The sequence below is a fragment of the Alishewanella sp. BS5-314 genome, from assembly GCF_025377695.1.
In the GTDB taxonomy this organism is placed as follows: domain Bacteria; phylum Pseudomonadota; class Gammaproteobacteria; order Enterobacterales; family Alteromonadaceae; genus Alishewanella; species Alishewanella aestuarii.
Genome location: NZ_JACEHJ010000002.1, coordinates 1,805,901 through 2,036,586, shown reverse-complemented (window position 1 = coordinate 2,036,586; position 230,686 = coordinate 1,805,901). Strand labels below are relative to the sequence as shown.

General features: G+C 52.6%; 221 protein-coding genes and 4 tRNA genes (2 of these 225 only partly in view). 151 read left to right on the top strand and 74 right to left on the bottom strand.

Annotated elements, in window-relative coordinates; genetic code table 11:
* A protein-coding gene (gene gpmM / locus H1D31_RS13990; RefSeq protein ID WP_261259416.1) for a 2,3-bisphosphoglycerate-independent phosphoglycerate mutase crosses the window boundary here: on the bottom strand, positions 1–921 show its 5' portion. Its footprint begins 624 nt before the window's first position; 921 of the gene's 1,545 nt are visible here — the first part of the coding sequence; its start codon is at positions 919–921; its stop codon lies off the left edge, out of view.
* A 202-nt stretch (positions 922–1,123) separates the two neighbouring features.
* Here gpmM and H1D31_RS13985 point away from each other — a divergent pair, with 202 nt between their 5' ends.
* Genes H1D31_RS13985 through gpsA form a run of 4 tightly spaced genes read left to right on the top strand, consistent with a single transcriptional unit; the run spans position 1,124 to position 3,324 of the window.
* Positions 1,124–1,549: a rhodanese-like domain-containing protein gene (locus H1D31_RS13985; protein WP_409976784.1), complete on the top strand. Its 426-nt coding sequence runs from the start codon at positions 1,124–1,126 to the stop codon at positions 1,547–1,549.
* A gap of 2 nt (positions 1,550–1,551) precedes the next feature.
* The gene (gene grxC, locus H1D31_RS13980; protein ID WP_261259412.1) at positions 1,552–1,809 is read left to right on the top strand and encodes a glutaredoxin 3; all 258 of its coding nucleotides are present in this window, start codon (positions 1,552–1,554) and stop codon (positions 1,807–1,809) included.
* Between the two features lie 16 nt (positions 1,810–1,825).
* Positions 1,826–2,314 (top strand): protein-export chaperone SecB, encoded by a 489-nt coding sequence (secB, locus tag H1D31_RS13975; RefSeq protein WP_008606977.1) that lies wholly within the window; start codon positions 1,826–1,828, stop codon positions 2,312–2,314.
* On the top strand, positions 2,314–3,324 hold the full coding sequence (gene gpsA, locus H1D31_RS13970) for an NAD(P)H-dependent glycerol-3-phosphate dehydrogenase (RefSeq protein WP_008606978.1): 1,011 nt from the start codon (positions 2,314–2,316) through the stop codon (positions 3,322–3,324). Before secB ends, gpsA begins: the two co-directional genes overlap by 1 nt.
* On the opposite strand, the gene H1D31_RS13965 is transcribed toward gpsA, so the two are convergent.
* The gene (locus H1D31_RS13965; protein ID WP_261259406.1) at positions 3,317–5,194 is read right to left on the bottom strand and encodes a putative bifunctional diguanylate cyclase/phosphodiesterase; all 1,878 of its coding nucleotides are present in this window, start codon (positions 5,192–5,194) and stop codon (positions 3,317–3,319) included. The genes gpsA and H1D31_RS13965 overlap by 8 nt on opposite strands.
* 101 nt (positions 5,195–5,295) lie before the next feature.
* Here H1D31_RS13965 and H1D31_RS13960 point away from each other — a divergent pair, with 101 nt between their 5' ends.
* Positions 5,296–5,760 (top strand): tRNA (cytidine(34)-2'-O)-methyltransferase, encoded by a 465-nt coding sequence (locus H1D31_RS13960; protein ID WP_008606980.1) that lies wholly within the window; start codon positions 5,296–5,298, stop codon positions 5,758–5,760.
* On the opposite strand, the gene H1D31_RS13955 is transcribed toward H1D31_RS13960, so the two are convergent.
* The 3 genes from H1D31_RS13955 to H1D31_RS13945 are packed head-to-tail and all read right to left on the bottom strand — an operon-like array spanning position 5,757 to position 8,875.
* Positions 5,757–6,794: an alpha/beta fold hydrolase gene (locus tag H1D31_RS13955; protein ID WP_008950083.1), complete on the bottom strand. Its 1,038-nt coding sequence runs from the start codon at positions 6,792–6,794 to the stop codon at positions 5,757–5,759. The genes H1D31_RS13960 and H1D31_RS13955 overlap by 4 nt on opposite strands.
* Before the next feature lie 24 nt (positions 6,795–6,818).
* Positions 6,819–8,180, bottom strand: coding sequence for an ATP-binding protein (locus H1D31_RS13950; RefSeq protein WP_261259402.1), 1,362 nt, complete (start codon positions 8,178–8,180; stop codon positions 6,819–6,821).
* Entirely contained in the window at positions 8,177–8,875 is a 699-nt protein-coding gene (locus H1D31_RS13945; protein WP_008950082.1) for a response regulator, read from the bottom strand. Before H1D31_RS13945 ends, H1D31_RS13950 begins: the two co-directional genes overlap by 4 nt.
* A gap of 141 nt (positions 8,876–9,016) precedes the next feature.
* Between H1D31_RS13945 and H1D31_RS13940 the strand changes: the two genes are divergently transcribed.
* Positions 9,017–9,505, top strand: a complete 489-nt coding sequence (locus tag H1D31_RS13940; protein WP_238534552.1) for a Spy/CpxP family protein refolding chaperone — start codon at positions 9,017–9,019, stop codon at positions 9,503–9,505.
* Positions 9,506–9,525: 20 nt separating this feature from the next.
* Here H1D31_RS13940 and glnG read toward each other — a convergent pair whose 3' ends face one another.
* From glnG to glnA, 4 genes are all read right to left on the bottom strand, one after another.
* Positions 9,526–10,938 carry a nitrogen regulation protein NR(I) gene (glnG, locus tag H1D31_RS13935; RefSeq protein ID WP_008606986.1) on the bottom strand — a complete coding sequence of 471 codons (1,413 nt, stop codon included), beginning with the start codon at positions 10,936–10,938 and terminating at the stop codon, positions 9,526–9,528.
* Positions 10,935–11,996 (bottom strand): nitrogen regulation protein NR(II), encoded by a 1,062-nt coding sequence (gene glnL, locus H1D31_RS13930; protein ID WP_261259400.1) that lies wholly within the window; start codon positions 11,994–11,996, stop codon positions 10,935–10,937. Before glnL ends, glnG begins: the two co-directional genes overlap by 4 nt.
* Positions 11,997–12,072: 76 nt before the next feature.
* A complete protein-coding gene (locus H1D31_RS13925) occupies positions 12,073–12,594 on the bottom strand; it encodes a DUF4124 domain-containing protein (RefSeq protein WP_261259399.1) in 522 nt (173 codons plus the stop codon).
* Positions 12,595–12,737: 143 nt separating this feature from the next.
* The gene (gene glnA / locus H1D31_RS13920; RefSeq protein ID WP_261259398.1) at positions 12,738–14,147 is read right to left on the bottom strand and encodes a glutamate--ammonia ligase; all 1,410 of its coding nucleotides are present in this window, start codon (positions 14,145–14,147) and stop codon (positions 12,738–12,740) included.
* Between the two features lie 362 nt (positions 14,148–14,509).
* Here glnA and typA point away from each other — a divergent pair, with 362 nt between their 5' ends.
* Positions 14,510–16,345 (top strand): translational GTPase TypA, encoded by a 1,836-nt coding sequence (gene typA, locus H1D31_RS13915; RefSeq protein ID WP_065955674.1) that lies wholly within the window; start codon positions 14,510–14,512, stop codon positions 16,343–16,345.
* A gap of 71 nt (positions 16,346–16,416) precedes the next feature.
* Here typA and H1D31_RS13910 read toward each other — a convergent pair whose 3' ends face one another.
* Positions 16,417–17,655, bottom strand: a complete 1,239-nt coding sequence (locus tag H1D31_RS13910) for a DUF819 domain-containing protein (RefSeq protein WP_261259396.1) — start codon at positions 17,653–17,655, stop codon at positions 16,417–16,419.
* Positions 17,656–17,959: 304 nt separating this feature from the next.
* On the opposite strand from H1D31_RS13910, the gene H1D31_RS13905 reads away from it, so the two are divergent.
* Positions 17,960–18,250, top strand: coding sequence for a high-potential iron-sulfur protein (locus tag H1D31_RS13905; RefSeq protein ID WP_008606996.1), 291 nt, complete (start codon positions 17,960–17,962; stop codon positions 18,248–18,250).
* Positions 18,251–18,343: 93 nt separating this feature from the next.
* On the opposite strand, the gene folM is transcribed toward H1D31_RS13905, so the two are convergent.
* Positions 18,344–19,081 carry a dihydromonapterin reductase gene (folM, locus tag H1D31_RS13900; protein ID WP_261259394.1) on the bottom strand — a complete coding sequence of 246 codons (738 nt, stop codon included), beginning with the start codon at positions 19,079–19,081 and terminating at the stop codon, positions 18,344–18,346.
* A 171-nt stretch (positions 19,082–19,252) separates the two neighbouring features.
* On the opposite strand from folM, the gene H1D31_RS13895 reads away from it, so the two are divergent.
* The 8 genes from H1D31_RS13895 to phoR all read left to right on the top strand — a co-directional run bounded on the left by H1D31_RS13895 (position 19,253) and on the right by phoR (position 29,129).
* A complete protein-coding gene (locus tag H1D31_RS13895) occupies positions 19,253–20,893 on the top strand; it encodes a methyl-accepting chemotaxis protein (protein WP_261259393.1) in 1,641 nt (546 codons plus the stop codon).
* A 90-nt stretch (positions 20,894–20,983) separates the two neighbouring features.
* Complete coding sequence (locus H1D31_RS13890) at positions 20,984–22,012, top strand: substrate-binding domain-containing protein (RefSeq protein ID WP_008607000.1); 1,029 nt, start codon at positions 20,984–20,986, stop codon at positions 22,010–22,012.
* A 127-nt stretch (positions 22,013–22,139) separates the two neighbouring features.
* Positions 22,140–23,534, top strand: a complete 1,395-nt coding sequence (gene pstC / locus H1D31_RS13885; protein WP_065956568.1) for a phosphate ABC transporter permease subunit PstC — start codon at positions 22,140–22,142, stop codon at positions 23,532–23,534.
* Positions 23,535–23,540: 6 nt separating this feature from the next.
* Positions 23,541–24,908: a phosphate ABC transporter permease PstA gene (gene pstA / locus H1D31_RS13880; protein ID WP_008951176.1), complete on the top strand. Its 1,368-nt coding sequence runs from the start codon at positions 23,541–23,543 to the stop codon at positions 24,906–24,908.
* A gap of 41 nt (positions 24,909–24,949) precedes the next feature.
* Entirely contained in the window at positions 24,950–25,738 is a 789-nt protein-coding gene (gene pstB, locus H1D31_RS13875) for a phosphate ABC transporter ATP-binding protein PstB (RefSeq protein WP_008607008.1), read from the top strand.
* A 148-nt stretch (positions 25,739–25,886) separates the two neighbouring features.
* Positions 25,887–26,924, top strand: coding sequence for a porin (locus tag H1D31_RS13870; RefSeq protein ID WP_261259392.1), 1,038 nt, complete (start codon positions 25,887–25,889; stop codon positions 26,922–26,924).
* Positions 26,925–27,098: 174 nt separating this feature from the next.
* On the top strand, positions 27,099–27,785 hold the full coding sequence (phoB, locus tag H1D31_RS13865) for a phosphate regulon transcriptional regulator PhoB (RefSeq protein ID WP_065954621.1): 687 nt from the start codon (positions 27,099–27,101) through the stop codon (positions 27,783–27,785).
* Positions 27,786–27,791: 6 nt separating this feature from the next.
* Entirely contained in the window at positions 27,792–29,129 is a 1,338-nt protein-coding gene (phoR, locus tag H1D31_RS13860; protein WP_008607011.1) for a phosphate regulon sensor histidine kinase PhoR, read from the top strand.
* On the opposite strand, the gene H1D31_RS13855 is transcribed toward phoR, so the two are convergent.
* The 4 genes from H1D31_RS13855 to H1D31_RS13840 all read right to left on the bottom strand — a co-directional run bounded on the left by H1D31_RS13855 (position 29,116) and on the right by H1D31_RS13840 (position 33,998).
* Positions 29,116–29,730, bottom strand: a complete 615-nt coding sequence (locus H1D31_RS13855; protein WP_261259388.1) for a DNA-3-methyladenine glycosylase I — start codon at positions 29,728–29,730, stop codon at positions 29,116–29,118. The genes phoR and H1D31_RS13855 overlap by 14 nt on opposite strands.
* Complete coding sequence (locus H1D31_RS13850; RefSeq protein ID WP_141686127.1) at positions 29,730–31,283, bottom strand: exopolyphosphatase; 1,554 nt, start codon at positions 31,281–31,283, stop codon at positions 29,730–29,732. The genes H1D31_RS13855 and H1D31_RS13850 overlap by 1 nt, the downstream gene beginning before the upstream one ends.
* Positions 31,280–33,412, bottom strand: coding sequence for a polyphosphate kinase 1 (ppk1, locus tag H1D31_RS13845; RefSeq protein ID WP_008607018.1), 2,133 nt, complete (start codon positions 33,410–33,412; stop codon positions 31,280–31,282). Before ppk1 ends, H1D31_RS13850 begins: the two co-directional genes overlap by 4 nt.
* An 88-nt stretch (positions 33,413–33,500) precedes the next feature.
* Complete coding sequence (locus H1D31_RS13840; RefSeq protein ID WP_008607019.1) at positions 33,501–33,998, bottom strand: glycine cleavage system protein R; 498 nt, start codon at positions 33,996–33,998, stop codon at positions 33,501–33,503.
* Positions 33,999–34,159: 161 nt separating this feature from the next.
* On the opposite strand from H1D31_RS13840, the gene H1D31_RS13835 reads away from it, so the two are divergent.
* The 13 genes from H1D31_RS13835 to H1D31_RS13775 all read left to right on the top strand — a co-directional run bounded on the left by H1D31_RS13835 (position 34,160) and on the right by H1D31_RS13775 (position 48,989).
* Complete coding sequence (locus tag H1D31_RS13835) at positions 34,160–35,134, top strand: PstS family phosphate ABC transporter substrate-binding protein (protein ID WP_008951184.1); 975 nt, start codon at positions 34,160–34,162, stop codon at positions 35,132–35,134.
* Positions 35,131–36,966 carry an ABC transporter permease subunit gene (locus H1D31_RS13830; RefSeq protein WP_261259385.1) on the top strand — a complete coding sequence of 612 codons (1,836 nt, stop codon included), beginning with the start codon at positions 35,131–35,133 and terminating at the stop codon, positions 36,964–36,966. The genes H1D31_RS13835 and H1D31_RS13830 overlap by 4 nt, the downstream gene beginning before the upstream one ends.
* Positions 36,963–38,315 (top strand): phosphate ABC transporter permease PstA, encoded by a 1,353-nt coding sequence (gene pstA, locus H1D31_RS13825; RefSeq protein WP_008607024.1) that lies wholly within the window; start codon positions 36,963–36,965, stop codon positions 38,313–38,315. The genes H1D31_RS13830 and pstA (H1D31_RS13825) overlap by 4 nt, the downstream gene beginning before the upstream one ends.
* 42 nt (positions 38,316–38,357) lie before the next feature.
* On the top strand, positions 38,358–39,107 hold the full coding sequence (pstB, locus tag H1D31_RS13820) for a phosphate ABC transporter ATP-binding protein PstB (protein WP_261259384.1): 750 nt from the start codon (positions 38,358–38,360) through the stop codon (positions 39,105–39,107).
* 40 nt (positions 39,108–39,147) lie between these two features.
* A complete protein-coding gene (gene phoU / locus H1D31_RS13815; protein WP_261259383.1) occupies positions 39,148–39,861 on the top strand; it encodes a phosphate signaling complex protein PhoU in 714 nt (237 codons plus the stop codon).
* Between the two features lie 220 nt (positions 39,862–40,081).
* The gene (locus tag H1D31_RS13810; RefSeq protein WP_261259382.1) at positions 40,082–41,830 is read left to right on the top strand and encodes a Na/Pi cotransporter family protein; all 1,749 of its coding nucleotides are present in this window, start codon (positions 40,082–40,084) and stop codon (positions 41,828–41,830) included.
* A 171-nt stretch (positions 41,831–42,001) separates the two neighbouring features.
* Positions 42,002–42,919, top strand: a complete 918-nt coding sequence (locus H1D31_RS13805) for a hydrogen peroxide-inducible genes activator (RefSeq protein ID WP_008607034.1) — start codon at positions 42,002–42,004, stop codon at positions 42,917–42,919.
* Between the two features lie 128 nt (positions 42,920–43,047).
* Entirely contained in the window at positions 43,048–44,073 is a 1,026-nt protein-coding gene (gene queA / locus H1D31_RS13800) for a tRNA preQ1(34) S-adenosylmethionine ribosyltransferase-isomerase QueA (RefSeq protein ID WP_008951188.1), read from the top strand.
* A gap of 105 nt (positions 44,074–44,178) precedes the next feature.
* Positions 44,179–45,309 carry a tRNA guanosine(34) transglycosylase Tgt gene (tgt, locus tag H1D31_RS13795; RefSeq protein WP_261259381.1) on the top strand — a complete coding sequence of 377 codons (1,131 nt, stop codon included), beginning with the start codon at positions 44,179–44,181 and terminating at the stop codon, positions 45,307–45,309.
* 26 nt (positions 45,310–45,335) lie between these two features.
* Entirely contained in the window at positions 45,336–45,671 is a 336-nt protein-coding gene (yajC, locus tag H1D31_RS13790) for a preprotein translocase subunit YajC (protein ID WP_008607039.1), read from the top strand.
* A 72-nt stretch (positions 45,672–45,743) separates the two neighbouring features.
* Positions 45,744–47,600, top strand: a complete 1,857-nt coding sequence (gene secD / locus H1D31_RS13785) for a protein translocase subunit SecD (protein ID WP_261259380.1) — start codon at positions 45,744–45,746, stop codon at positions 47,598–47,600.
* A gap of 9 nt (positions 47,601–47,609) precedes the next feature.
* Positions 47,610–48,557, top strand: coding sequence for a protein translocase subunit SecF (secF, locus tag H1D31_RS13780; protein WP_008951191.1), 948 nt, complete (start codon positions 47,610–47,612; stop codon positions 48,555–48,557).
* A gap of 60 nt (positions 48,558–48,617) precedes the next feature.
* Positions 48,618–48,989 (top strand): rhodanese-like domain-containing protein, encoded by a 372-nt coding sequence (locus H1D31_RS13775; RefSeq protein ID WP_008951192.1) that lies wholly within the window; start codon positions 48,618–48,620, stop codon positions 48,987–48,989.
* Positions 48,990–49,020: 31 nt separating this feature from the next.
* Here H1D31_RS13775 and H1D31_RS13770 read toward each other — a convergent pair whose 3' ends face one another.
* Positions 49,021–50,268 (bottom strand): mechanosensitive ion channel family protein, encoded by a 1,248-nt coding sequence (locus H1D31_RS13770; RefSeq protein WP_261259379.1) that lies wholly within the window; start codon positions 50,266–50,268, stop codon positions 49,021–49,023.
* A gap of 390 nt (positions 50,269–50,658) precedes the next feature.
* Positions 50,659–51,462 (bottom strand): inositol-1-monophosphatase, encoded by an 804-nt coding sequence (suhB, locus tag H1D31_RS13765; protein ID WP_008951194.1) that lies wholly within the window; start codon positions 51,460–51,462, stop codon positions 50,659–50,661.
* A 217-nt stretch (positions 51,463–51,679) separates the two neighbouring features.
* Here suhB and H1D31_RS13760 point away from each other — a divergent pair, with 217 nt between their 5' ends.
* The 6 genes from H1D31_RS13760 (at position 51,680) to H1D31_RS13735 (ending at position 55,566) form a co-directional block, all read left to right on the top strand.
* Entirely contained in the window at positions 51,680–52,411 is a 732-nt protein-coding gene (locus H1D31_RS13760; RefSeq protein ID WP_008607044.1) for a complement resistance protein TraT, read from the top strand.
* Positions 52,412–52,468: 57 nt separating this feature from the next.
* Positions 52,469–53,221 (top strand): complement resistance protein TraT, encoded by a 753-nt coding sequence (gene traT / locus H1D31_RS13755; RefSeq protein WP_261259378.1) that lies wholly within the window; start codon positions 52,469–52,471, stop codon positions 53,219–53,221.
* Positions 53,222–53,779 (top strand): GrpB family protein, encoded by a 558-nt coding sequence (locus tag H1D31_RS13750; RefSeq protein ID WP_065954615.1) that lies wholly within the window; start codon positions 53,222–53,224, stop codon positions 53,777–53,779. It abuts the gene before it with no gap.
* 54 nt (positions 53,780–53,833) lie between these two features.
* A complete protein-coding gene (locus tag H1D31_RS13745; RefSeq protein WP_065954614.1) occupies positions 53,834–54,310 on the top strand; it encodes a SixA phosphatase family protein in 477 nt (158 codons plus the stop codon).
* Between the two features lie 82 nt (positions 54,311–54,392).
* On the top strand, positions 54,393–55,226 hold the full coding sequence (locus H1D31_RS13740; RefSeq protein ID WP_065954613.1) for an alpha/beta fold hydrolase: 834 nt from the start codon (positions 54,393–54,395) through the stop codon (positions 55,224–55,226).
* Positions 55,213–55,566 carry a PAS domain-containing protein gene (locus H1D31_RS13735; RefSeq protein ID WP_008951201.1) on the top strand — a complete coding sequence of 118 codons (354 nt, stop codon included), beginning with the start codon at positions 55,213–55,215 and terminating at the stop codon, positions 55,564–55,566. The genes H1D31_RS13740 and H1D31_RS13735 overlap by 14 nt, the downstream gene beginning before the upstream one ends.
* A gap of 67 nt (positions 55,567–55,633) precedes the next feature.
* Here the strand turns inward: H1D31_RS13735 and purH are convergent, their stop codons facing one another.
* From purH to cutA, 9 genes are all read right to left on the bottom strand, one after another.
* Positions 55,634–57,217 carry a bifunctional phosphoribosylaminoimidazolecarboxamide formyltransferase/IMP cyclohydrolase gene (gene purH, locus H1D31_RS13730; protein ID WP_261259374.1) on the bottom strand — a complete coding sequence of 528 codons (1,584 nt, stop codon included), beginning with the start codon at positions 57,215–57,217 and terminating at the stop codon, positions 55,634–55,636.
* A gap of 168 nt (positions 57,218–57,385) precedes the next feature.
* Positions 57,386–57,676, bottom strand: coding sequence for a DNA-binding transcriptional regulator Fis (gene fis, locus H1D31_RS13725; RefSeq protein ID WP_008607059.1), 291 nt, complete (start codon positions 57,674–57,676; stop codon positions 57,386–57,388).
* 17 nt (positions 57,677–57,693) lie between these two features.
* On the bottom strand, positions 57,694–58,665 hold the full coding sequence (gene dusB / locus H1D31_RS13720; protein ID WP_008984489.1) for a tRNA dihydrouridine synthase DusB: 972 nt from the start codon (positions 58,663–58,665) through the stop codon (positions 57,694–57,696).
* A 253-nt stretch (positions 58,666–58,918) separates the two neighbouring features.
* Positions 58,919–59,800 (bottom strand): 50S ribosomal protein L11 methyltransferase, encoded by an 882-nt coding sequence (prmA, locus tag H1D31_RS13715; protein ID WP_261259372.1) that lies wholly within the window; start codon positions 59,798–59,800, stop codon positions 58,919–58,921.
* Positions 59,801–59,929: 129 nt separating this feature from the next.
* On the bottom strand, positions 59,930–61,273 hold the full coding sequence (gene accC / locus H1D31_RS13710) for an acetyl-CoA carboxylase biotin carboxylase subunit (RefSeq protein WP_261259371.1): 1,344 nt from the start codon (positions 61,271–61,273) through the stop codon (positions 59,930–59,932).
* Between the two features lie 15 nt (positions 61,274–61,288).
* Positions 61,289–61,750 carry an acetyl-CoA carboxylase biotin carboxyl carrier protein gene (gene accB / locus H1D31_RS13705; RefSeq protein ID WP_008607066.1) on the bottom strand — a complete coding sequence of 154 codons (462 nt, stop codon included), beginning with the start codon at positions 61,748–61,750 and terminating at the stop codon, positions 61,289–61,291.
* Between the two features lie 18 nt (positions 61,751–61,768).
* A complete protein-coding gene (gene aroQ / locus H1D31_RS13700) occupies positions 61,769–62,227 on the bottom strand; it encodes a type II 3-dehydroquinate dehydratase (protein WP_008984487.1) in 459 nt (152 codons plus the stop codon).
* Between the two features lie 265 nt (positions 62,228–62,492).
* A complete protein-coding gene (locus tag H1D31_RS13695) occupies positions 62,493–64,310 on the bottom strand; it encodes a protein-disulfide reductase DsbD (protein WP_261259370.1) in 1,818 nt (605 codons plus the stop codon).
* Positions 64,303–64,623, bottom strand: a complete 321-nt coding sequence (cutA, locus tag H1D31_RS13690) for a divalent-cation tolerance protein CutA (protein ID WP_261259369.1) — start codon at positions 64,621–64,623, stop codon at positions 64,303–64,305. Before cutA ends, H1D31_RS13695 begins: the two co-directional genes overlap by 8 nt.
* Positions 64,624–64,792: 169 nt before the next feature.
* Between cutA and H1D31_RS13685 the strand changes: the two genes are divergently transcribed.
* The 3 genes from H1D31_RS13685 to H1D31_RS13675 all read left to right on the top strand — a co-directional run bounded on the left by H1D31_RS13685 (position 64,793) and on the right by H1D31_RS13675 (position 67,434).
* A complete protein-coding gene (locus H1D31_RS13685; RefSeq protein WP_008607071.1) occupies positions 64,793–65,083 on the top strand; it encodes a co-chaperone GroES in 291 nt (96 codons plus the stop codon).
* Between the two features lie 50 nt (positions 65,084–65,133).
* Complete coding sequence (groL, locus tag H1D31_RS13680; protein WP_261259368.1) at positions 65,134–66,768, top strand: chaperonin GroEL; 1,635 nt, start codon at positions 65,134–65,136, stop codon at positions 66,766–66,768.
* A 132-nt stretch (positions 66,769–66,900) separates the two neighbouring features.
* Entirely contained in the window at positions 66,901–67,434 is a 534-nt protein-coding gene (locus H1D31_RS13675; protein ID WP_261259366.1) for a DUF3016 domain-containing protein, read from the top strand.
* Positions 67,435–67,490: 56 nt separating this feature from the next.
* Here H1D31_RS13675 and H1D31_RS13670 read toward each other — a convergent pair whose 3' ends face one another.
* A complete protein-coding gene (locus tag H1D31_RS13670) occupies positions 67,491–67,799 on the bottom strand; it encodes a prephenate dehydrogenase (protein WP_261259364.1) in 309 nt (102 codons plus the stop codon).
* A gap of 173 nt (positions 67,800–67,972) precedes the next feature.
* Here H1D31_RS13670 and H1D31_RS13665 point away from each other — a divergent pair, with 173 nt between their 5' ends.
* A complete protein-coding gene (locus H1D31_RS13665; RefSeq protein ID WP_261259363.1) occupies positions 67,973–68,377 on the top strand; it encodes a MerC domain-containing protein in 405 nt (134 codons plus the stop codon).
* A 32-nt stretch (positions 68,378–68,409) separates the two neighbouring features.
* Here the strand turns inward: H1D31_RS13665 and H1D31_RS13660 are convergent, their stop codons facing one another.
* From H1D31_RS13660 to rsgA, 3 genes are read right to left on the bottom strand one after another with little or no spacing between them, the layout of a single operon-like run.
* Positions 68,410–69,099 carry a glycerophosphodiester phosphodiesterase gene (locus tag H1D31_RS13660; RefSeq protein ID WP_261259361.1) on the bottom strand — a complete coding sequence of 230 codons (690 nt, stop codon included), beginning with the start codon at positions 69,097–69,099 and terminating at the stop codon, positions 68,410–68,412.
* Between the two features lies 1 nt (position 69,100).
* Positions 69,101–69,976 carry an archaetidylserine decarboxylase gene (asd, locus tag H1D31_RS13655; protein ID WP_065954604.1) on the bottom strand — a complete coding sequence of 292 codons (876 nt, stop codon included), beginning with the start codon at positions 69,974–69,976 and terminating at the stop codon, positions 69,101–69,103.
* A gap of 34 nt (positions 69,977–70,010) precedes the next feature.
* Entirely contained in the window at positions 70,011–71,045 is a 1,035-nt protein-coding gene (gene rsgA, locus H1D31_RS13650; protein WP_261259360.1) for a small ribosomal subunit biogenesis GTPase RsgA, read from the bottom strand.
* A 109-nt stretch (positions 71,046–71,154) separates the two neighbouring features.
* Here rsgA and orn point away from each other — a divergent pair, with 109 nt between their 5' ends.
* From orn to H1D31_RS13635, 3 genes are all read left to right on the top strand, one after another.
* Positions 71,155–71,703: an oligoribonuclease gene (orn, locus tag H1D31_RS13645; RefSeq protein WP_261259359.1), complete on the top strand. Its 549-nt coding sequence runs from the start codon at positions 71,155–71,157 to the stop codon at positions 71,701–71,703.
* A gap of 84 nt (positions 71,704–71,787) precedes the next feature.
* Positions 71,788–71,863, top strand: a tRNA-Gly gene (locus H1D31_RS13640).
* 172 nt (positions 71,864–72,035) lie between these two features.
* Positions 72,036–72,239, top strand: coding sequence for a DUF1289 domain-containing protein (locus tag H1D31_RS13635; RefSeq protein WP_261259358.1), 204 nt, complete (start codon positions 72,036–72,038; stop codon positions 72,237–72,239).
* Here H1D31_RS13635 and queG read toward each other — a convergent pair.
* Positions 72,205–73,338, bottom strand: a complete 1,134-nt coding sequence (queG, locus tag H1D31_RS13630; protein ID WP_261259357.1) for a tRNA epoxyqueuosine(34) reductase QueG — start codon at positions 73,336–73,338, stop codon at positions 72,205–72,207. The genes H1D31_RS13635 and queG overlap by 35 nt on opposite strands.
* A 228-nt stretch (positions 73,339–73,566) precedes the next feature.
* Here queG and tsaE point away from each other — a divergent pair, with 228 nt between their 5' ends.
* The 21 genes from tsaE to alr all read left to right on the top strand — a co-directional run bounded on the left by tsaE (position 73,567) and on the right by alr (position 95,162).
* Positions 73,567–74,040, top strand: a complete 474-nt coding sequence (tsaE, locus tag H1D31_RS13625) for a tRNA (adenosine(37)-N6)-threonylcarbamoyltransferase complex ATPase subunit type 1 TsaE (RefSeq protein WP_261259356.1) — start codon at positions 73,567–73,569, stop codon at positions 74,038–74,040.
* Positions 74,027–75,412, top strand: a complete 1,386-nt coding sequence (locus H1D31_RS13620) for an N-acetylmuramoyl-L-alanine amidase (RefSeq protein ID WP_261259355.1) — start codon at positions 74,027–74,029, stop codon at positions 75,410–75,412. The genes tsaE and H1D31_RS13620 overlap by 14 nt, the downstream gene beginning before the upstream one ends.
* Before the next feature lies 1 nt (position 75,413).
* Positions 75,414–77,150, top strand: a complete 1,737-nt coding sequence (gene mutL, locus H1D31_RS13615; RefSeq protein ID WP_261259354.1) for a DNA mismatch repair endonuclease MutL — start codon at positions 75,414–75,416, stop codon at positions 77,148–77,150.
* Positions 77,140–78,069: a tRNA (adenosine(37)-N6)-dimethylallyltransferase MiaA gene (gene miaA / locus H1D31_RS13610; protein ID WP_261259353.1), complete on the top strand. Its 930-nt coding sequence runs from the start codon at positions 77,140–77,142 to the stop codon at positions 78,067–78,069. Before mutL ends, miaA begins: the two co-directional genes overlap by 11 nt.
* 90 nt (positions 78,070–78,159) lie before the next feature.
* Positions 78,160–78,417, top strand: coding sequence for an RNA chaperone Hfq (gene hfq, locus H1D31_RS13605; protein ID WP_008607089.1), 258 nt, complete (start codon positions 78,160–78,162; stop codon positions 78,415–78,417).
* A gap of 18 nt (positions 78,418–78,435) precedes the next feature.
* Complete coding sequence (hflX, locus tag H1D31_RS13600; RefSeq protein WP_261259351.1) at positions 78,436–79,728, top strand: ribosome rescue GTPase HflX; 1,293 nt, start codon at positions 78,436–78,438, stop codon at positions 79,726–79,728.
* Between the two features lie 41 nt (positions 79,729–79,769).
* Entirely contained in the window at positions 79,770–80,909 is a 1,140-nt protein-coding gene (hflK, locus tag H1D31_RS13595) for an FtsH protease activity modulator HflK (RefSeq protein WP_008607093.1), read from the top strand.
* Between the two features lie 6 nt (positions 80,910–80,915).
* Positions 80,916–81,797: a protease modulator HflC gene (gene hflC, locus H1D31_RS13590; RefSeq protein WP_008951222.1), complete on the top strand. Its 882-nt coding sequence runs from the start codon at positions 80,916–80,918 to the stop codon at positions 81,795–81,797.
* A gap of 75 nt (positions 81,798–81,872) precedes the next feature.
* Positions 81,873–83,036, top strand: a complete 1,164-nt coding sequence (locus H1D31_RS13585) for an aminotransferase class V-fold PLP-dependent enzyme (RefSeq protein WP_261259349.1) — start codon at positions 81,873–81,875, stop codon at positions 83,034–83,036.
* A gap of 115 nt (positions 83,037–83,151) precedes the next feature.
* Entirely contained in the window at positions 83,152–84,450 is a 1,299-nt protein-coding gene (locus tag H1D31_RS13580) for an adenylosuccinate synthase (protein ID WP_008607099.1), read from the top strand.
* Between the two features lie 148 nt (positions 84,451–84,598).
* A complete protein-coding gene (locus tag H1D31_RS13575; RefSeq protein WP_409976783.1) occupies positions 84,599–85,225 on the top strand; it encodes a tetratricopeptide repeat protein in 627 nt (208 codons plus the stop codon).
* A 67-nt stretch (positions 85,226–85,292) separates the two neighbouring features.
* Positions 85,293–87,665, top strand: coding sequence for a ribonuclease R (rnr, locus tag H1D31_RS13570; RefSeq protein WP_261259348.1), 2,373 nt, complete (start codon positions 85,293–85,295; stop codon positions 87,663–87,665).
* A gap of 32 nt (positions 87,666–87,697) precedes the next feature.
* Positions 87,698–88,438, top strand: coding sequence for a 23S rRNA (guanosine(2251)-2'-O)-methyltransferase RlmB (gene rlmB / locus H1D31_RS13565; RefSeq protein ID WP_261259347.1), 741 nt, complete (start codon positions 87,698–87,700; stop codon positions 88,436–88,438).
* A gap of 389 nt (positions 88,439–88,827) precedes the next feature.
* The gene (locus tag H1D31_RS13560; RefSeq protein WP_261259346.1) at positions 88,828–90,519 is read left to right on the top strand and encodes a S41 family peptidase; all 1,692 of its coding nucleotides are present in this window, start codon (positions 88,828–88,830) and stop codon (positions 90,517–90,519) included.
* A complete protein-coding gene (locus H1D31_RS13555) occupies positions 90,516–90,890 on the top strand; it encodes a hypothetical protein (protein WP_261259345.1) in 375 nt (124 codons plus the stop codon). Before H1D31_RS13560 ends, H1D31_RS13555 begins: the two co-directional genes overlap by 4 nt.
* A 196-nt stretch (positions 90,891–91,086) precedes the next feature.
* Positions 91,087–91,464, top strand: coding sequence for a 30S ribosomal protein S6 (gene rpsF / locus H1D31_RS13550; RefSeq protein WP_008984458.1), 378 nt, complete (start codon positions 91,087–91,089; stop codon positions 91,462–91,464).
* Between the two features lie 7 nt (positions 91,465–91,471).
* Positions 91,472–91,777 (top strand): primosomal replication protein N, encoded by a 306-nt coding sequence (gene priB, locus H1D31_RS13545; protein ID WP_261259344.1) that lies wholly within the window; start codon positions 91,472–91,474, stop codon positions 91,775–91,777.
* Positions 91,778–91,788: 11 nt separating this feature from the next.
* A complete protein-coding gene (gene rpsR / locus H1D31_RS13540) occupies positions 91,789–92,016 on the top strand; it encodes a 30S ribosomal protein S18 (RefSeq protein WP_008218940.1) in 228 nt (75 codons plus the stop codon).
* 18 nt (positions 92,017–92,034) lie between these two features.
* Entirely contained in the window at positions 92,035–92,487 is a 453-nt protein-coding gene (gene rplI / locus H1D31_RS13535) for a 50S ribosomal protein L9 (RefSeq protein WP_261259342.1), read from the top strand.
* A 207-nt stretch (positions 92,488–92,694) separates the two neighbouring features.
* Positions 92,695–94,086 (top strand): replicative DNA helicase, encoded by a 1,392-nt coding sequence (dnaB, locus tag H1D31_RS13530; protein WP_008607116.1) that lies wholly within the window; start codon positions 92,695–92,697, stop codon positions 94,084–94,086.
* The gene (gene alr / locus H1D31_RS13525) at positions 94,086–95,162 is read left to right on the top strand and encodes an alanine racemase (RefSeq protein ID WP_261259341.1); all 1,077 of its coding nucleotides are present in this window, start codon (positions 94,086–94,088) and stop codon (positions 95,160–95,162) included. The genes dnaB and alr overlap by 1 nt, the downstream gene beginning before the upstream one ends.
* A 24-nt stretch (positions 95,163–95,186) precedes the next feature.
* Here the strand turns inward: alr and H1D31_RS13520 are convergent, their stop codons facing one another.
* Together H1D31_RS13520 and H1D31_RS13515 are read right to left on the bottom strand one after the other, a co-directional pair.
* Complete coding sequence (locus H1D31_RS13520) at positions 95,187–95,651, bottom strand: chemotaxis protein CheX (protein WP_008951232.1); 465 nt, start codon at positions 95,649–95,651, stop codon at positions 95,187–95,189.
* Positions 95,652–95,749: 98 nt separating this feature from the next.
* Complete coding sequence (locus tag H1D31_RS13515; protein ID WP_008607119.1) at positions 95,750–96,187, bottom strand: transcriptional repressor; 438 nt, start codon at positions 96,185–96,187, stop codon at positions 95,750–95,752.
* Between the two features lie 130 nt (positions 96,188–96,317).
* Between H1D31_RS13515 and H1D31_RS13510 the strand changes: the two genes are divergently transcribed.
* The 8 genes from H1D31_RS13510 (at position 96,318) to H1D31_RS13475 (ending at position 104,634) form a co-directional block, all read left to right on the top strand.
* The gene (locus H1D31_RS13510) at positions 96,318–96,554 is read left to right on the top strand and encodes a DUF2798 domain-containing protein (protein ID WP_008607120.1); all 237 of its coding nucleotides are present in this window, start codon (positions 96,318–96,320) and stop codon (positions 96,552–96,554) included.
* A gap of 24 nt (positions 96,555–96,578) precedes the next feature.
* On the top strand, positions 96,579–97,574 hold the full coding sequence (gene dusA, locus H1D31_RS13505) for a tRNA dihydrouridine(20/20a) synthase DusA (RefSeq protein WP_261259339.1): 996 nt from the start codon (positions 96,579–96,581) through the stop codon (positions 97,572–97,574).
* 206 nt (positions 97,575–97,780) lie between these two features.
* Entirely contained in the window at positions 97,781–98,053 is a 273-nt protein-coding gene (locus H1D31_RS13500; protein WP_261259338.1) for a hypothetical protein, read from the top strand.
* Positions 98,054–98,248 (top strand): hypothetical protein, encoded by a 195-nt coding sequence (locus H1D31_RS13495; RefSeq protein WP_065954586.1) that lies wholly within the window; start codon positions 98,054–98,056, stop codon positions 98,246–98,248.
* 116 nt (positions 98,249–98,364) lie between these two features.
* Positions 98,365–99,342, top strand: coding sequence for a DUF2333 family protein (locus tag H1D31_RS13490; RefSeq protein WP_065954585.1), 978 nt, complete (start codon positions 98,365–98,367; stop codon positions 99,340–99,342).
* A gap of 3 nt (positions 99,343–99,345) precedes the next feature.
* Positions 99,346–100,092, top strand: a complete 747-nt coding sequence (locus H1D31_RS13485; protein ID WP_065954584.1) for a TIGR04219 family outer membrane beta-barrel protein — start codon at positions 99,346–99,348, stop codon at positions 100,090–100,092.
* A 75-nt stretch (positions 100,093–100,167) separates the two neighbouring features.
* Positions 100,168–102,294 carry a response regulator gene (locus H1D31_RS13480; RefSeq protein ID WP_261259337.1) on the top strand — a complete coding sequence of 709 codons (2,127 nt, stop codon included), beginning with the start codon at positions 100,168–100,170 and terminating at the stop codon, positions 102,292–102,294.
* 102 nt (positions 102,295–102,396) lie between these two features.
* Positions 102,397–104,634: an EAL domain-containing protein gene (locus H1D31_RS13475; protein WP_261259336.1), complete on the top strand. Its 2,238-nt coding sequence runs from the start codon at positions 102,397–102,399 to the stop codon at positions 104,632–104,634.
* A 63-nt stretch (positions 104,635–104,697) separates the two neighbouring features.
* Here H1D31_RS13475 and ppa read toward each other — a convergent pair whose 3' ends face one another.
* Together ppa and H1D31_RS13465 are read right to left on the bottom strand one after the other, a co-directional pair.
* Complete coding sequence (ppa, locus tag H1D31_RS13470; protein ID WP_008607132.1) at positions 104,698–105,225, bottom strand: inorganic diphosphatase; 528 nt, start codon at positions 105,223–105,225, stop codon at positions 104,698–104,700.
* Positions 105,226–105,291: 66 nt separating this feature from the next.
* Positions 105,292–106,287 (bottom strand): class 1 fructose-bisphosphatase, encoded by a 996-nt coding sequence (locus H1D31_RS13465; protein WP_261259335.1) that lies wholly within the window; start codon positions 106,285–106,287, stop codon positions 105,292–105,294.
* Positions 106,288–106,473: 186 nt separating this feature from the next.
* Between H1D31_RS13465 and mpl the strand changes: the two genes are divergently transcribed.
* The 6 genes from mpl to H1D31_RS13435 all read left to right on the top strand — a co-directional run bounded on the left by mpl (position 106,474) and on the right by H1D31_RS13435 (position 112,604).
* The gene (mpl, locus tag H1D31_RS13460) at positions 106,474–107,817 is read left to right on the top strand and encodes a UDP-N-acetylmuramate:L-alanyl-gamma-D-glutamyl-meso-diaminopimelate ligase (protein WP_261259334.1); all 1,344 of its coding nucleotides are present in this window, start codon (positions 106,474–106,476) and stop codon (positions 107,815–107,817) included.
* A gap of 25 nt (positions 107,818–107,842) precedes the next feature.
* Complete coding sequence (locus H1D31_RS13455; RefSeq protein ID WP_008951242.1) at positions 107,843–108,478, top strand: flavin prenyltransferase UbiX; 636 nt, start codon at positions 107,843–107,845, stop codon at positions 108,476–108,478.
* Entirely contained in the window at positions 108,447–109,406 is a 960-nt protein-coding gene (locus tag H1D31_RS13450; protein WP_261259333.1) for an ABC transporter ATP-binding protein, read from the top strand. Before H1D31_RS13455 ends, H1D31_RS13450 begins: the two co-directional genes overlap by 32 nt.
* A complete protein-coding gene (locus tag H1D31_RS13445) occupies positions 109,403–110,173 on the top strand; it encodes an ABC transporter permease (RefSeq protein WP_261259332.1) in 771 nt (256 codons plus the stop codon). Before H1D31_RS13450 ends, H1D31_RS13445 begins: the two co-directional genes overlap by 4 nt.
* Positions 110,174–110,286: 113 nt before the next feature.
* The gene (panP, locus tag H1D31_RS13440; RefSeq protein WP_261259331.1) at positions 110,287–111,936 is read left to right on the top strand and encodes a pyridoxal-dependent aspartate 1-decarboxylase PanP; all 1,650 of its coding nucleotides are present in this window, start codon (positions 110,287–110,289) and stop codon (positions 111,934–111,936) included.
* A gap of 35 nt (positions 111,937–111,971) precedes the next feature.
* Positions 111,972–112,604, top strand: a complete 633-nt coding sequence (locus H1D31_RS13435) for a DUF2959 domain-containing protein (RefSeq protein WP_261259330.1) — start codon at positions 111,972–111,974, stop codon at positions 112,602–112,604.
* Here H1D31_RS13435 and frdD read toward each other — a convergent pair.
* From frdD to dksA, 12 genes are all read right to left on the bottom strand, one after another.
* Complete coding sequence (frdD, locus tag H1D31_RS13430) at positions 112,594–112,962, bottom strand: fumarate reductase subunit FrdD (RefSeq protein ID WP_261259329.1); 369 nt, start codon at positions 112,960–112,962, stop codon at positions 112,594–112,596. The two genes, H1D31_RS13435 and frdD, sit on opposite strands and share 11 nt — an antisense overlap.
* The gene (locus tag H1D31_RS13425) at positions 112,959–113,348 is read right to left on the bottom strand and encodes a fumarate reductase (protein WP_057787370.1); all 390 of its coding nucleotides are present in this window, start codon (positions 113,346–113,348) and stop codon (positions 112,959–112,961) included. Before H1D31_RS13425 ends, frdD begins: the two co-directional genes overlap by 4 nt.
* Before the next feature lie 8 nt (positions 113,349–113,356).
* Positions 113,357–114,070, bottom strand: coding sequence for a succinate dehydrogenase/fumarate reductase iron-sulfur subunit (locus H1D31_RS13420; protein ID WP_261259328.1), 714 nt, complete (start codon positions 114,068–114,070; stop codon positions 113,357–113,359).
* A 2-nt stretch (positions 114,071–114,072) separates the two neighbouring features.
* Positions 114,073–115,842: a fumarate reductase (quinol) flavoprotein subunit gene (gene frdA, locus H1D31_RS13415; protein ID WP_261259326.1), complete on the bottom strand. Its 1,770-nt coding sequence runs from the start codon at positions 115,840–115,842 to the stop codon at positions 114,073–114,075.
* A gap of 13 nt (positions 115,843–115,855) precedes the next feature.
* A complete protein-coding gene (locus H1D31_RS13410) occupies positions 115,856–116,755 on the bottom strand; it encodes a prenyltransferase (protein ID WP_261259324.1) in 900 nt (299 codons plus the stop codon).
* Positions 116,756–116,836: 81 nt separating this feature from the next.
* Positions 116,837–117,694, bottom strand: a complete 858-nt coding sequence (locus H1D31_RS13405; protein WP_261259322.1) for a DUF72 domain-containing protein — start codon at positions 117,692–117,694, stop codon at positions 116,837–116,839.
* Complete coding sequence (gene panC / locus H1D31_RS13400; RefSeq protein WP_057787360.1) at positions 117,695–118,537, bottom strand: pantoate--beta-alanine ligase; 843 nt, start codon at positions 118,535–118,537, stop codon at positions 117,695–117,697.
* Positions 118,537–119,331, bottom strand: coding sequence for a 3-methyl-2-oxobutanoate hydroxymethyltransferase (gene panB / locus H1D31_RS13395; protein WP_261259321.1), 795 nt, complete (start codon positions 119,329–119,331; stop codon positions 118,537–118,539). The genes panC and panB overlap by 1 nt, the downstream gene beginning before the upstream one ends.
* Positions 119,332–119,383: 52 nt before the next feature.
* Positions 119,384–119,887 (bottom strand): 2-amino-4-hydroxy-6-hydroxymethyldihydropteridine diphosphokinase, encoded by a 504-nt coding sequence (gene folK, locus H1D31_RS13390; RefSeq protein WP_261259320.1) that lies wholly within the window; start codon positions 119,885–119,887, stop codon positions 119,384–119,386.
* On the bottom strand, positions 119,874–121,337 hold the full coding sequence (gene pcnB, locus H1D31_RS13385) for a polynucleotide adenylyltransferase PcnB (protein ID WP_261259319.1): 1,464 nt from the start codon (positions 121,335–121,337) through the stop codon (positions 119,874–119,876). Before pcnB ends, folK begins: the two co-directional genes overlap by 14 nt.
* A gap of 112 nt (positions 121,338–121,449) precedes the next feature.
* Positions 121,450–122,358: a tRNA glutamyl-Q(34) synthetase GluQRS gene (gene gluQRS / locus H1D31_RS13380; RefSeq protein WP_261259318.1), complete on the bottom strand. Its 909-nt coding sequence runs from the start codon at positions 122,356–122,358 to the stop codon at positions 121,450–121,452.
* An 11-nt stretch (positions 122,359–122,369) separates the two neighbouring features.
* Complete coding sequence (gene dksA / locus H1D31_RS13375; protein ID WP_008607161.1) at positions 122,370–122,819, bottom strand: RNA polymerase-binding protein DksA; 450 nt, start codon at positions 122,817–122,819, stop codon at positions 122,370–122,372.
* Positions 122,820–123,027: 208 nt separating this feature from the next.
* On the opposite strand from dksA, the gene pepB reads away from it, so the two are divergent.
* The 3 genes from pepB to mrcB are packed head-to-tail and all read left to right on the top strand — an operon-like array spanning position 123,028 to position 129,077.
* Entirely contained in the window at positions 123,028–124,332 is a 1,305-nt protein-coding gene (pepB, locus tag H1D31_RS13370) for an aminopeptidase PepB (RefSeq protein ID WP_261259317.1), read from the top strand.
* Between the two features lie 54 nt (positions 124,333–124,386).
* Positions 124,387–126,837 carry an ATP-dependent helicase HrpB gene (gene hrpB / locus H1D31_RS13365; protein WP_261259316.1) on the top strand — a complete coding sequence of 817 codons (2,451 nt, stop codon included), beginning with the start codon at positions 124,387–124,389 and terminating at the stop codon, positions 126,835–126,837.
* Positions 126,834–129,077 carry a penicillin-binding protein 1B gene (gene mrcB, locus H1D31_RS13360; RefSeq protein WP_008607166.1) on the top strand — a complete coding sequence of 748 codons (2,244 nt, stop codon included), beginning with the start codon at positions 126,834–126,836 and terminating at the stop codon, positions 129,075–129,077. The genes hrpB and mrcB overlap by 4 nt, the downstream gene beginning before the upstream one ends.
* Before the next feature lie 70 nt (positions 129,078–129,147).
* On the opposite strand, the gene hemL is transcribed toward mrcB, so the two are convergent.
* The 4 genes from hemL to H1D31_RS13340 form a co-directional block, all read right to left on the bottom strand.
* On the bottom strand, positions 129,148–130,428 hold the full coding sequence (gene hemL / locus H1D31_RS13355; protein ID WP_261259314.1) for a glutamate-1-semialdehyde 2,1-aminomutase: 1,281 nt from the start codon (positions 130,426–130,428) through the stop codon (positions 129,148–129,150).
* 18 nt (positions 130,429–130,446) lie between these two features.
* The gene (locus H1D31_RS13350) at positions 130,447–131,451 is read right to left on the bottom strand and encodes an aspartate carbamoyltransferase (protein WP_261259312.1); all 1,005 of its coding nucleotides are present in this window, start codon (positions 131,449–131,451) and stop codon (positions 130,447–130,449) included.
* A 67-nt stretch (positions 131,452–131,518) separates the two neighbouring features.
* The gene (locus H1D31_RS13345; RefSeq protein ID WP_065954568.1) at positions 131,519–131,950 is read right to left on the bottom strand and encodes a CopD family protein; all 432 of its coding nucleotides are present in this window, start codon (positions 131,948–131,950) and stop codon (positions 131,519–131,521) included.
* The gene (locus H1D31_RS13340) at positions 131,947–133,650 is read right to left on the bottom strand and encodes a chloride channel protein (protein ID WP_261259310.1); all 1,704 of its coding nucleotides are present in this window, start codon (positions 133,648–133,650) and stop codon (positions 131,947–131,949) included. The genes H1D31_RS13345 and H1D31_RS13340 overlap by 4 nt, the downstream gene beginning before the upstream one ends.
* Before the next feature lie 197 nt (positions 133,651–133,847).
* Here H1D31_RS13340 and erpA point away from each other — a divergent pair, with 197 nt between their 5' ends.
* The gene (erpA, locus tag H1D31_RS13335; RefSeq protein ID WP_008607171.1) at positions 133,848–134,189 is read left to right on the top strand and encodes an iron-sulfur cluster insertion protein ErpA; all 342 of its coding nucleotides are present in this window, start codon (positions 133,848–133,850) and stop codon (positions 134,187–134,189) included.
* Between the two features lie 37 nt (positions 134,190–134,226).
* Here the strand turns inward: erpA and H1D31_RS13330 are convergent, their stop codons facing one another.
* Positions 134,227–134,400 carry a hypothetical protein gene (locus H1D31_RS13330; RefSeq protein WP_261259309.1) on the bottom strand — a complete coding sequence of 58 codons (174 nt, stop codon included), beginning with the start codon at positions 134,398–134,400 and terminating at the stop codon, positions 134,227–134,229.
* A 203-nt stretch (positions 134,401–134,603) separates the two neighbouring features.
* Here H1D31_RS13330 and H1D31_RS13325 point away from each other — a divergent pair, with 203 nt between their 5' ends.
* Positions 134,604–134,846: a helix-turn-helix domain-containing protein gene (locus H1D31_RS13325; RefSeq protein ID WP_008607175.1), complete on the top strand. Its 243-nt coding sequence runs from the start codon at positions 134,604–134,606 to the stop codon at positions 134,844–134,846.
* Between the two features lie 49 nt (positions 134,847–134,895).
* On the opposite strand, the gene H1D31_RS13320 is transcribed toward H1D31_RS13325, so the two are convergent.
* The 5 genes from H1D31_RS13320 to H1D31_RS13300 form a co-directional block, all read right to left on the bottom strand.
* Positions 134,896–136,266, bottom strand: coding sequence for an AmpG family muropeptide MFS transporter (locus H1D31_RS13320; RefSeq protein WP_261259308.1), 1,371 nt, complete (start codon positions 136,264–136,266; stop codon positions 134,896–134,898).
* A gap of 81 nt (positions 136,267–136,347) precedes the next feature.
* On the bottom strand, positions 136,348–136,671 hold the full coding sequence (locus H1D31_RS13315) for a hypothetical protein (RefSeq protein WP_008607181.1): 324 nt from the start codon (positions 136,669–136,671) through the stop codon (positions 136,348–136,350).
* Between the two features lie 116 nt (positions 136,672–136,787).
* On the bottom strand, positions 136,788–137,366 hold the full coding sequence (locus tag H1D31_RS13310) for a peptidylprolyl isomerase (protein WP_008951267.1): 579 nt from the start codon (positions 137,364–137,366) through the stop codon (positions 136,788–136,790).
* Between the two features lie 12 nt (positions 137,367–137,378).
* Positions 137,379–137,930, bottom strand: a complete 552-nt coding sequence (locus H1D31_RS13305) for a YajG family lipoprotein (protein WP_008607184.1) — start codon at positions 137,928–137,930, stop codon at positions 137,379–137,381.
* 2 nt (positions 137,931–137,932) lie between these two features.
* Positions 137,933–139,090, bottom strand: a complete 1,158-nt coding sequence (locus H1D31_RS13300; RefSeq protein WP_261259307.1) for a methyltransferase — start codon at positions 139,088–139,090, stop codon at positions 137,933–137,935.
* A 32-nt stretch (positions 139,091–139,122) separates the two neighbouring features.
* Between H1D31_RS13300 and H1D31_RS13295 the strand changes: the two genes are divergently transcribed.
* The 14 genes from H1D31_RS13295 (at position 139,123) to H1D31_RS13230 (ending at position 153,764) form a co-directional block, all read left to right on the top strand.
* On the top strand, positions 139,123–139,743 hold the full coding sequence (locus tag H1D31_RS13295; RefSeq protein WP_261259306.1) for an alpha-ketoglutarate-dependent dioxygenase AlkB family protein: 621 nt from the start codon (positions 139,123–139,125) through the stop codon (positions 139,741–139,743).
* 122 nt (positions 139,744–139,865) lie between these two features.
* On the top strand, positions 139,866–140,195 hold the full coding sequence (locus H1D31_RS13290; protein ID WP_008607189.1) for a BolA family protein: 330 nt from the start codon (positions 139,866–139,868) through the stop codon (positions 140,193–140,195).
* Positions 140,196–140,281: 86 nt separating this feature from the next.
* Positions 140,282–141,475, top strand: coding sequence for an enoyl-ACP reductase FabV (fabV, locus tag H1D31_RS13285; protein ID WP_261259305.1), 1,194 nt, complete (start codon positions 140,282–140,284; stop codon positions 141,473–141,475).
* A 253-nt stretch (positions 141,476–141,728) separates the two neighbouring features.
* Entirely contained in the window at positions 141,729–143,066 is a 1,338-nt protein-coding gene (locus H1D31_RS13280) for a Na(+)-translocating NADH-quinone reductase subunit A (RefSeq protein ID WP_261259304.1), read from the top strand.
* 2 nt (positions 143,067–143,068) lie between these two features.
* Positions 143,069–144,274 (top strand): NADH:ubiquinone reductase (Na(+)-transporting) subunit B, encoded by a 1,206-nt coding sequence (locus H1D31_RS13275; RefSeq protein WP_261259303.1) that lies wholly within the window; start codon positions 143,069–143,071, stop codon positions 144,272–144,274.
* Positions 144,267–145,061, top strand: a complete 795-nt coding sequence (locus H1D31_RS13270) for a Na(+)-translocating NADH-quinone reductase subunit C (protein WP_008607197.1) — start codon at positions 144,267–144,269, stop codon at positions 145,059–145,061. Before H1D31_RS13275 ends, H1D31_RS13270 begins: the two co-directional genes overlap by 8 nt.
* On the top strand, positions 145,054–145,686 hold the full coding sequence (locus tag H1D31_RS13265) for an NADH:ubiquinone reductase (Na(+)-transporting) subunit D (protein WP_008607199.1): 633 nt from the start codon (positions 145,054–145,056) through the stop codon (positions 145,684–145,686). Before H1D31_RS13270 ends, H1D31_RS13265 begins: the two co-directional genes overlap by 8 nt.
* A 10-nt stretch (positions 145,687–145,696) precedes the next feature.
* A complete protein-coding gene (gene nqrE / locus H1D31_RS13260; RefSeq protein WP_261259301.1) occupies positions 145,697–146,305 on the top strand; it encodes an NADH:ubiquinone reductase (Na(+)-transporting) subunit E in 609 nt (202 codons plus the stop codon).
* Between the two features lie 19 nt (positions 146,306–146,324).
* Entirely contained in the window at positions 146,325–147,551 is a 1,227-nt protein-coding gene (gene nqrF, locus H1D31_RS13255; protein ID WP_008951273.1) for an NADH:ubiquinone reductase (Na(+)-transporting) subunit F, read from the top strand.
* A 66-nt stretch (positions 147,552–147,617) separates the two neighbouring features.
* Positions 147,618–148,625 carry an FAD:protein FMN transferase gene (locus tag H1D31_RS13250; RefSeq protein ID WP_261259300.1) on the top strand — a complete coding sequence of 336 codons (1,008 nt, stop codon included), beginning with the start codon at positions 147,618–147,620 and terminating at the stop codon, positions 148,623–148,625.
* Positions 148,626–148,639: 14 nt separating this feature from the next.
* The gene (nqrM, locus tag H1D31_RS13245; protein WP_008607204.1) at positions 148,640–148,852 is read left to right on the top strand and encodes a (Na+)-NQR maturation NqrM; all 213 of its coding nucleotides are present in this window, start codon (positions 148,640–148,642) and stop codon (positions 148,850–148,852) included.
* A gap of 51 nt (positions 148,853–148,903) precedes the next feature.
* Positions 148,904–150,193: an NCS2 family permease gene (locus H1D31_RS13240; protein WP_261259299.1), complete on the top strand. Its 1,290-nt coding sequence runs from the start codon at positions 148,904–148,906 to the stop codon at positions 150,191–150,193.
* Positions 150,194–150,261: 68 nt separating this feature from the next.
* The gene (locus tag H1D31_RS13235) at positions 150,262–152,928 is read left to right on the top strand and encodes an ATP-binding protein (protein ID WP_261259298.1); all 2,667 of its coding nucleotides are present in this window, start codon (positions 150,262–150,264) and stop codon (positions 152,926–152,928) included.
* Positions 152,925–153,764, top strand: a complete 840-nt coding sequence (locus tag H1D31_RS13230; RefSeq protein WP_261259297.1) for an HDOD domain-containing protein — start codon at positions 152,925–152,927, stop codon at positions 153,762–153,764. Before H1D31_RS13235 ends, H1D31_RS13230 begins: the two co-directional genes overlap by 4 nt.
* A gap of 48 nt (positions 153,765–153,812) precedes the next feature.
* Here the strand turns inward: H1D31_RS13230 and H1D31_RS13225 are convergent, their stop codons facing one another.
* Together H1D31_RS13225 and H1D31_RS13220 are read right to left on the bottom strand one after the other, a co-directional pair.
* A complete protein-coding gene (locus H1D31_RS13225) occupies positions 153,813–154,712 on the bottom strand; it encodes a recombination-associated protein RdgC (RefSeq protein WP_065954563.1) in 900 nt (299 codons plus the stop codon).
* A 47-nt stretch (positions 154,713–154,759) separates the two neighbouring features.
* Positions 154,760–156,508: an ATP-binding protein gene (locus H1D31_RS13220; RefSeq protein ID WP_261259296.1), complete on the bottom strand. Its 1,749-nt coding sequence runs from the start codon at positions 156,506–156,508 to the stop codon at positions 154,760–154,762.
* A 139-nt stretch (positions 156,509–156,647) separates the two neighbouring features.
* Here H1D31_RS13220 and H1D31_RS13215 point away from each other — a divergent pair, with 139 nt between their 5' ends.
* The 5 genes from H1D31_RS13215 (at position 156,648) to ung (ending at position 163,264) form a co-directional block, all read left to right on the top strand.
* Positions 156,648–157,583, top strand: coding sequence for a sensor domain-containing diguanylate cyclase (locus H1D31_RS13215; protein WP_261259295.1), 936 nt, complete (start codon positions 156,648–156,650; stop codon positions 157,581–157,583).
* A gap of 316 nt (positions 157,584–157,899) precedes the next feature.
* Positions 157,900–160,356 carry a bifunctional aspartate kinase/homoserine dehydrogenase I gene (thrA, locus tag H1D31_RS13210; protein WP_261259294.1) on the top strand — a complete coding sequence of 819 codons (2,457 nt, stop codon included), beginning with the start codon at positions 157,900–157,902 and terminating at the stop codon, positions 160,354–160,356.
* A gap of 3 nt (positions 160,357–160,359) precedes the next feature.
* A complete protein-coding gene (gene thrB, locus H1D31_RS13205) occupies positions 160,360–161,313 on the top strand; it encodes a homoserine kinase (protein WP_261259292.1) in 954 nt (317 codons plus the stop codon).
* Between the two features lie 5 nt (positions 161,314–161,318).
* Positions 161,319–162,602 carry a threonine synthase gene (thrC, locus tag H1D31_RS13200; RefSeq protein WP_261259291.1) on the top strand — a complete coding sequence of 428 codons (1,284 nt, stop codon included), beginning with the start codon at positions 161,319–161,321 and terminating at the stop codon, positions 162,600–162,602.
* A complete protein-coding gene (gene ung / locus H1D31_RS13195; protein ID WP_008607218.1) occupies positions 162,602–163,264 on the top strand; it encodes a uracil-DNA glycosylase in 663 nt (220 codons plus the stop codon). Before thrC ends, ung begins: the two co-directional genes overlap by 1 nt.
* An 80-nt stretch (positions 163,265–163,344) precedes the next feature.
* Here the strand turns inward: ung and H1D31_RS13190 are convergent, their stop codons facing one another.
* The 3 genes from H1D31_RS13190 to tal form a co-directional block, all read right to left on the bottom strand.
* Positions 163,345–163,518, bottom strand: coding sequence for a DUF3545 family protein (locus H1D31_RS13190; RefSeq protein ID WP_008607219.1), 174 nt, complete (start codon positions 163,516–163,518; stop codon positions 163,345–163,347).
* 153 nt (positions 163,519–163,671) lie between these two features.
* Positions 163,672–165,294 (bottom strand): glucose-6-phosphate isomerase, encoded by a 1,623-nt coding sequence (gene pgi, locus H1D31_RS13185; protein ID WP_261259290.1) that lies wholly within the window; start codon positions 165,292–165,294, stop codon positions 163,672–163,674.
* Positions 165,295–165,306: 12 nt separating this feature from the next.
* A complete protein-coding gene (gene tal / locus H1D31_RS13180; protein WP_261259289.1) occupies positions 165,307–166,257 on the bottom strand; it encodes a transaldolase in 951 nt (316 codons plus the stop codon).
* Positions 166,258–166,668: 411 nt separating this feature from the next.
* Here tal and yaaA point away from each other — a divergent pair, with 411 nt between their 5' ends.
* The 3 genes from yaaA (at position 166,669) to arfB (ending at position 169,330) form a co-directional block, all read left to right on the top strand.
* On the top strand, positions 166,669–167,445 hold the full coding sequence (gene yaaA, locus H1D31_RS13175; RefSeq protein WP_261259287.1) for a peroxide stress protein YaaA: 777 nt from the start codon (positions 166,669–166,671) through the stop codon (positions 167,443–167,445).
* Between the two features lie 163 nt (positions 167,446–167,608).
* A complete protein-coding gene (locus tag H1D31_RS13170) occupies positions 167,609–168,907 on the top strand; it encodes an inosine/guanosine kinase (RefSeq protein ID WP_008951287.1) in 1,299 nt (432 codons plus the stop codon).
* 6 nt (positions 168,908–168,913) lie between these two features.
* Entirely contained in the window at positions 168,914–169,330 is a 417-nt protein-coding gene (arfB, locus tag H1D31_RS13165) for an alternative ribosome rescue aminoacyl-tRNA hydrolase ArfB (protein WP_008607226.1), read from the top strand.
* On the opposite strand, the gene H1D31_RS13160 is transcribed toward arfB, so the two are convergent.
* From H1D31_RS13160 to ygfZ, 5 genes are all read right to left on the bottom strand, one after another.
* Positions 169,327–169,548, bottom strand: coding sequence for a hypothetical protein (locus H1D31_RS13160; RefSeq protein WP_261259285.1), 222 nt, complete (start codon positions 169,546–169,548; stop codon positions 169,327–169,329). The genes arfB and H1D31_RS13160 overlap by 4 nt on opposite strands.
* A gap of 78 nt (positions 169,549–169,626) precedes the next feature.
* Positions 169,627–171,012, bottom strand: coding sequence for an ATP-dependent RNA helicase DbpA (gene dbpA / locus H1D31_RS13155; RefSeq protein WP_261259284.1), 1,386 nt, complete (start codon positions 171,010–171,012; stop codon positions 169,627–169,629).
* Positions 171,013–171,159: 147 nt separating this feature from the next.
* Entirely contained in the window at positions 171,160–172,110 is a 951-nt protein-coding gene (locus H1D31_RS13150) for a M23 family metallopeptidase (protein ID WP_039925058.1), read from the bottom strand.
* A 152-nt stretch (positions 172,111–172,262) separates the two neighbouring features.
* Positions 172,263–172,748, bottom strand: coding sequence for a peptidylprolyl isomerase (locus tag H1D31_RS13145; RefSeq protein WP_261259283.1), 486 nt, complete (start codon positions 172,746–172,748; stop codon positions 172,263–172,265).
* A gap of 9 nt (positions 172,749–172,757) precedes the next feature.
* Positions 172,758–173,729: a tRNA-modifying protein YgfZ gene (ygfZ, locus tag H1D31_RS13140; RefSeq protein WP_261259282.1), complete on the bottom strand. Its 972-nt coding sequence runs from the start codon at positions 173,727–173,729 to the stop codon at positions 172,758–172,760.
* Positions 173,730–173,847: 118 nt separating this feature from the next.
* Here ygfZ and H1D31_RS13135 point away from each other — a divergent pair, with 118 nt between their 5' ends.
* Both H1D31_RS13135 and H1D31_RS13130 read left to right on the top strand, forming a co-directional pair.
* Entirely contained in the window at positions 173,848–174,099 is a 252-nt protein-coding gene (locus H1D31_RS13135; RefSeq protein WP_008607232.1) for a succinate dehydrogenase assembly factor 2, read from the top strand.
* Positions 174,086–174,514, top strand: coding sequence for a protein YgfX (locus H1D31_RS13130; protein WP_238534554.1), 429 nt, complete (start codon positions 174,086–174,088; stop codon positions 174,512–174,514). The genes H1D31_RS13135 and H1D31_RS13130 overlap by 14 nt, the downstream gene beginning before the upstream one ends.
* Here H1D31_RS13130 and nadB read toward each other — a convergent pair.
* Positions 174,504–176,111 carry an L-aspartate oxidase gene (gene nadB / locus H1D31_RS13125; protein WP_008607234.1) on the bottom strand — a complete coding sequence of 536 codons (1,608 nt, stop codon included), beginning with the start codon at positions 176,109–176,111 and terminating at the stop codon, positions 174,504–174,506. The genes H1D31_RS13130 and nadB overlap by 11 nt on opposite strands.
* A 205-nt stretch (positions 176,112–176,316) precedes the next feature.
* On the opposite strand from nadB, the gene rpoE reads away from it, so the two are divergent.
* The 11 genes from rpoE to acpS all read left to right on the top strand — a co-directional run bounded on the left by rpoE (position 176,317) and on the right by acpS (position 185,224).
* Entirely contained in the window at positions 176,317–176,892 is a 576-nt protein-coding gene (rpoE, locus tag H1D31_RS13120; RefSeq protein ID WP_008607236.1) for an RNA polymerase sigma factor RpoE, read from the top strand.
* Between the two features lie 34 nt (positions 176,893–176,926).
* Positions 176,927–177,535 carry a sigma-E factor negative regulatory protein gene (locus H1D31_RS13115; protein ID WP_261259280.1) on the top strand — a complete coding sequence of 203 codons (609 nt, stop codon included), beginning with the start codon at positions 176,927–176,929 and terminating at the stop codon, positions 177,533–177,535.
* A 1-nt stretch (position 177,536) separates the two neighbouring features.
* Positions 177,537–178,478 carry a MucB/RseB C-terminal domain-containing protein gene (locus H1D31_RS13110; RefSeq protein ID WP_261259279.1) on the top strand — a complete coding sequence of 314 codons (942 nt, stop codon included), beginning with the start codon at positions 177,537–177,539 and terminating at the stop codon, positions 178,476–178,478.
* On the top strand, positions 178,478–178,939 hold the full coding sequence (locus H1D31_RS13105) for a SoxR reducing system RseC family protein (RefSeq protein ID WP_261259278.1): 462 nt from the start codon (positions 178,478–178,480) through the stop codon (positions 178,937–178,939). The genes H1D31_RS13110 and H1D31_RS13105 overlap by 1 nt, the downstream gene beginning before the upstream one ends.
* A gap of 151 nt (positions 178,940–179,090) precedes the next feature.
* Positions 179,091–180,890: a translation elongation factor 4 gene (gene lepA / locus H1D31_RS13100; RefSeq protein WP_261259277.1), complete on the top strand. Its 1,800-nt coding sequence runs from the start codon at positions 179,091–179,093 to the stop codon at positions 180,888–180,890.
* A 12-nt stretch (positions 180,891–180,902) separates the two neighbouring features.
* Positions 180,903–181,826, top strand: a complete 924-nt coding sequence (lepB, locus tag H1D31_RS13095) for a signal peptidase I (protein ID WP_261259276.1) — start codon at positions 180,903–180,905, stop codon at positions 181,824–181,826.
* Positions 181,827–181,834: 8 nt separating this feature from the next.
* Positions 181,835–182,509 (top strand): ribonuclease III, encoded by a 675-nt coding sequence (gene rnc / locus H1D31_RS13090; RefSeq protein ID WP_039925061.1) that lies wholly within the window; start codon positions 181,835–181,837, stop codon positions 182,507–182,509.
* Positions 182,499–183,401, top strand: a complete 903-nt coding sequence (gene era, locus H1D31_RS13085; RefSeq protein WP_261259275.1) for a GTPase Era — start codon at positions 182,499–182,501, stop codon at positions 183,399–183,401. Before rnc ends, era begins: the two co-directional genes overlap by 11 nt.
* Positions 183,361–184,104, top strand: coding sequence for a DNA repair protein RecO (recO, locus tag H1D31_RS13080; RefSeq protein WP_261259274.1), 744 nt, complete (start codon positions 183,361–183,363; stop codon positions 184,102–184,104). Before era ends, recO begins: the two co-directional genes overlap by 41 nt.
* A gap of 14 nt (positions 184,105–184,118) precedes the next feature.
* Positions 184,119–184,847 (top strand): pyridoxine 5'-phosphate synthase, encoded by a 729-nt coding sequence (pdxJ, locus tag H1D31_RS13075; RefSeq protein ID WP_261259273.1) that lies wholly within the window; start codon positions 184,119–184,121, stop codon positions 184,845–184,847.
* On the top strand, positions 184,847–185,224 hold the full coding sequence (gene acpS, locus H1D31_RS13070; RefSeq protein ID WP_008607248.1) for a holo-ACP synthase: 378 nt from the start codon (positions 184,847–184,849) through the stop codon (positions 185,222–185,224). Before pdxJ ends, acpS begins: the two co-directional genes overlap by 1 nt.
* On the opposite strand, the gene H1D31_RS13065 is transcribed toward acpS, so the two are convergent.
* The gene (locus H1D31_RS13065; protein WP_261259272.1) at positions 185,191–187,935 is read right to left on the bottom strand and encodes a response regulator; all 2,745 of its coding nucleotides are present in this window, start codon (positions 187,933–187,935) and stop codon (positions 185,191–185,193) included. The two genes, acpS and H1D31_RS13065, sit on opposite strands and share 34 nt — an antisense overlap.
* Positions 187,936–188,017: 82 nt before the next feature.
* On the opposite strand from H1D31_RS13065, the gene rlmD reads away from it, so the two are divergent.
* The 6 genes from rlmD to H1D31_RS13035 all read left to right on the top strand — a co-directional run bounded on the left by rlmD (position 188,018) and on the right by H1D31_RS13035 (position 196,283).
* Positions 188,018–189,346 carry a 23S rRNA (uracil(1939)-C(5))-methyltransferase RlmD gene (gene rlmD, locus H1D31_RS13060; protein WP_261259271.1) on the top strand — a complete coding sequence of 443 codons (1,329 nt, stop codon included), beginning with the start codon at positions 188,018–188,020 and terminating at the stop codon, positions 189,344–189,346.
* 36 nt (positions 189,347–189,382) lie between these two features.
* Entirely contained in the window at positions 189,383–191,578 is a 2,196-nt protein-coding gene (gene relA, locus H1D31_RS13055) for a GTP diphosphokinase (protein WP_065954544.1), read from the top strand.
* Positions 191,579–191,586: 8 nt separating this feature from the next.
* On the top strand, positions 191,587–192,375 hold the full coding sequence (gene mazG, locus H1D31_RS13050; RefSeq protein ID WP_261259270.1) for a nucleoside triphosphate pyrophosphohydrolase: 789 nt from the start codon (positions 191,587–191,589) through the stop codon (positions 192,373–192,375).
* 199 nt (positions 192,376–192,574) lie between these two features.
* Positions 192,575–194,212, top strand: a complete 1,638-nt coding sequence (locus H1D31_RS13045) for a CTP synthase (protein WP_008984369.1) — start codon at positions 192,575–192,577, stop codon at positions 194,210–194,212.
* Positions 194,213–194,272: 60 nt separating this feature from the next.
* Positions 194,273–195,565, top strand: coding sequence for a phosphopyruvate hydratase (gene eno, locus H1D31_RS13040; protein ID WP_261259268.1), 1,293 nt, complete (start codon positions 194,273–194,275; stop codon positions 195,563–195,565).
* Positions 195,566–195,749: 184 nt separating this feature from the next.
* Positions 195,750–196,283, top strand: a complete 534-nt coding sequence (locus H1D31_RS13035) for a hypothetical protein (RefSeq protein ID WP_261259267.1) — start codon at positions 195,750–195,752, stop codon at positions 196,281–196,283.
* Between the two features lie 13 nt (positions 196,284–196,296).
* Here the strand turns inward: H1D31_RS13035 and H1D31_RS13030 are convergent, their stop codons facing one another.
* Complete coding sequence (locus H1D31_RS13030) at positions 196,297–196,818, bottom strand: DUF1569 domain-containing protein (protein ID WP_261259266.1); 522 nt, start codon at positions 196,816–196,818, stop codon at positions 196,297–196,299.
* Between the two features lie 75 nt (positions 196,819–196,893).
* Here H1D31_RS13030 and H1D31_RS13025 point away from each other — a divergent pair, with 75 nt between their 5' ends.
* The 11 genes from H1D31_RS13025 (at position 196,894) to rpoS (ending at position 205,285) form a co-directional block, all read left to right on the top strand.
* Positions 196,894–197,775 (top strand): MaoC family dehydratase, encoded by an 882-nt coding sequence (locus H1D31_RS13025; protein WP_065954539.1) that lies wholly within the window; start codon positions 196,894–196,896, stop codon positions 197,773–197,775.
* A 45-nt stretch (positions 197,776–197,820) separates the two neighbouring features.
* Positions 197,821–198,468 carry a hypothetical protein gene (locus tag H1D31_RS13020; RefSeq protein ID WP_261259265.1) on the top strand — a complete coding sequence of 216 codons (648 nt, stop codon included), beginning with the start codon at positions 197,821–197,823 and terminating at the stop codon, positions 198,466–198,468.
* Positions 198,469–198,533: 65 nt separating this feature from the next.
* A complete protein-coding gene (ftsB, locus tag H1D31_RS13015) occupies positions 198,534–198,812 on the top strand; it encodes a cell division protein FtsB (RefSeq protein WP_008607266.1) in 279 nt (92 codons plus the stop codon).
* Positions 198,812–199,504, top strand: coding sequence for a 2-C-methyl-D-erythritol 4-phosphate cytidylyltransferase (gene ispD / locus H1D31_RS13010; protein WP_261259264.1), 693 nt, complete (start codon positions 198,812–198,814; stop codon positions 199,502–199,504). The genes ftsB and ispD overlap by 1 nt, the downstream gene beginning before the upstream one ends.
* A complete protein-coding gene (gene ispF, locus H1D31_RS13005) occupies positions 199,504–199,983 on the top strand; it encodes a 2-C-methyl-D-erythritol 2,4-cyclodiphosphate synthase (RefSeq protein WP_008607268.1) in 480 nt (159 codons plus the stop codon). The genes ispD and ispF overlap by 1 nt, the downstream gene beginning before the upstream one ends.
* A complete protein-coding gene (gene truD, locus H1D31_RS13000; protein ID WP_261259263.1) occupies positions 199,971–201,029 on the top strand; it encodes a tRNA pseudouridine(13) synthase TruD in 1,059 nt (352 codons plus the stop codon). The genes ispF and truD overlap by 13 nt, the downstream gene beginning before the upstream one ends.
* Positions 201,030–201,782 carry a 5'/3'-nucleotidase SurE gene (surE, locus tag H1D31_RS12995; protein WP_261259261.1) on the top strand — a complete coding sequence of 251 codons (753 nt, stop codon included), beginning with the start codon at positions 201,030–201,032 and terminating at the stop codon, positions 201,780–201,782.
* A gap of 2 nt (positions 201,783–201,784) precedes the next feature.
* Positions 201,785–202,423, top strand: coding sequence for a protein-L-isoaspartate(D-aspartate) O-methyltransferase (locus tag H1D31_RS12990; protein ID WP_261259260.1), 639 nt, complete (start codon positions 201,785–201,787; stop codon positions 202,421–202,423).
* 20 nt (positions 202,424–202,443) lie between these two features.
* A complete protein-coding gene (locus H1D31_RS12985) occupies positions 202,444–203,358 on the top strand; it encodes a DUF368 domain-containing protein (protein ID WP_261259259.1) in 915 nt (304 codons plus the stop codon).
* Positions 203,359–203,388: 30 nt separating this feature from the next.
* Positions 203,389–204,210 (top strand): peptidoglycan DD-metalloendopeptidase family protein, encoded by an 822-nt coding sequence (locus H1D31_RS12980; protein ID WP_008951312.1) that lies wholly within the window; start codon positions 203,389–203,391, stop codon positions 204,208–204,210.
* Positions 204,211–204,295: 85 nt separating this feature from the next.
* Complete coding sequence (rpoS, locus tag H1D31_RS12975) at positions 204,296–205,285, top strand: RNA polymerase sigma factor RpoS (RefSeq protein ID WP_261259258.1); 990 nt, start codon at positions 204,296–204,298, stop codon at positions 205,283–205,285.
* Between the two features lie 75 nt (positions 205,286–205,360).
* Here rpoS and H1D31_RS12970 read toward each other — a convergent pair whose 3' ends face one another.
* From H1D31_RS12970 to mutS, 3 genes are all read right to left on the bottom strand, one after another.
* Complete coding sequence (locus H1D31_RS12970; RefSeq protein ID WP_261259257.1) at positions 205,361–206,596, bottom strand: dipeptidase; 1,236 nt, start codon at positions 206,594–206,596, stop codon at positions 205,361–205,363.
* Between the two features lie 76 nt (positions 206,597–206,672).
* Positions 206,673–207,860 (bottom strand): benzoate/H(+) symporter BenE family transporter, encoded by a 1,188-nt coding sequence (locus tag H1D31_RS12965; protein ID WP_261259256.1) that lies wholly within the window; start codon positions 207,858–207,860, stop codon positions 206,673–206,675.
* The gene (gene mutS / locus H1D31_RS12960; RefSeq protein ID WP_261259255.1) at positions 207,860–210,421 is read right to left on the bottom strand and encodes a DNA mismatch repair protein MutS; all 2,562 of its coding nucleotides are present in this window, start codon (positions 210,419–210,421) and stop codon (positions 207,860–207,862) included. The genes H1D31_RS12965 and mutS overlap by 1 nt, the downstream gene beginning before the upstream one ends.
* 31 nt (positions 210,422–210,452) lie before the next feature.
* Here mutS and H1D31_RS12955 point away from each other — a divergent pair, with 31 nt between their 5' ends.
* The 5 genes from H1D31_RS12955 to metH all read left to right on the top strand — a co-directional run bounded on the left by H1D31_RS12955 (position 210,453) and on the right by metH (position 217,095).
* Complete coding sequence (locus H1D31_RS12955) at positions 210,453–210,953, top strand: CinA family protein (RefSeq protein WP_008984351.1); 501 nt, start codon at positions 210,453–210,455, stop codon at positions 210,951–210,953.
* A gap of 57 nt (positions 210,954–211,010) precedes the next feature.
* Positions 211,011–212,057 carry a recombinase RecA gene (recA, locus tag H1D31_RS12950; protein WP_261259254.1) on the top strand — a complete coding sequence of 349 codons (1,047 nt, stop codon included), beginning with the start codon at positions 211,011–211,013 and terminating at the stop codon, positions 212,055–212,057.
* Between the two features lie 426 nt (positions 212,058–212,483).
* A complete protein-coding gene (gene metA, locus H1D31_RS12945; RefSeq protein ID WP_008607286.1) occupies positions 212,484–213,407 on the top strand; it encodes a homoserine O-succinyltransferase in 924 nt (307 codons plus the stop codon).
* Positions 213,407–214,474 (top strand): homocysteine S-methyltransferase family protein, encoded by a 1,068-nt coding sequence (locus H1D31_RS12940; protein WP_261259252.1) that lies wholly within the window; start codon positions 213,407–213,409, stop codon positions 214,472–214,474. Before metA ends, H1D31_RS12940 begins: the two co-directional genes overlap by 1 nt.
* The gene (gene metH, locus H1D31_RS12935; protein ID WP_261259251.1) at positions 214,474–217,095 is read left to right on the top strand and encodes a methionine synthase; all 2,622 of its coding nucleotides are present in this window, start codon (positions 214,474–214,476) and stop codon (positions 217,093–217,095) included. The genes H1D31_RS12940 and metH overlap by 1 nt, the downstream gene beginning before the upstream one ends.
* Here the strand turns inward: metH and H1D31_RS12930 are convergent.
* Positions 217,092–220,661, bottom strand: coding sequence for a hybrid sensor histidine kinase/response regulator (locus H1D31_RS12930; protein WP_261259250.1), 3,570 nt, complete (start codon positions 220,659–220,661; stop codon positions 217,092–217,094). The two genes, metH and H1D31_RS12930, sit on opposite strands and share 4 nt — an antisense overlap.
* A 191-nt stretch (positions 220,662–220,852) precedes the next feature.
* On the opposite strand from H1D31_RS12930, the gene H1D31_RS12925 reads away from it, so the two are divergent.
* From H1D31_RS12925 to oadA, 12 genes are all read left to right on the top strand, one after another.
* Complete coding sequence (locus H1D31_RS12925; RefSeq protein WP_039925065.1) at positions 220,853–221,596, top strand: hypothetical protein; 744 nt, start codon at positions 220,853–220,855, stop codon at positions 221,594–221,596.
* A gap of 2 nt (positions 221,597–221,598) precedes the next feature.
* The gene (locus H1D31_RS12920) at positions 221,599–222,045 is read left to right on the top strand and encodes a regulatory protein RecX (RefSeq protein WP_008607292.1); all 447 of its coding nucleotides are present in this window, start codon (positions 221,599–221,601) and stop codon (positions 222,043–222,045) included.
* 20 nt (positions 222,046–222,065) lie between these two features.
* Entirely contained in the window at positions 222,066–224,687 is a 2,622-nt protein-coding gene (alaS, locus tag H1D31_RS12915; protein ID WP_261259249.1) for an alanine--tRNA ligase, read from the top strand.
* A gap of 125 nt (positions 224,688–224,812) precedes the next feature.
* The gene (gene csrA / locus H1D31_RS12910) at positions 224,813–225,013 is read left to right on the top strand and encodes a carbon storage regulator CsrA (RefSeq protein WP_008607295.1); all 201 of its coding nucleotides are present in this window, start codon (positions 224,813–224,815) and stop codon (positions 225,011–225,013) included.
* Between the two features lie 160 nt (positions 225,014–225,173).
* Positions 225,174–225,263: transfer RNA gene (locus tag H1D31_RS12905), tRNA-Ser, on the top strand.
* 11 nt (positions 225,264–225,274) lie between these two features.
* Positions 225,275–225,351, top strand: a tRNA-Arg gene (locus H1D31_RS12900).
* 42 nt (positions 225,352–225,393) lie between these two features.
* A tRNA-Arg gene (locus H1D31_RS12895) sits at positions 225,394–225,470 on the top strand.
* 732 nt (positions 225,471–226,202) lie between these two features.
* Positions 226,203–227,501, top strand: coding sequence for a PqiA/YebS family transporter subunit (locus H1D31_RS12890; RefSeq protein WP_261259248.1), 1,299 nt, complete (start codon positions 226,203–226,205; stop codon positions 227,499–227,501).
* Positions 227,498–229,168 (top strand): intermembrane transport protein PqiB, encoded by a 1,671-nt coding sequence (gene pqiB, locus H1D31_RS12885; protein ID WP_008607298.1) that lies wholly within the window; start codon positions 227,498–227,500, stop codon positions 229,166–229,168. Before H1D31_RS12890 ends, pqiB begins: the two co-directional genes overlap by 4 nt.
* Entirely contained in the window at positions 229,165–229,716 is a 552-nt protein-coding gene (locus H1D31_RS12880) for a membrane integrity-associated transporter subunit PqiC (protein WP_008607299.1), read from the top strand. The genes pqiB and H1D31_RS12880 overlap by 4 nt, the downstream gene beginning before the upstream one ends.
* A 234-nt stretch (positions 229,717–229,950) precedes the next feature.
* On the top strand, positions 229,951–230,193 hold the full coding sequence (locus H1D31_RS12875) for an oxaloacetate decarboxylase subunit gamma (protein ID WP_008607300.1): 243 nt from the start codon (positions 229,951–229,953) through the stop codon (positions 230,191–230,193).
* Between the two features lie 20 nt (positions 230,194–230,213).
* On the top strand, positions 230,214–230,686 hold the 5' portion of the coding sequence (gene oadA, locus H1D31_RS12870) for a sodium-extruding oxaloacetate decarboxylase subunit alpha (RefSeq protein ID WP_261259247.1). It continues 1,315 nt past the right edge of the window; only the first 473 of its 1,788 coding nucleotides appear in the window; the start codon lies at positions 230,214–230,216; its stop codon lies off the right edge, out of view.

Below are 230,686 nucleotides of genomic sequence, written 5' to 3'. Positions count from 1 at the left end.
ACAGGGCGCCGCAATATCAGCAGCATATTCGGTCAGCATCACAAACTGGCTTAACTTCGGTTGCGCCTGGCGGACAAAGCCATTGAAATCAGCATCGACAAAGGCGCGGGTAAACTGACGGGCCCGGTCTGCGCGGAAATTCATAAAGATCAGCGCATCGCCGTCCTGTAAGTGAATTGGTTCGCCGGCAGCATTCAAAATGGCAGAGGCTTTGACAAACTCATCGTTCTCATCACGCTGATAGGCGGCTTGCAAGGCGTCACTGGCCGAGTTAAAGCGATACGCGGCCTGACCTTGCGTCAGCAGATTATAAGCTTGTTCTACCCGGTCCCAGCGTTTGTCACGGTCCATCGCGTAGTAACGGCCGATAATGGACGCGATCTGACCTTTACCACTTTGCGCGAAGTGTTGTTCAAACAGCGCCAGCGAGGCGGCGGCACTGCGTGGCGGGGTGTCGCGGCCATCCAAAAAGGCATGCAGATACACCTGGGTCGCGCCACGTTGCTCTGCCAGTTGCACCATTGCCAGTAAGTGTTCTTCATGGCTATGTACACCACCCGGTGACAGCAAGCCCATCAGATGCACGGCTTTGCCCTGACTAACTGCGGCATCTACCGCCTGCACCAGCACTGGATTCTGATAAAAATCACCATCAGCGATGGCTTTGGTAATGCGGGTAAAGTCCTGATATACCACCCGGCCCGAGCCAAGATTGACATGGCCAACTTCGGAGTTACCCATTTGCCCGTCAGGCAAACCGACATCCAGGCCAGAGCCGGAAATCAGGGTGTGTGGATACTGTTGCCATAAGGCATCCATTACCGGGGTATTGGCTTGGGCGATCGCATTATGCTGTTGTTCCTCACGGTAGCCCCATCCATCCAGAATTAATAAAACCAGGGGTTTTTTCGGTGCGGACATAGCATCTCCCTTAACAGATTACAAAGGTGGCGGAATAATGCGCTTATCTTACCGTTTTTTTGCTTTTGCACCAGTGATGATTCGCCGTTAGCCGCCGGTACTAACCGGCTGAGCGGTTTTTTAGCTGTCGATTTTCGATAAAATCGGTATACTCAGCGCTGTTTTTAATCTCAACCAGAAGAAATTTTGCCCTATGGACCAAATGATCGAATTTATTGGAAATCATCTGCTGCTCAGCATGATCTGGCTGGTGTTAGTGGTACTGATTATCGGTGGCTGGTTAAAGTCGAAATTGTCACCGGTGAAAGCGGTCAGCCCGACCGAACTGACGTTAAAAGTGAACCGTGAAAATGCCGTACTACTGGATATTCGCAGTGAGGACGATTTCCGCAAGGGGCATATTACCGACGCCCGGAACCTTAAGCAGGAGCAAATTGCTAATCTGCAGTTGTCTGGCCTTGAAAAGCAAAAAGATACGCCCATTATAGTAGTGTGTCAGATGGGTGTCAGTGCGCAAAAAGCCGCGGCAACCCTGTCTAAGCAAGGTTTTACTCAGGTTTCAGTGCTGCAGGGCGGTATGAATGCCTGGACCGGTGCCAGTTTGCCGGTTGTCAAAGCAAAGAGGTAAGCATGGCAGACGTTGTTATTTACACTAAAGCATATTGCCCCTACTGTGTCAGAGCGGTAGGCTTATTGCGTGAGAAGCAGGTGGCTTATCAGGAGATCAGCATCGATCTGCACCCTGAGCGCCGGGATGAGATGATTAGCCGGGCGAATGGCCGCACTACAGTGCCGCAGATCTTTATTGGTGAACAGCACATTGGTGGCTGTGACGATATGGTTGCTCTGGATAACCAGGGTAAACTCGATTCATTATTACAAGCATAACTAAACAGGATTTATCATGGCAGAACAACAAGCCAATGGCATCGCAGCAGAACAGGCTGCACAGGGTTTACAGTTTGCAATTCAACGCATCTTCGTAAAAGACATTTCTTTTGAAGCGCCAAATGCCCCTGCGATTTTCCGCAAAGAGTGGAAGCCGGAAGTTAAACTGGATTTAGATACCCGCAGCGAAAAGCTGGAAGACAATGTTTATCAGGTTATCCTGTCACTGACCGTGACTACCACTGTTGGTGAAGAAACTGCCTTCCTGTGTGAAGTACAACAAGCAGGTATTTTCTCTATCGGTGCTTTAGAAGAGCCGCAAATGGCGCATATGCTGGCGGCATTCTGTCCGAACATTCTGTTCCCGTACGCACGGGAAGCGGTGTCTAACCTGGTTAACCGTGGTACCTTCCCACAGCTGAATCTGGCACCGGTTAACTTTGACGCCTTATTTGCACAGTATCTGCAACAGCGTCAGGCCGAAACTCAGCAACTGAACGCTTAATGAGCAGCGCTTCTGCGATCACGGTATTAGGGGCAGGGTCTTACGGCACTGCCCTTGCCATTTGTCTGGCCCGCAATGGTAACCCTATTACGCTGTGGGGCCGCAATGCTGCCGAAATGGCGCAGATGCAGCAGCAACGGCTGAATCAGAAATACCTGCCGGATATTCCACTGCCGCCAACCCTGGAAGTGACAGCGGATTTGGCGCATGCCGTGCAACAAAGCCGCGATATTCTGGTAGTGGTGCCCAGCCACGCCTTTGCTGAAACCCTGCGACAGATTAAGCCGTTACTGGCTGCGGATGCCCGGGTTGCCTGGGCAACCAAAGGTCTGGAGCCGGAAACCGGTCGCTTATTGCAGGATGTCGCCCGTGAGATCCTCGGTGAGCAGGTCTCGCTGGCGGTACTGTCCGGGCCCACCTTTGCCAAAGAAATGGCTGCTGGTTTACCCACTGCTATCTCGTTATCTTCTGCCGATCCGGCTTTTATCAAACAGCTGTCTGATCTGCTACATTGTGCCCGTACTTTCCGCGTCTATACCAATAGCGACTTTATTGGTGTGCAACTGGGGGGCGCGGTGAAGAACGTGATCGCCATTGGTGCTGGCATGGCCGATGGTATTGGTTTTGGTGCTAATGCCCGCACAGCCCTGATCACCCGGGGGCTGGCTGAAATGTGTCGTCTTGGCTGTGCCATGGGCGCGCAAAAGGATACCTTTATGGGCATGGCCGGGCTGGGAGATCTGGTATTAACCTGTACTGATAACCAGTCACGTAACCGCCGCTTTGGCTTGCTGTTGGGGCAGGGCAAAGGGGTCGAAGAGGCGATGCAGGCGATCGGTCAGGTGGTGGAAGGTTTCCGTAACGCCAAAGAGGTGTTTAATCTGGCGCAGCGGGTTGGCGTTGAAATGCCGATCACTGAGCAGATCTATCAGGTGTTATATCAAGGGAAAAACGTCAAGCTGGCAGCCCAGGATCTGCTGGGCCGCGAGCGTAAAGACGAGATCAGTTAGCCAGCTGCCGCTGATTATTCAGCAGTTGATTTTCTTTTAGTAATAGTTGTCCGATATCCTCAGCCGGCACCGCCCGGCTGAAGCGATGTCCTTGCTGACAGTCGCAGCCCATCACATGCAGCAGGTACGCCTGCATTTCAGTTTCGATATTGGTGGCAATCACATCCAACTGCAAATAGCCCGCTAATCGGATCAGGGTGGCGCAGATATTACGTTGTTGTTCCTGCTGCTCAATATAACGCACCAGCGAGGGTGCCAGTTTGACGCCGTGTAACGGAAATTGTCTTAGCTGATTCAGCGATGCTATACCATCACCGAAATTGTCGAGCAGGACCCGGAACCCCATGCGCTCCAGGCTGTGTAAGCGCTCACGCAGCCAAATAGTCGGGTGATTAAAAATCGCTTCCGGTAGCTCCAGCTCAAACAAACTGGCGCTCAGCTCAAACTCGCTGAGCGTATCCTGCATAAAACGGATAAAATCGGTTTGGGCAAACTGCTGGGCTGAAATATTCAGTGCCAGCCGGCCACGCATCAGCGCGGTTTGTTGCCAATAACTAACTTGTTTACAGGCTTTGCGAAATACCAGCCGATCCAGATTGATAATCAGGCCGGTTTCTTCTACCAGTGGCAGAAAGGTTGGTGGTGGCAGCATGCCGCGACGCGGGCTGGGCCAGCGCAATAAGGCCTCGAAACCGGCGATACGGTTACTGCTGATACTAAACTTGGGCTGATAAAACAGCTCAAACTCTCCCTGGGCTGCACTGCGGTAGAGTTCGCTTTCCAGTGCCAGATAATCCGGTGCCTGCTGCTGGCTGCCACTGTCGGCAAAACAAAGAGCATGGTCCTGCTGCTGGCTGGCCAGTCGTAGTGCCCGCTCCGCACTGTTGATTAAGTTGGTCGCATCTTCACCATCATTTGGACTGCAGCTGATACCTATTGCTAACCTCAGATTAGCGTAAGCAGCATCAGGATCAGCTTGTCGGAAGCCAGCAATGATTTTATGTGCCAGCTGATTAAGCAGGATGGTACTGTTGGTTTGGCACAGATGCGGTGGCACCAGAATCGCAAAGCAGTCACTTTGATAGCGTGCCAGCACTAATTTATCGGATACCAGCAATTGTAAACGTTTTGCCGCTTCGATGAGCTGAGACTCATCAGGGGTGACATCCATAGTGGCGGTCGGGCTGGTCCTGAGCTGGACTAATAGCAGGGCGACACTGGGGTAATGTTCGTCACAGCTTAGGATTGCCTGCCGTAATTGTTCAGTAAACAACAGTTGGTTCGGAAGTAAGGTACTGTCATCACGTAACACTTGCTGTTGTTGCCGCGCACTCTGGCTACGTAGATGGGTGATATTCTGGCCGTACAACATATAGCGCGGTTCTTTACTGCTCTGCTGGCGCAAGGTATGGATACTTAGCTTGAAGGCCTCACAATGACGTTCGTTTTTAAGCCAGGCTTCGCCGTGCCAAAAGCCTTGCTGTCGCAGTTGCTGTTTCAGCGTAAGGTCCAGTGCATGTTGGCCATCGGCATCGGCAAATAGCGGCAAACTGATACTGACACTGCTGTTATCCTGCTCTTTTAACAGGCTTTTTAACGAACTGCTGGCATTTCGTACTGCCAGATTGCGATCCAGAATAGCGATGGCACCCGGGGTCTCGGCCAGTAATTGCTGAAAATCCTGGCGCTGGGCATCCAGTGCGCGGCTGCGGCGTGTTAAACTAAGCCAGGTTAGGGCCAGCGCCAGGCTGAGTACACCAAGTGCCGCCAGCGTTAATAAGAAACCGCCTTCAATAACACTTTGTTCGGCGGCAGCGGGGAAAGACCAGCTCAGCAACAATAACCAAAGGCCCGGGGTGAGCAACAGCATGGGCACACATTCCTTGTTCAATTAATAACCACTGTTAAATATAGTTGCTTTGTTACCTACAGGACAAGAGCTAACACGAAATAAAAACCGGAGCTTAATGAATGTTACATCTGGCGCTATTTCAGCCACAAATCGCCCCCAATACCGGCAATATTATCCGTCTGGCCGCCAACAATGGCTGCCGCTTGCATATTATCGAGCCAATGGGTTTTGATTTTGAAGAAAAAAAGTTGCGGCGGGCCGGGCTGGATTACCATGATTTGGCCAATGTCAGCCGTTATCCGGATTATCCGCAGTTTTTAAGCGCCATGCAGGGGCGGCGGATTTTTGCGATCACTACCAAGGGGACGCGCTTTTATCATCAGGTTAGCTTTCAGCCGGACGATGTCTTGCTGTTTGGCTCGGAAACCAGTGGCTTACCGGACAGTGTACGCGATAGTCTGCCGGCAGAGCAGAAATTGCGGATCCCGATGCAGGCGGGCGCCCGCAGTCTGAATCTGTCGAACAGTGTGGCTATTGTCAGCTATGAGGCGTGGCGGCAGCTGGGATATCCGGGCGGACTTTAAAGGGCCCTTTCGCTGCCATGACTTAGTTGCTGTAAAAACTGATTAATGGCCGCCAGCACCTGTTGGCGGATCGCATCCTGCTCCATTAACAGCTCATGCCTGCCGCCATTCAGGCTATACAGCGCCTTGGGTAAAGCGGCGGGCAGTGCATCGAACCACTGCCGTTGTGCACCATTGGCCACCACCTTATCGGCACTGCCCTGTAGCAATAACAGCGGGGTCTGGCAATGTACTACATCCCGCCTGAGCTGGCGCATGGCCAGGATCGCCTGCACCAGCCACTGGCAACTGACACCGCCCAGTTGCAACTCTGGCTCACGCTGATAGCAATCGCGCAGCGCCTGATAGCGCGCCGGGCTGGAGGTTAAATCATTACCGGCAAAAGGCTTGGCCTGATAGGCTTGCTGGCCTGGGAAATAGCCAGCCTGAGCTGCTGGCTCAGCTCTGAGCTTGCGGCAATAAGCCAGCGCCAGGCCTTCAGCGACCCGGGTTGGCACAGGTCCGCTATGGATCCCCAACATCGGAGAGCAGAAGACCGCCGCATCAAAAAAACGCCACCAGCGCTGCCAGGGCTCAGCAGTGAGTAAACCCGCTGCGATGGCACAGCCCATAGAGTGGCCGAGCAGCAGATGCCGCTGATGGCCGCCAGGTTCAACGATTTGCTGTAAAAACTGTGCCAGATCCTGCTGATAATGCGCAAAGCTCTCGACATAACCGGGTTGCGGATCGGCCAGTAAGCGGCCAGAGCGGCCCTGACCGCGGTGATCGATGATATAAACACTGTAACCGGCGTTAACCAGTTCCAGCATCAATTCACTGTATTTAATCGCCGTTTCAATGCGGCCACTGCTGATCACCCAGGCCGTGCTGGCGGCGGGGTTACGATGATAGCTATAGGCCAGTGGCACATCGCCGCTACCGCTTAAAACGCCATGCTGCAGCTGCTGCCAGAATGGCAGCAAGCGGCTTTGCCAGTGCTCACTGAGGTCGGTTTCAGTGGCCAGTTGCTGAATATCGGGAAAAGCTTGAGTCATCGGCAGACAGGGTAACGGCTTGGTTCAGGTAAGGGGCAGTGTAACATTAATCTGCAAACCGCCACTACTGACATTGCTGGCGCTGACCTGCCCCTGATGCTGGCGGATGATCTGGGCCACAATAGCCAGCCCCAGACCAGTACCGCCGGTTTGGCTATCGCGGCTGTGGCTAACGCGGTAAAACGGCTGAAAAATTTGCTCCAGTTGGTCACTGGCCAAGCCCGGGCCCTGATCGCTGATACTCAGCTGTGCCTGAGTGTCATGCACCTTTATGGTGCAATTAATCTGGCTGCCGGACGGACTGTATTTCATCGCATTACGGACAATATTCTCCAGTGCCCGGCCCAGCAAACGGCTGTCGCCTTCCAGCCATAGCTGTTCGGGAGCCTGCAGCACCAGCTGTTGTTGTTTGGCATCGGCTTCCAGCTGATTAATACTCAGTACTTCCTCGGCCAGAGCGACCAAATCCAGCGGGTGACGCTCCAGTTGATACTGGCCGGCGTCCAGCTTACTGAAGGTCAGTAATTCATCCAGCATGGCTTCCAGCCGTTCCAACTCGCTTTTTAAGCGCGGCAACTGCTGCAGATCCTGCTGGCGCTCACTCAGCGCTATTGCCAGTTGGGCTCTGGCCAGCGGCGAACGCAACTCATGCGAGATATCCCGCATCAGCCGCTGCTGATTATGTAGCAGGGCACTGATTTGTTCAGCCATGGTATTAAAGCTACGGCCCAGCTGTCCCAATTCATCCGGGCGTCTGGCCAGCCGCTGCACCCGGCTATCGAGTTTGCCGCTGGCAAATTGCAGGTTTTGTTGCACCAGCTCGCGCAGTGGCCGCGAGATTGAAATGGCTAACGCAAAGCTGGCGGCCGCGGAGATCAGCACCAGCAGCAGGATCAGCAGCGGCTGTGACAGGCTGCTCAGGCGCCACCAGGGCTGCGCCGGCCGTTGTCGCAGCTGATATAGCGCCAGTTGCTGTTCGCCAAGCTGCAGCATAAAGGGGCCGGCCAGATGAGTATTATTATGGCGTAGCAAGCGTGGCCGGTTCAGCTGATTTAGCTCAGCCAGCCAGTTCTGGTTAAAGTTACGCGGCAGCAGTGCAGGCGTCAGCACTTGATTATCCGCCGTTTGCACCACCACCCAGCGTGCTTCGCCGTGCGCGGCCAGGCGCTGTAGCAGCTCAGCAGCGGATTGACTTTGCCGCAAGGGCTGTAGCTGTTGCTGCAGTTGCTGGATCACGCCGGGTGGTAGCCGCCGGATCTCGGTATCTTCCATCAGCTGGCGTGACAGCACTAAAGTTAAAGCCACGGTCAACAGCAATACCAGCCAGAACCAGAGGAAGATCCGGCCGGCCAGCGAGTTTAACGGGTTTAAGTGTTGCCAGTTCATGCGTTACCCTGCGTCAGAAATAAATAGCCACTGCCACGCAGGGTCTGGATTTTTTCGCTGTCGCTATGTTGCGCCAGCTTTTTGCGGATATTACTGATATGCATATCCAGACTGCGATCATACTGCTGCAGCCGCCGCCCCAACACCAGGCGGCTTAATTCATCCTTACTGACAATTTCGCCGGCGCGGCGCATCAGCTGCTCCAAAATCTGAAATTCCGTCGCGGTGAGTGTGACCGGCTGCTGATTACAGCTGACCTGACGGTTCTGACTATTGAGTTTAACGGCATTCAGCTCCAACACGCTGGCTTGCTGCGGCGCGTCTTGCTGTAATAATTCGATCCGGCGCAGGATAGCTTTGATCCGGGCTACCAGTTCGCGTGGATTAAAGGGCTTAGCCAGGTAGTCATCGGCTCCCAATTCTAAACCGAGGATGCGATCAATATCGTCACCGCGCGCCGTTAGCATCAGTACCGGGCAGTAGGGGCCCTGACGTAGCGCTTTCAGAACGGACAGGCCATCCAGTTTGGGTAACATCACATCCAGCAGGATCAGATCGCAGCCGGCGCTGGCGGCCTGTTGCAGGCCCTGCTCGCCGTCATGCACTGCCAGAAACTCGAAGCCATCTAATGCCAGATACTCCGCCACTAAGCGGGTCAGCTCAACATCGTCGTCAATCATCAGAATTTTCGGCATCTTATACCTCAAAGGTGATCACAATTGCAGTTTACGTGCTTGACTGGGCAATGTCAGGGCCTTTACAGAACCTTTACGCTGGCTTTGCGTTGCTTTGCAATAGCGGCGCTAAACTGAAAGCGTCAACCAAGCGGAGTGCAGATGATGAAAACGAATACCTTAATTTTGACCTTAAGTACTGTATTACTGTTAAGCAGCCCACTGGCGCTGGCGCATCCTGGCAAAGGCTGGCAGGGTGAGGGACAGCGGCATGAGCGAACTATGCTGCCATTAAAGCAATTGGATCTGAGTGCTGAACAGCGGGCACAAATCCAGAGTCTGATGCAGCAACATCGCGAAGCCCGGCAACAACAGCGTAATCCAGAAGCCATGCAACAGCTGCTGGACGCGCCACAGTTTGACGAGCTGGCGGCGCAACAACTGCTGGCACAGCGTGCAGAGCAGCGTGAGCAGCACCAGTTAGCGCGGTTAAAGTTACAGCATCAAATCCATCAGATTTTAACGCCGGAACAACGGCAGCAATTGGCAGAGCTGCGTAGCCAACGCCAAAGCGGCGAGGGCAAACCATGGCGTCAGCATTCGGGCGAGCGTAAAGAACGCAAAGCCCGGCAGCCGGCGAACGCGGGCTAAACGTCAACCCGCTCAGGCAGCTATTCTACCCCCAGCTCTTTCAGCTTGCGGGTTAACGTATTGCGGCCCCAACCCAGTTTGCGGGCCGCTTCCTGTTTATGGCCGTGTGTATAACGCAGCGCCTGTTCCAGTACAATTTTCTCAAAGGCTGGTGCGGCTTCGTCCAGAATATTATCCTGACCCGCTGCCAGGCGCTCGCTAACCCAGGCTGCTAATAAACTTTGCCAATCGGTATGGCCCTCCGCGCTACTCAGCTTTGGCTGAGTTTTCGGTTGCTGCAGTAATTCCGGCGGTAAGTCCGCCACCACGATATGCTTGCCACTGGCCATCACGGTTAACCAGCGACAGGTATTTTCCAGTTGCCGCACATTGCCCGGCCAGTCAAGCCGGGTCAGCACCTGCTCAGCTTCCTTACTTAGCGTTTTGGCTTCCACATTCAGCTCGGTCGCCGCTTGCTGTAAAAAGTGCCGCGCGAGTTTACCGATATCTTCGCGGCGATCTTTCAGGGACGGCAGATGAATACGGATCACATTTAAGCGGTGGAATAAGTCTTCCCGAAACTTGCCCTGCGCGGCCAGTTGCTCTAAATCCTGGTGTGTCGCGGCAATGATCCGCACATCGACGTTTACCGGTTGATGGCCACCGACCCGGTAAAACTGGCCATCGGCCAGCACCCGCAGCAGCCGGGTTTGTACGTCCAGCGGCATATCGCCGATTTCATCCAGAAACAGGGTGCCCCCATCGGCCTGCTCAAAGCGGCCTTTACGGGCATTCTGGGCACCGGTAAAGGCGCCCTTTTCATGACCAAAGAGCTCAGACTCGATCAGATCCTTCGGGATTGCGGCCATATTCAGCGCGATAAAAGGCTGTTCATGCCGTGGACTGTGCTTATGCAGTGCCCGCGCCACCAGTTCTTTACCGGTGCCGGACTGGCCATTAATCAGCACACTGATACTGGAACGGGCCAGGCGGCCGATGGCTCGAAACACTTCCTGCATCGCCGGCGCTTCGCCAATAATTTCGGTACTGAGCAGCGGTGCTGCCGGCTGCTGTTTGGCGCGCCGGTTTTTGCTGTGCTCCAGCGCGCGGCTGATCAGGCTGACGGCATCGTTAACGTCAAAGGGTTTCGGCAGATACTCGAAGGCGCCCCGTTTAAAAGCGTTGACCGCACTGTCCAGATCCGAATGCGCCGTCATAATGATCACCGGCAGTTCCGGGCTCAGTTGCTGTAAACGGCTTAACAGTTCCATCCCATCGGTACCCGGCATCCGGATATCGGATACCACGACCGCCGGCTGTTCATATTCCAGCCGCTGTAACATCAGATCGGCTGAGGCAAAACTTTCGCAGTCAATGGCACTGCGGCTCAGCGCCTTTTCCAGTACCCAGCGAATAGAATTATCATCGTCAATGATCCAGACATCCTGTTTCATGGTGCTTCCTCATAGTCTGAAATTGGCAGATAAAGCATAAAGGCGGTGTGACCGGGCCAGCTTTCGCAGTCGATCCAGCCACATTGTTGATGGATCAGGGTTTGCGCGATGGACAGACCAAGGCCGGTGCCGCCGGCTTTGCCGCTGACCATCGGATAGAATAGGGTATCGCGGATCTCCGCCGGGATCCCCGGCCCGTTATCAATCACTTTAATACAGGCGACCAGTTTGTATCTTTTGCCGTGCAGGGTGTGCTGCGACAGAATACGGCTTTGCAACGTAATATCGCCGCCGTCCTGCAATGCTTGCTGGGCATTACGCACGATATTCAGCAGCGCCTGCTGTAACAGCTCAGGGTCAAAGTAAAAATCCGGAATACTGGGATCATAGTCGCGGTGAAAGCGGATCGGCGCTGGATTATCAATTTGCGCCAGTTGCAGTACCTGCTCGGCCATCTGATGTAAATTGCTCAGGATACGCTGCGGTGGCCGGTACGGGCCCAGTAAGCGGTCCACCAGATTGCGCAAGCGGTCGGCCTGGGCAATGATTAGCTGGGTGTACTCTTTTTGTTCGTCATTCAGCGACTCTTCCAGCAATTGTGCCGCGCCACGCAGACCGCCGAGCGGGTTTTTAATTTCATGTGCCAGATTGCGTACCAGCTCGCGGGCAGCCAGATGCTGATGTTGTTGCAGATTTTCCATACTAATCTTGCGCTGCTGCTCGACTTGTCGCAGTTCCAGCAACAACTGCGGCTGTTCCTGCTCCAGCAGGGTTACCGCAATATCCAGCAGTAACAGGCGGCCGTCGATAGTCACCGCCTGTACATCGCCAACACTAAAGGATTGGCGGTGCAATAAAGCATTGTGTAAGTGGCTGGCTTTTAAATCCAGATGCTGGAATAAGGCCGGAAAATAATGTTGCGCCAGACGTTTTTCGCCCAGCCCTAATACCGCACAGCTGGCGGTATTGAAATAACAAATCTGTAACTGGCTATCCAACACCAGTACTGCAGTGGTGAGCTGCTCGGTCAAGCCCTGGCTGCTTGCGTGTGCTGTCATACCCCTCCTTTGCACCAAATTGGTGCTTATGAGCGGCAGTTTAGCCCGACTGAAGTCGGATTACACTGGCTTTGCACTAATTTGGTGAAATTATGCTGGCCCGATGCAAATAAAAGGTTGTGACAGGACTTACTGCAATTAGCTTGCCGTTTTGGTCGAGGAGTTCTAATTGAATAGTATGGGCGCCGCGGTCAACATCGCGTAGTACAAAGACGGCGCTGTTTTGTGGCTCGCCATAAGCCAGACCGTCGAATACCAGCCGCACTCTGAAGCCGCGTTGAAAACGCGGTGTGATCCGGCCTTCAATATAAACTGAGCCAGTGTTGTCGCGCACCGTACCTTGCTCTTCCGGCTGGATAATACTGACTTTAAAAGGTTCGGGTTCGGCGGGCTTTTTATCTGGCATCCGGGTATCCACCGGATCCATCAGATTGGGGCGCACAGTCAGGGTAATTTCTTCGGCACCGGGGGTTGGACTATCGGAGAAGATCACTACGCCATTGGCATCGCGGGTCACATAGATACGTTTTTCCTGAGCCGCTACGAAGCCGTGCAGCGCAAGTAAAGTTATCAGCAGTAGCAGTGTCCGCAGTTTCATGGTTACCATGCCTAAAATGTCATCCTGACGATCAGATTAACTTTAGCTGGAAAGCGTTAACTTTTCTACAAAAAAAAGCTCACCGGAGTGAGCTTTTTGTTTTAATACTAAGGAATTAGTAACGCTGGCTTGCCGCCATTTACTTAAACGCTGTAGTACAGTTCGAATTCCAGTGGATGTACTGCCATCGATACTTTGCGGGCTTCGGCGCGCTTGATAGCGATGTAAGCATCAATCATATCGTCTGACATTACGCCGCCCTTGGTGAAGATGGCGCGGTTCTTATCCAGCTCGTTCAGGGCCTCATCCAGCGAGGTAGCAACCTGTGGAATGTTAGCTGCTTCTTCTGCTGGCAGATCGTACAGATCTTTATCCATCGCATCGCCTGGGTGGATCTTATTCTGAATACCGTCAATACCGGCCATTAACTGGGCAGCAAAGGCCAGGTATGGGTTAGCGGCCGGATCCGGGAAACGACACTCAATACGACGGGCTTTGGCGCTTGGTACCAGCGGGATCCGGATTGACGCAGAACGGTTACGGGCAGAGTAAGCCAGCATAACCGGGGCCTCAAAGTGCGGAACCAGACGCTTGTACGAGTTGGTTGACGGGTTGGTAAAGGCGTTCAGCGCTTTAGCGTATTTGATAATACCGCCGATGTAGTACAGCGCCAGCTCAGATAAACCGGCATATTTATCACCAGCAAACAGGTTGACGCCGTCTTTAGCCAGTGACTGGTGACAGTGCATACCTGAACCGTTATCGCCTACCAGTGGTTTTGGCATAAAGGTAACAGTTTTGCCATACAGGTGTGCCACGTTATGGATCACATACTTTAACTGCTGAATTTCATCGGCTTTTTTGGTTAAGGTATTGAAACGGGTCGCGATTTCGTTCTGACCGGCAGTGGCGACTTCATGGTGGTGGGCTTCGACTACCTGACCCATTTCTTCCAGTACCATACACATGGCGCTACGGATGTCATGGCCTGAGTCTACCGGTGGTAACGGGAAGTAACCGCCTTTAACGCCCGGACGGTGGCCCTTGTTACCCTCTTCGTAAGCCGTACCTGAGTTCCAGGCGGCTTCAGTAGAGTTAATCTTAAAGAATGAGCCCGACATATTGGTTTCGAAACGAATATCGTCGAACATAAAGAATTCTGGTTCCGGGCCAAACAGCACGGTATCGGCAATACCGGTTGACTTCAGATAGTCTTCGGCACGTTTGGCGATAGAACGTGGATCGCGGTCATAACCTTGCATGGTGCTTGGTTCAATGACGTCGCAGGTGATATTCAGCGTGGTTTCTTCAAAAAACGGGTCCAGCACGGCAGTGGTTGGGTCCGGTAACAGGATCATGTCTGAGTCATTGATACCTTTCCAGCCCATGATAGAAGAACCATCAAACATCTTGCCGTCTTCAAAGGTGCTCTCTGAGATCTGGCTGACCGGTACCGTTACATGCTGCTCTTTACCTTTAGTATCGGTAAAACGCAGGTCAACAAATTTAACCTCGTTCTCTTTGATTAATTTCAGTACGTTTTCTACAGACATGTATTCCTCCAAGTGACCCATTTTGAGCAAATATCCGGTTGGTTGCCCTGTTAAATGCCAGATATATGCCAATATCTTAAGATGTTGTATTTAATCGGTTTAATTTGCAAGGCTGCTGCGCCAAGCCTTAGTGTTGCACCAACTTGGTGCGCAAGCGCTTCATAATGGTGCTAAAGCTAACCCGTTTCAGTGTAGTCAATTATCGGCGGCGAAAAGGGGCTGCCGAAAAAAAATACCGAAATGCTTGCAGGAGTTTTTTGTTTCGGCGCGAAAACAGAGTAGAATATGCGCCCTTTAGTTTTTATTTGCGTTCGCCTGGTGGTCATTCTGGTCATCTAGTGCCACACAGAGGATAGTTATTCATGAGCGTCACAGCGTCATCCATCGACAAGCTTCGTAATATTGCCATTATCGCCCACGTTGACCACGGTAAAACTACTATGGTTGATAAGCTGTTGCAGCAATCCGGTACCCTGGATTCGCGCGCCAAGCTGCAGGAGCGGATCATGGACTCCAATGCTCAGGAATCTGAGCGGGGTATTACCATCCTGGCAAAAAATACGTCTGTACGCTGGAATGGCTATCAGATCAATATCCTGGATACCCCTGGCCACGCCGACTTCGGTGGCGAGGTAGAGCGGGTACTCTCTATGGCAGACTCGGTATTACTGCTGGTTGATGCCGTTGAAGGCCCGATGCCACAAACCCGCTTTGTGACGCAAAAAGCCTTTGCCCACGGTTTAAAGCCAATCGTCGTTATCAACAAAGTTGATAAGCCGGGTGCACGGGTCAACTGGGTTATCGATCAGGTATTCGATCTGTTCGACAACCTGGGCGCCTCAGATGAGCAACTGGATTTCCCAATCGTGTATGCCTCAGGCTTAAACGGCTGGGCATCGTTAGAAGCCGATGTGAAGAAAGACGATATTACTGATCTGTTCGAAGCCATCGTGAAATACGTTGAGCCACCGAAAGTTGAGCTGGAAGGCGAAACTCAGGTGCAGGTATCGCAACTGGATTACTCCAGCTACTTAGGCATTATCGGTATCGGCCGGATTAAGCGCGGTACTTTAAAGCCAAACCAACAAGTGACCATTATTGGCGCGGACGGTAGCAAGCGTAACGGTAAGGTTGGTCAGGTATTCGGTTATTTAGGCTTAGAGCGGCATGAAACGCTGGAAGCCACCGCTGGGGATATCGTGGCTTTTACCGGTTTAGGTGAGCTGAAAATCTCTGATACCATCTGTGCCCCAAGTAAGGTTGAAGCTTTACCGGCGTTACAGGTTGATGAACCGACCGTAACCATGACCTTCCAGGTCAATACCTCGCCGTTTGCTGGTAAAGAAGGTAAGTTTGTCACCTCGCGCCAGATCCTGGAGCGCCTGAACAACGAGCTGAAGCATAACGTGGCACTGCGGGTAGAAGAAACTGAAGATGGCGATAAATTCCGTGTTTCAGGTCGCGGTGAACTGCACCTGGGCGTATTAATTGAAAATATGCGTCGCGAAGGCTTTGAATTAGCGGTATCACGGCCGGAAGTGATCATGAAAATGGTCGATGGCGTGAAGCAGGAACCGTTTGAAGTGGTCACCATCGACGTGGAAGAGCAGCATCAGGGCTCAATCATGGAGAAGATGGGTGAGCGTAAGGCCGAAATGACCGATATGCAACCGGATGGCAAAGGCCGGATCCGGATGGATTTCGTGATGCCAAGCCGTGGTTTAATCGGTTTCCGTACCGAGTTTATGACGCTGACTTCTGGCACCGGTTTGATGTACCACACCTTTGATCACTACGGTGACTTTAAAGGCGGTAACATCGGTCAGCGTAACAATGGCGTACTGATCTCTAACGCTACCGGTAAAGCGCTGGCTTATGCACTGTTTACGCTGCAGGAGCGTGGTCGCTTGTTTACCAGCCATGCTGACGAAGTGTACGAAGGTCAGATTATCGGTATTCATAGCCGCAGCAACGACCTGACCGTTAACTGTTTAAAAGGTAAGCAGCTGACTAACATCCGGGCTGCCGGCACCGACGAAGCCTTAACCCTGACGCCACCGATCAAGCTGACGCTGGAAAGCGCACTGGAATTTATCGATGACGACGAACTGGTTGAAGTGACGCCAAAATCGATCCGCATTCGCAAAAAGCACCTGACCGAGAACGAGCGTAAACGCGCCAGCCGTCAGTCAGAGTAAGCGCTTTGCTGTGACATAACAAAGCCCCGCTTAACGCGGGGCTTTGTTTTATCGGCGCTAACAACAAGGCTTTAAGGTGCCACCATCCGTAGTAACAGGCCACACAGATAGGCGCCATAGGTGCCCAGGCCATAACCGAGGATCGCCAGCAGTACACCCACCGGCGCCAACGATGGATGAAAGGCGGCAGCGACCACCGGTGCCGACGCGGCGCCACCGACATTCGCCTGGCTACCTACCGCCATATAAAACAGCGGCGCCTTAATCAATTTCGCCACCAGTAACATCAGGCCAGCATGAAAGGCCATCCAGACGATACCGACCAAGAACATCAGTGGGTAGTCCAGAATGGCGGTCACATCCATATGCATACCGATAGTCGCTACCAGGATATACAAAAAAGCACTGCCGACCTTGGAGGCGCCTACTGCCTCGAGTTGTCTGACCCGGGTTGCGGACAGGATCAGGCCAACGGTGGTGGCTACCACCACCAGCCAGAAGAAGGTACTGGCCAGGCTATAGTCTGCCAGCACCGGTGCTTCGCGGCCAATCCAGGGCGCAACGATATCGGCAATTAAATGTGAAAAACCGGTCACGCCAAAGGCGACGGCAAAGATCAGCATCAGATCATGCATGGTCGGAATGCGCGCATGCTGAGCCTGATAATTCTCGATCTTCTGTTGTAGATGACGAATAGCACTGGTGTCGGCACCGGTTTTCTGGTCGAAATAGCTGGCGCGACTGGCCATCAGCAACAGCACCGCCATCCAGACATTAGCCACTATGACATCCACGGTAATCATCACCGAGAAAATGCTGCCATCAACTTCAAACACTTCTTTCATCGCGGCCTGATTGGCGCCACCACCAATCCAGCTACCGGCGATAGTACTCATGCCACGCCAGATATCACCGCCCAGTGCTTCCGGGTACAGGCTACCCAGCATCAAAAGTGCCAGTGGACCGCCAATAATAATCCCCAGGGTGCCGGTAAGAAACATAATCAGCGCTTTCGGGCCAAGGCCAATAATGGCTTTAAAGTCGACACTCAGCGTCAGCAATACCAGACTGGCCGGTAATAAATAGCGCGATGCCATCTTGTACAGGGCCGAGCCTTCCCCATCAATGATGCCAAAGCTGTTTAACAGTGACGGAATAAAGTAGCAAAGTAGCAGGGCAGGGACATAACGGTAAAAAGCCTTACAGTAGCGGTTAGCACTGTGACTGGTATAAAACACCAGCCCCAGGATCAGCGCCAGCAGGCCAAGAACGACGGCATCGTTGGTGATCAAAACAGTGGTTTCTTGCATATATTATTCTTTTTAGCTCAGAAATGGGCGCCAGAGCGAGTTCAGGCGCTGGGGTGTTGCTAGTGTGCCGTAAAAAGGTCACAGCTGGCAATCTTTCTGCCGCGTAGCTGTCCCGCCTGGTCGCAGCCTGGGCCATTGTCTGCTACCCTACACCGGGTATCGCTATAGCTGTTATGGTTAAAAAGCCGAACTTAAGTTGATACTTATCAAATCCGCAAAGACGGATCCTCAGTATGATAATCAGGGCAGACCAGCGTTAGCCGGCAACGGCCAGCGGCCCTTACTACAATGCAGGAGTGTTCGAATGAATAATATTAACCGTCGTAACTTTTTCAAAATCTCAGCCGGTACCGTCATTGGTATGACGCTGGGCGGTGTCACGCTCAGAGCCTTTGCCGCTGAGCAATTAAAGCTGGATGACCCTTTAGCGGCAGCGATGCGCTATACCCACAAGTCGGAAGTGGAAGGTCAGAAATGCAGTAACTGTAACCTGATCCAGGGTGAGGACGGCCAGGAATGGCGGCCTTGCGCCATTTTCCCAGGCAAATTAGTCGCCTCAGAAGGCTGGTGTGCTGCCTGGGTGAAAAAGGTTTAAGCTAACGCCTTGAGGATAAACGCCGGCCTGCTGCCGGCGTTTTTGTGTGCGCCGCGTCTAAACTTCAGTGTTGCGTTGGGGTTTACGCGAAACTCAGGGTAAATTTAAATGCCGACCGCCATCCAGCGCCAGTACCCGTCCGGTCAGATAGCGGCTGTCCAGAATATAGCGTACTGCTGTTACCACTTCCTGTGCCCCAGGTTCACACTGTAACAACGACTTTTGCAAAGCCTGCTGTTTATATTCCTCGGCATCACCGGCATTAAACATCAGTAGCGCCGGCGCTATGGTATTAACTTTAATCTTTGGTGCAAATTGCCGTGCAAAAGACAGGGTCAGGTTCTCTAGCGCGGCTTTGGACGCTGCATAGGCAATATGTTTGCTACTGCCAACACAGGCCACAAAATCACTCAGCTGAATAATATCGGCCTGCTCACTGAGCTGCAGTTGTGGCTGCAGCGCACGATTAAGCAAGTAGGGCGTACGGGCATGAATTTGCTGCAAATAATCAAAGCTTTCTGCTTCTGCTTGCAGTTGCGCCAACAAGGAGTCTGCAGTTGCCGGCGGATCCTTGCGCCAGTCCGAGGCATTATGGATCAGCGCCCGCAGTGGACCAAGCTGCTGCAGCTGGCTGATAAAATCCGCCAGGCTATTTAGATCGGTCAGATCGCATTGGTAGGTTAGCACGCCGGCGGCTTTAAGTTGTGCCAGCCCCGGTCGCTCACTACGGTAGCTGGCCACCACTTGATAACCGGCCTGTTGTAGGTCTAACGCCAGTGCCAGGCCAACACGCTGCGCGGCTCCGGTGATGACGATAATGGGTTTATGCATAGGAAATCCTTGGTTAATTGCCTGAAGTTTTGACGGTCAGGCAGGCGTAGCAGCAAGTATATACTTTACGCTTACTGCCGTGGATCCCTGCGTAAGGATTGCTGCTGTCATAAAAAAGACACACTTAGCTGTTAAGTTGCCGCCAGTTTCACTCCGATGCAGGTCCTCACTATGTTTAATTTCTCTACCATCGCCAGCCGGGTGCTGGTGTTGGGACTGGTACCCCTGGGTTTGTTGCTGCTGGTTTTGGTGGCATCTTTTCAGGCCGCTAACAGCAAGGACCAGCTGTTTAACCGCCTGTATCATGAACACCTGGCGATCCTGTCTGGTGTTATGCAAAGTCAAAAAATTCTGCAACAGCAGGCGTTTAGCGAGGTGCAGCAATATAAATCCGGCTGGTCTTCGGCCGAGGCGACCCGTAGCAGCGTGCAGGCGCTACTGGCTGAAGCTGCGACGCAATGGCAAGGTTTTAGTGAGCAGCGTACGATAAAATCGCCGGCGGATGAAGAGGCTTTTGCCGCGCTGGACGCGGCCTTTGCCAAAGCCGTTAAACACTATCAGGATTGGATAGGCTTTGTCGGTGACGATGCGCTGCTAATCAAAATTTTGAATGATTCCAGCATTAATAACGAATTTAAACAGCAGATTGCCCCTTTTGCTACTCTGGCTGAGCAGTTTATTCAGCAGCAAATCGATGCTGCGGCTGAGGTGCGGGATGCCTCTGAGCAGCTAACCGGGCAGATGCTGTTGGTGTATCTGGTTGGCGGCGCCTTGCTAACCGCCTTTGTGTTATTGCTGATTTGGCAAACCCGCCGCGCGGTGAATAAGCCGCTGACCCGGCTGCGTGATCTGTTGTTACAACTGGAACAGCAAGCCGATTTAACCTTACGTGCCGACGAACGTGGCCGTGATGAGATTGCCGAAGCGGCCCGGGCACTGAATTTAATGCTGCAGCGTTTTGCTGGCCTGCTGCAACAGCTAGGCGGCAGTGCGCGGGAGCTGAGTAGTCAGGCGACGCAGGTGTCCGGCATTAGCGACCAGGTGAATAATGGTGCTGCGGACCAAGCCCGGTTAGCGGATCAATTATCTGACGCGGTCAGTGAGATGATGCAGGCACTGGATCGGGTGGCCAGCCATACCGGCTCGGCCAATCAGGTCAGTCAGAATGCCAGCGCTCTGTGTCAGCAGGGCCAGCAGGTAAGCCAGAAGAGTATGCACAGCGCCGAACAGTTGGCGCAGCAAATGGCTGCCGCCGCCAGGCTGATGCAACAATTACAGCAAGACTCCGGCAAGATCTCCGGTGTGCTGGAAGTTATCGGCAAGATCTCGGAGCAAACCAACTTACTGGCGTTAAATGCGGCCATTGAGGCGGCACGCGCCGGTGAGGCCGGTCGCGGCTTCTCAGTGGTTGCCGATGAAGTACGTACCCTTTCCGCCAATACCAAGCAGGCCACTGAGTCGATCCGGCAGATGATTAGCACCCTGCAACAACAAGCGGATAGTGCTTGCTCCAGCATTGCCCAGGCCGATGTACAAGCGAAAGACAGTGTCGAGCAGGCCAGGGCAACCGAGCAGCAATTCCGGCAGTTGGCAGCTGAGGTTGCTACACTCAGTGATATTAATCAGCAAATTAGTCTGGCAGGTAATGAGCAGCAGCAAACGGCCGGCCGCTTTGTGTCAGGTATTGCGGCCATGCATCAGGCCAGCCAGCAATTGCATCAGGGCGCCAGTCAGTCGTCGCAGGCTGCTGAAGAACTCACCGCGCTGGCGGCAGAGTTAGAGCGTGGCTGGCAACAATTTCGCACTAACTAAGAAAAAATTTTCTATTGTCATATTGCTGAAATAAAAAGCAAGCAGACTAAGCCGGTACAAATTAAAACGTCCACTTTGAGGAATGATTAAATGAAAATCAAAAACTTAACTAAACTGGTTCTGGCCACTGCCGTATCACTGAGCTTTGCCGCTCAGGCGCAAGCTACCCGCGATACTATTCAAATCGCCGGTTCATCAACTGTACTGCCGTTTTCTTCTATCGCTGCTGAAGAGTTTGGTAACAGCTTTGCTCAGTTCAAAACACCGGTTGTTGGTTCAGGTGGTTCTGGCGGTGGTTTACGTCAATTCTGTCAGGGCGTTGGCACTAACACTATTGATATCGCTAACTCATCACGCGCTATCCGTCCTGCCGAGCTGGACAGCTGTAAAGCCAATGGTGTGACAGAAGTTATCGAAGTGAAGATCGGCTACGATGGTATCGTCTTTGCGTCACGCATTGATGCCGGTACTTTTGCTCTGCAGCCGGTGCACGTATTCCTGGCTCAGGCCGCTCAGGTACCACAAAATGGCCAGATGGTTGCTAACCCATACACTCGCTGGTCACAAATCGACAAGTCACTGCCAGATCAGGCAATTCTGTTAGCTATCCCTGGTTCAAACCACGGTACCCGTGAAGTATATGAAGAGAAAGTGATTCTGGACGGTTGTAAGACGCTGCCAGAAGTAAAAGCCATGCCATCTGCTGACCAGAATAACTTCTGTTTAGCGATGCGTACTGACGGCCGTGTAGTTGAAATCGCTGGTGACTACACTGAAACTCTGGCCCGTTTACAGGCCCAGAAAGATGCAGTCGGTGTATTCGGTTTAAGCTTCTATGAAAGCAACCGTGACCGTATTAAAGTGGCTACCGTAAGCGGTATCGTACCAACTATCGATAACATTATCGCGGGTACTTACCCGGTATCTCGCCCGCTGTTTTTCTATGTAAAAGGCCAGCATATCGGCGTGATCCCAGGTCTGCAGGAATATGCTGAGTTCCACGTGTCTGAAGCGACTTCAGGTTTTGGTAGTCCACTGGAAGCTGCAGGTCTGATCCCACTGGCTGATGCTGAGCGTGCTGAAGTTCTGCAAACTATCCGCAGCAAAAAATCTCTGTAATATCCGATATTACGCTAAGGCGCCTTAGGGCGCCTTTTTTCGTTTGCGTCACTTTGTCATAAAAGTGCAATCTTGATACTTTAAGCTAGTATCAGTGGATTATCTGACGATCAGTAGCGGAGCACTGATGAATAACTTGTCACTTATAATTATTTTGCTGGTATTGCTGGCGGTAGCCTATCAGCTAGGCATGCAGCGCAGCCGTAAACTGGCTGGTGGCCAGAATAGTGCCAGCCTGCACTCACGGCCCCATCATTACGGCATGATGGTTGGGCTTTGGGCGGTACTGCCGCCGTTGTTTGTGATGCTGTTGTGGAATTGGTTTTCGCCGGCAGTGATCCAGCAACTGGTGTTGGCATCCTTACCCGCTGAGGTTCTGAACAGCGGTGAGCAGGCACAGGTAATACTGCGTCGTATCAGCAATCTGGCCACCAACTTTGCGGTATTAAGCGAAGCGGCGGATTGGGAGATTAGTGCGGCTAATTATCTGACCGCGCTGCAGCAAAAAAGTACGCTGTTACTAACGGCGCTGATGTTTATTATCGGTGCTTTGGGTTTGCTGGTCAGTTATCAGAAAATCCGGCCGTCATTACGCGCCCGGCATCAGGTCGAGAAAGCCTTAATGGCGACCTTACTGATCTGTTCAACCATCGCAATTTTAACCACTATCGGTATCGTGCTGTCGATGGTTGGCGAAACGCTGAAGTTTTTTAGCTTTATTAAGCCCAGCGATTTCTTTTTTGGTACCACCTGGAATCCGCGTTTCTCCACCGCTGGTGTTGCCGACGGCTCCCTGACCGGGAGTCAGGGCAGCTTTGGTTTATTACCATTGTTATCAGGCACTATGCTGGTCGCCGGTATTGCGTTATTAGTGGCGATTCCACTGGGTTTAATGGTGGCTATCTATATGGCCGAGTATGCGCCGAAAAAGGTGCGTGACACCGTAAAACCTATTATCGAGGTATTGGCCGGTATCCCGACCATTGTCTATGGCTTCTTTGCTTTAGTGGTGGTAGGGCCCTATTTAGCCGATTTGGGGCAGATGCTGGGACTTACCATCCGCGCTACCTCTGCCCTGACTGCCGGTGTGGTAATGGGAATTATGATTATCCCTTTTATCTCCTCATTATCTGATGACATTATTACTCAGGTACCCAAAGCGCTGCGCGACGGCTCCTTAGGTTTGGGTGCGACTAAGTCCGAAACTATCCGCAAGGTAGTACTACCTGCAGCATTGCCTGGGATCGTTGGCGCCGTATTACTGGCAGCCAGCCGCGCCATTGGTGAAACTATGATAGTAGTGCTGGCGGCAGGTAACAGCCCGTCGTTAACTGCGAACCCCTTTGAAGCCGTATCGACGGTAACCGTAACCATTGTGAACCAGTTAACAGGTGATAATGATTTTGCCAGCCCGCAATCATTAGTGGCCTTTGCGCTCGGTTTAACCTTGTTTGTGATTACCCTGTTACTGAATATCGTCGCTTTGGTGATCGTCCGTAAATACCGTGAACAATACGAGTAATAGCTTATGAAAACTGTGCAGACTTCTGCGTCTTCAACTTATAGCGCCAGCCCGGTACAGCAGCAGGTAGTGCGCTCATTAAAGAAAAGGCACCGTCAGGAAAAGCTATTTCGTTTTGCCGGTATGACGGCGGTAGGCATCAGCTTACTGTTAGTCGCCTTACTCTTTATCAATATCTTCTCTAAAGGCTTACCGGCGTTCTGGCAGCATGGTATTGAGCTGGAGATCCACTTTGACCCGGCAGTGGTCAAGATCAGTGAACAACCGGTGCTGCAGGCCGGCGAATCGCCACAGGCTTTTGAGCAACGGCATCTGGCCTGGCGCTCTGAAGTCGGGATGGTCAATTTTAACCGCTTAATTCAGGATGCCCTGCTAAAGGTGATTCCGGACGGCGCGCAGCATCGGCGGGATTTGGCGCGTATTGTGACCTCAGGCGAGCGTTTTGCGCTGCGGGATAGAGTTATTGCTAACCCCGCTATTATCGGGCAAACCCAAAAGCTGTTTTTATTAACCGATGCCAATATTGATGTCTGGTTAAAAGGCAATATCGATCGCAGCTTACCGGATGAGAAGCAGCAGTTAAGTCCAAAGATGCGGGAGTGGGTTGAAAGTCTGAAAGCGGAAGGCGTGATTCAGAATCGCTTTAGCTGGGCCCTGTTTATGAACCCTGATTCACGCAGCTCACTGGCCTCGGCCGGCCTGGCCGGTGCCTTTATGGGCTCGCTGTATATGATGCTGATAGTGATCCTGCTGGCGGTGCCAATGGGCGTGGCAGCTGCGATTTATCTGGAAGAATTTGCACCGAAAAATAAGTTTACCGATTTGGTGGAAGTGAATATTAACAACCTGGCTGCAGTACCTTCTATTGTATTTGGTTTACTGGGTGCCTCGATCTTTATCGGCTGGTTTAATCTGCCGATGTCAGCCCCCTTTGTTGGTGGCCTGGTATTGAGTTTGATGACCTTACCCACGGTGATTATTGCGACCCGCTCGACGTTAAAAGCTATTCCGCCGTCAATTCGTCAGGCAGCTTTAGGCCTGGGGGCGTCAAAAACTCAGGCGGTATTTCACCATGTGTTACCGCTGGCCATTCCAGGCATCCTCACCGGTGCCATTATCGGTGTCGCCCAGGCGCTGGGTGAAAGTGCACCTTTACTGCTAATTGGCATGAAATCCTTCGTCGCTTCAGTGCCGTCCAGCGCGATGGAACAGTCTACGGCGCTACCGGTACAGATTTATTTATGGCAGGGTAATGAGCTGCGGAATTTCTTTGAAGCCAGAACCTCAGCCGCCATTATTGTGTTACTGGGATTAATGCTGACCTTAAATGGTCTGGCAATCTGGTTACGTCGTCGTTTTGAAGTGCGTTGGTAACAGTTGGCCCGCCTAACCGTTTTTGAATACAGGAATTAAGTATGACTACTGCAAAAGTTAATGAAGCCGGCCAAAAAATTAAAATGACGGCCCGTGATGTCAAAGTATTTTACGGCAGCAACCAGGCCATCCACGGCGTGGATATGGATATTGTGGAGAATGAAGTGATTGCCTTTATCGGCCCGTCAGGCTGTGGTAAATCGACCTTTTTACGCTGTTTAAACCGGATGAACGATACCATCGACAGCTGCCGGGTAACCGGAGAAATTGCACTGGATGGCCAGGATATTTATGCGCCGTCACTGGATGTGGTGCAGCTGCGGGCTCAGGTCGGTATGGTGTTCCAAAAGCCTAACCCTTTCCCGAAATCGATTTATGAAAATATTGCTTATGGCCCGAAGTTACATGGTTTGGCCAGCAAAAAATCGGATCTGGATGATGTGGTTGAATCCAGTCTGCGCCGCGCCGGTTTATGGGATGAAGTTAAAGATCGTTTAAATCAACCGGGTACCGGTCTGTCAGGCGGTCAGCAGCAGCGTCTATGTATCGCGCGTACTATCGCGGTCAGCCCGGAAGTGATTTTAATGGATGAGCCGTGTTCAGCGCTGGATCCTATTGCGACCTCAATTATCGAGGAGCTGATCACCGAGTTAAAGCAGAACTTTACTATCGTGATTGTGACGCACAATATGCAACAGGCGGCGCGGGTATCAGACCGTACTGCGTTCTTCCACCTGGGTAATCTGATTGAAATTGGTGGTACCAACGACGTCTTCACCAACCCGACACAGAAAAGAACCGAAGACTATATTACCGGTCGTTACGGTTAAGTTTTTGTTTTATCTCGCTATCTCCAAAGGCCGGTTATCCGGCCTTTGTCATAAAAGCTTCATGCAAGAGCCACATTACTGACATCTTTGTTACTGATAATAAGTCCCGTGTTCAGCATACCAATAAAAAGCTAATCAGGAGAGTTCCATGAAAACCATCAAATTAAGTTTAGTTGCCGCCGCACTGTGTTCAGTAATGGCGACCCCAGCTCTGGCTAACACGGTACAGATCTATGGCCGCGCTCACCTGTCAGTTGATTCACTGGATAACGGTGTAGACAGCGGTACTAACGTATCAAGCAACTCCAGCCGTTTAGGTTTCCGTGCCAAGCATGAGCTGGATGGCGGTTTAGAAGCCTTTATGCAAATTGAACAGAATATCCGTTTTGACGAAGGTTCAGGGAACTGGGCTTCACGCGATTCTTTCGTCGGCTTAAAAGGCGGTTTTGGTACTGTACGTATCGGTCAGTTTGACACCCCACTGAAAAACGTGCGTGGTAAAGTTGATATGTTCGGTGACCGCGTAGGTGATATCCGTAACCTGACCCGTACTTCTACTTCAGGCTCTACCAACGCTAACATCGGTAACGTCTTTGACGAGCGTTACAGAAACGGCGTGGCCTATACTTCACCAAAATTTGGTGACTTCGTATTTGATTTCCACTACACGCCACATAACAACTCTGGGGCTACGGTAGACAATATCCAGGAATCTTACAGCATGTCAGTAGCCTATGAAGTGAAAGGCTTCTACGCTGCTGTCGCTTACGAGACCTTTGAAGGTGCTAACGGTTTAGATCCAAACGCAGTTCGCGTTGGTCTGTACTATGACCTGACCTCAGATCTGCGCGTTTCAGGTTTATACCAAACTGCCAGCGATGTACCAGGCGGTGATCGCAATGTTTACGGTCTGGGTACCAGCTACAAGATGGGTGATTACACTCTGCGTGGCCAGTACTATGTTGCCGGTAAGAATGACGTAACCGAATCAGGTGCCAATATGTTTGTGTTTGGTGTGGATCGTAACTTCGGTCGTGCTTTAACCCTGTATGCAGCTTACGCGGTGACGTCAAATGACGACAATGCAAACTTCCGCGTTACTGCCGGCGGCCGTGATACCCAGCTGAATACTGTTACTGGTCAGGACGCTAAAGCGCTGTCACTGGGCGTAGTATACAATTTCTAATCTGCTGTTCCCTGGTGTTATCTTACCCCGCCGTTGGCGGGGTTTTTTTGTTTATAGGCAGCAGATAACTATTGATTATTCAGCTGTTTCTGGCGGCTTTATTCGCGGTTTTCATAAAACTGTCATATTATGCTTTGATAATAGGGCAAAGTTTTATTAACAGGCTAGCGAACTATGTCAAGACGAATACTGGTTGTTGAAGATGAAGCCCCAATCCGCGATATGCTGTGTTTTGTGCTTGAGCAAAACGGCTATCAGCCCTATACCGCCGACAGCTTTGATGCGGCAATCAATCAATTGGTTGAACCCTATCCTGATTTAATCTTACTAGACTGGATGTTGCCTGGCGGCAGTGGTATCCAGATCGCCAAGAAAATTAAGCAACACGACGTGACCCGTAATATACCGATTATAATGATCACTGCCCGTGGCGAAGAAGAAGATAAGGTGCGCGGTCTGGAAGTGGGCGCTGATGATTATGTGACCAAACCTTTCTCACCGAAAGAGCTGATGGCGCGGATTAAAGCTGTGATCCGCCGCGTGGCGCCGACCAGTCTGGACGATGTGATAGAAGTGCAAGGACTGCGCCTGGATCCGATTTCACATCGGGTTAGTGCTGCCGATCAGGCACTGGATATGGGGCCAACAGAATTCCGCTTGCTACATTTCTTTATGACCCATCCGGAACGGGTTTACAGCCGCGAGCAATTATTGGATCATGTCTGGGGTACCAATGTCTACGTTGAGGATCGGACCGTTGATGTGCATATCCGCCGCTTACGTAAAGCCATTTCGCCCAGCGGCCATGACCGGCTGGTGCAAACGGTACGCGGCTCTGGTTACCGCTTCTCTGCGAAGTAATCTCTGATGCGCCTGTTGCTGTCAAAGCGACAGATCCTGGCCAAGGTGTCGCTGTATTATGGTGCAGCCGCCTTTGCCGGCCTGTTGTTTGGTCATCTGTTATTGGCGTTGTTGCTAATGACCCTCGGCCACCTGCTGTGGCAATACAAACATATCTTTCTGCTTGATAAGTGGCTGTGGCGCGATCGTAAACTGACGCCACCGGCTGGTGATGGCAGCTGGCAGCAAATCTTCGACGGCATTTATTTCCAGCAGCGGCGGGAGCGGCGTAAACGCAAAGAATTACGTACTCTGGTACGGCGCTTTCGTGATGGCGCGGAAGCACTGCCGGAGGCCGTGGTGGTGCTGAATGAAGACTGGAATATTATCTGGTGTAATAAGTTAGCTCAGCTGCTGGTTGGTCTGCGTTGGCCGAGCGACGAAGGGCAGCGGATTGATAACCTGATCCGCTCACCGGAGTTTCATCAGTATCTGAAACAGCGTAACTTTCAGCAGCCGCTGGAAGTGATGTCACCGACCACGTCCAGCATTATGCTGGAATGTAAAATGATGCCGTATGGCAAGGCGCAGTTTCTGTTGATTGTCCGCGATATTACCCAGCTGAAGCAGCTGGAACAGATCCGCAAAGACTTTGTTGCCAATGTCTCGCACGAATTGCGTACGCCGCTGACGGTGCTGCAAGGTTATCTGGAAATGATGGATGGCAGTGCCCAGCCGGCTGCGCCGATCTGGCAAAAGGCCCATGGCGTGATGCTGGAACAAACCCGGCGCATGGATAGTCTGGTGCAGCAACTATTGACGCTGTCACGGATTGAAGCCGCGGCCCGGGTGCAATTTGATCAGGAAGTGGATGTACCGGCGATGCTGGCTCTGATCCAGCAGGAAGCTGAGACGCTAAACCGCGACAAACAACATAGCCTGCAGTTTGAGATTGATCCTGAGCTTAAAGTGACCGGTGCGCCAGAGGAGCTACGCAGTGCGTTCTCAAATCTGGTCACCAATGCCATTAAATATACGCCGCCGGGCGGCGTGATCCAGGTTAGCTGGCAGCGTGATGGCCAGCGCGCACTCTTCACTGTCACCGATAATGGCGAAGGCATAGCGCCGCAGCATTTAAAACGCTTAACGGAACGCTTTTATCGCGTTGATCAGGCGCGGGCGCGCAATACCGGCGGTACCGGCCTTGGCTTATCGATTGTCAAACATGTGTTATCGCGCCATAACAGCCAGCTGCTGATTTTCTCTGAACCCGGCCAAGGCAGTACCTTTTCCTTTGCCTTGCCACCCGAACTGGTGCTGGGTGCTCAGACGCCGAAAAAGCGCGCTAAGTTTAAGGTGAAGTAAGGCCGAGGGCTGAGCGCAGGTCCAGACTAGCGACCTGTTGTATCAGCTGCGGGTAGCGGAAACAATCAATACTGTGGTCGTTGACCATACCACAGGCCTGCATATGGGCGTAAATAATGGTCGAGCCAACAAACTTAAAGCCGCGGCGTTTTAAATCTGCGCTAAACGCATCGGACTCGGCCGTGCGGGCCGGGTAATCGGCCAGGGTCTGGCGTTGATTCAGCAGCGGCTGGTAATTGACAAATTGCCACTGATAACGGGCAAAGCTGCCAAACTCCTGTTGCACTTCCAGAAAACGGGCGGCGTTATTGATAGCGGCGGCAATTTTTAGGCGGTTACGGATTAAGCCCGGGTTTTGCAATAAACGCGCGGCGTCCTGTTCAGTAAAGGCCGCAACTTGCACCGGATCAAAACCCGCAAAGGCCTGACGGTAATGTTGCCGCTTCTTTAGTACCGTATACCAACTCAGACCGGCCTGGGCTGCTTCCAGCGTCAGATATTCGAACAATTTATTATCATCAAGTACGGGCACGCCCCATTCCGTATCATGGTAGGCGACATAGTCTGCTTTACTCTGGTCCAGCCAGGGGCAGCGGCACATCAGACCGCGTCCTGATTGAGCTGAGCATCGTTCAGATCCTGCAACGCCGGGATGTCCAGTTTAAAGGCAATTTTCTTCAGGCTTTTCTGCTCCTGCTGCAGATCGGCTGCCAGCACGGTTTGTTGTTGCAACCAACTCAACGGCAGCTGCAGTTGCAGTGACTGTACCCGGGCGCTGGCCTGTAATTCGGGTAAAAACTCATCCCGGCGTTTCTGATTCAGCAGCACCGCCAAACGCAGCAGCACCAGCAGGTTTATCACCAGCGGCAATTCGTACAGGCTGAAGTAGGGGATTTCATCAGCCCGGATTTTCCGGCGGTGAAAGCGCACCAGACAGGCCAACAATTGTTGCTGTTCCTGGTTAAAGCCGGGCAGGTTAGCATTTTGCAGAATATAGGCCGAGTGTTTCTGCACACCAGAGGAGTTAATCTGTAAGCCAATTTCGTACACTGTGGCGGCAAAGCCGAGTAGTAGCGCAGCTTCGTCGGTCAGTTGCCAGCTGTCTTTTACCTGTGCCAGCAGCTGCAAGGCGGTCTGTTTTACCCGCTCGGCCTGCGCCTGATCGATTGCATAGCGCTGCACCAGGCTCTGGATACTTTGCTCGCGGATATCCAGATGCTGCAACCTATCGGTCATTTCATACAGCACGCCTTCGCGCAGAGCGGCATCGACATAAACCAGTTGCTCAATTTGCAACATTTGGAAGGCGGCGATCAGGATACTTAAGCCGGAGCAGATTAACAGCTTACGATCTTCGGTTAGGCCGGTAAGCTGTAGTTCATCACAGCTGTCAAATTTTAGCAGATAGTCTTTTAGCTGTAACAGCTGTGTCAGCTCCAGCGGTCCCTGACTCCAGCCCAGCCCGACCACAATATCGCGAATGGTTTTAATGGTGCCAGAGGTACCCACTGCTTGCTGCCAACCGCTGGCGCGGAAGCTGCTGACAATAGGTTCTAATTCCTGCTCGGCCTGGACGATAGCGCGCTGAAAACGGCGGCTGCTGATTTTACCGGCACCGAAATGGGTTTTGGCATAGCTGACACAGCCCATATTGCGACTGGCCAGCCGTAATGGCTGACTACCTTCACCAATCGCAAATTCAGTACTGCCGCCACCGATATCCATCACCAGCCGCTTGCCATCGAAATGTTCAAAATGGGCTACACCCTGATAGATAAAGCGGGCTTCTTCCTGCCCGGAAATCACTTCGATAGGAAACGGAAATAAGGTTTTGGCGCGGCGTAAAAAAGTTGCTGCATTCTTCGCCCGGCGCAGAGTATAGGTTGCGATGACCCGCACCGATTGCGGCGCGAAGGGTTGCAGCGTATCGGCAAATTGCCGTAATACCGTCAGGCCGCGTTCAATGGCCTCTTCACTTAGGACCAGATCGTCGTTTAAACCTTCGGCCAGTTGTACCTTTTGTTTTTCACGATGTAGCAGTTGAATATCGCCCTGCACTATGCGGGCGATCACCATATGAAAGCTGTTCGAGCCCAGGTCCACTGCCGCCATATAGGCACTGGCGGCGTTGTCCTGTTGTGGGGTGGTTATCAAAATTCCGGATCTGCCTGTTGCTGCGTCAGTTGGCTCTGGCTGGCAAAGAATTCGTAAATACTTTGCTGCGAACGGATGTTCCGTTTATTGCCACGCTTGACGTATGGATTGCTTTGCTTAGCATCAATAATACGGGCTTTCACGTTATCCCGCCACTGAATATCCAGCGTGGTCAGTACGGTTTGTTTGATTTTCGCATCCAGGATCGGTACTCCCACTTCCACCCGCTGGTCGATATTCCGGGTCATCCAGTCGGCAGATGAGATATAAAGATCAGTATCACCGCCATTGTGAAATACATAAACCCGGGCGTGTTCCAGAAAGCGGTCGAGGATACTCAGTACCTTAATATTCTGACTCTTACCCGGAATACCAGGTACCAGTGAGCACATGCCGCGGATAATCATCCGGATTTTTACCCCAGCCTGACTGGCTTTATACAGTAACTGTACGATGTCTTCGTCTACCAGGTTATTGACCTTCAGAAAGATTTCAGCTTTGCGGCCGCTGACGGCAAAGTCGATTTCGCGCTGGATCAGCTGTTGTAGCTTGGGCCGGCTCCAGGTGGGCGAGACAATCAGATGGTTAAACACAAAGGGCCGGTACGAGTACTGGATAAACTCAAATACCTGCTCAATTTCGGCGGTGATGTCAGGATGACAGGTAAAGAGGCTCATATCGGTATAGATACGGGCGGTTTTCTCGTTAAAATTACCGCTGCCAATATGGCCATAGCGCACCGGTTTGCCTTTTTCCAGCCGGGTAATTAAGCAAATCTTGGAGTGAATTTTCAGCGTGGTCTGGCCGAAGATCACTTCAATACCGGCATCGGTCATCTTACGTGCCCAGTTGATATTGTTTTCTTCGTCAAAGCGCGCTTTCAGCTCGACCACCACGGTGACCTTTTTACCGTTGCGCACCGCGTCCAGTAAGGCATGGATCACCCGCGATTGTTTGGCGACCCGGTACATAGTAATGCGGATATGGGTCACCTTAGGGTCGAACGAAGCCTGGCGTACCCACTCAGTAAAATAGCCAAAGCTGTGGTACGGGTAATACAACAGGATATCGCTGTTACGAATGGCATCGAAGGTGGTTGGGTGCTGTTCAAAGTCCGGGCTGGGTAAAGGCGGTAGCGGCGGAAACTCCATACTCTGGTGTCCCAGATTCGGAAAGCCGATAAAGTCTTTAAAGTTGCGGTAGCGGCTACCGGCGATCAGCGCATCCATTGAGCCGGTGCCCAGCTGTTTGGTCAGCACTTTCAGCATCTGTTCTGGCATGGCGGCATCGTACACCAGGCGGGTCGGTTCTGACTTCAGCCGTTGTCGGATCCCTTTGGACATCTTGTCGATTAAGCTTTGGTCCAGCGTATCACTAATATTGTATTCCGCATCCCGTGTCAGCTTCAGCGAGAAGGCGCAAATACTGTCAAACTCAAAGAAACCCTGGAATAAATCGGCGACACAATGGTTGATTATATCGTCCAGCAGCAAAATCTGGCGCCGGTAGTGACCGTTTTTCTTGCGCGTATTCAAATGCAGTGGCAGTTCAATAAAGCGTGATACTTCATCGGTTGGTACCTGCACTATCGCATATTCCGGTTTGTGGCTACCGGTCATTTCCACCATCAGATAGGTGGTGTTATCTTCCAGAATTTTACCCAGGGAGGCGTCGGTGCTGGAGAGAATGATAGGTGAGATATGCTTCTTGACTTCATTATTAAAAAAGGCGCGCACCCAGGCCGATTGCAGCTCCGTTAACTTACTGTCGTCAATCAGCTCAATATTGTGCTTGCGCAGCTCCAGCTGGATATCGAGATAGATTTTATTAAACTGCTTACCCAGTTGCAGCACCTGGTTTTGGATTTCTAACAACAGCTGCTCAGCATCTTCGTGCTCGTAGGTTTGGTATTTTTTCAGCAGGATACGGCGTTTAACATCTGCTACCCGCACCCGGAAAAACTCATCAAGGTTATTGGAGTAAATACCCAGAAAACGCAAACGTTCAATCGGTGGATTGCGGGTGTCGGCAGCTTCCTGTAACACCCGGCCGTTAAACGCCAGCCAACTGAGTTCGCGCGGAAACAGCGGATACTCAAGTGCCGCTGTTTGTGGTGAGGACGATTCCATATAGTGTGCTCCTGCTTACTGCCTGGAATTCACTCTATGTCAGTTTTATGACAGAGCGATGACAGGGCATTCCTGTAGCGCGGTTTTTTTACTCCAGATCGACAACGATATCAGTAGCAATGGCTTCCAGCGCGGCCGTCACTTCATCCCGCTCGATACCAGCCGGTAGCTGAATGGTGGCGAGCGCATGAAATAATGGCGAGCCCCAATTGGGCGCACTTTGTTTGCTGCTTTCAAAGGCAACAATATTGGCACCTTTATGGCTAAGAATGGTCGATAGCTCTCTGACAATGCCGGGGCGATCATTGCCGGTAATCACAAAACGTAACTGCTGACCTTTATCCAGAGTACTGTCTTCGCCTTGCTGCACCCGGATATCCAGATCTTTGATGCCTGCCAACGCCGAGGTTAGGGTATCAAGATCCTGCTCGGCGACTTCAATCTGCACTATACCGGCAAAAAAGCCCGCCAGATGGCTCAGGTTACTGGCCATCCAGTTGCCTTTATGTTCATTAATTACGCGCGATAACTGTTCAACTAAGCCGGCTTTATCTTTACCGATAATGGTGAGTACCAACTGCTTCATACTGCTTCCTCTGAATGACAACGCCTTTGTTCCTGATTGTTGTATAGAGTGTAGCGGCAACTTTTTGTTTTTAAAGTCGGATGTGAATTTTTATTTACTGCTCTAGGTGGTTTTTGCGCTCTGGGGTAAGATAAGGCGACTTTTGGAGCAGATATTCTAAGATGGCTGTTTTTCAGATTATATCGCGTGGGCTAATCCGCTGTGGCTTGCTGCTGGCGTCAGTTGCTTGCCTGGCTGGCGACGACCTGAGCGAGCCTGCCGCTCCTGCTGCTGCGCCGCTTAGCGGCACCCTGTCCAGTGCCGGTTCAGATACGCTGCATAATATGATGATGATCTGGCGCCGTCACTTCGTTGCTCGTCATCCGCAACTGAATTTGCAAATTCAGAGCAGTGGCTCTGCGACCGCCGCTGTCGCGCTCAGTGAAGGCACTGCCAGTCTGGGGCCGATGAGCCGTCTGATGATCCCTGCTGAACTGGCCCGCTTTGAACGCCGCTTTGGCTATTTGCCAACCGCAGTGCCGGTGGCGCTGGATATGCTGGCCATCTATGTGCATCAGGACAATCCGCTAAACAGCATTAGTATGGCGCAGCTGGAAGGGATCTATGCCAAAAATGGCTGGTGTGCCGCAACGCCGCCCATTCTGAACTGGCAACAGCTCGGTTTAAGTGGTGTCTGGCAGCAACGGCCAGTGGTGGCTTATGGCCGTAACCAGGCGTCGGGAACCTACACTTTTTTCCGCCAGCAAGTGCTGTGTGACGGCGATTTCCGCTCTCAGGTTCAGCAATTGCCAGGGGCTGCGGCTGTAGTGCGGGCAGTGAGTCAGAGCATAAATGCCATTGGCTACTCGGGAGTGGGGCAACAGATCGCCGGGGTAAAATGGCTGGCTGTGCGCCCAACAACTGAAGATGCCGCGGTGTTACCGCTGGCCGAACATGCTGCCTCCGGTGCTTACCCGCTGGCGCGTATGCTGTATATTTACCTGAACAAGGCGCCCGACAAAGCCCTGCCAGCGGCAGAGCGCGAATTCTTACGCTTTGTATTATCCACAGAGGGCCAGGCCCTGCTGGCAACGGAAGGCATGGTGCCGGTGCCATCCTCAGTGCTGGCGTCGATCCGGCAGGAGCTGGAACTATGACGCGCCAGAACTCGCCAATACCAGCGCAGGACAATCGATTAACCACCAATAAGCAGCGGGCTAACCGCCGGCGTTGGTTGGACCGACTCTGGTATTTGCTGATCACCAGCGCTGGCAGTAGTGTTATCGTTGCCTTACTGGCGATCTTCTTTTATCTGGGTTCAGAAGTGCTGCCACTGTTTAAACCGGTCAGCGTCAGTACGCCGCAGGCGCTAGCCGAACCGCTGCCGGTGGCAACGACGCCCAAGGTGGTGCTGCCGGATCACGCCCTGTTGCCGGAGTTTGAACCGGTTTTTGTGTTATCTGAGCCGCAGCAGCGCTATCTGCTGTTAGCCGCCCGTCATGGCGAAGCCTGCCTGCTGGATCGGACGCGAGCGGAGCAAGGCTGCCTGCAGCGCTTAAGTCTGACCGATCGCACTGTCGATCTGACCGCTTTAGTCTGGTTGGCCGGCCAGCGCAGTTTGATCAGTGGCGACAGCAGTGGCCAGCTAAAACAGTGGTTTTTATTACCAGATCAGCAGGGGCAGTTACGTTTAAGCTGGGTTAAACCATTTAGCCGCCGCGCTGCCGCTATCCAGACCATCGCTGCCGAGCAGGGGCGCAGTGGTTTTGCGGTACTGGATAGCGCCGGTAATCTGAGTTTGTTCTATGCCAATCTGACTAAGCCGTTATGGCAGGGCCCGGCTGCAGTAGACACCCAGCCAGGTGAGCTGCATTTTTTACCCGGCAATCAGCGCCTGCTGTTCAGTAACGCCAGCGGGCAACAACAGTGGCTTATCGATAACCGGCACCCGGAGATCTCCTGGCGCACCTTGTGGCAGCAAGTATGGTATGAGGGCTGGCAGCAACCGGAATATGTGTGGCAAACCGGCAGTGCCAGTGCCGCGGTACAAGGTAAATACTCACTGGTACCTTTGACACTGGGGACCCTTAAGGCCGCCTTTTATGCGATGTTGGTGGCGGTGCCACTGGCGGTGCTGGCTGCGCTTTACACCTGCTGCTTTTTACCTGAACCACTGCGCAGCCGGCTAAGTCAGCTGATTGAGTTGCTGGCGTTGTTTCCAACGGTAATTATTGGCTTTTTGGCGGCGATCTGGCTGGCTCCGGCGCTGGAGCAACATTTACTGGCGTTACTTTGCTTTTTTGGCTTGCTGCCGCTGCTGGTATTTGGTTTAAGCTGGCTCTGGCCCAGGTTGCCGCTGTCATTACAAAAATTACCGGGCAGCGGCTGGGAATTACTGTTGCTACTGGCGTTACTGGCAGCGGTTGGCTTGCTGGCGCTATATTTGGGGCATACGCTGCAGCTGAGTCTGTTTGATGGCAGTTTCCGTTTTTGGCTAAACAGCCAGGGCATTGATTATCAGCAACGTAATGCGCTTCTGGTTGGCTTGGCGATGGGATTGGCGGTGATGCCGCTGGTTTACAGCGTTTGCTTTGATGTGATGAGCCAGATCCCGCGTTCATTGACGCTGGGCGCTTCAGCTCTCGGTGCCACGCCGTGGCAAATTATTCAGCGGGTGATCCTGCCGCTGTCGGTGCCCGGTATTCTGGCGGCAGTGATGTTGGGCTTAAGTCGGGCCATTGGCGAGACCATGATTATTCTGATGGCAACCGGTAATACGCCGATTACTAATTTTAATCTGTTTGAAGGGCTGCGCAGTCTGACCGCGGCGCTGACCATCGAGCTACCGGAAGCCGCAGTGGATAGCAGCCATTACCGGGTGCTGTTTCTGGTTGCTATCCTGCTGTTTGTGTTTACCTTTACCGCTAACACTCTGGCCGATTTGCTTCGGCAGCGACTGCGGCGAAACTTTCAGAGGCTAGACGGATGACCAAACCGCGGCTACACACCAACGCCTGGTTCTGGCTGTCAGCACTCACCAGTGCCCTGATTCTGCTGCTGGTACTGTTATTGTCCTGGCTGATGCTACAGCGTGGGTTGGGACTATTCTGGCCACAGGATTTGGTGCAATTCCGTTATCAGCAAGCTGGCGAAAACCGGCTGATTGCCGGTGAGGTGATTAGCCGGCAGCAGGTGTCGGTTGCGCAATTGGCCGCTGCTGGTTTGGATGCCAGCGCGCCGGCAGAGCGAATTCTGGTAAGACAAGGCTATTTACCGTCAGGGCAGGGCGGCTATCGTTGGTTCTGGCAGGCGCAGATTTCCGAATGGCAGCAACCGCCGCAACTGACCCTGGTGCGGGAGCAGCAGTTGGGGGATCTGTATGCGTTGCAGCTGGCAGCGACGGCCGACGGTTACCAGTTGCTGCTGGCCGATGGGCATCAGCTTAATGTCGCGGCCAACCAGCTGCTGTTACTGCTGCCGACTAATCAGCTTAGTTGGCCGGCCAAGCTAAAGCTTTATCTTAAGCAGTGGTGGCAATTCTTAAGCACTGAACCACGGGAAGCAAACAGCGCCGGTGGTATCCTGCCGGCGATAGTGGGCACTGTGCTGTCGGTACTGTTGATGGCACTGCTGGTAGCACCTATCGGCATTATGGCCGGCATCTATTTGCATGAGTATGCCCGCGATAGCCGGCTGGTACGTTTGGTCCGGCTCAGCGTACATAATCTGGCCGGCGTACCCTCAGTGGTGTTTGGTGTCTTTGGCCTGGGATTTTTTGTCTATGTACTCGGTGGCAGTATTGATAAGTTGTTTTATGCCGGGCAGTTGCCACAACCAACCTTTGGCTCCCCCGGCTTACTTTGGGTGTCTTTGACTTTGGCGCTGCTAACCTTACCGGTAGTCATCGTCGCCACTGAAGAAGGTTTATCCCGGATCCCGCAAAGTTTGCGGCTGGGTGGCTATGCGCTGGGTGCAACCAAAGCTGAGGTGTTATACAAACTGATCTTGCCTCAGGCTCGGCCGGCGATGCTAACCGGCTTGATCCTGGCAGTATCGCGGGCGGCCGGCGAGGTTGCGCCGCTGATCTTTGTCGGGGTCGTGAAGTATGCACCGGTATTACCGGTTTCTGCCAGCTGGCCCTATTTGCATCTGGAGCAACAGATTATGACCTTGGGCTTCCAGATTTACGATGTGGGTTTGCAGAGTTCGAACGCGGATGCGGCTGAGCCCAGAGTGTTTGCAATTGCGCTGGTGTTACTGCTGCTGATCGGCGCGCTTAATCTGCTGGCAATGCGCTTACGCCGTCACTATCGGCAGTTACAGCAGCGCTCGTCATAAAACTGTAATGATTGCTTGTTAAACTCTGAACAGGAGTGGGTTGTGAAAATTTCGGTGCAGGATTTATCAGTCAGGCTGGCTGGAAAAGTGGTATTGGACCAGGTCAACCTGCAGATCCCGACTCATAAGGTGACAGCACTGATTGGTCCGTCCGGTTGTGGCAAGTCAAGTTTATTGCGCAGTTTTAATCGCATGAACGAGTTGCTGGATGACACGGAAACCCTGGGTGAAGTCTGGCTGGATCAGTTAAATATCTACCAGGACGGCATAGACCTGGCTGAGTTACGGCGCCGGGTCGGCATAGTGTTTCAAAAGCCGAATCCGTTTCCGCAGTCCGTGTATGAAAATGTCGCCTTTGGTTTACGCTTGCAAGGGGTGAATAGCCCGCGGCAACTGGACGAGTTGGTCGAGGCGGCATTGGTGAAAGCGGCCTTATGGCAGGAAGTAAAAGATCGGCTCTATGAAAATGCGCTGACTTTATCGGGTGGCCAGCAGCAACGGTTGGTGATCGCCCGGGCTATCGCCATCGAGCCGGAGGTGTTACTGCTGGATGAACCGGCATCGGCACTGGATCCGATTTCAACACTGAAAATTGAAGAACTGATCTACGAACTGAAACAACACTACACTATAGTGATAGTGACTCATAATATGCAGCAGGCAGCGCGGGTGTCCGATTTTACTGCCTTTATGAATATGGGGCGGGTGGTGGAGTTTGATGCCACCAATAAGATTTTTACCGATCCGCAGCAAGCGCAAACGGAAGATTATATCACCGGCCGCTTTGGTTAAAGCGTTACCGGGTCAAGCAGACCACAAGGGGATGATACACATGGATAAACTGAACTTATCAAAGCACATTTCCAGCCAGTTTAACGAAGAACTGGAGCAGATCCGTAACCATGTGATGTCAATGGGTGGTCTGATTGAGCGGCAGTTATTTGATGCGCTGAACGCCATCGCCAATGGCGACAGCGACCTGGCTCAGGAAGTGATGGCCAACGATTTGAAAGTGGATGACTGGGAAATTCAGATTGACAAAGAATGTACCCGGATGATTGCGAAACGCCAGCCGGCGGCCAGTGATCTGCGTTTAATTATGTCGATTTTAAAAAGCATCTCTGATCTGGAGCGGATCGGCGATGAAACCAAACGTATTGCTAAGGTTGCCTTAGAATCCTTTAACAGCGATCAGCAGGATTTGCTGGTAAATCTGGAAAATATGGGGCGCCATGTTGGGCAGATGTTACACGATGTGCTGGATGCCTTCGCCCGGATGGACGTGGAAGCGGCGTTAGCGGTGCACAAGGAAGATAAGAAAATTGACCGCGAATATGAGGCTATCACCCGGCAGCTGATGACCTATATGATTGAAGATCCGCGCTCAATTCCAAAAGTGATGAACGTATTGTGGTCAGCACGCTCGCTGGAGCGGATCGGTGATCGCTGCAAGAACTTAGCTGAATACATTATCTTCTTTGTTAAAGGTAAGGTAGTGCGTCATGTCAGCCACGAGAAGCTGGAAGAGCAGTTACGTAGCGAATAAAGCGGCTGTCGAGTTCAAAATATAAAGCCTTAAGCTGCTAAAGCTTAAGGCTTTTTTGTTATACCTCTAATATTTCAGTTATATTTCATTCTTATTACAGCTGGCTTTGAGTATAATGCGCGGCGAAACACAACCTTGCAAAACGTGGTTCCCGCTAACTGAAAAGCTCCTGTCTGAGCAAGAGACTTTCAGTTGTCTGGCACTGCTCAGGGCATAATTTATGAATTATTCGTTTTTTGATTTCCTGCAACTTATTGGTTCGTTAGGGATTTTTATCTTCGGCATGAAGATTTTCAGCGAAGGCTTGCAGAAAATCGCCGGTAATCGTTTAAAAGGAATTTTAAGTGGTATGACCCGCACCCGCCTGACCGGCGTGGTAACAGGTTTTGCCACCACCGCTATTACACAGTCCTCAACGACTACCACCGTGATGGCGGTGACCTTTGTTAACGCGGGTTTACTGACCTTTGTGCAGTCTACCGGTGTAATAATGGGGGCCAATATCGGTACTACCATTACCGCCTGGATGGTGGCGCTGTTTGGCTTTAAATTTAAAATCACCACCATCGCGGTAGCGGTAATCGGCGTCTTTTTCGCCTTTTTATTCTCGAAAAATAACCGTTTACGTAATATCGCTGAGGCGATGGTCGGGTTTGGTATTCTGTTTATCGGCCTGGATTTTATCAAGGGCGCGGTACCGGATATTAACAGCAATCCGGAAATCTTCGCCTTTCTAGACGCCTTTACTAACTATGGTTACTGGTCGCTGATCCTGTTTGTGTTTGTCGGGACTATCCTGACGCTGCTGACACAGTCGTCATCAGCAGCCACCGCCATAACACTGGTGATGGTATTTGAAGGCTGGATTTCCTTCCCGATCGCCGCTGCAATGATTTTGGGTGAAAATATCGGGACTACGGTTACCGCTAATATCGCGGCCCTGGTCGGTAACGTTCATGCCAAAAGAGCCGCCCGCTTCCACTTTTTCTTTAATGTGGTCGGTGTGTTATGGATGATGGCACTGATTTATCCGGTGTTACATGCGATTGATTTTACTGTGCAGTACTTTACCGAAAATCCGGTATCGCTAATAGCTGGAGGGGCCGAGAGTCGGGCGAATGCTACCTTAGGTCTGTCATTATTCCATACCTCCTTTAATGTGCTGAATGTCATTATCCTGTTTGCCTTTATTCCATATCTGGTGCGCTTTGTGGAGTATATCCAGCCGGATCGGGGTGGCAAGGATGAAGAGTTTCACCTGCAATATATCAGTGCCGGTGTGATGACTTCGCCAGGCCTGGCGATTACTCAGGCACAAAAAGAGATCCAGCAGTTTGCTGCGGTGATTGACAAGATGCACGACTCGGTGACCGAGCTGTTGTTTGATCCCACTGCCGATAAGCCGAAACTGATTGAAAAAGTGCGCAAATATGAAGATGCCACTGACGTACTGGAAATTGAGATTTCGGATTATTTAGTGCGGGTCAGTGAGCATACTAACCTGGAACACTGGATGACCGAGCGCATTCGCTTTATGCAGACGGCGATCAATGATATGGAACGGGTAGCCGATATCTATTATCAGGTAGCGAAACTCTGCGAGCGGATGGTTGAAACCGAATCGGTATGGCCTGAAGCAGCGACGGCTGAAATGCAGCAGATGATGCAGGCATTAAAAGCGGCGATCACCACGATGCAGGATAATGTGGCCAGAGATCCGGCCGCAGTTAGCATGAAAGACGCTCTGCTACGTGAAGATGCTATTGATAAGTACCGCGACCAGTTCCGCGATAATCATTACCTGCGGCTGGAGCAGGGCGATTATGCACCGCGGGCCGGCGTGATCTTTATCGATATGCTAAACCGGCTGGAGCGGATCGGTGACCATATTCTGAATGTCAACGAGTCGGCTTCTGGCCGTCGTTTAAAGGCCTTACGGATCGAGGGCGCTGCGCCGCTAAAAAGCTAAGCTTGGTTGTCAGCAATGCATCCTCACAGGAGCGCCTTAGGGCGCTTCTGTTATTTCAGCTGCCCGACGTTACACCAGCGTTGTACCTGATTCCTCTTGCCTCTGTTGGCTAATTGCCGTATTTTAATCGCAATAATCTCTGAATTAGCAACTTACTAATCGGAATATCGCATGAAACGCCTGCCTAGTATTAAACAGCTGCAGTATTTGCTGGCACTGCATGAGCATCAGCATTTTGGCCGCGCTGCCGACGCCTGCTATATCGGACAGTCCACCTTAAGTGCTGCTATTGCTAATCTGGAAGAAACCATGGATGCGCAATTGCTGGAGCGGGACCATAAAACCTTTATTTTTACCCCGCTGGGTGAGGATGTGGTGCGTCAGGCGCGGCATATTATCGAGCAGTGCGAAGAGCTGGCAGATTTTGCCCGCTCTCAGGGGAAGCCGATGACCGGACCGTTCCGGCTGGGGTGTATCCCGACTATCGCGCCCTTTGTGCTGGGCGAAGTGATGACGCTGTGTCGCGAGCGCTATCCCCAGCTGCAGCTGTTACTGCGCGAGGATACCTCGGATAATTCCTTGCATGCGTTAAGTGAAGGCCGGCTGGATATGGTGCTATTAGCGCTGCCGTATGAAACCGGTGCCCTGCATACTGAAGTACTGGCACAGGATCAGTTTAATCTGGTACTACACCGTGACTGGCAGGACCGTGGCTTTAATCAGGATATTAACCAGTGGCCGGATGAAAGTATTTTCCTGCTGGAGCGTGAACACTGTTTAACCGGGCATGCGGTAAAGGCCTGTGAGCTGGAAGATAGCCGCAAGGTGAATCCGTTCTTTGCCACCAGCCTGCATACGCTGACCCAGATGGTGAATAACAAACTTGGCGTCACCTTTATGCCACAGATGGCGATTAACAGTGGTGTACTGGAAGGCACCGAACTGATTAGTCAGCCGGCCGCAACCGGCAATGCCTACCGTGATATTGGCGTAGCCTGGCGACCGACCTCCAGTAAGGCGCGCAGTTACCAGCTAATGACAGCCCTGATCGCCGAAGTGCTGCAAAGCAAATGCCGCGAAGGCAAGTAAACAAGCAGCAAACGTCAACATGCCCTAAGCTTAAACCTCGGCCGGCATAACGCAAAAACGCGCTGCCGCACGGTAATTCTGCTACCATAGCGCCCGCCGGATTGGCCGGTAAAGCCAGAGAGTGCACTATGTTAGTAAAAGATTTTAGTTTCGAGCTGCCAGAGCAGCTGATCGCCAGTGAACCCCAAGCCGAACGTTCTGCCAGCCGCCTGCTCTGTATGAATAAGCACAGCGGGGCGCTGTCACATCACATTTTTAAAGATATTCTGGCGCTGCTAAACCCGGGCGATCTGCTGGTGTTTAATAATACCCGCGTGATCCCGGCGCGACTGTTTGGCCAGAAAGCCTCGGGTGGCAAGGTGGAAGTTTTAGTTGAGCGGATGTTGTCTGGTCCACGTTTTCTGGCGCATATCCGCGCCAGCAAGGCGCCCAAAGTTGGCACTGAGCTGATACTGGAAAATGACGCCCGGGTAACGATGGTGGCGCGGCATGACAGTTTGTTTGAACTGGAATACCAGTCAGTAGAGCCGGTTTTGACTATGCTGGAGCGGCTGGGTCATATGCCGTTACCGCCTTATATTGCGCGACCGGATACCGAAGCGGATAAGGCACGCTATCAAACGGTATATAACCAAAAGCCCGGTGCTGTGGCGGCGCCGACTGCCGGGTTACATTTTGACGAGCCGCTGCTGGCAGCGTTACAGCAAAAAGGTATCGAATTTGCGTACGTGACCTTGCACGTCGGGGCTGGCACCTTTCAACCGGTGCGGGTTGATAGCGTGACCGAGCATAAGATGCACAGCGAATATTTTGAGGTTGAGCAGCAGGTGGTGGATGCCATTGCTGCCTGTAAGGCTCGTGGTAACCGGGTGGTGGCAGTCGGCACCACTTCAGTACGCTCGCTGGAGTCAGCAGCGATGCAACATGGCGGCATCCTCGCCCCTTATAGCGGCGATACCGCGATCTTTATCTACCCCGGCTATCAGTTTAAGGTGGTGGATGCGTTAATCACCAATTTCCACCTGCCGGAATCAACGCTGATTATGCTGGTCTCTGCATTTAGCCAGCGCGAACATATTATGGCGGCTTATCAGACGGCGATCGCCGAGCGGTATCGCTTTTACTCCTATGGCGATGCCATGTTTATCAGTTAGCACGCGTCTTCTGGTATACTGCAACACCGGGCGGTGGCGTTGTGCTGCCGGCCCTAACAGAGTAGCTAAGGCCGGACTGTTTTTCCGGCCAGAAGAGGTTAGAACGTGAAATTTGAACTGCTGGCAACTGATGGCAAAGCCCGTCGCGGCCAATTGATTTTTGAGCGGGGTGTGGTGGATACGCCGGCCTTTATGCCGGTAGGGACCTACGGCACGGTAAAAGGTATGACGCCGGAAGAGCTGGATGCGACCGGCGCCCAAATCTGTCTGGGCAACACCTTCCATCTGATGCTGCGTCCGGGTACCGAGATTATCCGTAAGCACGGCGATCTGCATGACTTTATGCACTGGCATAAGCCTATCCTGACCGATTCGGGCGGTTTTCAGGTATTTAGCCTGGGCGAGCTGAGAAAAATTACCGAAGAGGGTGTGAAGTTCCGCTCACCGCTTAACGGCGAAAAAATTATGCTGACGCCGGAGCGCTCAATGGAAGTGCAGCGCGCGCTTGGCTCCGATATCGTGATGATTTTTGACGAATGTACGCCCTATCCGGCGACTGAGCCGCAGGCGCGTAAGTCGATGGAGTTATCATTACGCTGGGCCAAACGCTCGAAAGAGGCGCATTGCGATAACCCGTCAGCCTTGTTTGGTATTATTCAGGGCGGCATGTATCCACACCTGCGCGATATTTCGCTGCAAGGCCTGGAAGAGATTGGCTTCGATGGCTACGCCATTGGTGGCCTGTCAGTGGGTGAGCCGAAAGCCGATATGATCAATATCCTGAATCACACCACCGACAAGATGCCGGCACATAAGCCACGCTATCTGATGGGCGTGGGTAAGCCGGAGGATATTGTTGAGGCGGTACGCCGCGGCGTGGACATGTTTGATTGTGTGATGCCAACCCGTAATGCCCGTAACGGCCATCTGTTTGTGTCTGACGGAGTGGTCAAGATCCGTAACGCCAAGCACAAGGACGATACGGCGCCACTGGATAAAGAATGTGATTGCTACACTTGTAAAAATTATTCCCGTGCATATTTACACCATCTGGACCGTTGCAACGAGATCCTGGGCGCACGGCTGAATACCATTCATAACCTGCACCATTATCAGAAGCTGATGCAGGGATTGCGGGCAGCTATTGCCGCTGGTAAGTTGGACGACTTTGTGGCAGATTTCTATGCCAAACGCGGCCTGCCGGTACCGGCGCTGGCCGACGATACAAACCAATAACGCATTACAATACTAAGGGGATACAAATGAGTTTATTTATTAGCCAGGCTTATGCTGACACTGCAGCCGCACCTCAGGGTGGTGGTTGGGATCTGATCATTATGCTGCTGGCCTTTGGTCTGATCTTTTACTTCCTGATCTACCGGCCACAAGCCAAGCGGGTAAAGGAACATCGTAACCTGATGTCTGCTTTGGGCAAAGGTGATGAAGTGCTGACGCAGGGTGGTTTAGTCGGCCGTATTACCAAGATTGCCGAAGACAAGGATTTTATTGCCATTGCGCTGAATGACAGCACTGAAGTGACAGTGCAAAAGTCAGCGGTAGCGGCGGTATTACCCAAAGGCACCTTAAAGTCACTGTAAGACAGCACTGCAGCCACTGCCCGGCACTGGCTGCAGCGCTGAGTTGCGCTTCGGATAGATAAGGAATTTTTAGTGTTAAACCAAAACCCGCTCTGGCGGTACCTCCTGGTCGTAGGGGTGCTGCTGTTGGCACTGGTGTATGCCATGCCAAACTTATACCCGGAAGATCCGGCGCTGAATATTAATGCGACCCGTGGTGGTGCCGTATCAGAAACCACCCGGCAGCAGTTAGAGCAATCTTTTGTAAGTGCAGGCATTACGCCCAAAGCTGTGACCCTGGAAGCCGGGCAGGTATTGGCCCGTTTTGCCAGCGCGGAAGATCAGTTGCGCGCCCGTCAGGTTGCCACTGAGCTACTGGGCAATGTTAATTATGTGACGGCGTTAAACCTGGTGCCGACTACGCCGGATTGGCTGGCGGCTATCGGTGCCAGCCCAATGAAGCTGGGCCTGGACTTACGCGGTGGTGTGCATTTTCTGATGGCGGTCGATATGAAGGCCGCGCTGGACAAGAATATCAACGATCTGACGCAGGCGTTTCGTGCCGATTTACGTGAGGCCCGGGTGCGTTATCGCTCGGTCACCGCTGACACTGAACGGGGGCAAGTACAAATTTTGCTGCGCTCGGCCGAAGATGTTGCCGCTGCCCGTGCAGCGCTGGCGCGTTTGGACCGTGAGTATGTGTTTACCGATGGTGCGGCTGAGTTTAGCCTGAATGTGAGCCTGAGTGAAAACCGCATCCGTGAAATCCGCGAATACGCGCTGAATCAGAATATTACTATTATCCGCAACCGGGTAAATGAAATCGGTGTCGCTGAGCCGCTGGTACAGCGTCAGGGTGCGGATCGCATTATCGTGCAGCTACCCGGCGTACAAGACCCGGCGCAAGCGAAAGAAATTCTCGGGGCAACCGCTACGCTGGAGTTTCGCTTAGTGGATGACCAGGGCGATTTAGCGGCAGCGCTAAATGGCCGCCTGCCACCAGGCTCAAGCCTGTATTACGATCGCAATGGTCAGCCATATTTGCTGGAAAACCGCATTATGCTTACCGGCGAGCATATCACTAACGCCAGTTCCAGTTACGACGAATATGGTCAGCCGCAGGTTAATATTTCACTGGATGCTCAGGGCGGTAACCAGCTGTCACAAGCGACCCGTGATTCGATTGGCCGGCGCATGGCCACAGTCTTTATCGAATATAAGCCGGGTGAAGAGCTGCAGGCAGACGGTACCCCGGTGCTGATCAAGCAGGAAGAAGTGATTAACGCGGCGACTATTCAGGCCCGCCTGGGTCGTAGTTTCCGTATTACCGGTATTGGTAACCCGGCCGAAGCACAGAATCTGGCGCTGTTACTACGCGCCGGTGCGCTGATTGCACCAACTCAGATTATTGAAGAACGCACCATAGGTCCAAGCCTGGGGCAGGAAAATATCGATCTGGGTATGACCGCCATTATGTGGGGTATGGTGGTCGTGTTAGTGTTTATGGTGATCTACTACAAGGTGTTTGGTCTGATTGCCAACGTCGCACTGGTCGCGAACCTGGTGTTAATCGTCGGTGTTATGTCGATGATCCCCGGGGCCACGCTAACCTTACCGGGTATGGCAGGTATCGTATTAACAGTGGGGATGGCGGTTGATGCCAACGTGCTAATCTTTGAGCGGATCCGGGAAGAGCTGGCAGAAGGCCGCTCGGTGCAGCAGGCGATCCATCAGGGTTACGACCGGGCCTTCGCGACTATCGCTGACTCTAACATTACCACCTTGCTGGTCGCGCTGATCCTGTTCGGTATCGGTACCGGCCCGGTGAAAGGTTTTGCTATTACGCTGGCCATCGGTATTTTAACCTCAATCTTCACCGCTGTAGTGGGTACCCGCTTACTGGTGAATCTGTTCTGGGGCGGCCGTCGTGTACAGTCGTTGCCGATGTAAGGAGGCACAGTGAGAATTTTTCGTTTCCAACAAGCGATCAACTTTATGCGTTTTAAATGGCCGGCATTAATGCTGTCGGCCTTGCTGGTGCTGGGTTCGCTCGGTCTACTGGCAGTAAAAGGCATTAACTGGGGGCTGGACTTTACCGGTGGTACCGTGATTGAAGCGGGCTTTAGCCAAAGCGCTGATCTGAGCCAGATCCGCACTGTGCTGGCGGAAAGTGGCTATCCGGATGCGGTGGTGCAGTATTTTGGTTCCAGCCAGGACGTGGCGATCCGCATCGCCCCCCGGGACGGCGTAGAACAAAGCCGGATCTCAAACGAGATTATGGCCGCGCTGGCGAAAACCAGTGACAGTCAGATTGAGATGCGCCGGATTGAGTTTGTTGGCCCTTCGGTCGGTGCTGAACTGCGCGAGCAGGGCGGCCTGGCGATGCTGGTCGCCTTACTCGGCATTCTGTTGTACGTCGGCATGCGCTTTGAGTGGCGCTTATCGCTGGGCGCGGTACTGGCGCTGGGCCATGATGTGATCATTACCCTGGGTCTGTTCTCGTTATTGCAACTGGAATTTGACCTGACGGTACTGGCGGCAATTCTGGCGCTTATCGGTTACTCGATTAACGATACCATAGTGGTATTTGACCGCATTCGTGAGAGTTTCCGTAAACTACGCGACTCCACACCGGAAGAAACCGTGAATGATGCTGTCACCTCAACCCTAAACCGGACGGTGGTCACCTCCTTAACGACCATTATTGTATTAATAGTACTGTTCACTATGGGCGGTGCGTTAATTCATAATTTCGCGACTGCTCTGTTATTCGGTATTGCGATTGGTACCTACTCCTCAGTGTTCGTGGCCAGTGGTATTGCGGTGCAGCTGGGTCTGAACCGCGAAGATATGCTGCCACCGCCGCCACCGGAAAAAGAAGGCGAAGGCACTGAGCCGCTGCTGTAATTCCAGCTGAAATATGCTAAAAATGCCAGTCAACGACTGGCATTTTTTTTGGAGTAACAGATGAGTAAGCAGCATGCACCGGGCTTTCTGGCCTTAGTTGAGGCGGCCAAAGCCCAGATCAAAGAGATCAGCATTGACGAGCTGTTACAACATCGCGAGCCTTATGTGTTACTGGATATTCGCGAAGATCACGAATGGCAGCAAGGCCACTTGCCAGAGGCGATGCATCTGGGTAAGGGCATTATTGAACGCGATATCGAGCAGACGGTAGCGGATAAAAAACAGAAGATCGTGCTGTACTGCGGCGGAGGCTATCGTTCAGCCTTATCAGCACAAACCTTGCAGCAGATGGGTTATCAGCAGGTATTAAGCCTGGCTGGCGGCTACCGCGAGTGGTGTGAACGCCAGCTGCCGCTGGTCAAGCCGCAGTAGGCTCCGGCGGCACTCTGACCTGACACGCGCCCTAGGGCGCGCTCAGTGCATTTTGCCAGCTGCGCATATCCATACCACTGGGATGCTGATAAACCTGTAAGCCAAACTCCGGCAGGATCGCCAGCAGGTGGTCAAAAATATCCGACTGAATACCCTCGTAATTGACCCAGGCCGTAGTATTGGTAAAGCAGTAGATCTCCAGCGGCAAGCCATCGGCAGAGGGTGCCAGTTGCCGCACCATCTGAATCATACCCTGATGTATACCGGCATGGCTTTGCAGGTAGCGCAGCACATAAGCGCGGAACGTGCCCAGATTGGTAATGCGGCGGGTATTCACCGGCTCCTGACCTTGCTCTGCCAGTTGCTGGTTCCAGTCACGGATCTCGGCTTCTTTCTCATCCAGATATTGCTTCAGTAAACGAAAGCGTTTCAGACGGTTAATCTCATCAGCTGTTAAAAAACGCACGCTTTGCTGATCCAGTTGTAAGCTGCGTTTAATCCGCCGGCCGCCGGATTGCTGCATACCGCGCCAGTTTTTAAAGGGATCTGTCATAAAGCGGCGGGTTGGGATGGTGGTAATGGTTCTGTCCCAGTTCTGGATTTTAACGGTATGCAATGCGATATCGATAACGTCACCATCGGCGTTCAACTGCGGCATTTCTACCCAGTCACCGACCCGGATCACATCGTTGGAGGAGATCTGCACGCTGGCAACCAGCGAAAGCAGAGTGTCCTGAAAGATCAGCATCAGTACTGCCGCCATGGCACCCAGCCCGGAGAGCAGTATTAACGGTGAGCGATCAAACAGCGCGGCAATCATCAGGATCACCGCCACCGCATAGATCACAATTTTCAGCAGTTGGATATAACCCTTAATCGGTTTGCTTTTGGCATCTTCGCGCCTGGAGTACAGGCTATTGACCAGCGTCAGCAGCTTACTCAGTGCCATGGCGATGGTTAGCACGACAAAAGCATTGGTAACATTGACCACCACCTGCACCAGCAGCGTCGGTAACAGCGGGATCTTATGAATTAAGGTGGAGATCACCAGCGCCGGTACCACATTGGCCAGGCGGCTGATAAAGCTAAAATCCAGACCACGTTGTTCGCACTGGGACTTTTGCAAGCCTAACAGTTTGAACACGGAGCGCAATAAAATATGCTTAACGATAAAATTAGCCAGCCATGACAGGCTAAGTAAAATAACCAGCCCCAGCCACATGGCAAGCTGGCCATGCGCCGCCGACCAGCTATCTAGCAGCGCCATTTGCTCTTGCATCTATTCCTCCTGATGTGACGAAACTGCCAGCGTCAATACGACAATAAAGCCTAAGTGTGCCTAGGGCGTGTTGACGTTTGCTGCTTGTTTTTGCAGCTGTTTGGCTGGTGTTTATACAAGGCAGAGCTTGTGATGTGTAGTTATTCTACATGAATAAGCGATAACGCAGTAGAAACGCCAGCCAAACGCTGCCCGAAGGGTTCGCGCTGGCGGCACTTTGCTCTTTGTCACTCGTCACTTATTTAGAATAACTAAACTGCGCTCCTCGTTTCGCGATCAAAGCGCCGCCAGTGCGAACAAAATCTAAGCAGTAAACGTCAACACGCCCTAAAATAGCAGCTAAAAAAAATCCGGCCTGAGCCGGATTTTCCAAATCAATGCAGGATGTTATTACTTTGCCAGGGTTTCTGACAGATGCGGGCGCATGCCTTTAACCATTGCCTGCAGCACTTTCGGGCTGGCAGCGACGATATTGCCGCTCTTCATATGGTTATTACCACCGGCAAAGTCACACACCATGCCACCGGCTTCACGCACGATCAGTTCACCAGCAGCGATATCCCATGGCTTTAAGCCGATTTCCCAGAAGCCATCAAAACGGCCGGCAGCAACATAGGCCAAATCCAGTGCGGCCGAGCCGGTACGGCGCATATCGGCGCAATCGGCAAAGAAGCTGTTAAAGATTTTGCTGTAGCTGTCTAAATGGTGTTTGGCTTTAAACGGAAAACCGGTGGCCAGGATAGTACCTTCCAGATCCGGTAAATTATTAACCCGGATGCGGGTGCCATTTAACTGGGCGCCGCGGCCACGTGAGGCGGTAAACAGCTCACCACGCAGCGGATCGAAGATCACTGCCTGGTCTAATTTACCCTGATGTTTTAAGGCGATAGAGACCGCGAAATGCGGGATGCCTTTGATAAAGTTGGTGGTGCCATCCAGCGGATCAATAATCCATTGGAATTCGCTGTCATTATTACCGTAATCGCCATGCTCTTCGCCAACAATACCGTGGGTTGGGAAGGATTTCTTTAATACAGCAACGATGGCCTGTTCAGCTTCACGATCAACGTTGGTGACGAAGTCGTTAGTGCCTTTCTGTAGTTTCTGAACCATGTCCAGCTGGCCACAGGCCCGGGCGATAACATTACCTGCGCTGCGCGCAGCACGGATTGCGATGTTTAACATCGGATGCATAGCGATTACCTTATTTGTAAAGAGCTGTATAAAGAACAATCAAAAGAGCGGCGCGTATTGTAGCGGCTACAGCAAAAAAGTAAAGCTAAAAGCAAGGTCTGCATCGCACTAACAGATATTTTTACGGGTGCTAATTTATTCAGAGCCAATTCAGTTTCGCTGGTCAGAATAAGCTAAAGTAGCAATAGTCAACACGCCCGAATGGATGAACCCAACCATGATCAAAAAAATTACCCTACTGTTGGCCGTCAGTGCCATGCTCAGTTTAACCGCCTGTGGTGCTTTACATACCTCAGTTGCGAAACGTAATCTTGATGTGCAAACCAAGATGAGTTCCTCAATTTTCCTCGAGCCGGTAGAGCCGGAGCAACGCACCGTCTTTGTTGATATCCGCAATACCTCGGATAAACCGGAATTTGATTTACGTTCACAGGTGGTTGCCAGCCTGCGCAGCCGGGGTTATCAGGTGATTGACAGTCCGTCACGGGCGCACTACTGGCTACAAGCCAATGTGCTACAGGTCGGGCGTAGTAATGCCCGTGAAACCCAGGGAGCGCTGGCTGCAGGCCCCGGCGCTGTTGGTGGCGCGGTAACAGGGGCGGTGATCCATCGCTCGACCGGTGGCTCTGTAGGGGGTACAGCTGGTGCCGCGGTAGCCGGTGCGGCGGTGGGTACCATAGTGGATGCCATGGTGCAGGACGTGTACTACAGCGTGATCACTGATATCCAGATTATGGAGCGCTTTGATGGCAAGGTGCAGGAGCGCTCTGAGCATACGTTATTGCAAGGTGATAGTGGCAGTACCCGCAGTACTTTTTCCCAACAAACCAATATGCGTAAATACCAGACCCGGGTGGTCAGCTCAGCCAATCAGGCTAACCTGAAGTGGGAAGAGGCCGCACCGTTATTAACCGACGGTCTGGCGCGCGCCCTGGCTGGATTGTTCTAAATGCGTTTGCTGGTACTGCTTCTACCAGCAATGTGGCTGCTTACTGGTTGTACGGCCATGCATACCTCGATCAGCAAGGGGAAGCTGGACGTACAGATGCGGATGAGTCAGACCATCTATCTGGACCCGGTGGAGCCAGAACAGCGCACGGTGTTTCTCGATATCCGGCAAACCGCCGCCGAGTACCAGCAGCCTTTGATGCGCGATGTGGCAGCCTTATTGACCGAGCGCGGCTATCAGCTGGTAAATTCTCCGGCAGCGGCGCAGTACTGGTTGCAGGTAAATATCCGTACTGTGCTCAATCAGCCGCCACAACAGGTGTTGCGAGAGCAGTATGCGATGACTGAGCAAGAAATTGCAGCCTTTATGCATCCGGGGATGGCGCCGCCAGAGCCAAAAGCGCCGCGGCAGCGCGGTGTGACTCCGGCGGTGATTTATGCTGATACCCAGTTGGGTTCTGATGTCAGTGGCCGAGATGTAGTGCGGGTACTGGCGGCAGTCGCTGTGATTGCCGGTGCTGAATACGTCGGTAATCAAATGGTCAAAGATAAGTACTATACCCTGTTGGCGGATATTCAGGTGGCAGAGCGTCTGGATCCATCGGCACCGGCGTTAGTGTTGGAGCAAAGCGAACATCGGTTAGTACAGGGCGATAGCGGCGAGCTAGAGCAGATGTGGGAAAATATGACAGATCGGCGTAAATACCAGGTCAAATTGCTCGGTTTTGCCAATAAGGCTAATCTGACCTGGCAGGAAGCGGAACCGTCTTTACATCAGGGCTTACTCCGTTCGTTATCCGGGATCTTTTAAATGAGCCAGTATTGGCGGCAGGCCAGCACTGAGCCGGTGAGGTTGTCCGACTGGCAGCCCGACTGGCCAACGCAGGCTGCTGCCGAGGCAGCGTGGTTAAAACAACGCTGGCCACAGTTTTTTTCCGGCCGCATCGAGCACTTTGGCAGTACTGCCATCCCGGGGATGCCGGCCAAACCCATTATCGATCTGTTAGTGGAAGTCGCGAGTCTGGCGCAGATCCGCGACCAGGCCGCGCCACTGATGGCGGCAGAGGGCTATCAGCTCTTTTGGCGGCCGAAGATCAAAGGCGAGCAGCAGATTGATTACCTCTGGTTTATTAAACGTAACGCTGATGGTCAGCGCAGCCATCATCTGCATATGCTAACGCCAGACTCGGAGCATTGGCAGAAGCTGGCATTTTGCCGCTATCTGCAGCAGCATCCGGATGAAGCGGCACGCTATGCCGAGCTTAAGCGCACTGCCGCGCAGCGTTTTGCCAACGACCGTCTGGCTTATAATAGAGCGAAAGAGGATTTTATCCGGCAATTGAGCGCCCGCATTGCTACCTCGCCATAAAAATGTCATTAATAGCGCGTTAAATAGGGCTTAGTTACGCACCCCGGACCTGCTATGAAAACCCTGTATTTTTTACGCCATGCCACCGCCGAAGTGATCCGCCCCGGCCAGCTGGATATTGATCGCTGTTTAATTGAAAAAGGCCGGCTGCAGGCACGCAAGGTGGCTAACTTTATGTTGAAGTACGACCTGACACCGCAGTTGGTGCTAAGCAGCCCTTACCCCAGAGCCAGCCAAACGGCGGCCATTGTCAGTAAGGTGGCCCGGTTACCGCAGGCAGAGGAACTGGATTGGCTGGCACTGGAAACGCCGACCAATCAGGCGCTAACCGCACTGCGGCAGGCCAGTGTTGCCTGGCCGCAGCAAGTGTTGTTAGTTGGCCATGAACCGGACTTCTCGGCGTTAATCAGTGCTTTGCTTGGCGCTGAGCAACCACTGCTAAAGGTACGCAAGGCCTCGTTAAGCTGCATTAGCCTGCAGCAGGACAGCGCCTGCTTGCAGTGGTCGATCCCGGTACGGTTAATGACCTAACTCTGCGAACTTTGTTTGCCTTCACTGTTGTTGTCGACTTTTGTGTTACACTCAACGGCATGACGTCGTTGAGAAAAAGACTATGCACGAGCGGGTTGAGCAGGAGTTACCGATCAGTCGGCGTTTGAATGCCAGAGTATTAGGCTCTGATGAGCAAACTTTAGTGCTGGTGCATGGTTTTGGTTGTGATCAGCAAATCTGGCAGAAGCTAATCCCGCTATTACAGTTGTTGCCAGTTAAGCTGGTGTTGCTTGATTTGCCAGGTTGTGGCAACAGCCGGGTCAGTGAAGAAGCGATCCCGGAATATCCTACGTTACAGGCCTTTGCTGATGATCTGCTGGCTTTGCTGGCTGAGCTGGAGTTGTCAGCAGTGACACTGTTGGCGCACTCGATTGGCTGTGCTATCGGGATGCTGGCGGCTATTCAGGCGCCACAGCGTTTTAGTCGTATTCTGGCGATTACACCCTCGGCGCGCTATCAAAATGCAGCGCCGGATTATATCGGTGGTTTTGAGGCGGCGGATATTGAACAGCTGCTACAGCTAATGGAGCAAAATCAGTTTGGCTGGGCTGGGCTGTTAGCGCCGCAGGTGTTGGCACAAACTGAACCCAGCGCCGTGACTGAGCAGCTTACCCAGAGTTTCCTGCACAACAATCCGGCATTTAGCCGGCATTTTGCCCGCCTGGTATTTTATGCTGATATTCGGGCCAGTTTGCCATTAGTGCCGGTACCGGTCAGTATTTTCTATACTCAGGCCGATATGATTGTGCCGCAGCAGGCGATTGACTATTTAGTCGCGCATTTGCCGCAGGCTCGTGCTGTGCCTCTGGCGGCCCGCGGTCATTATCCGCAGCTGACACACCCGGATTTAGTCGCGCAGCAACTGATGCGGGAGCTCGGTTATGGCCTTGTTTGAATTAGATCAGCTGCCGTGCGGTATTCTGACCTTATCGGCCAGACAAAAAATTCTTGCGATCAATTTACCGCTCCGCAGTTGGCTGGGGTATTCCGAGCAGTTTTTATTACAGCAGGATATCTACCAGTTATTGCCACCGGCCAGCCGGGTGCTGTTTCTGGCGCATGTGCTGCCGGCCATTCAGCAATACGGTAAGCTGAGTGCCTGCTACCTGCATTTTCGCAAGCAAAACGGCCATCAGTTAGAGATGTTGGTCAGCGGCCGGGCTTTGACGGAAGTCGGTGGTGAGTCGGGCTATCAGCTGGCGTTATTACCGGTGCCGCGCAAAGCAAGCAGCTGAATTGCAGTGACAGAGACAGCAATAAAAATGGCCGCAATTGCGGCCATTTTTGTATCTAAACCCAGGCTTAGTGGCGGAAATGCCGCACGCCGGTAAACACCATCGCCATACCGTGCTCGTCGGCGGCGGCAATCACTTCCGCATCGCGCATTGAGCCACCTGGCTGAATCACTGCAGTAATACCGGCAGCAGCAGCGGCATCAATACCATCGCGGAACGGGAAGAAGGCATCTGAGGCCATCACTGACCCTTTTACTTCCAGTTTTTCGTCTGCCGCTTTAATGCCAGCAATTTTTGCGCTGTAAACGCGGCTCATCTGGCCGGCGCCGACACCAATGGTCATGCTGTCTTTCACATAAACAATGGCGTTGGATTTGACAAACTTCGCGACCTTCCAGCAGAACAGCAGATCTTTTAGCTCTTGCGCTGTCGGTTGCCGTTTGGTCACCACTTTCAAATCCGACTCGCTGATGCGATGCTGATCGCGATCTTGCAGTAAGATACCGCCGTTAACCTGTTTAATATCCAGCGCCGGTGCCGCAGCGGCAAAGTCGCCACACACCAATAAGCGGACATTCGGCTTGCTCGCCACTACGGCAACGGCTTCAGCGCTGGCGCTAGGGGCAATAATCACTTCGACAAACTGACGGCTAACAATCTCTTGGGCGGTAGTTGCATCCAGCTCACGGTTAAAGGCAATAATACCACCGAAAGCCGAGGTCGGATCCGTGCTGTAAGCGCGGTTATAGGCATCCAGAATGTGCTCGCCAATCGCCACACCACAAGGGTTAGCGTGTTTGACAATGACACAGGCCGGCTCGGCAAACTCTTTGACACACTCCAGCGCTGCATCGGTATCCGCAATATTATTGTAAGACAGCGCCTTACCCTGCAGCTGCGTCGCGGTAGAGACTGAGGCCTCAGTGGCGTTGGTATCAACATAGAACGCGGCTTGCTGATGGCTGTTTTCGCCGTAACGTAAGTCCTGCTTTTTCACAAACTGGCTGTTAAAGGTGCGTGGGAAACGGCTGGCGGCTTCTTCGCTGCCATAAGCCGGTAACATGGCACCAAAGTAATTGGCAATCATGCCATCGTACTGTGCCGTATGCTCAAAGGCGCTGATCGCCAGGCTAAAACGGGTTTCTAAGGTGGTAGCGCCATTATTAGCGTTAAGCTCAGCCAGTACTTTCGGATAATCACTGGCATTAACGATAATGGTGACGTCCTGATGGTTTTTCGCTGCGGCACGTACCATAGTCGGGCCACCGATATCGATATTTTCTACCGCATCGGCTAAGGTGCAACCCGGTTTAGCGACCGTATTGGCAAAGGGATACAGGTTCACCACTACCAGATCAATAGCGCCAATATGGTTGGCTGCCATTACCGCTTCGTCGGTGCCGCGGCGCGCCAGAATACCGCCGTGAATTTTCGGGTGCAGGGTCTTTACCCGGCCATCCATAATTTCCGGATGACCGGTGTAGTCTGATACTTCAATCACGGCGATACCTTGCTCGGCCAACAGTTTGGCAGTACCACCAGTAGACAGGATCTCAACCTGCATTGCGGCCAGGGCTTTGGCAAATTCTACAATACCGGTTTTATCAGATACGCTTAATAAAGCGCGGCGCACAGGGCGAAGTGTATTCATCAGCGGGTTCTCTTTGTCACGGTTGTCGTCACGGTTGTCACAGAAACGAATGCTTGCTATTGCTTGCTTCAGGCTGGCTGCAGCTGCCAGCCTGCTATTTTGTCACTCAAGTTTAGCCAATAAAAAAGCACCCGAAGGTGCTTGTAGCGGGGCCGACCCCGCGTGGCATTATGACATGCCGTATTGTTTTAACTTTTTGCGCAGCGTGCCGCGGTTGATACCCATCAGGTTAGCGGCACGGGTTTGGTTGCCGCGGGTATACTTCATTACTTCTTCCAGTAATGGCCGCTCTAATTCAGATAATACCAGCTCGTACAGATCGTTAACGTCCTGGCCGTTTAACTGTTGCAGGTAATTGGCAACAGCTTTTTGGACGGCACTGGATAAGGCCTGTGGCTTTTCCTGAGACTGAACGTGGGCGTTAGTGATAAATGGCGAAGTAACGTTCGAATTAAACATTGCTTTTCTCTTTTACGTTAGGTTGCTGCTAGTTTATGAAAATAGCTATTTAAGGCATCCAGCTGCACATTGGCATGCTCAATACCGTTGAATTCACTACGAAATAACCCATCCGGATCATGCTCTGCCAGGTACCAGCCCACATGTTTGCGGGCGATACGGGCACCGGCATAGTCACCATATAACTGGTGCAAGCCCTGCACATGTTCCAGCATGATTTGCTGCACTTCGCTAACCGAAGGCGCAGCCAGTTTCTCCCCTGTTGCCAGATAGTGCACCACTTCCCGGAAAATCCATGGCCGACCCTGGGCCGCGCGACCAATCATAATGGCGTCGGCGCCGGTGTAGTCGAGCACGAATTGCGCTTTTTCCGGTGAGGTTATATCACCATTGGCGATGACCGGTATCTTCACCTGCTGCTTAATCGCAGCAATAGTATCGTACTCGGCTTCTCCTTTATACATACAGGCTTTGGTGCGGCCATGCACCGCCAGCGCCTGAATGCCGTTATCCTCGGCAATGCGGGCGATTTGCACGCCATTGCGATGTTCCGGGTCCCAGCCAGTGCGGATCTTCAGTGTTACCGGTACCTTAACGGCCTGTACCACTGCCCGCACGATTTGCTCTACCAGCTCCGGGTATTGCAACAGGGCTGAGCCTGCCAGCTTTTTATTCACCTTTTTCGCCGGGCAACCCATATTAATGTCGATAATATCGGCGCCGATGTCGACGTTATACTGCGCGGCGGCAGCCATTTGTTCCGGATCGCTGCCGGCAATTTGCACTGAGCGAATGCCAGACTCCTGGCGATGGCCCATCCGATTTTGTGACTTTTCGCTTTGCCAGACCTGCGGATTGCTCGACAGCATCTCTGACACAGCTAAAGCCGCACCAAACCGGCGGCAGAGTTCACGAAAAGTGTGATCGGTTACCCCAGCCATCGGAGCGCAGATCACCTGATTCGCTAACTGATATGGACCTATGCGCACCACTGATTCCAAGGCTCTGTCCTCAAGGGGCGCTAAGTTTACGGATTTTTACCACTAAAGCAAAGGCTGTTTTTTAAACAATTTTTGCTTTTTTTTGCCCTTTCAGGGATTGACATTCCCTAAAAGGCTGAAAATAAGTGTTTTCCGAAAAGCAGGCCCGCGAATTTACTGCATGTCATTAAAAGATAATTTAACTGTTGCTGTTTTTTGCAACAGTCGCCAGCAAAACATAATCGGCTGAATTGCGCCTGAATCAGGCGATTTTGCGCGCGCTTAAGCGCACCCATTCTTCCTGTACCGCGATAGGGTCAAACGCAAATTCGTTGGCATAGGCCGCCATGACGCTTTGTGCCTGACTCTCCAGAATACCGGATAACGCCAGTAAACCGCCCGGTTTAACATAGGCGCTAATAATGGCAGAGAGTTCCGCCAACGGGCCGGCCAGAATATTGGCCACCACCACATCGGCCTGTAAGCTGGGTTGATCTTTGGGTAAATACAGCTCAATTTGCCCGGCTACGCCATTGCGTTCGGCGTTGGCTTTAGAGGCCATAATCGCCTGCGGGTCAATATCGATACCGACCACCCGGCTGGCGCCCAGTTTCAGCGCGGCAATGCCGAGAATGCCGGAGCCGCAGCCAAAATCGACCACGGTTTGTGCCGGTTCGATATGCTGATCCAGCCATTGCATACAAAGTGCGGTAGTAGGGTGGGTACCGGTACCGAAGGCCAGGCCCGGGTCCAGCAGCACATTAACGGCAGTGGGGTCCGGAATTTCGCGCCAGCTGGGGCAAACCCATAAGCGCTTACCAAATTTAATCGGGTGGAAGTTATCCATCCACTCGCGTTCCCAGTCTTTATCTTCCAGCTGTTCCAGCTTATAGCTGAGGCCTTCTTTAAACAGCGCCGTGCTTTCTAGCTGCTTCAGCACTTTTTGCATCGGGTGTTCGGCATCGAATAAGCCCATTACCACGGTATTTTCCCAGTACAGGATTTCCCCCGGCAGCGGCTCATAAATTGGTGTATCTTTGGCATCAAGAAAGGTTACCGCCTGGGCACCCCAGCTCATCAGCATATCGCTGACCTGCTCGGCTTTTTTCTCAGTGGTGGTGACCCGCAGTTGGATCCAGGGCATGATAAAACCTCAGCTCGCCAATAAAGGGGCGATATTGTATACCCAAACGCCGCATTTTGCTCGTCACGAAACCAGGAAAATAAAAAAAGGAGCCATGCAGGCTCCTTTTTCACGGGCGAATACCGCGGCTTACTTAATACCCAGTTTCTTTTCCAGATAGTGGATATTGGTGCCACCTTGGCAGAAACCGGCATCGCGCATAATATCTTTGTGCAGCGGGATATTGGTTTTAATGCCTTCGACCAGTAACTCGTCCAGGGCGTTACGCATCCGGGCGATGGCGATATCACGGCTCTCACCGTAGGTAATCAGCTTGCCAACCATCGAATCGTAGTTTGGCGGTACGCTGTAATCGGCATAGATATGCGAATCCCAACGGATGCCATTACCACCTGGTGGATGGAAGCGGGTGATTTTACCTGGTGACGGAATAAAGCTCACCGGATCTTCGGCGTTAATCCGGCATTCCACCGCATGGCCACGGATCACGATATCTTCCTGCTTAATGGTCAGTGGCATGCCAGAGGCAATGCGTAGCTGCTCTTTAATCAGGTCAACGCCGGTGATCATCTCAGTAACCGGGTGCTCTACCTGAATGCGGGTATTCATCTCGATAAAGAAGAATTCGCCGTTTTCAAACAGGAACTCGAAAGTACCGGCGCCGCGGTAGTTCATCACCTTACAGGCATCGACACAACGACCACCGATAAAGGCACGCAGCTCTGGTGTAATGCCAGGTGCCGGTGCTTCTTCAACCACTTTTTGATGGCGGCGCTGCATTGAACAGTCACGTTCACCTAAGTGAATCGCATTGCCCTGACCATCTGCCAGCACCTGAATTTCGATATGACGTGGGTTTTCCAGGAATTTCTCCATATACACCATGTCATTACCAAAAGCGGCCTTGGCTTCGGCCTTGGTCATTTCAATTGAGCTAACCAGTTCTTCTTCACTACGCACCACGCGCATACCGCGGCCACCACCGCCACCGGCAGCTTTAACGATAATCGGGTAACCGATGCGTTTCGCGATCGCTTTATTAGTGTCCGCATCATCGCCCACTGCGCCGTCTGAGCCCGGTACACAGGGTACGCCGGCTTTTTTCATCGCTTCAATGGCGGAAACCTTATCACCCATCAGTCGGATCGAATCCGGGTGCGGGCCGATAAAAACCAGGCCGCTTTCTTCAACCTGTTGTGCGAAGTCGGCGCGCTCGGCTAAAAAACCGTAACCCGGGTGGATCGCCTGGGCATTGGTCACTTCGGCCGCCGCGATCAGCGCGGGGATATTCAAATAGCTTTGTGGTGACGGTGCCGGGCCGATACAGATAGTTTCATCGGCCAGCAGCACGTGCTTTAAATTACGGTCAACCGTGGAGTGCACGGCTACCGTCTTGATCCCGAGCTCTTTGCAGGCGCGCAGAATGCGCAGCGCAATTTCGCCTCGGTTTGCGATCAGGACTTTTTCCAGCATCAGTGCGTCCTTATCTTATTCGATAATAAATAGCGGTTGATCGAATTCTACCGGCTCGCCGTTTTCAACCAGAATTTCTTTTACCACACCGGCCTTGTCCGACTGGATTTGGTTCATCATCTTCATCGCTTCAACGATACAGAGCGTATCACCGACTTTGACGCTCTGGCCGACTTCAACAAAGTTTTTCGAGGTTGGCGAAGCGGCGCGATAGAAAGAGCCGACCATCGGTGATTTAACCACGTGACCAGACACCGCAGGTTGGGCAGCGGCTGGAGCTGCGGCCACAGGTGCAGCGGCAGGAGCGGCAACAGGTGCCGGAGCCGGGGCAGCATAATGCATCGGCGCTGGGGCATAGTGCTGCGCCGGGCCATTACGGCTAATACGTACCGACTCTTCACCTTCGGTAATTTCCAGCTCAGAAATGCCTGATTCTTCCAGCAGTTCGATCAATTTTTTAATTTTTCTAATGTCCATCTTTTTCGCCTGATTGAGTTAATTTTGGTTGTGTGGTCGTAACAGTGATACCGCCGCATCCAGAGCGTAGTGGTAGCCTCTGGCGCCCAGGCCACAAATGACCCCTTTGGCGATATCAGATAAATAAGAGTGTTGGCGGAAAGCTTCCCGGGCATGCACATTGGATAAATGTACTTCGATAAAGGGAATCGCCACTGATAACAGCGCATCACGCAGCGCAATGCTGGTATGGGTAAAGGCACCGGGATTGATAATAATAAAATCCTGCTGCTGATAACTTTGCTGAATGGCGTCAATCAATTGATGCTCGGCATTGGATTGTAGTGCCGTCAGCGTCACGTTAAGCTCTGCTGCTTGTTGTTGCAAGTCGGCGACAATTTGCGCCAGCGTTGCGGCACCATAGGTCGCAGGCTCCCGAATACCCAGCATATTCAGATTAGGGCCATTCAATAACAGAATGCGTAAATTCGCGGTCATTAATTAAGTTATCCTGTCTTTTCCCGGAAGATGTCAACAAGTGTTGCCGTAGCTGTTAGATGCACACTTTACGGCCAATTCGGGCACCTTGTCGATGCCTGTCTGACAGATCCGCGCCTTATTATAGTGAAATCGCCGCAAATGGCAGCAAAATACTGGTCTTATCAGCCAGTAGCCATCTGGATGGTTAGGATCTCGGCGACCTAAAGGGGGAGACAAGAGGAAAGGACACGGCTGCAGCCTGGCTTGCTGCAGCCGCTCATTATTATTGCATCATCGCCTGTAAATGATTAGCAAAGGCGCTGGCATTCATAAAGCCGGTGACGCGGCTTTGTTTAAGCTCGCTGCCATCGGGGGCGAAAAACAGTAGTGTAGGTAAACCCAACACCTGATAGCTATCCAGCAGCGCCTGATCTCTGCGGGTCATCCGGGTGACATCAATTTTAATCAGCCGCATCTGTGAGGTGAGGGCGGTAACCTCCGGCCTTGGAAAGGTCAGTTGCTCAAACTCTTTACAGGCCACGCACCACTCGGCATACAGGTCGACCAGCGCAAACTGGCCAGCCGCTTTCGCCCTCTCCAGCTGCAGCGCCAACTCATCGGCGTCTTTTACCACGATAAAGCCGAGCGCATTAATATTCTCGCCCTCCGCGCTTACCGTCGCTTGCGGCAGTGCCGGGCTGGCCGGGCGGTAATACTGTAAATTCAGCCAAAAGATACCCAGTAACAATAGCTGCGACAGCACTGCGACACCGGCCTTAGCGTTGACACTGCTCAGACTAAACAGCAGGCGGTATAAATAAAATACCAGCGCCAGCGTTAAGACGCTGCCAAGGGCTAATACGATCCAGAAAGGTAAAAAGCGCTCTAACAGGATCAGTGGCACCGCCAGTAACAGGAAGCCAAAGATATTTTTTACCGCGTTCATCCAGTTGCCGGCTTTTGGCAGCAGACGACCGCCGGAGGTACCGAGTAATAACAAAGGTAAACCCATCCCCAGGCTCAGCACGTAAAGCGTCAGGGCGCCAAGGGCCAGATCGCCGCTTTGCGCCACATACAACAGTGCCGCAGATAGCGGGGCCGTAGTGCAGGGCGAGGCAATCAGGCCGGATAACGCGCCCATCACAAAGGCGCCTTTTAGCGAGCCACCCTGTTGTTTGTTACTGACGCCAGCCACCTTTTCCTGCCAGCGGGTTGGCAATTGCAGATTAAAGACGCCAAACATCGCCAAGGCCAGCAGCACGAAAATCACCGCAGCGACGATTAATACGGCCGGGTGCTGCAATGCCGCCTGGAATTTTACGCCCAAACTGGCAACCACCAGCCCGAGCAAGGAGTAGGTTAGCGCCATACCCTGCACATAGGACATCGACAAGCCAAAGGCACGTTGGGTCGACAGCCGCTGGCCCTGGCCGACAATAATACTACTTAGAATCGGATACATCGGAAACACGCATGGCGTAAAGGACAGCCCTAAGCCGAGCAGGAAAAATACGCCCAGACTTACCAGCACTGAGCCTTCACTTAAGCGCTCCAATAAGCCAAACTGGCTGGATACCGGTGCTGTTGTCGCTAAGCTGGCGCTGGTTTCAGACTGGCCAGGCTGGGTCAGTGGAATTTCAATGGTCGTTGGCGGATAACACAGACCGGCTTCGGCGCAGCCCATAAACTGCACCCGAAAGAGTGCATCTTCGTCGATATCAGACAGCGGGATCTTCAACTGCAGCTGATGATAATAGACTTCGGTTTTACCAAAGAATTCATCCTCAATACTGATACTGGCCGGATAGCTTGGATGCGAAAAGCTGACCGCCACGCCGCCAAACTTAAACTTATCGCGATACATATAATAGCCATCGGCGATAGTCCAGCTTAGCAACAGCTCGTTATCTTGCTGGCGGTAGTCCAGCACAAAAGCTTGCTCTACCGGTAAAAATTGTGGCTGGCCCTGCAACAGGCTTTGCAGCACAGCATTATTATTCGTCGGGCTGGTTTGCGGGCTTTGCTGCTGCGCAGTCGCCGTGCTGGTTAGCAACAGGAACAGCAGGGGCAGCAGCAGTAGATAACAACAGCGTTTAATCACAGGTAACCTCATTAATCCAGGCGGCATAAGCCTGATTCAGCTGACAAAGCTCAACGGCGATAATTTCCGGCACAGCATACGGATGAATGGCGCTTATGGCTTGCTCAATTGCGGTAAAGTTCCGCTTTGGTGCTTTAAGTTGCAACTGAATTTCCACCGCTTGCTCCAGTTTGCCCTGCCAGATATAGCTGGATTGTACCGCGGGTAGCCGATTAACACAGGCCACCAGCCGCTGCTGTAATAGCTGGGAGGTAATGATGGTTGCCGTTGTCTCATCTGGGCAGTTACACAGGACCAGCAGATAATCACTCATATCAGACCTTGGTTTTTTGTTAGGTTAGCACCATTGTACGGTAAACCGTGGCCGCGTTTTGCGGAATTTTTTTCTGCCGGCCCTTGGAATTTTTTTCGGTTCGCCCCATATAGCGAGCACACAAAATTTAACTGTCACGTTAAAACCCAAACGCTTTAGGAGATAGAGCATGAATATTCGTCCATTACATGATCGTGTCATCATCAAACGTACCGACGCTGAGAGCAAGTCTGCCGGTGGCATCGTTCTGACTGGTGCTTCCGCAGAAAAATCAACGCGCGGTGTCGTAGTAGCAGTGGGCAATGGTCGTATTTTAGATAACGGCGATGTGAAACCACTGGACGTTAAGGTTGGCGACAAGGTTCTGTTCGGTGCCTATGTAGAGCGCACTGAGAAAATTGATGGTCAGGAATATGTGATCACCAAAGAAGATAACATCTTAGGTGTGATCCTGGATTAATTCCCTTTCCCTTTTCTGATTAACAATTAACGACTTTTAAGGATACAAAAATGGCTGCAAAAGACGTACGTTTTGGCGATGAAGCCCGTAACAAGATGCTGAAAGGCGTAAACATTCTGGCAAACGCAGTGCGCGTTACTTTAGGTCCAAAAGGCCGTAATGTGATTCTGGACAAATCTTTCGGTTCACCTCTGATCACCAAAGACGGTGTGTCGGTTGCCAAAGAAATCGAGCTGGAAGACAAGTTCGAGAATATGGGCGCCCAGATGGTTAAAGAAGTGGCGTCTAAGGCCAATGACGAAGCCGGTGACGGTACCACTACCGCTACGGTACTGGCACAAAACATTATTAACGAAGGCGTAAAAGCCGTGGCTGCCGGTATGAATCCAATGGATTTAAAACGCGGTATCGATAAGGCCGTGATCGCCGCAGTAGCCGAATTAAAAGCCCTGTCACAGCCATGTGCTGATAGCAAAGCTATTGCTCAGGTAGGTACTATCTCTGCTAACTCTGATGATGAAATTGGTCAAATCATTGCCAATGCCATGGACAAAGTAGGTAAAGAGGGGGTGATCACCGTTGAAGAAGGCCAGGGCCTGAACAACGAGCTGGATGTGGTTGAAGGTATGCAATTCGACCGTGGTTACCTGTCTCCGTACTTTATCAACAACCAGGAAGCAGGCCAGGTTGAACTGGATAACCCATTTATCCTGACTGTGGATAAGAAAATTTCTAATATCCGCGAATTACTGCCGGTACTGGAAGGCGTAGCCAAATCAGGTAAGCCACTGCTGATTATTGCTGAAGACGTCGAAGGCGAAGCCTTAGCGACCTTAGTTGTTAACAATATGCGCGGCATCGTCAAGATCTCTGCCGTGAAAGCACCAGGCTTTGGTGACCGTCGTAAAGCGATGCTGCAGGATATCGCTACCCTGACTGGCGGTACCGTGATTTCTGAAGAAATCGGTATGGAACTGGAAAAAGCCACGCTGGAAGACTTAGGTACAGCTAAGCGCATCGTGATCACCAAAGACAATACCACTATTATCGATGGTGCCGGTGAGCAGGCGGCGATTGACGCCCGCGTCAAGCAAATCCGTCAGCAAATCGAAGAGGCGACCTCTGACTACGATAAAGAAAAACTGCAAGAGCGTCTGGCCAAGCTGGCTGGCGGTGTCGCAGTAATCAAAGTCGGTGCTGCCACTGAAATCGAAATGAAAGAGAAGAAACACCGCGTAGAAGACGCCTTACACGCTACCCGTGCTGCGGTAGAAGAGGGTGTAGTTCCTGGCGGTGGTGTCGCACTAGTGCGCGTAGCGGCCAAACTGACTGGCTTAACCGGTGCCAACGAAGATCAAACGCACGGTATTAAGATCGCACTGCGCGCAATGGAAGCACCACTGCGTCAGATCGTATCTAACGCCGGTGAAGAGCCATCAGTAGTCGTCAATAAGGTTAAAGAAGGTACCGGTAACTACGGTTATAACGCTGCGACCGACGTGTACGGCGATATGCTGGAAATGGGTATCCTGGATCCAACCAAAGTGACCCGTTCTGCACTGCAGTTCGCTGCCTCTGTTGGCTCGCTGATGATCACTACCGAAGCGATGGTAACTGAGCTGCCAAAAGAAGAGAAGCCAATGCCAGATATGAGCGGCATGGGTGGTATGGGCGGCATGATGTAACCCGCTGATTTTAAATAAATAAGCCCTGACGGAAACGTCGGGGCTTTTTTTTAGCTATTCAGCTTGCATAAACTTTGCGCAATCTATACTTTTAGCGCAATCTTAGGAAAGGTTTCTACCGGGAGAAAGACAATGCGTAATCATTTAATCGCCTTAAGCCTTATTACGGTGTTGGGCATCGGCCAGGCCGCTGCTGCCGAGGTGCAGGTCAGCTTCAAGGAACCGGAAAAATTTACGGATATCCGGCCGACCAATGACACCCGTAGCCGTTATCAACAGCGGGTACAGACCGCATTTGAAAAAATGTTTAACGACATGGCGGCGCAGATGCCAGAGGGTTATCAGTGGCAAGTGACCATTACCGATATCGATCTGGCGGGTGATGTCGACTACTTTGCCGGCACTGGCGGTCAGGCACTGCGGATTATTAAAGATGTGCACTCTCCGGCAGTACGTTTTAGCCATGTGCTGCGGGACCAACAGGGTGAGGAAGTACTGAGTGGTGACGAGCGCTTGCGTGATATGGGCTTTTTACAGCGCATCAGCCGGCCGAGCGCCAGACCCGAGTTTGAATACGAAAGAGTGATGCTAAACGACTGGTTTACTAAGAATGTGCAGCCAGCCGTCACCCAGCATGCTGCCGTTACGCCGAAAACTGCACAATAATACCGCAGTTTTCCCGCAGTAATCCATCCAGCCGGCAAACTTGCCGGCTGTGTCGCTTACGCCTTTACGGCTGCACGGAACTCAGTCAGGGTTTTATGTAACAGCTGTAGCTGTTGCACGACCCGCTGTAGTGTGCTGGTATTAAATTGCTGGTTATGGCGGATCGCCGCTACCTGTTCCGCGGTTTCAGCCAGGTACGGCATAAAGCGGTTGCTCTCGACTCTGAAACCGGCATCTTTACTAAAGACCGTCTGATATTTGGCCTGGCCTTGTTGTTGTAACTGCTCCAGCAAGGCATCCGCATCTAACGCCTTACGATAAAGCTCTTTCAGGTTTTCATCCAACTGTTGTAGCAAGTTTTCCATTGATCATGTCACTTCGTGTTTCAAGAGCCTTATTATGCCATAGTCTGGCTATTGCTGGCGCAGCCGGCGTACTTTTTTGGCGGGTGCTGTGCAATCTGCGGTTTGCAATTACAGTGCTTTGTTATATTATATCGTCTCGAGACAACGCTCGGAGCGACGATAGGGGTTCGGTTGTGCTGGCAAAGGCAAGGCTATTATTTGATAAGTTCGGTATTATGGTCACATCACTCTGTGCCATTCACTGTATTTTATTGCCGGTGATCCTGCCTGTATTACCGCTGCTGGGGTTAACCGCCGCCCATAACCATGCCTTTGAAGGTTTTGTGCTGTTATTTACCATGGTGCTGGGCTTTATTACGCTGTTTATCGGCTTTCATCGTTATCATCGTAAACTCTATCCGTTTTACTCGCTGTTCTTAGGTGGTTTTATTTACTGGCAACGTGATGCCTGGGGGCATGAGTACGAGCATTTAATTCTGGTGATTGGCGCCTCGCTCGTCGTGTTTGCCCATATTATGAATATGCGGCTTTGCAATCAGTGCAATAGTTGTGAAACTGAAGATAAAAAACCTGCTTAATGCAGGTTTTTTATCGTCAGATATTTGCAGTTTTATGTCAGAAGCTTGCGGCTGCGCGCTGGATAATTAGTAAAAACCCCATCAACACCCAGTGCCTTTAGCCGTGCTAAATCATCTGCCTCATCAACGGTATAAACATAAAGCTGTAGTTGCCGGGCTTTGGCATCGGCAACCAGCGCCGCGTCGATAAAACCGGCATCACAGTGCACTGAGTATGCCTGCAATTGCGCAGCAAAGGCGCAATTGTCGGTGGGCAGTGAAGCCGTCAGGGCACCGGTTTTTAGCTCAGGCCGCGCTGCTTTAATGGCAGCTAGCAGTTTATGATTAAAGGACGAAATCAGCAGGCTGTTAAGATCATAGTTCAGCTCACGCTCAGCGCGCTGCAGCAGCTTTAGCAAAGGTTCGAGCGTATCCGCGCCCTTTAATTCGATATTTAGCCAACAGCGGCCCTGTACCAGCTGTAGCACCTGCCACAATAGCGGGATCGGTTCGCCAGCCCCGGCGTCGATAGTGGCCAGTTGTACCAGGCTATGCTGGTAAATACTGCCGCGGCCATTGGTGGTGCGCTGTAAATGCGGATCGTGGATCACAATCAGTTCGCCCTCTACCGCAAACACATCCAGCTCAATGGCATCTGCGCCCTGGGCTAAGGCCTGACGAAATGCCAGCAGCGTATTTTCCGGATACTCGCCACTGGCGCCACGATGCGCAATAATCTGCATCTTAGTCCGCCGACTTGGTTGGCTTAATATTGGCAAAGGCAGTGCCCATGCGGGTGACTGTGCCCGGCTGCTGGTCAGCTAAAAAGTCGATGCTGCCATGCGGGAACGCCAGGATCACGGTAGAGCCCAGTTTAAAACGGCCCATCTCGGCACCTTTTTCCAGCCTGATGCTGTTTAAGCCCTCAGCCGGATACTGCCAGCGAAATACTTCTTTACCCGTCGGTGGTGTGACGGTGCCCGCCCAAACCGTTTCGATACTGGCCACGATAGTGGCGCCAACCAATACCAATGCCATAGGGCCCAATTCGGTATCAAAAATGGTCACCACCCGCTCATTACGGGCAAACAGATCCGGGACATTTTCAGCGGTCAGCGGGTTTACTGAGAATAGCTCGCCCGGTACATAGATCATCTCGCGCAGGGTGCCGCTGACCGGCATATGGATACGGTGGTAATCTTTGGGCGCCAGGTAAATCGTAGCGAATTTGCCACCGGCAAAAGGCTCTGCGGTTTCGGCTTTGCCACCAAGCAGACTTTGCAGGCTATAATCGTGGTTTTTCGCCTGCACCAGCTGGCCAGCAACGATATCGCCGAGCTGGCTGATGACACCGTCTACCGGGTGCGCGACGATGGCAGGATCGGCGACCAGCGGCCGGAGACCGTCTTTCAGTGGCCGGGTAAAGAACTCATTAAAGCTGGCATAGTCACTGGCTTTTTCGTGCCGGGCTTCCTGCATATTGATCTTATAGGCTTTGATAAACAGGCTAATCAGGGCATGACTGATAAAACCCAGTTTCGCTGCGGCCAGATAACCCACCAAACGTGATAACAGGTGCTTGGGTAACAGGTATTGCAGAGTGATTTTAAATTTATCCATAAGATGTCAGCTACTCGTATTAAAAGACTAAAAGTTAAAAATAATGCGGTTTATCCTGCGCCATACTGTGCAGGATTTTCTGGTAACTCTCGTAGCGCAGCGGGCTGATCTCGCCCTCTGCCACCGCATGTTGTATGGCACAGCCCGGATCGGTCAGATGCTTACAGTCGCGGAACTTACACCGGCCCAGCCAGGGCCGGAACTCGATAAAGCCGTTGGTCACTTCCTCCGGTGACAAATGCCAGAGTGCAAACTCGCGAATACCCGGTGAGTCAATCAGCTTGCCGCCTTCCGGCAGGTGATATAGCCGGGATACCGTCGTGGTATGCTGGCCCAGACCTGATACTTCCGATACTTCCTGTGTCGCGGCCGCCAGGCCCGGCATCAGCGTATTCATTAGTGATGACTTGCCGACGCCCGACTGGCCAACAAAGATGCTGGTACCGCTATGCAGATACTGTAGCAGCTCGGCCATACCCTGACCGGTTTTGGCGCTAACCAGCAGACAGGCGTACCCCATCTGCCGGTACAGTTGCAGTTGCTGATCGAGCGCCTGTTGTTCAGTTTCGGGCAATAGGTCGACTTTATTAATCACCAGTAGTGGTTTAATGCCGGTGATCTCTGAGGCCACCAGATAACGGTCGATAATATTTAACGACAGTGCCGGCAGGATTGCCGAGACAATAATCATTAAATCGATATTGGCGGCAACCGGTTTTAAACCATCATAAAAATCCGGGCGTAGCAGTACCGAGTGCCGTTCTGCCACTGCTTCAATTACGCCATCAATGCTGCCGGTCGGTTGTTTGCTGCGGCGCCAGCTGACCTCGTCGCCGGTGACCACCGAACTGATGGTGCGGCGCATATTACAGCGTACCACAGCACCGCTGGCATCTTCGACATCGGCATGCTGGCCGAAGCGGCTAAGCACTAACCCCGGTTCCGGCGGGTGCAATAGAGCGTCGTCCCAGTCACTGGCACTGGCTTTATTGCTGCGTTTTAGCCGCCGCTGCTCATTGTCGGCAATACGTTGATGCTGGCGTTGATTCAGGTGTTTTTTCTTGGTCACGGTTTACCGTTTTGCTGGCTTTAACTATCACAGTTGGTTTCTGGGGTGTATCATACCTGTAAAGCGCCCGCGGACAAAGCCATCTGGCTTCGATATAGCTGAGGAAACTATGGCAGTAAATGATACTAATCTGATTTGGCTGGATCTGGAAATGACCGGCCTGGAACCGAAAACCGACGTCATTCTGGAAATGGCGACCATCGTTACCGACAGTGAGTTAAATATTCTGGCCGAGGGCCCGGTATTTGCGATTAAGACGGCGGACGAGATTCTGGATAATATGGACCCCTGGTGTGTAGAGCAGCATGGCAAGAGCGGTTTGACTGCCCGTTGTCGTGCCAGTACGGTGACGCTGGCAGAGGCCGAGCAGCAAACCATCGCTTTTTTAAGCCAGTATGTGAGCAAGGGCAAATCTCCGATGTGCGGGAACAGCATTGGTCAGGACCGGCGTTTTCTGGCGGAGTATGCGCCAGAGCTGGAGGCCTTTTTCCACTATCGTAATTTAGACGTTAGTACGGTAAAAGAACTGGCGCGGCGCTGGCATCCGGAGGTACTGCAGAAGGTACAAAAGAGCAGCAGTCATCTGGCGCTGGACGATATCCGCGAGTCGATTGCTGAATTAGTCACCTATCGCCAATATTTTTTTCGTTTACCCTGAAAAAAACCTTGCATCGGGCGACTGATTTTGTAAAATGCGCGCCATCAGACGCAAGATTAACCTCGTTAATCACTGCGACCCGATGCGAGTTTAGCTCAGCTGGTAGAGCGCGACCTTGCCAAGGTCGAGGTCACGAGTTCGAACCTCGTAACTCGCTCCAAATTCAACACAAAGCAGCCTAATGGCTGCTTTGTCGTTTCTGACGTCTGAGCCGAGTTGCGCTGCTAGCGCCGATGTTGGCCTGATAAAGATTTTCTGTTAAATTTTCTGCGCGTTAGCAGCGCAAGATCTATACTGCAAGAGTGCCGATAAGCTGTGGTCGGAGGCTGAGTATGGTCAAATCCCCCTGTATCCGAAATTGTTGTTTAGATCAGCAGGACTGTTGCCTTGGCTGTGGCCGGCTACTCAGCGAAATTACCGAGTGGCATCAGGCATCCAGTCGTCGACAACAACAGATCTGCGAGCTGGCCGCTGCCCGGCTGGTGCAGCGGGATGAGCAACTTAGCCAGCATCTCTGGGCAAGCCCTTCTGAATAATCCGCACCAGTCTTTCGGTACTGCGTGGTAACAGATTCTGTGCCAGATAGCTTTTTTGTTTTTGTTGCTGCAAGGCCCACTCAATATGTTCGGCAACCAGCGGCGTCGCTGTTGGCAGTGCCTGTTTAAGCGTGGCGACAATTTCTGGCTGATAGGGTGCATTACCCAGCGCCACTGCCAGATTGCGCTGCCAGCGTTCAAAACCAATACGCCGGATGGCACTGCCTTCGGTCAGGCGCAGGAAGGTCGTTTCATCCCACTGAAATAATGCCAGCAGCGATTGGTCCTGCCACTGTGGCCGGCGTTGAAAATCCGGCTCTTCAGTTAGCGGCGCCTGCCGGTTAACCGGGCATACCAGCTGGCAATCATCACAGCCATAGATACGATTACCCAGTAAGGGTCTGAATTCCGTTGGAATGGCGCCTTTCAGCTCAATTGTCAGATAGGAGATGCAGCGGCGGGCATCAACGACATAGGGCGCAACGATGGCGCCGGTAGGGCAGCTGGTAATACAGGCGACGCAGCTGCCGCAATCGCCCGGGTGTGGTTCGTCGGCCGGAAGTTCCAGATTAACCAGTAACTCGCCGAGAAAAAACCAGGAACCGGCTTCTTCAGCCAGCAACAAGCTGTGTTTACCGATCCAGCCCAGACCGGCTTGCTGCGCTAAGGGCCGTTCTAAAATCGGCGCCGAATCGACAAAGGGCCGGCCGTCCAAGTCCGAGATTAGTGTGGCAATTTTCTGACCCAGTTGCTTTAAGCGGTTACGCATTAATTTATGATAATCGCGACCCAGCGCATAGCGGCTGATATAGGCCTGACTGGGATCGGCCAGGTTAGTCGCAAAGGCGGCGGCTTTGGGCAAATAGTCCAGCCGTACACTAATCACACTTAAGGTCCCCGGATGCAGCTCGGCGGGTCTGGCGCGCAACATGCCATGCTCTGCCATATACTGCATTTCACCATGGTAACCGGCGTCCAGCCACTGCTGCAAACGCGCCTCCTGCTCGGCGCCCAGCTGCGGCCGGCTAATGCCACAGGACTGAAAGCCCAGTTCTTTGGCCCAGGTTTTAATTTGCTGACTAATCTGTTCTGCTTGCATGCTACCCGCTCAGCAGCGTCAAAAGATGCGGCTGAAAGTGACTGAGGTTGAGATACGCTAACTGTAACATAAGACGGGACTTTTTACCCAAAGTCAGCGTAATTGAGGAACTTGCGCCACAAAGCAACGTCGAAGCGGGAGAATTAAGCGGTTTTTCTGGCTCAGGGCGCGCCACCTTTGTTACCATAGCAAACGAATTGTCTGGGTACTGTGGTCAGGAGTATTAGCGTGTCGTCTTATGTGGTGCAACTTCCGTCGGAACAGGCTACGCTGGCGTTTGCGGCTAAATTAGCGGCACAGCTACAGGGCGGTATGGTGGTGTTTTTACAAGGCTCGCTCGGAGCCGGAAAAACCACCTTCTGCCGTGGCCTGATCCAGGCGTTGGGGCACCAGGGCACAGTCAAAAGCCCAACCTATACCCTGGTCGAGCCCTACCAGCTGGGACAATTGCAGCTTTATCATTTTGATTTATATCGGCTGCATGATGCGGAAGAACTGGAATTTATGGGCATCCGCGATTACTTTAATCAACAGAGCCTGTGTTTAATTGAGTGGCCGGAGCGCGGTGAGGGGTTTTTGCCGCTACCGGATTTGCGGATTCAGCTGACTCAACAGGGAGAGTTGCGCACCTTGCAGTTAACGGCGGCGAGTCAGCCTGGCAGTAAAATAATAACGATATTGACGGATAATGAGCAAAACTAACGCGCTGTCACTGCTATGCCTGTGGTTACTGTGTCTGCTGGCTTTACCGGCGGCACAGGCCAGTAGCCAGGTGCAGAATGTTCGGATCTCGCCGACGGTAGACAATACCCGGGTGGTGTTTGATCTGGCTTCGGCCCCGGACTTTAAATATTTTACGCTGGATAATCCCGACCGGCTGGTCATCGATTTGAGTAATGTCCGCGGCAATACTAACCTGCCGGCCAGTCAGGGCCAGGCCGATCTTATCCGTGGCATTCGCAGTAGCGGTGGTCAGGGCAAGATGCGGATAGTGCTGGATCTGACGCAGGGCGTAAAACCGAATGTGTTTGCGTTGGCGCCAGCCGCGCCGCATGGCCATCGTCTGGTGGTCGATTTACCGGGTCGCACTGGCAGTGCTACAGTCGCGGCTAACCCTACTACCACAACGCCACCGGCCAGCACTACGGCTACGTCCTCTGCGGGAAACCGAACACCACAGCCTGTGCCGCCAGCCAGTATCAGAGCGGCGCGCGATATTGTGATTGCGGTCGATGCCGGTCATGGTGGCACCGATCCCGGCTCTATTGGCCCAGCCGGCACCTTTGAGAAAAATCTGACCTTACCCATTGCCCGCCAACTGGTGGAGCGGATTAACCGCGAACCCGGCATGAAAGCTGCCCTGGTCCGTACCGGCGATTACTTTGTGCCGGTGAATAGCCGTACCGACATTGCCCGGCGCCTGCAGGCTGATTTATTGATTTCTGTGCATGCCGACGCCTTTACTTCACCGCATCCGCGCGGCGCTTCAGTCTGGGTGCTGTCATTGCGTCGTGCCACCTCAGAAGTTGGCCGGATGTTGGAGCAAACAGAGCGCCACAGCGAATTACTCGGTGGCGTGGCAGAGGTGATCAAAGACTCTGCAAATGAGCGTTATCTGGCACAGACGGTACTGGACTTATCTATGAACCATTCGATGGTCAGTGCGCATCAGGTGGCGAACCAGATCCTGTCCGAGATGGGCAAGGTCACGACCTTGCATAAAAGGGAGCCGCAGTCCGCCAGTTTGGGGGTACTGCGGGCACCGGATATTCCATCGATCCTGGTGGAAGTTGGCTTTATTTCAAACCCGCAGGAAGAACGCTTGCTGCGTAATCCCAACCATCAGCAAAAACTGGTGCAATCCATTTTTAATGGCGTAAGGCGGCACTTTGAGCTTTCGCCACCGGCTGATTCGCTGTTTGCGCAGCGTCGTGCCCGTGAACACCGGGTCCAGGCCGGTGAGTCCTTATCGTTGTTGGCTCAGCGCTACAACGTATCGATTGATGAGTTAAGACGGCATAACGAATTACGTTCGGACAGCCTGCGTATTGGTCAGGTGCTGCGGATCCCTTAAGATGCCTATTCAATTATTGCCGCCGCAGCTGGCAAATCAGATTGCCGCCGGTGAGGTGGTAGAACGGCCGGCCTCGGTTGTTAAAGAGTTGGTTGAAAATAGCCTGGACGCCGGTGCAACCCAGCTGGAAATCGAAATCGATAAAGGCGGTAGCAAACGCATCTTGATCCGCGATAACGGCAGCGGCATCGCCGAGCAGGAACTGGTGTTGGCGTTAAGCCGGCATGCCACCAGTAAAATCAGTAGCCTAAGTGATCTGGAGCAGATTTTCACTTTGGGTTTTCGCGGTGAGGCACTGGCCAGTATCAGCTCGGTTTCCCGTTTGACCCTGACGTCAAAACCCGCTGCGCAGGCCACCGCCTGGCAGGCGCGGGCCGAAGGGCGGGAGATGGCTGTGCAGGTGTCGCCGGCGGCGCATCCCGATGGTACCAGTATTGAAGTGCTGGATCTGTTTTTTAATACGCCGGCCCGACGCCGTTTTTTACGTAGCGACAAAACTGAATTTAGTCATATCGATGAGCTGATCAAACGCCTGGCACTGAGCCGGTTTGATGTTAGCTGGTCACTTAGTCATAACGGCCAGCAAGTCAGGCGCTTGCCTGCTGCCAGCACGGCCATAGCCAGGCAGAAACGACTGGCCGCACTCTGTAGCCGCCAGTTTGCCGAGCAGGCGCTGTGGATTGAAAACCAATACGATCAGATCCGGTTAAGCGGCTGGATCCTGCCGGCCGCAGCCTGTCAGGGGCAGCCGGCCTGTCAGTACAGTTATGTGAATGGCCGGATGATGCGGGATAAGTTACTGAACCATGCGATCCGGCAGGCCTATGGCGAGCAACTCAGCGCTGAACAGCAACCGGCCTTTGTGCTCTATCTGGAGCTGGATCCGGGCGAAGTCGATGTCAATGTGCATCCGGCGAAACACGAGGTGCGCTTTCATCAGACGCGGTTGGTGCATGACTTTGTCGTCAGTGCGCTGTCTGATGCCCTGCAGCTGGCTGCTGTGACTTTGCCTGCTACTGCAGAACGGCAAGCTACGCCGGCTGCCGCCTTAACTGAGGCAAATATCAGTCGCTCTGATGCTGCCATCCCTGCTGTCAGGCAGCATAGTGTGCCGGGCAGCTCAGGCAATAACGCTTATCCGGGGGCGCGTCGCAGCCCGGCCTGGCCGGTAGCAGAACCAGCCGCCATTCAGACGCAACTGCAATACCTGGCAATGCCGTTGCCAGAAGCATCAACCAAGGTCGAACAACCCGCTTATCTGCTACTACAAAACCGCTACTTGCTGCGCGTACACCAGCAACAGTTGTGTGTGCAGGATCTGGCTGAGCTGGCTGCCAGCTACTGGCCGCAGCAAACAGAAAGTGCACCCTTATTGTTACCACTTCGGCTTACGCTGGCGCCGGCTGAGTTACAGCTGCTATTAGCCCAGGCGGACAATTTCACTCAGTTGGGGTTTGATTTGCTGGTGCGGGATCAGCAGCTGATTATCCGCGCTGTACCGAAGTGGTTACGGCATACACCGCTCAGTGACTGGTTTGCACAACTGCTGCAACAAGGGGTGGCAGAGCACGGCTTAGCCAGACAGATGTTAGAAATACTACTAACTGCCAATGTGCTGCAGGCAGAATTTTTGTTAAACTTATTTTCACAAATTTTGACGACACCACCGGTTAATGCGTGCCAGGTGTCGGCGCAGCAATTATTAGCGCTGAGCGCGGGACGGGCAGATGAACACTGAGTTACCGCTGATCTGTATTATGGGACCCACCGCCTCAGGTAAAACTGCCCTGGCGATCGCCCTGAAACAGCAGTTGCAGCGAGCAGAGCTGATTAGCGTTGACAGTGCGCTGGTTTACCGTGGTATGGACATCGGCACGGCGAAACCGGATGCAACAGAATTGGCGGCGGCACCACATTTTTTATTGGATATCCGCGATCCGGCACAAAGCTATTCTGCGGCAGATTTCCGGCAGGATGCACTGGAGCTGATCGCTGCTATCCGGCAAAGGGGGAATACCCCTATTCTGGTCGGCGGCACCATGCTGTACTTTAAGGCCCTGCTACAAGGTATTTCCAGTTTACCGGCGGCGGATCCTGCGGTTCGGGCGGAACTGGAAGCAGAAGCTGCGGTCAAAGGTTGGCAGGCCATGCATCAGCAATTGGCGCAGCTTGATCCGGTGGCGGCGGCACGGATCCACCCGAATGACCCACAACGGATCAACAGGGCGCTGGAAGTATACCGTCTGACCGGACAATCCCTGACGGCGTTAACGGCGCAGCAGGCAGAGCCACTGCCGTATCAGGTGCGGCAGTTTGCCATAGCTCCGACTGATCGGGCTGAGTTGCACCGGCGTATTGAACAACGCTTTTTGCAGATGTTAGCTCAGGGGTTTGAGCAGGAAGTACGGCAGTTATATCAGCGCGGTGATCTGCATCCGGATTTGCCCTCGATCCGCTGTGTCGGCTACCGTCAGATGTGGGACTATCTGGCTGGCGGTGTGGATTACGACACCATGGTCAGTCAGGGTATCGCCGCCACGCGGCAGCTGGCGAAACGGCAGCTGACCTGGCTGCGTAGCTGGCCGAATTTACACTGGTTAAAAACCGAAGCGCCACTGGCGGAAAACTTGCAAGCTGTCATTTCTTCGCTAAGCTAAAAATGGTGGCAAAAATTTCACGTTTAACAACTTGAAATAAAAAAAATAATACCTATATCAGGCATACTAAATAAAAAAGGAAAGCGTGACATGGCAAAAGGCCAATCATTACAAGACCCATTTTTGAACACCTTAAGACGGGAGCGCATTCCTGTTTCAATTTACTTGGTGAATGGGATTAAATTGCAGGGTCAGGTTGAATCTTTCGACCAATTCGTCATTCTGCTGAAAAATACCGTCAGTCAGATGGTATACAAGCACGCCATTTCTACTGTTGTACCTGCCCGGGCGGTTAATACCATGACCAGCCAGAGCGGTGCTGCCGATGAAAGCGAGGATCTCGAATAATTAGCGGGGTAACAGCGCTTGTTTGAACTGGCTGAGCCGGCTGAGCAAGCCGTACTGGTACACGTTAATTTCCCGCAGGAACAGTCTACCGAAGATCTGCAGGAGCTACGCATGTTAGTGGCTTCTGCGGGTGTTGCTGTGCTGGGCGAATTAAGCTGTAGTCGTCAGGCGCCGGACGCGAAATTATTTATCGGTACCGGCAAGGCCGCTGAACTGGCGGCACTGGTCGCCGATACTGCCGCTTCGGTCGTGATCTTCAATAACGAGCTGAGCCCCAGCCAAACCCGCAACTTAGAGCGGCTGTGTCAGGTGCGGGTCATAGATCGCACCAGCTTGATCCTGGATATTTTTGCCCAGCGCGCCCGCACCTATGAAGGGAAATTGCAGGTCGAGCTGGCACAGCTGCAACATCTGGCTTCGCGACTGATCCGTGGCTTTGACAACGAGCGGCAGAAAGGCGGTATTGGTTTACGCGGCCCGGGTGAAACCCGGCTGGAAACCGACCGGCGCTTGCTGCGGGAAAGGGTTAAGGCGTTAAAGGCCCGGCTGGAAAAGCTTGGCCGCCAGCGTGAGCAAGGCCGCCGCGCCAGACAACGCTCCGAACAACCGGTCATTTCTATCGTCGGTTATACCAATGCCGGCAAATCCAGTTTATTTAACCGTCTGACCCGGGCTGAAGTCTATGCTGCAGATCAGCTGTTTGCGACCCTTGATCCCACGCTGCGTCAAATCAACTTGCCGCAGTTTGGCGAAGCCATACTCGCGGATACTGTCGGCTTTATCCGGCATTTACCGCATGATCTGGTGGCGGCCTTTAAATCAACCCTACAGGAAACCCGCGATGCTGATCTCCAGCTGCATGTGATCGATGCCGCGGATCCGAGGCGGGACGAGAATATGCGGCAGGTACAGCTGGTGTTAACCGAAATTGACGCTGCTGAGGTACCGCAGTTGCTCGTGTTCAACAAAATTGACCAGTTAGCACAACAACCCCGTATAGAGTACAACGAACAGGGGCTGCCGGCGGCTGTTTGGTTGTCGGCGTTAACTGGTGCCGGTCTGGATTTATTGCAACAGGCGTTAATTGAACGCTTATCGCAGCAGTATTTGCAGCTGCAGTTGTGTTTACCGCCGCATTATAGCCAACTGCGGGCACAGCTGTTCGCACTGCAGGCAGTACAACACGAACAGTATTTAGAAGACGGCAGTTATCAGCTACAGCTGAAACTGGCGGCAGCACAATGGGCCAGATTGCTAAAGCAGTACGGGCAGCCGCTGGAAAACTATATCGTCAGGCCGCCAGTTTTTTGATACATTAACCTTTGACAGTAACTTTATAAGTGGAGTTAAGCATGGCTTGGAATGAGCCGGGCAATAACGGCAAGAATAACGATCCCTGGAAGCAAGGGGGTCGGGATCAAGGCCCGCCCGATTTAGATGAAGTATTCCGCAATTTCGGTAAGAAATTTGGTGGTATCTTTGGTGGCAAAGGCGACAACTCTGGTGGCGGCGCGTCAGCACTCTTTACCGTAGTGCTGGTGGTGGCGTTATTAATCTGGGGTTTAAGCGGCTTTTATACCATTAAAGATGCGGAACGCGGCGTGATCCTGCGCTTCGGGCAATACCATACTGAAGTTGGTGCAGGTATCCACTGGAAGCCAACCTTTATCGACACTGTTACACCGGTCAATACCCAGGAAGTTCGCTCACTGCGGACCGATGGCTTTATGTTGACGCAGGATCAGAACCTGGTCCGGGTGACTTTCGAAATTCAGTACCGGATTTTCAATGCCCGCCAATACTTGTTCTCAGTGGTCGATGCTGACCGTAGCTTGCGTGAAGCTACTGACGCCGCATTGCGCTTTGTTATCGGTCATTCGATTATGGATGATGTGTTAACCCGCGGTCGTGAAGTGGTACGGCAAAATACCCGTCAGGAACTGGAAAGCATTATTCAGCCTTATAATATGGGCCTGGTGCTGGTTGACGTTAACTTCCGTGACGCCCGTCCGCCGGAAGAAGTCCGTGACGCCTTTGACGATGCAATCAAAGCCCAGGAAGATCAGGAGCGCTTTGTCCAGGAAGCGACCGCCTATGCCCGTGAAGTGGAACCGCGTGCCCGTGGTCAGGTTAACCGCGTGATGCAGGAAGCTGAAGCCTACAAGCAACAAATCGTACTGAAAGCACAGGGTGAAGTTGCCCGCTTCGAACAATTATTACCGCAATATCTGGCCGCACCTCAGGTTACCCGTGACCGGATGTATCTGGAGACGATGGAATATGTCTACAGCAATACTTCAAAAATTCTGGTTGATGTGAAAAATAGCAACAACCTGATGTACTTACCTTTAGAGCAACTGATGAAAGGTAGCGCAGCTGGCCAGAGCACCCAGGGGGTAACCCCGGTCAGACCGAATCTGGACAGTGGCAATACGCCAATGCAACCGGCACCGGTGCGTAGCTCAACACCCCGTACCGGCAGTGGGAGGTAATAACAGATGAAAAACTTTATTATTGCAATTTTGGTGGTTGTGGCATTAGTCGTGGTATCTGCCATCTTTGTGGTGCCGGAGGGCCAGCGCGCTATTGTTACCCAGTTTGGTAAAATTCAGCGTGATGCAGAAAACCGGGTGTTAGTGTATGAACCAGGTTTACATTTTAAGTTACCGCTGATCCAGGAAGTCCGTAAGCTGGACGCCCGGGTACAAACTCTGGATGACCAGGCTGACCGCTTTGTGACCGCAGAGAAAAAGGACCTGTTAGTTGACAGCTATGTCAAATGGCGGATCAAAGACTTTGGTGCCTTCTTTCTATCAACCGGCGGCATTAAGTCGCAAGCTGAAGTGCTGTTAAAGCAGTATATCAACAACGGTCTGCGGACTGAGTTCGGTGCCCGTACTATTCAGGAAATTGTTTCCGGTGAGCGTACCCAGTTGATGCAAAGTGCACTGTCGCAAGCGGCGCTGGCGGCCAATGAGCTGGGGATTGAAGTGATTGACGTGCGGGTGAAACAAATCAACCTGCCAACCGAAATCAGCGACTCTATCTTTGCCCGGATGCGCGCCGAGCGTAAGGCGGTAGCCGATGAGCATCGTGCCCGTGGTCGAGAGCAAGCGGAAATTATCCGTGCCGATGTTGATGCCCGTGTTACCGTTATGCTGGCGGACGCTGAGCGGAACTCTCGTACCGTGCGCGGTGAAGGCGATGCTACCGCGGCCCGGGTTTATGCGGAAATGTTTAACAAGAATGCGGAGTTTTACAGCTTTGTCCGCAGTCTGGAAGCTTACCGTAACAGCTTTAATTCGAAGAACGATGTGCTGATTGTGCAGCCGGATAATGACTTCTTCAAATTTATGCGTTCGGAAAAAGGTCGCAATTAACTCAGTTTAGCTTGCATTGAAAAAGGCCCGTCAGGGCCTTTTTCTTCCGTATAAAATCGCTGGCGGGGAGGCGCTATGTACCAGCAGTTTTATCAGAAATTCTTAACCGCTAATGCCGGTAAGCAGCACTTTGCCTGTCACTCGCATCATTATTGGCCGGACGTTACCCGCGAGGCTCAGCTGGCATACTGGGATGACAGTGCCCGGCTGGTCGATGATAAGTGGCAATATATTTTCGGCCAGAAAGTGCCGCAAACTCAGCAGCTGATTGCGGATATCCTGAATCTGCCCTTGCCGGAGCAGTTGGTATTCGCCCCCAATACCCATGAACTGGTGATGCGGTTGCTAAGCTGTTTTGACTGGCAGCAACCATTAAAAGTCTTGACGACGGACAGCGAGTTTTACAGTTTTCAACGGCAGATCAAACGTCTGGCAGAATTAGCCAACGTTGAAGTGGTACAGATCCCGACTGAACCTTTTGCCACCTTTACCGAACGTTTTACCGCAGCTGCCGCCCAGGCTGAGTACCAACTGATTTTCTGTAGCCAGGTATTTTTTAACTCTGGTTATGCCATCGCCGATCTGCCAGCCTTCGTCAAAGGTTTGGCTGCGGTCAGTCAGGCGATGCTGGTGATCGACGGTTATCATGGTTTTATGGCCCTGCCTACCGATTTGTCCGAGATTGCGGAGCGGATTTTCTATCTGGCAGGCAGTTATAAGTATGCGCAAGGCGGCGAAGGCTGCTGCTTTATGGCGGTGCCGGCCGGCAGTGAGCAGCGTCCGCTTTACACCGGCTGGTTTGCCGAGTTTGGCACTTTGGCCGCACAAAAATCGGCCCTGGTGTTATACAGTGAGGATGGTTACCGTTTTGCCGGTGCAACTTTGGATTTTAGTGCGCTATACCGCTTGGAAGCGGCCTTGTTGTTGTTTAAGCAGCAGGGTATTACGGTCGGGCGCATCCATCAGTATGTGCAGCAGTTGCAGCAGCACTTCCTGACCTTGCTGGACGAACTGGCGCATCCGCAGCTTAATCAACAGCAGTTATTGCTGCATGATGCCAGCTGTCATGGCCACTTTTTTACCTTTAGGCTGGGCAGTGCCAGTCAGGTTGCCGAGCTGGCTGCCTATCTGAAACAGCATGGTATTGAGACCGATTATCGCGGCGATCGGCTACGCTTTGGTTTTGCCCTCTATCAGAACGCTGACCAGTTTGATTTTTCGTGTCTTAAATCCTTATAAATCAATGAACTGACCAGGCCGTGAAAATTCACGGCCTTTTTTTCGTCTGGACGGCTGAAACTTGGCCGGGCTTTTGTTAAAATCCACGCCTAATTTTTTCCGTGATGTGGGAACCATGGCTAAGAACGTCGTTGTGCTCGGCACCCAATGGGGTGACGAAGGTAAAGGTAAGATTGTTGACTTATTAACCGATAAAGCCAGCTATGTGGTGCGCTATCAGGGCGGCCATAATGCCGGGCATACGTTGGTAATCAATGGTGAGAAAACGGTATTGCACCTGATCCCGTCAGGCATTTTACGTGACAATGTAAAATGTGTGATTGGTAACGGCGTAGTACTGTCACCAGAAGCCTTCCTGAAAGAAATGACCATGCTGGAACAGCGTGGCGTACCGGTGAAAGAGCGGTTACTGGTGAGCGAAGCCTGTCCGTTAATTCTGCCTTTCCATGTTGCACTGGATGTTGCCCGTGAAAAAGCCCGTGGCGATAAGCCAATCGGCACCACGGGTCGCGGTATCGGCCCGGCTTATGAAGATAAGGTTGCGCGTCGTGGTTTACGCGTTGGCGATCTGTTTAATCCGGAGCTGTTTGCTGAAAAGCTGAAAACCGTAATGGACTTACACAACTTTACGCTGACTCAGTACTACAAAGTTGATGCCATTGATTATCAGAGCACGCTGGATAATGCGCTGGCGATGGCCGATTTACTGAAATCTCTGGTGGTTGACGTCACTGAGCTGTTGGATCAGGCTCGCAAAAACGGCCAGCGTATTATGTTTGAAGGTGCTCAGGGCACCTTGCTGGATATCGACCACGGTACTTACCCCTATGTGACCTCTTCAAACACTACTGCAGGTGGCGTGGCAACTGGCTGTGGTTTTGGCCCGCGTTATCTGGATTATGTACTGGGTATCGTTAAAGCCTACACCACCCGTGTTGGTTCAGGTCCGTTCCCAACCGAGCTGGATTGTGCTGTCGGTGAACACCTGGGCGTGAAGGGCCATGAATTTGGCGCCACCACTGGCCGTAAACGCCGCTGTGGTTGGTTTGACGCTGTGGCGGTACGCCGTGCGGTGCAGCTGAACAGTATCTCTGGTTTCTGTTTAACTAAGCTGGATGTACTGGATGGTCTGGAAACAGTAAAAATCTGTACCGGTTACCGTCAACCTGATGGCTCAGTATTGCAAACTCCGCCGCTGGCAGCAGAAGGCTTTGAACTGGTGCAGCCGGTATATGAAGAAATGCCAGGCTGGAGTGAAACCACTTTCGGCATCCAGCAGCTGGAGCAGCTGCCACAGGCTGCGCGCAACTATATTAAGCGGTTGGAAGAAGTGACCGGCGTACCTATTGATATCGTTTCTACCGGACCAGATCGGGTACAAACCATAGTGCTGACCCATCCGTTTGCGGACTAAGCTTGTTGCAACATCAAAAAACGCTGCCACTGAGCAGCGTTTTTTATTTATAGTGGCTATTGGAACGGATTGACCAGGCAATTTTTGCTTTATGGCGTAAATTTTGCTTAGCTTTTGTATCTGCCTTTAACGATGGTTGTTTGACGCTATGCTAAAATCGGTTCTCTTTATCTCTGTCAGCGTTGTTGCCATGGCTGCAGTGCTACCTCTGCACAGCCAGGAATTGCAGCCAGTCGAGCTGTACACTCAGGACGAGCTGATTAAACTGATCCGTGAGAACAGCCATTTACAGCGGGTCAAAGCCGACGATTGCCAATTAGTGCAGGATATTGAGGCCCGTGCTGAAATTATGAAGCTGCCGTCCTATCAGTTTTTGTTTGGCGATATGCTGGCCTATGGTGTCTGCGTACCGCGCGATGTCGAGCGTGGCTGGGACTTTATGTTGCAGTCGGCATCACAGGGTTTTCCCGAAGGGCTTGAACAAATTGGCCGTTATTACCATATCGGTCGCTTTGTGCAACCAGATACCAACAAGGCCATTATTTATTTACGCGAAGCGGCCGCTATGGGCAATTTGCCAGCAAGGCTACGTCTGGCCGAAATTCTGGTCGCCGGGCAGGGCAGTCCGGCTGATTTTGAACAAACTTATCGTTGGTTGCATCATAGCATTACCGCTGATGAGGCAACTCATGCTAAAATTAATCGCCTAAAAAAACAGCTGGCAGAAAAGATGCCAGCACGGGTAGTGGCGAATGCCGAACGCCCTGTAAGATGAAATTCATCTCATTTTCTCTGCGGGGTGTTACACTGAATAGTACCAAAAGGAAACAAAAGTTTAATTAATGACGGTAAATGATCCGCATCTTGCGCGTGAGCAAGAAAAATACGACAACCCTATCCCCAGCCGCGAGTTTATTCTCGAGCACATCGAAAAACGGCAACAGCCGGCCTACTTTGAAGAACTAGTCAGCGAACTTGGTCTGAATGACGATGAAGCCATTTTTGCGCTGAAAAAGCGCTTACGTGCTATGGAGCGCGATGGCCAGCTGCTGTTTACCAAAAGTAAGCGCTATGGGTTAGTGGACCATATGGATTTAGTCAAAGGCACGGTGATCGGTCATCGTGAAGGCTTTGGCTTTTTAAAAACAGAACAGGGTGGACCAGACTGGTATCTGCCCTTTCATGAAATGCAGCGTTTGCTGCCAGGCGATAAGGTACTGGCGACCGCCGCCAGCGTGAAAAGCAAAGATAAGATCGAAGCGCGGGTGGTGCGGGTATTAGAGCCGCGCAGCGAAGCCATTGTTGGCCGTTATTATAAAGACCATGCGCTGTGCGTTGTGGTACCTGATGATGCGCGGATCTGCCAGGATATTATTGTGCCTGAAGGCGAGCAGGGTGCTGCCCGCCATGGTCAGGTGGTTTTAGTTGAAATTACCCAACGGCCATCGAAGCGGGTTAACGCCATGGGGCGGGTGGTCGAAGTACTGGGCGAGCATATGGCGCCCGGGATGGAAATCGAAGTTGCGATCCGTAATCATCAGATCCCGCACGTCTTTTCTGATGCTGTGATTCAGCAGGTCGCGAAGTTTGGCGAAGAGGTACCGGCTACGGCTAAGCAGGGGCGGGTTGATTTAACACAGCTGCCGCTGGTGACCATCGACGGTGAAGATGCCCGTGATTTTGACGATGCGGTCTATGCCGAAGCCAAAGAGAACGGTGGCTGGAAGCTGTGGGTCGCGATAGCCGACGTCAGTGCTTATGTGCAGTTTGGCACGCCTTTGGATCACAGTGCGCTGGAGCGCGGGAACTCGGTGTACTTCCCGGACCATGTGGTTCCTATGTTACCCGAAGCCTTGTCGAATGGCCTGTGCTCGTTAAATCCGCATGTTGACCGCTTATGCTTTGTCGCTGAAATGCATATCAGTGCGCACGGTAAGCTCGAAAGTTATCAGTTTTACGAAGCGGTGATGCATTCAGCGGCGCGCTTTACCTATAACAAGGTGCATGCCATTTTACAGGGCGATCCTAAGCTACGGCAGGAATATGCCGCCCAGCTAACCAACCTGGAAACCCTGTATAGCCTGTATAAAAAGCTGGCAAAAGTACGGGCACAGCGCGGTGCCATTGAATTTGAAACCGTGGAAACCCGTTTTATCTTTAACAGCCACCGCAAGATTGAGCAGATTGTGCCGGTGCACCGCAACGAAGCGCATAAGATCATTGAAGAATGTATGATTATGGCCAACGTGGCGGCGGCACGCTTTATTGAGAAGCATGAAGCTCATGCCTTATTCCGTGTACACGAGCGGCCGGATGGCGATCGCTTTGCTAACTTTAAACGCTTTTTAGCTGAGCTGGGTATTGAAGCCAATCTGTCAGATGAGCCGACACCGTTGGAGCTGACTGAGGTGCTGGCGCGTTTGTCCGATCGACCCGACCGCGAACTGATTGAAACCACGATGTTGCGCTCGATGAAACAAGCGGTATATCAGGGTGATAATCAGGGGCACTTTGGTTTGGCGTTGGAAGCCTATGCCCACTTTACCTCGCCGATCCGCCGTTATCCGGATCTGGTGCTGCACCGGGCCATTAAAGCCATTCTGGCTAAGCAAGGTCAGCAGGTTACCGGTCCGAAAGCCTATATTGAAAAAGATATGGCGCCACTCGGTGAGCAGTGCTCGATGACCGAGCGGCGGGCTGATGATGCGACCCGTGAAGTCGCCGACTGGCTAAAATGTGAATATATGCAGGATCACCTCGGTTCAGAGTTTCCGGGGGTGGTGTCAACCGTCACCAATTTCGGGCTCTTTGTCAGACTGAGTGACTTGTATATTGAAGGTCTGGTACATGTCACCTCGCTGCAAAATGACTATTACCGCTTTGATACCGAACGGCAAATTCTGACCGGTGAGCACTCAGGTGTCAGTTACCGGATGGGCGATGCGGTGACCGTGAAAGTGGTAGCGGTGAATCTGGAAGCGCGGAAAATTGATCTGGTACTGGTGGGCGAAGCCCGCACCCAGGTTTCTGGCCGGCAGATTAAAGCCAGTAAAAATGCTGCTTTTGAAGAAAAGCTGGCGCGGCAAACTGGCAAAACTGCGCCGGCCAAGGCGGGCAAAGCAACCAAAGCAACCAAAGCAGGCAAAACAACCAAAGCCCCGGCAGGCAAAAAGCCTGCTGCGCCGAAAGCAAAAAAATCCAAGAGTCGCCGCTAGTACAGCGCTCTGTAATTTACGACAGGTAAGCTATGAGTAATGATCTGGTATTTGGCCTGCATGCGGTCGAAGCCTTATTAAAACGCGCGCCACAGGATGTGCTGGAAATTTTCGCGTTAAAAGACCGCGACGACAAACGGATGCAGCCACTGTTGCAGCAAGCGCGGCAACACGGCATTTCAGTGCAATTTTGTAATCGTAAAACCCTGGATGAGATGGTCGGCGGCCAGCATCAGGGTATTGTGGCTAAAGCACGGTTAAGCAGTAGTGGTAACGAGGCCGATCTGGCGGCGATTATTGAAGCCCATAGTAAACCCTTACTATTGGTGCTGGATGGTGTCACCGATCCGCATAATCTGGGCGCGATCTTACGTAGCGCGGATGCGGCGGGTGTACATGCAGTAGTAGCACCGAAAGATCGTTCGGTAAAATTAACATCAGTAGTACGCAAAGTGGCCTGCGGTGCCGCCGAGTCGGTGCCCTTTATCACGGTAACGAATCTGGCGCGCACGTTGCGGCAATTACAGGAAGCCGGTGTTTGGGTAGTGGGTACTGCCGGTGAAACGGAGACTCTGGTCTACCAGGCCGATCTAAAAGGGCCTTTAGCGCTGGTATTAGGCGCCGAAGGTGAGGGTTTGCGGCGTCTGACCCGGGAAACCTGTGACGCACTGGTAAAGATACCGATGTTTGGCACTGTATCCAGTCTGAATGTCTCTGTTGCGGCAGGGATCTGTTTGTTTGAAGCGGTCCGGCAACGGCAGTCGCTCATCTGACACCCTAGGGCGTGTTGACGTTTGCTGCTTAGATTTTGTTCACACTGGCGGCACTTTGATCGCGAAACGAGGAGCGCAGTTTAGTTATTCTAAATTAGTGACGAGTGCCAAAGAGCAAAGTGTCGCCAGTGCGAACCCTTCGGGCAGCGTTTGGCTGGCGTTTCTACTGCGTTATCGCTTGTTCATGTAGAATAACTACACATCGCAAGCTCTGCCTTGTATAAACACCAGCCAAACAGCTGCAAAAACAAGCAGCAAACGTCAACACGCCCTATTTACCCGTACTATACTCAGGGGCACCAGAGTGTGCTTAACTTGCAGCTTGGCGTGGCTTGTGTTAATTTCACGTAAATTAATGGCTGCTCTATAGTTGTAGATGGAGGTTTAGCATGGGTAAACAACAGTTTTCGGGTCGTTCGGCGCTGTCATTACTGGCATTGTCATTGGTTACATTGTCGTTGACGGCTTGCGGTGGTTCGGGCGGGTCAGGCTCTGGCGGCGTTGGAGGTGGCAGTGGCGGCAGTGGCGGTGGTAGCACTTTACCTGCAGCACCGGTATGGGTTGCAGGACAGTTTCCGGCGGAGAGCACCTTAAAAGATTTCTGCCAGACGCCACGTACCGGCACCGATCCGTTCAGTAACCGACCATTCCCGGATCGTGCCGGTACTGCGATGCATGAAAAGATGTGGCTGCGGTCCTGGACTAATAATACCTACCTCTGGTATCGCGAGGTCGCAGATCGTGACCCAGCACCGTTCTCGGTAGCGCAGTATTTTAACCTGCTAAAAACAGAGCAACTGACCGACTCCGGCACGCCAAAAGATAACTTTCATTTCACGGAAAATACTGCTGAATATCAACAGCAAACTCAGGCCGGTGTGTCGGCTGGTTATGGTATTCGCTGGTCCTTTGGCCGTAACTCACCACCTCGCTCTCTGACCATTGCCTATACTGAGCCCAATTCACCCGGCGCCAATGCGGGTCTGGCGCGTGGCGATCAGCTACTGAGCATTAACGGTGTCGACTTTATTAACGATAATACCCAGGCTGGTATTGATCTGCTGAATCGCGCGCTCTTTCCATCGGCAACCGGCCAGAGTTATAACTTTGTCTTTCAGTCTGCTACTGGCGTTCGTAAAGAAGTCAGCATGACCTCGGCGAACGTGTCCAGCAGTCCGGTGCAGAATGTCCGGGTATTGGATACCGCAGCCGGTAAAGTCGGTTATATGCAGTTTAACAGCCATATTGCGCTGGCCCAGCAGCAGCTGATTAATGCGGTCAATCAGTTTGCTTCGGCGAACGTGAATGAACTGGTGATTGATTTGCGTTATAACGGCGGCGGCTTGCTGGCCCTTGCCTCGCAGCTTGGCTATATGGTCAGCGGTCCGAATATTATTCAGGGCCGTTTCTTTGAGCGCACGATCTTTAACGATAAGCACCCAACCATCAATCCGGTTACCGGTGGCACTCTGTCACCTATACCGTTTTATAGCCGGGTGATTGACTATGAAGCCGGTGTTCTGACTAATACCACTCTACCATCATTGAATTTAAGCCGGGTTTTTATCCTCAGTACCGGCAATACCTGCTCCGCCAGTGAAGCCTTTGTTAATGCACTCAGAGGTATTGATGTCGAGGTGATCCTGATTGGTGGCCGTACCTGTGGTAAACCCTATGGCTTTTATCCAACCGATAACTGTGGCACCACCTACTTTACTATTCAGTTTACCGGTATTAATGCCAAGGGCTTTGGCGAGTATGCCGATGGCTTTGTACCGCGCACCAATCCGGTGTTTCAGGCCGATGTAAAAGGTTGCCCATTAGCTGATGATTTCAGCCAACCCCTTGGCGACCCGGCGGAGCGGTTGTTAGGTGCTGCCCTGTACTATGCCCAGAACAACAGTTGTCCGACGGTGAGTGCAGGTGCATCGGGGGCGGGTGCCGCGGCCTGGCTGCAACCAGAAGCCAGGATCGACAGTGACGAGCCCGGACAAATGCGCTTATTAGACCCGCGCTATCAGGACATCCTGCTCAACAATAAGCTGGTGACTGAGTTGCTACCGGCTGAGGGGGCGCAGTGAGAGCCATTGCCCTGCTGTTAAGCTGCTGTGCTGTTATGCTGGCAGCCTGTCAGCATAGCCGGGCGGCTGAGCCTGCGGTGCTGAGCAACGTGGAACCCGGCGTCCGGCAACAGCTGAATGATTTTATCGTCAGTATTGTTGGAGGCACCAGTGTTACGCTGGCTGATGATGTGTTGATGCACAGCACTGAACTTTTTATCGAACAGCGGATGCCAGTAGATAGTCAGGGCAGGCCGCTGGATGGGCGGCATAGTTTGCCATCCTACCGTTTTGTACTGGTTAGAGTCGGGGACAGTTGTATTTTACAGCATCCTGGCTCAGGCAAGAGTGTCCGCCTTAACGGTGCCCGTTGCCAGCTGGCGCCCCGTTAAAGTCATTAACGCCGCGAACTTGAAGTTCAGGCCAGCTTGCTGGCCTGAACTTTTTTTGTGCAATCTGCCGCTTTCACTTGTTATTTCACGGCTGACTCCTTAAAATACGCGACCTTCGGCCATACACTCAACGTTCCTTGCCTTTATAAGAACCCGGCCGAGTTCTTCCGAGGCTTACTAACCGTAAGGAGCTACAATGCGTCATTACGAAATCGTTTTTATGGTTCACCCTGATCAGAGTGAACAAGTGCCTGGTATGATCGAGCGTTACACTGGCGCGATCAAAGAAGCGGGCGGTTCTATCCACCGTTTAGAAGATTGGGGTCGTCGTCAACTGGCTTACCCAATTCAAAAACTGCACAAAGCACACTATGTGCTGATGAACGTGGAAGCACCACAAAGCGTGATCGATGAGCTGGAAACTAACTTCCGCTACAACGATGCGGTATTACGTAACCTGATTATGCGCACTAACGGTGCCATCGTTGAGCCATCACCAATGGCTAAGGTACGTGAAGAGCGTCGTGAGCGTGCTCCTCGTGAAACTGAAGAGCAAGTAGCAAACGACGAGTAAGTTGGAGATGGACAATTGCTTTGTGCTAAGTGGCGCCCTCTGCCGGCACCCTGAGCGCAGTGAGAGTCCGGCGGGTATCCCGCACACTGTGTTAACCCTGGAACATCGCAGTATGCAACAGGAGGCTGGCTTAAACCGTCAGGCTTATGTGCGGATGCAGGTGGTATTAAGTGGCACAGTGTTACAACAACACGCTCAGCATCTGACGTTGGGCAGTATGGTTAGGGTGAGCGGTTTTTTAAACCGGCACCAAAGCCGCAGTGGTCAGGCAAAACTGGTCCTGCATGCGCAACAGATTGAACAATTAAGTTAGGAGACAGACAAATGTCACGTTTTTTCCGTCGCCGTAAGTTCTGCCGTTTTTCTGCAGAAGGCACTGTAGAGATTGATTACAAAGACACCGCCGTTCTGAAGAACTATGTTACAGAAAGTGGCAAGATCGTACCAAGCCGTATTACTGGCACCAGCGCTAAATACCAGCGTCAGTTAGCCCGCGCCATCAAACGCGCCCGTTACCTGGCCCTGTTACCATACAGCGACTCACACAGCTAATACAGAGGGGTATAGGCAATGCAAATTATTCTGTTAGACAAAGTCGCAAACCTGGGTGGTTTAGGTGACAATGTAACTGTTAAGTCTGGTTATGCCCGTAACTTCTTATTCCCTCAGGGTAAAGCAGTTCCGGCTACTAAGGCTAACATCGAGAAATTCGAAGCCCGTCGCGCTGAATTAGAAGCCAAACTGGCTGCTGGTTTAGCTGCTGCTAACGACCGTGCTGCCAAGGTAGCTGAACTGGCCCAGGTGACTATCGCTTCTAAAGCGGGTGACGAGGGTAAACTGTTCGGTTCTGTTGGTACCCGTGATATCGCTGATGCGATCACTGAAGCCGGCGTAGCTGTAGCTAAAGCGGAAGTGAAGTTACCAAATGGTACTTTACGTGAAACTGGCGAGTTCGACATCGACCTGCAGTTACACGCTGAAGTGATTGCCACTATCAAGGTAATCATTATCGCTGAAGCCTAATTGGCTAAGACGCACTGCCGCCTGGCAGTGCGTTTTCTCTGTTCTGTTATATCCTCTGCTTTTCCCGCTGCTTTTGCTGTTAACTTCATCACCATTCAACTGCCAGTCAGCCTGTCACAGGTAAAATTTTCAAAGCTTTAATTGGCATTGGCGCAGTCGCAGGTTAGCATGACGCCATCAGCAAGTTTTTTCCTGTGGTAGTACAACGTGGCACAACAAAGTGTAAAAGATAAGCAGGTTGCAGCAGTAAAGATGCCGCCGCATTCGATTGAAGCGGAGCAATCAGTGCTGGGCGGCCTGATGCTGGATAATGAAGCCTGGGATCGGGTTTCCGAAAAAGTGGTAGAGCATGATTTTTATCTGCGCTCACACCGGCTGATTTTTAATGCGATGGCGCGCCTGGCGGAGGGCAATCAGCCAATTGACCTGATCACCGTTTCGGAAGCGCTGGAAGCCAACCAACAGTTAGACGATATTGGTGGTTTTGCCTATTTGGGCGAAATTGCCAAAAACACGCCCAGTGCCGCCAATATTCTGGCCTATGCCGATATCGTCCGCGAACGCGCGGTAGTGCGGGATATGATTGGTGTTGCCCATGATATCGCTGACGCCGGTTACGATACTCAGGGCCGCACCGCGGCTGAGCTGTTGGACTTTGCCGAAACCAAAGTCTTTAAAATTGCCGAGCAACGCGCCAAAGCCAATGAAGGGCCTGAGCCCATCAACAGCATCCTCGCCAAAACCATTGATAAAATTGATGCGCTGTATCGCTCACCGCAAAATGGTATAACCGGGGTATCGACCGGCTATGTCGATCTGGACAAGATGACCAATGGTTTGCAGCCGTCGGATCTGATTATTGTCGCGGCGCGACCATCAATGGGTAAAACCACCTTTGCCATGAACCTGTGTGAACATGCGGCTATTACCAGCGATAAGCCAGTGCTGATTTTCAGCTTAGAGATGCCGTCAGACCAGATTATGATGCGGATGCTGGCCTCTTTGGGCCGGATTAACCAGACCAAGGTGCGTACCGGCCAGCTGGAAGATGAAGATTGGGCGCGGTTGTCATCGGCGATTGAGCTGCTGAACAGCAAAGGCAAAATGTATATCGATGATGCCTCAGGCTTAACCCCGACCGAAGTGCGTTCCCGAGCGCGGCGGATTGCCCGCGAGCATGGTGGCTTAAGCATGATCATGGTCGACTATCTGCAGCTGATGACGGTACCGGGGATGAGCGAAAACCGTACGCTGGAGATTGCCGAAATTTCCCGCTCGTTAAAAGCCCTGGCAAAGGAATTAAAGGTGCCGGTGGTAGCGCTATCGCAGCTTAACCGTTCACTGGAGCAGCGCGCCGATAAGCGGCCGGTTAACTCTGATTTACGGGAATCGGGTTCGATCGAACAGGATGCGGATTTGATTATGTTTATCTACCGGGATGAGGTCTATCACGAAGACAGCGCCGATAAAGGCACCGCCGAAATTATTATTGGTAAGCAGCGGAATGGCCCGATAGGCCGGGTGCGTTTAACTTTCCACGGCCATTTTTCGCGTTTTGATAATTATGCCGGCAGTGCCCGTTTTGAGGATGAGTATTAATGAGTCGGCGGCCGGTCGCGCAAATCAATTTACAGGCACTGCAGCATAATCTAAGTCGGGTTCGGCAGTTAGCGCCAAATAGCCATGTTCTGGCGGTGTTAAAAGCCAATGCTTATGGTCATGGCCTGGTTAAAGTGGCGCAGACGCTGAGTGATGCTGATGCCTTTGCCGTGGCGCGGATTGATGAAGCTCTGGCGCTGCGCACTGGTGGTATTGTGAAACCGATAGTGCTGCTGGAGGGCTTTTACGAAGCGGCCGAGTTACCGCTGTTACTGGCTAACAATTTGCAAACCGTGGTACATAACGAGTTGCAGTTACAGGCGTTGGAACAAACTGTGCTGGATGGCCAGCTAAAGGTCTGGCTGAAGATTGATAGCGGCATGCACCGGTTGGGGATCGAGCCAGCGCAGTTTGACGATTTTTACCGCCGGCTGTGGCAATGCAGTGCGGTATTACCGGGGATCCGGCTGATGAGTCATTTTTGCTGTGCCGATGAACCTGACTCAGACCGCACCTTACAGCAACTGGCAGTCTTTGCTGACTTAACGGCTGGTAAGGCAGAGCAGCGCAGTTTAGCTAACTCCGCTGCAATCCTGGCGTTTCCACAGAGCCATGCCGAATGGGTCAGACCCGGGTTGATGCTGCATGGTATTTCACCTTTCGCCGGGAAAATTGGCAGCGAGCATCAACTGCAACCGGTGATGCGACTGAGTAGCCGCCTGATAGCTCTGCGTCAGGTGCGTGCCGGTGAGCGGGTTGGCTATGGCGGGTATTGGCAGGCCAGTTGTGATACCACGCTAGGCGTTATAGCAGTAGGTTATGGTGATGGTTATCCGCGCCACGCGATAAATGGCACACCGGTTTGGTTAAACGGGCGGGAAGTACCGCTGGCCGGCCGGGTGTCGATGGATATGATTACTGTGGATTTGGGGCCGAATGCTTTGGATCAACTTGGCGACGAAGCCGTATTGTGGGGGCCTGAACTGGCCATTGAACGGGTGGCAGCCTGTGCGGCTACCATACCTTATGAGCTACTGTGTAATATTACGCCACGGGTTGATTATCAGTACTGCTGAGCGCTAACATGCCGCGTTCAGCGGTTACTTATCAAAACTGACTTCAATATGGACTTTGCCAAAGTCTGAGTTAAACGGCATCAGAATGGTTGGGCCGTCACACTTGTGGGTAATAGTATGATTTTTACCCGATACCACGATCGGGGTAGCCATCGAAAATTCGTAGCCTTTTTCACCCAGAATGCGCTTGGCACCGCCGGTGACCATATTGGTAATTTCACCCACCATATCGGTTACATCGGCATTGATGCCTGCCGGTTTTTCACCCAGCATCCGGAACATAATTTCAATCGCCAGACTCTCATCGAAGCTCACAGAAAACGACCCTTTCATGGTCGGGCCGACCATACCAATCAGACCTGAGACATCGCCCTGCGCGACTTCATCTTTTTTAACCCGTGGCTGGCCCGGCACAATTTTGGTATTGGCCATGGTCGAAAGCACATTGACGAGTGAGGAAAGAAAAGGGTTTATATATTCAACATTCATTTAAAATGCCTACGAGTTGAGGATTCGAGATAATGGCAACAAAATTAAGCCTAGAAGTTTTTTCTTTATTATACAAGAGTGCAGCTAATGTTTTGCGGTTAATTTCCATGGCACTGCCGACAAATCCCCCGCGCCTCTATCGTTTTCCGGTGAATATGAAAACCCAGTGCCGAGGCCAGTTTGCTAAATTCTGCGTCTAAAGTGGCCGAATGCAGTTCGGTCACATTGCCACATTTCTCACATATCAACAGCTGCGCCGGGTGATGCTTGTCGAAATGCTGGCACAGCATGAAAGCATTACTTGACTCAATCTTATGAATAAAGCCCTGCTCAGTCAGAAACTCCAGCGCCCGGTAGATCGTTGCCGGTTTGGCAGCGGGTTCAGTTTGTTTCAATTGTTCCAGTAATTCATAGGCACCCTGGCCGCCATGATTTTCTGCCATCAAGCGGAAAACTTTCTCCCGAATACTGGTAAAGCGGGCGCCATTTTGCTCGCAGATGGCTCTGGCTTTTGATACTAAACTCTCAGTAGACATGCTTGCCCTCCCATACTTAGCCGCAGTGTACCATATTGTTAGTCTGAAACCAGTGACTGTAAGAAGCCGCACATTCAAGCCGAAAATCGGGTATAATTTCGCGTTTTTTAAACCCGGGTCAAAGTGTGATATGCCAAAACTGCCTGCTAAAGCCGCGTCACTGGTCATGCCATTGTTACTCTCAGTGCTGATGACGCTGATCGTATCCTTGGTCAGCACCCTGAAAAGTCTTGGGCTGGAGGCTTTTACACTGCAAGGGTGGCTATCAGCCTGGGGCCTATCCTGGCTGATTGCTTTTCCGACCTTGCTACTGGTGTTGCCACTGGTGAAAAAATTAACGGCTTATCTGGTTCATGCCGGGTCCTGATTTCTGTCTGAATGGTTTGCTAACTTGAATAACGCTATCTTGCCACAAAAATTTTCCGTTGCTCCGATGCTGGATTGGACCGATCGGCATTGTCGCTATTTTCATCGTCTGATGAGCAAGCATGCGGTGCTATATACCGAGATGGTCACAACCGGCGCCATTATCCATGGTAAAGGCGATTATCTTGGTTTTAATCTGCAAGAGCAGCCGGTAGTACTGCAGCTGGGCGGTTCCGAACCGGCTGAGCTGGCGCATTGTGCCAAGCTGGCTGAGCAGCGTGGTTATGCGGCAATAAACTTAAATGTCGGCTGCCCATCAGATCGGGTGCAGAACGGTATGTTTGGTGCTTGCCTGATGGCCAGGCCGCAACTGGTTGCCGATAGTGTTAAGGCGATGCAGGATGTAGTCAGCATTCCGGTCAGTGTAAAAACCCGCATCGGTATTGACGATTCTGACGAGTATCAGTTTTTACAGGATTTTGTCGCCACTGTCGCGGCAGCAGGATGTCGGCAATTTGTGATCCATGCCCGCAAGGCCTGGTTAAAAGGTTTAAGTCCGAAAGAAAACCGCGAGATCCCGCCGCTGAACTACCCAAGGGTTTATCAGTTAAAGCAGGATTTCCCGACGCTGGACATTAGTATCAATGGTGGAATCAAAACCCTGGCTGAGGCTGAGCAGCAGCTGCAATATTTGGATGGCGTGATGATTGGCCGAGAGGCCTATACCAACCCTTATCTACTGAGCCAGGTCGATGCCGTGCTATATCAGGATGTCTGGTCGGTACCGGGTCAGCATCAACTGGTACGGTTGATGGTGCCCTACATTGAGCAGCAAATGCAGCAAGGGGCGCGTTTTTGGCATATTGCCCGTCATATGTTAGGGCTGTTTCAGGGGCAGCCGGGTGCCCGGCAGTGGCGTCGCTTACTGAGTGAGCAAGGACATCTAGCTGATGCCAAACCAGAGTTGCTGTTACAGGCGCTATCACTGGTGCCTGAATCGCCAGACGCTACGGCTAATTAACTGACTGTCTATATAAAAACCAAAAAATAGCAAAATTGACTATTTTTTGGTTTTCTAGCTTTTCTGTACTTACAGCTTCCTTTGTTGCTCTCTAAATTAATCAATACGAAACAAATGGTTATGTAGTTTTTCGGCTTTGGCATGCCCCTTGAATTCAGTATCGCAGCAGTACCGAACCACTGAACTGAATTTGCAGGAGCAACAAGATGCTTACGTTAACTACTCTTTTCTTTACCAGCGTTGTTAGTTTAAACAGTACGCCACCAGCAGTAGATCCAGCTGAATCGCTGCGCGCTGCCATGACCACACAGCAACAACTATGGCAACAGCAGCTACGGCAGGATGTGCGGCAACAAACGCAGCTGGCTATCGCCAGCAGCATGGCCCAGGTGCAACTGGTGTTACAGCAACCTGACGATATGCCACAGTTGGCACAACGGACTGCTGAGAAAGCGGTCGTAACAATGGTGGCAGAGTAAATGTTGGCCTTTGCTGAGCAGACTTTACTGCTGATCTATTTGCTGCCGGTATTGGGCTTGTTACTTGGCGCTATGCCAGCCGTGCTGGTCTGGCAGGCTTACAAAAAAGGCTGGGCCTGGCGGGGCAGGAGCTTAATGCGACCAAGATTATCATCGGCTTATCGCTGCCGCGACAGTGGTTTTGGTGTAAGATAGTGTTGTCCGCAGCGGCACCAGGCACAGATGATGCGTAATAGCTGCCTGCGGATAGCGCAGATCGACAGGATGCCGTGACGCTCTGTCACGACTATGCCAAAACGTTAGGACAAGATATGAATAAAACCTCTACTCTGTCAGCCGCTGCGGCCGGGACCTTACTGGTGCTGTGGCTGTTTAGTTGGTGGGTAAGTCGCGAGCCTGCCTTATTGATAGAAGAAGTGCAGCAAGGCTTACATCTGGATGATGGCAGCCGGGTTGTCGGCTACAACACTACGACTGCCTTGATCCGTGTTACGGAAACTCTGCTACAAAAACGCGGCGGCTATATGTCAAATGATATTCTGCCGCCCTTTAGCTTACTGGATAATATGCCAGCCTGGGAATTTGGCGTGCTGGAGATGTCACGCGATCTGGCACTGGCGTTTCGCAAAGACTTTAGCCGCTCTCAGTCGCAATCAGCGGAAAATGCCTTTTTACGGATTGCTCAACCACAGCTGAATATCGACCATCGCAGTTGGGTATTACCGAGCGCCGAATCCGAATATCGCAAGGCGATTGCCCAACTCTATTTATACCGCAGCGCCTTGGTCGATCCAAAACAAACGGACAGCCAGTTCTATGCCCGGGCAGACAATCTGCGTGACTGGCTGAAGAATGTCGAAAAGCGCCTGGGTAGCTATTCACAGCGTCTCAGTGCCAGTGTGGGGCAGGAGCGTTTTAATACCGATCTCGCTGGCGACATCGCTGCCCGTCAGTCGACGGAAACACCAGACCGCCGCTTTGTAAAAACCAGCTGGTGGAAACTGGATGATGAATTTTATGAAGCGCGCGGCGCAACCTGGGCATTGCTGCACTTCCTCAAAGCGGTGGAAATTGATTTTGCGGAAGTGCTGCAGCGTCGCAATGCGATGGTGAGCTTACAGCAAATCATTCGTGAGCTGGAAGCCGCTCAGCAGCCTATTCACAGCCCGATGGTATTAAACGGCAGTGGCTTCGGTATTTTGGCTAATCATAGCCTGGTGATGGCAAATTATATCTCCCGCGCCAATGCGGCGCTGATTGATTTATCTGAATTATTAAAGCAAGGATAGGGAATGAAAGTGGTAAGAATCTTGGCGCTGGCCGCAACAGTTAGTATGGCGCCGGTACAGGCGGATACGTTTTTCGGTGTACACGCGGGCTATGATAGCTGGCAAGCCGGTACCAAGGGTGGTTTTGCGAATAGTCAGCAATTACAGGATTTTAGTTTTCGGGATAAGAACCAACAAGGCTATTATCTGGCGTTTGAACATCTGGTACCAGTGTTACCCAATCTTAGAGTGCAGTGGCAGAATTTACAAAGCCAGGGGCATACTGAACTGAACAACAGCTTCAGTTTTGGCGGAGTAACCTTTGCGGCCGGTACCGCGCTGAGTACTGAGCTGGATTTTCGGTATACCGATTATGTGCTGTACTACGAGTTACTGGATAATAGCTTGCTGCAGCTTGATCTGGGTCTGGTTGCCAAAAAACTCTCCGGTGAACTGACAATAATGGCCGCGAACCGCCAGGCCAGCCAAAGTGTCCGTCAATGGCTACCTTTGTTGTATCTGGATAGTCGGCTTGGTTTGCCGGGCAGTGGTCTGGAGCTGTTTGCCAATGGCCAGGCAAGCCAGTTTAGTGGTAATCATTGGTATGATCTGCAAGCCGGCGTCGCCTATCAGTTGGTAGACAGTCTGACACTGGATGTCAGATTAAAACTTGGCTATCGCTGGTTGGATCTGCAGTTGGATGATATCGACGATCTTTACGCCGGTATCACCTTTAGTGGCATCTTCGCAGGTATCGCGGTACATTTCTAACCTGCTTTTCGAAACAGGGGCAAGACTTGAGCCCCGGCTACTTTAGACATATAGTGGTGCTCTGATTTTATTGTCTTGAGCACCACCTTGATCGCCCTGTATCGCTATTTATTCTTGTTCTACTGCGCGGCCTGTGCCGTGTTAGTGATGTCAACCTTGCTTTGGCAGCAACATCAAAACCGGCAACTGCTTCAGGCACAGCTGCAACTATACGGTGATGTGATCCAACTCGCGTTATCCCCGAAGCTTGGTCAGGCTGCGCCAGAGCAGTTGCAGCAACAGCTGGCGGAATTACAGTTCGGTGCCAGTATACCGGTGGCCGCGTTGGCATTGTATCCGTTGCAGGGGGAACTGCTGTTGTCGGTTGGACAGACAGAGTTGGTACCGCTGGAGTTACCGGGTCAGGACTTTAGCAGTTTAACGCTGATTACGCTGAGCGGTCGCGATGTTGCGGTGTTGCCATTACAAAAGCCGGCTTTACCCTTCGAACCTTTTTCCAGCCAACCTACATATCTGTTACTGATTATCCCTGAAGCTCCGACCGCGATTTGGCTACTATGGTGGCCGGCGGTATTGGCGTGGGTATTATTGACGGTGTTGCTGCTGTTAGCCTGGCGTTTGCGGGAGGCGCCTCAGCGTCAACAGCTACAACGTTTACAGACGTTTAAACAGCGAGCCGAGTCATTACAGTTACAAGGTGTCGAGCCACTATTGCAATGTCAGGACAGCGCCGGGCTGGACCAGGCATTACTGCAAGTACTGCAGCAGCAGCAACAGCTGGAACAACAGAACAAGCAGCTCGATACGCAACAGCAGCAGCTGATGGCTCAGCTTGAGGTGTTTCAGCTGCAAAGTGAGCAGCAACAGATACAGCAACAGCGCAGGCAACAGTGTCTGATCCGTTGGTTGCACCAGTGGCAGCTGTTAGGTCAGCGCAAGCCACAGCTGACCGAAGCGATGTTCGACACTCTACAACAGCTGCATTATTGTTATGCCAAGCATCAATTTGCTGCAGCTGGCTTGCAGCCGCAGCCATTACTGTTACCGGAGTGGCTGACCGAACAGCTCGGCGCGCTCAATATGCTGTTGCCTGATGATTGCGCTATGGATTGGTTGGAATCCGGAGACTGTTATCAACTGTTGCCGGAAATCGATGCTGAATTTTTAAAGCATGTATTACAAGCTATGTTGTTATTGGCACTGCGTTCAGAGTCTGCAAGGCGTTTTAGTTTTAAACTGCAGTTGCTCGCTAGTCCAGATCCGCAGCTAAGTTTACAACTGGCCTGTGATGGTAATGGTTTACCACGACATCTGACCGCGCAGCTGCACGAAGCGGATAGTTCGGCCTTGCAATGGCGCGATGCTGATATCGCCGTCCTTAAACTGGCCGCCAAGTTACTGAATGCCAGTTTGCATGTTGAGTCGCTGGAGGGGTTAGGTGTGCGCATCAGCCTGCAATGGGCGTTAATCGCAGCTACCCGGCATAGTTTGCCACTGCTGGAGCATTTGCTGGTATTCGATGCAGATCCCGAGCGTTTGACCGAGCGCCTGCAGAGCTTGCATAACCTGGCGTTGCAAGTGAGCAGTTGTAGTAATCTCAGCGAACTTCGCAAAAGGCTACAGGAGCAAGCATACTCTGCGATACTGATTTTTCTGCCTGGTCAGGCCCCCTGCCAGGAGTGGTTAACGGTATTAACGGAGATCCGCTGTCCACGTTTTATTTTTGTTCCGCCGCTTAGCCTGTCGCTGTGGCAGCAAAACCTCAGCTGCCTTTCCAGCGCCGATTTTTGTCTGGGTTGGCTCGCACAGCGGCTACACGAGCTGGCAACGCGCCCTTTGAAACATCTACTGGTTGTCGATGATAACGAGACTAATCAGGCTTTTATCAAGGTTTTGTTACAGCATAAGGGCGTGCAACTGACTTCAGCACTGACGGGAGCTGAAGCCCTGACACTGTGTCAACAGCAACAGTTCGATTTGGTGTTGTTGGATATCAGACTACCGGATTTGGCAGGTACGGAAGTCGCCCGTCAGCTAAGGCGTCTGACGTCCTATCAACAGGTGCCGTTACTGGCTTTTACTGCACACGCTTTGCCAGCAGAGATAGCAAGTTTCCGCGCTGCCGGTATGGATGATATTGTGCTTAAACCCTTGGATCCCTGTAAATTTGAGACTTTGCTGCAGCATTATCGGCTGTGCTGATGTGGTTGCAGTTTAGGGCATGTAAAATTAAATCGCTGCAGGATTTCTTTTTCTGCAAAGATGCGGGTATATTTACAGCAAGCTTTAGCAAAGGACCAGCTCATGACATCAAAAGAAACAGAGGACGGATTTCTGTTTTTAGCCGATGACGACAGTGCCAGTGTGCCAAAAGAACCTGCTGCAGGGGTCTGGCCGCTGCTTATCGTAGACGATGACCAGGAAATTCATACTGTCACTAAGTTAGCACTTAGTGACCTGGTCGTATTGGGAAAACAGCTGGAGTTTCATCATGCCTATTCAGGCCAGCAGGCGCTGGATTTTCTGAAGCAACACCCTGATACCGCTTTAGTTCTGCTCGATGTGGTAATGGAAACCGATGATGCCGGCTTGCAGGTGGTACGACGGATCCGTGATGAGCTGCAAATGGACGAATTACGCATCGTGTTGCGGACAGGACAACCCGGTTATGCTCCGGAAGAAAGCGTTATTAAAGAATATGATATTAACGACTACAAAACGAAGACCGAGCTGACCCGCAGTAAACTTGTCACCACCATTATCTCTTCTTTGCGTTCTTACCAACAAATTAAGACCATTAATCAGAACCGCCGTGGCTTGCAGAAGATCATTAAGGCCGGAGCCAATTTATTAGAGCAGCACTCTTTACACGAATTTTCCGAAGGGGTGGTTACTCAAATCTCTTCGCTAATTGGTCTGCACGCGGAAGGGGTGCTTTGTGCCCAGATTGAGGACGATGGTACCGCCAGCGATAAAATTTATGTGCTAGGCGCCGCCGGTCATTATGCCCCCTTTATTAAATGTCAGCTTGACCGGCTGGACAATAAACGTATTGTTGAACAGATTAATCTCTGCCTGAAAAATCGGCAGCACCTGTTTTCAGATCAGGACACGGTATTATATTTGGGTAATGAAAAACATAATGCCGCAGTTTATATTGAAACCAACCGCCCGATTGAAGATGCAGATAAGCAGCTGATTGAAGTCTTCCTTAGTAATATCTCTGTCGGTTATGAAAACGTTGCTCTGTTCCAGCAATTAAAACATGCCGCTTATATCGATCCGCTGACCAAGACACCAAACCGCAACGAATTTATTCAGATTTTACAGGATACCCGCCGCTTTGAACCTGAGCATATGGTGGCGGTACTGGTTGATATTGACCACTTTTCCGATGTTAACGATGGTCTGGGGCAGGATGTCGGCAATGAACTGCTGATTGCGATTACGCTGCGCTTGATCGAGCATTTTGGTATCAGTTCACAGTTAGGCCGTATTGGTGCCGACGTTTTTGCGTTGGTGGGGCCGGAAGATGAGTTAACGCCAGAGCGTTTGACTGCTGTTTTCGCGCAACCGTTCCAGGCATCGGAACATAGCCTGCAAATGAATGCGACCTTTGGCATCTGCCGGCTGCGCGAAGCTGCAGAGCAGGGCATGGTGATTATGAAGCAGGTGTATATTGCGCTGAATAAAGCCAAAAAAACCCTGGGCGTACACCATCAGTATTATGAACCGGCAATGGAAGAAGAGGTGACAGAGCGGCTGACGATGCTCAGAATGCTGCGCGCCGATTTTGCACTGGACAAACTGGAACTCTGGTATCAACCACAGCTGTGTCTGAAGAGCCAGGCCGTGGTTGGGATGGAGGCTTTATTACGTTGGCCACATCAACCCGGGCGCTATATCTCGCCAGCGATCTTTATTCCGCTGGCAGAGTATTCAGGCCTGATTGTCGATATCGGACAATGGGTTTTAGAGCAGGCCTGTAAGCAACTACAGCAATTAGCGGCAGCCAACTGTGGCAGTCTGCGAATTGCGGTAAATGTGTCGATGCCACAATTCCGTTCGCCGCATTTTGTGCCGTCCGTTATCGACACGGTAAAACGCTATCAGGTCAATCCGGAGTTACTGGAGCTGGAGATCACTGAGTCAGTGGTGATGGACGAGCCGAAAATCGTGATTGATGCACTGCAGCAGCTAAAAAGCTTTGGTATTAAGGTGGCGATCGACGACTTTGGTATTGGTTTTTCATCGCTGAGCTATTTGCAGCAACTGCCACTGGATCGGATCAAGGTAGACCGCGCCTTTGTCAGCACGGTAGCGAATGAGGGCGGCGGACTGATTGCTGAGACCATTATCAGTTTAGGTAAACGTATCGGTCTGTCGACCATTGCCGAGGGGGTTGAAACCAAGGAGCAGCTGCAGGCCGTTATGGCGATGGGCTGCGAAGAGGTGCAGGGGTATTTGTTTGCCAAACCGATGCCTGCTGCCGATTTAATGCAGTATTTACTGGCGTATCAGGATGGCCGGTTAAAGCCTTAATGTTAACGCCAATAAAAAACCGGAGCGCGCTCCGGTTTTTTATTGGCAACAGCGGCTGTTGGCTTATTTTTTGGCGCGCTCGAACGAGGTCATAATTTCAGCTTTCGCGGCGGCGGCATCAGCCCAACCGGTAACTTTAACCCACTTACCTGGCTCCAGCTCTTTGTAACGCTCAAAGAAATGCTGGATTTGCTTTTTCAGCAGCTCAGGCACATCGTTGATATCCTGGATATGGTCATACAGTTTGGTCAGCTTGCTGACCGGTACGGCAATAACCTTGGCATCCTGACCAGACTCATCTTCCATATTCAGTACGCCAACCGGGCGACATTTAATCACGGCGCCTGGTACCAGTGGGTAAGGCGTTGGTACCAGTACGTCAACCGGGTCACCATCCAGCGACAGGGTCTGATTCACAAAGCCGTAGTTGCAGGGATAGAACATAGGGGTGGCCATAAAGCGGTCTACCCAGACGGTACCGGTGTCTTTATCCACTTCGTATTTGATTGGATCGGCATTGGCCGGAATTTCAATAATTACGTTAATTTCATCCGGCAGATTTTTGCCAGCTGCTACATCGCTTAAGCTCATTGCTGTGTCCTCTGAGTAATTTACTGCCGCCATTATAATGACGGCCGTAAAAATGGCTATTGATAATTAGTCTGATGTGGTTGGCGCACTACCGGTTTGATGGTAGCCAACACAGGTTTCCACTTCATGTTTGGAACCTAAAATCACTGCTACCCGCTGATGGATATCAGTCGGAGTGATTTCCATAATGCGTTGATAACCGGTGGAGCTGGCGCCGCCAGCCTGTTCGACCAGAAAGCTCATCGGGTTAGCTTCATACATCAGGCGTAATTTATCCGGCTTGGCCGGATCTTTACGATCACTGGGGTAGGCAAAGATGCCGCCACGACAGAGTACCCGGTGCACATCGCCGACCATGGCGGCAATCCAGCGCATATTGTAATTTTTACCGCGCACCCCCTCTTTACCTTTCAGTAAATCGGCGATGTAACTTTGCATCGGTGCCTGCCAGTAGCGCTGATTTGACATATTGATGGCAAACTCGGCGGTGTATTTCGGGATAGTGGCCTGCTCTTCGGTTAACAGGAAGCCGCCATAGGTTTTATCCAGGGTGTAAAGGCGGGTGCCTTTGCCGGTGGTCAGCGCCAGCATCGTTGATGGGCCATACAGCACATAGCCGGCGGCCAGCTGTGCCGTTCCCGGCTGTAAAAACTGGCTGGCATCACTGGCGTCCTTGTGTGGATCGGCCGGTAAAATCGAGAAAATAGTGCCTATCAGGCTATTGATATCGGTATTGGAGGACCCATCTAAAGGGTCAAAGGTCACCAGATAGCGGCCACGCGGATTACCCGGTACGATATCATCCTCTTCTTCTGAGCTGATAGCTTTCACCACGCCGGTTTCCAGGATCACTTCTTTTAGTAATTCGTTCGCGATCACATCCAGTTTTTTCTGGGTTTCGCCCTGCACATTTTCTGACAGAGTTGAACCCAGTACACCGGCCAGTTCGCCCTGACCGACGCGGAAGGCGATTTCGCGGCAGGCCGCCAGGATAGTTTTTAACAACGAGATCAGATCCGGATCCACGCCATCTTGTTGCAGTACGGGTGAGATGCGACGCATTATAGTAGGTCCTTGTTATATTTTCGGGTAAGACAGAGTCAGACCGGTTAAGCTTTCGTCCGGTACAAGTGGCGAAATCTCATTCAGTCTGGGTTATTTTAAAGAATTTATTCTTAAATTGCAGTTTTGATCGCAGCTTATTCTGCATTTGCTACAATAAGCCCCTGCTTAACAGAGAAGTACATTATGCATATTCATATTCTGGGGATTTGCGGCACCTTTATGGGCGGTATCGCAGCCCTGGCCAAAGCCCTTGGCCATCAGGTCACAGGTTCCGATCAACAGGTTTACCCGCCGATGAGCACTCAGTTGGAACAGCTGGGTATCAGTCTGACTCCGGGTTATGACCCCGCACAGCTGGAACCGGCCCCGGATCTGGTGATTATCGGTAATGCCTTATCGCGTGGTAATCCGGCCGTTGAGTATGTGCTGGAACATAACCTGCCTTACACCTCAGGCCCACAGTGGTTATCCGAACAGTTACTGCAGCAGCGCTGGGTACTGGCGGTTGCCGGCACCCACGGTAAAACCAGCACCGCCAGTATGTTGGCCTGGATCTTAGACTATGCCGGTCTTAAGCCGGGTTTTCTGATTGGCGGTGTGCCGCAAAATTTCGGCGTTTCTGCCCGCTTAGGTGAGGCGCCGTTCTTTGTGATTGAAGCCGACGAATACGATACGGCGTTTTTTGATAAGCGCTCCAAATTTGTGCATTACCGGCCGCGTACCCTGGTGATTAACAACCTTGAGTATGATCATGCGGATATCTTCCCGGATCTGGCAGCGATCCAGCGACAGTTTCATCACTTGTTGCGCACCGTGCCAGCTTCAGGGCTGGTGTTATCTCCGGAAGCGACGCCTGCTGTCGCCGAGACGCTGGCGCTGGGCTGCTGGAGCCAACGTGAAGCCTATGGCAGTGACTGGCAGGCCGAGTTATTAACACCGGATGGCAGTCAGTTTGCGCTGTATTGGCAACAGCAACAGGTGGCGCTGGTAAATTGGTCGCTCAGTGGCCAGCACAATGTTGATAATGCGGTGATGGCGATTGCTGCCGCGCGTCATGCCGGGGTACCGGTTGGTGTTGCAGCCGAGGCCTTAGCCAGCTTCGTGGCACCAAAACGGCGGATGGAGCTGAAAGGCTCTCCACAAGGTATTGCGATCTACGACGATTTTGCCCATCACCCCACCGCTATTGCTACTACGCTGCAAGGCTTGCGGACGAAAGTGGGCCAGGCGCGGATTATCGCCGTATTAGAGCCGCGATCTAATACCATGCGCCTCGGTGTGCATCAGGCCGCCCTGCCGCAGGCGCTGTTAACGGCAGATCAGGTGTTTTTATATGAGCCACGCAATGCCGGCTGGTCGATGGCCGAGCTGGCCGCGCGGTTGGCGATGCCGGCCAGTGTCTGTTATGACATTGCTGAGCTGAAAGCCAGTATTCTGGCGCTGGTGCAGCCAGGCGATCAGATAGTAATAATGAGCAATGGCGCCTTCGGCGGCATTCATCAACAACTACTGGAGGCGCTGAGTTAAGCGTGGCCAGTCGATAGGAAAGCCAATGATAACCAGCAAAGAGATTACTCTGGCCTTTAGCGGTGCCTCGGGTGCGCCCTACGGTTTACGTTTATTACAGGTATTGTTAGCGCAGGGCATTAAAGTGCATCTGCTGATGTCCAGTGCGGCGCGGGTGGTGTTTGCCACTGAGCAGCAATTGCAGTTAAGTGCTGCGCCGGAGAAATGCGCACAGCAGCTGGAACAGTACCTGCAAGCTGCACCCGGCCTGTTAAAGGTTTATGGTAAGGACGATTGGTTTTCGCCGGTTGCTTCCGGCTCGGCAGCGCCGAAACAGATGGTGGTTTGTCCCTGTTCTACCGGCAGTCTGTCGGCTATCGCGCAGGGCGCCAGTGATAACCTGCTGGAGCGTGCCGCTGATGTGGTAATTAAAGAAGGTGGCAAGCTAATACTGGTGCTGCGGGAAAGCCCACTTAGTGCCATTCATCTGGAAAATATGCTGAAGCTGGCCCGCCTTGGCGTCTGTATTATGCCGGCCGCGCCCGGTTTTTATCATCAGCCGCAGCAAATCAGCGATTTGGTCGACTTTATGGTGGCCCGGGTCTTGGATCAACTGGGCTTAGCACAACAGTTAGTGGGGCGCTGGGGCTATGACTCGCGACAACAGCAAGCAGGAGAATAGCGTGACGCTGGCACTGGACATTAAAGACTTACATAAAATCTATCGTAGCGGCACAGTCGCACTCAGTGGTATCGATTTACAGGTACAGCAGGGCGATTTTTTTGCTTTGCTGGGGCCAAATGGTGCCGGTAAAAGTACCACCATCGGTATTATCAGTGCGCTGGTCAATAAAAGCCGCGGTCAGGTCAAGGTATTTGGCTTTGACCTGGATACCGAGCTGGAAGCGGCAAAAAGTCAGCTCGGCCTGGTGCCGCAGGAATTTAACTTTAATCAGTTTGAAACCCTGCTGCAAATCGTAGTCAATCAGGCCGGCTATTATGGTGTGCCGCGTGCGGTGGCCTTACAGCGTGCTGAGAAATATTTAGGCCAGCTGGGGTTATGGGAAAAACGTCATGCCCGGGCCCGTGAGTTGTCAGGTGGCATGAAGCGGCGGCTAATGATTGCCCGGGCACTGATGCATGAGCCAAGGTTGTTGATCCTCGATGAGCCGACGGCCGGTGTCGATATTGAGCTAAGGCGCTCAATGTGGGAGTTTTTACGCACGATAAATCAGCAGGGCGTGACGATTATCCTGACCACCCATTATCTGGAAGAAGCCGAGATGCTGTGTCGTAATATCGCCATTATTGATAAAGGGCGGATTATCGAAAACACCAATATGAAAGCCTTGTTATCCAAGCTGGGTAAAGAAACCTTTATTCTGGATCTGGACCAACTGCCGGACAGCCTGCAGTTGGCTGACTTTGTCTGGCGTAAGTTAGATCAACACAGTCTGGAAGTGGACGTAGAGAAAAGTGCTGGCTTAAACCCGATCTTCGAACAACTTAGTGCGCAGCAGGTAAAGGTGTTATCAATGCGGAATAAAGCCAACCGGCTGGAAGAGCTGTTTGTCACCTTAGTAGAACATGGCAGAGGACAAGCAAAATGACAGCTCGTTATCTGATTGCGTTACAAAGTATTCTGACCAAAGAGATTACGCGCTTTATGCGCATTTGGGTGCAAACCCTGGTGCCGCCGGCCATTACCATGAGCCTGTATTTTGTTATTTTCGGTAGCCTGATTGGCTCACGGATCGGCCAGATGAATGGCTTTAGTTATATGGAGTTTATTGTTCCCGGTCTGATTATGATGTCGGTCATTACCAACTCCTACGCCAATGTGGCTTCGTCGTTTTTTAGCGCCAAGTTCCAGCGTAATGTCGAAGAGCTGCTGGTAGCGCCGGTACCCAACTATATTATTGTGCTCGGTTATGTCGGTGGAGGCATGGCGCGCGGTATTCTGGTGGGGCTGATCGTGACGGTGCTGTCGCTGTTTTTTGTCACCATTAGTATTCATAATCTGGCGATTATTATGCTGACGGTGCTGCTCACCTCAATGTTGTTTGCGCTGGGAGGCCTGATTAATGCCGTCTATGCCAAGACCTTTGACGATATCAGCATTATTCCAACCTTTGTGTTAACGCCCTTAACTTACCTCGGCGGTGTCTTCTATTCGCTGACACTGTTGCCCGGATTCTGGCAGCAACTGGCGCAACTAAACCCGATTGTTTATATGGTGAATGCGTTCCGCTTCGGCTTTCTGGGCTATACCGATGTCAACTTATGGCTGGCGCTGGTGGTGGTGCTGAGCTTTATTCTGGTGTTATTCAGTTATGCGATGTATCTGATCAACAAAGGCATTGGTTTACGCAGTTAGCGGCGCAATAAAACAGACGCCAGAAATTAGCAGACATTTTTCGGTGGTTGCAGTACAGTTGAACGCTTTGCTGCGTATAAACGCTGATAAGGTTACAGCAGGTAACGACAGGCATGAACGACATCATTAAACGCCAGGCCACGGCTTCCGAGGAAGCGCTGTGGCGTATTTTTACGATCCCGGAAGCGCCGGATTCGACCCTTAGTATTATCGAACAAAACCTGTCGCAGAATCTGGCCGGCTTTTTAAATGAAAGTATCGTAGCGGTGGAAAAACCGTTATGGCAGATCGAGCGGGATTTTCAGGCGTTCCAGATCCCGGAGCAGCCGTCCTTTGTTTCTGATTATACCGATACCATTATGCAAAAACTGGTGGCGCACTCAGTGCATACTGCAGCGCCCAGTTTTATTGGTCATATGACGTCGGCCTTACCCTATTTTGTGCTGCCGCTGTCGAAAATGATGGTGGGTTTAAATCAGAACCTGGTAAAAATCGAGACTTCAAAAGCCTTTACCCCGCTGGAGCGGCAGGTATTGGGCATGATGCATCATCTGGTGTACGGCGAAAAAGACGGTTTCTATAAGAAGTGGATGCACAGCGCTAATCACTCACTGGGCGCCTTTTGCTCCGGTGGTACCATAGCCAATATCACTGCGCTGTGGATTGCCCGCAACCGCTTGTTAAAACCGGACGGTGACTTTAAAGGTATCGCCAAAGAAGGTCTGTTCCGCGCGATGCAGCATTATGGTTATCAGGGACTGGCGATAGTGGTGTCAGAACGTGGTCACTATTCGCTGGGTAAGGCCGCAGATGTGTTGGGTATTGGCCGCGATATGGTGGTGTCGGTTAAAACCGACGCCAATAACAAGGTGGACACCGCCGAAATGCGCCGGGTACTGGCCGACCTTGCTGAGCGTAATATTAAGGTACTGGCCATTGTTGGCGTGGCCGGCGCCACGGAAACCGGCAATATCGACCCGTTACATGAGCTCGCCGATCTGGCCGAGCAACAGCAATGCCATTTCCATGTTGACGCCGCCTGGGGTGGCGCGACCTTATTGTCAGCTAAGTACCGGCATTTACTGGCTGGTATTGAGCGTGCCGACTCAGTAACCATTGATGCCCATAAACAGATGTATGTGCCGATGGGCGCCGGTATGGTGGTATTTAAACATCCGTCGACGGCGAACGTGATTGAACATCATGCCGAATATATTTTGCGTAAAGGCTCGAAAGATCTGGGCAGCCAGACGCTGGAGGGCTCAAGACCCGGTATGGCGATGCTGGTGCATGCCTGCTTACAGGTGATTGGCCGTCAGGGTTATCAGATTCTGATCGACCGCAGTCTGGAAAAGGCCCGCTACTTTGCCACCCTGATTAGCCATAATATCGACTTTGAACTGATCACTGAGCCGGAGCTCTGTATCCTGACCTACCGCTATGTGCCGGCACAGGTGCAAAAAGCGATGGCCAGTGCCAGCCCGGAGCAGCTGCTGCGCTTTAACGAACTGCTTAACGGCCTGACCAAGTTTATTCAGAAGCGGCAACGCGAAGAAGGTAAATCTTTCGTCTCCCGCACCCGGCTAACACCCGCCCGCTATCAGCGGCAGGAAACTATAGTATTTCGGGTAGTATTGGCCAATCCGCTGACCACAGAGCAGATTTTGCGTGATGTGTTAGTGGAGCAGGATCAGCTGGCTCAGCAGGATAAAGAGTTTTATCCTAAGCTATTACAACTGGCGGCGCAGCAACTGCACGGCTAGTTCGCGCTTTGAGAATAGGGAACAGGGAGTTTAGGATGGCAAAATTCTGGTTAGTCCTGCTGTTGCTGCTTAGCGGCTGTCAGCAGGCATATTACTCGACGATGGAAAAGGTCGGTGTTCATAAAAGAGATATTTTGGTCGATCGCGTAGAAAATGCCCAGAAATCACAACGTGAGGCGCAGCAGCAATTCAGTTCGGCGCTGGAGCAGTTTTCAGCGCTGGTCAAATATGATGGTGGCGATTTACAGCGGCAGTATAAACTGACTCAGGCGGAATACGATGCCTGTGAAAAGTCAGCTCTGGATGTGAAAAACCGTATTGATGCCATTGAGCAGGTCGCCGAAGCGCTATTTAAAGAGTGGCAGCAGGAGCTGAAAGAATATAGTAATCAGAGCCTGAAGCGTGATAGCGAACGCAAACTTAGCCAAACCCGCCGCCAGTACACCAGCTTGTTAGTGACCATGCGTCAGGCCGAAGCAACGATGCAACCGGTGTTATCGTCATTAAAAGATAATGCGCTGTATTTAAAGCATAATCTGAATGCCCAGGCGATTGGCGCCCTGAAAGGCGAATTTGGCAGTATCGAACGTGATATCAGCCGTTTACTGACCGAGATGAATAAAGCCATTGCCGAGTCAGAGCGTTTTTTAACCACCCTTAAGCAATAATCCCGCTATAAACGATAGCAACAGCACTAAGCAGGCTGGCCAGGCCGTAACAGAATATTTTGGCCAGCCGGCCTTGCGCCAGCTTTAAATCATGCAAACCATGATGTACACGGTGCATGGCATGAAATAGCGGTAAACAAATGGCTGCGCCAGCGAAAGCCAGACCCGGTAAGCCCCAAAAACTCTGTAACAGTTGCTGAACCCGGCTATAACTGAAAGCCGCTTCTGGCAATAATCCGAGTGGGTAGAGCAGGCTCAGGGTTAATACCAGACCCGGAATCACCATTGCAAAGCAGACGCCGCCGGCACTAAATAAGGCCCACCAGATCGGTTCATCTGAGCGTTTTGGCTGATTCATCCGATAGCTCCAAATAACCAGAGTAACAATAGTGCGACCGCAATGGTACCGAGCCACTGGCCGGCAATCATCAGTGGTGCCGGCAGTAGCGGCATCACCCGTGGGAACAGTTCAAAAAAGGTTTTAGCATGATATAAGCTGGCCAGCAGCACCAGTGCATTCAGCGCGATAACCCAGGGCTGCGCCATAAACGCCAGCCAGCTTTGATACTGACTTTCTCCCTGACTCAGGCTGTAAAGCCCCGCCAGCAGGCAGCCACAGAAGAACAGTAACGGCAACACAGTGGCTTCGCGCAGCATATAGCGCAGAAAAAAGCTATGTTTTAGCCACCAGCTGCGAGAGAGCGGTTGCAGATAGGGGCGGCGGGCGCCGGCAGAGTCTGGCATAGAGCCTCCTAAGGTTTAAAGATGCTGATCAGCATATCGGTAGCCGAGGCAACTTTGCCCTGATTGACGGCCGCTGCCGGATCCAGCTGCTTCGGACAGACATCGGCACAAAAGCCGACAAAGGTGCAGGCCCAGACGCCGTTTTTGCCATTTAGCTGCGGCATGCGCTGTGCTTTGCCCTGATCGCGGCTGTCGAGGTTATAGCGCTGCGCCGTGACAATCGCCGCTGGCCCCAGAAACTCCGGGTTTAGGCCGAATTGCGGACAGGCGGCATAGCACAGGCCACAGTTAATACAGCTGGAGAATTTCTGGTATTTTTTCAGCTGCGCCGGCGTTTGCCGGTGCGGTTCAGTGTTTTTACTATCATTAATCAGATAAGGTTTGACCGCTTGCAGATGGTCTAAAAACACCGCCATATCGCTGATCAGATCTTTCTCAATCGGGAAATGGTCCAGTGCGCTAATCGTCAGTTCAGCCGGATAATCGCGTAAAAAGGTTTTACAGCCTAATTTGGGGATCTTATTCACCATCACGCCGCAAGAGCCGCAGATCGCCATCCGGCAGGACCAGCGAAAGGCCAGCGTCGGATCCAGTTGCTGCTGAATATACAGCAGTGCATCCAGCACCGAGGTGCTGTGGTCAAAGGGTACCTGATAGCGCTTTGCGCTGGGGGCCTGATCTTGCTCGGGATTATAGCGCTGAATAATTATGGTTTTTTCCATCATCAGGCTCCTTGCTTAGCGGCAGCACCGTAGACGCGGGCCGCCGGTGGCAGGCAGGTGATCCTAACCGGTTGGTAACGCAGCGCAACACGGCCATCCGCTGCCCGGTAAGCCAGGGTATGCTGTAAAAAATCCTGATCATTACGCTGGGTCAGGCCCGGATCCAGCCGTTGATGCGCGCCGCGCGATTCTTTACGCGCCAGCGCGCTTTCACAGAGTGTCAGTGCCACCTCCAGGCCGAAACTCAGCTCCAGATACTGGATCAGCTCAGCGTTAAACACCTTGCTGTGGTCGCTTACCTTCAGCCCGGCCAGCTGTTGCTGTAACGATACCAGGGTGGTGCGGCATTGCTGCATACCTTGTTCATCGCGATAGATACCACAACCTTGCTCCATCGCCAGTGTCATGGCTTTACGCAGGCTGGCGATGCTCTGTTGCTGTTTGCCACCGAACAGACTGGCCAGTCGCCGTTGTTGCGTTTGCGCCTGCTCTGTCGCTGCTGTTGATTGGCTACGCGGCATCGGCGGTAGGCTTTGCGCGGCATGTTCGCCGGCGGCTTTACCAAATACCAGTAATTCGGTCAGTGAGTTCGACCCCAGCCGGTTGGCGCCATGCAGGCCGACCGAAGCGCACTCACCGACTGCATATAAGCCGCTAATGCTGGTTTCACCTTGCAACTCAGTCAGAATGCCGCCCATGGTATAGTGCACTGCCGGGCGAATGGGGATCGGTTGTTGTACCGGATCGATATTGACGTAAGAACGTGACAGTTCACAGATAAAGGGCAGCCGCTCGGCCAGTTTCTGTACCCCGAGATGACGTAAATCCAGATAGACGACGGCATGCCCCTGATAGTCAGCGGTAAGTCCGGCTTGTTGCTGCTGCCAGAACGCCTGCGACAGTTTATCGCGTGGCCCCAGCTCCATATATTTGTTTTGCGGTTGGCCCAAGGGCGTCTCCGGGCCCAGACCATAATCCTGCAGGTAACGATAGCCGTCTTTATTCAGCAGAATCCCGCCTTCACCGCGGGCAGCTTCGGTGATCAGGATGCCGGAGCCGGGTAAGCCGGTGGGGTGGTATTGCACAAACTCCATATCCCGTAGCGCTACACCATGCCGGTACGCCAGCGCCATACCATCACCGGTGACGATGCCACCATTGGTATTGTAGTGAAACAGTCGGCCAGCGCCGCCGGTAGCCAGTATCACTTTCGGCGCCAGGATCTGGAATAGTTCGCCGCTATTCAGTTGCAGCGCCAGCACCCCCAGCACCTGCTGTTCACTGACTAGTAAATCCAGCACGAAGAACTCATCCAGCCGGCGGATGGCCGGATATTTCATTGAGGTTTGAAACAACGTATGCAAAATATGAAAACCAGTTTTATCGGCCGCAAACCAGGTGCGTTCGGTTTTCATGCCGCCAAAGCGCCGCACCTGAACGCTGCCATCGGCTTTACGGCTCCACGGACAGCCCCAGTGTTCCAGTTGCACCAGCTCCTGATAAGCGGCTTTAACAAAATGTTCCACCACCAGCTGGTCAGCCAGCCAGTCGCTGCCGGCAACGGTATCCTGAAAATGTGCGTCCAGACTATCTTCGGCCAGCGTGACGGCCGCCGCGCCACCTTCGGCTGCAACCGTATGCGAGCGCATCGGATAGACTTTGGATAGCAGACTAATGCGGGCATCCGGCCTGGTTTCAGCAGCAGCAATAGCGGCGCGTAAGCCAGCACCACCGCCGCCGACCACAATAATATCCGTTGTTATAATCTGCATCCTGCCTCCGTGATTAATTGCCGCTGGCGGCCCAGTACAAACCGGCACTGAGTAGTAAGGGATAAAGATGGCACAGCAGCACATTCAGGCCAAGGTAAGGTGCCAGCTCGCGTGGTTTATCTGCCAGCCGGAAAATGCCAGGTAGAATTTTCAGCAACAGCGGCAAACTGAGTAAGCCAAGTAAGCTCTGCCAGGGCAGCGCACCCAGGGCAACACCAAGCAGCAGTAACAGATAGCTGGCAGCAGCCAGCAGACTATAAACACTGGCACTGTGGCGGCGGCCAATGACAATCGGCAAATGCCGGCGTCCGACCTGCCTGTCGGCTTCGACATCCGGAAACTGATTTAACAGCAACAGGTTGGAGACCAGCAAACTGATAATGGCGGCCAACAGCCAGGCTGCCATGCTGACTTGCTGTGCAAATACCCAAAACGCGCCCAGCGTCATCAACAAACCAAAGCCAATGCCTGGCGCCAGCAGGCAGGCCAGTGGTGAGCGGTTCAGATATTGGGTATAGGCGTAAATAATCAGCACACCCGGAATGCCAATTAGCAGTAACGGCCAGCCATATTGCAGCGTGAGATAGAGGCCGCCGGCAATCAGCAGCAGCAAACTGAACACGGCGATGCTCAGCGCTGTACCGCTGGCAGCCGGATTAGCTACCAGAGTACCGCTACCACCGCTAAAGGGCGTGCGTTCGGTCAGAAAATCCAGACCGGACTTAAAATCAAAATATTCATTAAAGGCATTAACGCTGATATGGGCACAGAGCGCCAGCAAGGTCACCAATAACAGGGTTGGCCAGCCAGGTGAGGCGCCGGCTTGCCAACTGGCGGTGGCGGCCAGCAGGATGCAAACTAAGGTCAGGGTTAGAAAATTTGCCCGGCTGACGCCTAGCAGGGTGTTAAGCACTGATCCGCTCTCCATTCACGCCATTCTAAGAAGCAGCATAGCGGGTTTTTGGCGGAAAAACTTTGATCTCAGCGGTCTTTTCTACCAAAGACCGAGTTGCTGGCGCTGCTCGCCCGGCCAAAGATCCAGCACCGGGTGCTGCAAGCCGGGCACCAATGGCTGTAAATCAGCGACAAACTGGCGGCATAAGGCCGGTGCGGCATGATTATCCGGGGTATGAAAGTAGCAGTAGGGAGTTTTACCGGCCTGCAGCCAGTCGGCAACTTTGCGTAACCAGGGCTGATAATAATGCTGGTTGATGCTGGCATCATCACAGCCGATAAAGCGGATCACCGGTTGGGCGCTCAGACAGATCGCATGTACCGGTAGCCGGGGCTTTTTTTGCTGTGCATCCAATAGCGCCGGACTGCGGGCCGGCACACTAAACAGAGCCCGGCTATCGAGCACCACGCGTTCGCATTGATACTGCTGTAGTAAGCGGTTTAAGCTGATTTCGTGTGCCGCCTTATCGAAGAAGGCCGGATGCCGCACTTCAACGCACAGCGGATAATGCGGACGCAGGGTGATAAGTTGCTGTTCCAGCCAGGGCAAGGCGTGCGGGCCGGTACTGGCCGGCAGTTGTAAATGCAGCATGCCAAGCTTATCCCCTAACACACTGAGCGTCTTTAACCAGGCCAGGATATCATCTGCTTGTGTCGTCGCACTGTTATGCGAAAAACGTGACGGCAGCTTTAACTGCAGCCGGAAGTCAGCAGGCAAGGTCGCCGCCCAGCGCTCGAGGGTGGCGCTGTCCGGATCGGCGTAAAAGCTGGTATTGCCCTCGACGCTGTTAAAGACGGTGGCGTAATGGGCAAGAAAGTCGCTGCTGCTGGTACCTTGCGGATACAGGCTGCCACGCCAGTGTGGATTAGCCCACAGCGGGCAGCCCAGGTAGAGCATTTACACTTCCAGATTATCGATCAGCCGGGTGCTACCCAGTTTGGCTGCCGCCAGGATCACTTTTGGCTCATTGGCGTCATTGGCCAGGGCTAAGGTCTGACGATGGCTGATATTCAGATAATCCGGGATAAAACCGGCTGCCTGTAACGCCGCTTTGGCGTCTTGCTCCAGCTCGCGGTAGGGGGCGGCAGCAGCCAGGATCTGTTGTTTTAGTTGCTGCAGGATCTGATATAACGCCGGTGCCTTGGCACGTTCCTCTGCCGTCAGATAACCGTTACGCGAGCTGAGTGCCAGACCATCCGCGGCGCGCTCAGTCGGCACCCCGATAATCTCAATCGGAAACGACAGGTCCGCCACCATCTGGCGGATAATCGCCAGTTGCTGGTAGTCCTTCTGACCAAAACAGGCGACATCCGGTTGCACCAGATTAAACAGTTTCGCCACCACGGTGCTAACGCCGCGGAAATGACCGGCCCGGCTGGCGCCACAGTGTAAATCGCCCAGTTTCGGTACTTCGACAAAGCTTTGTACGTCCAGCCCGCGCGGATACATGATGGCCGGCGTGGGCGTGAACAAGGCGGCGCAGCCATGTGCAGTCAGGCCTTGCATATCTGCCGCCAGCGTACGCGGATACTTATCCAGATCTTCGTTCTGACCAAATTGCATCGGATTAACGAAGATGCTGGCAATCACCACATCGGCATGTTGGCGGGCGATATCAACCAGCCGGAAATGCCCGGCGTGCAGATTGCCCATGGTTGGCACAAAGCCAATGCGTTTACCGGCTAAGCGCCAGTCGCGGATTTGCGCCCGTAGCGCAGAGATCGATTCCAGGTGCTGCATTATTGAAAACTGTGCTCTTTTGCCGGGAAAATGCCGGCTTTCACTTCACTGACATAGGTGGCAATGGCGCTACGGATGTCACCGGTTTGCGCCAGATAATTTTTGGAAAATTTCGGAATATAACCACTGCTGATGCCAAGTAAATCATGCATCACCAGTACCTGGCCATCGGTGACGTTGCCGGCACCAATACCGATCACCGGAATAGTCAGCGCCTGAGTAATGCGCTCGGCCAGCGGCTGTGGAATACATTCCATCACCAGCAGTTGCGCACCGGCTTCCTGCAGCGCCAGCGCTTGCCGGACCATGGCATCGGCTTTTTCCGCGGTTTTACCCTGCACTTTAAAGCCACCAAACAAGTGGACGGATTGTGGCGTTAAGCCTAAATGACCACACACCGGCACACCACGCTCAGTCAGCGCTTTGATGGTTGGCAGTAAAAAGTCACCGCCTTCTAATTTCACCATATTGGCACCGGCCTGCATCAGCGGCGTGGCGTTTTGCATCGCCTGCTCCGGCGTGGCATAGCTCATAAAGGGCATATCGGCAATCACAAAGGCATCGGGGGCACCGGCGCGCACGGCTCTGGTGTGATAAGCGATATCGGCGGTGGTTACCGGTAGCGTATCGCTATGGCCCTGCAGTACCATGCCCAGCGAGTCGCCGATCAGAAGCACGTCGACGCCTTGTTCGGCAAAGAGTTTAGCGAAGCTGGCATCATAAGCCGTTAACATGGTGATCTTGTCACCTTGTTGCTTCATTTTTTGCAGTACGGCAGTGGTAATTTTCGGCATTTTGATCTATTCCGACAGTGAGTCCGGATGCGCACCTTCGCACAAAGTGGCGTCAGTCGCAAGGAGGTTGCAGTGGCGTCAGGCCATTTAGTGGCACCCGTTGTAACAGGCTCTGTAACGCTACGCCATCAGGTAAAATTAAATCCGGTGCCAGCTCGGCCAGCGGATACAACACAAACTCCCGCAGCTGCATACCATAGTGTGGCACAGTCAGCTCGGGATGATCGATTTGTTGCATGCCGAATAACAGGATATCCAAATCCAGGGTGCGGGGCCCCCAACGCTCGGCTTTGCGTTGCCGGCCATGTGCCAGTTCGATCTGCTGTATGGCGCGCAGTAACGCCAGCGGCGTTAAACGGGTATCCAGTGCTGCTACCGCATTAACATAATCCGGCTGATCCTGTGGCCCCATCGGTTTGGAGCTGTAAAAGCGCGACACCTGCACCAGCTTGGTTTCGGGCAGTTGTCCAAGGGCTGTCACTGCGGTTTGCAGCTGCGCCACTGGTTCCACCAGATTGGCGCCCAGGCCAATATAACAACGTTCAGCTGGCGGCATTATCAGTATTGTCAGTTGGCGCTTTACGTTTGGTACGCCGGCGTTTTGGCCGCTCGACACCGGCTTTGCCGAGTTGATTAATCAGCTGCAGCTTGCCGGCTTCATCGGTAAATTGAAAACTCTGCCACCAGTTTGCCAGTGCAGTCAGTTCACCGCCCTCGGCTGCGGCTCTTAGTTGCAAAAAGTCAAAAGCGCCGCGGAATTTATTTTGTTCCATCAGCTTAAAGGCGCGACGACCAGCGCGTTTGGGCAGCCGGCTTTGTAAGATCCAGATATCGCGCATTGCCAGACTAAAGCGTTTCGGAATGGCAATACTACGCTGCACGTCATCCAGCACTTCGGTCATCGCGATGCTGAGGGCGTCATTTTCATTCAGGCCACTCTCAATCAGCAGTGTCTGGGCCCGCACTTCTACCGGGTACCACAGCATGGCGGCAAACACAAAGGCCGGCGTCACCGGTTTGTCCTGCGCGACCCGCTGATCGGTATCTTGCAAAGCACGGGTGACCAGTTGAAAGGCTTTACCTTCCGGTTCCTGCTTTAACAGTTTTTCCAGCTGCGGCAGTAATACCTTAAAGACTTTCAGCTCACGCATCAGCATAAAGTTGTCGAAGCCTTTGCCGGCCAGCCACATCTTAACCAGTTCATCAAACAGCCGTGGCGCCGGGATATTCTTTAGCAATACCGCCAGCTCAGGGATATCGCGCGCCGTATCCGGTGCGATTTGCATATTTAATTTAGTGGCAAAGCGGATGGCGCGCAGCATCCGCACCGGATCTTCGCGATAACGGGTTTCCGGATCGCCAATCAGTTCAATGCGCCGCTCCGCGATGCTTTGCATGCCGTTAGCAAAATCATAGATAGCAAAGTCTTTAATCGAGTAGTACAGCGCATTGACGCTAAAGTCGCGGCGCTCGGCATCTTCTTCAATGGTACCGTACACATTATCGCGCAGGATCTGACCGTGATCGCTGAGGCTGGCGATCTTGCTGCTATCTTCCTCGTCGTCAACGCCACTGTGATGACCACGGAAGGTGGCAACTTCAATCACTTCGCGGCCAAATACCACGTGTGCCAGCCGGAAACGGCGGCCAATCAGCCGGCAGTTACGGAACACCTGCTTAATTTCTTCCGGTTTGGCATTGGTGACCACATCGAAATCTTTTGGCTGTAAGCCAAGCAATAAATCACGGATACAGCCGCCGACCAGATAGGCGTCGTAGCCGGCATCTTTGAGCCGGTACAACACTTTCAGCGCATTCGGGCTGATATCTTTGCGCGAAATGGCATGCCGATCACGGCTAATCACCTGCAATGGCGGCAAAACTGAAGAGGGCACCGGGTTGGCGCTGATAGCTTTAGTCGCCGGGGTTTTGGCAGCTTTAGCCGGCTTGCCACTGCTCGGTTGGGTGGCAGTTTTGCTCAGCTTACGGCGGCAAAAATCAAGCACTCGCGAAATAATGATATGTCTCCTAAAAACCGATACGGCACTTTGGCCGAAAAACCGGCGTATCATACCCGAATTGCCGGAAAATGAGAATGTAAGGCCGGCGGCAAATTTATCAGGCAAAGTCAGGGCAGCGCACTTCCAACTGCTGCGGTACCTGACGTAATTGCCAGTTGCCAACTGCCCAGGCTAACAGCTCGCTCACCGGGGCACCGGCAAGCTCTGCCGGCGGCGGATGGCCAAGCACCGTTAAGGCCGCAGCCATACTTTGCGTCAGCGGCCAAGCTTGCAGCGGCCTGGCATGGTTTTGTTTACTCAGCTTCTGGCCAGGTGCCGTTACCGCCAGCGGTAAATGGCCATAGTCAGGCGCCGCTGCGCCCAATAACCAAAATAAGTGCTGTTGCCGGCTGGTCATCGTCAGCAAATCGGCGCCACGGATCACTTGTGTGATGCCTTGATCCCAATCATCCACTACCACCACCAACTGGTAGCTAAACAGGCCATCACGACGTTTTACCACATAATGCTCAGCGGCCAGGGCAGCGTCGATCTGCTGCGGGCCGAAGATCAGATCGGTAAAGCCGGTTGCCGCCGGGCTGCAGAGTCGCCAGGCTAACGGCTCAGCAGACAGCCCGAGCTGCTGACAAGTACCGGGATAAATCCCACCGCCATCGCTAATTTGTTTACGGCTGCACTGACAACCATAGATCAGCCCTTGCTGGCGTAGCTGTTGAAAAATGCTCTGGTAACGTTCCAGCCGCTGGCTTTGATACCAAATCTCGCCATCCCACTGCAGACCAAAGCTTTCCAGTGCCGTTAAAATGGCGCTGTCGGCACCGGGCTGGGTGCGCGGGGTATCGATATCTTCGATGCGTACCAGCCAGCGGCCGGCCTGACTTTTTGCCTGCAGATAACTACCCAGGGCAGCAATTAAGGAGCCAAAGTGCAGCGGACCAGAAGGGGAGGGAGCAAAACGGCCGGTATAGCCGGCCGTGTTTTGGGGGGAAGTGCTGGTGTTTGCCAAGGGATAAGACCTTAGCCGCCTAACTGCTTCTCTTTGATTTCGGCCAGGGTTTTACAGTCGATACACTGATCGGCAGTTGGCCGCGCTTCTAAGCGCTTGATACCGATTTCAATGCCGCAGGTATCACAGTAACCGAAATCGTCGTTCTCAATTTTTTGTAGCGTTTTTTCAATCTTTTTCAGCAGTTTACGTTCGCGATCCCGTGCGCGCAGTTCTAAGCTGAATTCTTCTTCCTGGGCAGCACGGTCTACCGGATCCGGGAAGTTAGCGGCTTCGTCGGCCATATGGTTCTTGGTACGGTCAACTTCTTCCCGTAACTGTTGGCGCCAGGCATCGAGAATTTTGCGGAAATGCTCCAGCTGCTTCGGGTTCATGTACTCTTCCCCGACCGCCTCCTGATATGGCTCAACACCGGCCAGTGCCAGCAGCCCCAGGGTTTTGTTGTTATTGCCCTCTGGCATGATTCTCTCCTGTACAATACCGCCAAGCAAAAAAGATGGCGGCTATAGATAGCAGAATATTAATGCTATCGCAATCACTATTGAAAAACCGCGGAAGTATACAGACTGAGCAGCCGTTCGTCACTTTATTTTCAGCGGCCGCTCTGTGCTACAATGGCTCACACCCGCGAACGTCAAACGCCGAGCGCCCCTATAAACGGAGTAAAAGATGGAATCGACCACTAAGCTGTTACACATTTCACTGACTCAGCAGCCAGCCGCTGCTGCCTTTGGTAAAGCCAGCCTGACCCCAAACAGCCAGGGCTATCAAATTCATGTTAAAGCCGGTGATGAGCTGCGTAGTATTCAAAAAGCTGCCCGGCAGCTGGATAACCTTGGCCTGACGGAAGTGCAGTTAGCGGGTGACTGGTCGCTGGAAGCGCAGTGGGCCTTTTATCAGGGCTTTATTAATGCCAAACGCTTTAGCGGTGTCAATTTTACCGGCGATGCCGCAACCGTTACCCGTCTGCAGCAGCTGGTACGTTGTTACAGCTTTGCCCGTGGCCTGATTAACCAGACGCCGGAGCAATTATCTCCTGAGTTGCTGTGTCAGCAGGCGGCAGCCTTTATTCAAGAGGTGGCAGGTGACGGCAAGGTGTCGCAGCAGATCCTGCTCGGTGAACAACTGCAACAGGCGGGCTGGCATGGCATTTATCAGGTTGGTCGTGGCAGCGATCGCGCACCGGCACTGCTGGAGCTGGACTTTAACCCGACCGGCAACCCGGATGCGCCTGTTGCAGCGGCTTTGGTCGGTAAAGGCATTACCTTTGACAGTGGCGGTTATTCGATTAAAGCGACTGAAGGCATGCTGACGATGAAATGTGATATGGGTGGTGCCGCGACAGTCACAGCAGCGCTGGCGCTGGCGATCCTCGGTGGCCTGACGCAGCGGGTCAAACTGATCTTATGTTGCGCCGAAAACCTGATCAGCGGTCATGCTTATAAGCTTGGCGATATTATTACCTATAAAAATGGTACCACAGTAGAAATCGTCAATACCGATGCCGAAGGTCGGCTGGTACTGGCGGATGGTCTGCAATTGGCGGGCGACAGTGGTGCCGGGCTGATTATTGATGCTGCAACCCTGACCGGCGCTGCGCAAACGGCGGTGGGCACCGAATATAATGCCTTGTTTGCCTTAGATCAGGTATTGGCACAGCGGGCGCTGGCTTATGCGGCGGAACAACAAGAACTGACCTGGCAGTTACCGCTGGCAAAATGGCATCAGCAGCAATGCCCATCACCTTATGCTGATACCGCTAATAGTCGGCCGGTTAAAGGTGGCGGTGCCGGTGGCGCCAGCAATGCTGCCGGCTTTTTAAGTCGCTTTGTACCGAATGACGGTCAGGGCTGGTTGCACTTTGATTTAGCTGCCGCCTTTAATGGCAGCGCCAATGCCTATTGGGCGGCCGGTGCCACCGGTCAGGGCATTCGTACTATTGCCGCTACCCTGTTAGCGGAATTGTCAGCCTGAGTGGCGGCGGCAGCTAGCGCTTAGTGTGCTGCCGCTGTCTGAGAGAGCTATAGCTTGTTACCTGTTGTAGAGATCCTGCCTCAGCTGTGCCAGATCCTGGCACAGCAAAACCGCGTCATCCTGTCGGCACCACCGGGTGCCGGTAAATCGACGTATTTGCCGCTGTATCTGTTACAGCAGCCCCAGTTTGCCGGTAAGAAGATCCTGTTGCTGGAGCCGCGCCGCCTGGCGGCACGCAGCATTGCCGCCTATCTGGCACAGCAGCTGGGTGAGCCGGTCGGTAAAACAGTGGGCTATCAAATCCGTCAGGACAGTCAATTTAGCGCTACTACCCGGCTATTGATTGTGACTGAGGGCATTTTAACCCGCAAAATTCAGCAAGATCCGCTGCTATCTACGGTGGATTTCTTAATATTCGACGAATTTCACGAACGATCGCTGCATGCCGATCTGGGTTTAGCACTGGCGTTAGAGGTGCAGCAACTCAACGAACAGCTAAAGCTGCTGGTGATGTCGGCGACGCTGGATTGTCAGGCACTGCAACAGTATTTGCAGGCGCCGCTGCTGCAAAGCGACGGTCGCAGCTACCCGGTTGAGATCCGCTATCAGCCACCGACGCCGGTGTCGAAAGAGCCGCTGGCACTACAGGCCGCTAAGCTGGCATTGCAGGCTTATCACCAGCATGGTGGCAATCTGCTGGTATTTTTACCCGGTCAGGCCGAAATTCAGCAGGCCGCCACTTGGTTACAGAGCCAGGGCTTGCCGCCAGAGCTGCAAGTCTGGCCCCTGCTCGGTAGCCTCAGCCTGGCGCAGCAACAAGCCGCTATTGCCGCGCCACCGGCCGGCCAGCATAAAATTGTGCTGGCGACTAATCTGGCCGAAACCAGTTTAACCATCGAAGGCATTACTGTGGTGGTGGACAGTGGCCAGGCGCGTCGGGCCAGCTATCAGGCGCGTAATGGCCTGACCAAACTGGAGACCGTCGCCATTAGCCAGGCCGCGGCGGTGCAGCGCGCCGGTCGCGCCGGTCGTTTGGCGCCGGGCATTTGCTACCGGCTGGATACGCCGGAGCAATGGCAACGCCGCCCGGCTTTCGAGCCGCCGGAGATTGAACTGGCGGAATTAACCCAGCTGCGGCTGGAGCTGGCCGTCTGGGGTTGTCAGCCAGAAGCGTTAAACTGGTTAACGGCCCCGGCCAGCGGTAATCTGGCCGCTGCGACGGCCTTATTGCGGCAACTGCAGGTGCTGGATGCTAAAGGGCAGCTCACCCGCTATGGTCGTGAACTGTATCAGTTTGGTACCGACATCCGGCTGGCCAGTATGTTACAGCATGCCAGGCAGCTGGAAGAAAGCACCGCCGGTGCCGGTTGGCTGGCAGCTTTGTTAGCCGCCTTGCTGGAAGAGAGCCGGCCCGCTACGCAGGACCTGTATCAACAACTCGCACTGTTACAGCAGCGGCGGCCACCTTTTGCCAGCTTATATCCGCAGGCTGAGCACTTCGCCCGCAAGCTTGGCGTGAGCAAGCTGACGACCTTGCCACTGCAATTGCTGCCAACCTTATTGCTACGCGCCTTTCCGGATCGGCTGGCGCAGCGCCGTGGCCAGGGCTATTTGCTGGCCAATGGCTGTGGCGCAGTATTGGCGCCGGATGATCCCTTGTCGGGGCAAGCCTTGTTGGTGGTGAGCAGCAGCCGCGACTATCAGCAGCAAAACCGCATTAGTCAGGCGGTAGCGATTACGCTTGACGAAGTACTGGCGGACTGGCCTGAGTTAAGCTGGCAAGCTTACAGCGGCTGGGATGAGCAAAAGCAGGCATTTTTTAGTGAACAGCAACTGCGCTTTGGTCAGTTAGTACTGCAGCGCAAGCCGGCGCAGTTACAGCTGGACCCGCAGCTCAGACAGCAAGCCTGGCTTGACTATCTGCTGCGTAAGGGTCTGCAGTTATTGCCGTTTAACGACCATTGCCGGCAACTGCAGCAGCGGCTGGCGCTGGCGCGCACTGTGGACAGCAGCTTACCGGATCTGAGCGATGCTGCCTTACTAACGACCTTATCCGTCTGGCTGGGCCCCTACCTTGGCGAGCTGAATAAGCTGACGGAGCTACAACAACTGCCGTTATACAATTTACTGTGGCAGCAGCTGAGTTACCGGCAGCAACAGCAACTGAACGAGTGGTTACCGGAGCACTGGCAAACCCCGGCTGGCTCCAGAGTCAGTATTGATTACACCCTGCCGGGGGGAGCGGGTTTTTCAGTCAGGGTTCAGGAAATGTATGGTCAACTCGCTTCGCCGACGGTGCTGGCCGGGCAACTGGCCCTGACGCTGACGTTGCTGTCACCGGGGCGGCAGCCGCTGCAAATTACCCGGGATCTGGCGAGCTTCTGGCAACAAGCCTGGCCAGAGGTAAAAAAGGAAATGAAAGGGCGTTACCCTAAACACTATTGGCCGGACGATCCGGCGACGGCGCTGCCGACCACCAAAACTAAAAAAGCGATGCAGTTATGAGCCGAAAGCGCAGCAAAAAAGCCGTATCCAGCAGCCGTCCGGGCCGCTGGTGGCGCCTGATCTGGCAAACCAGCCTGAAACTGGCGTTGGCGCTGGTACTCGGGCTGGGCATTTATCTGATTTATCTCGACAGTAAGATCACCAGTACCTTCTCCGGCCAGAAATGGCAGATCCCGGCACAAATTTATGGCCGCAGCCTGACCCTCTACCCGGGCCTGTTTCTAACTCAGGCCAATCTGGTGCGGGAGCTGGAGCAGTTGCAGTACCGGCGCAGTGACCAGCTAACCGGTCCCGGGCAGTTTAACGTGCGTGGCGGCAGCGTTACCATATTCCGGCGCGGCTTTGTTTACCTGGAGGGCGAAGTCCCCGCTGAACAGTTTAGTGTTGAGTTTAACCGCAATGGTGTTAGCCGTATTGTGCGCCAGAATAGCGCGGTTGATTTTGCCCGGCTGGAACCGCAATTGATTGAACATCTGGTGTCGGCTGAGCAGGAGGACCGCGAGCTGGTCAGGCTGGAGCGGGTACCTGAGCTACTGAAAGAAACCTTATTGCTGGTTGAAGATCGTGATTTTTATCAGCACAGAGGCGTTTCCCCCTTATCGATAGTGCGGGCTTTCTTCGTCAATCTGAGTGCCGGGCGCACGGTGCAGGGCGGTTCTACCCTGACCCAGCAGCTGGCAAAGAATATGTATCTGACACAGGACCGTACTCTGTGGCGGAAAATCAACGAAGCCTTTATTGCGCTGGTGCTGGAATACCGCTTTAGTAAAGATCAGATCCTGGAAGCCTATCTGAACGAGATCTATCTGGGGCAAAACCATAATAATGCGATCCACGGTTTTGGTCTGGGCAGCCGGTTTTATTTTGGTAAGCCGCTGGCCGAGTTAAATCCGGAACAGTACGCCTTGCTGATCGGTATCGTCAAAGGTCCGGGTTTCTATGACCCGCGCCGCTTTCCACAGCGTGCGCAACAGCGCCGCGATCTGGTGCTGCGGCTGATGTTTGAACAACATTTGCTGGATAAAACCGCCTATGAGCGCGCCATTGCGACACCACTTAGGGTGATTGAACGCGGCCAGTTCCTGAATGCCAATTTCCCCGCTTATCTGGATGCCGTGCGCAAAGAGTTGCGGCAACTGAACCTGGATAGCCGGATGTTGCATAGCGGCATTAAAGTCTTTACCTATTTGGATCCACTGGCGCAAATTCAGGCTGAGCGCACTGTGGCCGACACGGTGCCGGCGATGAATCCGGAGCTGGAGGCCGCGATGCTGGTCGTTGATTATCAGCAAGCAGCGATTAAGGCACTGGTTGGCAGTAAAACCGCTGGTTTCGCCGGCTTTAACCGGGCACTGGATGCCCGCCGGCCGATTGGCAGCCTGGTTAAGCCACCGATTTATCTGGAGGCATTGGCACAGCGCGGTCGCTATACGCTGGGCACTATGCTGGACGATAGCCCAATCAGTCTAAGGAACAATAATCAGGATTGGCAGCCGCAAAACTTTGATAAAAAATTCCGCGGTGACGTCTCTCTGCTGCGCTCCTTGGCCGACTCGCTGAATGTGCCAACAGTGCGCCTCGGTTTGCAGCTCGGGCTGCCGAAGGTGCAGGAAAGTTTGCGCCGGTTGGGGCTGGAGCGGCGGGTCAATTTGTATCCTTCAGCCTTACTGGGCGCTATTGATTTAAGCCCCTATGAAGTCACCCAGCTATACCAGACTATTGCTAACAATGGGGTGCATCAGCCATTAGCCACAGTGCTGGCACTGACCGATCAGCAAGGTAGCGCGCTCTATCAAAGGTCACAACAGCCAAGCCGGCGTTATCCGGTGGAAGATATTTATCTGCTGCACTACGCGATGATTGAATCAACCCTAACCGGCACCGCCCAGTCGCTGGCGCGTAGCTGGCCCAGACCGACCTTTGCCGGTAAAACCGGGACTTCCAGTGATTACCGCGACAGCTGGTTTGCCGGTTTTGACCAGGACACCCTGGTAACAGTATGGCTGGGCCGGGATGATAATAAGAGTACCGGCCTGACCGGTGGTACCGGCGCCTTACGCTTATTTGCCGATTATTTCCGGCAGAAAGGCAGCCAGAATCTGATCCGCTATATGCCGGAGCAGGTGGAGTGGCAGCGTTTTTCGACCAAAAGCGGTTTACCGGTGCCGGAATACTGCCCCAACAGCTGGCTGTTACCAGCCCATAAAAACTCGCTATTGGGTTTAGCGGATTGCGATTAAGCTGAGAACACCAAAATAAAACGCCAGCATAGCGCTGGCGTTTTGGTATAACCCGATTACTGTTGGCGCTTTATAATGCCGAGAAAGCGTAGTCAGCCGCAGCGATGGTTTCCTTTAAGTCCTCTGCGCTATGTGCCAGCGACAGGAAGCCGGCTTCATAGGCAGAAGGCGCCAGATAGATCCCCTGTTGCAGCATCAGATGGAAGAAGCGTTTAAAGGCGTCGATATCACAGCGGGTGGCTTGCTGGTAGTTACTGACCCGACCCTCGTTGGTGAAGAACAAGCCAAACATACCACCGACCTGATTAAAGCTCACCGGTACAGCATGTTTAGCCGCGGCCTGAGCTAAGCCTTTAATCAGCTGGGCGGTTTTTTCGGTTAATGCCTCGTACACCCCCGGCTTGCTGATTTCAGTCAGGGCCGCTAAACCCGCCGCCATCGCAATAGGGTTACCGGATAAGGTGCCGGCCTGATACACCGGGCCCAGCGGCGCCAGATGTTGCATAATCTCTTTTTTACCGCCAAAAGCACCAACCGGCATACCGCCACCGATGATTTTACCCAGTGTCGTCAGATCCGGCGTCACGCCGTAATACGCCTGAGCACCACCCAGCGCAACGCGGAAACCCGTCATTACTTCATCAAAGATCAGCACACTGCCGTACTCGTCACAAAGGGCGCGCAGCCCCTCTAAAAAGCCGGGCTCAGGCGGAATACAATTCATATTGCCGGCCACCGGTTCGACGATAATACAGGCGATCTGATTACCCTGTTCGGCAAATAACTGCTGAATTTGTGGCAGATTATTAAACTCACAGGTCAGGGTATATTTGGCAAAGTCTGACGGTACGCCCGGTGAATTGGGTACGCCCAGCGTCAGGGCGCCAGAGCCGGCTTTAACCAGCAAGGAATCAGCATGACCATGGTAACAGCCTTCAAATTTTACGATGGTATCGCGACCGGTATAACCGCGCGCCAGTCGGATTGCGCTCATCGTTGCTTCGGTACCGGAACTGACCATCCGCAGCATTTGCATGCTGGGTACCAGTTCAGCCACTTTTTCGGCCATGGTCACTTCTGCCGGGCAGGGCGCACCAAAACTTAAGCCATTGGCTGCCGCACGAATCACGGCATCACGGATCGCCGGATGGTTATGGCCCAGTAACATCGGGCCCCAGGAGCCGATATAGTCGATATAGCGTTTGCCATCAACATCAAACAGGTAGGCGCCGTCGGCTTTGGCGACGAAGAAAGGCTCACCGCCCACGCTTTTAAAAGCACGCACCGGCGAGTTAACCCCACCCGGAATAGTGCGCTGCGCGCGTTGAAATAATTCAGATGATAAAGACATAATAATTCCTATAACCGCTTATTTATTGGTGTACCAGGGCACAGTGCACTCGTAGTCCTGTACCAGATCCTGTACGCCTAAGGTCAGCGCAAACAGTGCCATCCGCACCAGAATACCGTTATCCGCCTGGCGGAAGATGGCCAGATTTGGATTCAGGTTTAAATCATTATCCAACTCGTTTGCTTCCAGCCGCGAGTCGCGCGGCAGCGGGTGCATAATCACGGTATTGGATTTGCAGTGCCGGGTGTAAATTTCCTGGTTCAGCCGGAATTTACCGCGGTACTGATTGGCCTCGGCTTTAGAGGGGAAGCGCTCTTCCTGGATCCGGGTCTGATAGACGATATCGGCATTCAGATTGCCTTCCAGTTTATCGGTAATGGTTAAGCGGTGGCCGGCATTATCCAGGGCACTGACCACTTCATCCGGCATCGCCAGCTCTTGCGGCGAAATCAGGGTGATCTTGAGGTTGTTATACAGTGCCAGCAATTTAGATAACGAATGCACGGTACGGCCAAACTTCAGATCGCCGACCATCGCAATATGCATACCATCAATACTCTGGCCCGAGGCCTGTAGTTCGCGTTCAATGGTAAACAGGTCCAGCAGGGCTTGCGTGGGGTGCTCATTGGCACCGTCGCCACCGTTTAATACCGGTACCCGGCTGCCCTCAGCAAATTCTGCGACAGAGCCGGCCTGTGGGTGACGCATCGCTATCACATCGCTGTAACTGCTGATCACCCGCGCGGTATCATACAAGGACTCACCTTTGGATAAGGCGGAGGACTCCATACCGGTGGTTTCACGGACTTCGCCACCTAACAGGTTAAAGGCACAACCAAAGCTGACCCGGGTGCGGGTACTGGGTTCGAAAAATAAGTTACCGAGGATGGCGCCATCCAAGACCTTGGTGCGTTTTTTCCGGCTGGCGTAGGGCGCCATCTTACGGGCGATCTGAAAAATATACTGGATATTGTCGCGGTCGAATTGTTTGACCGACAGAATATGCTGACCTTTAAAGCTCATCGGGATGCTCACTTGTCGTAGGGCGTTGCAACACGGCTGGCTGATTATACGGCAAAGCCGGCTTTGGCTAAAGCGGCTTCAGTGTTGCCAGTAAAATAATCGCCAACAGCAGCAAGACCGGTAGCTCATTAAAAATACGGTAGAAGCGGGCAGAACGGCGGTTGCGGTTATGTTTAAAGTCGGCCAGTAATTTAAAGCAGTAGCCATGGTAGAGATACAGTATTGTCACCAGTAGCAGTTTGTAATGCAGCCAGCTACTTACCGCGAACCAGGCCCAGCCGTAGCTAACGATCAACAGCAAGCCAAATACCAGCGTCAGGATGGCAAAAGGTGTAACAAAGTACAGTAAGCGTCGCTCCATCACCTTAAAGGTAGCATCGCAGTCCGGGCTTTGGGTTTCGGCATGGTAGACAAACAGCCGCGGTAAATAAAAAATACCGGCAAACCAGGCCACCATAAAAAACACATGCAGGGCTTTGTAAATGAGGATTAGCGTCATATTAAATTATTCTGTTTAATCAGCAGGGCCCGCAACTGGTCCCAGCGGATAATGCCAATAGGTTCGGTCGGTTCTTGCTGGTAAATATACACCAGCCCTTCACGGCGATCTTCCAGTTCATGCAACACTTCAGCCATGGTTGCCTGATGTGACAAGCCTTTTACTGTGGCATACTGAATACTGCTGTCGCCACTGAATGATAAGCTGACATCATATTGGGCAGTATAAAACTGCACACTATCACCTTCATGGCGCTTAATCAGTAACTGTTGCGGTGGCTGTAGCTGCGCCAATACCTGACGCACGCTGTGTTCATCGGGATCGGCCAGCAGCTGATAATCCTGAGTTAACACCGCCAGTACCCCGACTTTTTGCAGCACATCATCCGCCGGTGACAGCTTATAGGGCAGCTGCATAAAATCGAGCTGGGTCATAAAGATGGATTTATTATTAAAGAACTGCACTGTAGTGACATAGGCGGTAACAATCACCAACATGGCCGGCAACACGATTTGCTGGTTTGCCGCCAGCTCCATTACCGCCACCAGCGCTGCTAAAGGCGCATGCAGGGTGGCTGCCATCAAGCCAGCCATACCTAATACCGCATAGGTGCCCGAGTTACTGGTGTTATCAACCAGTACTGCCGGCACTATCGCCAGGATGGTACCCAAAACGACACCCATACCAAAGATCGGACCGATAATGCCGCCGGGTACACCCAGACCGATGGCACAGAGCGTCAGAATCATTTTGCCGGCTAATAATAGCAACAACAAATGCACTGCAGTTGGGCTGTCGATGGCAAACTGGATAGCGCCGGTTTCTGCGCCCATCGCATGGGGAATAACATAGCCAACCGCAGCGGTGATCACACCCGCCAGTGCCAGCCGCAGCAATAAGGGCCAGTTTTTGAACCATTGCAGCATCCGCATTAAATTACGGTTAAATAACCAGGCAAAGGCGCCAATCACCACACCACACAGCACCAGATAAGGAAAATGCCAGACACTAAGACTGATAATCTCCAGCGCTGCCAGTTCTTTATCGTGGCCAAATACCAGCTGGGTCGCCATGGCACCGACGACGGAGGCCAGCATCACCGGAATAAAGACATGAATACGGTATTCACGCAGTACCACTTCCATCACAAAGATCATCGCCGCCAGCGGGGTATTAAAAGACGCCGCTATCGCGGCCGCAATGCCGCAACCGGCCAGAATGCGCACGCTGTTATAAGGCAGCTGCAGATAGCGGCCAACAGTACTGGCACCATAGGCGCCAAGATGCACCGACGGGCCTTCGCGGCCAACCGAGAAACCGCTGGCCAGTGCCAGAATGCCGCCAAAAAACTGATTCAGAGTATTGCGAAACGGCATAATGCCGTAAGCCGTTTTGATGCGGTGAATGACAAAAGGAATACCCAGCCGGTAGTGTTTATAGCCGGTTGCCAGCGCGATTAAGCCAATTAAGGTAGCGCCAATCAGCGGTAACAACCAGCGGTACTCGGCACTGATGCTGCTAAAGTCGTCGCTGTGCTGCAAAAAGAAACCCTGGATGCCGACAATGGCCAGCCGGAATAGAATAATCAGCAGCGCTGCGATCAGGCCGCCCAGCATACCCAGTAGACAAAGTTGTAACGAAGTTTGAGGAACCGCCAGCCGCCGTTGTAGGGCGGGCAGCTGCTCTTGCCAGCGCCGCATAACAAAGATTCAGTTTTTAGTTTTAGTGTCAGAAGTTTAACACAAAATTTGTCGGCTGCGTGTTCGCTATGGCTACTGAGGGAGGGCGCCTGGCTGGCAAAACCCGCGGCGCAGTTAACAGGTGAGCGCCCGGAATACTTGAATAAATTAGTCAGGTATTAGATAATCCACGCTGTTGTAACCCGGTTGGAGCCATCATGTCTGAAATGCAAATCCCGTTAGAATTTACCGATGCTGCCGCCCGCAAGGTTGCTGCTCTGGTGAGCGAAGAGGAAAATCCTGAACTGAAATTACGGGTCTATATTACCGGTGGCGGTTGCTCGGGTTTCCAGTATGGTTTTACCTTCGATGAAAAGGTAAATGAAGGCGATCTGCTGATCGAAAAGCAGGGCGTAGCCATGGTGGTTGATCCTATGAGTCTGCAATACCTGATGGGCGGTGTGGTCGACTACACCGAAGGCTTGCAGGGCAGCCGTTTTGTTGTACAAAACCCTAACGCGACCACCACCTGTGGTTGTGGCTCTTCGTTCTCCGTTTGATGCTTAAGGCGTCAATATGCCCTTACCTGATCAACCGTTAACGGTTGGTCAGGATCAGCAAGCCCCATAACATCAGCCCCAGGACAGCATTAAAGGCGATAATATAGCTAAAGCCTTTTAAGCCCTGTTTTAGCGGGATCTGATAGTGTCTGAGAAACAGGTACCAGCCCAGACACATCAGTATCGGTAATAGAAACAGCAGTCTTACCATCAGTGATCTCCTGTGCCCTTTAGATGATTTTGTGACCCTGCGGTCTGTTTTTTGTCGCGCCAAGCTGTACGCTCGTCGCAAGCTATGATATTAATTAAGACACCACAAATTTTACGGCCGGCTTAGTTCGGTCTGGAGTCAGGTGCAGGACGCAGCGATATCATAATTAAAACAAAGCGTAACACGCTGGGAGAAGAAAAAAAATGAAAGGTACAAAAAGCGTTATTTCGGATGAGAATAAAAAGTTGTGCGCCTGGCTGAAGCAACAGCGCCAACTAAAGAAACATACGATGCGCAGCTTGTCCGAGCTTCTGGGTACGCCACATTCCTTTATCGGTAAGGTGGAGAATCAGGAGCGGCGGCTGGATGTGGTGGAATTCGTGCGGTATTGTCAGGCGCTGGAAGTGGATCCGGCAGAGGGACTCAGGCAGGTTACCAGTAATTAATCTTCAGCAAAGCAACAGGCCGCATAATGCGGCCTGTTGCGTTCTTGGACTAGGTTGAGGTTCGTTGCTGTTCACGTTGTTGTAATTTCTTGCCGACAATCAACAATAAGCACAAGCCGGGGATCACCATCAGCGCGGTGATCACAAAGAACAGCGCCCAGTTACCTGCTAATGCATCGACTAACTCACCACTAAAGGACGCCAGCGTGGTGCGGCCAAGATTGCCTAATGACGCCAGTAAGGCGTACTGCGTAGCAGTAAAGGCGCGGCCGGTTAGCCAGGTCAGGAATGAGACAAAGGCCACTGTAGAAAAAGCCGCGGTAAAGTTATCTACCAGAATAGCGGCAATAAACAGCTCCGGTTTCGGCCCTGCCAGTGCAATCCAGGCAAACATCAGATTGCTGGCTGCCATCGCTACACCGCCGATAAAAAGGCCACGGATAATACCAAAACGGATATTGATGGCGCTACCAATCAGGGTAAAACCAATGGTCGCCACCCAGCCAACCAGCTTGGAGTATTCTGCGATCTGTTCGTTGCTAAATCCCACTTCTTTATAAAACTGGATCGACATCCGGCCCAAAAAGGCTTCACCAATCTTAAATAAGAACACGAAACTCAGGATCAGGATGGCCAGTTGCCAACCGTTACGGCGGAAAAACTCCACAAAGGGTTCAAATACCGTAACCGATAGCCAGACCAGATAGGGTTTGCCGGCAGTGCGGCCCAGTGATGCCTGATAGCGCGCGGCGGCAGCTTGCTGTAACTGCTCACGCTCTGTGTTTGGTTCGCGGCTTAGCAGGGTAAAGATCATCAACAAAGCGATCAGCGCGGCCATACCCAGATAGACCGCCGGCCAGCCATACTGATCAGCATGGCTAAACGCCAGATAGCCCGGCAGTGAATAGCCGGTCCACCAGCCAATTACTCCCATCGCTGCCGCCGGTGCCACCCGAATGGTATCATCGCCAATCAGCTCAATCCGGTAGGCGTCGATCGCCACATCCTGGGTAGCAGACGCCAGGGCAATGGTCATCGCCAATAATGAGGTAAATAGCAGGCTTTCACCGGGGTTAGTGTAGGCAATAGCCAGCGTGGCTAACAACATCAGGCTTTGCATTAGCAGGATCCAGCTGCGTCTTTGTCCCAGATAGCGGCCGAGTAGCGGTAGTTTGATCCGATCCAACAGCGGCGCCCAGAGAAAATTCAGCGCATAAACCACAAAGATGGAGCCAAAGTAGCCAATAGCCGCCCTGGACAAGCCAGCGTCGTTCAGCCAGCCACTCATATTGGAGCCGATCAATACCCAGGGAAAACCGGAAGCACAGCCCATAAAAAAAATAAACAGCAACCGGATATCCTGATAACTGGCAAGCGCCTGGCGCCAGCTTTGTGCCGCACCTTGTTGTTTTGAGAGCATAAAAAAACCTTGCAGAGAATTGAGGCTGACCTTAACAGAGACTAAGGCGGCGGCAAAGCCTTTTGGTTGCAGAAAATTGGCTTAAAGTGGGCGTAAACCGACGCAATCGGCCGGGCGTTGGCCTTTGCCGGCCAGATAACCGAGGCAGTGTTGCAGCCGGCGCTTCAGTTGTCGGTCGGCGCGTAATTGCTGTTCCGGCCAATATTCCAGCTGATGCAGCAGATGCCAGAACACCCGCTCCTGATAACTGGGTGGCCAGGCAGGACGCACCGGCAGCGCGGCCCATTCCTCCAGCGTGTCCCAGATAAACAGATGCAATTCTGCCTGCGGCAATTGGCCGCGCAAAAAACGCGAGGCATAAAAAACCAGCTGGCGGGATTTTTGCTCAATAAAACCTTGTGGCATGCTCCTGCTCCGGTCGGGCGACCTTTGCCTCAGTATAGTGCAGAAACGCTGACCCTGCGGGGCCAGCGGCGTTTTTTCTGCAGCTTAATCTGGAGCGGGATAGTTTGGAGGGGCGGCTATTCCTGCGGCAGCAACACGACCATTTTCAGGATAATCGGCTCTTTTGGTACATCCGGCCAGCCCAGTTGCTCTGATACTTCAGTTTCGATTTGTTGAATTTTTTCCAGCACGTCCATGCCAGATACCACCTGACCAAACACTGTATAGCCCCAGCGACTGCCAGGGTCCAGGCTTGGGTTATCGTTCAGATTAAAATAGAACTGGCTATCAGCACTGTGCGGATCGCTTTGTCTGGCCATAGCAATGCTGCCCAGCTGATTTTTTAAGCCGTTGCCTGACTCATTAAAAACCGGCTTTAAGGTCTCGATGGCTTTGAAGTCCGGGTTATAGCCACCACCCTGCAGCACAAAACCCGGGATCAGGCGGTGGAACACCGTATTGTTGTAACTGTTTTTCTTCACATAGCTAAGAAAGTTATTGACCGTTAACGGCGCCCGGCTGCGGTCCAGCTCGACCACGATGTCGCCATGCGAGGTCATCAGCTGGACTTTAGGAAACAGATTATCCGGTTGCATAAACTGCCCGGCTGATAAGGCCGGGCTTAGTAGCAATAAGCAGCAAAGCAGAATACGCATCTGTGACCTCCGTTAATTCAGGGCATCTTTCCAGGCCGGGTCCTGCAGCAGCTGATTTAATACCTGCTCGGTAAGTACCCGTAATTCGCGCTCAACGGCAGCCAGGTCAACTTTTAACGGCGAGGTAAAGTTACTGTCACCGGCATAGGATTTAGTAAAGGATCCATTATCGCTTTGGATAAAAACCGTCATTGTTACCTGGTTAGTGACCTGATGATCCAGCGGCCGTTGAATTACATTAGATTGCAACTGATTGATCTGGATTTTCATCTGTACCGGACTCTGGCTATTCAGCGTCGCACCTTTTTCCTGTAACGCAGCGGCTACGGTTTGCTCCAGCTGGGCGCGCACGTCATTGCTGGTGCGGTAGTGCTGTTCATTGCTGCCCTGGCGGATGGTCAGCGTCTGAGCTCTGGGGCGCAGATCGACCAGTGCAAAACTAAATACCTTGCCGTTTAGCTCCATTTGCTGCGGCCAGAAGATCTGGGGTGCCACAATAAAAGACGGCACCTGGGTGGCACAGCCAGCCAGCAGTATTGCCAGCGTCAGCCATAAATAGCGCATAGTTAACTCCTTTTGGTGGACTCTAGAATAATAAATTTCGGGTTAGCCGCTAATTGCCGGCAATTACCAAAGCATTTTGCCAGTTGTTGACGGTAAGGCAAATGGCGGTTGGCGACAATTCTGATTTTACCACCGGGTTTTAATACCCGTTTGGCGTCGTAAAACATCTGACTGGCAATATGGGTGGTCACTGCAGCTTGCTGATGAAAGGGTGGATTACAGAGTACCCAGTCGGCACTGTTATCGGCTTGCTGGCTCAGACAATCATCGACCACAAAGTGGCAACGCGATAGCGCGGCAGGAAAATTTTCTGCCACACTGAGCCGGGCCGATTCGACGGCCATATAAGATTCGTCCGTCAGTAGCAGCTGACAGTCTGCTTGCTGAGCCAGGATCTGCAGGCTTAACATGCCGTTACCACAGCCTAAATCAATGACCTGTTGTCCGGCAGTGACCGTGGGTAAATGTTGCAGAAAAAAGCGGGCGCCGATATCCGGTTTGTCGCGGGCGAACACATTGGCATGATTCACCAGCATAAAACCGGTTTCAGGTAATGGCCAGCGGCTTGGATAATCCGGGGCAATATGGGGTAATCCCGGCTGCCATTGGCAATCCAGGTAACGGCACTTGCGCAGGGTCAGTGAGGCCTGAGTCGGACCGATATAGCGGGCAAAAATGGCCAATACGTTGCGGTGAATATCTTTGGCTTTGGCGGCAATCAGCAGCTGGGTATTGGCGCTGAGCACCTGACTCAGTGCTGACAGTTGCCAGGCCAGATAACTGTGATTAGCCGGTAGTTTTAGTAATACCAAATCGGGGGCTGCAGGCAAGCTATCCAGACTGGTCAATTCGATAATGCCCTCCTGCGTCAGGCCATTTTGTTGCCGGTTATGGCGACATGCCTGCTGGGCGATATAGGAGTCTTGCACCAGATATTGCTGACTGTTGCCAAGCGCGCAGGACAGAGCACCAAAGCTATCATTTAAAATCAGGATCTTGGCGATTCTGCCACTGGCGGTGATGGCGCTTAACGCGGGTAGGGCGCGATCCAGCAACAGTTCGTCAGCGGCATCCCAGGCCTGTAAACTGTGATTAGGCTGTTGTAGTGGCCAACGTGCCAGTTGCAACTGTAAGTCAGCGCGGGTAAACAGAGTATTCATAACAACCTATTTAGAACAAAGAGGGCGCTATTTTGACACGGGCTACCCCCAGCGACAACCGCAATCAGCAACGGCAATATTTCAGTTTACCGCAGGCGGAGCTGCAGCTTTGGCCGGCATTTTTGCCGGCCACGGCGGCTGATCAACTACAGCAAGTGTTAAGTCAGCAGTTAGCCTGGCAGCGAGCCAGTATCCGGCTTTATGGTAAGGCGGTGCCAATCCCAAGGCGGCAGGTGTGGATGGGGGAACCCCACTGTCAATATCGTTACTCGGGCACCGACTTTTTGCCAGAGCCCTGGCATCCGGCAGTCAAGTCGCTGGCGTCACAGCTGAGTCAGGCCTTACAGCTGCCGTTTAATTGCGTGTTGTTAAATCAATACGCCGATGGTCAGGATCATATGGGCTGGCATGCTGATGATGAGCCGGAACTGGGTGTCGCGCCGCAAATTGCGTCGGTCAGCCTCGGCTATCCGCGCCGCTTTGATTTAAAGCATCGCGAGCTGGACTTTCAGCTGCAGCTGATGCTGCCGCATGGCAGCTTGCTGTTGATGGCGGGCGAATGTCAGCACTACTGGCAGCATCGCTTACCAAAGCAGGCGGCGGCGAACACGGAGCGGATCAATCTGACCTTTAGATACATAGCACCAAAATAATTATTTTTATAATGCCGTTATCAGCTTAGACAAGATCAAGCTGTTGCAGCTTGATCGACTGGGGACAAAGCGGCCGGCTTTGACTAAAATTAAGTTCAGGACGCCAACAGGAGCTGGACAAGATGTTAATCCATACTGCAATAGAGCAAAAATTACTGGATGCTTTTAACCCTATTCATCTGGACGTAGTCAATGAGAGTGCCAACCATAATGTGCCGCCAGGTTCGGAATCGCATTTTAAGGTGGTGATTGTGACCCCGCAGTTTGAAGGCATGCGCTTATTACAGCGCCACCGTGCTGTGAATGCCATTGTCGCGGAAGAGCTGGCTGAGAAAATCCATGCCCTGGCTTTACATACCTACACGCCGTCGGAATGGTACGAATATTATGCGGAAAAACCGCCGGTGTCGCCGAAGTGCTTTGGTGGCAGTAAAGCCGAAAAAGCATCCTGAGCACGATTTTTGCTGATCCGACCTGTTTTTAGCGGTAAAGTTTTACACTAGCGACACTTTTCATAAAGACAACAGCAGGATTGGCTATGGTTATTCAACCAAAGATTCGTGGTTTTATCTGTACTAACGCACACCCGGTTGGCTGTGCGGAGCATGTAAAAGAGCAAATTGCTTATGTTAAGCAGCAAGGGCCGGTAAGCGGTGGTCCAAAGAATGTGCTGGTGATCGGTGCCTCTACCGGTTATGGCCTGGCCTCACGCATTACTGCCGCCTTTGGCTCAGGTGCCGCGACCCTGGGGATTTTCTTTGAAAAAGAACCGACTGAGGGTAAAACCGGTTCTGCCGGTTGGTATAACACTGCCGCTTTTGAAGCTGCTGCCGATGCTGAAGGTTTATGGAACAAGCACTTAAACGGCGATGCCTTTACCGATGAGTTAAAAGCCAAAGCGATTGATTTGATCCGTCGCGAAATGGGTAAAATTGATCTGGTGGTGTACAGTCTGGCCGCACCACGGCGTAAAGATCCGGTGAGCGGTGAGGTTTACAGCTCGGTACTCAAACCTATTGGTCAGGCCTATACCGCCAAGAATCTGAATACATCGAAGCGTGAAATTGAAGAAGTGTCGGTAGAGCCGGCCAATGAAGAAGAAATCTTTAATACCGTTAAGGTGATGGGTGGCGAAGATTGGGAACGCTGGCTGGATCAACTGCATGCCGCCGGTGTGTTAGCAGACAACTGTCAGACGGTCGCTTATACCTATATTGGCAAGGAACTCACCTGGCCAATCTACGGCAAGGCGACAATCGGCAAGGCAAAAGAAGATCTGGATCGTGCTGCCGCTGCCATTACCGCTAAGCTCAGTGCGCAGCAGGGTAAAGCCTATGTTGCGTCATTAAAGGCCCTGGTGACTCAAGCCAGTTCGGCTATTCCAATTATGCCGCTGTATATCTCGCTGTTGTATCGGGTGATGAAAGCTGAGGGTACCCATGAAGGCTGTATTGAACAGATTAATGGTTTGTTCCGTCAGGGCTTATATGCGACAGCCCCGCAACTGGACGATGCCGGCAGGTTACGGATGGATGGCAAAGAATTAAGCGATCATGTGCAGCAGGCCGTGAAAGACTTATGGGGCCAGGTCACGACAGACACTATCGATAGTCTGACCGATTATGTCGGCTACCATAATGAGTTTTTACGTTTGTTCGGCTTTGGCTACCAGCATGTGGATTACGAGGCGGATGTGTCACCGCTGAGTCCATTACAGCATCTGGTCAATTAGTCGTATTGACAAAGCCGCAAAAACCGCCCAAGGGCGGTTTTTCTCTACCCCCGACAGGTGGTAATTGGCACAGAATTTTTGGTAATACCATGGATAGAAGACGGTATTAGTGCTAAAATTCGCGACTTTAATACGTGTATCTGGTTAACTTTTGTACAATTGCAGGTGGTGCAAAACGCAAACCAGGTGTGCTGCGCTGGCGCAGCTGAAAAACTAGGCCCTGTTTCTTCCCAAAATAGTAGTGCAAGTACGTATGATAAAACTCAAAAAAGGCTTGGACATTCCCCTTGCAGGCAGTCCTAAACAAGAGATCACTACGGGCAATGCCATTACTACTGTCGCCGTACTCGGCGAAGAGTATGTAGGTATGCGTCCGACCATGGCGGTCGAAGTGGGTGACAGCGTGAAAAAAGGTCAGGTGCTTTTCGAAGATAAGAAAAACCCTGGCGTGAAATTCACAGCTCCGGCAGCTGGTACGGTGAAGGAAATCAATCGTGGCGCCAAACGGGTACTGCAATCGGTAGTGATTGCGGTGTCTGGCGATGCGGCTGAGACTTTCACGCAGTATCCGGCCGAGCAACTGGCTACCCTGAGTGCAGAACAGGTAAAACAGAACCTGGTGGATTCAGGTTTATGGGTTGCCTTCCGTACCCGGCCCTTTTCCCAATCTCCGGCTATTGATAGCACGCCGCGCGCCATCTTCGTTAACGCGATGGATACCAATCCGTTGGCCGCCGATCCTGCAGTGATAATCAATGCCGATGCCGAAGCCTTTAAGCAAGGTTTAACGGTGATCTCGCGCTTAACCGACGGTAAGACCTACCTGACTAAAAAAGCGGGTAGCAGTATCCCTAGCGTCAGCCAGGTTACTGTCGCTGAGTTTGACGGTCCACACCCGGCTGGTCTGGTTGGTACCCATATCCATTTCCTGGATGGTGCTGGCGCCAAGAAAGTTGTTTGGCACCTTGGCTATCAGGACGTTATTGCCATCGGTAAGCTGTTTACCACCGGTCAGCTGTACAGTGAGCGTGTGGTTGCTTTGGCTGGTCCTGTAGTGAAAAATCCACGTTTGGTGAAAACCGTACTGGGTGCGTCAACTGCTGAACTGACAGCCGGTGAACTTGCCGACGGTCAGAATCGTATTATTTCTGGCTCAGTGCTGGCTGGTACTACAGCGCACGGTGTGCACGGTTATTTAGGGCGCTTCCATACTCAGGTTTCAGTGTTGGCTGAAGGCTTTGAAAAGCACTTCCTGGGCTGGATTGCACCTGGTGCCGAGAAGCATTCAGTAACCCGGGCTTATTTGGGCCATTTAAGTCCGAAAAAGCTGTTCAACCTGACGACCACCACTAACGGTTCGTCACGCGCCATGGTACCAATCGGTAACTACGAGCGGGTAATGCCGCTGGATATCCTGCCTACGCTGTTACTGCGTAACCTGATTGCCGGCGACACTGACGAGGCAGCAACTTTAGGTTGTCTGGAATTGGACGAGGAAGATTTGGCACTGTGTACCTATGTGTGCCCAGGCAAATATGACTACGGTACCATTCTGCGCAACTGCTTGACGACCATCCAGAAGGAAGGCTAATCATGAGCTTAAAGCATTTTTTAGAGCGCATTGAGCCGCAATTTGAAAAAGGCGGCAAATACGAAAAGTGGTACGCTTTATATGAAGCTGTGGCCACTGTTCTTTACACGCCTGGTTATGTAACCAAAAACGGCACTCATGTGCGCGACAGTATCGATCTGAAGCGGATTATGATTTTCGTTTGGTTAGCCTTGTTCCCGGCACTGTTCTTCGGCATGTACAACATCGGCCATCAGGCAGCACTGGCGCTGGCGCAAGGTTTTGCCACGCCGGATACCTGGCAGGTAGCGATTTTCTCAGCCTTAGGTGGCGAATTGACTGCTGACTCCGGTTGGGGTAGTAAGATGTTTTATGGTGCCGTCTGGTTCCTGCCTATCTACGCCGTGACCTTCGTTGTTGGTGGTTTCTGGGAAGTTTTATTTGCCTCTGTCCGTAAGCATGAAGTGAACGAAGGTTTCTTCGTCAGTTCAATCCTGTTTGCGTTAATTCTGCCTGCCACTATTCCGCTGTGGCAGGTTGCGCTGGGTATCACCTTCGGTGTCGTTGTTGCCAAAGAAGTGTTTGGTGGTACAGGCCGTAACTTCCTGAACCCGGCGCTGGCTGGTCGTGCTTTCCTGTTCTTTGCTTACCCGGCACAAATTTCCGGTGACGCAGTGTGGACTGTTGCTGACGGTTATTCAGGCGCTACCTGGCTGAGTAAAGCACAGATGGGCGAACTGGACTATGTTGCAAACACGCAGCTGTGGTGGGATGCATTCCTGGGCTTTATTCCGGGTTCAGTCGGTGAAACATCAGTATTGGCGCTGTTAATAGGTGGTCTGGCGCTGATCTACTTCCGCATTGCGTCCTGGCGTATCGTGCTGGGTGTGATGGTCGGTATGATCCTGACCAGCTACCTGTTTAACGCTATTGGTTCGAACACTAACCCGCTGTTTGCTATGCCTTGGCACTGGCATCTGGTGCTGGGTGGTTTTGCCATCGGTATGTTTTTTATGGCGACAGACCCGGTATCGGCGTCTTTCACCAATCAGGGCAAGTGGGCCTACGGTATTCTGATCGGCTTTATGGTGGTGATGATCCGTGTGGTTAACCCGGCTTATCCAGAGGGCATGATGTTAGCGATCCTGTTTGCTAACCTGTTCGCTCCTTTATTCGATTTCTTCGTGGCGCAAGCCAATATCAAGCGGAGGCTGGCACGTAATGTCTAGTAATAACGACAGCATCAGCAAAACGCTGATCGTAGTAATTTCTTTATGTCTGGTCTGTGCCATCGTGGTGTCTACTGCGGCGGTACAATTACGGCCAGCTCAGCAAGCGAATAAAAAGTTAGACTCGCAAATCAACATTTTGCGCAGTGTCGGTCTGGTTGAGGGCAGTGCACCAGCCGCCCGGGTAGCGGAGCTGTTTAACCAGCATATCGAAACCCGTCTGGTGAACCTGAGCACGGGTGAAATTGATGCCAGCTGTGACCGCAGCTGTGCTGAAAATTTTGATTACCGTAAAGCGCTTAAAGATGGTCGTGCTCTGGCTCAGCCTGATGATGTCGCCTCTATCCGCCGCATCTCTGAATTTGCGCCTGTGTATCTGACTTATGATACTGAGCGTAATCTGAAAGCGATCGTGCTGCCGGTACATGGCTATGGCTTATGGTCCACTATGCACGCCTTCCTGGCGCTGGAAGTGGATGGTAATACCATTATCGGTCTGAACTACTATGAGCAGGGTGAGACACCAGGCTTAGGTGGTGAGATCGAGAACCCACGCTGGAGAGCGCAGTTCGTCGGTAAGCAACTGACCAACGAAGCCGGTGAGCTGGCGTTATCTATCCTGAAACCCGGTAACGCTGATCCGCAATCTGCGCATCAGGTTGATGGTTTATCAGGTGCAACGCTGACTGCCAATGGCGTGCAGAACACCTTTACTTTCTGGATCGGTGAGAATGGTTTTGGTCCATTCCTGGCTAAAGTACGTCAAGGAGCCTTAAGCAATGGCTAATGCAAAAGAAATCAAAACCGTACTGTTCGGGCCGGTTTTTGCCAATAACCCGATTGCGCTGCAGGTACTGGGTATTTGTTCTGCGCTGGCAGTAACAACCCAGATGTCCACTGCTTTGGTTATGTGTCTGGCACTGACCTTTGTAACGGCATTTTCTAACCTGTTTATTTCGACGATTCGTAACCATATTCCGTCCAGTGTGCGGATTATTGTACAGATGACGATAATTGCGTCGCTGGTAATCGTCGTTGACCAGTTCCTGAAAGCTTATGCTTACGATTTATCGAAGCAGCTGTCAGTGTTCGTTGGCCTGATCATCACTAACTGTATCGTAATGGGCCGTGCTGAAGCCTACGCGATGAAGAGTACTCCGGGGATGAGCTTCCTGGATGGTATCGGTAACGGTTTAGGTTACAGTGTGGTACTGCTGGTGGTTGCCTTTATCCGCGAACTGGGTGGTTCAGGTTCAGTGTTCGGCGTACAAATTATGCCACTGATCAGTGAAGGCGGCTGGTATCAGCCTATGGGTATCCTGTTGATGCCACCAAGCGCCTTTATCATTATCGCCTGCTTTATCTGGGTATTGCGGACTTTCCGCCCAGAGCAGGTTGAGAAAAAGGCTTAAGGAGTAACGCATGGAACATTATATTAGCCTGTTTGTACGTGCCGTTTTTATTGAAAACCTGGCACTGGCCTTCTTCCTCGGTATGTGTACCTTCCTGGCGGTATCGCAGAAGATTAAAACTGCCTTTGGTTTAGGTGTTGCGGTTATCGTGGTACTGGGTATTTCCGTGCCGGTGAACAATCTGGTGTACGCTAATCTGTTAGCTCCGGGCGCTTTAGCCTGGGCCGGTTTCCCGGATGCAGATTTAAGCTTCCTCGGCTTTCTGACCTATATCGGCGTTATTGCGGCGCTGGTACAGATCCTGGAGATGGCGTTGGATAAGTATTTCCCTGCGCTGTACAACGCCCTGGGGATCTTCCTGCCGCTGATCACAGTAAACTGTGCGATCTTCGGTGCGGTAGCCTTTATGGTTGAGCGTGACTACACCTTCGGTGAGAGCGTGGTATTCGGTTTAGGTAGTGGTGTCGGCTGGGCGCTGGCGATTACCTTACTGGCTGCAGTACGTGAAAAACTGAAGTATGCCGATATTCCGGATGGCTTACGCGGTCTGGGCACTACCTTCCTGGTAGTAGGGTTAATGGGATTAGGCTTTATGTCCTTCTCCGGCGTTCAACTGTAAGCAGTAGAGGAATAGCACCATGCAAGAGATTTATCTTGGCGTTGGCATGTTCACTGTCGTGGTACTGGCGCTGGTATTTATTATCCTGGCCGCCAAGTCAAAGCTGGTTGCCAGCGGCGACATTACCATCAGTGTTAACGGTGATCCAAGCAAAGCCATTAAAACCAAAGCCGGCGGCAAGCTATTAAGCGTACTTGCCGATAACGGTATTTTCCTGTCATCTGCCTGTGGTGGCGGTGGTTCCTGCGGTCAGTGCCGGGTACATGTGCACGCTGGTGGCGGTGAAATTCTGCCAACTGAGCTGGGCCACATCACCAAGGGTGAAGCCCGTGAGGGTTGCCGATTATCCTGTCAGGTTAATGTTAAATCTGATATGGAGATCGAGGTAGAACCGGAGATTTTCGGCATCAAGAAATGGGACTGTACTGTTATCTCTAACGATAACAAAGCGACCTTTATCAAAGAACTGAAGCTGCAGATCCCGGATGGCGAATCTGTGCCGTTCCGTGCCGGTGGTTATATTCAGATCGAAGCGCCAGCCCACCATGTTAAGTACAAGGATTTTGATATTCCTGAACAGTACCGTGGTGATTGGGAACGCTTTAAGTTCTTTACGCTGGAATCTAAAGTTGATGAGCCGACCATTCGTGCTTACTCAATGGCGAACTATCCGGAAGAAGAAGGCATTATTATGCTGAACGTGCGGATCGCAACGCCGCCACCAAATAACCTGACATTACCTTGCGGTAAGATGTCGTCCTTTATCTGGTCGTTAAAAGCCGGTGACAAGGTGACGATTTCCGGTCCATTTGGTGAGTTCTTTGCCAAGGATACCGATGCTGAGATGGTATTTATCGGTGGTGGTGCCGGTATGGCGCCAATGCGGTCGCACATTTTTGACCAGTTACGCCGCTTAAAATCCAAGCGTAAGATCAGCTTCTGGTATGGCGCCCGCTCTAAGCGCGAAATGTTCTATGTCGAAGATTTCGATATGCTGGCAGCAGAGAATGAAAACTTCGTATGGCATACGGCGTTGTCAGATCCGCAGCCAGAGGACAACTGGACAGGTTATACCGGTTTTATTCATAACGTGATTTATGAAAACTACCTGAAAAACCACAAAGCGCCGGAAGACTGTGAATTCTATATGTGTGGTCCGCCAATGATGAACAAGGCAGTGATCAACATGTTGAAAGACTTAGGTGTAGAAGACGACAACATTCTGTTGGACGACTTCGGTGGTTAATCAACCGCAAACACGGTAAAATAGGGGCGACTTGGTCGCCCCTTTTCTTTTGCCGGAGTAGTAAATATGTGGTCTGTCTGTCGTTTGTTTCCGCTGTTGTTGCTGTTACTTGTGGTGGGGTGTCAGCCCGCACAGCAGGCGAAAGAGTATCAGCTAGAAGGCAAGACCATGGGCACTTACTATGTGGTGAAATTCTACAGTGAACAGCAGCCGGATCTGACTGCACTGCAGCAAGAGCTGGATACTGAGCTGGAACTGATCAACGATCTGATGTCGACCTATCGGCCGGAGTCAGAACTGATGCGCTTTAACCGTCAGCAGACTACTGAGCCGGTCACGCTCACGCCACAAACTGCGAAGGTGATTGCCGAAGCAATCCGGATTGGTCGGCAAAGCGGTGGCATTCTGGATGTGACTGTTGGCCCCTTGGTTGAATTGTGGGGCTTTGGTGCTCAGGGACGCATTACTCATGCCCCGGAGCAAGCCCAACTGGATGCCATTCGCGCTTATGTCGGGATAGATAAAATTGCGTTAGAGGGGCAGGTGCTGCGCAAACTTGAACCGCGGGTGGCGATTGATTTATCGACTATTGCCAAGGGTTATGGTGTAGATCGCCTGGCTGAAATTCTGCTGGCACATGGTTATCAAAGCTTTATGGTCGATATTGGCGGTGATATGCGGGTAGGTACTGCCAAGCCAAGCGGCCCCTGGAAGATTGCGATTGAGCGTCCGGTCAGTAACGAACGTTCAGTACAGCGGATTTTGGCGTTACAGAATATCGCCCTGGCAACGTCAGGTGATTATCGCAACTACTTTGAAGAAGACGGTATCCGCTATTCACATCTGATTGACCCGCGTAGCGGCAAGCCCATTCAGCATAAGACTGTATCCAGTACTGTGCTGCATCCGGATGCGATTGTTGCCGATGCTTATGCCACCACCTTAAATGTGTTGCCTGCTGATGAGGCGCTTGCCTTTGCCAATCAGCACCAGCTGGCAGCGATCCTGATTGTAAAAACCGAAACCGGTTTTGAAGAGCGCTATTCTGATGCGTTCACACCTTTTTTAAATTAATCCTGAGGTAGCGTATGACGATCTTTTTGCTGACATTTGGGCTGTTTTTGGTGGTGGTGGTAGCGATGGCGGTCGGCTATCTGCTGCAGCGCAAAACGCTGGCCGGCAGTTGTGGCGGTTTAGGTGAGCTGGGCATAGATAAAGCCTGTGATTGTGATAAGCCGTGCGAAAAGCGGCAAAAACGGCTGGAAAAAGAAAAATTCTGGCAGGATAACAAAATTATCTAACGTCCTTTCTTCTTACTGCGGGTCGCGTCCAAGCGTCCCGCCGGAACTGATATGCTCGAGCAACTGTTCAAAATATCCGCCCGCCACAGCTCGGTCCGCAAGGAGCTTTTGGCCGGTCTGACGACCTTTATGGCGATGTCTTATGTACTGTTTGTCAATCCCAGCTTACTGGCGCAGGCCGGTATGGATCATGGCGCGGTCTTTGTCGCAACCTGTCTGGCCGCTGCACTGGGCTGTGTATTGATGGGGCTGTTGGCGAATCTACCGATCGCCCTGGCACCGGGTATGGGGCTAAATGCCTTTTTTACTTATGTGATAGTACTGGAGCAGGGCTATAGCTGGCAGACGGCGCTGGCTGCGGTATTCTTTTCCGGTTGTTTGTTTTTACTGCTAAGCATTTTTAAGATCCGGGAATGGATTATTAACAGTATCCCCTTGCCGTTAAAACTGGGTATTGCTGCCGGCATCGGCATGTTTCTGGCGTTGATCGCGCTGAAAACGGCCAATATTATCGTTGCCAGCCCGGCAACACTGGTTACTCTTGGTGATCTGCATAGTCCACAGGTACTGCTAGCTATTGCCGGCTTCTTTCTGATCTTTGCGCTGGCGCATCGCGGTTGGCATAGCGCTGTCCTGGTCAGTATTTTGCTGGTAACCCTGGCCGCCTGGTGGTTAGGTGACAGTGAGTTTAGCGGTATCGTTGCTATGCCACCCTCGCTGGCACCGACCTTTATGCAGCTGGATTTCACGGCAGCGCTGACACTGAGCATTATCCCGGTAGTACTGACCTTACTGTTTCTCGATTTATTTGATACCTCAGGTACGCTGGTAGCGGTAACCCAAAAAGCGGGCTTGTTACAAGCAGATGGCAAGGTGCCGGACTTAAGCCGTGCGCTTGTGGCCGATAGCAGCGCCAGTATGGTTGGCGCCTTGTTGGGGACTTCAACTACCACCAGCTATGTCGAAAGTACCAGTGGTGTGGCGGCAGGTGGGCGCACCGGGCTGACTGCTATTGTAACAGGCCTGCTGTTTTTATTGGCCTTGTGGTTTTCACCACTGGCTGCCATGGTACCGGGCTATGCTACCGCAGGAGCCTTGCTGTATGTAGCGACTTTGATGCTGACCAGCTTACAGCATGTTGAATGGGATGATATGTTGCAGGCGGTACCGGTCGCGGTAGTGCTGATTATGATGCCGCTCACCTTTTCGATTGCCGATGGTATTGGTATGGGTTTTATCAGCTACGCCGTACTTTGTCTGCTCACCGGTAAAGTGGAACGAACTACCCTGAGTGTCTGGCTGTTGGCGCTGATTTTTATGGCGAAATTTATTTTCGCCTGACTTGTTCTGCTGCCTGATGCTCGTTATGCTGTGACCAGGGTAGTTTAGCAAAGGAAGGTACAGACCAGATGAAGCTCAGAGCCACGCTGCTGGTCTATATTATTCCTTTATTGGTGCTGCCGGTGCTGGCATTGGGCTACCTGGCTTATCAGTTTAGCGGCCAGTATCAACAACAAGAGTATTACAATCAGGTCGCGTTAAAGCTGCAACAACAACAACAAGAGTTAAATGAGTTTTTGTTGTTTCATCAGATCCGGCTTTCGGTATTGGCTACGGCCCGTACCTTAGTACAGCATATCCAACAACCGCTACCCGAGAGTCGGGAGTTAACCCGCCAGTTATTTCAAAAGTTCGTTGAGCAGGACGCCAATATTCACGCTATCAAGCTGTTACGTCTAAATGGTGATGAAGATACGCTTTATCCTACTGCCAGCACTGAGCAAACCGTCCCCGAGCGCTTTAGAAATGAGTATTTTTCTGCCATTCAGGGCATGATAGATGAGCAGGGTATCTTTATTGCACCAGATGGCGCAGAGCGGCAACTGAAGTTATTTTTTGCCCGTAAGCTTTATCTGCCGGACAGCGCCGGCAACCGTCAGCTGTGGGGCTATTTGCTGATCGTCACTGAGCCGGCGGCGTTTGCCAGAGTAGTGCAGGACCCGGTAACGCCACAAAGTGTAACCTTAATTATCAACCGCACGGCAACCATTGCCTACGCCGCAAATGAGGCCCTGATTGGCAGCGCCTTTACCCCCAGCCATTATCGGGCCTTGCAGCAAAGTATCGACCAGACCCGGTTCAGTCAGGGTTTATTACTCGGCCAACCCAAGCTATTGGTAGGCCGTAATCTGGCCGGTCCCTATCAGCTGTTATATGGCATTGATGCCGCTGAGCTGTACCAGGATGCCGCCAACTGGCCGCTATGGATTGCCATCTTTACCCTTACCTTGGCGTTGTTGGCCCCTTTGTTGATTTATCGATTATTGATCCGGCAGGTGTTTGAGCCTGTTCGGCAACTCACTTTAGCCAAAACTGCGGTGGGTAAGGGGGATCTGTCTTTTGTGCTGGAGCCGCGGCGGCCGGATGAACTCGGTGATATGTTTGCTGCTTTTAATGTGATGGTCCGGCAATTGCGTGTCTATCGGGAGCGGGAGCTGGCGTATAAGCAGCAACTGGAAGAGAAGGTACTACAACGCACTCAGGCGCTCGCCCGGGCTAATGATGATCTGGCCGCCGCTAACCAGGAGTTGATCGTAGCGCGGGAGCTGGCGGAGCAAGCCAACCGGTTAAAAAGTGTATTTTTAGCTAATATGAGCCATGAAATCCGCACGCCGCTGACGGCAGTGATCGGTTTTAGCCAGCAGGCCTTGCAGGAGCAGGACGCCTCGCGGCGCTCTGACTATCTTAGCCGGGTGCTGCGCAGTAGTGAGCATTTACTGCAGCTGATTAATGATATTCTGGATCTGTCGAAAATCGAAGCGGAGAAACTGGAGTTACAGCCAGAGCATTTTAACTATCTGGCGATGCTGGATGAAATTTATCAGCAGATCCGGGAACAAGCGATGCAGAAAGGTTTGGCCTGCCAGCTGGAGCTGCATTTCCCGCTGCCTGCTGAGCTCTTTAACGACAGTTTACGGGTGCGTCAGGTATTGCTGAATCTGACCAGTAATGCGGTTAAATTTACCCGCAAAGGTAAAATTGTGATTAGTGTCAGCTATCAGCCGCTGCGTGCGCTATTATCAATTAAGATAAAAGATACCGGCATTGGCATGACGGCTGAAGAAGTCTCCCGCTTGTTTCAACCTTTCGTTCAGGCCGATGCGACTGTTACCCGGCACTTTGGCGGTACCGGTCTTGGCCTCTGTATTTCGAAGAAGCTGATGGAGCAAATGGATGGCGATATCCAGGTGCAAAGTGTCAAAGGTGTGGGGAGTAGCTTCGAAGTACAGTTTCGGTTGGCGCCAAATCCAAGATTGGTCGACAGTTATCAAAGCTGCACTGCGGCGGCGGAACCAAGCCAGCCATTAACCCTGCCGGCTTCGTTACGGGTATTGGTTGCGGAAGATAATCCAGACAATCAACTACTGCTGGAACTGATGCTACAACAGCTTGGGCTGGAACATGTTATGGTGGAGAATGGTCATCAGGCGGTGGAGCGGGTGCTGGTCGAGTCTTTTGATTTGATTTTTATGGATATGCAAATGCCGGTGATGGGCGGCGAGGAGGCAACCCGGTTAATTCGTCTGGCCGGGATCCAAACACCTATTGTCGCCGTTACTGCTAATGTGATGACTGAAGACGCAGAGCGTTATCGTCAGGCCGGTTGTCAGGACATTCTGGCCAAGCCGGTGGTGCCACAGCAATTCCAGCAGATGATTCAGCGTTATGCCCGACAAAATGTCGGTAAAGCGTCAGCGCTGGAGCAGCAACTGGCGGCTGATCCGGCGATGCAGCTGTTACTGCAACAATTCCGGCAGCAATTACCGGCACTGTTAGCAGAATTGCAGCAATTGGCCGCTGCGGCTGACTGGTCAGCACTTGGCTTTGCGGCGCACAGTTTAAAAGGCAGTGCTGGCAGTATGGGTTATCCGGAACTGACCAGATTAGCGGGCTTGCTGGAGAAGTCGGCAAGTCAGGCAGCGAAAGATGAGATATTCAGGTTGTTGCAACAAATGGACGGTGAGTTAGCACCGCTGGCAGAAGCAGGGTCAACAGAGGAATTATCACAGCAATGAGCGCACAACAAGCATTACTGACCATTCTGGATGAAAAGATTAAAACTGATCGCTTACTGCTACCGACCCTGCCGGAGATCGCGCTGCGGGTTCGACAGTATGCCGATGATTCTGAGGTGACCCTGGCGCAAATGGCTGAGATTATTGCGCAGGATCCGGCGCTGGCTGCCCGCCTGATGAAACTGGCGAACAGTGCCTTTCTGGGACGGGCCATCAAATGCAATACACTGCAACAGGCCGTGACCCGGATCGGTTTAAGTCAGATTAAGCATGTGGCGACAGCCTTAGCGCTGGAGCAGCTGTTTGTGTCTAAATATAAACTGGTGCAGCAACAATTGGATAAACTGTGGGCTGATAATGTACAGGTTGCGACTATCGCTGTGACCTGTTTGAAACTGCACCAGCAACATAACCGTGCTTGCACCCTCAGTAGCGATGTGATGACGCTCTGCGCTCTGGTGCATAATATCGGTGCACTGGCGGTGATTGCCGAGGCTGAGCGTCATCCGGAGGTGTTTGGGCACCCGGTGTTTTTACATAATCTGGTTGAGAAAGTCAGCCCCTATATCAGCGTGAAAATACTGCAGGCTTGGGATTTTGGCGCGGAGTTTCAGAGCGCGGCCAAAAACTGGCGCCTCTGTCAGGGGGGAGTACCACCGGATTATACGGATTTTATCCGGCTGGCAGCCATCTCCCGAGGCTACTATAAGTCGGCAGAAGCTGAAATCAAGTTACTGCAATATTATTTGCAGCAGCAGCTGATCACTGTACCCGAATTTAACAAGCAACCGGTATTTACTGAACTTTATAATGATATTCGTTGCTTGTTTAGCTAGAACATCAGGGGCTGCCTAACCGCTAAGATATGGCAGCCTCTGACAGCTTTAATGACTGCCGTTTACCTGAGCGCTGATTGCCTGTAATGCCTGATCCAGACTATCGGCCATCAGGATCAGATCCGCATCCAGGCGACTAATTAAATCATCCCAGCCGAGTTCCTCGTTTTGCTCAAACAGGGCGTCCGGATATTGGATCTGCTTTATACCGCCATCATCAGCGACGGTCAAAGCTAAACCTTGCTCTTGTTGTAAACTGAGCCGGGTAACCAGTTTATCCTGCAAATGGGTCTGCACCTCATCAGCAGTAAGTAGGTGGTTACTAAATTTAACCTTGGCACCTTCCTCATCTGGCGCTTTCAGCTCAACTGCGGCGCCCAGCTGAAATTGTGCCGGCAAGGACTGCTGTTGCAGCCAAAGTTGCAGTTGTTGATTCAATTTATGACTATCCAGCCAGGGCAGGGCAGGCAATGAGCCTAACGCCTTGCGCAGCAGAGCCAGGATATCCTCGGCTTTGCTGGCACTACCGGTGTTTAATACCAACCATTGCCGTTCTGCATCGTAATAGCCCTGAGTCAGGCTGGAGCGGCTGAAGGCTCTGGGCAATAACGTCTGGATCAGATCTTCTTTTAGTGCCTGCTTCTCTTTGCGACTCAGCGGCCGACCGGCCTCTGTGGCTGCCGCGTCCAGTTTCGGCGCCAGTTCTTCATTAATCACTGCTGCCGGCAACACCTTTTCCTGACGTTTTATCGCGAAATACCAGCGCTGATTTTGCTGATGGCTGTAGTGTTTGATTGAGGGATGCAGCGGGAAGCTAAAACCGCTGCGTACCGCTTCCTGGCCACTACAGGGGGTAAATTTGTATTCCGCCAGCGCCTGTTCCAGCGCGGCAGCTTCAATTGTTAAAGGCGCACTTAACCGGTACACCCGCACATTTTTAAACCACATAACAACTTAACTTCCGTTTCATTAAAGACGCTGCAGTATAACCTGCCTTAGCGAGGCAATCTTGGTTTTTTCGGGAAGTTGATATGATAATGCAAGCCCTTGCCCGGGCTGCTGTTGGCCTCAATACTGCCGCCCAGCGTCTGCCGTACCAGGTTGTAAGCGATATGAGTGCCAAGGCCACTGCCGCCCTGATCGCGTTTGGTGGTAAAGAAAGGATGGAACAGTTTCTCCAGTTGCGCCTCTGATAAACCGATACCGTTATCACTGTAATGGATATCAATATTATCGGCGTCGTCCGTAACGGTGATCCGGATCAATCCTTGCTCAATCCCCTCAAAACCGTGAATTAACGAGTTCATCAGGAAATTGGTAAAGATTTGTGAGATAGCGCCTGCCGGACAATCCAGAATAATATTCTCGGCACAGTTAACTTCGAGCTGGTGTTTGGTTTTTTTGAAGTGTGGCTGCAGCGAGCGAATAATTTCGTGAATATAGTGGCACAGATTTATGGTACGGATCGCTTCACTCGCTTGGTCGACCGCAATTTGCTTAAAGCTGGCAATCAGCTCCGACGCCCGGCTCAGATTGGATTGCAGCAAGTCGGTACTTTGGCCGGCTTCAGATAGAAAATCTTCCAGCATTTTCGGGGTAAGGGTTTTTTCACGAAAGGCCTGCTCCAGTTGACGCAAGCGCTCTGCCAGAAAACTGGTGGCCGTTACGCCAATACCGACCGGAGTATTCACCTCGTGGGTTATGCCGGCGACCAAACCACCCAAGGCGGCCATTTTTTCTGATTGTACCAACCGGTCCTGCGCCTGATTCAGGTTATCAATGGTGTCCTGCAGTTCCCGTTGCTTTTGCCGCAGGTCGAGTTCGGTCTGGCGACGCTGTTCGATTTCCTCGCGCAGCGCCTGCTTCTTCTGCAGCAATTCCTGTTTCTGTTGCTGTAGATCCATCATCGCCTGACTTAAACCTGAGGTTTTACGGGCAACTTCCTGCTCCAGCAGTAAATTTTGCTGATCCAGTTTGTTGTTGGATAACATCAGTTGCTGCTGCGTTTGCTTTAACTGCTGCTGATTATCCTGCAAGCGGTCAATTAACTTATTGTAGGCATTCGCCATTACTGTCAGTTCGGCACCTTCATCTGGCGTAATACGTACTTTAGAGCCGTCCAACTGGTCCAAATCCAGACTTTCAATCTGCTGGCTCAGATCTGCCAGCGGCTCGGTCAGATAACGCCGGAAAGCCATTAAAAACAAAATAATCAAAAAAGTGGTTTTTAGCATCGCATTACCAATCAGGAAATAGATGCCCATTTCAATCCGTTCAATGACTACTTTGCGACTAGAGAACAGAGTAACATCACCAACCTGGCTGGTACGGCCGGAAAATTCGAAGATCAATGGGAAGGTATAACCAAAGATGCCGCTTTGCTGGTCGCTCAGACTGAGTTCCTGCTGTACCAGTTGGTTGCTAAAGCGTTGCTGAATGTCGATATAGCGGCCGGACTGGGTTATAACAGTACCGTTATCATCCCGGACAATGACCCCTTCAATGGCAGGTACCGCCAGCAGACCGTCGGCGATATTCAGCGTTTGTGGGGTATTAAGCTCCCAGATAGCCCGGGTAAGACTACCGGCGAAGGTTTGTTGTAAGGTCGTCAGTTCGTTGCGGATAAAGCTTTTGGCATTGTAGTACTCGGCCACGATCTGACCCAGGGTGACGATCAGCGTCAAGATAAAATAAACCGATAAAACCTTGGTCAGCAGCTTTTTAGACAGGCTGGTTTGCGGCATGGAGTCACCCTGATTGGCGTTCGGAGCAAAAAGCGATTCACTCCTGCTACCATAGCGAATATAGTTGTTATTTAAAATAATTATTTCACAAAATAGAAGAGTTTTGGCAATAGACTTTCGCCTCAGGAGTGATAACGGCATGAATCTTAATCTGCAACGACTGGTTAATCAGTTACCTGGTGCTGTATTGGTGCTGAATAGCCGTTATCAGCTGAGCTATGTTAACGCCTTTTTATGCCAACAGTTGGAGTTACCCGAAGCCCAGATCCTGGGGCAGGATTTTTTCAGCCTGTTCCCGGAAGTACCTAAGAGCTGGTTCTGCCGTAAAATGGCTGAGGTGTTGCAGCAGCAACAAACTCAGCAGCTGAGCTGGCAACAACGTTTGTATTTGCTCAAGCTGCCGCGCCAGGCAAAGGCTGAACAAAGTGAGTTCCAGATGGCGCAGAATGTCAGCTTTATCCCGCTGAGTAATCCGCAGGAGGAGGCACAACTGGCACTGTGGCTGGAAGATGCCAGCGAGGCCGCCCGCTACCACGCTGAGGTGTTATTTAAAACGCAACAACTGAAACAGCTGGATCGTTTCGATACGCTAACGGCCTTACCAAATTGGCAATATCTGCAACAGCAATTGCAACTGGAACTGACCCGGGCTGAGCGCTACCAGCGGCCTTTAGCGTTACTGCGTTTCGAATTGGATCGTTTCAAACTGCTCAATGATCAATACGGCCATCAACACGGCGACCAGATGTTACAGGGGCTGGCCCGCCAGTTTAGCGCCTTGTTGCGCGATAATGATTTACTGGCGCGCTTGGCCGGAGCAGAGTTTGCCGTGATCTTGCCCGATACTGAGCTGGCTGGGGCTATTGAGGTTGCCCAGCGGTTGCGTCAGCAAATGGAGCAATTCTGTGCTGTGCAAAGTGCGGCCGTAAAGTTGACGATTAGCTGCGGTATCAGCACTGGCACAGCAGGCTGCAGTGTCGAAACTATGCTGCAACAAGCGGATCAGGCCTTGTATCAGGCCAAGCGGGCCGGGCGTAACCAGATCAGTATCTGGAGCGAGGCTGCGCTGGCTTAGCGTCGTGGCTGCCCACCCACAATAACAACTTAGAAAAGGTTTGACAGACGTCTAAAAGTCTGTGCATAGTGTAGTCTATGAATATAAAAGCAGCAGTACTCACCACCATTATTACCACCACCAACCCCGCGGGGTAGGAGGTCGGCGGTGTGCTGTCTGTAAAAAGGCCCGTGACCTCAAAGGTTCCGGGCCTTTTTTTTGGCCACTTGGCCCAGGTTAACCGGCGTTGATCACGCAACATAGCGTGACAGCCGGTTGACTAACAAAGGTCTGCGATAACAAAACGACTAAAGACTTGGATGCGCGAGGAGAAATTATGAGGGTGCTAAAATTTGGCGGGTCATCGCTGGCGTCGGTGGCCAGATTTTCTGAAGTGGCGCAAATTGTGTTGCAGCAGGCAACAACAGAACAAGTCTGTCTGGTGTTATCGGCCCCGCAGGGGGTAACCAATATGCTGGTCGAATTAACCGATCTGGCCTATCTGGGAGCAGACTTTCAGTCACCGCTAAGCCAGCTTGAGCAGCGTTATCAGCAGCTGTTAGCCGCGATACCGGGCGTCAGTGAGGCACGCCGGCAGCAAGTGCAGGCGCTGATCAACAGCCAGATCCAGCAGCTAGGCTGGCAGTTACAGGGCATGAGTTTATTAAAGTTTTGCCCGGATCATATTAAAGCGCAGATCCTGGGCCTGGGCGAGCAGTTCAGCGTGGCACTGATGACGGCCTTGTTAGAGGGGCAAGGTGCGGATGTGCAGGCGCTGGACTCGGTAAAGCTGGTGAAAAGTCAGGGTGATTTTTTAAATGCCACTGCCGATGTAGCGGCGACAGCAACCGTGATTGATGCCGCTATGGCGGCGACACCTGCCAGCATCTATGTGATGGCAGGCTTTGTTTCCAGTAACGCCCAGGGCGAGACGGCCTTATTGGGACGCAATGGTTCGGATTATTCCGCCGCCGTCATTGCTGCGGCGATCAAAGCCAGTGCCTGTGAGATCTGGACCGATGTCGATGGCGTCTACAGTGCCGATCCGCGGCAGGTGAAACAAACCCGCTTAATCGATCGTCTGTCTTACGATGAGGCGATGGAGTTATCTTATTTCGGTGCTAAGGTGCTGCATCCGAAAACAATCGGCCCGCTGGCGCGGGTGCAAATTCCCTGTTATATCAAAAATACCCTTAACCCCAGTGCGCCGGGCACCTGTATCGATGTGGAAGGCGATGGTGAAGCGCTGGTGAAGGGCATTTCCAGCCTTGAGCATCTGGCGCTGATTACGGTATCTGGCCCGGGTTTAAAGGGCGTGGTGGGCATGGCCAGCCGGGTATTTGCCGCCATGGCGCGCGCACAGATTTCGGTAAGCTTAATTACCCAGTCCTCGTCGGAATTTAGCATCAGCTTCTGTGTGCCGCAGCTGCATCTGGTGGCGGCGAAAAAGGCGCTGGAAGCCGAGTTCGAATTAGAATTGCAAAACAAACTGCTACGGCCATTAGCCATCCAATCCGATATGGCGATTGTCAGCCTGGTCGGCGATGGCATGCGGCAGCACAGAGGTGTGGCTGCGAAGTTCTTCGCTTCGCTGGCGCAGGCGCGGGTGAACGTGGTGGCCATTGCTCAGGATAGCAGTGAGCGCTCGATTTCTGCGGTGGTCGAGCAGCGCAGCTGTCAGAATGCGGTTAAAGTCTGCCATGAGAACTTCTTCAGCCATATCCCCAGTATTGATGTGTTTCTGGTCGGTTGCGGGGTGGTCGGCAGTGAATTACTGGCCCAGATCGAACGGCAACAAGCCTTTTTACAGCAGCGCCAGGTTAAGCTTACCGTATATGGCATTGCCAATAGTAAGCAGCTGTTATTGGCGAAAGACGGTGTGGATCTGAAAAACTGGCAGCCGGCATTGGCAGAGGCCAATGCACAGTTTTCGCTGGCGGAGTTAAACCGCTTTGTACAGGAACAGCATTTAACCAATCCGGTACTGGTCGATTGCACCAGTGCCCAGGCAGTCGCGGACCAGTATGCAGATTTTCTGGCAGCCGGCTTCCATGTCGTTACGCCAAACAAAAAAGCCAATACCAGCAGCCTGGAGTATTACCATCGCTTGCGTGCTGTTGCCCAGCAGCAACGGCGGCGCTTTTTGTATGAAACCACGGTCGGTGCCGGTTTACCGGTAATCGATACCCTGCAAGGGCTGCTAAATGCCGGCGACCAGTTGCTGGCCTTTGAAGGCATTTTATCTGGCTCCTTATCCTATATCTTTGGCGAGTTGGAAGCCGGAGTGCCGCTGTCGGTGGTGACCGCCAAAGCCCGGGCTATGGGCTTTACAGAGCCTGATCCGCGCGATGACTTATCTGGCATGGATGTGGCACGCAAGCTGCTGATTATGGCGCGCGAAGCAGGCTTAATGCTGGATCTGAATGAAGTGGAAGTGGACTCGGTGTTGCCGGCCGGTTTTGCTGCCGGCGCTAACGTCGAAGATTTTATGGTGCAGCTGCCGCAGTTGGATCAGGCCTTTGCTGAGCGGCTGGCCGCGGCCAAAGCTGAGGGTAAGGTGCTGCGTTATATCGGCGAGATCCGCGATGGCAAATGTAAGGTCGCGATTAAAGCGCTGGCGGCTGATCATCCGCTGGCCAAAGTAAAAGACGGTGAGAATGCGCTGTCGATCTTAAGCCGCTATTATCAGCCTATCCCCTTTGTGCTGCGTGGTTATGGTGCCGGTGCCGCTGTGACCTCTGCCGGGGTCTTTAGCGATATTCTGCGCACCCTGAGCTGGCAGCAGCAGGTATAGTCTATGCAGTCACATTCAACTAAACGTTATTATGCGCCGGCCTCGACCGGCAATCTCAGCGTCGGTTTTGACTTGCTGGGCGCCGCCTTTGAACCGGTAGACGGCAGCCTGCTTGGTGATGAGCTGCTGATCCTGGGCGAAGCGACAGAGCTCAGTTTGCAGCTAAGTGGCCGCTATCTGCATCAGCTACCGGCGGCAACCGAAGATAATCTGGTGTTTAAAGCCTTTTATGCCTTTGAACAGGCACTGGGCCAGCCATTACCGCGCTTGCGTTTGCAACTTAACAAGCATTTGCCGGTTGGCAGTGGTTTAGGCTCCAGCGCCTGTTCAATCGTCGTGGCTTTTTATGCCTTTAATGACTATTTCGGCCAGCCGTTTAGCCAGAGTGAGCTGCTACAGTTAATGGCGGTGGCGGAGGGCGGGGTCAGTGGCAGTGTGCATTATGACAATGTGGCGCCATCTTATTATGGTGGCTTACAGCTGATGTTACCGGATAGTGCGCAGATTTGCCGCAGCTTGCCCTGGTTCGAACATTGGCGGGTGGTGCTCTGTTATCCGGGTACTGTACTCTCGACCAAGGCTGCACGCGCTGTCTTGCCACAGCAGTTAAGTTTAACCGACAGTATCGCCTTTGCCGGTATGCTTAGTCGCTTTGTCAGTGCGCTCTACGCCGGCGATGAACAGGATGCCGCGGCGGCGTTACAGGATAGGGTGGCAGAGCCGGCCCGGCAGAGTCTGATGCCGGAATTGTTGCCCTTGCGTACCGCCCTAAGTGAGCAAGGGGTGCTACATCTGGGCATTTCCGGTGCCGGCCCGACCGTATTTGCGCTTTGCCGGGATGATGCACAGGCTGCCGCGACGGCGGCTTACCTTAATGCCCATTATGCCAAGAATCAGGACGCGCTGACCGCCATTTGCCGGTTAGCGCCACAGGGCGCCAGAGCGCTCGCGGAGTAATAAAGATGATGTTAACGAATTTAAAAGTCCCAACCGAACAAGTCAGTTTTTTACAGGCGGTGCGACAGGGCCTGGGCCAGCAACAAGGCTTATTTTTCCCAACCAGCTGGCCAAAGCTGAATATTGACGCTTTACTCGCCTTACCGCTGGTAGAACGCAGTACCAAGATTTTATCTGCCTTGATTGGCGATGAGCTAACCGAGGCTGAAGTCGCTCAGATGGTGAGCGCCGCCTTTACCTTTGCCGCGCCACTGGTACCCGTTACGGCGCAGACGTTTTGCCTGGAGCTGTTTCATGGCCCGACGCTGGCGTTTAAAGACTTTGGCGGCCGCTTTATGGCGCAGGCGCTGGCCAAAGCCCAGGGCGGGCGCAAAACCACTATTGTTACCGCCACCTCCGGCGATACCGGTGCGGCTGTGGCGCATGCCTTTTATCAGCAGCCTGGGGTAGAGGTAGTGATCCTGTACCCGAAAGGCAAGATCAGTCTGCTGCAGGAAAAGCTGTTTACCACTCTGGGGCAGAATATTACCACGCTGGCGGTGGATGGTGACTTTGACCAGTGTCAGGCGCTGGTTAAGCAAGTTTTTGATCAGCAGGAGCTGGTAAAAACCTACAATATTAACTCGGCCAACTCGATTAATATCAGTCGTTTATTTGCGCAAATCTGTTATTACTTTGAAGCTATTGCCCAACTGCCGGCCGAGCAACGCTCACAAGCGGTGATAGCGGTACCCAGCGGTAACTTTGGTAACCTGACTGCCGGTCTGATTGCTAAGGCGCTGGGGCTGCCGATTAAGCGGATGGTTGCTGCGACGAACCTGAATGATACCGTGCCGCGTTACTGGCAGAGCGGCCAGTGGCAACCCAACAAAACCATTGCCACTTTATCGAATGCGATGGACGTCAGTGCACCGAATAACTGGCCCAGGGTAGAAGCGCTGTTGGCGCAGGGGGTAGTGAGCCGGACTGATATCGAGGCGGTTAAGGTCGATGAAGATGATACCCAGCTTGGTATGCGCTTACTGGCGCAAGAGGGTTATCTGAGTGAGCCGCACGCGGCTGTTGCCTATAAGGCGTTAAAACGTAGCCTGCAGCCGGGTGAGGTGGGGATCTTCCTCGGTACGGCGCATCCGGCTAAGTTTAAAGAACAGGTAGAGAATATTTTAGGAACACCTATCGCTTTACCGGCGGCTTTGGCAAAATGTGCCGCTGAGCAAAGTTATAGCCGCGATATTCCGGCCGATTTTGCCACCCTGGAGCAGGTATTACGACAACTGGATAATCGCTGATGCAATGGCAGGACCTTCTTGGCAGTGAAAAGCAACAACCCTACTTTCAGCAAACGCTGACGGCGATCCAGCAGGCACGTGCCGGTGGCCAGGTGATCTATCCGCCGGACAGTGAAATCTTTAATGCGTTTAAGCTGACGCCGTTATCTGAGCTGAAGGTGGTGGTGCTGGGGCAGGATCCGTATCATGGCCCAAACCAGGCGCATGGGCTGGCGTTTTCGGTCAGGCCGGGCGTACGGGTGCCGCCTTCGTTGCTGAATATCTACAAGGAGCTGGCGCTGGAATATGCAGACTTTCAGGTGCCGTCACATGGCTACCTGCAAAGCTGGGCCGAGCAGGGCGTGTTATTGCTGAATACCGTGTTGACGGTGGTGGCAAATGAGCCGAATTCGCATCGCGCCCTGGGCTGGGAGCAATTTACTGATCAGGTGATCCGACAAATCAGCCAGCACTGTGAGCAACTGGTGTTTTTACTCTGGGGCTCTCATGCGCAGAAGAAAGCCCGGCTGATTGACGCCAACCGGCATCATATTCTGCAGGCACCCCACCCGTCGCCGTTATCAGCGCATCGCGGCTTTCTGGGCTGTGGTCATTTTTTACAGACCAATAGCCTGCTGCGTGCCGCCGGCAAAACGCCGGTTAACTGGCACTCAGTGCTTTAACTGACCGTGTCTTAGCTGATTTAACAGATAACGAAAATGAACAACGAAAAGGGCCTGCAGTTAACTGCAGGCCCTTTTGTTTATAATTCGATATCAATCAGTTCCGGTTCAATGGTCCAATCAATGTCACAAAGCTCTTTTTTCAGTCTTTGGCGTTCTTTCAATTCCTCGATTTCCCGCCATTTGCGTTTAACGGTGCGGGTTTTCGCCGCCGGACGTTCCAACATGTTCAGTAAGTCTTCGAAGCTTTCCATAATTACGGCCTCATCTGATTGTTGTTTCTTGTTGTTATTTTCAACAAGTTTCTACCACACTTTGTGTAAAAATAAAACTAAAAAGTGACAGTACGATGACGGCGTAAAAAATAAAGGCTGCCCGCGGGCAGCCTTGCTAATGCCAAACAGGATTTAGCGGTTTTGTTGGCGGAACAGGGCAATCAACTGCGCTGTTGAACTGTCGAACTGAGCGTCACCTTGCGCTTTAAGTGCTTGATAAATAGGTGTGGAAAGCTGCTTGCCCAGCTCAACGCCCCATTGGTCAAAGCTATTCAGTTGCCAGATCGCACCCTGACAGAACACCTTATGTTCATAGAGCGCGATCAGGGCGCCCAGATGATAGGGTGATAACTCATCCAGTAATAAAGTATTACTGGGTTTATTACCAGGTGACGCCTTATGCGGGGCTAATTCTTTCGCCGCCTGCTCCGTCATGCCCTGTGCCAGACATTCCTGATAGGCTTCCTGCTCGGTCTTACCCTGCATCAGCGCCTGGGTTTGCGCAAAGCAATGCGCGGCCAGCCGCTGGTGATGGTCCTGTAGCGGATGCGCGACCTTTAGCGGTAGCAGGAAGTCGGCTGGGATTTTCAGCTGGCTTTGATGCAATAACTGATGATAAGCATGCTGGCCATTGGTGCCGGCATCTCCCCAGATCACCGGGGCGGTGACATCGCTCAGTGGCTGGCCGCGGCGATCGACCGCCTTGCCATTACTTTCCATATCCAGTTGTTGCACATAAGACGGCAGTAAACGCAGATAATGGCTATAAGGCAGCAGCGCCTGCGCCTGACAGCCGAAACCGTTGATATACCAGATGCCCAGTAATGCCAGAATCACTGGCAGGTTTTCGCTAAAGGGCGCGTTAAAGAAATGCTGGTCCATGGCGGCGGCACCGGCTAACAGCTGATTAAAACCGTCATTACCAATCATCAGCGCGACCGGTAAGCCAATCGCTGACCAGAGCGAGTAACGGCCACCCACCCAGTCCCACATCGGCAGGATATGCTGTGGCACAATGCCAAATTCGGCGGCCGCCTGCACATTGGCAGAGGTGGCCCAGAAGTGTCGCGCGATAGCGGCTTTGTCTGCGCCCTGAGCACTAAACCAGGCGCGCAGCGCTAACGCATTTTGTTTGGTTTCTTCGGTGCCAAAGGATTTTGAAGCAACCACCACCAGTGTCGTCTCAGGCTGCAGTTGTTTGGTCAGATCGCTGACAATAGCGCCATCGATATTGCCGGCAAAGTGCAGTCGCACCGGACTACAATGATAGGGCGTCAGGGCTTCCACCGCCATTTGCGGGCCCAGCAGCGAGCCACCAATGCCGACCCAAATCAGATCGGTAATTGGCTTGCCGCTATAACCAAGGTAAGTCCCTTGGTGGAGCTGGTCGATTAGTGTCGCCATTTGTGCGCGACAGGCGCTAATCGCCGCACCGATATCCTCGCCATTTAGCCGCAGGTCTTGCAAATCTTGCTGCCGCAGCCGCGTATGCCAGACCGCACGCTGCTCGGTATTATTGATAGCGGCACCGGCTTGCATTTGCTGACACAGCTGGCGGATGCTGCTTTGGGCGGCCAGTTGCTGCAGGGTTTGCCAGCTGCTGTCGTCCAACAGATTTTTGGAGAAATCCAGCGTGATACCACAAGCTTTGGCACTAAAACGCGCAGCGCGATTTGGCTCAGCAGCAAATAACTGACGCAGCGGCTGTTGCCGCTCGGCCAATGGCTTTAATAAGGCAGTTAAACTGGCAGTCATGCGGTGCTCCCGTTACAGCTGGCTTTGGATCAGGCTTTCCAGCTTACGCTGGTCAATGGCAAATTTACGGATCCCGTCTGCCAGTTTTTCGGTCGCCATCGCATCTTCATTCAGTGCCCAGCGGAACTGTTGTTCGGTTAACGCCGCCGGTTTGGCCGACGTGACGCCTTGATCTTGCAGTTTCACTGCCAGCTCGCCATGTTGCTGGCTCAGTTCATCCAGCAGTGCCGGGCTGATCGTCAGGCGATCGCAACCGGCCAGTGCTAATACTTCGCCAATATTGCGGAAACTAGCGCCCATCACGATAGTACTGTAGCCATGCTGTTTAAAGAACTGATAAATTTCGCGCACCGACAACACGCCCGGATCGGTCTCGGCGGTATAGTCTTGCTTGGTATTGGCTTTGTACCAGTCCAGGATCCGGCCAACAAAGGGCGAAATCAGATAGACGCCGGCCTCGGCGCAAGCCCGCGCCTGTGCCAGATGGAACAGTAAGGTCAGGTTACATTGAATACCTTCCTGCTCCAGTACCTTGGCGGCCTGAATGCCTTCCCAGGTCGAGGCAATTTTGATCAGGATCCGGTCGGTGCCAATACCATTTTGTTGATACAGGGCCACTAACTGGCGCGCCTTGGCAATGGTCGCAGCGGTATCAAAGGATAAACGGGCATCGACTTCAGTAGACACCCGGCCCGGCACCAGCTTGCTGATGGCGGTGCCGACATCAACGGCGAATTTATCACTGGCTAAGGCCAGTTGCTGCGCTGGGTCCTGACTTTGTGTTTTGGCGTAAGCGATAGCCGCAGTCAGCATCGGTTTAGCAAAATCTAACTGGCTGGCATTTAACAACAAAGACGGGTTAGTGGTGGCATCCACTGGCCGGAATTGCTCGATGGCATTCAGGTCGCCACTGTCAACCACCACGGTGGTGACCGCTTTTAACTGAGTTAATAAATCTTTCATGTTATTCACTTACCATTTTGTTGGTTAATTGAGACTGATTATACGGCTAAACGGCTAAAAGTGTAGTAATAAAACAACAAATATCGTACTAAGTTCAGCCGATAAGCGGAGTGTTAGCCGGTCAACCTGCAGTATAGGTCGAGCGGCTGAACAAAAGATGACAAGCGGCCGCGCTCAGGCGGCAGTTCGCGGCAGGATCCTTTGCATTCGCGCCTGGAACAAGCATAATGGCGCCCTGCGTGATCTGCAAGGGCTGCCGCGCCAGTATTAAGGTTAGTCAGTTGTTGGGCTGGCTGAATCGCGGTTTTATCTAATGGCTTGCCGATCGCCAATGCCAGCGCCAGTTAACGTTTGATTTTGGCATATCTGATTTTCTGACCACTGATTTTTTGAAGAAAAGGAGCCCCGCTTATGTTGTTGCTGGTATCACCGGCTAAAGATCTCGACCTGACTCCGTCTGTCACACCCTTAGCGGTGACTCAGCCGGCGCTGTTAGCCGAGGCCACAGCGCTGGCCGCGATTTGCAAAACCCTGACGCCGGCTGATTTAAGCTCACTGATGCATATCAGTGACAAGCTGGCCGGCTTAAATGCCGCTCGTTTTGCCCAGTGGCAACCGCCTTTTACCCCTGACAATGCTAAAGCCGCGCTCTTTATGTTTAACGGCGATGTGTATCAGGGACTAGACGCAGCGACTTTATCGAAAGATGACCTGAGCTTTGCGCAGCAGCAACTGCGGATCTTAAGCGGCCTTTACGGCGTGCTCAGGCCTCTGGATCTGATGCAGGCCTATCGCTTGGAAATGGGCACCAGCCTGGCGAATCCGGCTGGTAAAGATTTGTATGCGTACTGGAAAAGCCGCTTAACCGCCCATCTGAATAGCGAGCTGGCCGCGCTGAATACCGATACGGTGTTAAATCTGGCGTCGCAGGAATATTTTAAGGCGGTCGATACCAAAGCCCTGCAGGCGCGGGTGATTAGCCCGGAGTTTAAAGATCTGAAAAATGGTCAGTACAAGATCATCAGCTTTTATGCCAAGAAAGCCCGCGGTTTAATGGCCCGTTATATGATTCAGCAGCGGCTAACGGCTCTGGAGGGTATCCAGGGCTTTAATCTGGCCGGCTATTACTACAGTGCTGAACATTCCCGTCCTGATAAGCCGGTGTTTTTGCGTGATCTGCCGCAATAACGGCTGATAGCGCTACTTTTCGTCACTATTGGCTACTATTCGCAACTGTTTGCGACTATTCGAGACTAAGTCGCCATTATGTTGCCACTAAGCGAAAATTCGCCGCGCGTTGCGGCGTTTTTTTCGCTAAAATAGCGCTTTGTTTGTCACCGAGCGTCAGCTAATGAAATTTCCCGGTCTGCGTAAAATCAAGCATTACTTTCCGGTCTCTCAGCCCAAACCGCAATTACCCAGTCTGGATGTGCGTCCGGCGCTGGATACCTATATTGTCGGTTTAGATCAAACCATTGTTGATGTGGTTGCCAGTGTTAGCGATGAGTTTCTGGCCAAATATGATATCCCTAAAGGTTTATCGAACCTGGTTGAACATGACAAAGCGAACCGGATTTATCATGAGCTGGTGGTCAATAACGCTATCTCCGATCATTTTGCCGGCGGCACCATCGGCAATACGATCCATAATTACTCGGTGCTGGCGGATGATAAATCGGTATTGCTGGGCGTGATGTCGGCCAATATTGCACTGGGTTCGCCTGCTTATCATTATGTTTGTCATACCAGCTCGAAAGTCGATATGAATCATCTGCAAGGGGTGGCGGGCGATATCGGGCGTGGTATTACCATGATCACGCCGGATGGCGAGCGCACCTTTGTGATTGACCCCAGTGATATGGATCAGCTGGCGCCGGACTATATTCCAACCCCCATTATTGCCGGTGCGGCGGCCTTTGTGGTCAGCGCTTATCCGCTTCGGGCAACAGGGCAACCGATCCAGCAGGCGATGTTAAAGGCATTGGCCGATGCCAAAGCCCATCAGGTGCCGGTGGTAATGAGCCTGGGTACCCGCCATCTGGTAGAAGAAAACCGCGCCCAGATCCTGCAAACCATTCATGATTACGTTAATGTGCTGGCAATGAACGAGCAGGAAGCCGAAGCCCTGACCGGGTTTCGCGATCCGCTGCTGGCAGCCGAGGCCGCACTGGAAATTACCGATATGGTGTTGATCACCGCCGGGGCAGAGGGCTTGTATCTGTGTGGCTATACTGACGAGCGCACTAAACGCGAGAGTTCAAATCCGATTAAGTCTGCCAGCCTGGCCGATTTTAACCGCTTTGAATTTAGCCGGCCAATGCTGCGCCGGCATTGCCAGCAGCCGCTGAAAGTCTATTCGCATATTGACCCTTACCTGGGCGGGCCGGAGCGGATTAAGAATACTAATGGTGCCGGAGATGGCGCCTTGTCGGCCATCCTGCACGATATGGCAGCTAACAGCTATCATAAGCAGGTACAGCCGCTGTCGAGCAAGCATGAGTTGCCTTATCTGGCCTATTCGTCATTTGCCCAGCTGTGTAAATATGCCAACCGGGTCAGTTATGAGATCCTGGTGCAAAATGCCCCCAGGCTGTCTAAAGGCCTGCCAGAGCGCGAAGACAGCCTGGAAGAAGCCTACTGGGAGCGTTAAGCAGCGGTGCTACCGATCACGGCTGATATTTATCTTGACGAAGAACTGCTGAATTGGCAGTTTGTCCGCGCTTCCGGCCCGGGTGGTCAGCATGTTAATAAGGTGTCGACGGCGGTGCTGTTGCAGCTGGATATTCGCCAGTCTGGTTTGCCAGATTGGCTGCAGCAGCGCTTGTTAAAGCTTGCCGATCATCGCATCAGCCAAAGCGGTAAGATTACGATTAAATGTCAGCAGAGCCGCAGTCAGGAGCAAAACCGCGAACTGGCGCTGGCACAGCTGCTGGCGCTGTTGCAAAGTGCCACTAAAACGCCGAAAAAACGGCTGGCGACTAAGCCCAGCTACAGCAGCCAGCAAAAGCGGCTGCAAAGCAAAAAGCAGCAAGGTCAGACCAAGGCGTTACGCCAGCAAAAGCGTTTTGATTAAGGCGGGCTTGAGTTTCCAACCTCTGTCACCTCTGCTGAAGATTTTTTCAGGTAACGTAAAATGTTATCCAGACTCATGCTGAAATACATAAACGAGAATAAAAAGGCAAACAGCTGATCGGTTAGATGACAGATAACTAACCCACAAATAAAAATCGTAATTTGCCGGAACAGTCCCAGCTTATTATCCTGATAAACTTCGTCAATAATATTTTTCATCGCACGCTCTCCTAAAAGTCTAAACTATAGGCAGTTTTTCTGGAAAAACTACCTTAAGTTCAGATTTTTAAGGCGCTTTTACTGGTTGGTTAGTAACCAGGCGCGAAAGCTGCGGCCTTTCATCTTGCTGTGATTCAGCTGTTGTAACGCGGCTTTATAGGCATTGCGGCTGACCGCGACATAGGCCCGGAAATCCTGCAGCTGAATTTTACCAATTTCGGCAAACGCCAGTTTATTATCGCGGGTCAGGGCGCCGACAATATCCGCCGGGCGTAATTTTTGTTTTTTACCGCCATCAATTTCCAGCGTCACCATGGCCGGCTGCCGCGGCTGATTGCTATTGGCGGCAGGCAACGGCAGCGGTTCAATTTCAATGGCAAAGGCTTGCTCCAGCGCGGCCAATTTGTGGCTGTCGTCGACGGTATACAGCGAGCAGGCTAAACCTTCGCTACCGGCACGACCGGTACGGCCGATACGATGAGTATGGGTTTCGACATCATGCGCCAGCTGATAATTGATCACCAGATCCAGCTTTTCGATATCCAGACCGCGGGCGGCGACATCGGTCGCCACTAACAGCTGCAAACTGCCATTGGCAAATTGCAGCAGTTGCTGTTCGCGCTCGCGTTGCTCCAGATCGCCATGCAGGGCGGCAACACTAAAGCCCTGTTGCTGTAATTCGCTATACAGCTGCTGTACTTCTTTGCGGGTATTGGCAAAGATCACGCAGCTATCGGGCTGCAGCGCCAGTAATAAGCGCTTAACCGCTTCACTGCGGCTATGTTGCTCCAGCAGATAAAATTGTTGCGCAATGCGTGCTGCCTGCGCCGGGCTATCGATAATGATCACCTCGGGCTGATGTAGCTGCGCCTGAGCCAGTTTTTTTACCTCCGGCGCAAAGGTCGCACTGAACAGTAGCTGTTGTTTGGGTGGTGGCAGTGCCGCCAGAATTTGCTCAAGTTCAGTGGCAAAGCCCATTTCCAGCATGCGATCCGCTTCATCCAGTACCAGTTGTGACACTTCAGCAAGGTCCAGCCGCTGTTGCTGCAAATGATCAAGCACCCGTCCCGGCGTACCCACGATAATATGGGCACCATGTTCCAATGACAGGATCTGGCCTTTGGCTGGCACGCCGCCACACAGTGTCAGCACCTTAATATTGTGAATACCGCGCGCCAGCAGACGGATTTCGCTGGCCACCTGTTCGGCCAGCTCGCGGGTTGGACACAGCACCAGACTTTGAATGCGAAACCGGCCGACATTCAGTTTACTGAGTAAACCCAGTGCAAAGGCTGCCGTTTTACCTGAGCCGGTCGCCGCCTGAGCAAACACATCTTTACCCGCCAGGATGGCCGGTAAGCTGGCGCTTTGTACCGCCGTTGCCTGCGCAAAGTTAAGCTCTTGCAGGGTTTTTAATAAGGCTGGGGATAGGGCGAAATCGGAAAAGGGGCGGCACTCAGTCACAGGTATTACTCAGCTAAGGTTACGCTGACCCGGTGTCTGCGTATCGCGGCGCACTATAACACAAATTACAGAGCACAAATTACAGAGCACAAATGGCGTTGGAAATTTTGCCGCTGCAGCGCCGGGAATGACAGCGCCAGCGGCGGCTTATTCTGCCACCTGAGTAACAGGCTGCTCTTTAAAGGTCGCCAGTTGTAGCTGGGTGCTGGCTTTGGTTTGCAGCATCGAGACCAGCGAGTCCCAGCGCACATTGCGCTCTTTTTCGAAGATCAGATCAAAGTTACCGGAATCCCAGTCGACAAAGTGCTGGGGATTTAGAGAGCGATCCAGGAAATGGATCTCATAGTGCAGATGTGGTGCGGTAGAACTGCCGGTATTGCCCGAGGTGGCAATTAATTGCCCCTTGTGTACGAAGGTACCACCAGTGACTTTAAAATCCTGCAGATGGGCGTAAAGCGTGGAGAAACCAAAGGCATGGCGGATTTTTAGCAGATTACCGTAACCACTATTACTTTTACGTACCAGTTCTACTACGCCATCAGCCGGGGCATAAATCGGGGTACCACGCGGCGCAGTCAGGTCGATGCCATTATGGTGTTTGCGTTTTCCCAGAATCGGGTGAGTACGCACGCCGTAGCGGGAAGATCTTTTATCAAAATCCAGCGGCGAACCATTAGGTACCAGTTGCAGCATCGCCATCCGGGCGCTGGAAGTGACGGTTGCCAGATCCAGCCGGCTCTCCAGCCCCTGATCATGGTTATGCTCTAACCCCAGGCTTAGTTCAATTTCTTCCAGACGCTGACTGACTAAGGCCATCTCGTCCTGCTTTAACGTCAGCTCCTGCTCCAGTGTATCGCGGGTTTCCGTTAATTGCGCCAGTTGCTGCTGCAATGCCGAGGTTTGCTCAGCCAGCAGTTGTTGCTCAGCTTTAGCCGAGTCGACGGTATACATCAGATAATGAATCACCGCTGCGGTAATTAACACCGAAAACAGCAGTACCCACAAGCCAATAACGGCATTGCGTTTCACGATATTACTGATATTGAAGTGTCGGGTACCATGTACGCTTGAGACGGAAATTATTATACGATCTTTCATCAGCGCGAATTGTTTACTCTGTAACCAGTTGTTGACCAGCAGCAAAAATAGGGGGCTTTACCGGTACTGTCAAGCACTTTGTCAGTTGCGAACAGCAGGCGCCAACCCGGATTGTCGCTGGCGCCTTGATTTATTTCACATATCAGAAACACTTAATGTCCGGCGTGACCGTCGATGCCATGGGCATGACCATGTGCCAGTTCTTCTTCAGTGGCATCGCGTACCGCAATCACTTCCACATCAAACTGCAGTTCAAAACCGGCCAGCGGGTGGTTGCCATCGACAACGACTTCTTCCTCTGACACATCAATAATGATGACCGGCTGTTCGCGACCATCCGGGCCTGAGGCACGAAAGCGCATACCCACAGCAACGTCCATCCCTTCAAACATGGAACGCGGCACGGCTTGTACCAGCTGGTCGTGGCGCTCGCCATAGGCGTCTGTGGCTGCAATGGTGCTGCTAAATTTATCGCCGGCGGCTTTGCCGGCCAGCGCTTGTTCCAGACCCGGAATTAGCGCGCCCTGACCAAACATAAATACCAGAGGCTCGCCACCGGCAGAAGAATCGAGTTGGTTACCCTTGCTATCGGTAACGGTGTAATGAATGGCGACAACTTTGTCTTGCGAAATGGTCATGCGAACCTCTTAATTGAGTGAATAAGGTAGAGCGTGCTGGCTGAGTAGCAATGGCTGCTCGCCGGCCAGCCGTAACGAATCTGCCGGTGTTATGTCATTCGGCAATAAGGCCAGCAGCCACAGCTGCTGATTAATATTGACCGCATTAATTACCTGGCCAATCCGGCGCCAGTTAGTATCCAGTTGTAGTTCAATGTCGGCACCGGCCACCGGTGTTTCATCGGTGTTAGCACTGAGAATATAGGCCGCTCTTTTATTGCCACCGCGGTATTTCAAGCGCGCCACGGTCTCCTGACCAATATAACAGCCTTTGGTAAAACTAATGCCATCTACCGCTTGTAAGTTAAGCATTTGCGGCACCAGTTCGCCAATCAGGGGTTGCTCTAAATAGGCCAGGCCATGGCGGATATGCTGCTCCAGCCAGAGCGTCGGCGCGGCCAGCGGCAGCTGCGCCTGTTGCAGGCTGGCCAGTTCAGTTTGCGGCAGTACCAGCAAATAGTGATCTGCTGCCAGACAAAGCAGGTTGAGTGCACCGTTACGCACCAGCTGGCCGGCGGCTTGCGGCACCGCAAAACCCAGCTGTTGGATTAAACTCTGGCTCTCAGGGCCAGCTAAACCGAACACGGCATAGGGTTGCTCGCTTTGGTCAAAGCTGACTTTAGAAAAGACACCAAACTTTTTCCACTGCACTAATGAGGCCTGCAATTCATCCCGAAAAGCCACGACCAGCAGATCCTCACCTTGTGCAAACAAGTGAAAAACCGACCACATCTTGCCCTTGGCGTCGCAATGGGCGCCGCGCAGGAAATTGTCTGCCGTCAGTTGATTGAGATCGCAGGTGGTTTGTCCTTGCAAGTATTTACGGTTATCAGGGCCGCTGATCTTCAGCACCTGAAAGCCAGGAAGTGGACTGAGAAAAGCCGGTTGAACTTCTGTTGATAAAGCTGCGTATTGTTCTGCGCTGAGCCAGGATGTCTGCATAATATGTAACGCTTAAGCTGATAATAAAAGGTAGATTGGGGCGACGCACAAAAGCTCAACCCTGGATCCGGAATTTTGTTAAGATACCGCCAAAACGCCTAAATTGCGAGGAATCCCGATGTCTCAATTAATGAGTAAACCGAAATTACGCTGGGCCTGCCGCCGCGGCATGCTGGAACTGGATGTGTTACTGGCTCCCTTTGTCGAAGAGGGCTATGACGCCCTGACTGAGCAGCAGAAAGCGGATTTCGAGCGTTTACTGGCCTGTGATGATCCAGACCTGTTCGCCTGGTTTATGGGGCACGCCCGTTCGACCGATAGCGCCATCCAGGCATTAATTGAGTTGATTGTGAATCGTGTCCGGGTATAGCCTGGCGCTTAACACTTCGTTATTACGGCGCAGGCTGTTGCTGGCCGCCGGCGCTGCGCTGGCGCTGCTGTATTTGTTGCTGCCGTTGCAGGGCAGCAGTTATCTGCTGGCGTGGTTAAGCCTGACTGCCTGGTTCTATCTGTTATGGTCCAGCAAGGCTGCGTCCGCCTCAGCGTTATTGCTGGATGCTGAGGGTGGGCTGCGTTGGTTAGATTCAACGCTCTCTGCCGGCAGTTGGCGGCCGGGCAGTGTTATCAGTCGCTATGCTACGCTGCTCTGCTGGACAGATACCCAAGGCCGGCGGCAGCAGCAATGGCTGTTCGCCGACCAGTTTTCTGCCGCCGATTACCGTAGTCTGGCGCGCTGGCTACATACCCAGCGCTGGCGACATAACCCGGATCCGGTTAAAAATTAGCGGGTTGTAAAATGCTGGGTTGGCTGTTGGCCAGTTGCTGTGGGTAATCCAGGTTGTAATGTAGGCCACGGCTTTCTTTACGCTGCATTGCGCAGCGGATAATCAGCTCCGCCACCTGTACCAGATTTCGCAGCTCCAGCAGATTATGGCTCACGCGGAAGTGGCTGTAGTAATCCTGAATTTCTTGTTGTAACAACTCCACCCGATGCAGGGCACGTTCCAGCCGTTTGTTTGTGCGAACAATGCCAACGTAATCCCACATAAAGAGTCTGAGTTCATGCCAGTTATGGGTGATCACCACCTCTTCATCTGAGTTGCTGACCCGGCTTTCATCCCAGGCTGGAATACTGAGGTTTTGCAGGTTGTTGACCGGCTGCTGCAGGATATGCCGGGCCGCAGCCTGCGCAAACACAATACATTCAAGCAAGGAGTTCGAGGCCATCCGGTTGGCGCCATGCAGGCCGGTATAGGCCACCTCACCGATAGCATACAGATTATCCAGATCGGTTTGACCATGCAGATTGGTCATCACACCGCCACAGGTATAGTGCGCCGCCGGCACTACCGGAATCGGCTCTTTGGTAATATCAATACCGACGCTTAAACATTTGGCATAAATGGTAGGGAAGTGCTCGATAATAAAATCTTTTGGTTGATGGCTGATATCCAGCAATACTGACTTGGCACCCAAACGCTTCATCTCAAAATCGATGGCGCGGGCGACGATATCCCGCGGCGCTAATTCTGCTCTTTCGTCAAAATCCGGCATAAAACGGCTACCATCCGGCCGCTTCAGATAAGCGCCTTCGCCGCGCATCGCTTCGGTGATCAGAAAATTGGGCGCTGCCGGATGATACAGACTGGTGGGGTGGAATTGGTTAAATTCCATATTGGCCACCCGGCAGCCGGCGCGCCAGGCCATCGCAATACCGTCGCCACTGGCCACGTCCGGATTGCTGGTGTAAAGATAAACCTTACTGGCGCCGCCAGTCGCCAACGCCACCGCCTGGGCCCGGATGGTTTCTACCCGGCTGGCCGCTTTATTCCAGACATAGGCACCATAGCAACGTTTTGGATCCAGCCCGAGCTTTTTACCGGTGATCAGATCAACTGCGTTATAGTTTTCCAGCAACACGATATTCGGATGCTGTCGCACCTGATCGACCAGGGTGATCTGCACCGCACGGCCGGTCGCATCGGCCGCATGCAGAATGCGTCTATGGCTATGGCCGCCTTCACGGGTCAGATGATACTTCATGCTGCCATCGCTATCCTGATACTGATCGAAGGGCACGCCCTGAGCAATCAGCCATTGCATCGCGGCCTTGGCGTGCTCGGCAGTAAATTGTACGGCGGCGGGATCACAGAGTCCGGCGCCCGCTACCAGTGTATCGTTAACATGGGACGCAATACTGTCATTTTCGTCAAACACAGCGGCAATGCCCCCCTGGGCATATAGGGTCGAGCCCTCACGCAGTGGGCCCTTGCTCAGCACCAGCACCCGCCGCTGATCGGCTAATTGCAGCGCCAGCGACAAGCCGGCGGCGCCACTGCCGATAATTAAAACGTCACAAAGATGTTCATTTGCCTGTGTCATACGATACACTTAACTCTATTAATGGCTCTGAAAAATGCGCAGAAACAGCCGGTTTTACCGGCAGTGCCGGATTTAAGATCAGGTTATTCTAGCCTTTTTGTGACAGTTAGCAGAACTATTTATTCAGCTTGCAGTCATAATCAGTACGCTTGACTGGCGCCACTCAGAAACAACACCTATTGCATTACAGGGGCAGGCTCAAAGAATGAGCGAGCAAGAATTAGATTGGCAAATCGTCCAGCGGGTACAACAAGGGGATAAAGCGGCGTTTAACGTGCTGGTAAAAAAATATCAGCACCGGATCGCGAACTTAATTTCCCGCTATGTCTCTAATCACGGAGATGTTGCAGATGTAGTACAGGAAGCCTTTATTAAAGCCTATCGGGCGATACCGGGCTTCCGTGGTGAAAGTGCGTTTTATACCTGGCTATATCGGATTGCGGTTAACAGCGCGAAGAACTATCTGGTCGCGAATAACCGTAAACCACCGGCCAGCGATGTGGACGCGGAAGATGCGGAATATTTTGAAGGTAGCGATGCCCTGAAAGAGCAGGACTCCCCGGAACGCTTGTTGTTGTCCGAGGAAATCCGGCAGGTGGTATTCGGCACCATTGATAAATTGCCTGATGAACTGCGCACGGCTATTACCCTGCGTGAGTTAGAAGGGCTAAGTTATGAAGAAATCGCTGAAGTAATGGAATGCCCGATCGGGACAGTACGCAGTCGGATCTTCCGGGCCCGTGAAGCGATAGATGCTCAGCTGAAACCTTTGGTAGGTTAGGCTAAACCCAGCAAGTACCTTGACAGGAAACTTTATGTTGTCAGAGAAGCAGGAATGGCTGTCAGAAGCCGCAGATAATCAGCCGCTAACGGCCACGCAACTGGATGCCTTGTTGCAGCAGCGCGAGCCACAGCAGACGCTGGAGCGCTATCAGTTGATGGGTGCTGTATTGCGTAATGAAGATGCCAGTGTGCTGCCGGCGGATTTCAGTGAACGCTTTGCTGCCCGTCTGGAGCAGGAAGCAACCTATCAGTTGCAACCGCAGCATAGCCTGCTAAGCCGGTTGCGCGGTACCCTGCAACAGGCTGCAAATGCGCAGTGGTTTAAGCCGGCAGCGCAGGGTGCTATCGCGGCAGGTGTGGCGCTGGTGGCGGTTTTTGGTGTCCAGCAATATCAGCAGCCACTGGAGCAGGAACTGATGTTACCGACTCCGGTGCTGCAAACCCGGCCGGTAGCCGGTTTTGCGACGCCGGTCAGTTTAAGCCAGACTTCGGTTGAAAGCCGCTTCGCTGAGCAGGAGCAGCAGGCGATGCTGGAACAGCAACGACGGTTACAAGCTTTGTTGCAGGCCCACCGCCAGCAGGTGCGTTTAATGGAGCAACCACAAGCGCAGCAGGAACCGGAACAGCAAGAGCCGCGTTAACATGAACAAAGTGCTGTTATGGCTAGGCGTAGTGCTGATTCTCAGCAGCACTGTCGCCAAGGCCGATGAAGAAGGGTGGGCCCTGCTGGAGCGGGTGCAGCAAAGCGTCAGGCAGCACAATTTTGATACCTCCTTCGTGATCCTCAAAGGTAATCAGGTTGAGTCCTACCGTTGGTTACATGGTCGGCAGCAGCAAGCTGAGATTGAGCATCTGGTGCCGATGTTTGCCGAAGGTGTCGACATTCTGCGACGTGACAGCCAGGTGTATTATCTGCTTAGTGAACGTCCGGCGTTAATTACGCACAGCCGCTTTATTAAAGAACTACCAGCCTTATTCTATCAGGAACCGTCCCGTTTAAAGTCGCTGTACAATGCGGTGTTGGGTAGTGCGTCCATGGTCGATGGCCGCAGCGCGCAGTTATTGCGCTTATCTGCCCATTCGGCCGCCCGCTACCACTATTGGTTGTGGGTTGACGTTGAAACCGCTTTCCCGCTGCGACTGGATACCTTAATTACCTCTGCCGATATGCAACAGGCAGCACTTGAGATCTGGCAGGTTACGCACTTGAGTATCAGCAGTGAAATGTCAGATAACCTGAAGCAGCTGTTGGAGATTGAATTACCGGATGCAACGGCCTTACCCCTGAGCCAACCGCCGCAACGACATCTGCTACAGTGGTTACCTGATGGCTACCAGGTGGTCGCAGATCCGCTGGCTATCCCGCAGCTACAACCGGAGATTCAGAGTTACTGGTTGCTGTCGGACGGACTGCACCAGATCTCGGTGTTTGTGCAGCCCGGTCAGCGTTTACCGGCGCAAGCCTATCGCGACGGTGCCCTGACGATTTTTGTCAAATCCGATCCGCAGCAGGACGTTACGGTAATAGGTCCAGTCAGCCTGGAAATTGCCCAGCGTCTGGCGGCAGCCGTGACGCAAAAATAATGCAGGTCGATGAAATTGCGACTGTGGTCGCCACCGAACAGCACGGGGTCTGGCTTACCACCACACCCGCCGGCAGTTGTAACAGCTGTCAGGTAAGTGGCGACTGTGGCACCGGTATTGTCGCCAAAACCTTTACCCCGCGTCAGCAACGGTTTTTTGTCAGCACAGAGCTTAAGCTATTACCTGGCGAGCAGGTGCGAATTGGCATTGCGCAGCAGGGGTTGTTGCTGGCGGCGTTACTGGTCTATCTGTTGCCGTTGGCGCTGATGTTACTGAGCGTCACGGTGCTAAATGTCTTTTGGCAAGTGGCCGAAATCTGGTCGCTGCTGCTGGCCGTAATGGCTATGGCGGTTGGGTTTTATCTGGCCCGGCGTTATGATCAGCGGCCGGGGCAGTCAGAGCAGGTGCAGATCCTGGAAGTGTTACCGCAGCTGGCCTTACATCGCGTGCAACCAGACTAAGCCGCTAAACACTCAGCCAACAAACATAGCAAGCTTAAGCCGGATAGAGTACAATTCGCGCTAATTTCAATACTAACCCGCATTGTCCGCCCACTATGCCGCCGCTGTGGCTGCATTCAGGTGACAGTGCACTCAGTTTTTTGCGGATAAGATGCCAAAACTCGACCATATCAGAAACTTTTCTATTATCGCCCACATTGACCACGGTAAGTCGACCTTATCAGATCGTTTGATCCAGTTTTGTGGCGGTTTAAGTGACCGGGAAATGCAACAGCAGGTGCTGGATTCGATGGATCTGGAGCGTGAGCGTGGTATTACCATCAAAGCGCAAAGCGTGACCCTGCATTATCAGGCTGATGATGGCAACACCTATCAGCTGAACTTTATCGACACCCCCGGCCATGTTGACTTTACCTATGAGGTAAGCCGCTCGCTGGCCGCCTGTGAAGGGGCACTGCTGGTAGTAGATGCCGGTCAGGGTGTCGAGGCACAAACTGTGGCTAACTGTTACACCGCACTGGAGATGAATCTCGAAGTATTGCCGGTGCTGAATAAGATCGATTTGCCGCAGGCGGATCCGGATCGGGTTTCGGAAGAAATCGAAGATATTATCGGTATCGAAGCGGTTGGCGCTGTGCAGTGCTCGGCGAAAACCGGCCTGGGTATCAAAGATGTGCTGGAAACTATCGTTAAGAAAATCCCGGCACCCGAAGGCGAGCCTGAGGGCCCAACCCAGGCATTGATTATTGATTCCTGGTTCGACTCTTATCAGGGCGTAGTGTCACTGGTGCGGGTTAAGCACGGTAGCATCAAAGCCAAAGATAAAATTAAAGTTATGTCGACCGGCCAGGTGTATGAAGTGGATAAAGTCGGGGTCTTTAGCCCGAAAGCCACTAACACCGGCGAATTAAAAACCGGTGAAGTTGGCTTTGTGATTGCCGGTATTAAAGAAATTAAAGGTGCGCCGGTTGGTGATACGCTGACGCTGGCCAAAAATAGTGCCGATAAGCCACTGCCTGGTTTTAAACGGATCAAGCCACAGGTTTATGCCGGGGTGTTCCCGGTTTCCAGTGACGATTACGAAGATTTCCGCGACGCCCTGGCCAAACTGAGCCTGAATGACTCCTCGTTATTCTATGAACCGGAGAACTCCGGAGCCTTGGGCTTTGGCTTCCGCATTGGTTTCCTCGGTATGCTGCATATGGAAATCATTCAGGAACGCTTAGAGCGCGAATATGATCTGGACCTGATCACCACGGCACCGACGGTAGTCTATGAGGTGCTGAAAAAGAACGGCGAAACGATTATGGTCGACAACCCCAGTGATCTGCCGGCGACCAATGATATTGATGAGATCCGCGAGCCGATCGTGGAAGCGCATATTCTGGTACCGCAGGAATATCTGGGTAACGTCATTACGCTCTGTATTGAGAAACGTGGTACTCAGGTCAATATGAGCTATCACGGCCGTCAGGTGGCAGTAGTGTATGAACTGCCTATGGCAGAAGTGGTGATGGACTTTTTCGATCGCCTGAAGTCGACCAGCCGTGGTTATGCCTCACTGGACTACAGCTTTAAACGCTTCCAGACCTCGAATATGCAACGGGTGGATATTCTGATTAACGGTGAGCGTGTCGATGCACTGGCCATTATCAGCCACATTGATTTTGCGCAAAGCCGTGGCCGTGAACTGGCAGAAAAGTTAAAAGAGCTGATCCCACGCCAGATGTTTGATATCGCGATCCAGGCGGCGATCGGTAACCATGTGATTGCCCGGACCACGGTTAAACAGCTACGGAAAAACGTTTTGGCCAAGTGTTATGGCGGTGACGTTAGCCGGAAGAAAAAGCTGCTGCAAAAGCAGAAAGAAGGTAAAAAGCGGATGAAGCAGGTCGGTAATGTGGAAGTACCACAGGAAGCCTTCCTGGCCATTCTGAAAGTCGGAAAATAATAAGGACAGCTAATGGCAGGCTATTTTTCAATTCTACTGGTGCTGTTAACGCTAAGTTTTGGTGTTATCTGGTTGCTGGATAAGTTTTATCTGGCACCACAGCGGCAACTGCGTCTGGCCGGTGCCCGGGCGCAGGCAAAAACTGCGCTGCCGCTGCAGGCCGAAGAGGAAATTCTGAAAGAGTCTGCTGTAGTGGAAACGGCCAAGTCGCTGTTTCCGCTGGTGGCTGCGATCACAATTTTACGCTCCTTTTTATTTGAACCCTTTCAAATCCCTTCCGGTTCGATGATGCCCACCCTATTGGTCGGTGATTTTATTCTGGTGCAAAAATTTGCCTATGATGTCAAAGATCCGGTCTGGCGCACGACGCTGTGGAGCAACAAGACGCCCCAACGCGGCGATGTTGCTGTCTTTAAATACCCGCTTAATACCAAAATTGATTACATCAAAAGGGTGGTCGGGGTGCCGGGAGATCGCATCGTCTATCAGAATAAACAGCTGTTTATCGCGAAAAACTGCGCGATTCCTGTGGTCAGTGGTTGCGGTGAGCTGCAAGCGGTACCGATGACTTTTCAGGATGAGGGCGAGTTTTATCTGGGGCCTATGCCACAAAGCCGCTTCCTGGAGCAGTTGGGCGAGGTGGAGCATCAGGTGCTGACCACGCCAATGAAACCGGAAGATTTCCGCAACTATTTCCGGCAGCGCGGTACTGATATCGAAGAGTTTATTGTGCCGGAAGGGCATTATTTTGTGCTGGGCGATAACCGCGATAATAGCGTCGACAGTCGGTTTTGGGGCTTTGTGCCGGCCGATAATCTGGTTGGTAAAGCCGTCTTTATCTGGATGAGTTTCGAATTTAGTGAAGATCCGAATAGCTGGTTACCACGCTGGGTGCCGGTTGGTGTCCGTTTTGAGCGGTTAGGCCGGATCCAATAGCGATGCCGATGCAAAAATCTTTAAGCCCCCTGATGCGTAAGCTGGGCTATCAATTTAATCAGCTGAGTTTATTGGAACAGGCACTGACGCACCGCAGCTGCAAAGGTCAACATAACGAGCGGCTGGAATTTCTCGGTGATGCCCTGCTGGGGCTGATTATCGCAGAAGCCTTGTTTGCCCGCTTCCCGCAAACCCGCGAGGGTGATCTGACGCGGATGCGCTCTGCTCTGGTCAAAGGCGTGACCCTGGCTTCTATTGCTCAGGAGTTGGGGCTGTCGGATTTTTTACGACTGGGGCCGGGCGAATTGAAGAGCGGTGGCTTTCGCCGTGAATCCATTCTGGCTGATGCGCTGGAAGCGATCTTAGGGGCTATCTATTTAGATAGCGGTATGGAAGCCTGTAAAGGCCGGATCCTTGAGTGGTTTGGTCCAAGATTAGAAGAAATTGCGCCGGGCCAGCAGAAAGACTCGAAAACCCAGTTGCAGGAATATCTGCAGGGGCTACGCTTACCGCTACCGACCTATGAAGTGATTGCCACTATCGGGGAAGCGCACCAACAAACCTTTACCGTGCGCTGTACTGTGCTGGGAAGGACTCCTATTACCGCGACCGGTTCATCCCGGCGCAAGGCGGAGCAGGATGCTGCTGCGCTGGCTTTGGAACAATTAAAGCATGACCGTTAGTCCCTCTACTTTTGCCGGCTTGGTGGCCATCGTTGGCCGCCCGAATGTAGGTAAATCTACGCTACTGAACAAACTGGTTGGTCAGAAAGTCAGTATTACCTCGAAAAAACCGCAAACCACCCGGCACCGTATTGTTGGTATTGATACTGAAGGTGACTACCAGGCGGTGTTTGTCGATACCCCCGGCCTGCATATCGATGAGAAGCGGGCGATTAACCGTTTGATGAATAAGGCGGCAGCCACCTCCATTCTGGACGTCGAATTTGTGCTCTTTGTGGTAGAAGGCACCCGTTGGCATGATGACGATCAGATGGTACTGAACAAACTGATCGCCGCGAAAAAGCCGGTGATCCTGGTCGTCAACAAGGTCGACTTGTATAAAGACAAGGCGGAATTACTGCCACACTTACAGTGGCTGGGTAGCCAGTTAGATTTTCTGGATGTGGTGCCGTTATCGGCGGAGAGCGGTGACAATGTCGCCGCTTTGCGCAAGGTGGTGCAACAGCATTTACCCCCCTGTGAGTTCTTGTTTCCGGAAGATTATGTTACCGACCGCTCGCAGCGGTTTATGGCGGCAGAGATTGTGCGCGAGAAGCTGATGCGCTTCCTTGGTGATGAGTTGCCTTATGCAGTGACCGTCGAGATTGAGCGCTTTAAGTGGGAAGAAAAGCATTTTCATATCGCTGCGCTGGTGCTGGTGGAGCGCGATAGCCAAAAGAAAATGGTGATCGGCAACAAAGGCGAACGGATTAAGCAAATTGCTACCGAAGCCCGGCTGGATATGGCAGCCATGCTGGAGGCACCGGTGTTTCTGCAAATCTGGGTTAAGGTAAAATCGGGCTGGGCCGACGATGAGCGCGCCCTGCGCAGCCTGGGCTACGGCGAAGATTAACCCGGCGATGGACGGAAGATTGTGGCCAGCTTACATCCTGCACAGCCGTCCCTATCAGGAAAACAAACTCTTGCTGCAACTGCTGTTGCCGGAGCAAGGCCGGATCAGTGCTGTCGTACGACGGCGTAGCGGTAAACAACACCGGGCACTGCAACCTTTCCAACCTTATTTACTCAGTCTCGGCGGCCGTAGCGCGCTAAAAACCGTATTGCAGCTGGAAGAGCAGGCGGCGGCCTATCCGTATCGCGGCCGGGTGTTATACAGTGCCCTGTATTTAAATGAGCTGCTGTGCCGGCTCTGGCCTGCTGATCTTGGTTCGGATAGTCTGTTTGCCGATTATCAGCAAAGTTTAGTGGCGTTGGCACAAAGCAGCAGCGATGGCATGCTGGAACAAGCGCTGCGGCAGTTTGAGTTTGCCTTGCTCGCTGAGCTCGGGCAATTACCGGCGTTGGAACTGGATGCGGCAGCACAGCCAGTTCAGGCTGAGCAATACTATCAATTCGCTGCCGAGCAAGGGCTTGTGCTCAGTCCTCAGGGCTGGCGCGGTGCCGCCTTATTGGCGATCGCCGCTGGCGACTGGCAACAGCCGGACGCCCTGCGGGTTGCTAAACAATTAAGCCGGCAGCTGCTCGCGCCGTTGCTCGGCGATAAACCTTTAACCAGCCGTGCTCTGTTTCAGCAACTGAGCAGCGGGCCGGCCTAATTACGGAGTTTGTTATGTCTGCAATTTATTTAGGCGTGAATATCGATCATATTGCAACGGTGCGTAATGCCCGTGGCACAGCCTATCCGGAGCCGGTGCATGCCGCTTTGCTGGCCGAGCAATATGGTGCGGATGGGATCACTGTGCATCTGCGGGAAGACCGCCGCCATATTATTGATCGTGATGTCTTTATTTTGCGCGAAACCATTGGCACCCGGCTTAATTTTGAGATGGCGGTGACCGAAGAGATGTTAGGCATTGCCGGTAAACTGAAGCCGCATTTTAGCTGTCTGGTTCCTGAAAAGCGCGAAGAGTTAACCACTGAGGGGGGCTTAGAGGTTGCCGGCCAGCTTAGTAAAATTCGTGCAGCAGTACAGCAGCTGCAGGCTGATAATATTCTGGTGTCGTTGTTTATTGATGCCGATAAAAAGCAAATTGACGCCGCAGCCGAAGTGGGCGCTCCCTTTATCGAGATCCATACCGGCCATTATGCAGAAACCAGTGGTGCTGTGCAGCAAGCTGAGTTAGCACGGATTGCCGACGCGGCTGCTTATGCTGCGTCACTGGGCATTACGGTGAATGCCGGTCATGGCTTGCACTATCATAATGTACAGCCGATTGCCGCTATTCCGCAGATGTACGAGCTGAATATTGGCCATGCCATTATCGCCCGCGCCTTGTTCAGTGGCCTGGGGCCGGCCGTGGCAGAAATGAAACGCTTAATGGTTGAGGCCAGAGGCTAATGGCGATCCGCGGCCTGGGTACCGATATTGTGGCGATCGACCGGATCGCCGCCAGCTTACAGAAAAGTCCGCGTTTGGTCAGCCGGGTGTTGACGCCATATGAGCAAGAGTGCTTCGCTGCGCATAGCCAGCGCGAGCGCTATTTTGCCAAGCGTTTTGCGGCCAAGGAAGCCGCTGCCAAGGCGCTTGGCACCGGTATTGGCCGTGGCATTTCCTTTCAGCATTTTGAAATTCGTAATGATGCTTTGGGTAAGCCGGAATTACAGTTAAGCGGTCATGCCGCTGAGCGGGCGAACCAGCTTGGAGTAACAGCGGTATGGCTCAGTATCAGTGATGAACAGGCTTATGCCTGTGCTACTGTAGTGCTGGAAGGCTGACTCAGCTCCGGTGGCAGCCGGGTGTCAGCCTGCAGTAACAGCGCTAACACATCCTCCAGCTCCGATAGCTCCGGCTCCAGCGATTTGATGCTGGCGCCCTTTTTCAGCTGGGTTTCCAGTCCTTCCAACAGATTCTTCAGGCGTGGCACACCACTGTAGCAACAGGCGCCATGCAGCTTGTGTAACGCATGCAGTAGCAGTTGCTGTTCGTTATCAGTGATGGCTTGCTGAATTTGCCGGCTGGCCTGCGGTAAAGATTGGATCAGCAGCTGTAGCATCTCCTGCGCCAATTCCGCTTTACCGGCGGCCCGTTGTAAGGCCTGAGTCCAGTCAATCAGCGGCATAGCCTGTAAGATAACGGGTGAGGCACTGGGTTGCGTTTTTTGCAGCGCACAGAACTCCTGCAGGGTGCAATGCAGCATTTGTTCGTCCAGCGGCTTAGTCAGAAACTCATTAAACCCCAGTGCTAATAATCTTTCGCGCTCCCCTTCCAACGCGTGAGCGGTGACAGCAATAATCGGTGTATGTTCATTCAGCGAGCTTTGCCGGATCCGTTGACAGGCGGTGATACCATCCATCACCGGCATATTAATATCCATAAAAATAATATCGTACACATGCTGGGTGGTTTTCTGCCAGGCAGCCGCGCCGTCATGGGCTGACTCCAGCTCCTGTACCCGGTCGCTGAGCAGGGTGTTGATCAGTTTCAAATTGGCTTCATTGTCATCTACGGTCAGCACCCGCAATGCTGCCCGCTGTTGTTTCTCTTCGTCCGGTGCCGGTAATGCGGGTTGCGAGTAGGGTTGTGCCAAGGCTAACGCCAGTTTACGTGAGTGAGCCGGCTTGGGTAAGCAGGCGGTAGCGCCAGAGCCCAGTAGCACTTCACGTAAATTCGGCGACAGTGTATTGACCAGCAGATAAACAAAGTGACAACTGAGGCGCAGTTGCTGCACCAGCGCAATAATATCATTCACCTGATTGATGGCAACGGCACGGCCTACCAGGCCAATATCATAATGTTGCCGCGAGCTGAGTGCTTGTTGTAATTGCCCTTTGGTGGCGCAGGTCGTGACCTGCATTCCCCAGCTATTTAACAGCTGCAGGGTGGCCTCGCGCGAATATTGTTGTGGCTCGAAATACAGTACCCGCTTGTTTTCCAGCTGCGTCAGCGGCAGCGGCTCGGCAACGGTTAACTGATGCTTCTGACACTTGATGGTAAACCAGAAGGTTGAACCTTCACCGAGTTTACTATCAAAGCCGATATTGCCCTGCATCGCCAGCACCAGCCGCTTACAAATTAATAATCCCAAGCCGGAACCGGTTTGCTGGTCCTGTTGCTCTGAGATGCTGGTACCATCAAATAAACGGCTTTGCTTGTCGTCGCTGATACCGCGGCCGGTATCCTTAACCGAGATATGTAAATTCAATTGTTCTTCAGACAGCGCCGTGGCACTGACCCGGATCACCACACTACCATGTTCGGTAAATTTAATCGCATTACCGGCAATATTCATCAGAATTTGCGTTAAGCGGGCCGGATCGGCGACCACATCATCCGGACAGCCAGTTTCAAATAGCAGCACCAGCTCCAGCTGCTTGTCAAAAGCATTGGCAGCCAGCAATTCAACCGCATCGTTCAGCAGATCGCGCAGCGATACCGGCTCTGGGTTAATCGCCATCCGCCCTTCCTCCAGCCGGGAAAAGTCCAGCACATCATTAACCAGATGCAGCAGGCTGTTGGCCGATTTTTGAATGGTATGCAGATAATCACTTTGATGAGGATTCAGTGGTGTTTTCAGCAATTGCCGGGTAAAACCAATTACCGCATTCAGGGGCGTGCGTAACTCATGGCTCATTTTCGCCAGAAAGTCAGATTTTTGCCGGTTTTCTTCCACCGCTTTGCGACGCGAGAACTCCAGCTGAATGTTCTGGATTTCCAGCTGTTCCATACTTTGCTGCAGATCGCCGGTCACCTGTTCAATATTTTGCTGCATTTCCTGCTCAAGGGTGTTGAGCTGACCGGCCAGCTGCAGTAAACCCTGTTGCAGTTGCTCCAGTTCGTTGATGCCAAGCGCGTAGGGCTTTAAGCGATACTGGCCATCTAATAGCTGTTGTAACTGCCGCTTTAGGCGGCGTTGTGCAGTTAGCTGCTTTTGTACCAATAATAGTCCGAACAGTAATGCCAGCAGCACAACGGCACTGACCAGTAACGCAGTATTGAGCAGATGGACTTGCTGCTGCAGCGCCAGAGGTTGCTGTTGCATCGCCAGTAATAAATAACCAGGGCGTTCATCGATCAGTGGATTGGTCTTGAGCAGAGGTTGGTAAACCAACAGCATATCATCCTGCGGTTGATAGCTAAGCCGGGCGGGCTTTTGCTGGTGGATTGTCTGGTTGCTCAGATCGCGCTGACTGTTGCTGGTAAACAGCAGCTGACCATCAGCATCAAACAACGAGATACTGATGACTAAGGGTGAGTTAAGCCGGTGCGCATGCTCCAGTAATGCCTGCACACCTTTGCTTTGTTGTAATAGCAATTGCTGACTACTAATAGCCAGGGGCAGAGCAATATTGGCCGCCTGCTCGTGTAAATTGCGCTGCAGATCCTGTTGCTGCTGATAGTTAAAATAGCCCCCCAGCAGAATACCCACCAGCAGGGTTGGCAACACAGCAGATAAGATTAACCAGAGGCGTAAACCTATTTTCGGCATCGGGGGTCCGCATTTATCACAATTTGGCTCAGCCGTGTCATAATGACATATCGAACGCGAAAAACCTATAAGACCCCACAAGATGGTAAGCCTGTATAAAGCCAAAGCCAAACCAAGCCGCCTTGGCCAGCAACTGAAATTACAGATTGATAGTCTGGACTACGAAGTGAACGGCATCAGCCGGTATCAGCAAAAAATTGCCTTTGTCAGTGGCGCCTTGCCGGGTGAACAGGTACTGGCGGCGGTGACTGAAGATAAAGCCGATTATTTAAAAGCCCGGACTCTGCAGGTGCTAAGCCCCAGTGCCGAGCGGGTCATGCCCTTTTGCCCCAGTTTCGGCCACTGTGGCGGCTGTCAGTTGCAGTATTTGGACGCGCAGCAGCAAGGTCAGTATAAACAACAGGGCGTCGATGCGCTGTTGCGACATCAGTTGGGGTTGGCATCTTTGCCCTGGCAGCCACTACTCAGTGCCGCTGACCGGCAGTATCGCCGTAAAGCGCGGATTGGGGTCTGGTTTGATAAAAAGCAGCGCCAACTGACAGTCGGCTTTCGCCAGGCCGGCAGCAAGCAGCTCGCTGCGGTAAGTCAGTGTGATGTGCTAGCCGCACCCTTGCAGCCGGTGTTTGCGGTGTTACAACAGCAGGTGCCCCGCTTAAACCGGCCGGAAAGCGTAACCCATGCTGAAGTGATTCTGGCCCGGGAGCAGCCGGTGGTGGTGCTGCGTCATATTGCAGCGCTGTCAGCGGCCGAGCAACAGAGGTTTGTTGCGGCCTGGCCACAGGCCCGTTGGTTCGGCGAGCCAGAGGCCGGTGTCTTTATCAGTTGGGATGGCAATAGCGCGCCGCTCAGCTATCAGCTGGAACCGCAGCAGATAACATTACAGTTTGCCGCCGATGATTTTATTCAGGTTAATGCCAGAGTGAATCAACTGATGGTCAGTCAGGCAGTAAGCTGGTTGGCACCGACTGCGGCAGATACGATTTTGGATCTGTATGCCGGGATGGGGAATTTCAGTCTGGCGCTGGCCCGGCAGGCTAAACTGGTGCATGGGGTAGAAGGTCTGTCCAAAATGGTGCAGCAGGCAGCAGACAATGCTGCGCTGAACGAGCTGGATAACGTGAAGTTCTGGCAGGCGGATTTACATTTACCCTGGGGCAAAACCGCCTGGAATCAACCGATCTATCAAAAAGTGCTGTTAGATCCGGCCCGCGCCGGTGCTGAGGGGGCGGTAAAACAACTGTTAGCACTCAAGCCGGCACAGATATTGTACGTCTCCTGTAACCCGGCCACCTTCGCCCGCGATGCGAAAGCGATGCTGGCAGCAGGCTATCAGTTGCAAAAACTGGCCGGGGTCGATATGTTTCCGCATACCGCGCATTTGGAACTTATGGCGTTGTTCAGTCGTCAATAGCCTGAGACTCGCCGGGGCACTAGCAGAGGAAAAAACATGGTCAGGGTACGTCAGTCACACAGTCATGGTTATCACGGTGGCGAAACCTTTGAATGGTTGTGTTCACTGGGGTTGACTGAGAAAAAGATTGAATCCTTGTTAGAAACCGCAACCTGGCTAAAACAGTTGCAGCTGGATGACGATAATCCACAAGTCCGTACCGGCTGGGATATGGTGGAAATTCTGGCTGAACTGCGAATGGATCAGGACTCGCTGGTCGCGGCGCTGCTGTTTCCGGTATTTGAAGCCAACCTGCTGGCCCTGCCAACCATTGAAGATCATGTCAGTCCGGCCGTGTCCGGTTTACTGACCTCAGTACAGCAAATGGCGGCGATCCGCACTATTCCGGTTAGCGTGCGTCAGAATAACGATGGTCAGCAAGCGGATACGCTGCGCCGGATGTTATTGGCGATGGTGGAGGATGTGCGGGCCGTAGTGATTAAACTGGCGGCCCAGATCTGTACTCTGCGTGAGGTCAAAAACGCCGATGAAGAAACCCGGGTACTGGCGGCAAAAGAAACCAATGCCATCTTTGCCCCTCTGGCGAACCGGCTGGGGATTGGCCAGTTAAAGTGGGAGCTGGAAGATCTGGCGTTCCGTTATCTGCATCCGCAAACCTATAAGCAAATCGCCAGCCTGCTGGAAGAGCGGCGCCTGGACCGCGAACAGTATATGCAGGACTTTGTGAGCAGCGTTCGGCAAAAAATGCTGGAGGCAAACCTGCAGGCCGAGGTCTATGGCCGGCCAAAGCATATTTTCAGTATCTGGAAAAAGATGCAGAAGAAGCAGCTGTCCTTTGATCAGCTATACGATATCCGGGCAGTGCGGATTGTTACCGAGCGGGTACAGGATTGTTATGCTGCACTGGGTTTAGTACATACCAGCTGGCGTCATCTGCCAAAGGAGTTTGACGACTATATTGCCACGCCAAAACAAAATGGCTATCAGTCGATCCATACGGTGGTATTAGGACCACAGGGCCGGCCGATTGAAATTCAGATCCGCACCCGGCAGATGCACGAAGATGCTGAGCTGGGCGTCGCGGCACACTGGCGTTATAAAGAGGGCGGCCCGGCCAGTAAAACCGCCGCTAATGATGAGAAAATTGGCTGGTTACGTAAGCTGTTGCAATGGCAGGAAGATTTGGCTGAAGGCACCGATCTGATTGAAGAGTTGCGTAATCAGGTGATTGAAGATCGGGTCTATGTGTTTACCCCCAAGGGTGACATTGTTGATTTGCCGATGGGGTCAACGCCGTTGGATTTTGCTTACTATATCCATTCCAATGTCGGGCATCGCTGTATTGGCGCCAAAATCTCCGGCCGTATCGTGCCCTTTACCTATCAGCTGAAAACCGGCGATCAGGTCGAAATTCTAACTGGCCGCGAACCGAATCCAAGCCGTGACTGGTTAAATCCGAATTTGGGCTATCTGAAATCCAGCCGTGCCCGCTCTAAGGTACAATACTGGTTCCGGTTACAGGATCGCGATAAAAATCTGGCAGCCGGCCGCGAACTGTTGGACGCCGAGTTATCACGGCTAAATCTGGTACTTGATCACCCAACCAAAGTAATTAATCGCTTTAATGTCAATAGCATGGACGAGTTACTTGTGGGCATTGGTGGCGGAGAGATCAAGGTCACCCAGGTGGTGCACTTTATTCAGAGTCAGCAGCCCAAGCATGAGTTGCCGGAAATTGATCCGCGCTTAAAAACCAAGCCGCTGTCACAAAACAAAGCCAAGAGTGATGTGATAGTGCAGGGCGTCGGTAACTTGCTGAGCCATATGGCCGGTTGCTGTCATCCGCTGCCGGGCGATGCCATTATCGGCTATATCACTCAGGGCCGCGGTATCGCCATTCACCGCGATGACTGTGAACAGTTTAAACTGCTGCAGGACGCCCAGCCTGAGCGGGTGGTTGAAGCCACCTGGGGCGATAAATATGCCTCCGGCTATGAGGTGGATATCCGGATCGTCGCGCATGACCGTAACGGCTTGTTGCGAGACATCACCAGCATCCTGGCGAATGAAAAAGCTAACGTCACCAAGATGAGCAGTAGCTCGGATATCAAAGAGCAAACGGCCGTCATCAATATGACGATGGAGCTGTATAATCTGGACTCGCTGAATAAACTGCTGAGTAAAATCAGTCAGATTGACGATGTTATTGAAGCCAAACGCTTTCATCATTAGGAATTTTTGTGGCAGCACCGATACAACGCTTACTGGATATTATGACCACCCTGCGCGACCCTGAGCGGGGCTGTCCGTGGGATCTAAAGCAAAACTACGCCAGCATTGTGCCCTACACCCTGGAAGAGGCCTACGAAGTGGCCGATGCCATTAACCGGCAAAGCTTTACTGAGCTAAAAGATGAATTGGGTGATTTGCTGTTTCAGGTGGTGTTTTATGCCCAGCTGGCCAAAGAAGATGGCCATTTTCAGTTTAATGATGTGGTTGACAGTATCAGCACTAAGCTGGAGCGCCGGCATCCACATGTATTTGCCAATGCTGCAGGCACTGTGAATGCCAATAGCGCCGAGCAGGCATTGCAGAATTGGGAAGCGCTGAAAAGTGCCGAGCGCCAGCAGCAGGGCCAGCACAGCGTGCTGGATAATATTCCGCAGAGTTTGCCGGCACTAAGCCGGGCCAATAAGCTACAAAAACGCTGTGCCAATGTTGGTTTTGATTGGCCGGATGTGCAGGGCTGCTGGGATAAAGTTAAAGAAGAGATCCTCGAAGTGGAGCAAACTGCCAGCGACAGCCCCGAACTGGCAGAAGAGTTGGGTGATCTCATGTTTGCGCTGGTCAATGTGGTGCGTAAACACAAGCTGGATCCGGAAGCGGTATTGCGTGCGGCCAATAGCAAATTTGAACGGCGCTTTCGCGCGGTAGAACAGGCGCTGGCAGCCGCGGGGAAAACGCCGGCCGACAGTGATCTGGCGGAGATGGACGCGCTGTGGCAACAGGTCAAACAAGGTCCCCGCTAATACGGTTCTTGGCGGCCGGCTTAGAATAAACCGCAAACTACAGCGCTTTTGATTGAGCGCTGCCTTGCCCTTTGCTATACTTTCCTCCCGTCCTGATACCAAACTCTCTTTACCTTAGCTGTACTGTTGCCAGTATTGGCATTACCGCTTTTGGCATGGTGATTTGGTCTAATTTTTCTTACTGTGTGTCTGGGGTCTTATGGCGACAAGATATATCTTCGTGACGGGTGGGGTAGTCTCATCTTTGGGTAAAGGCATAGCAGCAGCGTCGCTGGCGGCAATCTTAGAGGCCCGCGGCCTGAAGGTGACCATCCTGAAGCTGGACCCTTATATCAACGTTGACCCGGGCACCATGAGTCCTATTCAACACGGCGAAGTGTTCGTGACTGAAGATGGCGCCGAAACCGATCTGGATTTAGGCCACTACGAGCGCTTTATCCGTACCAAGATGAGTAAACTGAACAACTTTACTCAAGGCCGCATCTACGCCGATGTGCTGCGCCGTGAGCGTCGCGGTGACTATCTGGGTGCCACCATTCAGGTCATTCCACATATCACCAACGAAATTAAACACCGTGTGGTACAGGGAGCGGAAGGCTTTGATATTGCCATTGTCGAAATTGGTGGCACTGTCGGCGATATTGAATCCTTACCTTTCCTGGAAGCCATCCGGCAACTTGGCACCGAAGTCGGACGTGAGCGCACACTCTATATGCATCTGACGCTGGTGCCTTATCTGGGCACGGCCGGTGAGATCAAAACCAAGCCAACCCAACACTCGGTAAAAGAGCTGCGTTCAATTGGGATCCAGCCCGATATTCTGGTCTGCCGCTCTGACCGTGCTATTCCCAACAATGAAAAGGCCAAAATTGCGCTCTTTACCAATGTTGAAGAAAAAGCCGTTATTTCATTAAAAGACGTCTCCAGTATTTACCAGATCCCGGCGTTATTAAAGTCACAGAGCCTGGACGATCTGGTCTGCCGTCGCTTCCATATCGACGCCCCACAGGCTGATTTAGCCGAGTGGGAGCAGGTGCTGTATCAGGAGTCGAATCCAACCGGCGAAGTGACCATTGGTATGGTCGGTAAATACGTCGAGTTGCCGGATGCTTATAAGTCAGTAAATGAAGCCCTGGGCCACGCTGGTCTGAAAAACCGTTTAACGGTGAATATCAAATATATCGACTCGCAGGATGTCGAAAGCAAAGGCACCGCAGTGCTGGCGGGCCTGGACGGGATTCTGGTGCCGGGCGGTTTTGGTGAGCGCGGTGTGGAAGGTAAGATTTTAGCGGCGAAATACGCCCGCGAACAAAAGGTACCTTACCTGGGGATTTGTCTGGGCATGCAGGTCGCGCTGATTGAATATGCGCGCAATGTTGCCGGTATGCCGGGTGCACACTCGACCGAATTTAACAAAGCTACGCCTTATCCGGTGGTCGGTTTGATCACGGAATGGCGTGATGCCGATGGTTCAGTGGAAGTGCGCACAGATGAATCTGATCTGGGTGGGACTATGCGCCTGGGCAGTCAGAACTGTAATCTGAAAGACAAGACCAAGGCGCGTGAGATCTACGGTAAAGCTGTGATCCAGGAGCGGCACCGCCACCGCTACGAAGTGAATAACCATTTACGACCAAAATTAGAAGAAGCCGGGCTGGTGGTTTCGGGCTTATCAGCGGATAACCAGCTGGTTGAGATGATCGAAATTCCTACTCACCCCTGGTTTGTCGCCGGGCAATTCCACCCGGAATTTAACTCGACACCACGGGATGGCCACCCGCTGTTTCAGAGCTTTGTCGCTGCGGCGCATCAGTATCAGAAACAGCAACGCGTATAACGGATCTGAAGCCGTGCGGTAAGGCACGGCTTTTTAGTTTTTAACAGGGGACTTAAGACTATGTCAGCAATTGTCAAAATTATCGCCCGCGAGATTATGGATTCACGCGGCAATCCAACCGTTGAGGCCGATGTGTATCTGGCCAGTGGTGCTATGGGCCGCGGCTGCGCGCCTTCAGGTGCCTCGACCGGCTCACGTGAAGCGCTGGAGCTGCGTGATGGCGATAAAAGCCGTTATTTAGGCAAGGGTGTTACCAAAGCCGTGGCCAATATCAATGGTCCAATCCAGAGCGCGCTAATTGGCAAAGATGCTTATCAGCAAGCGGCTATTGATCAGCTGATGATCGACCTGGACGGTACCGAAAGCAAATCTAAGTTGGGTGCCAACGCTATTCTGGCAGTATCGCTGGCAGTTGCCCGTGCTGCAGCTGCTGATAAAAAGATTCCATTGTATCAGCACATTGCCGATCTGAACGGTACTCCTGGTGTCTACAGCATGCCAGTGCCGATGATGAATATTATCAATGGTGGCGAACATGCCGATAACAACGTTGATATTCAGGAGTTTATGGTGCAGCCGGTTGGTGCCAAAACTTTCGCGGAAGCTCTGCGGATGGGTGCGGAAATCTTCCACAGCCTGAAAAAAGAACTGCAAAAACGTGGCCTGAACACCGCAGTAGGTGATGAAGGTGGTTTTGCCCCGGATCTGAAATCAAACGAAGAAGCCCTGACCGTGATCGTGGAAGCGGTAAAAGCTGCGGGCTACGAAATGGATAAAGACGTGACGCTGGCGCTGGACTGTGCTGCCTCTGAATTCTATAAAGAGGGTAAGTATGTGCTGGGTGGCGAAGGGAAGAGTTTTGATTCCTATGGCTTTAACGACTTCCTGGCTGGTCTGACACAGCGCTTCCCGATCGTCTCAATTGAAGATGGTCTGGACGAGTCAGACTGGGATGGCTGGAAAGATTTGACTAACAAAATTGGTAGCAAGGTACAGCTGGTCGGCGATGACTTGTTTGTCACCAACACCAAGATCCTGACCCGCGGTATTGAGCAGGGTATTGGTAACTCCATTCTGATCAAGTTTAACCAAATCGGCTCGCTGACCGAAACGCTGGCAGCCATCAAGATGGCAAAAGATGCCGGCTTTACCGCGGTGATTTCACACCGTAGCGGTGAAACCGAGGATGCCTTTATCGCTGACCTAGCAGTGGGTACCGCCGCCGGTCAAATTAAAACCGGTTCACTGTGTCGCTCGGATCGGGTTGCTAAGTACAACCAGTTACTGCGGATTGAGCAGGAACTGGGTGCCAAAGCGCCATATAAAGGCCGTAGCGAAATTAAAGGCCAGTAAGGCAAAAAGGGCTGTCAATCGACAGCCCTTTTTTTATCACTGTTATGCCGACTACGCTAAGCCTGTGCTAGGCTAACGGAAGCTGAAATTCGAATCACCGCTGTCGTGGCGTAAGGGTTAGATTATGGATTTTGTGTTTTTGCACAGGTCTGCGCTTGTTTTTATCAGCAGTTTTGCATTATCGGTGTTTACGACACCTGTATTTGCGGTTCAGATCAGTGAAATAGACTTGTATCAGGTTAAGTTGCAGGGCGTGACTCTGGGGATGTCTACCCTGGAAGTCCAGAGCGTGCTGGCTCATCGTTACGGCGAGCAGGCTGAAGCGGCCGCGGATGTCAGGTTAGGTCTGCAATGCAGTAACAAAGTCTGCACGGCACGGCTGGCTTCAGCGACGCAGCAGGATATGCTGCAGGTACAGTTTAATCAGGCCGGCAAAGCCAATTGGATCCGGCTGGAAAGCCGCTATCAGGGGGGGAGTTCGCCTGAACAGTGTTTGCAACAAGCCGAGCAGCAGCTCACAGCGTTGCGGGCGCAATATACCGAGGAGCCGCAACAACGGCGCTTCCGGCCCAATACCGTCAGCATGCTGCTAAATAAACGCGGCCATCCGGATCCGGCGGATAACAGTCGCTATGGTTTCAGGGCGCAAATTAAGTGCGATCCGCTGGCCAAGGGCGAAGCGCAGAGTGAATTTGAGCTGCGCGATAGCAGCCTCTGAGCTGGCTGTCGCGCTAGCGGCTATGATAAATTTGTGCCAGATGACTATCCAGATGCAGATAATGCACGCTGTAATACTGGGCTTTGCTTAAACTGCCGTAAGCAAAGTGCGGCGCCATCTCACCCTGCCAGTTAATAAATTGCTGGATCTCATACATTAATTCGCGGATGGCCAGATCATTAGGTAACTCGGGCACCAGCTCAGGTGCACCGGGTATCACCTCGTCCAGCGGGTGATGCATTCGGCCTGACGCGGCGAATAAGTTTAACGCTAACTTGCCCGCGGTGTTTTGAAAAACCGCTGAGTAATGCTGCGGATAGCCACTAATGGAGTAGCGGATACTTTGTGCACAATGCTGCAAGATCTGGCTGGCATTCCAGCTGCCGGCACTGGTTAACTGCTCCGGGTTTAACGCGCGTAGCCGGGTTAGCATGTCCTGCAGTGAATAGGGGCGCAGGGTCGCAATAAATTTTGCCCCCAATACCAGCACTACTGGTGACCAGGCCGCAGTCGTTAAAAATTGACGTCTATTCATGCAAAGAGTGGTAAAAGCTATTCAGAACGCTAAACTAGCCTTTTCTGGTAACTGAGTCCAGTCTTAAGGCCGTTGATGTCTGGTGATCTTGTAAAGCTGAATACGGCTTCTGCCGCATTATATCGAAGTTATTTGCGTGCTCTGCTGCCGAAAAAGGCCCGGCCGGAGCAGGCGTTGCTGATGCCATCTTTACAGCTTAACGCGCCGCCGCTCGCCAGCTCGCTGCGGCAACTGCAGCAGTACCGGCAGCTCTGTGGTATCGCGGATGACGGCTTATTGCCGTTGTGCTGGCCAAATATTTTAAGTTTCCCATTACAGCTGGCACTGCTTAGCGCGCGGCAACTGCCGCTACCGGTGATGGGCTTACTACATCTGAGCAATCAGATCCGGCAGTTACAACCGATCCCAGAGCGCGCCGCACTCGCGTTTGAGGTGTGCCTGCTGCCACCACGTCAGGATCGCAAAGGCTTAATACTGCAGCTGCAAACCTCGGCTTATCTGGACGGGGTGTTATGCTGGCAACAACAGGCCGAGCATCTGTACCGGCTGGGGTCAACGCCGGCAACATCCGCGCCGCGAGCCGGGGCGCAGCCTGTTGTTCCTGTGGCGGCAGAGCCGTTGCCGCTGGCGCCGTTAACCCTGACGACGGCCGATAGCCGGCGTTATGCCAGGCTATCGGGCGATCTGAATCCTATCCACCTAAGCGGCTGGACAGGTCGTTGCTTCGGCTTACCGGCAGCCATCGCGCACGGTATGCATCTTAAAGCTGCCTGTCTGGCCCGACTCAGATCAGCGCAGTCACCCTGTCAGGTGCAGGTGCGTTTTCACAAACCGTTGTTGTTGCCCGGACAAGCGAGCATCCTGCAGTTGCCAGTAAGCGAGCACGGACAGCATTTTCAGCTACTGCAAAGGCAGCAGGATAAAGTTCTGCTCAGCGCTAGTATTTTACCGATTTAGGCTTTTACAAAAATTGAGCGATTGGCTAACATCGCAGGCATGAGTATGACACCTGAAGCTCAGCCGCATTTTTGGCAGGTAAGTCCGGATAACCAGACTTACACTGAACTTTGTAACGCTTTATATGAGCGTGAATTACTTCGCCTGTCACAAATTCCGGCCGCAGAACTGCCCAGCTTACCGAAAAGGTTAGCCAGCCTGCCTTTTTACATTCGTCGTGCGGCCAGTGCCATAGTACGCTACCAGCATGAACTGCAGCTGGATAGTCAGAATGCGTCCTGGTATGGCCGTCAGCTGAGTCAATGTCCGGCTAATAAACAACAGGCGGAGCCGATTGCCCGTTTTTATCAGAAAGCGGCCAAGCCAGGTTTAATAGTGCCAGTCTATGTTGAAGAGAAAACGCTGGAACATATTATGCTGGACAGTGTCGATGAGGTAGATGTGCAGCAGCAGCGCTTGCATTGTAATCAACACGGCTGGTTCAGTTTTAGTGGCATGCCACTGGAAGTGAGCAACAGTGACCGCTTTTTACTGAAGCCTGACAAAACGATGATGGCGGCAGCCTGCTGTGGCCATCAGTGGTTAAACCGGCGGAAAACGGAACCACGACTGCTCAGTTTGCGTGAGCTGTTACTTGCCAGCCGTTTAAACTGGCGCAACTTTGCCCGGCCACACACGGCACAGAGCAACTGAGATATCGCTTTGCACGCAAGCCGGCAGTCGGCATAATAGTGAAGGATTAAGCGAAGAACAAACGCATGCGAATTTTAATAGGTTTTTTATTGCTGGTGCTTGCCGCCTTACAATACCGGCTCTGGTTCGGCCAGCTGAGTATTACTGACTATTTACGCCAGCAAGAGGAAATCGCTACCCAACAAGCCAGTAACCAGGAGCTGATCAAACGCAACCGGATGTTGCTGGCAGATGTAAACGACTTGCGGCAGGGGCTGGAGGCGATTGAAGAGCGGGCCCGCAACGAATTGGGACTGATCGCTGCTGACGAAGTCTTCTTCCGGATAATCCCACAGGATCCTTAATGGCAGTACAGGCTTTTCCGGCGATTGCCGCAGTGATCCCGGCCGCTGGCGTCGGGCAGCGCATGCAGGCCGACAAACCGAAACAATATCTGCGCCTGCATGGCAAAACAGTGTTAGAACACAGCGTTCGGCCTTTGCTGGCGCTGGAGGCAGTAACCGCCTGTTATCTGGCACTAAGTGAGCAAGACCCCTATTTTGCCGCCACCGGTTTAACTGATCCGCGCATCGTGCGGGTCAATGGCGGCAGCGAACGGGTGCATTCGGTGTTCAATGCGTTGCAACAGATTGATGCTGCACGTTACCCCTGGGTGCTGGTGCATGACGCTGCCAGGCCTTTGGTCAGAGTCAGTGATATTCAACTGTTAATTGAGCGTTGTCTGGCAGCCGGACATGGCGGCATTCTGGCGACCCCGGTGCGTGATACCATGAAGCGTGGCCGGCAGCAAGTTGACTGCACGGTAGATCGGACCGATCTCTGGCATGCCCTGACACCGCAATTTTTCCCAACCGCCGCGCTGAGACAAGCTATTGCTGGCGCGCTGGCAGCAGGGGTAGCGGTGACCGATGAAGCCTCGGCGATGGAGTGGGCACAGCAACCGGTATTACTGGTGGAAGGCCATAGTGATAATCTGAAAATTACCCGGCCGGCAGATCTGCAACTGGCGGCCTTTTATCTGGAGCAACCTCGATAATGACAATCCGCATTGGCCACGGCTTTGATGTACATGCTTTTGGTGGGGAAGGCCCGGTCACCCTCGGGGGCGTACAAATTGATTATCCGCAAGGCCTGATTGCGCACTCGGACGGCGATGTTGTGTTACATGCCTTGTCCGATGCGCTGCTGGGGGCACTGGCGCTTGGCGATATTGGTCATCATTTTCCTGATACTGACGCGGCTTTCAAAGGTATCGATAGCCGGATCTTGTTGCGGCGAGTGTTTGCCGAGGTGCAACAACGGGGCTATCAGATCGGCAATCTCGATCTGACCGTGATGGCGCAGGCCCCGAAGCTGGCACCGCATGTGCACAGCATGCGTGCTTGTATTGCCGCCGATCTGCAGTGTGATATCAGTCAGGTCAATGTAAAGGCGACGACCACCGAAAAGTTAGGCTTTGTTGGCCGCAAAGAGGGGATCGCAGCGGAAGCGGTGGTGTTGTTGTGTCGTCAATAATGCTTACCAGCACAGAGCAGCCTTATCTGTATGCCAAACCGGCAGTGCGGGCGGTGATCCGCACTGAACCGGCTGACTTTCAGGTGGTAGAAGAGCTGAATTTTGAGCCCAGTGGCAGCGGCGAGCATCTGTTGCTGCAAATTGAGAAAACCGGCCAGAATACCCAGTTTATTGCCCGTGAGCTGGCACGGCTAACCGGTTTGCGGGTGCGGGATATCAGCTATGCCGGTTTAAAAGACCGCCATGCGGTGACCACGCAGTGGTTCTGTTTTAAGTGGCCGATCAAACAAGAGTTGGCCTGGCAAAGCTGGCAGCTGGAAGGCTCGCGGATCCTGCAGGTCGTGCGCCACTACCGGAAATTGCGGCTGGGTGCGTTAAAACGGAACCATTTTAGCCTTAGACTACGGCAGGTGAGCGATAGCGCTGGCCTGCTGGCACGATTGCCACTACTGGCAGAGGGCGTGCCGAACTATTATGGTGAGCAGCGCTTTGGTATTAACGGCGGTAACCTGGCCTTAGCCGAACGCTTATTTGGCGGCGAGAGTATTCCGGATCGGCAACTGCGAGGTCTGGCCTTGTCAGCCAGCCGGTCTTTTTTGTTTAACCAGGTGATTGCCGGGCGGATCCGGCGCGGTCACTTTGCCCGCTTACTACCGGGTGATGTGGTTCAGCTGGCGGGTTCGGGTTCAATCTTTGTGGTGGATCAGGTTACGCCAGAGCTGGAGCAGCGTTTGAGCGCACAGGATATTCATCTGACCGCGCCTTTGGTTGGCCTGGGTAAAGCCATGGTGACGGCAGAGGCCGCACTATTAGAGCAACAGCTGTTAGCGCCCTGGCACGCCTGGCAGCAAGCGCTGGAGCTGCTTAGAGTTCAGGCTGGCCGGCGCAGTATGCGAGTTATCCCCGAGCAGTTGCGGGCTAGCGTGGAACAGGATGCAGTGGTGCTGCAATTTGCGCTGCCCGCCGGTTGCTTTGCTACCAGTGTGCTCAGAGAATTGGTCGAATACCGGGATGCGGCACGCGATATCGCACAAATGGAGTCTTAAATGCGAATTTTACTAAGTAACGATGATGGCGTTTATGCCAAAGGGATCCAGGTGCTGCAACAGGCATTAATGCAGATCGCAGAGGTCACAACTGTTGGTCCGGATCGCAATTGTAGCGGCGCTTCCAACTCCCTGACCTTACTTAATCCGTTACGTACCCAGCAATTAGAGAATGGTTTTATTGCGGTAAATGGTACGCCAACTGATTGCGTGCACCTTGCCATCAGCCAGTTGCTGGACTTTACGCCGGATCTGGTGGTCGCTGGCATTAATCATGGTGCCAATCTTGGCGACGATGTGCTGTATTCCGGTACCGTGGCTGCGGCAACCGAAGGCCGGCATCTGGGTTTGCCGGCGATAGCCGTATCCTTAGCCGGACGGGATGAGCAACATTTTGCCACTGCTGCCCATGTCACGGTGCAGGTGATCCGGCAGTTGAAATCACATCCGTTACCGGCGGATCAGATCCTGAATATCAATGTACCGGCTATTCCACTTGCTGAGTTAAAAGGCATCCAGGTGACCCGGCTCGGCCGCCGGCATAAAGCGGAAACCATGACCAGCACTACGGATCCCTGGGGCCGAAAGATTTATTGGTATGGCTCGCTCGGGCCAGAGCTGGATGCCGGTGAGGGCACTGATTTTTATGCCATCGCCAATGGCTATGCGTCTATTACGCCACTGCATGTCGATATGTCGGCTTACAAGAGCATGGAAACCCTGGCTAACTGGCTGAATGGGATCAGGTTATAGTTATGGCGGTCGTAACTACCCGTAGTGCCCAGGTATTGGCGCAGAAGCTGCAGGCAGAGGGCATCAGTGATCCCAGCGTGCTGTCAGCGATTGCGCAAACACCGCGGCATTTATTTGTTGAGCCGGTGCTGGCGCACAAGGCGTATGAAAACACGGCGCTGCCGATAGGTCAGGGCCAGACCATCTCCCAGCCCTATATAGTGGCCCGGATGACCGAATTACTGCTACAAGGCGGCAGCAGTGGTAAGGTGCTGGAAATAGGTACCGGTTCTGGTTATCAGACGGCGATTTTGGCGCGGCTGTTCACTCATGTTTGTTCGGTGGAACGGATTAAGGCGCTGCAGTTTCAGGCCAAACGCCGCTTGCAGCAGCTGGACTTACATAATGTGTCGATGAAACATGGTGACGGCTGGCAAGGTTGGCTTAGTAAAAGTCCGTTCGATAGCATTATCGTCACCGCAGCGCCGGTTGAAGTGCCCCAGGCGTTATTGCAGCAACTCACCGATGGCGGACGTTTGGTGATCCCGGTCGGTAACGAGCAGCAGGTACTGAGAGTCTATCAGCGGCACGGCGACGAATTTCAAAGTCAGGATATTGAGACGGTGCGTTTTGTACCCTTAGTGCCTGGCGAATTAGCCTGACGGCAAGGATAAGTAAACAGATGCAGTATTTACAATGGCTGATTAAAGGTATGGCAATGGGCGCCGCCGACGTAGTGCCCGGTGTCTCAGGCGGCACCCTGGCCTTTATTTTAGGGATCTATGAGCGCTTATTGGCGGCAATCAGTGCGGTCAATCTGCGGGCGCTGCAATTGTTAGCCCGTGGCCAGCTCCGGGCGTGCTGGCAGCAGATTGATGGCACCTTTTTAGTCTGTGTCTTCGGCGGTGTCTTGCTAAGTATTTTCTCACTGGCATCGCTAATTAGCTGGCTGTTAGAGCACAGGCCGGTGCCGTTGTGGGCATTCTTTAACGGTTTGATCCTGGCGGCCTTGCCATTACTGTTGCGAGCCGTACGCTGGACCTTGAGCCGTAGCCTGTTATTTGTTGCCGGGATCGGCCTGGCGGTGCTGATTGGCAGCCTGGCGCCGGTACAGTTTAACCCGGCGGCCTGGATGTTTTTTGTCGCTGGCGCGGTGGCCATTTGTGCAATGATCCTGCCGGGCATTTCGGGTAGCTTTATTCTGCTGATTTCCGGCATGTATGCCCCGGTGCTACTGGCGGTGCGGGAGTTGCAACTGGCTATACTATTGCTGTTTTTGCTGGGCTGTATCAGTGGCTTGCTTGGCTTCTCCCGCTTTTTAAACTGGTTACTAAAACATTATCATGACGCCACCCTGGCACTGTTAACCGGTGTGGTAGTCGGGGCCATGTACCGGTTGTGGCCCTGGCAAAGTGCGACTAGCATGTATACGCCTGGCGGTTATGCCGCGACCTTCGGCCAGCATGACTTGCTATTGGCAACGGCTTGTTTTCTGGTAGCTATTCTCGTTATGCTGTTACTGCTTAACCTGGAAAAATTGCTGACGGGTGCTAAGACGGTCAGCACGGGCAACGCTGTTGAGCGCAGCAAGGAGTAACTTATCGTTGTCAGCAGCCTGGGAATCGTAATGCCCTCTCATCTGGCAGATAGTGCTATTTGCCGGGTGTTGCTGCTTTTACTCTGCATTTTACTCACCGGCTGCGCCGGCAAGTCCGCACCGGCGCCTGTGACTACGCTGGAGATCCGTCAGCAATCGGCGGCACAACAGCAACGTACCCAGCTTAGCGGTAACCAATATGTGGTGCAGCGTGGTGATACGTTATTTTCCATCGCCTTTCGTGCCGGCCAGGATTACCGGACCCTGGCCAGCCGCAATGGTATAGCAGCGCCTTACACCATTTATCCCGGGCAAATACTCCGTTTACAAGGTACTGGCGGCCAAGCTGTTGCCGCTAGCGGAACAAATACCCCAGCCAGCCGCCCAGCCACTACGACCAGTGCTAAATCAGTTGCAGCTAATCAGCAAACGGGTTATGGTCAAGCAAGTACACCTCTTCGCACGCCGCCGCCGGCGGTTGGTCGGGTTAGCTGGCAGTGGCCGATCCGCGGGCCAATTTTAGCGCGCTTTTCGACCGCGGAGAGTGGGATTAAAGGGATCCAAATCGGTGGTCGTGATGGCAGCCGGATCAATGCTGCCGCGGATGGGCAAGTGGTATACGCCGGTAATGCGTTACGTGGCTATGGTAACTTAATTATCATCAAACATAACGACGATTACCTGAGCGCCTATGCGCACAACAAGCGGATCCTGGTGAAGGAGCGGCAGGAAGTGAAAGCGGGTCAACAAATTGCGGAGATGGGAGAAACCGACGCAGCCTCTACCCGCTTGCACTTTGAAATCCGTTTCCGTGGCCAGTCGGTCGATCCGTTGCGATATTTGCCAAAATAGTATACAAAAAATTAAAAATAATATTAACATGTGGCATGGATGCGCCGCAGCGGTTTTGAAGCGCTTTAGTTCGGAGTAGATGGATATGACAGCAAAAGACAATGACCTGACTGAATTTAAAGAAGATGAGATAAACGAAGAGAGTTTACTCAGTGATGATGATTTGGATCCGGAATTGCTCGAGCTGTCCGCTGACGAAACGGTGCCTGAAGATCTCTTTGTGCGGGATGACAGCCAGAAAACGCTGGACGCCACGCAAATTTACCTCGGTGAAATCGGCTTCTCGCCACTGTTAAGTGCCGAAGAAGAAGTCTACTTTGCCCGACTGGCCTTAAAGGGCGACCAGGCCGCCAGAAAACGGATGATTGAGAGTAACCTGCGGCTGGTGGTGAAAATTGCCCGTCGCTATATCAACCGTGGTTTAGCCTTGTTGGATCTGATTGAAGAGGGCAACCTTGGCTTAATCCGCGCGGTAGAAAAATTCGACCCCGAGCGCGGTTTTCGGTTTTCGACTTACGCCACCTGGTGGATCCGCCAGACCATCGAACGCGCGATAATGAACCAAACGCGAACCATCCGCTTACCCATTCATGTAGTGAAAGAGCTCAACATCTACCTGCGCGCTGCCCGCGAATTATCACAAAAGCTGGATCACGAACCGACGCCGGAAGAAATCGCTGCTGCGCTGGATAAGCCGGTAGAAGAAGTTCGTAAGATGCTGAAGTTAAATGAAAAAATCACTTCGGTCGATACGCCGGTTGCCGGTGCTTCCGAAAAGCAGTTATTGGATGTACTGGCCGATGAAAAGGAACTCGGACCTGAGCTGGAATTACAGGACCAGGATATCCGCCAGCATTTGGTGATCTGGTTGCAGGAGTTAAACCCAAAACAGCGCGAAGTACTGGCGCGGCGCTTTGGTTTGCTGGGCTATGAACCCTCCACTTTGGAAGATGTGGGGCATGAAATCGGTCTGACCCGGGAGCGGGTGCGGCAAATTCAGGTTGAAGCCCTGCGTCGGTTACGGGAAATCGTCACCCACCAAGGGTTAAATATCGAGACGCTGTTTCAGGAATAAGCGGTTTAATCAGCTATCGCAAAACGCCCCGCCAGGGGCGTTGTCATTTATAACAGTCTGCTGAAGAACCCGGTATTATTGATGTTTTGCAGCAACCTGCTCGGCCTGGCGTAAGATCCGCAGCACATTGCCCCCCCAGAGCGCTTCGATTTGTGCTTTGGTATAGCCGCGACGCATCAGCTCCCAGGTCACATTCAGTGTTTCGCTGGCATCTTCCCAGCCTTGGACACCGCCACCGCCATCAAAATCAGAAGCAATGCCGACATGCTCGATGCCGAGACGTTGCACACTATAGTCAATATGATCGACAAATTGCGCGACAGTGACATCCGGGAACTGCTTACGCAGGCGAGCCAGTTCGGTATCGTAGCTGTTGCGGTCCTGTTCGTTGGCATTAGCCCAACCGTTTGGCAGGTATTTCACGCGCAGTTTGCCAATTTCAGCATTGAGCCCCGGATCGAGCTCGGCTACATAGCTGCGAAAGGCGACCATCTGCGCGACACCGCCATTGGCTTTAATCGCATCGAGTTGTTCGTCATCCAGATTACGCAGGTTAGCGTGTACCGACATGGCGCCGGAATGGGAGGCGATGACCGGTGCCTTTGACAGCTTGATGGCTTCGAGCATCGACTTTTTACCGACGTGCGACACGTCAATCAGAATGCCATAGCGGTTTAGTTCAGCGACTAATTGCCGGCCCAAGACGGATAAGCCCGGATCTTCAGCTGCATCATTCAGATCTGCGCGTGGGTTAGAGCTGCCGGAAAATTGGTTATGACCGATATGGGTAAAGCTCACATAACGGATGCCACGCTCGGCCCATTTCGCGACGTCTTTGACACTGTCGCCGAGCGGATAAGCATTCTCCATCCCCAGCAGCACAATGCGTTTACCTGCAGCATGCAAGGCTTCAACTTCGGCAGCCGTTTTCGCCAGCCCAACCTGCTCCGGATAGGCACGGATCATCCGCATTATGGCCTGATAGCTATTCTCGGCAGTGGCGGCAGCTTGCTGATAAGCCTCCGGGGTCAGGGCTCCCTGACCCACATAAACAATCAGAAACACGGCATCCAGGCCGCCGGCACGCATCTTGGGCAGATCGACCTGGGCTTTGGTAAAGCCACCCGGATCGAGCAGGTGCGTCGCATAGCCACGGCCGATATCGACATGGGTATCAATAGTCAGAATTTGCTGATGTAAAGCCCGGGCTTCCGCTTCGGTCACGACTTTGCTTTGTGCCAGGGCAGTACCACTGAGAGTACCACTGAGCAAGAGGGCGGAGACCAGAGAGGCCAGTTTCGCTAAGCGCATGCTGCATCCTTTTTGTTGTTATTGATAAGATCAGAGAGGCAGGAGCTTAGCGCGGAATCCGCTCTGACAGCAAGCCTTAGCCGCCGTCAGTTCGCCGTGTCAGGCGTTGGATTAAGACCGTGACGGCCCCGGCCACTAAGCCCCAGAACGCCGAGGCAATGCCAAACAAACTGGCGCCAGATGCGGTGACCAGCAGGGTAATTACGGCGGCTTCCCGATACTCAGCATCGGCAGTACAGCTTTGCAGGTTAGCGGCTATGGTACCCAGCAGCGCCAGCCCGGCCAGCGCGGCTACCATCTCAGTAGGGAAGGCTGCAAACAGCGCGACCACAGTGGCGCCGGCCAGGCCAAAGAGCAGATAAAAGAGCCCGGCAGCGATGCCGGCAATATAGCGTTTGCTGCTGTCTGGATGCGCTTCATTACCACTACAGATCGCTGCAGTTATGGCCGCCAGGTTAATCGAAAACGCGCCCAGCGGGGCCAGCAGCAGCGTGCTTAGCGCCGTGCTGCTAATCAGTGGCGATACCGGTGTCTGATAACCACTGGCACGTAACACTGCGACACCGGGAATATTTTGTGACGCCATGGTTACCAGCAGCAGCGGTAAACCCACCCCCAGCAACGCCGATAGCGAAAACGCCGGCGTAACCCATACCGGTGTCGCCAGTGTCAGCTTGACGGCGGAGAGGTCGAGCTCACCGCCCAGCCAAACCAGCAGTAAACCACAGCCTAATACTGCCAGGATGGCGTAACGCGGCAGCAGGGCTTTGGTAAGCAGGTAGGTTAAACACATGGCGCCGACCAACAACAGTTGCTGCTGCAGACTGCTAAAGATGGCAAAGCCAAATTGCAGCAGAATGCCGGCCAGCATGGCGCTGGCCAGCGGCAGTGGGATCAGCCGGGTCAGGCGTTCAAACATGCCGCTTAAGCCAATGAGTAGCCCAAGTAATGCAGTAAAGATAAAGACCCCGGTCGCTTCCGCCAGCGTCAGACCTTGCAGGCTGGTGGCCAGCAGCGCGGCGCCTGGCGTTGACCAGGCGGTAATCACCGGGGCCTTGTAATACCAGGACAGACCGATACAGGTCAGCGCCATCCCTATACCCAGAGCCAACAGCCAGGACGCCATCACGGCGTTGTCGGCACCGGCCGCTGCGGCGGCCTGAAACACAATCGCCACTGAACTGGCAAAGCCAACCAGCACCGCAACAAAACCGGCTACCACGGCCGACAGGCTCCAATCGTTAAGACGCATTCTGCTGCTCATCAAATATCCAGTTGTTGTTTCAGTTGATACAGATAATCCAACGCCTGGCGGGCACTCAGTTCATCCGGATTTAGCTGACGCAGTTGAGCCAGCAGCGGATGCTCCGGCGCCAGTAATTCCAGTTGGGTCACAGGTTCAGGCGTCGTTGCTGGCCCGTTTTGTTCTAACTGCCGCAGTTTTTGCCGTGCCAGTTGAATCACCGGTCTTGGCACCCCGGCCAGCTGGGCGACCTGCAGACCAAAACTCTTGCTGGCGGCGCCTTCCTGCACATGATGCATAAATACAATGCCATCACCGTGCTCAACCGCATCCAGATGCACATTGGCGACGGCAGGTAATTGCTGCGCCAGACTGGTCAGTTCAAAATAATGGGTAGCAAACAGGGTTAACGCCTGCAGTTGATTGGCCAGATAGTCGGCACAGGCCCAGGCCAGACTCAGGCCATCATAGGTACTGGTGCCACGGCCAATTTCATCCATCAATACCAGACTTTGTGCGGTGGCATGATGCAGAATGGTTGCGGTTTCTGTCATCTCCACCATAAAGGTCGAGCGGCCGGACGCCAGATCATCAGAGGCGCCAATGCGGGTAAAAATACGGTCGATTGGGCCTATCACCGCCTGCTCTGCCGGCACAAAGCTGCCGATGGCGGCCATTAGAGCAATCAGGGCGGTTTGCCGCATATAGGTTGATTTACCGCCCATATTGGGGCCGGTGATCATCAGCATCCGCCGTGAGGCGTCTAATTGCAACGGATTGGCAATAAAGGGCGCCTTTAGCACCCGCTCCACCACCGGATGCCGTGCCTGGGTCAGTTGAATACCGATCTGCTCAGTTAACAGCGGCCGGCAATACTGATACAGCACCGCACACTCGGCAAAGCTGCACAGCACATCCAGTTCAGACAAGGCTTGAGCCAGCTGTTGCAGCTGCGCCAGATAGGGGCTCACGGCGTCAAACAGCGCGTCATAAAGCTGTTTTTCCAGCGTCAGCGCCTTACTCTGGCTACCCAGTACCTTATCTTCGTATTCTTTTAGCTCCGGAATAATATAGCGTTCATTATTTTTCAGTGTTTGCCGGCGCACATACTCCGGCGGCACCCTGGTATCAGCACTGCGACCGGTTTCGATATAAAAACCATGGATCTTGTTAAAGCCGACTTTTAACGAACTAATACCGGTACGCTCACGCTCGCGCAGCTCCAGTTGCTGTAAGTAGTCGGTGGCACCTTCAGCCAGCGCCCGCCATTCATCAAGTTCGGCATGATAGCCCGAAGCAATGACGCCGCCATCACGGATCAGCACCGGTGGTGACTCGACGATAGCGCGTTGTAATAATTCAGCCAGCTCCGGCACCGGCACGGTGGCCTGCTGATGCTGCTGTAGCAACTGACTGTTGGCATGCAGTAACTGCTGCTGTAGCTCTGGCAGCTCGGTTAGCGCCTGGCGTAGCCGGGCAAAATCGCGGGGCCGGGCGCTGCGCAGTGCCAGCCGGGCCAGGATCCGCTCGATATCGCCGATTTGCTTTAGTGAGGGCTGCAGCGCCTGAAAATCCTCTGTCAGTTCCTGTACCGCATCCAGCCGCTGATTAAGCTGAGTGCGGTTACGCAGCGGCGCATGGATCCAGCGCTTCAGTAACCGGGAGCCCATGGCAGTCTGGGTTTTATCCAGCACAGCCGCCAGCGTATGTTCAGTTTGCCCACTTAAGGTATGGGTTAATTCCAGATTGCGGCGGGTGGCCGCATCCAGCACGATAAAATCATCCGGCCGCTCCAGGGCGATACTGCGTAAATGCGGTAACTGAGCGCGCTGGGTATCTTTGACATATTGCATCAAACAGCCGGCGGCCATCAGCGCAACCGGCGCTTCCAACACGCCAAAGCTCTGTAAATCGCGGGTGCCAAATTGCTGGCACAGTAAGCGCTCGGCACTGGCCAGTTCAAACTCCCATACCGGACGGCGGCGGGCGCCTTTGCGTTCGGTCAGGTGCGGTAGACTAAAATTTTCCGGATAGAGCAATTCGGCCGGATTCAGCCGTTGCAGCAAGGCGGCCAAATCATCGGCATGACTGACCTGATTCAGCAAAAAACGGCCGCTGGTCAGATCCAGTTGCGCCAGACCAAAGTGGCTGCGACTCTCACTGATGGCACAGAGTAAATTATCCTGCCGCTCATTCAGCAACGCCTCGTCGGTCACGGTGCCCGGGGTAACAATCCGCACCACCTTGCGCTCTACCGGCCCCTTGCTGGTCGCCGGATCGCCAATCTGTTCGCAAATGGCGACGGACTCACCCAATTGCACCAGACGCGCCAGGTAACCTTCAACGGCATGATAGGGCACGCCGGCCATCGGGATCGGTTCACCGGCGCTTTGACCGCGTTTGGTCAGCGAAATATCTAACAGGGCGGCAGCCTTTTTCGCATCTTCATAAAATAGTTCGTAAAAATCACCCATCCGGTAAAACAATAAGATCTGCGGATGCTGGCTTTTCAGTGCCAGATATTGCTGCATCATCGGGGTATGATTGCTTAACGCTTGCTCCGGTTTCTGGTCTGACGGCATAATGGTGCTAACACTTCCTGTTGGATCAAATATGACAGCGGAAACAACAAGCTTAGCGCTTGCCACTGAACTAGGGCAGCTATTATTACGGAAAAAAGCCAGTATCACCACTGCAGAATCCTGCACCGGTGGTGGGGTTGCCTACTGGCTGACCGCGGTAGCCGGCAGCTCGGCCTATGTTGACCGCAGCTTTGTTACCTACAGCAATAAAGCCAAGCAGCAATTGTTAGGGGTGCGCAGCGCAACGCTATTACAATATGGCGCCGTCAGCGAGCAAACGGTAGCCGAGATGGCCAGTGGCGCAGCCCAGGCGGCGGGTGCCAGCATAGCGCTTGCCATCTCCGGCATTGCCGGCCCTACCGGTGGCACGGCAAAGAAGCCAGTCGGCACTGTCTGTTTCGGTTTTAGTATCGACGGGACTGTCAGCACTCAGCAATTGCATTTTGCTGGCGACCGGCAGCAGATCCGTCAGCAGGCGATTGAACATGCGCTCAGACAATGCATCTTGTTATTGACAGCCCCAATAAACTAGACTACTGTATGCTCATACAGTTGTTAAAGGCTTAACCTAATTTTTCCGGAGCGACCAATGGACGACAACAAACAAAAGGCATTAAGTGCGGCACTAAGCCAGATCGAACGCCAGTTCGGTAAAGGTTCTATTATGCGGCTGGGCGACAGCACTGCCCTGGATATTGAAGCGGTATCCACCGGCTCACTGGGGCTGGATATTGCACTGGGCATTGGCGGCTTACCTTATGGCCGGATTGTAGAAATTTATGGTCCTGAGTCCTCCGGTAAAACCACCTTAACGTTGCAGGTGATTGCCGAAGCACAGCGTAGCGGTAAAACCTGTGCCTTTATCGATGCCGAACATGCGTTGGATCCGGTGTATGCGAAGAAATTAGGCGTGGATGTCGATAAGCTGTTAGTTTCTCAGCCAGATACTGGTGAGCAGGCGCTGGAAATCTGCGACATGTTGGTGCGTTCTGCCGCCGTAGACGTGGTGATTGTGGACTCGGTCGCTGCCTTAACGCCAAAAGCAGAAATTGAAGGTGACATGGGTGACAGCCATATGGGTTTACAGGCCCGTTTAATGTCACAGGCACTGCGTAAACTGACTGCTAATATCAAACGCTCCAATACCCTGTGTATCTTTATCAACCAGATCCGGATGAAGATCGGTGTAATGTTTGGTAACCCGGAAACCACCACCGGCGGTAATGCGCTGAAATTCTATGCCTCAGTACGTTTAGATATCCGTCGTATTGGCTCGGTAAAAGAAGGCGATGAAATTACCGGTAACGAAACCCGGGTTAAGGTGGTAAAAAACAAAGTGGCTCCGCCCTTTAAACAAGCTGAATTTATTATTCAGTATGGCGCCGGTATCAACAAACTGGGTGAGCTGATTGACCTGGGCGTACAGCAAGGCTTAGTTGATAAGTCTGGCGCCTGGTACGCTTATCAGGGCAATAAGATTGGTCAGGGTAAAGCCAATGCCATGAAGTTCTTGCAGGATAACCCTGCGGTGGCAGATGAAATTGAAAAAGAGCTGCGGGCACGGCTGTTATTAAAACCGGGCGAAGCGGTGGCAGTGGATGATGTGATGGAGATGCCGGAGCCGGAAGAGCTATAAGCTCTGCCGCATCTGATTTAAAACAACAAAACTCCGGACCTGAAAAGCTCCGGAGTTTTTTATAAGTGATTCGCAAATATTAAAAAAAATGATTTTACGCCCTCGCCAGGCAAGTCCCCATCTTCTGCTCAACACTCAACACTCAACACTCAACACTCAACACTCAACACTCAACACTCAACACTCAACACTCAACACTCTCACAACACGATTTTGATACCTCAAGTTTCGGTAGTGGAATGGTCAGTTGCTGCTGGCCCTTACCGGCCGTAGTCATCACCGCTGCGACAGACGGCTGTTGCTTTTCTGGCATAGTACGGCATAATACGCCTTATTTAGACGTCTAAACGTATAGAAGTTATCAGTAGTGCCAGCTGACTACCAGACTCAGGTGCAGTATGGTGCTAGCCACAGGCGGAGCCAGCTATGCCTATTAAAGTGATTGACCAGTTACCTGCAGTAGAAGCCTTATCAGCAGAGAATGTCTTTGTAATGACCGAGAGCCGGGCGGCAGCCCAGGATATCCGGCCATTACGGATCGCGATTCTGAATTTAATGCCCAATAAAATTGTGACTGAAATTCAGTTATTACGTTTATTAGCGAATAGCCCGCTGCAGCTGGATATTGAGCTGATCCGCATCGATGATCATGTCAGTAAACATACACCGGAGAGCCATTTAAACTGCTTCTATCGTTACTTTTCTGATGTGCAGGGGCAGAAATATGATGGTCTGATTATTACCGGTGCGCCATTGGGATTAGTTGATTATGAGGATGTCACCTACTGGCAGCAGTTTGGTGAGATCCTGCGCTGGGCGGATACCCATGTTACCTCGACGCTATTTTTATGTTGGGCCGCCCATGCTGCGCTGTATCATTACTACGGCTTACAGCGGGAAATTCGCGGCGAGAAATTATCCGGTGTTTACTGGCAAGACGTAGTACAGCCGTTTAGCCCGCTGCTGCGCGGCTTTGACCAGCAATTTCTGGTGCCGCACTCGCGTTATGCGCAGGTGCCAAAACAAAAATACCAACAGCATGACGATTTGCATATCCTGGCTGAAGCCGATGTCACCGGGGCCTATTTGCTGCAAAACAGCAGTGGTAGCCGGATCTTTGTTACCGGCCATCCGGAATATGATCTGACCACGCTGGATGATGAGTATCAACGCGACCTGGCGGCCGGTTTGGCACCGCGTTTACCGGAGAACTACTACCGGAATAATGATCCGGCCCAGGGGCCGTTAAAATTATGGCAGGCGCACGCCTTTTTATTATTCAGTAACTGGTTAAACTATTACGTTTACCAGGCTACGCCCTTTGACCTGAATCAGATAGGCAACAGTTAATGACAGAGCTTCGTTTAACGCCACAGCAACTACGCCAGCTGCTGGCCTCACGTATTTTGGTGCTGGATGGCGCTATGGGCACCATGATCCAACAACACCGCCTGGATGAAGCCGGTTATCGCGGCGCGGAATTTGCGGATTGGCCGTCCGATCTCAAAGGTAACAACGATTTGTTAGTACTTACTCAGCCGGAACTCATTGCCGATATTCACCGGCAATACTTGCTGGCCGGGGCGGACATTATTGAAACCAATACTTTTAACGCCACCACCATTGCGATGCATGATTATCAGATGGCGCACCTGTCAGAGCGCATCAATCGTGAGGCGGCGGCACTGGCGCGGCGGGTTTGTGACGAAGTCACAGCCCTGCAACCCGACAAACCCCGTTTTGTCGCCGGTGTGTTAGGACCTACTAACCGTACTGCCTCGATTTCGCCAGACGTTAACGATCCCGGATTTCGCAATGTCAGCTTTGATGAGTTAGTGCTGGCTTACAAGGAATCGACCCGGGCGCTGATTGCAGGTGGCGCCGATATTATTATGCTGGAAACCATTTTCGATACGCTGAATGCCAAGGCAGCAGCCTTTGCCGTGTTAGAGGTGTTTGAAGAGCTGCAGCTGGAGTTACCGGTGATGATCTCCGGCACCATCACCGATGCCTCGGGCCGCACGCTGTCCGGCCAAACGACCGAAGCTTTTTATTATTCGCTGGCGCATGTCAAGCCGGTGACCTTTGGCCTGAACTGCGCGCTGGGGCCGGATTTGCTGCGTCCTTATGTCGAAACCTTGGCCACCATCTCCGAAGCCTATGTTTCTGTGCATCCGAATGCTGGCTTGCCAAATGAGTTTGGCGAATATGATTTAGGCGCTGAGGCGATGGCAGCAGAAATTGCTGATTGGGCCAAACAGGGCTTTTTAAATATCGTCGGTGGCTGCTGTGGTACCACGCCAGAGCATATTAAAGCCATTGCCGAAGCGGTAAAAGATGCGCCGCCGCGGCAACCAAAAGCGGCCGATCATAGTTTTCATTTGGCCGGCCTAGAAGCCTTTGCGGTGGAGTGGTAATGCAACAGCAGGCACGATTTATCAATATCGGCGAGCGGACCAACGTTACCGGCTCGGCGAAATTTAAAAAACTGATTTTAAAAGGCGATTATGAGGCGGCGCTGGATGTGGCGCGGCAACAGGTTGAAAATGGCGCCCAGATCATCGACATCAATATGGATGAGGGGATGCTGGACAGCAAGGCCGCTATGGTGCGCTATTTAACACTGCTGGCAGCAGAGCCGGATATCGCCCGGGTGCCGATTATGGTCGACTCCTCGAAGTGGGAAGTGATTGAAGCGGCGCTAAAGTGTATTCAGGGTAAGGCGGTAGTGAACTCGATTTCGCTAAAAGAAGGCGAAGCGAGCTTTTTGCAGCAGGCCAAGTTGTTGCGCCGCTATGGCGCGGCCGTGGTGGTGATGGCGTTTGACGAGGTGGGGCAAGCTGATACCAAGGCCCGCAAAGTTGAAATCTGTCAGCGCGCTTATCAGATCCTGACTGAGCAAATTGGTTTTCCGCCGGAAGATATCATTTTTGACCCCAATATTTTCGCCGTGGCTACCGGTATTGAAGAGCACAACAACTACGCGGTGGACTTTATAGAGGCGACCCGTGAAATCAAGCGCCTTTGCCCTTATGCCAAGATTTCCGGCGGCGTATCTAATGTGTCGTTTTCGTTTCGTGGTAACGATCCGGTGCGCGAAGCTATCCACTCAGTATTTCTGTACCATGCTATTGCGGCCGGTATGGATATGGGCATCGTTAATGCGGGTCAGCTGGCGGTGTATGACGATATCCCGCCGTTGCTAAGAGAGCGGGTAGAGGATGTGATTCTAAATCGCCGGTCTGATGCCACCGAACGCCTGTTAGAGATTGCCGCGCAATTTAAAGGTGATGGCAGTGTCGCCGAGAAAGTGGACGATGCCTGGCGCAGCCTGCCGGTAAATAAGCGGCTGGAGCATGCGCTGGTAAAAGGCATTACCGATTTTATCGAGCAGGACACTGAAGAAGCCCGGCAGCAGGCAGAGCGGCCACTGCATGTGATTGAAGGCCCGCTGATGGATGGCATGAACGTGGTCGGCGACCTGTTTGGTGAAGGCAAGATGTTTCTGCCGCAGGTGGTCAAGTCAGCCCGGGTGATGAAAAAAGCTGTTGCTTACCTGCAACCCTACATTGAGCAAGAGAAAGCCGGTGGCCGGGCGCAGGGTAAAATCCTGCTGGCAACGGTAAAAGGCGATGTGCACGATATCGGCAAAAATATCGTCGGGGTGGTGCTGCAGTGTAATAACTTTGAGGTTATCGATCTGGGTGTGATGGTGTCCTGCGCTGAGATCCTGCGCGTCGCCAAAGAACAACAGGTTGATGTGATTGGTTTATCTGGCCTCATTACGCCGTCGCTGGATGAAATGGTGCATGTGGCCAAAGAAATGACCCGGCTCGGTTTTACCATGCCGTTGTTAATCGGCGGCGCAACCACCTCCAAGGCGCATACCGCAGTCAAGATCGCACCGCATTATGCGCATGGCGTGGTTTATGTGCCCAATGCGTCACGTAGCGTATCCGTGGTGCAGTCGTTAATTAGCGCAGAGCATAAACCGGCCTATCTGGCGCGGGTGGCAGAAGAGTACCGTATTGCGGTAGAGCAGCATCAGCGCAGCCGGCCCGGTGAGCGGATGCTGAGTCTGGCCGAGGCTCGGCAGAATAAATTCCCGCTGGATTTAACGAAAGTAGCGCCGGCGCCGAAACAGCCCGGCGTGCATTACTGGCAGCAGGTGGATTTGCAGGTACTGCGTGACTACATCGACTGGACACCGTTTTTCCTGACCTGGCAGCTGTCCGGCAAGTTTCCGGCAATTTTGCAGCACGCTGAAGTTGGGCTGGAAGCGCGGAAGGTGTATCAGGATGCCAATGCGCTACTGGATCAGATGATCAAAGAGAACCTGATCAGGGGTAAAGCGGCCTTTGGCTTTTTCCCGGCCAACAGTGATGGCGACGATATTATCATCTACCAGGATGAGAGCCGCACCACCGAGCGCTGCCGCCTGCATAATCTGCGACAGCAACTGGCGCTACGGAATAATGCACCGAACTGCAGTCTGGCAGATTTTATTGCTCCGGTCGGCTCTGGTATTGCTGATTATGTCGGTGCCTTTGCAGTGACTACCGGCTTTGGTGCTGATGAGCTGGCGGCGCAGTATGCGGCAGCGCATGATGATTACAATAGCATTATGGTCAAGGCGCTGGCCGATCGTCTGGCGGAAGCGCTGGCGGAGTATCTGCATTTAAAAGTCCGGCGCGAATATTGGGGTTATGCCGCCAATGAACAGCTGGATAATGAACAACTGATCCGCGAGCTGTATCAGGGGATCCGACCCGCGCCTGGTTATCCGGCCTGCCCGGAACATACCGAGAAAGGCACCTTATTTCAGTTATTGGATGTGCCGGCGCAAATTCAGATGCAGTTAACTGAAAGCTATGCCATGTGGCCCGGCGCCGCGGTCAGCGGCTGGTACTTTGCTCACCCGGACAGCAAGTATTTTGCCGTCAGTAAAATCGACCGTGATCAGCTGGCGGACTATGCACAGCGCAAAGGCTGGAGCGAGCAACAGGCCGAAAGCTGGCTGGCGCCGAATCTGCGCTAGCGCAGAAACTTGGCCAGCTGTTGCTGCAGACTGGCAAGACTGAAAGGCTTGGTCAGCATATCATCAAACTGCAGCTGACCTTGCCGTTCTCCCAGTTGCACTGCTGTATGGCCGGTGACAGCGATCACCGGCAGCTGCTGCCGCCCTGGCAACTGACGGATCGCCTGCAAGGTTTGATAGCCATTCATCGCCGGCATCTCAATATCCAGCAGCACTAAAGATACCTGCTGTTGCGCTAGCAGCAGCAGCGCCTCTTCGCCGCTGCTGGCAACCAGGCAGGGATACCCCAGTTTATCCAGCATCAGTTTCAGTAATTGCTGATTGTAATAGTTGTCATCGACGACCAGCAGTGGGTTGCCGTCATAGGGTTCAGCGCTAATCAGCGATGGCTCCGCAGGGGCTTCGCTACTGTGAGGATTGGCCGCAGGCAGTTTTGCCTTGCTAAAGTAAGCCGTAAAGCTCACCGTCGTGCCGACACCGGGTTGGCTTTGCAATTGGATCTGGCCGTGCATCAGCTCAACTAAACGCTTACTGATTGCCAGTCCAAGACCAGTGCCCCCATACTGACGGCTAATACTCTGATCCCCCTGATTAAAAGCCTGGAACAGCTGCTGTTGTTGTGTCTCACTAATGCCGATACCAGTATCGGCCAGGCTGAACAGCAGACATAGCCGCTCGTCAGAGGTGGTCAGCGGGCTGATTGTCAACCGGATAGCGCCACGTTCAGTAAATTTAACCGCATTGCTCAGCAGATTAATCAACACCTGACTCAAACGCAGTGGATCACCAACCAGCTGTGCTGGCAGATCCGGCGCCAGATTCAGTTGCAGTGGCAGTTTTTTGTCGGCTAACTGCGCACTAAACAAGGTCACGACCTGCTCAATACAGTCCTGTAATTTAAACGGCAGTTGCTCCAACTGAATTTTTCCGGCTTCGGCTTTAGAGAAATCCAGTAGGTCATTAATAATGCTGGACAGTATTTTTCCGGCATTACGGATCCGCCCCAGATACAGTTGCTTATCGCTAATGGCTTTGCTCTGCTGTGCCAGTTCAGCAAAACCCAGTACGGCATTAAGCGGCGTGCGTAATTCATGGCTGATATTGGCCAGAAACTGACTTTTGGCCTGGGTAGCTGCCTCTGCCCGCCGTCGTGCTGCCTCCAACTCCGATAAGGTTTGCTGTAAATGTTCGGTACGCTGGGAAACTAGGGCTGCCAGACGCTGCTGCTCACGCAGCAGGCTATGAGTGCGCCACTTCATTAACAGCATCATTGACAGCACAAACAGCAGCGCGAGTGCAGCATATAGCCAGCGACTTTGATACCAGGGCGCGAGAATACGGAAATGCAGGGCATCGGCACTACTGATCTGGCCGGCAGCATTGCGAGCCCGGATCTCAAAGCGATACTCGCCGGGTGGCAGATTGGTGTAGTCGCGATAGGGCTCTAAGCTCCAGGCCGACCAGCTGTCGTCATGCCCGAACAGCCTGACTTGCAACTGCTCTGCCTGCAGGTGATCAAAGTTCGGGCTGCTGTAACTAAAACGCAGGTTATTTTGCTCTGGTTGCAAGCTGAGTCCGGCGGGAACCGGTCCACCATCATAGAGTCGCTGGCCATCACTGCTGGTCAGCTGCCGCAGTAACGGGGGCTTTGGTTGCGGGGCCTGAAACTGATCGGCGACAAAGCGGAAAATACCTTCGGCGCCACCAAACCACACTAATTGTTGATCAAGCAGGATGGTATCCAGCGGAATATCCGCCAGCGGCTGTAAGCTGCTGGTTGTCCATTGATAGCTGCCATCTGCTTTGGGCAGGGCAACACCGGCATGGCGGGTGCCGGCGGTATTATCCCAGATTAACATCCAAAGCCGTCCGGCGGCATCCATCAGGGGATCGCGGATCCATGGCTGTTCGCCACTGAATAAAGCGCCAAAGGTTGGATCTAAACGAAATTGGCTCTCATTAGCGTGGAACCGAAATAAGCCCCTGACGGTGGCAAAATACAACTGATCATGTAACAGATGCACACTATTCCGATTCAGACTGGGCAGACCATGGCTTTTATCATAATGGCTCAGTGATAATGGCACTGAACTGCCTCCCTGCCACTCGGCTGGTAACTGCAAACGATAAAGGCCGTGTGCCAGGGTGCCAAGCCAGAGTTGGCCATCCGGCATTTCGACGATAGAATTTAAGTTACCGTGCACGCCGGGTACCTTACCTTCATCCCGCCATTCGCCGTCCTCCAGACGCATAGTGGCTAAGCCATCTTGCAAGCCAATATACACCCGTTCTGGCACCAGCTGTGAACGAACCAGCACTTTTGATGCCAGTTCTGAGCGTCGGATCAGCTCCGGGCCAGTTGGTTGCAGCCGGTAGACACCACTATTGGTGGCGGCCAGCAATTGCTGCTCAAAACTCAAAAAATCCCAGCTTTGTTGCCGGATCGGTTCAACCCGTCTGAAGTAGGCGTCCAGATTATCGGCTTGCTCCAGCCGGAACAGGCCCAGGCTGGTAGCGGCATAAAGATGTTGTTGGTGACGGTGAATTGCAAAGACATTACCCTCTAAGCCTCTGGCACTGTTAAAAACCGATAGAGCTGAACCCAAGGCAATGCGCGCTAAACCATGATCCAGTGCCAGCCAAAGCCCGGCCTGATGATCCTGCGCCATGGCCCGCACATTTTGATCATGTAAGCCGGAGGCCTTGGTGATCCGATCTACCAGCCTTCCCTGACGATCCAGAATAAACAGGCCGCCGTGCACGGTACCGATAGCAAAATGGCCATTTTGCAGAGTTAAGCCACTGTAAATTTCAGCCTGTTGCAGTTGTTGGTCAACGGCGGTTGCCCATAGACTGATCTGACCGTCTCGCCAGAGAAAGAAACCGTGGTCGCGGGTACCAATTAATAGTGTTTGTTCGTCAAAGGCTTCGAGAAAGAACACGGCCTTGTCGCGGAAAAAGTCACCGTTTGGCAGTGGCACAAACCCCTGATCCTGCCATTGCAGTAACCCCTGCTGCTGATCGCGGATCAGCAAACGTTGTTGAACCCAAAAGGCTTTCAGAAAGGCGCTGTCGGTAGTCCAGATACGAAACTGTTGCTGCTGCCATTGCAGCACATATTGGCGACTGATAAAAAAGACCCCATCCGGGGTAACAAAGGTTTGCCGCACGTCCTGAAAATCGCGGTAGCTCTCGGGTAGCTCAGCTGTCAGCGAGACATAATGCCGGCCACCGCTCTGCGGTGCCGTCAGATAACCGACTTCCCCTTTGGCGCCAACATAGATCCGTTCATCTGGTGCCATGGCCAGGGAGCGGGCAACCGATTTATTCGCGGTTTGAATGGTGCGCCAGTTTACGCCATCGTATTCGAGGATGCCGACGTTATTGGCAACATAAATTAAGCCAGAGCTATCCTGCAGTAATGCCCAATTCTGGGTTCCCGCTGCGTAATCTTTGGGCTTGAAGTTCTGGAGCAGCGGGATGCCCTGGCTATGTAGTGGGGCGGCATAGCCACTGGACACAGCGCCAATAAAGAGCAGCAGGCAGATCAGCAAAGTGCGCAACAAGATGAACTCCGTTTCTGTGAGCAACAAATCAACAACGGCATCTTAACGCTTATCGCCGTTGCTGTCAGCCCGCGGGCCGGATTTCGGTCTTTAGCCGGCTTTTTCCACAGAACAGGCTCTTAATTGTGCAGCGTTTGCAGTATGATAGCGCTATTTTTCGGCGCGACGCTGAACTAAACTGTGGAGCAAGAGTGGAAAAGCCGTTTCAGATAAAATTGATTATCAGACGCTTACCGGCCAATGCGGCTATCGGCTGGATTAAGCAGGCCTGGGAAATCTTTAAACAATACCCACTGGTGTTTATTCAAATGCTGTTGCTGACCTTCGTATTCACATTTCTGGCGGCACAATTTACGCTGACTTTTATCATTGCTGTTTTTGCCAGCCCCTTTCTGACAGCCGGGCTCTATGGCGCCATTGTTGGCGTTCAGCAACAGCAAAAAATTGACATTATGTGGCTGTTTAGGCCGTTTCAGCAGGCGTTTTGCCGGCAAGTTCTGATTATGATCGCGGCGTTGAATTTTCTGCTCAGTGTGCCGTTAATGCACTTCCGGGAACATCTGTACACTGCGATGGTGAATGCCCAACAAAGCGGTGAGCAAGAACCCTTGTTACTGCTGCAGATGATTTTGTTAGTCGCCGGCTTGTTAATTACGACCATGCTGTTTGCCTATGCCGTTGCTATTGCTTACTTTTTGAAAGAACAACGGGTGTTATTAATTTTACAGGCCAGTTTTCTGGCATGTTGGCGCAATATACCGGCGCTGTTGTTATTTGGCTTACTCAGCCTGGGTTTGTTATTGTTAACGGTACCCACCATGTTACTGGGGTTAGTCGTCGTGGTGCCACTATTGAACATTGCGTTCTTTCTGTCGTTTAACGAATTGTTTGCGTTAAAACTGGCGGCGGGCAAGGACGCAGTGCTGGAGGTCTGAGTATGGACACCCTGGCAACCTGGCGAAAAACCGCGATCGGTTGGTTAAGCCGCCGGGAGCATAGCCGGGCCGAGCTGAAACAAAAGCTCCTGCAAAAAGGCGCTTCAGGCGCAGAAGCTGAGACAGTACTGGACTGGTGTCAGCAGCAAGGCTATCAGAATGAACAGCGTTTTCTGGAAATGCTACTGCGCAGTCGCTGTCGCCAGGGCTATGGCTATCAGTACATTCTGCAGGAAGCTCGGCAGCATCAAATCACCGCAGCTGAGCTGAGCGCGCTGGCGGAGCAATTGGAAATAGATTGGTGGGCCCTGGCCGAAGCCGCCTATCAGAAAAAATTTGCTGATAAAGCGATTGCTGATTATCAGGATAAAATGAAGCGTATGGCGTATCTGCAGCGTCGCGGTTTTAGCAGCGAGCAGATCCGTGCTGTGTTAGGTAATAATAGCTGATTAATTAAACAGGATTTTTCATGAGTATGACATCCGCCGCAATCCGGCAAGCCTTTTTAGACTTCTTTGCCAGTAAAGCGCACAGCGTAGTGCCAAGCAGTTCGCTGATCCCCGGCAACGATGCCACCCTGCTATTTACCAATGCCGGCATGGTGCAGTTTAAAGATGTATTTCTGGGCCAGGATCAACGTAGCTACAGCCGTGCGGTATCGGCACAGCGTTGTGTACGCGCCGGCGGTAAACATAACGACCTGGAAAACGTCGGTTATACCGCCCGTCACCATACCTTTTTCGAAATGCTGGGTAACTTTAGTTTCGGCGATTACTTTAAACAGGATGCGATTCGTTACGCCTGGGAGTTTTTAACCGAGGTAGTAAAACTGCCGAAACAGCGGTTACTGGTCACTGTCTATGCTACTGACGATGAAGCCTACAATATCTGGTTAAATGAGATTGGCGTACCCGCTGAGCGGATTATCCGCATTGGTGATAACAAGGGCGCACCCTATGCCTCGGATAACTTCTGGGCGATGGGTGATACCGGCCCTTGCGGTCCTTGTACTGAAATTTTCTATGATCATGGTGACCATATCTGGGGTGGCCCGCCGGGCTCTGCGGAAGAAGATGGCGATCGTTTTATCGAGATCTGGAATATCGTCTTTATGCAGTTTAACCGCTTAGCCAGCGGTGAAATGCAACCCTTGCCAAAACCCAGTGTCGACACCGGTATGGGGCTGGAGCGGATCGCCGCTATTTTACAGCACGTACACAGCAACTATGAAATTGATACCTTTGTTGCCCTGATTAAAGCCGCGGCTGCAGCAACCGGCGCCACCGATCTGACGGACAAGTCACTACGCGTGGTGGCTGATCATATCCGTAGCTGTACTTTCCTGATTGTTGACGGCGTTATGCCTTCGAACGAAGGCCGCGGCTATGTCTTGCGCCGGATTATCCGCCGCGCAGTGCGTCATGGTAACAAGCTGGGTGCCAAGGGCGCCTTCTTCTATAAGCTGGTGGCGGCTCTGGTGGCGCAAATGGGTGACGCTTACCCGGAGCTGCGCAGCAAACAGGCCATTGTGGAAAAAGCGCTGCAACAGGAAGAGGAACAGTTTGGCAAAACGCTGGAGCGGGGCTTACAGATCCTGGATGAAGAGCTGTCGGGCCTTGCCGGCACAGAAATTCCTGGCGCGCTGGTATTTAAACTGTACGATACCTACGGCTTCCCGGTAGACCTGACCAATGACGTGGCACGTGAGCGCGGCTTGAGCATTGACCAGGCGGGTTTTGATGCCGCCATGGCTGAGCAGCGCAAGCGGGCGCAGCAAGCCAGTAACTTTGGTCTGGACTATAATCAGCAACTGACATCAGCGGTACAAACCGGCTTTACCGGTTATACCGAGCATTTTGGTAATGCCAGAGTACAGGAAATTATCAAAGAAGGTCAGCAGGTAAAAACCTTAGCTGCAGGTGAAACCGGCCTGGTGATCCTGGATAGCACGCCGTTCTATGCCGAATCAGGTGGTCAGATTGGCGACACCGGTAGCTTTAAGCTGCAGAACGGTGCTGTGTTAGCGGTGCTGGATACGCAAAAGATTGCCAAAGCCTTTGCCCATAAGGTTGAAGCGAGTAGTGAGCTAAAGGTCGGTGATCAGGTTGAAGCGACTATTGATCTGGCGCGGCGTAATGCCATTCGTAAAAATCACTCGGCAACCCACTTATTACATGCTGCCTTGCGTAAAGTACTGGGTGAGCATGTTACCCAAAAGGGCTCGCTGGTTGGCCCGGAGCGGCTGCGCTTTGACTTCTCGCATTTTGAAGCGGTAAAACCCGCTGAGCTGCAGCAATTGGAGCAAATGGTTAACGAACAAATCCAACTGAACCTGCCACTGCTGACGCGCGTAATGCCTATTGAAGCGGCGAAAGCAGCCGGCGCCATGGCGCTGTTTGGCGAGAAGTATGACGACGAAGTGCGGGTACTGAGCATGGGCGAGTTCTCAATTGAACTCTGTGGTGGTACACACGTCGAACGCACAGGTGACATTGGTTTCTTTAAAATTGTCAGCGAAGGCGGTATCGCCTCGGGCGTGCGGCGGATTGAAGCCGTCAGTGGCCCGGCCGCCATTCAGTACTTGCAGCAGTTAGATCTGCAAATCAGCCAGGCCGCCAGCTTGTTAAAAGGTGATGCCTTTAGTCTGGCCGAGCGGGTACAGCAAACGCTGGACCGCAGCAAACAGCTGGAAAAAGAAATCGAGCAGTTAAAGGCCAAGTTGGCCAGCTATGCCGGAGCTTCATTAACGGCGAATGTGCAGCAAGTGGGTGAGGTTAAGGTGCTGGTGCAACAGCTGGAACAAACCGAGCCTAAAGCACTGCGGACTCTGCTGGATGAGCTGAAGAACAAACTTGGTTCCTCAGTGGTGTTACTGGCCACCGTGAATGATGACAAAGTCAGTTTAATTGCTGGCGTGAGCAGTGATTTAACTGCCAGGGTACATGCCGGTCAATTGGTTGGCTGGGCAGCTGGTCAGCTCGGCGGTAAAGGCGGTGGCCGGCCAGATATGGCGCAGGCTGGTGGCACCGATACTGCAGCACTACCGGCCGTATTAAAGGCGGCATTCGACTATATTAGTGAGCGGCTGTAAGCGGTTAACGGTATAATCGGATATAAGAAAAGTTTTAAATACACTGGCGCTGAGCTATGATTCAGCGCTAATCTTATAACAGCACAGAGACAGAGCTCTGTGGTGACAGGCAAAGGAGCAATCGCATGCTAATTCTGACGCGTCGAGTGGGTGAAACCCTGATGATCGGTGACGAAGTAACCGTTACTGTACTGGGTGTAAAAGGTAATCAGGTACGGATTGGCGTTAATGCGCCGAAAGACATTTCAGTTCACCGTGAAGAAATTTATATGCGGATCCAAGCTGAAAAAGATACCAATGGCGGTAATTTCAGCGAAGGTGAATAAGCCTCGTCCTGTATTTCATTAGTGTTAAAATCGTCATTTTGCCGCTTTTAAGTCAATTAAACAGCGAATTGCTTAAAAGCTCGGCAAACACACTGTACGTTTCTAAAAATAGTTTGACTTATTTTCCTGAGACATTAATATACACGCCGCAACACAGCGCGGAGATGTGGCCGAGTGGCTGAAGGCGCACCCCTGCTAAGGGTGTATAGGGGAAACTCTATCGAGGGTTCGAATCCCTCCATCTCCGCCATTTCTCGGAATGGACGCGTAGCTCAGCTGGATAGAGTACTCGGCTACGAACCGAGCGGTCGGAGGTTCGAATCCTCCCGCGTCCGCCATCCGAGAGAAGAAGCGCTGTTGTTGTAAGATGCAAAGTTTATGGACGCGTAGCTCAGCTGGATAGAGTACTCGGCTACGAACCGAGCGGTCGGAGGTTCGAATCCTCCCGCGTCCGCCATATTCGTAAGAAACCCACTAAGGTTAACGCCAAAGTGGGTTTTTTATTTTCAGCTCAATGCTAAATAGACGCGGGAGGTGAGAACCTCCGTTAGGTTCGACCAATTTGCCGGGAGCAAATTGGGACAGCTTCAGCTGGCCCGCAGGGCAGGCGGCAGGATAGCCGCCTGCAATCCCCGCGTCCGCCATATTCGTAAAGACCCGCTAAGGTGAAAACCTAAGCGGGTTTTTTATTTCCAACCAGATGATAAGCATTTGCAGCGTCAAGACCAGCGCAACGCCCTTAGCTGGGTAGTAATTTTCTCCACCGGCTTCAAGGATCACATCCCTGTGCCCTTTCAGCCTCCGCAGCATCCCTGCTGCTGTTACGAAAATTCTACCGCAACTAAGGGCTTAAATAGCATCTGTTAGGCGTCACGAAAAACATCTTAGAACACAGCAGATATAAAACGAGGTGGTAAGCATTCCGTGCACTTTGTAAGGGAATGTATTTTTCAGGGATGAAAAATGCAAGCGTACAGGGATGTATTCACAGCGTGTCCCGTCAAAGTTGTACGGAATGATTACCGCCGGATGCGCTGACCAAGACGCTACAGAGTCGGGATATGAACATGCGGTGGATTATCTAAGATGCTCTGTCAGAAGAGACTTCAACACCACCACCTATTCCTCCCCCCTGCTGAAATATGCTATAAATGGCATACTTAGCGCGACTTTCTAGCCCGGAAACCCCGTGTCCTTCAGCCAGAGCCTGACCATCAACGATGATATTGACGCCGCTGCCCCGGAGCAACAGGGCGAGTTGGTGCTTTGCCGGCATTGTGACCTGTTACAGTGGCTACCTCCACTACAGGAAGGCGAACAAGCCCATTGCCAGCGCTGTGATCATCAGCTGGATGTGCGGCAGGTGCAACCGATATTAAGACCGGTGCTGTATGCGGCGTCCGCGCTGTTTATGTTATTGCTGGCCAACCTGTTTCCCTTTATCAGTATGGGCGTGGCCGGTAATCGCAGTGAAATGCATTTCTTCGACACCTCAGCCGTGCTTTTTACCGAATACCATCAAAGTCTGGCCATTCTGGTGTGGTTATTTATTCAGGCCGTGCCGGCTTTCTGCATGGCGGCGGTGATCTATCTGAAGCTGGGCATGCTGTACCGGCTACCGGCGCGGATCTGGGTGGCGCGGGTGCTCTTTATGCTCAAGCCCTGGAGTATGGTTGATATCTTTTTAATGGGTCTGCTGATTAGCTTTGTCAAACTGGTCGCCAACGCAGATATTTCGCTTGGTTTAAGTTTTTGGGCATTCTGTATTTTTTGTTTACTGCACTTGCGGACCTTTCAGGTGATCGACCGCCATGAAATGTGGTCCCGCCTGGCCCTGGCACCTAAGGTGCCAGTGACGGCGGAGGCAGGCAAAACCGGCTTATCACAACAGCTTAAGCTTTGCCCCTGTTGCACGGCTATAGTGCCGCTGGCACAACAGCATTGTCCGCGCTGCCATACCCGGGTTTATCCGCGGGTACCGGCCAGTTTACAGAAAACCCTGGCGCTGCTGGTGACGGCCGCCGTTTTGTATATCCCTGCCAATTTGCTGCCCATTATGCGTACGGTGTCCTTTGGTAATGTCACCGACTCCACTATTATCAGTGGCTTTTTATTAATGTGGCAGGATGGCGAGTATCCGGTGGCGCTGGTGATCCTGCTGGCCAGTGTGGTGGTGCCGATCGCCAAGATCCTGATCATGTTCTGGCTCTGTTACCTGGTGCTGGCACCGGCACCGGTGGCGGTGCGCAGTAAACTGACTACCCGCATTTATTTACTGGTGGATTGGGTCGGGCGTTGGTCAATGGTCGACGTGTTAGTGGTCGCCATACTGGCCGCCCTGGTGCGTTTTGGCTTGTTAATGAGTGTTTACCCAGGTGTCGGGGCCTTGGTTTTTGCTGCAGTGGTGATAATTACTATGCTGGCAGCGATCAGTTTTGATCCGCGCTTGCTGTGGGATCAGCCAGCGCGAACAGGAGAGCAGGTGTGACAGAAACGCAAAATACGGCAAAAGTAAAACCGATCCGGCAGTGGTCGCCGATCTGGGTGGTGCCCATCGCCGCGGTGTTGATCGGACTGTGGATGCTTTATAACCATCAGCAGCAACAGGGCGATATGTTGTTACTGATAGCTGAAGACGCTGAGGGCATCGTTGCCGGGAAAACCCAGATCAAAAACCGCAGTGTCGATGTCGGGCAGGTGGTATCGGTTGAGCTAAGTAAGGATCTGACTCAGGTCATGATCAAAGCCCGGATGAAACCTAATGTGACACCACTATTGAATGAGGGCTCACAGTTTTGGGTGGTGAAGCCACAAATTGGTCGTGGCGGCATCACCGGCCTGAATACCTTGTTGTCGGGTGCCTATATCGAATTACAGCCCGGTGATTCACCGCGGGTGGTACTAACCCATCCGTTATTGAATACGCCGCCGGTGGCACCGGCAGATGCGCCCGGGATCCGGGTACAGCTGAAAACCGCCGATACCCGTGGGCTGGCAGTTGGCGATCCGGTGTTATACCGTGGCTACGAGGTCGGTACTGTTGAGAGTAGCCTGTTTGATCTGGCAGAGCGCAGCACCCGCTATCAGCTGTATATCCGCCAGCCCTATGATGCGCTGGTCACTGAAAACGTGCGCTTTTGGTTAAGTAGCGGTATTGCGATTGATTTGTCCGCAGAAGGCCTGTCGGTCGATGTCGGCTCTGCGGCCACTATTTTAAGTGGCGGAGTCAGCTTTGACCTGATGGATGGCTGGCCAGCCGGAGCCGCTGCCGCCAATGGCAGTGAATTTCAGTTGTTCCCGGATCGGCAAAGTATTCAGGAAGGGATGTATAACCAGTTTGTTGAATACATCGTCTTTTTTGACGAATCAGTGCGGGGCCTGAAAGCCGGGGCGCCGGTGGAATACCGTGGCGTGCGGGTTGGTACTGTAGCCAGTGTGCCGTTTTTCTTTGCCATGGAAAAGCCGTTTGAGGTGTCTTTAAATCAGGGGGTGCCGGTACTGATCCGGATTGAAGCCGGTCGCCTGTACGAGAACCTGACGTTGCAGCAACTGGGCGTTGAGTTGCAACAGGCGGTCGATCGTGGCCTGCATGCGATGCTGAAAACCGGCAATCTGCTGACCGGTGCCCTCTACGTTGATTTAGATATTAACAATGAATTACTGGCTGATAGCAAACAGCAGCAGCTTTATCAGGAGCAGGTGGCCCTGAGTAAACAAGCCGGTTATCCCAGCTTGCCGGCTGCGCGCAGCGGTCTGAGCAATATCGAGCAGAAAGTCCTGTTGGCGCTGGATAAAATTAACAATCTTGAGCTGGAACAATTCTTAACTCAGGGTCAGCAAACCCTGGCGGCGACCGAGCAACTGCTTAGCAGCAGCGAACAGCTGTTACAGAGCGTGCAGAGCTTTATCACCCAACCTGAGCTACAACAACTGCCAGCCAATCTGGAGCAGAGTTTACAGCAGTTACAACAAGCCCTGAGCGGGGTCAGCCCGGGGTCTGCCGCCTATGAGCGGGCGGACAGTAACTTACAGATGCTGGAGCAAACCTTACGCGAGTTGCAGCCGGTATTGAAAATGCTGAATCAACAAAGTAACGCCTTACTGATTAATGCCAGTGAGCAAGCCGATCCGCAACCGAGGAAAGCCAAGCCATGAGAACCCTGCTAGTTAGTTTCAGTTTGCTGCTGGCCGCCTGTAGCAGCCAGCCGGTGCAGATTGCCTATTATCAGCTGGCGCCCTTACCAGCAGTAACGGCAACAGTGCAGCCCCTGCCGGCATTGCAGATCCAGCCGCTTAGGGTGGCGTCTTATTTGAATGGCAGTGGTTTGGTGTTGCAGCAGTCGGCGGTCGAGTATCAGATCGCCCGGCAGCATCTGTGGGCGGATGCGTTGCAACAGCAAATGCAGCGGCAACTTACCCAATATCTGTTGTTAGCCTTGCCACAGCAACCACTTGCCACAGGGTCAACTCCGGCGCCGCGGCAGTTATGGCTGGAAATCGATCGCTTTAACGCTGATGCGGCTGGCCAGGCAGTACTCAGTGGTCGTTATCGTTTAAGCAGCGCAGAGCGTGAACATTATCAGCCGTTTGAATATCAGGTCGCGCTGAATGCCGATGGTTATCCGGCGATGGTGGCCGCACTTAGTGAGGCCTGGCAGCAGTTATTACAGGATTTAGCGTCAAAACTTAAAGCCGGTGTTTAACCGGCTTTATTTTTAGTGTTGTTGTGTTTTGTGCTGTGGTTATTGTTCCGGCGGAAAATTTGCCTTTTCACAATAAAACGTATAGATGTCTGGAAATATAAACGGCTTTGGCTTGATTGTTAAGCGGCAATCGTATAGAAATATCAATAGTAGTTATAAGGCTAATTTATTATCGGTGATGGCGGTTCTGCGTCATACTGAAAGCAGAATGGGAAAATAGTGCAGGATTTACCTATGGTTGCAGATTTACTCGCGGAAGCGGCAGGCCTGATGCTGATTGGCATGATCGCGGTTTTTACCTTCTTATGTTTACTGGTACTGCTGCTGAAGCTGATGAGTTACAGCATCCAGCGCTTCTTCCCGGTGAAAGTGGCTGACAAGGTCACCCGGGTTGAACAGTCGGCCAGTGATGGCGTCTCACCTGCGGTGGTAGCAGCCATTAGCGCTGCTGTGCATCAATATCGTCAACAACAATAACGGACCAAGAGGATAATGGCATGACGAAGCCTTTACTATTAACAGAACTGGTGCTGCGTGATGCACATCAATCTTTACTGGCCACCCGCATGCGGTTGGAAGATATGCTGCCGATCGCCAGCAAACTGGATCAAGTCGGCTACTGGTCTGTTGAATCCTGGGGCGGCGCCACCTTTGATGCCTGTATCCGTTATCTGGGTGAAGATCCCTGGCATCGTATCCGTGAATTAAAGAAGGCGATGCCAAATACCCGCCAGCAGATGCTACTGCGTGGACAAAATCTGTTGGGGTACCGGCATTACGCCGATGATGTGGTGACCCGCTTTGTGGAGCGTGCGCATGAGAACGGTGTGGATGTGTTCCGGATCTTTGATGCGATGAATGATATTCGCAATTTGCAAACTGCGGTGCAGGCCGCACTGAAAGTCGGCGCTCACGCCCAGGGTACCATCTCCTACACCGTTAGCCCGGTTCATACTGTTGATATGTGGGT

What these genes read in the sequence shown, in the direction of transcription:
- H1D31_RS13985 (WP_409976784.1), top strand. Translation starts at nt 1,124, where the DNA reads ATGATCGAATTTATTGGAAATCATCTGCTGCTCAGCATGATCTGGCTG.
- grxC (WP_261259412.1), top strand. Translation starts at nt 1,552, where the DNA reads ATGGCAGACGTTGTTATTTACACTAAAGCATATTGCCCCTACTGTGTC.
- secB (WP_008606977.1), top strand. Translation starts at nt 1,826, where the DNA reads ATGGCAGAACAACAAGCCAATGGCATCGCAGCAGAACAGGCTGCACAG.
- gpsA (WP_008606978.1), top strand. Translation starts at nt 2,314, where the DNA reads ATGAGCAGCGCTTCTGCGATCACGGTATTAGGGGCAGGGTCTTACGGC.
- H1D31_RS13965 (WP_261259406.1), bottom strand. Translation starts at nt 5,194, where the DNA reads ATGCTGTTGCTCACCCCGGGCCTTTGGTTATTGTTGCTGAGCTGGTCT.
- H1D31_RS13960 (WP_008606980.1), top strand. Translation starts at nt 5,296, where the DNA reads ATGTTACATCTGGCGCTATTTCAGCCACAAATCGCCCCCAATACCGGC.
- H1D31_RS13955 (WP_008950083.1), bottom strand. Translation starts at nt 6,794, where the DNA reads ATGACTCAAGCTTTTCCCGATATTCAGCAACTGGCCACTGAAACCGAC.
- H1D31_RS13950 (WP_261259402.1), bottom strand. Translation starts at nt 8,180, where the DNA reads ATGAACTGGCAACACTTAAACCCGTTAAACTCGCTGGCCGGCCGGATC.
- H1D31_RS13945 (WP_008950082.1), bottom strand. Translation starts at nt 8,875, where the DNA reads ATGCCGAAAATTCTGATGATTGACGACGATGTTGAGCTGACCCGCTTA.
- H1D31_RS13940 (WP_238534552.1), top strand. Translation starts at nt 9,017, where the DNA reads ATGATGAAAACGAATACCTTAATTTTGACCTTAAGTACTGTATTACTG.
- glnG (WP_008606986.1), bottom strand. Translation starts at nt 10,938, where the DNA reads ATGAAACAGGATGTCTGGATCATTGACGATGATAATTCTATTCGCTGG.
- glnL (WP_261259400.1), bottom strand. Translation starts at nt 11,996, where the DNA reads ATGACAGCACACGCAAGCAGCCAGGGCTTGACCGAGCAGCTCACCACT.
- H1D31_RS13925 (WP_261259399.1), bottom strand. Translation starts at nt 12,594, where the DNA reads ATGAAACTGCGGACACTGCTACTGCTGATAACTTTACTTGCGCTGCAC.
- glnA (WP_261259398.1), bottom strand. Translation starts at nt 14,147, where the DNA reads ATGTCTGTAGAAAACGTACTGAAATTAATCAAAGAGAACGAGGTTAAA.
- typA (WP_065955674.1), top strand. Translation starts at nt 14,510, where the DNA reads ATGAGCGTCACAGCGTCATCCATCGACAAGCTTCGTAATATTGCCATT.
- H1D31_RS13910 (WP_261259396.1), bottom strand. Translation starts at nt 17,655, where the DNA reads ATGCAAGAAACCACTGTTTTGATCACCAACGATGCCGTCGTTCTTGGC.
- H1D31_RS13905 (WP_008606996.1), top strand. Translation starts at nt 17,960, where the DNA reads ATGAATAATATTAACCGTCGTAACTTTTTCAAAATCTCAGCCGGTACC.
- folM (WP_261259394.1), bottom strand. Translation starts at nt 19,081, where the DNA reads ATGCATAAACCCATTATCGTCATCACCGGAGCCGCGCAGCGTGTTGGC.
- H1D31_RS13895 (WP_261259393.1), top strand. Translation starts at nt 19,253, where the DNA reads ATGTTTAATTTCTCTACCATCGCCAGCCGGGTGCTGGTGTTGGGACTG.
- H1D31_RS13890 (WP_008607000.1), top strand. Translation starts at nt 20,984, where the DNA reads ATGAAAATCAAAAACTTAACTAAACTGGTTCTGGCCACTGCCGTATCA.
- pstC (WP_065956568.1), top strand. Translation starts at nt 22,140, where the DNA reads ATGAATAACTTGTCACTTATAATTATTTTGCTGGTATTGCTGGCGGTA.
- pstA (WP_008951176.1), top strand. Translation starts at nt 23,541, where the DNA reads ATGAAAACTGTGCAGACTTCTGCGTCTTCAACTTATAGCGCCAGCCCG.
- pstB (WP_008607008.1), top strand. Translation starts at nt 24,950, where the DNA reads ATGACTACTGCAAAAGTTAATGAAGCCGGCCAAAAAATTAAAATGACG.
- H1D31_RS13870 (WP_261259392.1), top strand. Translation starts at nt 25,887, where the DNA reads ATGAAAACCATCAAATTAAGTTTAGTTGCCGCCGCACTGTGTTCAGTA.
- phoB (WP_065954621.1), top strand. Translation starts at nt 27,099, where the DNA reads ATGTCAAGACGAATACTGGTTGTTGAAGATGAAGCCCCAATCCGCGAT.
- phoR (WP_008607011.1), top strand. Translation starts at nt 27,792, where the DNA reads ATGCGCCTGTTGCTGTCAAAGCGACAGATCCTGGCCAAGGTGTCGCTG.
- H1D31_RS13855 (WP_261259388.1), bottom strand. Translation starts at nt 29,730, where the DNA reads ATGTGCCGCTGCCCCTGGCTGGACCAGAGTAAAGCAGACTATGTCGCC.
- ppk1 (WP_008607018.1), bottom strand. Translation starts at nt 33,412, where the DNA reads ATGGAATCGTCCTCACCACAAACAGCGGCACTTGAGTATCCGCTGTTT.
- H1D31_RS13840 (WP_008607019.1), bottom strand. Translation starts at nt 33,998, where the DNA reads ATGAAGCAGTTGGTACTCACCATTATCGGTAAAGATAAAGCCGGCTTA.
- H1D31_RS13835 (WP_008951184.1), top strand. Translation starts at nt 34,160, where the DNA reads ATGGCTGTTTTTCAGATTATATCGCGTGGGCTAATCCGCTGTGGCTTG.
- H1D31_RS13830 (WP_261259385.1), top strand. Translation starts at nt 35,131, where the DNA reads ATGACGCGCCAGAACTCGCCAATACCAGCGCAGGACAATCGATTAACC.
- pstA (WP_008607024.1), top strand. Translation starts at nt 36,963, where the DNA reads ATGACCAAACCGCGGCTACACACCAACGCCTGGTTCTGGCTGTCAGCA.
- phoU (WP_261259383.1), top strand. Translation starts at nt 39,148, where the DNA reads ATGGATAAACTGAACTTATCAAAGCACATTTCCAGCCAGTTTAACGAA.
- H1D31_RS13810 (WP_261259382.1), top strand. Translation starts at nt 40,082, where the DNA reads ATGAATTATTCGTTTTTTGATTTCCTGCAACTTATTGGTTCGTTAGGG.
- H1D31_RS13805 (WP_008607034.1), top strand. Translation starts at nt 42,002, where the DNA reads ATGAAACGCCTGCCTAGTATTAAACAGCTGCAGTATTTGCTGGCACTG.
- queA (WP_008951188.1), top strand. Translation starts at nt 43,048, where the DNA reads ATGTTAGTAAAAGATTTTAGTTTCGAGCTGCCAGAGCAGCTGATCGCC.
- yajC (WP_008607039.1), top strand. Translation starts at nt 45,336, where the DNA reads ATGAGTTTATTTATTAGCCAGGCTTATGCTGACACTGCAGCCGCACCT.
- H1D31_RS13775 (WP_008951192.1), top strand. Translation starts at nt 48,618, where the DNA reads ATGAGTAAGCAGCATGCACCGGGCTTTCTGGCCTTAGTTGAGGCGGCC.
- H1D31_RS13770 (WP_261259379.1), bottom strand. Translation starts at nt 50,268, where the DNA reads ATGCAAGAGCAAATGGCGCTGCTAGATAGCTGGTCGGCGGCGCATGGC.
- suhB (WP_008951194.1), bottom strand. Translation starts at nt 51,462, where the DNA reads ATGCATCCGATGTTAAACATCGCAATCCGTGCTGCGCGCAGCGCAGGT.
- H1D31_RS13760 (WP_008607044.1), top strand. Translation starts at nt 51,680, where the DNA reads ATGATCAAAAAAATTACCCTACTGTTGGCCGTCAGTGCCATGCTCAGT.
- traT (WP_261259378.1), top strand. Translation starts at nt 52,469, where the DNA reads ATGCATACCTCGATCAGCAAGGGGAAGCTGGACGTACAGATGCGGATG.
- H1D31_RS13750 (WP_065954615.1), top strand. Translation starts at nt 53,222, where the DNA reads ATGAGCCAGTATTGGCGGCAGGCCAGCACTGAGCCGGTGAGGTTGTCC.
- H1D31_RS13745 (WP_065954614.1), top strand. Translation starts at nt 53,834, where the DNA reads ATGAAAACCCTGTATTTTTTACGCCATGCCACCGCCGAAGTGATCCGC.
- H1D31_RS13740 (WP_065954613.1), top strand. Translation starts at nt 54,393, where the DNA reads ATGCACGAGCGGGTTGAGCAGGAGTTACCGATCAGTCGGCGTTTGAAT.
- H1D31_RS13735 (WP_008951201.1), top strand. Translation starts at nt 55,213, where the DNA reads ATGGCCTTGTTTGAATTAGATCAGCTGCCGTGCGGTATTCTGACCTTA.
- purH (WP_261259374.1), bottom strand. Translation starts at nt 57,217, where the DNA reads ATGAATACACTTCGCCCTGTGCGCCGCGCTTTATTAAGCGTATCTGAT.
- fis (WP_008607059.1), bottom strand. Translation starts at nt 57,676, where the DNA reads ATGTTTAATTCGAACGTTACTTCGCCATTTATCACTAACGCCCACGTT.
- prmA (WP_261259372.1), bottom strand. Translation starts at nt 59,800, where the DNA reads ATGCCCTGGATCCAACTGCGGGTCACCACCACTGAGAAAAAAGCCGAG.
- accC (WP_261259371.1), bottom strand. Translation starts at nt 61,273, where the DNA reads ATGCTGGAAAAAGTCCTGATCGCAAACCGAGGCGAAATTGCGCTGCGC.
- accB (WP_008607066.1), bottom strand. Translation starts at nt 61,750, where the DNA reads ATGGACATTAGAAAAATTAAAAAATTGATCGAACTGCTGGAAGAATCA.
- aroQ (WP_008984487.1), bottom strand. Translation starts at nt 62,227, where the DNA reads ATGACCGCGAATTTACGCATTCTGTTATTGAATGGCCCTAATCTGAAT.
- cutA (WP_261259369.1), bottom strand. Translation starts at nt 64,623, where the DNA reads ATGAGTGATTATCTGCTGGTCCTGTGTAACTGCCCAGATGAGACAACG.
- H1D31_RS13685 (WP_008607071.1), top strand. Translation starts at nt 64,793, where the DNA reads ATGAATATTCGTCCATTACATGATCGTGTCATCATCAAACGTACCGAC.
- groL (WP_261259368.1), top strand. Translation starts at nt 65,134, where the DNA reads ATGGCTGCAAAAGACGTACGTTTTGGCGATGAAGCCCGTAACAAGATG.
- H1D31_RS13675 (WP_261259366.1), top strand. Translation starts at nt 66,901, where the DNA reads ATGCGTAATCATTTAATCGCCTTAAGCCTTATTACGGTGTTGGGCATC.
- H1D31_RS13670 (WP_261259364.1), bottom strand. Translation starts at nt 67,799, where the DNA reads ATGGAAAACTTGCTACAACAGTTGGATGAAAACCTGAAAGAGCTTTAT.
- H1D31_RS13660 (WP_261259361.1), bottom strand. Translation starts at nt 69,099, where the DNA reads ATGCAGATTATTGCGCATCGTGGCGCCAGTGGCGAGTATCCGGAAAAT.
- asd (WP_065954604.1), bottom strand. Translation starts at nt 69,976, where the DNA reads ATGGATAAATTTAAAATCACTCTGCAATACCTGTTACCCAAGCACCTG.
- orn (WP_261259359.1), top strand. Translation starts at nt 71,155, where the DNA reads ATGGCAGTAAATGATACTAATCTGATTTGGCTGGATCTGGAAATGACC.
- H1D31_RS13635 (WP_261259358.1), top strand. Translation starts at nt 72,036, where the DNA reads ATGGTCAAATCCCCCTGTATCCGAAATTGTTGTTTAGATCAGCAGGAC.
- queG (WP_261259357.1), bottom strand. Translation starts at nt 73,338, where the DNA reads ATGCAAGCAGAACAGATTAGTCAGCAAATTAAAACCTGGGCCAAAGAA.
- H1D31_RS13620 (WP_261259355.1), top strand. Translation starts at nt 74,027, where the DNA reads ATGAGCAAAACTAACGCGCTGTCACTGCTATGCCTGTGGTTACTGTGT.
- mutL (WP_261259354.1), top strand. Translation starts at nt 75,414, where the DNA reads ATGCCTATTCAATTATTGCCGCCGCAGCTGGCAAATCAGATTGCCGCC.
- miaA (WP_261259353.1), top strand. Translation starts at nt 77,140, where the DNA reads ATGAACACTGAGTTACCGCTGATCTGTATTATGGGACCCACCGCCTCA.
- hfq (WP_008607089.1), top strand. Translation starts at nt 78,160, where the DNA reads ATGGCAAAAGGCCAATCATTACAAGACCCATTTTTGAACACCTTAAGA.
- hflK (WP_008607093.1), top strand. Translation starts at nt 79,770, where the DNA reads ATGGCTTGGAATGAGCCGGGCAATAACGGCAAGAATAACGATCCCTGG.
- hflC (WP_008951222.1), top strand. Translation starts at nt 80,916, where the DNA reads ATGAAAAACTTTATTATTGCAATTTTGGTGGTTGTGGCATTAGTCGTG.
- H1D31_RS13585 (WP_261259349.1), top strand. Translation starts at nt 81,873, where the DNA reads ATGTACCAGCAGTTTTATCAGAAATTCTTAACCGCTAATGCCGGTAAG.
- H1D31_RS13580 (WP_008607099.1), top strand. Translation starts at nt 83,152, where the DNA reads ATGGCTAAGAACGTCGTTGTGCTCGGCACCCAATGGGGTGACGAAGGT.
- H1D31_RS13575 (WP_409976783.1), top strand. Translation starts at nt 84,599, where the DNA reads ATGCTAAAATCGGTTCTCTTTATCTCTGTCAGCGTTGTTGCCATGGCT.
- rnr (WP_261259348.1), top strand. Translation starts at nt 85,293, where the DNA reads ATGACGGTAAATGATCCGCATCTTGCGCGTGAGCAAGAAAAATACGAC.
- rlmB (WP_261259347.1), top strand. Translation starts at nt 87,698, where the DNA reads ATGAGTAATGATCTGGTATTTGGCCTGCATGCGGTCGAAGCCTTATTA.
- H1D31_RS13560 (WP_261259346.1), top strand. Translation starts at nt 88,828, where the DNA reads ATGGGTAAACAACAGTTTTCGGGTCGTTCGGCGCTGTCATTACTGGCA.
- rpsF (WP_008984458.1), top strand. Translation starts at nt 91,087, where the DNA reads ATGCGTCATTACGAAATCGTTTTTATGGTTCACCCTGATCAGAGTGAA.
- priB (WP_261259344.1), top strand. Translation starts at nt 91,472, where the DNA reads ATGGACAATTGCTTTGTGCTAAGTGGCGCCCTCTGCCGGCACCCTGAG.
- rpsR (WP_008218940.1), top strand. Translation starts at nt 91,789, where the DNA reads ATGTCACGTTTTTTCCGTCGCCGTAAGTTCTGCCGTTTTTCTGCAGAA.
- rplI (WP_261259342.1), top strand. Translation starts at nt 92,035, where the DNA reads ATGCAAATTATTCTGTTAGACAAAGTCGCAAACCTGGGTGGTTTAGGT.
- alr (WP_261259341.1), top strand. Translation starts at nt 94,086, where the DNA reads ATGAGTCGGCGGCCGGTCGCGCAAATCAATTTACAGGCACTGCAGCAT.
- H1D31_RS13520 (WP_008951232.1), bottom strand. Translation starts at nt 95,651, where the DNA reads ATGAATGTTGAATATATAAACCCTTTTCTTTCCTCACTCGTCAATGTG.
- H1D31_RS13515 (WP_008607119.1), bottom strand. Translation starts at nt 96,187, where the DNA reads ATGTCTACTGAGAGTTTAGTATCAAAAGCCAGAGCCATCTGCGAGCAA.
- H1D31_RS13510 (WP_008607120.1), top strand. Translation starts at nt 96,318, where the DNA reads ATGCCAAAACTGCCTGCTAAAGCCGCGTCACTGGTCATGCCATTGTTA.
- H1D31_RS13500 (WP_261259338.1), top strand. Translation starts at nt 97,781, where the DNA reads ATGCTTACGTTAACTACTCTTTTCTTTACCAGCGTTGTTAGTTTAAAC.
- H1D31_RS13495 (WP_065954586.1), top strand. Translation starts at nt 98,054, where the DNA reads ATGTTGGCCTTTGCTGAGCAGACTTTACTGCTGATCTATTTGCTGCCG.
- H1D31_RS13490 (WP_065954585.1), top strand. Translation starts at nt 98,365, where the DNA reads ATGAATAAAACCTCTACTCTGTCAGCCGCTGCGGCCGGGACCTTACTG.
- H1D31_RS13485 (WP_065954584.1), top strand. Translation starts at nt 99,346, where the DNA reads ATGAAAGTGGTAAGAATCTTGGCGCTGGCCGCAACAGTTAGTATGGCG.
- H1D31_RS13475 (WP_261259336.1), top strand. Translation starts at nt 102,397, where the DNA reads ATGACATCAAAAGAAACAGAGGACGGATTTCTGTTTTTAGCCGATGAC.
- ppa (WP_008607132.1), bottom strand. Translation starts at nt 105,225, where the DNA reads ATGAGCTTAAGCGATGTAGCAGCTGGCAAAAATCTGCCGGATGAAATT.
- H1D31_RS13465 (WP_261259335.1), bottom strand. Translation starts at nt 106,287, where the DNA reads ATGCGTCGCATCTCACCCGTACTGCAACAAGATGGCGTGGATCCGGAT.
- mpl (WP_261259334.1), top strand. Translation starts at nt 106,474, where the DNA reads ATGCATATTCATATTCTGGGGATTTGCGGCACCTTTATGGGCGGTATC.
- H1D31_RS13455 (WP_008951242.1), top strand. Translation starts at nt 107,843, where the DNA reads ATGATAACCAGCAAAGAGATTACTCTGGCCTTTAGCGGTGCCTCGGGT.
- H1D31_RS13450 (WP_261259333.1), top strand. Translation starts at nt 108,447, where the DNA reads ATGACTCGCGACAACAGCAAGCAGGAGAATAGCGTGACGCTGGCACTG.
- H1D31_RS13445 (WP_261259332.1), top strand. Translation starts at nt 109,403, where the DNA reads ATGACAGCTCGTTATCTGATTGCGTTACAAAGTATTCTGACCAAAGAG.
- panP (WP_261259331.1), top strand. Translation starts at nt 110,287, where the DNA reads ATGAACGACATCATTAAACGCCAGGCCACGGCTTCCGAGGAAGCGCTG.
- H1D31_RS13435 (WP_261259330.1), top strand. Translation starts at nt 111,972, where the DNA reads ATGGCAAAATTCTGGTTAGTCCTGCTGTTGCTGCTTAGCGGCTGTCAG.
- frdD (WP_261259329.1), bottom strand. Translation starts at nt 112,962, where the DNA reads ATGAATCAGCCAAAACGCTCAGATGAACCGATCTGGTGGGCCTTATTT.
- H1D31_RS13425 (WP_057787370.1), bottom strand. Translation starts at nt 113,348, where the DNA reads ATGCCAGACTCTGCCGGCGCCCGCCGCCCCTATCTGCAACCGCTCTCT.
- H1D31_RS13420 (WP_261259328.1), bottom strand. Translation starts at nt 114,070, where the DNA reads ATGGAAAAAACCATAATTATTCAGCGCTATAATCCCGAGCAAGATCAG.
- frdA (WP_261259326.1), bottom strand. Translation starts at nt 115,842, where the DNA reads ATGCAGATTATAACAACGGATATTATTGTGGTCGGCGGCGGTGGTGCT.
- H1D31_RS13405 (WP_261259322.1), bottom strand. Translation starts at nt 117,694, where the DNA reads ATGCTCTACCTGGGCTGCCCGCTGTGGGCTAATCCACACTGGCGTGGC.
- panC (WP_057787360.1), bottom strand. Translation starts at nt 118,537, where the DNA reads ATGCAGCACCTGGAATCGATCTCTGCGCTACGGGCGCAAATCCGCGAC.
- panB (WP_261259321.1), bottom strand. Translation starts at nt 119,331, where the DNA reads ATGCCGAAAATTACCACTGCCGTACTGCAAAAAATGAAGCAACAAGGT.
- folK (WP_261259320.1), bottom strand. Translation starts at nt 119,887, where the DNA reads ATGCCGCCAGCTGAACGTTGTTATATTGGCCTGGGCGCCAATCTGGTG.
- dksA (WP_008607161.1), bottom strand. Translation starts at nt 122,819, where the DNA reads ATGCCAGAGGGCAATAACAACAAAACCCTGGGGCTGCTGGCACTGGCC.
- pepB (WP_261259317.1), top strand. Translation starts at nt 123,028, where the DNA reads ATGGAATCGACCACTAAGCTGTTACACATTTCACTGACTCAGCAGCCA.
- mrcB (WP_008607166.1), top strand. Translation starts at nt 126,834, where the DNA reads ATGAGCCGAAAGCGCAGCAAAAAAGCCGTATCCAGCAGCCGTCCGGGC.
- hemL (WP_261259314.1), bottom strand. Translation starts at nt 130,428, where the DNA reads ATGTCTTTATCATCTGAATTATTTCAACGCGCGCAGCGCACTATTCCG.
- H1D31_RS13350 (WP_261259312.1), bottom strand. Translation starts at nt 131,451, where the DNA reads ATGAGCTTTAAAGGTCAGCATATTCTGTCGGTCAAACAATTCGACCGC.
- H1D31_RS13345 (WP_065954568.1), bottom strand. Translation starts at nt 131,950, where the DNA reads ATGACGCTAATCCTCATTTACAAAGCCCTGCATGTGTTTTTTATGGTG.
- H1D31_RS13340 (WP_261259310.1), bottom strand. Translation starts at nt 133,650, where the DNA reads ATGCGGCGCTGGCAAGAGCAGCTGCCCGCCCTACAACGGCGGCTGGCG.
- erpA (WP_008607171.1), top strand. Translation starts at nt 133,848, where the DNA reads ATGTCTGAAATGCAAATCCCGTTAGAATTTACCGATGCTGCCGCCCGC.
- H1D31_RS13330 (WP_261259309.1), bottom strand. Translation starts at nt 134,400, where the DNA reads ATGGTAAGACTGCTGTTTCTATTACCGATACTGATGTGTCTGGGCTGG.
- H1D31_RS13325 (WP_008607175.1), top strand. Translation starts at nt 134,604, where the DNA reads ATGAAAGGTACAAAAAGCGTTATTTCGGATGAGAATAAAAAGTTGTGC.
- H1D31_RS13320 (WP_261259308.1), bottom strand. Translation starts at nt 136,266, where the DNA reads ATGCTCTCAAAACAACAAGGTGCGGCACAAAGCTGGCGCCAGGCGCTT.
- H1D31_RS13315 (WP_008607181.1), bottom strand. Translation starts at nt 136,671, where the DNA reads ATGCCACAAGGTTTTATTGAGCAAAAATCCCGCCAGCTGGTTTTTTAT.
- H1D31_RS13310 (WP_008951267.1), bottom strand. Translation starts at nt 137,366, where the DNA reads ATGCGTATTCTGCTTTGCTGCTTATTGCTACTAAGCCCGGCCTTATCA.
- H1D31_RS13305 (WP_008607184.1), bottom strand. Translation starts at nt 137,930, where the DNA reads ATGCGCTATTTATGGCTGACGCTGGCAATACTGCTGGCTGGCTGTGCC.
- H1D31_RS13300 (WP_261259307.1), bottom strand. Translation starts at nt 139,090, where the DNA reads ATGAATACTCTGTTTACCCGCGCTGACTTACAGTTGCAACTGGCACGT.
- H1D31_RS13290 (WP_008607189.1), top strand. Translation starts at nt 139,866, where the DNA reads ATGTTAATCCATACTGCAATAGAGCAAAAATTACTGGATGCTTTTAAC.
- fabV (WP_261259305.1), top strand. Translation starts at nt 140,282, where the DNA reads ATGGTTATTCAACCAAAGATTCGTGGTTTTATCTGTACTAACGCACAC.
- H1D31_RS13280 (WP_261259304.1), top strand. Translation starts at nt 141,729, where the DNA reads ATGATAAAACTCAAAAAAGGCTTGGACATTCCCCTTGCAGGCAGTCCT.
- H1D31_RS13275 (WP_261259303.1), top strand. Translation starts at nt 143,069, where the DNA reads ATGAGCTTAAAGCATTTTTTAGAGCGCATTGAGCCGCAATTTGAAAAA.
- H1D31_RS13270 (WP_008607197.1), top strand. Translation starts at nt 144,267, where the DNA reads ATGTCTAGTAATAACGACAGCATCAGCAAAACGCTGATCGTAGTAATT.
- H1D31_RS13265 (WP_008607199.1), top strand. Translation starts at nt 145,054, where the DNA reads ATGGCTAATGCAAAAGAAATCAAAACCGTACTGTTCGGGCCGGTTTTT.
- nqrE (WP_261259301.1), top strand. Translation starts at nt 145,697, where the DNA reads ATGGAACATTATATTAGCCTGTTTGTACGTGCCGTTTTTATTGAAAAC.
- nqrF (WP_008951273.1), top strand. Translation starts at nt 146,325, where the DNA reads ATGCAAGAGATTTATCTTGGCGTTGGCATGTTCACTGTCGTGGTACTG.
- H1D31_RS13250 (WP_261259300.1), top strand. Translation starts at nt 147,618, where the DNA reads ATGTGGTCTGTCTGTCGTTTGTTTCCGCTGTTGTTGCTGTTACTTGTG.
- nqrM (WP_008607204.1), top strand. Translation starts at nt 148,640, where the DNA reads ATGACGATCTTTTTGCTGACATTTGGGCTGTTTTTGGTGGTGGTGGTA.
- H1D31_RS13240 (WP_261259299.1), top strand. Translation starts at nt 148,904, where the DNA reads ATGCTCGAGCAACTGTTCAAAATATCCGCCCGCCACAGCTCGGTCCGC.
- H1D31_RS13235 (WP_261259298.1), top strand. Translation starts at nt 150,262, where the DNA reads ATGAAGCTCAGAGCCACGCTGCTGGTCTATATTATTCCTTTATTGGTG.
- H1D31_RS13230 (WP_261259297.1), top strand. Translation starts at nt 152,925, where the DNA reads ATGAGCGCACAACAAGCATTACTGACCATTCTGGATGAAAAGATTAAA.
- H1D31_RS13225 (WP_065954563.1), bottom strand. Translation starts at nt 154,712, where the DNA reads ATGTGGTTTAAAAATGTGCGGGTGTACCGGTTAAGTGCGCCTTTAACA.
- H1D31_RS13220 (WP_261259296.1), bottom strand. Translation starts at nt 156,508, where the DNA reads ATGCCGCAAACCAGCCTGTCTAAAAAGCTGCTGACCAAGGTTTTATCG.
- H1D31_RS13215 (WP_261259295.1), top strand. Translation starts at nt 156,648, where the DNA reads ATGAATCTTAATCTGCAACGACTGGTTAATCAGTTACCTGGTGCTGTA.
- thrA (WP_261259294.1), top strand. Translation starts at nt 157,900, where the DNA reads ATGAGGGTGCTAAAATTTGGCGGGTCATCGCTGGCGTCGGTGGCCAGA.
- thrB (WP_261259292.1), top strand. Translation starts at nt 160,360, where the DNA reads ATGCAGTCACATTCAACTAAACGTTATTATGCGCCGGCCTCGACCGGC.
- thrC (WP_261259291.1), top strand. Translation starts at nt 161,319, where the DNA reads ATGATGTTAACGAATTTAAAAGTCCCAACCGAACAAGTCAGTTTTTTA.
- ung (WP_008607218.1), top strand. Translation starts at nt 162,602, where the DNA reads ATGCAATGGCAGGACCTTCTTGGCAGTGAAAAGCAACAACCCTACTTT.
- H1D31_RS13190 (WP_008607219.1), bottom strand. Translation starts at nt 163,518, where the DNA reads ATGGAAAGCTTCGAAGACTTACTGAACATGTTGGAACGTCCGGCGGCG.
- pgi (WP_261259290.1), bottom strand. Translation starts at nt 165,294, where the DNA reads ATGACTGCCAGTTTAACTGCCTTATTAAAGCCATTGGCCGAGCGGCAA.
- tal (WP_261259289.1), bottom strand. Translation starts at nt 166,257, where the DNA reads ATGAAAGATTTATTAACTCAGTTAAAAGCGGTCACCACCGTGGTGGTT.
- yaaA (WP_261259287.1), top strand. Translation starts at nt 166,669, where the DNA reads ATGTTGTTGCTGGTATCACCGGCTAAAGATCTCGACCTGACTCCGTCT.
- H1D31_RS13170 (WP_008951287.1), top strand. Translation starts at nt 167,609, where the DNA reads ATGAAATTTCCCGGTCTGCGTAAAATCAAGCATTACTTTCCGGTCTCT.
- H1D31_RS13160 (WP_261259285.1), bottom strand. Translation starts at nt 169,548, where the DNA reads ATGAAAAATATTATTGACGAAGTTTATCAGGATAATAAGCTGGGACTG.
- H1D31_RS13150 (WP_039925058.1), bottom strand. Translation starts at nt 172,110, where the DNA reads ATGAAAGATCGTATAATAATTTCCGTCTCAAGCGTACATGGTACCCGA.
- H1D31_RS13145 (WP_261259283.1), bottom strand. Translation starts at nt 172,748, where the DNA reads ATGACCATTTCGCAAGACAAAGTTGTCGCCATTCATTACACCGTTACC.
- ygfZ (WP_261259282.1), bottom strand. Translation starts at nt 173,729, where the DNA reads ATGCAGACATCCTGGCTCAGCGCAGAACAATACGCAGCTTTATCAACA.
- H1D31_RS13135 (WP_008607232.1), top strand. Translation starts at nt 173,848, where the DNA reads ATGTCTCAATTAATGAGTAAACCGAAATTACGCTGGGCCTGCCGCCGC.
- nadB (WP_008607234.1), bottom strand. Translation starts at nt 176,111, where the DNA reads ATGACACAGGCAAATGAACATCTTTGTGACGTTTTAATTATCGGCAGT.
- rpoE (WP_008607236.1), top strand. Translation starts at nt 176,317, where the DNA reads ATGAGCGAGCAAGAATTAGATTGGCAAATCGTCCAGCGGGTACAACAA.
- H1D31_RS13115 (WP_261259280.1), top strand. Translation starts at nt 176,927, where the DNA reads ATGTTGTCAGAGAAGCAGGAATGGCTGTCAGAAGCCGCAGATAATCAG.
- H1D31_RS13110 (WP_261259279.1), top strand. Translation starts at nt 177,537, where the DNA reads ATGAACAAAGTGCTGTTATGGCTAGGCGTAGTGCTGATTCTCAGCAGC.
- H1D31_RS13105 (WP_261259278.1), top strand. Translation starts at nt 178,478, where the DNA reads ATGCAGGTCGATGAAATTGCGACTGTGGTCGCCACCGAACAGCACGGG.
- lepA (WP_261259277.1), top strand. Translation starts at nt 179,091, where the DNA reads ATGCCAAAACTCGACCATATCAGAAACTTTTCTATTATCGCCCACATT.
- lepB (WP_261259276.1), top strand. Translation starts at nt 180,903, where the DNA reads ATGGCAGGCTATTTTTCAATTCTACTGGTGCTGTTAACGCTAAGTTTT.
- rnc (WP_039925061.1), top strand. Translation starts at nt 181,835, where the DNA reads ATGCAAAAATCTTTAAGCCCCCTGATGCGTAAGCTGGGCTATCAATTT.
- era (WP_261259275.1), top strand. Translation starts at nt 182,499, where the DNA reads ATGACCGTTAGTCCCTCTACTTTTGCCGGCTTGGTGGCCATCGTTGGC.
- recO (WP_261259274.1), top strand. Translation starts at nt 183,361, where the DNA reads ATGAGCGCGCCCTGCGCAGCCTGGGCTACGGCGAAGATTAACCCGGCG.
- pdxJ (WP_261259273.1), top strand. Translation starts at nt 184,119, where the DNA reads ATGTCTGCAATTTATTTAGGCGTGAATATCGATCATATTGCAACGGTG.
- acpS (WP_008607248.1), top strand. Translation starts at nt 184,847, where the DNA reads ATGGCGATCCGCGGCCTGGGTACCGATATTGTGGCGATCGACCGGATC.
- H1D31_RS13065 (WP_261259272.1), bottom strand. Translation starts at nt 187,935, where the DNA reads ATGCCGAAAATAGGTTTACGCCTCTGGTTAATCTTATCTGCTGTGTTG.
- rlmD (WP_261259271.1), top strand. Translation starts at nt 188,018, where the DNA reads ATGGTAAGCCTGTATAAAGCCAAAGCCAAACCAAGCCGCCTTGGCCAG.
- relA (WP_065954544.1), top strand. Translation starts at nt 189,383, where the DNA reads ATGGTCAGGGTACGTCAGTCACACAGTCATGGTTATCACGGTGGCGAA.
- H1D31_RS13045 (WP_008984369.1), top strand. Translation starts at nt 192,575, where the DNA reads ATGGCGACAAGATATATCTTCGTGACGGGTGGGGTAGTCTCATCTTTG.
- eno (WP_261259268.1), top strand. Translation starts at nt 194,273, where the DNA reads ATGTCAGCAATTGTCAAAATTATCGCCCGCGAGATTATGGATTCACGC.
- H1D31_RS13030 (WP_261259266.1), bottom strand. Translation starts at nt 196,818, where the DNA reads ATGAATAGACGTCAATTTTTAACGACTGCGGCCTGGTCACCAGTAGTG.
- H1D31_RS13025 (WP_065954539.1), top strand. Translation starts at nt 196,894, where the DNA reads ATGTCTGGTGATCTTGTAAAGCTGAATACGGCTTCTGCCGCATTATAT.
- H1D31_RS13020 (WP_261259265.1), top strand. Translation starts at nt 197,821, where the DNA reads ATGACACCTGAAGCTCAGCCGCATTTTTGGCAGGTAAGTCCGGATAAC.
- ftsB (WP_008607266.1), top strand. Translation starts at nt 198,534, where the DNA reads ATGCGAATTTTAATAGGTTTTTTATTGCTGGTGCTTGCCGCCTTACAA.
- ispD (WP_261259264.1), top strand. Translation starts at nt 198,812, where the DNA reads ATGGCAGTACAGGCTTTTCCGGCGATTGCCGCAGTGATCCCGGCCGCT.
- ispF (WP_008607268.1), top strand. Translation starts at nt 199,504, where the DNA reads ATGACAATCCGCATTGGCCACGGCTTTGATGTACATGCTTTTGGTGGG.
- surE (WP_261259261.1), top strand. Translation starts at nt 201,030, where the DNA reads ATGCGAATTTTACTAAGTAACGATGATGGCGTTTATGCCAAAGGGATC.
- H1D31_RS12990 (WP_261259260.1), top strand. Translation starts at nt 201,785, where the DNA reads ATGGCGGTCGTAACTACCCGTAGTGCCCAGGTATTGGCGCAGAAGCTG.
- H1D31_RS12985 (WP_261259259.1), top strand. Translation starts at nt 202,444, where the DNA reads ATGCAGTATTTACAATGGCTGATTAAAGGTATGGCAATGGGCGCCGCC.
- H1D31_RS12980 (WP_008951312.1), top strand. Translation starts at nt 203,389, where the DNA reads ATGCCCTCTCATCTGGCAGATAGTGCTATTTGCCGGGTGTTGCTGCTT.
- rpoS (WP_261259258.1), top strand. Translation starts at nt 204,296, where the DNA reads ATGACAGCAAAAGACAATGACCTGACTGAATTTAAAGAAGATGAGATA.
- H1D31_RS12970 (WP_261259257.1), bottom strand. Translation starts at nt 206,596, where the DNA reads ATGCGCTTAGCGAAACTGGCCTCTCTGGTCTCCGCCCTCTTGCTCAGT.
- H1D31_RS12965 (WP_261259256.1), bottom strand. Translation starts at nt 207,860, where the DNA reads ATGAGCAGCAGAATGCGTCTTAACGATTGGAGCCTGTCGGCCGTGGTA.
- mutS (WP_261259255.1), bottom strand. Translation starts at nt 210,421, where the DNA reads ATGCCGTCAGACCAGAAACCGGAGCAAGCGTTAAGCAATCATACCCCG.
- H1D31_RS12955 (WP_008984351.1), top strand. Translation starts at nt 210,453, where the DNA reads ATGACAGCGGAAACAACAAGCTTAGCGCTTGCCACTGAACTAGGGCAG.
- recA (WP_261259254.1), top strand. Translation starts at nt 211,011, where the DNA reads ATGGACGACAACAAACAAAAGGCATTAAGTGCGGCACTAAGCCAGATC.
- metA (WP_008607286.1), top strand. Translation starts at nt 212,484, where the DNA reads ATGCCTATTAAAGTGATTGACCAGTTACCTGCAGTAGAAGCCTTATCA.
- H1D31_RS12940 (WP_261259252.1), top strand. Translation starts at nt 213,407, where the DNA reads ATGACAGAGCTTCGTTTAACGCCACAGCAACTACGCCAGCTGCTGGCC.
- metH (WP_261259251.1), top strand. Translation starts at nt 214,474, where the DNA reads ATGCAACAGCAGGCACGATTTATCAATATCGGCGAGCGGACCAACGTT.
- H1D31_RS12920 (WP_008607292.1), top strand. Translation starts at nt 221,599, where the DNA reads ATGGACACCCTGGCAACCTGGCGAAAAACCGCGATCGGTTGGTTAAGC.
- alaS (WP_261259249.1), top strand. Translation starts at nt 222,066, where the DNA reads ATGAGTATGACATCCGCCGCAATCCGGCAAGCCTTTTTAGACTTCTTT.
- csrA (WP_008607295.1), top strand. Translation starts at nt 224,813, where the DNA reads ATGCTAATTCTGACGCGTCGAGTGGGTGAAACCCTGATGATCGGTGAC.
- H1D31_RS12880 (WP_008607299.1), top strand. Translation starts at nt 229,165, where the DNA reads ATGAGAACCCTGCTAGTTAGTTTCAGTTTGCTGCTGGCCGCCTGTAGC.
- H1D31_RS12875 (WP_008607300.1), top strand. Translation starts at nt 229,951, where the DNA reads ATGGTTGCAGATTTACTCGCGGAAGCGGCAGGCCTGATGCTGATTGGC.